The following is a 226,696-nucleotide window of genomic DNA, read 5'->3' on the forward strand; positions in this document are numbered from 1 at the left end:
AGCGTGTCGACTTGACCTCACCCCTCAGGTGCAGCAAGTGCTATGGCGCGACTCGTGATGGGACCCCACCGCCCAGTGCCTATGGAAAAGACGGCTCGCCTGCGGCCTCGCCAAAAGCAAAGGCCGCCCACGTCCCGTTGGACATGGGCGGCCCTTGGTGGTCTGGGTCAGGCGTTGCCGTCGAACAGTGAGGTGACGGAGCCGTCCTCGAACACTTCCTGGATCACGCGCGCCAGTAGCGGTGCGATGGACAGGACGGTCATGTTCGGGAAGCGCTTCTCTGCCGGGATCGGGAGCGTGTCGGTGAACACGACCTCGCGGGCGCCCGAGTCCTGCAGGCGTTGGGTGGCCGGGCCCGAGAGGATGCCGTGCGTGGCTGCGATGACCACGTCCGAGGCGCCCTCGTTGAGGAGTTGCTTCACTGCTCCTGCGATGGTGCCGCCGGTGTCGACCATGTCGTCGATGACGATGCAGAGGCGGCCCTCTACCTTGCCGACCACCCGGTTGGAGACGACCTCGTTCGGGCGGAGGGGGTCTCGGGTCTTGTGGATGAACGCGATCGGCGTGCCGCCGAGGGTGTCCGCCCACTTCTCTGCCAGCTTCGTGCGGCCGGAGTCGGGGGAGACGACGGTGATGTCGTGGCCCGCGTACTTGCCTCGGATGTGGTCTGCCAGCAGTGGCATGGCCCAGAGGTGGTCCACCGGGCCGTCGAAGAAGCCCTGGATCTGGGCTGTGTGCAGGTCGACGGAGACGAGGCGGTCCGCGCCTGCGGTCTTGAAGAGGTCTGCGACCAGGCGGGCCGAGATGGGCTCGCGGCCCCTGTGCTTCTTGTCCTGGCGGCTGTACGGGTAGAACGGCATGATCACGGTGATGCGCTTGGCGCTGGCGCGCTTGAGGGCGTCGACCATGATCAGCTGTTCCATCAGCCACTGGTTGATGGGGGCGGTGTGCGACTGGATCACGAAGGCGTCGCAGCCGCGCACTGACTCCTCGAAGCGGACGAAGATCTCGCCGTTCGCGAAGTCGTAGGCGGACTGCGGGGTCACCGTGACGTTGAGGTGCTTCGAGACCTCTTCCGTCAACTCCGGGTAGGCACGCCCGCCGAAGAGCATCAGGTTCTTCTTCGGTGTGCCGGGCATCTGCGGGTTCACGGTCAGCGACCCTCCTCTGTGTTCTCGTCGGCATTCTGCTTCGCCAGGGCCTCGGCTGCTGCCTGAGCGGCGGCCGTGCCTTCACGACGGCTGAGGACCCAGCCTTCGAGGTTGCGCTGTGGGCCTCCGGACACGGCGAGTGCGCCCGGTGGGACGTCGCGGCGCAGGACGGTGCCCGCGCCGGTGTACGCGCCGTCGCCCACGGTCACCGGTGCTACGAACATGTTGTCCGAGCCGGTGCGGCAGTGGGAACCGACGATCGTGCGGTGCTTGTTCACCCCGTCGTAGTTGACGGTTACCGATGCTGCACCGATGTTGCTGTGATCGCCGATCGTGGCGTCGCCGATGTACGACAGGTGGGGGACCTTCGAGCCCTCGCCGATCGTGGAGTTCTTCGTCTCGACGAAGGTGCCGATCTTGCCCTTCACGCCCAGGGAGGTGCCGGGGCGGAGGTAGGCGAACGGGCCCACGGAGGCGTTGTCGCCGATCACCGAGTCGCTGCCGTGGGTTCGCACGACCGAGGCGCCCTCGCCGACCGTGACGCCCGAGAGCGTGGTGTCGGGGCCGATGGTCGCCCTTGCGCCGATCACGGTGCCCGCGCGGAGCTGCACGTTCGGCTCGATCAGGGTGTCCTGGCCGACCTGGACGCCCGCGTCCACCCACACCGAGGCCGGGTCGACGACGGTGACGCCGCCGCGCATGAGGCCCTCGACGATGCGGCGGTTCATCTCGGTGCCGACCGCGGCGAGCTGCACGCGGTCGTTGATGCCCTCGACCAGCCAGCGGTCGGACGCGATCAGGGCGCCTACGCGCTTGCCGTCGCCGCGGGCGATGCCCAGGACGTCGGTCAGGTAGAGCTCGCCCTGGGCGTTGTCGGTGGACAACCGGGAGAGGCCGTCGCGCAGGACCGCCGCGTCGAACGCGTAGACGCCCGAGTTGATCTCCTGGATCAGCCGCTCGGCGTGGTCGGCGTCCTTCTGCTCCACGATCCGCTGCACGGTGCCGTCGGCGTCGCGGACGATCCGGCCGTACCCGGTGGGGTTGTCCACCACGGCCGTCAGGACGGTCACCGCGTTGCCGGCCGAACGGTGCTCGGCGAGCAGGTCCTGGAACGTCTGTGTGTCGAGCAGCGGCACGTCGCCGTAGCTGACGATCACCGTGCCGGCCAGGTCGTGCGGCAGCTCGGCCAGGCCGCAGGAGACGGCGTGCCCGGTGCCCTTCTGCTCGGCCTGCACCGCGACGGTGACCTTGCGGCCCAGCGTCCCGGCGAGGGTCTCCAGATGCTCGGTGACGGCTTCACGGCCGTGACCGACGACGACGGCCAGGTGGTCGGGGTCTGTGCCGGCCGCCGCGCGCACCGCGTGTTCGACGAGTGAGCGTCCGGCGATCCGGTGCAGCACCTTGGGCGTGGACGACCGCATGCGGGTGCCTTCCCCGGCGGCGAGCACGACCGTGCTGACAGGGCCCTCGAGCATCAATGCTCTCCCTAACAGGCTGGGTGTTTCGAGTCCGCGGACCAGCCTAGGCCTCCGCGGACGGCTCCCCCGCCACGGCCGCGACCTGGCAGCCACCCTGGCGCTTCGCCACGTACATCGCCGAGTCCGCCCTCGACAGGGCCTGGTTGGCGGATTCGCGGGGGCGCAGCGAGATGACGCCGACCGACAGCGTCACGCCCCTGGAGAGGTCGATTGGCAAGCCTGCCACGGCATCCACGGCCCGGCCGAGTGCTGCTTCGGCGGCGTGCAGAGGGGCCCCCGGCAGCAGGACGACGAACTCGTCGCCGCCGTAGCGGGCCACCATGTCGTCACCCCGCAGGGCCTGCCGCAGTGTGCTGGCAATCACCCGAAGAACATCATCACCCTCGGCATGTGAATGCCGGTCGTTGACGCCCTTGAACCCGTCCAGGTCGACCAGCGCGATCGAGAACGGATCGACCTGACCGGCGATGAGCTCGCCGATCTTGTCGTCGAGCGCGCGGCGGTTCGGCAGGCCCGTCAGCGGGTCCTGCAACGCCTGCTGCGCGATCTGGCCGTGCGCGCGCGTCAGCCGTTCGTGCTCACGGCGCGTCTGCAACGTGGCCACGCGGGACTCGCGCATCTGCCACAGCTCCAGCTCCAGGGCCGCGTTGTAGGCCTGCAGCGCCGACGTCGTGTGGGGCCCGCACAGGTGCGCGTACTCGCGTTCCAGCGACAGCACCAGCGACGGTTCGGACGTGTCGTGCTCCATCTGCGTGCGCGTGTCGCCGAGGACCTTGAGCGCGTCGTCCAGCCGGTTCGCCTCGACCAGGCACCGGGCCAGCGCGATCGCGACGATGATCAGCTCCCGCGCGTACATCGACAGGCCGCGCAACGACCAGAGGCGGTCGAGGTGGCTCTCGGCCGGGTTCGTCAGCGCGTGGGCGGCACCGAGGATCGGCACCTGCTCGGCGGCGTCCATGTCGCGCCGGCCGGGGTGCAGCGACTGCCGGAACGGCACCTCGGCGGCCTCGGCGAGCCCGGAGGCGACCTTGAACTGCTCGTGCGCGGCGTCGTGCAGGTTCACCCGTTCGAGGCGCAGGCCCCAGCCGATCCGCAGCCGGGCCCGGTTCACCAGGTGCACGTAGATCTGGTGCGGCTGGCCGCTCTCGCGCAACGCGTTGTTCGCGCCCGCCAGCACGTCGTCCGCCATCTCGTAGACGCCGAGCTGGGTCAGCACCAGCGCGATGTCCTGAAACGTGTTGGCCAGCAGCTGGTCCCAGATGCGCTTGTCGAAGACCGGGTCGACGTCGGGTTCCTCGTCGAGCATCATCGCCAGGGCCGACGCGATCTCGGTCAGCGCCTTGTCCTCGGCGTTGCCCAGCAGGAACCGGCGTCCGCGCAACGCCCGCGCGTCCGCCTCCAGCACGATCAGGCCGTGGCGGCGGCAGTGGGCGAGCATCTCGTCGAGCTGGGGATCGGACATGTCGACGAGGCCCGGCGTGACCAGTCTGACCACGGCCGCGGCTCTGAGCAGCTGCGCGACGATGCGGGGCTCACCACGACCCTGCGCCTCGGCGAGGATGTGGTCGATCTCGGACGCCGCGTCGAGCTGCGCGGCGAGGTGGCTGCTCTGGGCCACGGCGACGAGTTCGCTCGCGCGACCCACCAGCCACGCGTCGGACATCTCGTGATGGCGGTGGCGCACGTTGCCCTGCTCGTCGACCGTTTCCTCGGGCAGCTTCACACCTCCCAAAGAGCGCGACCCTGTGCCCTCAAGGCCCCTGCTCCGCCACCAGGATTCGAACCTGGACCATCTGAACCAAAATCAGAGGTGCTGCCTTTACACCATGGCGGAACGGGCGAGCTCGCGCCCGCCCACGCGCACATGTTGTCACGAGTGGTCCTCTTCTTGTCCAACCACCACTCGCTCGGCTCAGTTCAAGATCACGGCGTGGCGCCGATTGACCTGGTCAGAAAGTCCCCGAGGGCCGTTCGATACGTGTCCGTCGCCACATTCCACCCGGAGGTGTGGTCAGCGCCCGGGATCTCCACGTACTGCAGCGGCCACCCGAGCCCGCTCGCCGCCGTCGCGAGGTCGCGGGAGGACTGGGCGGGCACCGTGCCGTCCGCCGAGCCGTGGATGAGCAGCGTCGGCGGCTTGCGCGCCGGAGGGCTCGCCACGAGGTCGAACCGGTCGAAGTCGATGCCGGTGCGCCACCCGGACACGACCTCGGCCACCGGCGTGAGCCACGTCGGCACGCCCCGGTTCTCGGCCTGCAGGTTCAGCGTCTGCGTCCAGTTCGTGACGGGGGAGTCGAGCACGACGCCGCTGACGGCCGCCGCGAGACCGGACCGGGCGAGCGTCTGGCCGACGATCGCGCCGCCCATCGACCAGCCGTAGAGCACGACCTTCTTCGCGCCCTTGTCCTGCGCGTACCTGATGGCGGCCTCGACGTCGTGCCACTCGGTGTCGCCGAGGTGGTAGAGGCCGTCGGGCGACTTCGGCGCGCCGGCGTCGTTGCGGTAGGTGATCAGCAGGACGGGCAGCCCGGCGCCGTGGAGCTGGGGGACCACGCGCAGCGCCTCCTCGCGCGACGCGCCCCGCCCGTGCACGGTGATGACCCAGGTGTCCGGGTTCGAGCCGGGGACGAACCACGCGGGCATGTCGCCGAGCTCGCCGGGGACCGCGACGTCGCTGAATACCAGCCCGAGCGCCGTCTTCGGGGTGCCCTCGTAGACGTCGGTCTCGATGCGCACCTTCGTGCCCTCGGGCGGTGCGGTGCCTTCGATCAGAGGACGTTCCACGCGCCCGTCCCTGTGCGACGCCACGTCACCGACCTTCGCCGTGCCGCCGGGCCAGACGATGCCGAACGTGCCACGCAGCGTCGTGAGCTTCGATTCGGCGAGCACGACGTTCTTGTCGTCCACGCCGAGCGACGTCTCGGGGTAGCGCCGCGGCACCTCCTCCGGTTCGAGCAGCTCGCCGCTGTAGTACCAGCCGACGCCGCCCAGAGCCGCTGTGACCAGCACGAGCAGGACGAGCAGCGAGGTCACGGTGATCCGGATGATCTTGCGTCTGGCCATGTCCCGATGATGCCGCGCCGAGGTCTCGATTCCGCGCGACACAGCGCGGCGAACCTGAGAAAGGTGGATGAGTTTTCATGCGGGGTACGGCGGGAGCGGGTCATCTCCGACCGCGAGGAAGTGACCTTTGTAGGCTGGTTCGGTGGCCAGGGTCAGGATGACGGGCAAGGAACGGCGGGAACAGCTCCTGGACGTCTCCCGCGCCCTGTTCGCCGAGAGGGGCTTCGACGCGACCTCGGTCGAGGAGATCGCGCACCGCGCCAGCGTGTCGAAACCCGTGGTATACGAGCACTTCGGCGGCAAGGAAGGCATCTACGCCGTCGTCGTGGACCGCGAGATGCAGCGCCTGATGGACCAGATCGTCGGCGCGCTGGACGTCGGTGCGCACCCGCGTGAGCTGCTCGAACAGGCCGCCTGCGCGCTGCTCGACTACATCGAGGGCTCGACGGACGGGTTCCGCGTCCTGGTCCGCGACTCACCCGTCGCGTCGACCTCGGGCACCTTCTCGTCGCTGCTGAACGACATCGCGTCTCAGGTCGAGCACATCCTCGCGCTGCACTTCGCCAAGCAGGGCTACGACCGCAAGCTCGCCCCGCTGTACGCGCAGGCGCTGGTCGGGATGGTCGCGCTGACCGGGCAGTGGTGGCTGGAGGCGCGCAAGCCGAAGAAGGACGAGGTGGCGGCCCACCTCGTGAACCTGGCGTGGAACGGGCTGTCGGCGATGGAGCACAGGCCGAAGCTGCGCAGCCGGTCCTGAGCTGGTTGTCGTAGTGCAACTGCACGGCTGAGCGGCTCGGCGTTAGTGCATCCCGCCGAACCCGTGCACGCTGTGAAACGGACTGAGCACTCCTCAGCGATGACTCACTTGAAGCCCGGTGTCCGAGCCGTGCGTCGAGGGGTCGTACGGCTCGGACGGCTTCACACGGTTCCGGTGAGCTTGAGCAGCTTGTCGTCGGTGCCGTTCGACGTCGTGACGTAGAGGGATCCGTCCGGCGCGGTGCGGGCGGCGCGCAGACGGCCGTACTTGTCGTTCAGCTCCTCGGGAATGCTGACGTTCTGCACCTTGCCCGCCGCGTCCAGCGTGAACAGCATCAGCTTCGAGCCCTTCAGGGCCGTGATCGCGAGCTTGCCGTTCCAGAACGCGGCCTGGCAGATCGCCTCGGTCGGCGAGCCGGACGACCACACCGCGGGCACCGCGTCCGGGAACCGCTGCAGGTCGGTCATCGGCACGCTCTCGTCGTACCCGCCCTTCGTGCCGCCCTCCGACGGGTCCCAGCCGTAGTTGGCGCCCTTGCGGAGCAGGTTGACCTCGTCGTCGACGCTCGGGCCGTGCTCGCTCGAGAAGGCCTGGTCGCTGTCCGGCCGGAACACCACGCCCTGCACGTTGCGGTGGCCGTAGGTGTAGACGCGGCGCTCGTTGGCGTTCGCGGAGGTGATGAACGGGTTGCCGGCCGCGCCCTCGCCGGTCTCGGCGTCGATGCGCAGCACCTTGCCGCCGAGGCTCGTGCGGTCCTGCGGGTTGCGGGCCTGCGCGATGTCACCGGTCGCGACGTACATCGACCCGTCCGGTGCCAGCGTCGGGCGGCAGCCGGAGTGCCGTCCGCTGGAGTTGGACGGCATGCCGGTGAGCAGGTCCTTGGTCTTGGTCGCCTTGGCGCCGTCGAGGCGGAACGTCACCAGCCGCACGTCCCGGACGGTGTTGTAGCAAACGGTGAAGCGCTGGTTGTCGGGGTGGATCACCAGGCCCATGAGGCCGCCCTCGCCGCGCGCCTGCAGGTCGGTCAACTCGACGTCGACGGGCGTGACCTGGCCGTCGCGCACCAGCTTGATCTTGCCGGGCCGTTCGGTGACCAGCATCGCGCCACCGGGCAGGAACCCGATGTCCCAGGCGTGCTGGAGACCGCCCGCGACCTCCTCGACCTTCAGGCCCTGCGGCGCCGGAGCCTTCGACGGCGCGTTGCCGCCCGGTTCCGGAGCCGAACAAGCGGCGACGACCAGCACCAACCCTGCAGCAACGAGTGCGCGCATGTCCCAACTATGCGTTTTGCGCCGTGGAGGTTCCGTAAGGCCGCTCAACGGGCAGCAACGCGCGCGCTCCGTCCAGATCACGCTGCCGCACCTTCTCGTGGACCTCGCGCGCGAGGTCCGTCACGTCGGTGATGCCGACCGTCCACTCGTTGACATACATGTCCACGGCCTCGCGCGTCAGCCCGATCTGGATGGACCTGTGCTCCAGCGCCTCGTGGTGCAGGCCGCGTTCCGGGTCCCACTGAACGCGCACCGACGGCTTGCCCGGGATCTTGCTCGACACGGCGTTGGAGACCGCCCAATCGAACCCCGTGCGGGTGATGCGCACGGCCAGCACGCGCTCCTGGCCTTCCTTCTGGGCGTAGCCGCAGCGGTACATCATCCAGAGGAACGACGGCTTGATCCACGTCATCCGTTCCATCTTGAACGGCGGCACGAACCGTTGGGCGGCCACGGCCGGTTCGGCGATGGCGGGTGAATAAGCCTGGTAAACCACTATGGACTGATCGTCGTAGTCAGCCCTGATCTCTTTCGTCGACACGAGCACAGAGTGACGGACGGAGGCGTGCTCGAGCCACCCGATAAGGGGTCGCGGAACGAGCTATGGTGGGTGGTGAGACCCCTCGTCCCAGGCAGGGGTCTGTCCGGCGTTCTTCCGGCGCCTCCGCACTCGACCGGGGTTTCTCACATGCCGCTGCTCGGCCTGCTCTCCTGCGTCCTGCCCGACAAAGCTCTTCGCACGTTGATCGAGTCCGCCGGTGTTCCCGAGCTGGAGCTCGACGGTCCGCTGGCCGCCCGCCCGCTCGTGGCCGCCGCGCTGTCCACCGCGAAGCCGGTCCTCGCCGTCACCGCCACCGGTCGTGAGGCCGAGGAGCTGACGAACGTCCTCAGAGACCTCATCGGCCAGGACAAGGTCGCGTTCTTCCCCAGCTGGGAGACGCTGCCGCACGAGCGCCTCAGCCCGCGGGCGGACACGGTCGGCGCGCGCCTGCAGGTGCTGCGCCGCCTCAAGCACCCCGAGGGTGACCCGATCCGGGTCCTCGTCACGACGGTCCGCAGCCTCATCCAGCCGATGGCGCCTGGCCTGGGCGACCTGACGCCGGTGCACCTGAAGGTCGGCGAGGAGCAGGACTTCGTCGAGCTCGTCACGCGCCTGGCCGAGAACGCCTACAGCCGCGTCGACATGGTCGAGAAGCGCGGCGAGTACGCGACGCGCGGCGGCATCCTCGACATCTTCCCGCCGACGGCCGAGCACCCGTACCGCGTCGAGTTCTGGGGCGACGAGGTCAGCGAGATCCGGCCGTTCTCGGTGCAGGACCAGCGATCGCTGCCCGAGGAGGTCGTCGAGTTCGTCGCGCCGCCGTGCCGGGAGCTGCTGCTGACCGACGACGTCAAGCAGCGCGCGGCCGAGCTGGCGCTGGAGCACGAGTCCGACGCGCACCTGGCCGAGATGCTGGAGAAGATCTCCGGCGGCATCGCGGTGGAGGGCATGGAGGCGTTGATCCCGGCGCTCTGCCCCGGCGAGCTGCAGCTGCTCACCGACGTCGTCGAACCGGGCACGCACGTCCTGCTCAACGACCCGGAGAAGATCCGGGCGCGCGCGGCCGACCTGGTGCGCACCGGGCAGGAGTTCCTCGAGGCGTCGTGGATGGCGGCGGCCGGCGGGGGCAAGGCGCCGATCGACCTGGGGCGCAGCGCGTACCAGGGCATCGGCGAGGTCGCGGAGGCCGCGAAGGCGAACGGCCGTTCCTGGTGGACGCTCAGCCAGCTCACCACGGACTCGAAGGACGTCGTCCACCTCGACGTCAAGCCCGTCGAGGCCTACCAGGGCGACGTCGAGCGCGCGTTCGCCGACCTGAAGGCGCACACGGCGACGGGTGGCGTGGCCGTGCTGGTCGTGCCCGGCGCCGGCACCGCGCACCGGGCCGAGGAACGGCTCAAGGAAGCCGAGGTCGCTGCCGTCTGCGTCGAATCCCTCGACGAGGCACCGAAAGCCGGCCTGGTCACGGTCGTGCGCGGCGCGCTCGAGGACGGCTTCATGCTGCCGGACCTCGCGCTCGTGGTGCTGACCGAGACCGACCTCACCGGCGGCCGCGGCGGTACGTCCACGAAGGACATGCGCAAGATGCCGTCCAAGCGGCGCAACGCGGTGGATCCGCTGGCGCTCAAGGCCGGCGACTTCGTGGTGCACGAGCAGCACGGCATCGGCAAGTACGTGGAGATGGTCCAGCGCACCGTGGCCGGCGCCACCCGCGAGTACCTGGTCCTGGAGTACGCGTCGTCCAAGCGCGGCCAGCCCGGCGACCGGTTGTTCGTCCCGACCGACCAGCTCGACGAGGTCAGCCGGTACGTCGGCGGCGAGCTGCCCACGCTGAACAAGCTCGGCGGCAGCGACTGGAAGAACACGAAGTCCAAGGCGCGCAAGGCGGTCAAGCAGATCGCGGCCGAGCTCGTGCAGCTCTACGCGGCCCGCCAGAGCGCACCGGGCCACGCGTTCGCGAGCGACACGCCCTGGCAGCGCGAGCTGGAGGACGCGTTCGCGTTCGTCGAGACGCAGGACCAGATGGCCGCGATCGACGAGGTCAAGGCCGACATGGAACGTTCCGTGCCGATGGACCGCGTCATCTGCGGCGACGTCGGCTACGGCAAGACGGAGATCGCGGTCCGCGCGGCGTTCAAGGCGGTGCAGGACGGCAAGCAGGTCGTCGTGCTGGTGCCGACGACGCTGCTCGCCCAGCAGCACCTCAACACGTTCGCCGAGCGCATGCGCCAGTTCCCGGTGAACGTCAGGGGACTGAGCCGCTTCACCGACCCGCAGGAGTCCGCGCAGACCATCGCCGGTCTCGCGGACGGCGAGGTCGACATCGTGATCGGCACGCACCGGCTGCTGCAGAAGAACGTGCGGTACAAGGACCTCGGCCTCGTGATCGTCGACGAGGAGCAGCGCTTCGGTGTGGAGCACAAGGAGCACATCAAGGCGCTCAGGACCCACGTCGACGTGCTGACGATGTCCGCGACGCCGATCCCGCGCACGCTGGAGATGTCGCTCGCCGGCATCCGCGAGATGTCCACGATCCTGACCCCGCCCGAGGAACGGCACCCGATCCTCACCTACGTCGGCGCGTACGACGACAAGCAGGTCGGAGCGGCGATCCGGCGCGAGCTGATGCGCGACGGACAGGTCTTCTACGTGCACAACAGGGTCTCGACCATCGAGAAGGCCGCGAAGCGCATCCGGGAACTGGTGCCGGAAGCCCGCGTCGTGACCGGGCACGGCCAGATGAACGAGGACAAGCTCGAACACCTCATCCAGGGCTTCTGGGAACGCGAGTACGACGTGCTCGTCTGCACCACGATCGTCGAGACGGGCCTCGACATCTCCAACGCCAACACGTTGATCGTCGAGCGGGGAGACCTGCTCGGCCTGGCCCAGCTGCACCAGCTGCGCGGCCGCGTCGGCCGTGGCCGCGAGCGCGGGTACTCGTACTTCCTGTACCCGCCCGAGACGCCGCTGACCGAGCACGCGCACGACCGGCTCGCGACGATCGCGCAGAACACCGAGCTCGGCGCCGGCATGGCCGTCGCGATGAAGGACCTGGAGATCCGCGGCGCCGGCAACATCCTCGGCGCGGAGCAGTCCGGTCACATCGCGGGCGTCGGGTTCGACCTCTACATCCGGCTGGTGGGCGAGGCCGTCGAGGCGTTCCGCCGGCACGCCGGGGCGGAGGGCGAGATCGAGGAGGAGCTCGCCGAGGTCCGCGTCGACCTCCCCGTCGACGCGCACATCCCGCACGAGTACGTGCCGGGTGAGCGGCTGCGGCTGGAGGCGTACCGCAAGATCGCGGCCGCCACCGACGAGGCGTCGCTGATGTCCGTCTGGGACGAGCTCAAGGACCGCTACGGCACCCCGCCGGAGACCGTCGAACGCCTGCTCGGCGTCGCCCGCCTGCGGCACGCCTGCCGCCGCCACGGGGTCACCGAGGTGATCGCGATGGGCCAGAACCTGCGGTTCGCGAAGCTGGAGCTGCTCGACTCGCAGCTGGTCAGGCTGCGCAGGCTGTTCCCGAAGGCCGTCTACAAGCAGACGATGGGCACGGTCACCGTGCCTAGGCCGACGGAGGGAGCGGCGGGCGGCCGGATGGGTGCACCGCAGCTGCGCGACCAGGAGTTGCTGGACTGGTGCGGTGCGTTCCTCGACTCACTCGCGGGGACTCCCGTGACCGGAGTCACCAAGGCGTGAGAGGGTAGATCCTCGTGAGCACTGTTCTGAAGCGTTTCTCGCTGGTCGGTGTGGCTGTGGCGCTGCTGGCCACCGGTTGTGGCACCGGCCCCGCGAAGGCCGGTTCGGCCGCGATCGTCGGTGATCAGGCGATCAACCTGGAGACCGTCCAGGAGCGCACCGTGAAGGTGCTCAAGAAGGAGCCCGCGGCCCAGCAGATGCAGGGCCAGGGCAAGCTCGACCAGGTCTCGCGGCTCGTGCTGGCCGACGAGATCAACCACAAGATCGCCGAGCGGGCCGGTCAGCTCGAGAACATCACGGTCGACGAGACCAAGGTGTACGACGCGATCGCGGAGAAGGGCGGCGCCGAGGCCGCCTCCAAGCAGAGCGAGCAGGACGAGACCACGATCCACCGTCACCAGCGCGACGTGCTGGTGATGGGTGAGCTGGCCCGCCGCAACCTCTCCACGCTCCAGATCGTGATCGACTTCTTCCAGGTCCAGGACCCCAAGGTCGCCAAGGAGAAGGCGGCCGAGGTCGCGGCCGACCCCTCGAAGATGGCGCGGTTCGTGCAGGAGGCCCCGCGCACCACCGGCGGCCAGCAGGCGTCGGCGACGGGCCAGAAGGTCCGCGTCACCGAGAACCCGTCGCTCGTGCACACGATGCTGTGGGGCGTGAAGCCCGGCACCGTCGTCGCCTTCCCGGCCGACGAGCAGCAGTCCAGCTGGATGGTCGCGCTGGTCAAGGAGCGCAACAAGGTCTCGCCCACGCCGGGCGAGGAGGACCTGATCGAGCGCATCGACCCGCAGCTGCTAGCGGCGTTCGGCCTGCGGATCGCGCAGTTCCTGACCGCGGACCAGAAGATCGAGGTCAACCCCCGCTACGGCGTGTGGGACCCGACCAACGCGCAGGTCGTCGGCAGCGCCGGTGAGCGCGCCGGGTACGTCGGTGTGAGCACGACCGAGAACAAGTCTTGATCACGGTCGTCGTCCTCAGCGAGCGGCTCGGAGCCGTGCTGCCCGCTGCCGCCCTGCCCGCGTTGCGCGCCGCCACGGCCGTCTACGCGGGCGAGGGCGTACCGCCGGAGCACTGGTCGGTCCTGGGCGTGGACGGGCCGGCGCCGGCCGACGTGGAGGACGGCGCGGTGGTGATCACGACCTCGGCCGGTGCCTTCCCGGACGCCGAGGTGATCACGACACCGGAACCGCTCGGTGCCGGGCTGCTCGACGCGGCCGCGGTCATGCACCGGCTGCGGTCACCGGGCGGATGTCCGTGGGACGCCGAGCAGACGCACGACTCGTTGCGCCAGTACCTCGTCGAGGAGACCTTCGAACTGCTGGAGGCGATCGAGGACGGCGACCGCACGGCGATGCGCGAGGAGCTCGGCGACGTGCTCCTCCAGGTGCTGTTCCACGCCCGTGTCGCGGCCGAGGACGCCGAAGATCCGTTCGACGTCGACGCCGTGGCGGCCGAACTGGTCGCGAAGCTCGTCGGCCGGCACCCGCATGTCTTCGAGGGCAACGACCCGGCCGTGCACGACGCGACCTCGCAGCAGCACCGCTGGGAGGAGCTCAAGCAGGCCGAGAAGCAGCGCGAGTCCAGTGTGGACGGTGTCGCGCTCGGCCAGCCGGCCGTCGCGCTGGCCGCGAAGCTGGTGCAGCGCACCGCACGCGCGGGCTTCCCGGTCGACCTGCTGCCCGAGGGCGACGACACGGGCACGACGTTGTTCGCCGTGACCGCTTTGTCCAAGCTCGCGGGGGAGGACCCGGAGACGGAGCTCCGCCAGGTCTGCCGCCGGTTCGCCGCGAACGTGCGCGAGGCGGAGGCCAAGGCACGGGCCGAAGGTCTTGAATCTCTTGCGGCGGAGGACTGGCGGCGTTTTTCGCCCTCCTGAAACGGTGGGTGTGAGCTAACGTCGATCTCGTGACTTACCTGCGGTATCCGCATCTTCGCGGTGACTTGGTGACGTTCGTGGCCGAGGACGACGTGTGGCTCGCGCCCGTCGACGGAGGAAGGGCCTGGCGCGCGTCCGCTGATCAGGTACCGGCCCGGACACCCCGTTTTTCGCCTGACGGCACGCATCTCGCGTGGGCCAGCGTGATCGACGGGGCCCCGGAGGTGCGCGTGGCGCCTGTGGACGGTGGCCCCGCACGCCGGCTGACGCACTGGGGCGTGGTCCGGACGGCCGTGTCCGGCTGGACGCCGGACGGGCGAGTGCTGGCGGTGACGCACACCGGTCAGATGTCGCGGCACCGCAAGCAGGCGCATGCCGTTCCGCTGGACGGCGGACCGTCCGAGGTGCTGCCGTACGGATGGGTCAACGACGTCTCGTTCGGCCCGGACGGCCAGGTCGTCACGTCCTCCAGCTACATGCAGGAACCCTCGGCGTGGAAGCGGTACCGCGGTGGCACCGCGGGCAAGCTGTGGGTCGACACCGAGGGCTCCGGTGACTTCACCCGGATCCTGGCCGACCTGAAGTCGACGCTGTCGAACCCGATGTGGGTCGACGGGCGGATCGCGTTCCTGTCCGACCACGAGGGCGTCGGCAGCGTCTACTCGGTGCTGCCGGACGGCACCGACCTGCGCCGCCACTCGCAGGGCGAGTTCTACGCCCGCAACGCCTCCAGCGACGGCTCGCGGGTGATCTTCCACCAGGCCGGCGAACTCTGGCTGCTCGAAGGCCTTTCCGAGCTGCGCAAGCTCGACATCAGGCTCGGCGGCCCGCGCACCGGCCTGCAACCGCGCCACGTCAAGGCTTCCGGCAACATCGAGTCGTTCAGCGTCGACCACACCGGTCGCGCGTCGGCCGTCGAGGTCCGCGGGTCGGTGCACTGGATGACGCACCGCGACGGCCCGGTTCGCGTGCTGGCCGACCGTTCCGACGTGCGCGCACGGCTGCCGAAGGTGCTCGGCGAGACCGGTCACGTGGTGTGGGTGACCGACGTCGAGGGCGAGGAGGCCCTGGAGATCGCGCCCGTCGGCGGTGTCGAGCCGGGCAACACCGCTCGTCGCGTCGCCTCCGGTCAGCTCGGCCGGGTCATGTCCCTGGCCGCCGCGCCGGACGGGTCGCGCGTCGCCGTGGCCACGCACGACGGCCGGTTGCTGTTGGTGGACGTCGCTTCCGGCGAGGTGCGCGAGGTCGTCCGCGGCGCGAACGCCCACATCACGCACCTCGCGTTCTCCCCGGACTCCGCGTGGCTCGCGTGGTCGCACCCCGGCCCGACCCCGTTGCGGCACATCAAGATGGTGAACGCGGCGGATCTGTCCGTTGTGGACGTGACGTCGCTGCGGTTCGCCGACTTCGCGCCGACCTTCACCGAGGACGGCAAGTACCTCGCGTTCCTGTCGATCCGGACGTTCGACCCGGTCTACGACGCGCACGTGTTCGACCTGTCGTTCCCGACCGGCTGCCGCCCGCACCTCGTGCCGCTGGCCGCCACCACGCCGTCGCCGTTCGCACCGATGCGCGGCGGACGCCCGGTCGGCGAGGAGGACAAGGACTCCGAGGACGACGACGAGAAGACCCCGGTGACGAAGGTCGACCTCGACGGCCTCACCGACCGCGTCGTGCCCGTTCCCGTCGCCGCGGCCGACTACGTGTCGTTGAAGGCGGCTCGTGGCGGTCTGCTCTGGCTGCGCCGGCCGTTGCTCGGCGTGCTGGGGGACAACCTGGCGTCGCCAGATGCCCGTCCGCCACGCACGATGCTGGAGCGCTTCGACTTCGCGAAGCTCAAGACCGAGTGCCTCGCGGACAGCGCGGACGCGTTCGCGGTGTCCGGTGACGGCAGGCGGATGCTCGTTGAGGACAGAGGCGACCTGCGGGTCGTGCCGACCGACAGCAAGGCCGACGAGGACTCAGCCGACTACGTGGAGATCGACCTCGCGCGCGTGCGGGTCGTCATCGATCCCGCGCTGGAGTGGGCGCAGATGTACGCCGAGAACGGGCGGCTCATGCGCGACCACTTCTGGCGCACCGACATGGGTGGCGTCGACTGGCAGGGCGAGCTCGACCGCTACCGGCCGCTGGTGGCCGAGGTGGGCAGCCACGACGACCTCGTGGACCTGCTGTGGGAGGTCCAGGGCGAGCTCGGGACCTCGCACGCCTACGTGTGGGGTTCGGCGCCGCACGTGCCCGCTTCCCGTCGTCAGGGGCTGTTGGGCGCTGATCTGGTGCGGACTGGTTCCGACTGGGTCGTCGAGCGGGTGATTCCTGGTGAGACCTCTGATCCGCACGCTCGGTCGCCGTTGTGCGCGCCTGGGGTGGCTGTTCGGGCCGGGGACGTTCTGGTGGCTGTGGACGGGCGCCCGGTTGGGGTTGCTGGGCCTGGGGCGTTGCTGGTCGGGACTGCCGGGAAGCCCGTCGAGTTGACGGTGCGGCCTGGTGGCGGTGGTGAGCTGCGTCGGGTCGTGGTGGTGCCTTTGGCAGATGAGGAGCCTTTGCGGTACCACGACTGGGTTGCCAACCGCCGGGCGTTCACGCATTCGCAGTCCGGTGGGCGGGTCGGGTATCTGCACGTTCCCGACATGATGGGGGCCGGGTGGGCTCAGCTGCACCGGGATCTGCGGCTCGAGTTGACCCGTGAGGCTTTGGTGCTCGACGTTCGAGAGAACGGTGGCGGGCACACCTCGCAGTTGGTGATCGAGAAGCTTGGTCGCAAGGTGATCGGGTGGTCGGTTGCTCGGGGGTACACGGCGTCTGAGTCCTATCCGCAGGATGCGCCTCGGGGGCCTGTTGTCGCGGTGGCTGACGAGTACGCCGGGTCTGATGGTGACATCGTCAACGTGGCCATCAAGGAGCTCGGGATCGGGCCTGTTGTGGGGATGCGGACCTGGGGTGGTGTGATCGGCATCGACATGATGTTCACGTTGGTCGACGGCACGATGGTCACCCAGCCGAGGTACGCGTCGTACTTCAAGGGGCATGGGTGGGGGGTTGAGAACTACGGGGTTGACCCCGACATCGAGGTGGTGATGTCGCCTGCTGATCGGGTTTCTGGGCGGGATCCGCAGTTGGAGCGGGCTGTTTCGCTGGCTTTGGAGACCCTGTCGTCTTCGCCTGCTGCTCACGCTCCGGAGTTGCCGCCGTTGGCTTGAGCACCCCATCGTGTGACTCAAGAACTGTGACGGACTGTTCCATGTGGACGATCAACCAGGTGGAAGGTTGATGGGACAGTTCGTCACCGTTCGGGGGTGTGCTGGAGATGAGTCATCGTGAAGAGCCGCGCAGTGGGCGTGGGTGCTTTGGGGCTGTGGTTGTGGTGCCCTTTTTGGCGCTGGGCGGGATGTTCGCGTTGATCGCGTTGACTGGGGGGCCTTCGGAGGGGTCTTTGGCTGCGCCTCCGCTGTCTCGGCCTTCGGCTTGGTGGACTGAGCCGTTTGAGGCTGGGGTTTCGTTGGCGACTGTTACTGAGACTGTGGTTGTTGAGGGCGCTCGGCGGGAGGTTTTGGCGGCTCGGGTTGCTACGCGGACTCGGGTTGTTGGTGGGGGGACTGTTACCGAGACTGTTCCGGTTTCTGCTGGTAAGCCTGTTGTTACTGGGCGGAACGAGCCTGAGGCCGAGCCTGTCGAAGAAGTGCCGGCTTCGCCGTCTACTTCTTCGGAGGTGCCGGTTGTCACCACCACTGCTCCTGTTGTGTCCAGTGTGGAGCCTGCTCCTCCTGTTGAGACTCCGGTTGAGGTTCCGCCCTCGTCTGCGCCTCGGGCTGAGGAACCGGGTGTGCCGCCGGTTGCCAGTACTCCTGTTGAGCTGCCTTGTGATCGGGGTGAGCCTCCTTTGGGGGAGGGTGAAGACCCTGGGGCTCCGCCCCAGACCCCGCCAATCTGATCCAAAGCCGGGGTCCACGCCGTTCGCGGGTAGATGGCACGCCTGTTGCTTTGGGCGGAGGCGCGTTGCTTTGGTGGTTGCGGTGGTGGGGTGGCTTCGTCACGAGTCGAGCCAAGAGCGGGCCACATGCCTGAAGGGGTGTCAAGCGGACGAAAAGCGTGTCCGCTTGACACCCCTTCAGGCATGCAGCAAGAGCTGTGGCACGACTCGTGACGAAGCCACCCCACCCAGTGTGTTTGGTAAGGACGGCTCGCCTGCGGCATCGCGTGGTCGGCGTTGCGGGCTGCTATTGCTGTGCGCTTGCCCTTGCATAGGCGTCAGCTCCGCTGAACACGTTTTGGCCGTACTCCACGGAGTTGTTGTAGGTGAGTACTGCTGCCCACCAGCCCTGGCCTGTGCCCAGGTCTCTTGCTCCTCCTCCGCAGAGGTAGCGGGCTGCTGTCAGGGCTGCGTCGTCGATGTTCTGCGGGTCTGCTGGTTGGCCGTCGGGCGCTGCTCGTTTTGCCCAGCGGTTCCAGGTGCCTGGGATGAACTGCATCGGGCCCACTGCCCGGTCCCACGTGGTGTCGCCGTCCAGGCGGCCGCCGTCTGTGTCGCGGATGGCTTTGACGCCTGGGCCGCCGTCCAAGGGGATGCCGATGATCGGGCGGGACGGTAGGCCGTTGGTCTGGAGGCGGGCTCCGTTGATGTTGCCGTGGTGGGATTCGATCCTGCCGATGCCTGCCAGGGTGGCCCAGCTGATGCGGCAGGCCGGGGCCTCCTGTTGCATCGTCAGGTCTGCTTGGGCGTAGGCGTGGAGGGCTCGGACCGGGATGTCGGTCTTGCCCGCTACTCGCGTTGCCCATTCGGCCAGTGGGTTGGCTGTTGCCGTGGTGCCCGGGGAGGCGGCGGTGCCTGGGGGTGCTGCGCCCGGCTCCACCTCCTGGATCGGTACCAGGAACGGGGGTGGGCCTGAGGGGGCCGCGTCTCGGCGGTTCAGGGCGCCCAGGGCCCAGGCGCCTGCGGCGACCACGACTATCAGCAGCAGCACCAGGACGATGCGGCCGAAGATGTTGCCGTTGCGGTTGCGGCGGACGGGTTCCTTGACTGCGGGCGGCGGGACCACGGCACCCAGGCTACGTGCTTCACCTGGGTGGTGACGGGGTGAAGCGTGGTGAAACCGGCACTGAGGGCGGATGGGCAATCAGGCGAGACTTACCTTGAATGAGGCCGACCTGATTATAGAGGCGTGGGATGTTGTTCGCCAATGGGCTCGTTGGGCTGCGCTGAGGGCTTGAGTCCGCGCTCGTGGTGAGCATCCTGATCGCATTCCTCGTGAGGACGGGTCGAAGGCGTGCCCTCAAATGGGTTGGGGTCGGTGTTGTGATCGTGGTGGCACTGTCCGTGGTGGCGGAGCCGTGATCACGTTCAGTGCTGCTGGCATGAGCTTTGAGCAGCAGGAAGCCTTTGATGGGATGATGTCGATCATCGCGGTTGCATTCGTCGCGGGAATGATCTTCTGGATGCGGCGGGCGGCCAAGACGATTGCGGCCTAGTTGCGTGTCAAAATGGATGAAGCGCTCAAAGTCGGACCGTTTGCCAATGTTGTCGTGTCTCTTTTGTCTGTTGGCCTGGAAGGGCTCTAGACTGCGGTCTTCTTCTATTCCAGCGAGCGGGCTGCTGGAGGGGGTATGGTCGAGCCGCTTCTTGGTTTTTTGGGCGGAATATTCGTTGCCGTGGTGATCGCCGCGTTGCTCTACCAGGGGCGATCCGGTTCGACCTCGGGAAGATCCAGGCCGGCATCACCACGCCCGCGCAGGACCACATGCACTTCGTCGCGCTCGACGGTGCGGTCGGCGGCAACGTCGAGGCGCCGACCCCGGACACGGCGAGGCGCTCGACCTGGACCCGGCGCGCAGCAACGGTGACATTTGCATCCAGGCCTGCGCGAACGACCCGCAGGTCGCCTCTTCGTGGCGTTCAACAGGGACTCGTGCACGCAGTTGGTGCCGACGCAGCAGGCGTTGTCCACAAAGGACTAGATGATGGAGTGCCTGGAGCACACCGGGTCCGGGCGCTTCGCGGTGCCGCCGGGCGTGCGCGAGGGTGGCTTCTGGGGCGACACCCTGGTCCGGTGATCAGTTCCCCAGGGCCAGCCGGGCTTTGACCTCTCCTAGCGCTTCCTGGTACTCCGGTGACGGGTTCATCGCGACCGCCATCCGGAGCTGGGCGAGCGACTCGGGGAGGCGGCCCTGCCGTTGCAGGGTCTTGCCGAGCGCGAACCGGGCGTAGTGATCGCTCGGGTCGAGGTCGAGCACCTTGCGGAACGCCTCTTCCGCCCTGTTGAGCTGCGCGGACCCGAGGTAGGCCCGGCCGGCCAGCAGTTGCACGGACGGCGCCTCGCCGGCCTCGTCCAGCACCTGCCTCAGTTCGCGCAGCGCGTCGAGCGGCCTGCGCTGCGCCATCAACGCCTCGGCCTTCCGGAACGCCTCGAAGGTGCCGTCCGTCATTCGATCAACGTTACCTACCGCCTGCCGGTTCTTCGACTGCCGTCCGGGCGACAGGACCTGAACGAGTGGCCGGGCCGAGCCGGCACACGCCGAACCCGAGCAGCAGGACCTGTCCCGGTCCAATTCGGACACGGAACACCTGGGCGGCCACGACGGCCGTGAGCACCGGCGTGCACGAGATGACCAACGTCGTGGTCGCCGCCGGCGCACATCCGGACGGACTCCAGGCCTGCCAGGAGCGGTGCCTCAGGTCTCGCGCCACGCCCTGGCCATCCTCTCGACGGCCTCGGTGAGGATCTCCGGCGAGGTCGCGAGGTTCATCCGGACGAAACCGGCACCGCCCGTGCCGAACGGGAGGCCCGAGTTCAGCGCGACCCTGCCGCGCTTGAGGAACGTCCGGGACGGATCGTCACCGAGGCCGAGCCCGCGGCAGTCCAGCCAGGCGAGGTAGGTGCCCTGACCGGGGGAGTAGCGGACGGCGGGCAGGTGCTCGGCGAGCAGGTCGGTGAGCAACGCCCTGTTCTCTTGGAGGCCCTCCAAGAGAGCGTCCAACCAGGTGACGCCGTCGGTGAGCGCCGCCGTGTGGGCAAGGATCCCGACGTGGCTCGGCCCGTGGCTCACCTCCTCCGGCAACCGCGCGAGGTCGCGGGCCGAGCCGGGCCCGGCGATGGCGAGCGCGGCCTTGAGCCCGGCGAGGTTCCACGCCTTCGACGCGGACATCAACGACAGCCCGTCGTCCGCGACGCTCAGGTACGGCACGAAGTCCGCGGTCGTGAGCGGCGCGTGGATCTCGTCCGCCACGACCCGCACCCCGTGCACGCGCGAAAGTCGTGCGACCTCTTCGAGCTCGGCGGCGGTGTGCACCGTCCCGGTCGGGTTCTGCGGGTTGCACAGCAGGTACACCGCACCCCGGCCGGCGCGCACGAACGCGGCCTCCAACGAGCCGAAGTCGATCCTCGCGTCCGCACCCAGCGGAGCCTCGACCGCCTTGCGCCCCAGCGACTCGACGAACTGGAAGAAGGGCGGGTAGACCGGGCTGTTGACGACGACGGGCGCGTCCCGGTGCGAGACCAGCCGGAACATCTCGACCACGCCGAGCATCACGTCCGGCACGATCGACATCCGTTCGACGGCCGGAGTCCAGCCCCACCGCTTCGCCGCGAACGCCGCGAGCGCCTCGGCGTAGGCGGTCCCGCTGGGGTAGCCGGTGTCACCGAGCGCGACGGCGTCGATGATCGCCTGCGCCACGGGTTCGGCGAGCGGGACGTCCATCTCGGCCACCCACACGGGCAGGACGTCCTCGGCGTAGTAGCGCCACTTCATGCTGGTGCGGCGCCTCAGTTGGTCCAGGGCCAGCTGACGTAACGGATTTGCGCTGCTCATGGAGCAAAAGCTAGGGGAACCAACGAGCAAGGTGTTTGCGTTCTTTGCTCATGGACGCCGTTGACCGCAAGATTCTTGCCGAACTGCAGCGCGACGGGCGAATGACCGTCACCGACCTCGCGCACCGCGTGCAGCTGAGCATCTCGCGCTGCCAGCGCCGCCTGCGGGAACTGGAACGCGACGGCGTCATCCACGGCTACCGGGCCGTCGTGGACGCGGCCGCCCTCGGGTTCGGCTTCGAGGCGCTCGTCTTCGCCAAGCTGCGGCTCGACACCATGGCCGACTTCGATCGCGCCCTGGCCGACGTGCCGAACGTGGTGGAGGCGCAACGGTTGTTCGGCAGCCCCGACTACCTGCTGCGGGTGGTCACCGCGGACCTCGCGTCGTACCAGCGGCTGTACGAGGAGACGCTGGCGAAGCTGCCCGGGGTGCGCGGGCTGACGTCGACGATCGTGATGAAGCAGGTGATCGAGCCGCGGCCGTTGCCGACCAGCCCGTGAGACCTACCAGGCCAGCACCTTCCCGTAGGCCTTTCGAACCGTTCGCAGACACCGTTCCGGTGCAGGAAGAGCGCTGGTCTGGTGCCCGAGCTGCGACTGCCAGTTCAGACCGGACGGCAGAGAGGAGAACTCGTACTTCTGCACCGAGGCTCCCGTGGCGTCGCGGACCAGGTCGGCCGCATCCGCTGTGAGCGCACCCAACTCGGCGAGACGTGCCAGGTCGTAGAGGTCGCGGGCGGCGTGCCGGTCTGCCCAGGCGAGAGTCTTCATCGCCGCGAATGCCTGCAGCGTGGGAACTCTGAGCAGGATCTCCGACGTGATGTCGCTGTACCTGGCCTTGATGGAGACGTGCTCACTCGGCCAGCGGGCCCAGTCCTCGTGGTCCAGCAGCTGCACTCGGACGCGGAGATCGTTCGTCGTGACCAGAACGCCTGGCTCGACAGCGGACCTCGCGGCACGCAACGGGGGATCCCACCTGGATCCGGGGAACTCACGGCGCAGGAGCCGGGGAAGCCTCTCGTCGAGCGCGGCCGCGACCGCGGCACGATCCGGTGTCCACAGGTCGATGTCCTCCGACAGGCGCCCGCCCGCAGCCGGGTCCGCCAGGTGTGTCCGCGCCAGCGCTGTGCCGCCGACGAACAGCACCTCTGGTGCGATCTTCGGCAGAACCGCCAGCACGTGGCTGATCAGGTGGTCTCGCCTGACCTGCTCCTCCGCGACGCCGAACTGATCTGCGACCGCGGCCAGTTCCTCGTGGTCAAGCAACCGCCGCCTCCTTCAGCCGCGCCAGCGCTGCCGGCCTGTGCTGATCACGTGCGAGTTCCTCCGCGACGGTCCAGTCGATCCGGCGGGCCAGCGCCCGCAGGACCTCCTCGGCATCGGCTGCCCCGATACCGCCGAGCTTCGGCCGGGCGGCGATGTCGAGCGCCGTCTGTTCCGGCGTGGTCATCCATCCGGCCGTGAGCTCGGTTTCCACCTGCTCCAGGTCGAGGCGCCGCACGTCGCGCTTCACGAAGACCACGTCACCCACCTTGGTGTGCAGGACGGGCCGCTGTTTCGGCACGGCCACGACCGCGGTGCCGATGGCGCGTGGCAGTGCACCGTGACGACGTGCCGCGGTGATGCTCATGAGTGCCACGGCGTCCCGTCCGTAGTCGGCCTGGGCCACGCCGAGCGCCGCCGCCGCGAGATCGGGGCGCCACCTGGGGTCGCCGAGCCGGTCCAGCGGGGCCAGCGCGTAGTAGCCGGTGCTGATGTGGCAGAAGACCGCTTGTTCGAGCAGCCGCTCGAACTCGCTGCGAGGATGGGCGTACACGTCCGCCGCGTCTCGCGGACGCAGCACCTTGTTCGCTCTTCTGGCCAGTGCGGTCGGGATGGTGACGCGGCCATTCATACGACCTCCGTAGGCTCGCAGCCTACTCTCATAATACTCGCTTCGTTCGGGCATGTCGGGAATGCCTGCGGGCGTTGTCCCGTTGCATGAGCCTGCGCTTCTCACTGATGGGTCCGGTACGAGCCTGGCGCGACGACGAGGAGATCGACCTGGGCCCGCGGCAACAGCGGGCGGTGCTGGCGGCGTTGCTGCTGAACAACGGCCTCCGGCTGAGCAACGACCAGCTGATCGGCATGGTCTGGGACGACCCGACGCCGAGCGCGGTCATGGCGTTGCGGACGTACATGTACAAGATCCGCAAGGCGATCCCCGAGCTGGACCTGAAGTCCAAGGACGGCGGTTACACGCTGAGGGCGGAGCTTTTCGACGACTGCCGCGGCGAGCCGTTCGAGGGCCTCAGCAGCACGTACTTCGAGGCCCAGCGGGTCAGGATCGCCAACGAGCGGCTCAAGTGCCGCGAGGCCCTGCTCGAACGCGAGCTGGACGTCCTCGAACTGCAGAAGCACGTCGCCGCCTTCCCCCTCAGGGAACGCTCGCGTGCGCTGCTCATGCAGGCCCTCTACCGCGACGGCAGGCAGGCCGAGGCGTTGGAGCAGTTCCACCAGGTGCGCGCCCTGCTGAACGAGGAGCTCGGCCTCGAACCCGGACCGGACCTGCGCGGGATCCACGCGCAGATCCTCAGGGGAGACCTGAACCTGGCGCGCCGGCCCGAGCAGCTGCCGCCCGGCCTGCCCGACTTCACGGGCCGCGCGGCCGAGGTCGCGCAGGCGTTGCGGGCGCTGCCGCAGACGGTCGGCATCACCGGCATGCACGGCAGCGGCAAGACCGCGCTGGCGATCCACGTCGCGCATCTCGCCAAGCAGGACTACCCCGACGGGCAGATCTTCGTCAGCGGCAAGGACATCGCGAACGAACTGCTGCGCGCGGTCGGCGTCGAGAACCCCAGTGGTGACAAAGCCGCGCTGTGGCGGGAGAAGGCGCGCGGCAAGCGGTTCCTGGTCGTCGTCGACGACGTGCGGGACCCCGCCCGGATCGCGGAGCTGCGCACCCCCGGCTCGGCCCTGGTCCTCACGAGCGTGCGGAGGTGGAACGAGCTGGCCGGGGTGGTCTGGTTGAAGATCGCCGGGCTGACCGAGGCCGAGGCGAACCAGTTGTTCCGCGGGGTGCTCGGCACGGCGAGGGCCGACGCCGAGGCAGCCGTCACCGATGATGTGCTGGCACGCGTCTCGTACCTGCCGAACCCCGTCCGCGTGCTCGGCGGCAAGCTCGCCGCCCGCCCCGACTGGACGGTCGCGATGCTGCTGGCCCAGATGGAACGGGAGACGCGGCTCGGCAGCGCCATCCCGTCCGACTGCCGGGCGGTGCTCGCTCCCCTCATGAAGGCCGAGCAGCAGCTCACCGACCAGGAACGCCACCTGCTGCAGTGCTTCGCGCGCCGCGACGAGGACGTGATCGACGTGTGCGAGGCGGCGGAGATGTCCGGAGGCGATCCCGGGGCTATCGAGTTCCTGCTGGAGGCGCTCGCCGACGTGCACCTGATCGAACCGCTGGTGCTTGGGCGGTACCGGTTGCCGTACTTTGTGCGGATGTACTTCGGGTGGCGCGTACCGGCTCTGACCAGCTGATTCATCCGGAATTTATGGCCTGACGATGTGGCCGGGCCAGGTTCGGAGACATGTCCACCAAGGAATTCGCAGGCAAGAAGGCACTCGTCACCGGCGCCACCTCGGGAATCGGCCGCTCGATCGCGGTCAAGCTCGCCGAGGCCGGCGCCACCGTCTACGTCACCGGCCGCCGCGCCGAGCTCGGCAAGGAGACCGTCGAGCTCATCGAACGGGCCGGCGGCACCGGTCACTTCATCGTCTCGGACATCGGCAGCGTCGACGACGTCCGCAAGCTCGCCGAGGAGGTCGGCGACGTCGACGTGCTCGTCAACAACGCCGGCATCTTCCCGTTCTCGCCGACCCCCGAGCAGTCCCTCGACGTCTACGAGAAGGTGTTCGACGTCAACGTCCGCGGCACCTACTTCCTCACCGCGGCACTCGCCCCGGCGATGGTCGCCAGGGGCAAGGGCTCGATCGTCAACGTCTCGTCGATCGCGGCCGTGGTCGGCACCCCGGTCGGGTCCGTCTACAACGCCTCCAAGGCCGCGATGGACGCGCTGACCCGCTCGTGGGCCGTCGAGTTCGGTGCCGCCGGCGTCCGCGTGAACTCCGTGGCGCCCGGCCCGGTCGCCACCGAGAAGGCCCTGGCGGAGGCCGGTGAGGTGTTCGACGAGATCTCGAAGAACCTCCCGCTGCAGCGCGTCGGCCAGCCGGACGAGATCGCGGAGGCCGTGCTGTTCCTGGCCTCCGAGAAGTCGAGCTTCATCACGGGCTCGGTGATCACGGCCGACGGCGGCTACGTCGCGAGCTGAGCCAGCACGGTGTGCAGGGACGAGGGCGACTCGACGTGCACGTTGTGGCCCGCGCCGGGGAACACGACCGGCTCGGGCACCAGCTCCTTCAGGTGGTCCTGAGGGCTCATCGGGTCGTTCTCCCCCGCCGCCAGCACGACGTGGGCCTGCGAGGCCATGATCAGCCCGGCCATGTCCGGCGCGCCCACGCCGAACGCCTTCATGTCCAGCGAAGGCGTCCACCTACCGTCCACTTCGGACACGCCGTGCTCCAGTCGCACGCCCGCCATCTTCGACGCCCGCTCGACGGCCTCCTCCTCCGTGTCGAAGACCTTCGACGGTTTACCCGCCAGTGCCGCCGCCTTCTCCAGTTCGGCCTCGGTCCACCGCACCTTGATCCCGACGCCGACGCACGTGGTCACCTCGACCCCGAACCACCCGCTCGCGAGCGCCAGCCCCACCACGCCGCCCAGCGAGTGCCCGACGACCGTGACCGGCTCCCGCGGGATCTCACTTGCCACGGTGGCCGCGAAGGCGCCGAACGAGTACCGGTCGAGCGGCGCGCTCCGTCCGTGACCAGGCAGATCGGGCACGAGCCAGCTGCCGGGCCACTGGCCGACGACGTCCTGCCACACCTCGCCGGTAGCGCCCAGCCCGTGCAGCAGCACCAGCAACGGCCCGCTTCCACCACGTTCGACATGAAGCACGTCAGAATCCGTTCTATGCCCAGGACCGATGCCGACCTCATCGTCGACCCGGACACGTATACCTCGGGAGTCCCGCACGACGCACTAACCCGGTTGCGTGAGAAGAACGTGGTGCGCATCGACGACTTCTGGGCGGTCTTCCGCCACGAGGACGTCCGCACGGTGCTCCGCACACCCGCGATCTTCTCCTCGCACCGCGGCGCCACCCAGATCCGCGACCCGCGACCGGACGACCTGGCCTACGTCCAGCGCATGATGCTCAACCAGGACCCGCCCTCGCACACCCGGCTGCGCCGTATGCTGACCAGGGCGTTCACCCCACGAGCCGTGGCACTGCTGGAAGACCGCATCCGCGCGAACGCCCGCGAGATCGTCCGGGAGATGTCCGGCGACTTCGCCCACGACGTCGCCGACCTGCCGTTGCTGACCCTGGCCGACGTCTTCGGCGTCCCGCGCCAGGACCGCGCGCTGCTCTACGACTGGAGCAACCGCGTGATCGGCTTCCAGGACCCCGAGTACGCCCTGTCGTCCAGCTCGACCGAGGGCATGACCGACATGGCACTGGAAGCGTTGGCCCTGCGCCCCGCCGACGGCCGCGACCCGCGCGCCCGCGACGGCATGCCGGATCTCTACGCCTACGCGCACGCGCTGGGCGAACACAAGCGCGCGCACCCGTCCGACGACGTCCTGAGCAACCTCATGCGGGAGGACATCTCGCTGGAGGAGTTCGAGAACCTCTTCTGGCTGTTCTCCGTGGCGGGCAACGAAACCCTGCGCAACGGCATCCCGGGCGGCATGATCGCGCTGCTCTCGCACCCTCGCGAGTACGAACGGCTGCGCGCCGACCGCTCGCTCCTTCCCCTTGCGGTGGAGGAGATGTTGCGCTGGTGGACGCCGGTCATGCACTTCCGCCGCACGTGCGTGGCCGACACTTCGTTGTCGGGGCAGGAGATCAAGGCGGGGGAGAAGGTCGTCGTCTGGTTCTCGTCGGCGAACCGGGACGAGCGCGTGTTCACGTCGCCGGAGCGGTTCGACGTGGGGCGGCGGGAGGCTGATCACCTGAGCTTCGGGCACGGGCCGCACTTCTGCCTGGGGGCGCAGCTGGCGCGGACGCAGATGCGGGCGGTGTTCGAGGCGGTGCTGGATCTGCCCGGCGTGCTGGAGCTGGACGGGGAGGTCAGCCGGTTGCGGTCGAACTTCCAGAACGGGGTGAAGCACCTGCCTGTCAGGCTCGTGCCGTGACCTGGGACTTGCCTGACCACGCGCGGTTGCGCGAACTGCTCGCGATCTTCGGGTTCGACCTCAGCCGTGCCCGACCGGTGGAGGGCGCGTCCGTCGCCTGCGGAGACGCGCTCGAACCGTTGGCCGGAGACTTCGCCGGCGGCCTGTTTTACCTGTGCGGCGACTTGGGCGCGGAACGTCCGGTGCTCTACGCGAGTTCGGAGGGCCAGGCCGGCCTCATCGCGGACGATCCGCGCGAAGCCCTCCAGTTGGTGATCGGACTGCCGCATTGGCACGACTGCCTGACCTTCAACGACTTCGAACGGAAGTCCGCGCCGACCTCTCAGCAGGCGGAAGCGGCCGATCTCCTCGGGCTGAGGATCCCCGCTCAGGAAGTGCTGCTCGAACGCCTGCGCGCGGCCGTCCTCCGCTCCACGCCCGACTACGTCTTCACCGACGAGACGGGCGAGTACGAACCGCTGATCCCACAGCCTGAGCGCGCGCAGTAGGCAGCGCGTGGAGCGTCTGGCACGATTCAGACGACAGGCCCGGGCGCTCCACTGTGATCTGACGGTGTCGAGCCCCAGCCGGTCACCTGGCCCAAGTAGGCTCGTCGCGAGACGAGACGCAGGAGAAACAGGGAGCGCAAGTGGCGGTCATCGAGCAGGTCGGAGCACGCGAGATCCTGGATTCTCGCGGCAACCCCACCGTCGAGGTCGAGGTGGCGCTGGACGACGGCACGCTGGAGCGTGCGGCCGTTCCGTCGGGCGCGTCGACCGGTGAGCACGAGGCGGTGGAGCTGCGGGACGGCGACGCCAAGCGGTACCTGGGCAAGGGCGTCGAGCGTGCGGTCACCGCGGTGCTCGACGAGATCGGGCCCGAGCTGGTCGGCATCGAGGCCGTCGAGCAGCGCATCGTCGACCAGAAGCTCGTCGACCTGGACGGCACGCCGGACAAGGGGCGTCTCGGCGCCAACGCGATCCTCGGCGTGAGCCTCGCGGTCGCGAAGGCGGCGGCGACCTCGAGCGGCCTGGAGCTGTTCCGCTACATCGGCGGACCGAACGCGCACGTGCTGCCGGTGCCGATGCTGAACATCCTCAACGGTGGCTCGCACGCCGACACCGAGGTGGACATCCAGGAGTTCATGATCGCGCCGATCGGCGCGGAGACGTTCCGCGAGGGCCTGCGCTGGGGCACCGAGGTCTACCACGCGCTGAAGTCCGTGCTGAAGAGCAAGGGCCTCGCGACGGGTCTCGGTGACGAGGGTGGTTTCGCGCCGTCCCTCGGCAGCAACCGCGACGCGCTCGACCTCATCCTCGAGGCCATCGAGAAGGCCGGCTACCGGGCGGGCCGCGACATCGCACTCGCGCTCGACGTGGCCGCCACGGAGTTCTTCTCCGACGGCGCCTACACGTTCGAGAAGAACAAGCGCTCCGCCGAGCAGATGATCGGCTACTACACCGAGCTCGTGCGCGACTACCCGATGGTCTCCATCGAGGACCCGCTGTCCGAGGACGACTGGGACGGCTGGGTCCAGATGACCGCCGAGCTGGGCGAGAAGGTCCAGATCGTCGGCGACGACCTGTTCGTCACGAACCCGGAGCGCCTGGAGGAGGGCATCTCCCGCCGCGCCGCCAACGCGCTGCTGGTGAAGGTCAACCAGATCGGCACGCTCTCCGAGACGCTCGACGCGGTCTCGCTGGCCACGTCGTACGGCTACAAGTCCATGATGTCTCACCGGAGTGGCGAGACCGAGGACACGACCATCGCCGACCTCGCCGTCGCGACCGGCGCCGGGCAGATCAAGACCGGTGCCCCGGCCCGCGGTGAGCGCACCGCGAAGTACAACCAGCTCCTGCGCATCGAGGAAAGCCTCGGCGACGCGGCGCGCTACGCGGGCGAGCTCGCGTTCCCGCGCTACACGCCGGAGAACTGAGAGGCTGTAGGACATGGCCGAGCGCGCGCGTCGTCCCCGCCGCCCCCGTGAAGAGCGGGAGGCGCGGCCCGCACGCGCGCGGAAGCCTCCCCGTCCGAAGGCGCCGTCACGGCGCAGCGAGGGCACGGGTGGCGCGTTCGGCATGACCGGTACGCGGCGGGCCGCGATGTTCGCGATGGTGCTGTGCGCACTGGCGTTGAGCATCGCGGTCCCGTTGCGGACCTACCTCTCGCAGCGCGACGAGCTGCGGGACGTGGGCGCCGAGCAGCAGAAGCTGCGCGAGACGGTCGCCGCGCTGGAGAAGCGCAAGTCCGAGCTGCAAGACCCGGCGTACGTCGAGATCGAGGCGCGCAAGCGGCTGCACTGGGTGCGGCCCGGCGAGACGCCCTACATCGTGCAACTGCCGGGTGACGAGAGTCGCAACACGGAAACGGAGAGGCCGTCGGGCAAGCAGGCGGCACAAGGATCTTGGTACGAGGAACTTTGGGAATCGGTGACGCACAAGTAAGTGCTGCTGACCTGGAAACGGTCGCTCAGCAGCTCGGCCGCACGCCGCGCGGGACACGTGCGATCGCCTCGCGCTGCCCCAGCGGGCACCCGAACGTCGTGCAGACGGCGCCGCGGCTGCCCGACGGGACGCCGTTCCCGACGCTGTACTACCTCACCTGCCCGAAGCTGAACTCCCTGGTCAGCACGCTCGAAGGCGGCGGGCTGATGAAGGAGCAGCAGGAGCGCCTGGCCACGGACGCGGACCTCGCGGCCGCCTACCAGCGCGCGCACGAGGCGTACCTCGCCGAGCGCGACGCCATCGAGTCGCTCGGCACCCAGGTCACCGCGGGCGGCATGCCGGTCAGGGTCAAGTGCCTGCACGTGCACGTCGCCCATGCCCTCGCGAAGGGCGCCGGGGTCAATCCCATGGGGGACGAGGCGCTGGCACTCTTGAGCGAGCAGGGGCTGTGGCCGGCCGGTGAGTGCGCCGCGAGTTAACAGTCAACGGAACCGAACACACGCTTCACTCCGTCTTGGGTACACCTAGGCTTCGTAGTGGGGCAGGGTGGAACAGGTCACGACGGGGGCTTTCGCCGTAACTGCAGGACGGCGAGCCGCGATGACGCACGAGAGGTGAGTATTCGTGGCAATGGCCAAACTGCGTGGACAGTCGGCGTTGAGCCCTAGGCAAAAGGGCTTCGCCGTCGCCGCGCTGGCTGCGATGCTCGCCCCCGCGATGATCGTCGGGACCAAGCTCGTCGACTGGGTCAACCTCGCCAAGCACGATGACATCGCTGTCTCGTTAGGTCGCGCCGACGTCTACGGCGCCCTGCACCGCGACCCGTCCGAACTGGGCGCGTCCGGCCGGCTGCCGCTGTCCGAGGAGCTGAGCGCCGCGCTGCTCGCCGACCTCGAGGACGGCGATCTCGACGACGGCGACCTCGACGACGGCCTGCTCGACGACGACACCACCTCCGGCGTCCACGACATCCCGGGCGTGATGGTCGAGGCCTACCTCCGCGCCGAGGACAAGATGGCCGAGCTCGTCCCCGGCTGCAACCTCGACTGGGCGTTGCTCGCGGGCATCGGCAAGGTCGAGTCGAACCACGCCAACAGCGGCCGCGTGAACGCCGCCGGCGACGCCAACCCCAAGATCCTCGGCCCGGTCCTCAACGGCGCCCCCGGCATGGCCGCGATCCGCGACAGCGACGGCGGTCGCCTCGACGGCGACTCGACCTGGGACCGCGCGGTCGGCCCGATGCAGTTCATCCCCACGACGTGGGCGAGCTTCGGCGGCGACCTGAACGACGACGGCATCGTCAACCCGAACAACATCTACGACGCCGCCCTGGGCTCCGGTCGCTACCTGTGCTCCGGCGGCGGCGACATGACCAAGCAGGAAGACCGCGCGAAGGCCGTCTTCCGCTACAACAACTCGCAGGCGTACGTCCAGAAGGTCCTCAAGTGGGCCAAGGACTACAGCGACAACGTCGACACCCTGCCGCTGCTGCCGGACACCGGCAACAACCAGCAGAACCCGGTCCCGGGCAACCCGAACACCGGCACCCCGCCGAACAACGGGAACCCCGGCACCCCGACGACCGACCCGACGACGACCACCACCACGACGACCACCACGACCACGACCCCGAACTGCCCCACCACGACGACGTCGACCACCACCCCCACGTCGACCACGACGCCCGACCCGTGCACGACGACGACCACGACGACGCCGACCACCACGACGACAACCACGACCACCACCACAACGACGACGACTACGACTACGACGACGACGCCCCAGCAGCAGTCGTCGACGAGCAACCCGCAGTCGTCCACGAGCAACGGTGGCAGCAGTGGCAACAGCTCCGTGGCGACGACGTCGCAGAGCTTGCTCACGAGTACGCCCAGCTAGCACGGCGTGTCGGGTTGGAACGATTCCAACCCGCACTTCCTTCAGGGCGATTCGGGTCGAAACGTTGGGGTGAAGGGGAGTTCGTCTCCTAGCTTCGTCTGCATGCCGAAGCGCAACTCGAGCGTGGTGGGCCGGGAGTTCGGAAATGGCGTCCGCGACGCCATCGAGCAGAGCGGCATGACCCAGCGCGGAATCGCCGAACTGCTGGACTGGCAGGAGGCCAAGGTCTCCGACGCGGTCAACGGGAAGGGCGGCGTCAGCGAGCTCGACCTCGTCCGCCTGCTCTCGTACTGCCGCGTCCCCCACCAGGAAGTCGAGCGCATGGTCGCGCTCTACCGCGAGTCACGGGAGAAGGGGTGGCTGCAGTTCATCGACGACGGCAATCCTCGTCCCCTGCAGTCGCTCATCGATCAGGAACGCCTAGCCAGCAAGATCACGACGTGGTCGCCGACGTACGTGTCAGGGCTCTTTCAGATCGCTGCGTACATCCGCGCGCTGCTGGAGAGCTCGGCGGTCATCAAGCCGCCGGCCTTCGACGATCTGATCCGGTTGAAGATCGATCGTCAGGTGATCTTCAACCGCAGCCGGGAGTTCCTCTTCTACATCCACGAAAACGCACTCCGATTGCAGGTCGGCGGCCCGGACGTGATGCAGGCGCAGCTGCTTCACCTCCTGGCGATGATGGTGCGTCCGTACATCACGGTCAGAGTCGTGCCAGCGGCGATTGGCGCTCACGCCGGAGCCTCCGGTCCGTTCATCAAGCTGGAGTACGCCAAGTACGAATCGGCCGTCTGGATCGAAGCCCTGCGGACCGGCTTGTTCCTCGATGACAAGAAGAGCGTGGAGGACTACGACAACGTGCTGAAGTGGCTCGACAAGCATGCGCTGGATCCTGAAGAGTCGAGGAAACTGATCAGCAGCCTTGAAGCTCAAGGAGGCGTTTCACTTGTCGATCTGGCGCAAGAGCAGCTATAGCGCGGACGTGAGTGACTGCGTGGAGGTCGGGCACGGCGTCGGCGTCCGCGACAGCAAGGCCCCCGCCACCCACCTCCCCGTGTCCCGCGAAGCGTGGTCGGCGTTCCTCCACCTCGTGAAGCGTCCGTGAGGTTCTCCGAAGAGTCCGAACGCACCCTGCGGCAGGCAGGCAGGCTGGTACCCCGGCAGGACGGTCGACACCGAGGCTCCTGAAAACGGGAGGCACGCGGCCGTCGTTCTTGGCAGGGTGCGGGTGTGCGTCTCGACTACCCGCTGATCACCGGCCGCCTGCTCCTCCGCCCCTTCGAACCGACCGACCTCGACGACTTCCACGCCTACCGCTCACGCCCGGAGGTCTTCCGCTACCTCTACGACGAACCGGTGAGCCGTGAGGAGTGCGCGGACCTGCTGGCCAAGCTCGTCGCGGACAATGAGCTCACCGGCGAGGGCCAGCGCCTCACGCTGGCGATCCACCTGCCCGAAGCCGGCCGGGTCATCGGCAGTGCCATGCTGAAGTGGCGCAGCGAGTCGAACCGGCAGGGCGAGATCGGGTACAGCCTCGACCCCGAGTTCCAGGGCCGCGGCTACGCGAGCGAGGCCGCGCGCAAGATGCTGGAGCTCGGCTTCGACGGGCTCGGCCTGCACCGGGTCGTCGCCGAGTGCGATCCGCGCAACGAGCCGTCGTGGCGGCTGATGGAACGCCTCGGCATGCGCCGGGAGGCCCACTTCCGCGAGTTGGAGGTCTTCAAGGGCGAGTGGGGCGATCTCTTCGTCTACGCCATGCTTGCCGAGGAGTATCGGGCCACCAGGTAGGAGTGCACATGTCGCGCGTCGCGGCCATCGACTGCGGTACCAACTCGATCCGGCTGCTCATCGCGGACGTGACGAAGCGCGAGGACGGGACCGCGTGGCTGCGCGACGTCCACCGCGAGATGAAGATCGTCCGGCTCGGGCAGGGGGTGGACGCGACCGGGCGGCTGCACCCCGACGCGATCGAACGCACCCGGCAAGCCCTCCTCGACTACGCGCGCACGATGCAGCGCAAGGGTGTCGAAACGGCCCGCATGGTCGCCACGAGTGCCACGCGGGACGCGAGCAACCGCGACGAGTTCTTCGGGATGACCGAGGCGGTCCTCGGCGCGCCCGCGGAGGTGATCACCGGGGACGAGGAGGCGAGGCTGTCCTACCTCGGCGCGGTGGCCGACCTCGACCCGGACGAGGGGCCCTTCCTCGTCACCGATCTGGGTGGTGGCAGCACCGAGTTCGTCCTCGGCACGGGCTCCGAGGTGGAGGCCGCGAGGTCGATGGACATCGGCTGCGTGCGGCTGACGGAGCGGTTCATCGCGTCGGATCCGCCCACGAAGGACGAAATTCAGCAGGCGGAAGCGTTTGCGCGTGCGGCGATCAAAGAGGCTTTCGAAGTCGTCCCGGTGGAGAAGACGAAGACGTGGATCGGGGTCGCCGGCACCGTCACCACATTGTCAGCCCTGGTCCAGGGGCTGGAGGTGTACAACAGCGACGATATTCACCTCAGCCGCATCACACTTGACAATGTTCGAGAAATCACCGACCGTATCCTCTCCATGACGCATGATGAGCGTGCCTCGCTGGGACCCATGCACCCCGGTCGAGTGGACGTGATCTGCGGTGGAGCGGTGGTACTGCGTGCGATTGCCGATGAGCTGGAGAATCGCGCGGGAATTCGCACGCTCGTGTGCAGCGAGCACGACATCCTCGACGGCATCGCGTTTTCGCTGGTCTAGCGCCGAATTAAGGTCGCCTTGAGGTGATCGTGACAATTTTGTGACCGATTTCGATGCGCGTACTACTCGCCGCCCCGGTTAACGTCCTCTCACGTTTTGGGAGGTGGACGAGACCTCCCGGGGAGGCGCGCGCACGCAATATCTGCGGAGCGGCGCCGGGGAAAGGCGGGAGAGACTGATGTCGCGATCACGGGTTGCGTGGGTGGCTTTGCCAGCCGCGCTCGCCATGACGCTCAGCGCATGCGGCGGCGGCGGTGGTAGCAGCAACAACGCTGCCGATGGCAAGGACAACCCGGAAGGCACGGTGTCCATCTACGGCACCGAGCCCAAGAGCACCTTGTTCCCGGCCAACACGACCGAGGCCGGCGGTGGCAAGGTCACCGACTCGCTGTTCTCGCGGCTGGTCGGTTACAAGACCGAAGACGGCGCGCCCTACAACTTGATGGCCGACTCGATCACGACCAGTGACGCGAAGGTCTACACGATCAAGCTCAAGCAGGGCTGGAAGTTCCACGACGGCACCGAGGTCAAGGCGAAGAACTTCGTCGACGCCTGGAACTGGGCCGCGTACGCGCCGAACGCGCAGCAGGCGGCATCGTTCTTCTCCCCGATCGCGGGCTTCGAGGACGTCCACCCGGCCGACGAGAACGCCAAGCCGGCCAAGGACAAGATGTCCGGTCTCGAGCTCGTGGGCGACTACGAGTTCAAGGTCACCCTCAACGGCCCGACCTCGGTCTTCACGACGATGATCGGCTACACGCCGTTCTCGCCGATGGCCGACTCGTTCTTCGCGGACCCGAAGGCCGCCGAGGCCAAGCCGATCGGCAACGGCCCGCTGAAGTTCGTCTCCCGCACGCCGAACGCGCTGATCAAGATGGAGCGCTTCGACGACTACAAGGGCGAGGACAAGGTCCACTTCAAGACCTTGGACTACAAGATCTACTCCTCCCAGGAGACCGCGTACCAGGACCTGGTCGCGGGCAAGCTGGACTTCATGGAGGCCCTGCCCCCGTCGGCCAAGGTCGGCGAGAAGTACAAGGCCGACCTCGGTGACGCGGTCGTGAACGCCAACCTGCTCGGCCAGAGCGCGATCGCGTTCCCGCAGTACATCCCCGAGTTCAAGAACGTGAAGCTGCGCCAGGCCGTCTCGATGGCCATCAACCGCGAGCAGATCACGAAGACCGTTCTCGCCGGCTCGTACGTGCCGTCCACCAGCTTCGTGTCGCCCGGCATCAAGGGCTACCGCGCCGACACCTGTGGTGAGTACTGCAAGTACAACCCGGAGAAGGCCAAGCAGCTGTTCCAGGAGTCGGGCTTCACCGGCAAGAAGCTGACCATCCAGTCCAACCAGGACGGTGGCCGCAAGGAGCCTCTCGAGGCTGCGTGCAACAGCATCAAGCAGGCGCTCGGCGTTGACTGCGAGTTCGTCGGTGCCACCAACTTCGGTGCGTTCCGCCAGATCGTCGACGGCAAGCAGCTGACCGGCATGAGCCGTTCGGACTGGTCGGCCGACTACCCGTCGATCGAGAACTTCCTCAACCCGCTGTACCGCACCGGTGGTTCGTCGAACGACTCGAACTACTCGAACCCCGAGGTCGACGCCCTTCTGAAGAAGGCCGACGAGACGGCGAACGAGGACGAGGCGATCAAGATCTACCAGCAGGCGGAGGACATCATCGCCAAGGAACTGCCCTCCATGCCGACCTGGAACGAGAAGGGCATCGGCGGCCGTTCCAAGAACCTGCTCGCCGCGAAGATGTCGTTCAAGCGTCAGGGCGCTCTGGAGTCGTTCCGCGTCAAGGCCTGATTGCCGAACACCTGAGTTCTGAGCACACCGTCCGGCCCCGCGTCCACGAAGCGTTACGGGCGCGGGGCCGGAGCGGTGTCCAGGACCTTGGGCGCCCCCCACCACGCAAGGAGCCGACCTCATGGGTCGCTATGTGCTGCGCCGTCTGCTGCAGCTGATACCGGTCTTCCTGGGGACCACTTTTCTGATCTACGCCCTCGTCTGGGCCATCCCGCAGGACCCCTTCGCGGGCAAGTGCGGCCAGCGGCCGTGCGATCCGGCCTACATCGCCGAGATGAGCCAGAAGCTCAACCTCAACGACCCGTTGGTCGTCCAGTACTTCAAGTACCTGGGCAACCTGCTCGTCGGTGACTTCGGCACCACCTTCAACGGCGTCTCCGTCGGTGAGCAGATCGCCACCTCGTGGCCGATCACCCTCAAGATGGGCATCATCGCGCTGATCATCGAGGCCGTCATCGGCATCATCGCCGGCGTCCTCACCGGTCTGCGCAAGCAGGGCTTCCTGGACAACCTCGTCCTCGTCTCGACCCTGTTCCTGATCTCGCTCCCGGTCTTCGTCACCGGTTTCGTGCTGCGGCTCTACCTCGGCCCGCAGGGCTTCGACCTGATGGACACCTCGGTCAGCTCCGATCCGACGTTCGGCGAGCTCATCCTGCCCGGCTTCGTGCTCGGCAGTCTCTCGATGGCCTACGTGGCCCGGCTGACCCGGTCGAGCATCGTCGAGAACCGGCGCGCGGACTACGTGCGCACGGCCATCGCGAAGGGCCAGCCGCAGAGCCGCGTCGTCGGCATCCACCTGCTGCGCAACTCCCTGATCCCGGTGATCACGTTCCTCGGGACCGACCTCGGTGCCCTCATGGGCGGCGCGATCGTCACCGAGGGCGTCTTCAACATCAACGGCATCGGCGGTCTGATCTTCCGCGGCATCCAGGAGAAGGAAGGCATCATGGTCACGGGCATCGTGACCCTGCTGGTCCTCGTCTACCTGCTGATGAGCCTGATCGTCGACCTCCTGTACGCCGTTCTCGACCCGAGGATTCGCTATGAGTGACCCAGGATCCGTGTCCGGCGGGGCCGGACTCGAGGCGTCCGCGGCGGCAGGAGTCGACCAGCTCAGCCATGTCGACGACTCGTCGCAGAAGCAGAAGAAGCCGCGCTCGCTCTGGAGCGACGCGTGGGGCGAGCTCCGCAGCAAGCCCACGTTCATCATCTCGCTGGTGATCATCGCGATCATCGTCCTGATGGCGATCTGGCCGACGCTGTTCACGTCGGTCGACCCGCGTGCGGCCGACCTCGACAAGTCGCTGCAGTCGCCTTCGGGTGACGCGTGGTTCGGCTACGACCTGCAGGGCTACGACGTCTACGCCCGTGCGATGCACGGTGCTCGCGCGTCGCTTCTGGTCGGCATCTTCGCGACGCTGCTGACCGTGCTGATCGGGTCGACCGTCGGCATCATCGCGGGCTACGCGAAGACGTGGATCGACAGCCTGCTGTCGCGGTTCAGCGACATCTTCGCCGGCATCCCGTTCGTGCTCGGTGCGATCGTCATCCTGACGACGCTCAACGCGCCCACGGAGAACCCCGGCGTCTTCCGGATCATCACGCAGGTGGTGCTCTCGATCGCCGTGCTGTCGTGGCCGGTGGCCATGCGCATCATGCGTTCGGCGACCCTGGTCGCGAAGCAGCAGGACTACGTCAAGGCCGCGCGTGGCCTCGGTGCGTCCCCGCTGCGGATCGTGTTCCGGCACCTGCTGCCGAACACCGTGGCGCCCGTGCTGGTGTACGCGACGATCGCCCTGGGTGCCTTCATCGGCGCCGAGGCGACGCTGGCGTTCCTCGGCATCGGCCTGCGTCCGCCGGTGGTGTCGTGGGGCGTGATGATCTCGGAGTCGCGCGACTACTTCCAGTCGGCTCCGCACATGCTGCTGTTCCCCGCGGGCTTCGTCACGATCACCGTGCTGGCCTTCGTCATGCTCGGTGACGCCGTGCGCGACGCCCTCGACCCCAAGTCCCGATAGGGGAATCCTGTGACTCAGCCATTGCTGGAGGTCGAGGATCTCCACGTGGAATTCCGCACCCGCGACGGTGTCGCGAAGGTGCTCAACGGCGTCTCGTACCACGTCTCGGCAGGCGAAACCCTTGCCGTGCTGGGCGAATCCGGTTCCGGCAAGTCCGTGACGGCCCAGACGATCATGGGCATCCTGGACACGCCGCCGGGGTTCATCACCAACGGTTCGATCAAGTTCCGCGGTGAGGACCTGCTGACCCAGTCGGCGGAAGAGCGCCGAATGGTTCGTGGCGAGGGCATCGCCATGATCTTCCAGGACGCGCTGTCGGCCCTGAACCCCGTGTTCACCATCGGGTTCCAGATCGAGGAGCAGCTCAAGGTCCGCCGCGGGCTGTCCAAAGCGGACGCTCGCAAGCGGGCGGTCGAGCTCCTCGACCAGGTGAAGATCCCGAACGCCAAGGGACGGGTCAACGACTACCCGCACCAGTTCTCCGGCGGTATGCGGCAGCGCGCGATGATCGCGATGTCGCTGGCGCTCGACCCGGAGCTGCTGATCGCGGACGAGCCCACGACCGCGCTGGACGTCACCGTGCAGGCCCAGATCATGGACCTGCTGGCGGAGATCCAGAAGGAACGCGACATGGGCATGATCCTGATCACCCACGACCTCGGCGTCGTCGCCGACGTCGCGGACCGGATCTCGGTCATGTACGCGGGCCGCATCGTCGAGCACGCCGACGTCTACGAGCTGTTCCGCGCGCCGGGGCACCCGTACACCGAGTCGCTGCTCGAGTCCCTGCCCCGCGTGGACCTGCGCGGCCAGGAGCTCAAGACGATCAAGGGTCTGCCGCCGTCGCTGACCAACATCCCGCCCGGCTGCCCGTTCAACCCGCGCTGCCCGCGCGTGTTCGACCGGTGCGTCACCGAGGTCCCTGCCGTGCACAACCTCGGCATGGGCCGCACCAGCCGGTGCCACATCGCGGAGGAGGTGGTCGCTCGTGGCTGAGCCGATCCTGGAGGTCGAGAACCTCGTCAAGCACTTCCCGGTCCGCGTCGGCGTGCTGTTCAAGCGCACCGTGGGCCACGTCAAGGCCGTCGACGGCGTCTCGTTCTCGCTCAACAAGGGCGAGACCCTCGGCGTCGTGGGCGAGTCCGGCTGTGGCAAGTCCACGCTGGCCCAGGTGCTGATGCGCCTGGAGCCGCCGACGTCCGGCGTCGCGCGCTTCGAGGGGCGCGACATCTTCGGCATGAAGGGCTCGGAGCTGCGCAAGCTGCGCCGGGACATCCAGATCGTGCTGCAGGACCCGTACACGTCGCTGAACCCGCGCATGACGGTCGGCGACATCGTCGGGGAGCCCTTCGAGATCCACACCGAGGTCGCGCCCAAGGGCTCGCGCCGGCAGAAGGTCCAGGAACTGCTGGAGACCGTGGGTCTCAACCCGGAGCACATCAACCGGTACCCGCACCAGTTCTCCGGCGGTCAGCGCCAGCGCATCGGCATCGCCCGCGCGCTGGCGTTGAAGCCCAAGGTGATCGTGTGCGACGAGCCGGTGTCCGCTCTGGACGTGTCGATCCAGGCGCAGGTCATGAACCTGCTGGGCGACCTGCAGAGCGAGATGGGTCTCTCGTACGTCTTCATCGCGCACGACCTGTCGGTGGTCCGCCACCTGTCGGACCGCGTCGCGGTGATGTACCTCGGCAAGATCGTGGAGATCGGCACCGAGGAAGAGATCTACGAGCGCCCGATGCACCCGTACACGCAGGCCCTGCTGTCGGCCGTGCCGGTGCCGGACCCGACCCAGCGCGGCCGGCGCGACGTCATCCGCCTGACGGGTGACGTGCCCTCGCCGATCGACCCGCCGTCGGGCTGCCGGTTCCGCACGCGGTGCTGGAAGGCGCAGGACATCTGCGCGACCGAGGTTCCCGAGCTGGTGTCGCGCAACGGGGGCCACCCCGCGGCGTGCCACTTCGCGGAGGAGCGCGCGGTCGTCTGACCGTTCTACGTGGTTGAGGGGTCGTGCCTGCGGGCGCGGCCCCTCAACTCGTCGAAGGCCCTTGTGGTCGGTGGCCGGCCGACGAACCGCTTGATGGCTCTTGCACATTCGCGCGGGCTGTTCAGGCCGGTGTCGACCTCGAAGTCGTAGAGCCCGTGCTGGTGGACGCTCAGCAGCTGTCTCGCCGCGGCACCCGGCGTCCGGTCACCCCGCGCCCGTTCGCGCCGCTCCAGTTCTTCTGGAGGGCAATGGACGCCCACGAACACGACGTCCAGGCCTTCGAGGACGTCGAGGCAGTCCTGCAGCCGCCACGGCTCGCTCAGCACGTGGTCGACGACGACGTCGTTGCCCGCCTGGGCCATGCCCGCCACCGCGCGGTGGAAGCCCGCCCTGGTGCGCTGCAGGAGTTCTTGCTGCGCGATGGCGTCGAGCTCCAGCGTGCGTTCGACGGCGCGCATGGCACCGAAGGCGTCGACGCTCAGGTGGAAGAACGGGGTGTCCAGCTCCTTCAAGAGCTCCGCGGCGATGCTCGACTTGCCGGAGCTGGACGTCCCGTTCAGGAAGATGATCACGGGCGGGCGAGGTCGGTGAGCGAGACGCCGGGACCGACCTCGCGCGTGCCGGTCTCGACGAACCCGCGCTTGCGGTAGAGCTTCAGCGCGGGCTCGTTCTTCGTGCCCGTGCTGACGACCTGCGGCCCGTCCGGCAGCGCGTCGAGGAGCTTCGTCGCGATGCCCCTCCGGTGAGCGCGCGGGTGCACGACCAGCCGGTGGATGTCCACAGTGGACCCGTCGAGCCGGTACGACACGGCGCCGGTCAGACCTTCCTCGTCGTAGATCCCGAGGAACGTCTCACCGCACGCCCTGAGCTCGTCGAGCGACTCGTGCAACGGCGGTATGCCGTCGAAGCCGATGAGCTCGGCTTCGACGGCATACGCCAGACGTTGCACCGTCCAGAGTTCGCGCAGGACGGCGTCGTCGGACAGGTCGAGGATCACGTGTTGGAGGAGTTCCGCACGAACGCCGCCAGGTCCTCGGACTGCTGGATCCTGCTGGGCTCGTGGACGTACATCATGTGGCCGGCCGGGTAGTAGGCCGACTCGATGTTCGCCGTGAGCTCCTTGGGGATCTGCAGGTGCGCGATGAGGTGTTCGGCCGCGAAGTACGGCGTGGCGCCGTCGAACCAGCCGAACGCGACGTGGACCTTGAGGTGCGGGTTCGCCCGCATCGCCGCCGAGAGCTTGCCCGCCGTCGTGACGTGGCGGCCCTCGAACTCCTTGTACGACCAGTTCTCGATGACCCGCGCGAGAACCTCGTACGGCAGGTCGCTCGAGTAACCGAGCTCGGCGTGCAGGTAGTGGTTGAGCACGGCCGAGTACGGGCCGAGGATCGCGTCGATGGACGGGTCCGCGGAGATGCCCTCGCGGCCGTAGTCCGTGTCCCAGCCGGTGAAGCGGGCGTCGATGCGGCCGACGGTCCTGCGGTCGCGGCGCAGCAGCTCCGTGAAGAACCGGATGTGCTCGATGCGCAGGTCGACCGCGTCCACGTACTCCTCGGACAGGCCGGTGAGCCGCGCGAGCTTCTCGATCGCCGCGGCGCGCTCGACGTCGGTGAGCCGGTTGCCGCGCGCGAGGGCGTAGGGGTAGTCGCGGACCGCGAACTCCTCGGCCTCGGCGAGCACCTCCTTCAGCGGGCGGTCGCCGTGCAGGCCGTGGTAGTTCGCGATGGCCGCGTACGTCGGCAGGAAGAGCGTGTAGGCGAGGTCGTGGCCCTCGTTGAACTCGAGCGTCGCGAAGTCCAGCACCGACGAGATCAGCATGAGCCCGTTGAGGTACATGCCGTACTTCTTCTGCAGGTGCTCGGCGAGACCGGCCGCGCGGAGGGTGCCGTACGACTCGCCGCAGAGGAACTTCGGCGACATCCAGCGGCCGTTGCGCGAGGTCCAGAGCCGGATGATCTCGGCGATGGACTCGATGTCGGGCTGGTAGCCGTGGTAGTTGCCGGGCTTCTCACCCTGCGCGGCCCGGGAGAAGCCGGTCGACACGGGGTCGATGAACACCAGGTCGCTCTCGGCGAGCAGGCTCTCCTCGTTGTCCGCGATCCCGTACGGCGGTGCGGTGAGGTTGCCGACGTCGCCGCTGAGCACCCGGCGCGGCCCGAGGAGCCCCATGTGCAGCCACACGCTCGCGGAACCCGGCCCGCCGTTGAACGCGAACGTCACGGGCCGCTTCAACGGGTCGGCGCCGTCGAGCGTGTAGGTGGTCACGAACACCTCGGCCTTGGGCTTGTGGCCCTCGAACACGCCGTCCTTGAGCACTTCTTCCTTGAGCACGATCCGCCCGGTGGTGGCGGTGTAGTTCAGCTCGCGGCCCTTGACGGTGATGCTGTGCTGGGTGGTGACCAGATCATCAGCGGGAGACTCGGGCTTCTCTTCGGTCTTCTCCTCGGACATGGGAGCAACACTACGGAACTCGACGATCGAATAACGGCCTGCCGAGCGTGCCCGCGCCTCGTCGCGTGGCGCGAGCTGGTGGCGGTGGAGAAGCGCGCGGCGTTCCGGGACCAGGACTACTGGGCCAGACCGGTCCCGGGCTTCGGTCCCATGGACGCCTCGCTGCTCATCGTGGGCCTCGCACCCGCCGCGCACGGCGGCAACCGGACCGGTCGGATGTTCACCGGCGACCCGTCCGGCGACTTCCTGTACCGCGCGTTGTACGAGGTGGGCCTCGCTTCGCAGCCCACGTCGGTGTCCCGTGGCGACGGTCTGGAGCTTTACGGCGTGCGAATGGCCTCGCCCGTGCGGTGTGCGCCGCCCGAGAACAAGCCGACCGCCGAGGAACGGGACCGGTGCTCGCCGTTCCTGCGGGAGGAGATCTCGCTGATGCCTGATTTGCGGTCCGTGGTGGTCTTGGGTGGGTTCGGGTGGAAGGCGTTCCTGCCGCTGGTGGGGGTCGACCGGCCGCCCAAGTTCGGGCACGGGGTGGAGGTGGCGGCTGGTTCGTTGCGGGTGTTCGGGTGCTACCACGTGTCGCCGCACAACACGTACACCGGGAGGCTGACGCAGGAGATGTTGCAGGACGTGCTGAGACGGGCCATGGACGTCGGGACCGCGCAGTCGTTCGACTAGTCAGTTGACCGAAGGATCATCCGAAGTGTGCTGACGCGTGTCAGGCTGCTCGCCATGAGGTGGTGGCGGGCAGGGGTGGCGGTGGCGGCGTTGCTGATCGTTGTCGTCGCGGCCAGCGGTACGTCGCCGGTCACGTTCGTGAACCGCCTCGACGACCGCCCGCCGCCGCAGGACAACGCGCCGCGGGTGGACGTGCCGCTGCCGACCGAGTTGCCGGGTCTGTTCGCCGTGCCGCTCACGGTGTACCTGGTGCTGCTCGCCGGGCTCGTCCTGTTCGGACTGATCGGGATCGTCCTCGCGTTCGAGCTGCCCCGCTGGCGCCGTCGTGGGGTGCGCGGGGTGGAGGTCGAGGACGGCGAGGCAGGAGAGCCGCCGGTCGTGGCGCGGGTCGAGAAGGCGTTGCAGGAGTTCACCGAGCACCCGAACCGGCCGCCGCGCGACGCTGTGATCGCCGCCTGGCTCGCGCTCGAAGCCGCGGAGCCCAGAAAACCCCACCAGACGCCCACCGAGTTCACCGAGAAGCTCGGCGTGGACGCGGTGGTGTTGAAGGACCTCTACCGGCGCGCGCGGTTCGGGCATGAGGACGTGACGGCCTCGCAAGCGCGACGAGCGCAGGAGGAACTGCGCCGCATCGTCCGGGAGCTCGCATGAGAACCGTGCTGGCGCTGGTGGTCGGGGTGGTCATCGGCGTCGTGATCTGGTGGCTCGGGGCCTCGCCCGCGTGGGCCGCGGCGCTGGCCGTGCCGCCCACCGCGTTCGGCGTGCTGGTCACGAGGTTGCCGCGGGCCACGGACATCGTCTGGAGCTCGGCACCGCCGCCGCCAGGGTCGATCAGCAGCGCGCTCGCCGGCACGCTCGCGAGCAGGCTGGACGAGGCGGCGAAGGACCCGCGGCGCTACCGGGAACGGTTCCGCGGCCGGCTCGCACGACTGGGGATCGAGGCGTCCGAGATGCCGGATCCGAAAGAACTCGCGGAAAGGCTCAGGAGGGTCGAGTGACCATCGCACACGAGGCCGAGGCGGTCCTCGACGAGATCGGCAAGGTCGTCGTCGGGCGCACGCGGACGGTCCGGCTCGCGCTCGCGGCCGTGCTGGCGGGCGGGCACGTGCTGCTGGAGGACGTGCCTGGCTTGGGTAAGACGCTGATCGCGCGGTCGCTCGCGCAGGCCCTCAGCCTCGACTTCCGCCGCCTGCAGTGCACACCGGACCTGCTGCCCGCGGACGTCACCGGGTCGTTCCTCTACGACCCCGGCAGCCGCGAGTTCGAGTTCCACCAGGGGCCCGTGTTCACCGGGCTGCTGCTCGCGGACGAGATCAACCGCACGCCGCCGAAGACGCAGTCCGCGTTGCTGGAGGCCATGCAGGAGCGGCAGGTCACGGTCGAGGGGCGCACGTTCCCGCTGCCCAGGCCGTTCCACGTGCTGGCGACCTCGAACCCCGTCGAGTACGAGGGAACCTACCCGCTGCCCGAGGCTCAGCTCGACCGGTTCCTGGTGCGGCTCGACATCGGGTACCCGCCCGCCGAGGAGGAGGTCGAGGTCCTGCGGCGGCGGCTCGCGCGGCAGCGGGAGGACGCCGACGTGGCGCCGGTGCTCGCGGCCGGGCGGCTCGCCGAGCTGCAGGCCGAGCTAGAGAAGTCCACAGTGGACGACGATCTCCTGCGGTACTGCGTCGATCTGGCCGTCGCCACGCGCAACCACCCGTCCGTCGAGGTCGGCGCGTCGCCGCGGGGTGCGCAGGGGCTCGTGCTCGTCGCGCGGGCACTGGCCACTTTGGACGATCGCGCCTACGTGACGCCCGAGGACGTCAAGGAGTGCGCGATCGCCGTGCTGGCGCACCGGCTCGTGATGAAGCCCGAGACGTGGACGTCCGGCGTGAACGACGTACAGGTCGTCACCGAGCTGCTCGGCAAGGTTCCGGGCCCGCCCAGCTCATGAGCAGAGCGGACAAGATCAGGGAGGCCCTCGCCCAGTCGCACGGCGCGCACTGGCACCCGACGGACGCGTACTCGCGCGCCGTCTGGCTGGGCGTCGGGCTCGTCGTCGGCGGGATGTTCCTGCACCAGGTCGAGCTGGTGCTGTTCGGCGTGCCGTTGATCCTGTCCGTGCTGCTCACCGACAAACCCCGTGGCACGCCCACGGTCAGCGTCCGCCCCGTGCCGCGAGGGGCGGGCATGGGCGTCGCGCACACCGTCGCGCGCGTCGACGGCGCGGACGCCGAGATCGCCGTGGTCAAGCTGCCCGGCGGTGCTCGGGTGGTGCCGGCGCACTCGCCGGACCTGCCCGTGGAGATCCGGCGTGACGCCTGGGGACCCGGTGTTGACCTGCGGCTGGACCACCTGTTCGCCGGGCCCGACGGCATGCACGTCTACGGACCGATCGTCGGGGTCGAGCACGTCCGCACGATCCTGCCGCCGGTCGAGCACCACCCGTCCGGACCGCTGCCGCCCCGGCCCGCCGGTCTCGTCGGCATCCACCGCTCGTCGCGCCCCGGCGACTCGACCGAGCTGCGCGACATCAGGGCGTTCCAGCCGGGGGACAGGCTCAGGCGCATCGACTGGCGCGTCACGACCCGCACTGGCACCGTGCACGTCCGCGAACGGCACGCCGAGGCCGACGCGGAGATCGTGCTGGCCCTGGACACGCGCGCCGACGTCGGTGCGGACGTGGCGGACTGGGCCTCACCGCACTACGGCGCCACGACGCGGCCCGGTGGCAGCCTGGACCGCGCGGTGCGGCGGGCGGCGTCGATGGCCGCCGGGTACCTGCGGCAGGGCGACCGGGTGGCGTTGATGGACCTGTCCCGCCCGCAGCTCAACGTCCGTTCCGGCGTCGGGCGGCGGCACCTGCTGCGGATCCGCACGCAGCTCGTCGTGTGCGTGCAGGCCGCCGGGTGGTCGTCGCGGGTGGCGTTGCGCAAGCTGCCGCACGGGAGCGTGGTCGTGCTGCTGTCGCCGTTCCTCGACGACGACGTCGCGGAGCTGGCCGTGCAGACGCGCAAGCACGGGCATGTCGTGCTGGCGATCAACACGCTGCCAACGCCGTTGAAGCCCGACGACGAGACGCCGTGGGGTGAGGTCGCGGCCGAGATGATCGCCGCCGAGCACCGGTTGCGGCTGCGGCGCATGGCCGAGCACGGGGTGGCGGTGACGCGCGAATGCTGATGCGGCTCGCAATCGTGCTCGCGGCGTTGCCCGTGGGGCTGGTCCTGCACCTGGAGTCGTCGTCGATCGTGCCGTTGCTGGTCGTCACGGCGCTCACGGCGCTGACCGTGCTGATGCCGGGAAGCGCGGGTGCGGCGTTGCTGATCGGCTACGCGGCGCTAGCGATGGCTTTCGCCGACGGGCATCCGTTGCGGCTGGGAGTGCTGATCATGATTCCGGCGTTGCACCTCGTGCACGTGACGTCCGCGCTCGCGGCGGTCGTTCCGGTGAAAACGAGAATCGAGCCCGCCGCGCTGAAAGCACCGGCGCGCCGGTTCGCCATTGTCCAAGTGATCACATTCGTCGTGACCGCCTTCGCGGCGTTCGTCCCATCGAGTGCCGGCATCGGGCTCGTGGAGGTGCTTGGACTGGGTGCTCTGACGGTCGTGATCGGGGTCGTCGAGCTGAGGATCTGAATCGAGACTCTCAGGGAGAACACCTCGTGTTCGACTCGATGCGCAGGTCAGCCGGGATCGTGTCGGGCATCACCCGGCGACGCCAGTCACAACGGCCCCTCCGGACGCGCGAAAAAGGGGGTTCTGGTGCGACCATGTGTGTATGGCTGCTGTGAAGTCGCACCCCACTCGGATTGTCATCGTCGGTGGTGGATACGTCGGGATGTACACGGCTCTCGGACTGCAGAAGAAACTGCGTTCCGGTGAGGCGTCCGTGACGGTAATCGACCCGCAGCCGCACATGACCTACCAGCCCTTCCTGCCTGAGGCGGCGGCCGGCTCGATCGAGCCGCGCCACGTCGTCGCTCCTTTGCGCAAGGTGCTCAAGCGCTGCCACGTCGTCACCGGCCGCGTCACGAAGATCGAGCACGCGCGCAAGATCGTGACCGCCGAGCTGTCGGACGGCCACGTCGAGGAGATCGAGTACGACGTGCTCGTCTCCGCGCTGGGTGCGATCTCACGCACGCTCCCGATCCCCGGCCTGGCCGAGGTCGGCATCGGCATGAAGACGATCGGCGAGGCGATCTACGTCCGCAACCACGTGCTGTCGCGCCTGGACCAGGCAGCGAGCACGAACAACGCGGACCTGCGCAAGAAGCTGCTCAGCTTCGTCGTCATCGGTGGTGGCTTCGCGGGCATCGAGACGCTCGCCGAGCTCGAGGACATGACGCGGTATGCGCTCAAGTACTACGAGGGCATCAAGCCCGAGGAGATGAACTGGGTCCTGGTCGAGGCCGCCGGCCGGATCATGCCCGAGGTCTCCGCCAAGCTCGGCGCGTGGACGGTCGAGGCGCTCGAGAAGCGCGGCATGAAGATCTACCTCGACACCCGCGTGAAGTCGCTCGAGGGCGGTCACGTCATCCTCGACGACGGCACCGAGTTCGACTCGGACACGATCATCTGGACCGCCGGCATGAAGGCGAACCCGGTGCTGCGCAACACGGACCTCCCGCTCGACGAGCGCGGCCGCGTCCGGTGCACCGCCGCCATGCAGGTCCAGGGCCTCGAAGGCGTGTGGGCCGCCGGTGACTGCTCCGCGGTGCCGGACCTCTCGCGCACCGAGGAGGACCCGACGGCGACGTGCGTGCCGAACGCGCAGCACGCCATCCGCCAGTCGAAGCTGCTGTCGAAGAACATCGTCGCGCAGATGCGCGGCCAGAAGCCGAAGGACTACTTCCACAAGTACCTCGGCTCGGTCGCGGGCCTCGGCCTCTACAAGGGCGTCGCGGACGTGTTCGGCCTGCGCTTCAAGGGCCTGCCCGCGTGGTTCATGCACCGCAGCTACCACGTGGCGTTCATGCCGACCGTGAACCGCAAGCTGCGCGTGCTGATGGACTGGACGCAGGCGCTGTTCTACGGCCGCGAGATCGTGGCCCTGGGACAGATCAACGACCCGAAGTCGGACTTCGACCGCGCGGTCCAGTCCTGACGCCTGCCCCTGACCTGGCCTCGCCGCTGGGAATGACGCAGGGTTAGCTCGACACTCTCTGTAAGTGACGTGTGCCCCGGACGATCACCTCGTTCGGGGCACTTCGTTGCTCTGAGGGCCGAACTTGAGCGCCCAATCGGAGTAAAGCTCCGGCGGCCGCCTTGACATTGCGTTACGTGTTTCGGAGACTACGGCTGGTGCATCACCTGAATGCGTGATTCGCCGTGTGGGGAGAGAGGTGATCCCGATGTCTCTCGAGGAGCTGGCCGCACAGCTTCGTCGCGGCGAGATCGAGGACCCCGCGTTGGCGCAGTACGCCGCAGAGTACGCGCAGGCGGGGCAAGTTTTCCGCAGCAAGAAGGACGATTGAGCAGGTCGGCTGACGGACGGGTGCCAGGTGCCCCGTCCGAGGCTGCCAGACCACTGCTGCTCCAGGGCCAGGAATACCTCTTCCGTTCCCCGCCCAAGTGCCTCGACTTCCAGGAGCAGGTCCACCGCCTCGGCATGGTCGACGAGGGCGACGGCAACCCGCAGCCCTGCGTGCTCGTGCTGGCCCGCGCCGCCGACATGGAGATGAACGAACTCTCCATCGCCCTGGCGGAACGCGGCATCCGCATGGCCCGCATAGACGCCGACCGCTGCGTGGACCTCCCTCTCTCGGTCTACACCGACCAGCCCCTGATCGAACTGGACCGCTGGCTCCTGCGCCCCCTGCTCGTCTGGCGCCGCCACTTCGAACTCTCCGCGGTCCCGGTAGAACCAGGCACCCTCGCCGGCGCCTACGCCGTCGACCAATGGGCCTCAGTGGCCAACTGGCTGTCCTCCCGAGCCGACTGGGCTCACGTGAACCCGTCCCGCTTCTCAACGCACCTGGACCGTCTCACGCAGCTTTCCGACGCCTCCACCTTCGGCCTGCGCGTCCCCCGCACAGCCGTGACGACCCGCCCGGGCCGCACCCGCCCAGGAGGCGGCGCCTGCATCGTCAAAACAGCAGGCCGCCACCTGCTCGAACCGCGCCCAGGCGTGCAACACGGCCTGTTCCCGCGCCCCCTCGAAACCTCCCGCGCCTCAGACGCCCCAGAACCAGCACCGGTGATCGTCCAGGAGTACGTCCCCTCGGACACGGAACTGCGCGTGTTCGTGGTGGGCGAGCAGTGCATCGCCTACCAGGTCGACAAGCTGGACCCGGCCCAACTCTGGGTGGACCCCGACGCAGTCCGCGTCACACCGACCTCGGTCCCGGCGTCCCTCTCGGACAGGCTCCTGGCCCTGGCCCGCCACTGGCGCGTCCAGGTGGCGGCGTTCGACCTGCTCGTGACCGGCGGTGACCACGTGTTCCTGGAGATCAACGTCAACTGCGACTGGCGCTGGTTCGAACACAGGGCAGACGACACGAGCGTCTCCACGGCCGTGCACGACTGGGTGGCGCTGCGCTTCAAGGAGCTGCTCGGAGCAGGAAGGGCACGCTGATGTTCGGGACCGTTCGACGCTTACCCGGATGCTCGCTCTAGTCCAATTCGCTGGGCCGCTCGGGCGAGAAATGACCATCCGCTCACACAGGCCGACGATCAAGGCCTAGGCTCACCGCGCCCCCGTAGCCCAATCGGTAGAGGCAGGTCCCTTAAAAGGATCACAGTACGGGTTCGAATCCCGTCGGGGGCACCAACTAGATCCGCATAAGGATTCGGTGCCTGATCTGGCGTTTCAGGCTTCACGGTCACCGCTTCGGCGATCCGTTCGGCCGAATCGGCTACCTCCGAAAGGTGCGCGGAGGGGAGCCGGAGAGTAATCAGAAGTTGATCATGGTCATCGTTCAGGCGGACGCCGAGCTGGGTGATCTTGAACAGGCTTCGTAGCAGCAGGTCAGGTGCCTTGCTCAGGTCCGCGACCAGGCGCGGGAGCGCATCGAGCAGCCGGACGTCCTCGCCTGTCGGCCTGATTGGCACTGTTGTACCAATCGATGTGGTGTTCGTCACGAGCGTCTGCTTCTGCTCGTCCAGTTCGTTGTAGGTCTGCCGCAGTCCGCGGCTGAACGCGTCATCGCCGTCCTGGGCTTGGCGGAGGATCGCTGCCTGCCGCCGTTCGATGTCAGCAAGCGCTCGTTCGACCCGCTCCGCTTCAGCACGACGCTGCTCGGTCTCGCGATCGTCGACGGCCGCAAGATCAGCTTCGAGCAGTGCGCGACGCTCGGGACCGAACACGCGGTCCGCGAAGAAGGCCGCAATGCCGTCCATGATCGCGTCCTCGCGGACGTAGACCACCTCGGCATGGTCGGAGTACCTGTCGGGCCGTCCACGGTTGTTACTGCGCGCTGAGCACATGTAGTAGACGCGTCCGTTGCGGAAGTTGCCGTACATCCGCCGGCCGCACGCGTCGAACACCATGCCGCGCAGCAGGTACGTACGTGTGGCGATGGAATGCACACTCGCGTCGTCGTCTCGCGAGCCTTGCCGGGCCTTCCTCATCGCTGTCATCTCATCGAACATCCACTTCGGAATCAGCGGCTCGTGGACCGGCTCGGGCGACCACACCCACAGGACAGGCGAGTTGACCTTCCCGCGCTTGGACCGCGTCGCGCGCCGGTTGAACACCTGGAAACCGGTGTACTTCGGATTCCGCAGGAGGTCGCAAACGCTGGACTTGCTCCAAGCTCCTCTGGCACGCGCCTTGCTGGGCGGTTCAGGCGGCGGGTACTTGGCCAGATCAGCGTTAAGCAGGTCGGCGATCGCGCCATAGCCCAGGCCCTGGTGGTAGCGCCACATCGCGATCTGGGTGACGGTCTCGGCCTTGATGCCATCCGGCTCCAGCCGCGTCTTGGTCCGCCCCTTGGCGGCCTTCGTGGGGTTGGGATGCCGGTAGGTCTTGGCCTTGTAGCCGTACGGCGGCTTACCGATGTTCCAACCTTCGCGGACGTGCGTGCACAACCCGCCCCACGACTGCTCCAGCGTGTTGAGCACCTCGTACTCGGCGACCGACTGGTTGATCCGCCGCTGCAGGATCCGTTGCGCCCGGCTGCCGCTCAGCGTGATCGGCTCGTTGGAGGCGAACAGCGGGACTTCGGCCCGTTCCAACTCCCGTTCGATCGAGAGCCCTTCATACGTGCGCCGAGCCACGCGCGAGACGCTCTCACAAATCACGACATCGAACCGTCGTCCCTTGTGCGCGGACTCGTCGAGCAGGTCAGTGACACCGCCATCACGGGCGATCGGGATGTCGTAGCGCTCGTAGTTCTCGCCACGTCCACGTTGGTCCAGCTCCATGCGGCCAGACTCAACGTCGTAGAAGTGCGCGACGATCACCCACGACTCGGGGATGGACGCCTTGCAGTTTCCGAGCTGTCGGAGCATGGACTGCCGCGGATCCTGCTGGTCGTCGGTGGACGTGCGCCCCAGGAATGCCACGCGAACTTCGTTGCGCAGCAACGCAATCGGCATGCCTAGCGGAGAGACCGCGTAGTCCGACAGACCGGATGGTCCAGACGGCACGGCGTGCGTTCGCGGTTGGCTCATCAGGCAGCCTCCTGATCATCGACCTGTTCGGCGTGCTGGGCGGCAGCCCAGTCGAGGAGGTCTCTGATCACGGCGGCCAGTTCGCCGCGCAGACGATCGCCTTCGGCGCCGCTGACATAACGCACCTGGCCGGAGAAGGCCCAGCTCTTCGTGCGGTTTCCTATCTGATTATAGTGCCACTCAGCATGCCCAGAACCGTTGTCGCACAAGGGTTCTATGTCACTAATGGGTGGTTTCTGAGGCAACGGAAAGACGTTCATTCCCATCGCCTCTCATCTCCCGTGACCTGTCCGGTCATGGTGGTGTCGTTGGGATCCCATGCCGCTTCGCTGTACGGGAGCCCAACAGGGGATACGTGCTGTACGATGCGTGGACCGCGTTGCGGCAGCTCCGCCAGTCGCCGCCGTTCCTGGACCTGGTCTTGAAAGGACCACGCCGCCCAGATCGGCCCAGCAGGTCCATCAGGATGGCAGTGGTCACGAGACGAGGTCGCGATGACGAAGCAGGGTTTCTCGTAGCCGAGCTGCTGTCGCATCGCCGAGCGAAGGTTCCGTTCTCGCAGCGATGAGTGAACCGAGAACAGCAGAACGCCGAACACGTCGGTGCCGAAGCGGCTGTAGTCATCGAGCTTGCGCACAACCTTGGACAGCGGCTCGGTGCCGGTGTCGTGTTCCAGGAAGAACCGCACCCGACGTCCCTGCTCGTCCCAACAGCCGTAAGCATCGGGCCTGAGCTTGATGTCCCCGTGCCAGAAGAACTCGGTGCACGCCTTCTCCGACCACCACTGCGTGAGGGCGGCATCCGGGCGAGTACGGGCGTACGCCGCCAGCCCACAGAAGAAGTCGTTGACGCCGAGCTGATGCGACAGCTTCGGCCACAACCCCAGCCGCTCCAAGCGCTCCGCGTACGCACCGGCAACTGGCGGCTTCTCCGCGCGTTGTGCAGCGATCACCCGCGCACCGCGGTAACCGAGCGCATACCTCGTCTGACTTGTGCCGCCGGCGCTGTACGAGTCGCGGAACGCGAACACCGCGCCCATGTCACGCAGCTGTCGCAGACGATCCTGAGCACGTCGTATCGACGAGAACTCGATCGCCGCGATCTGGTTGGTGGTGAGCACCTTGTGCTCGTGCAGGAGGGCGAGGATCCGTCGATCCCGTTCAACGAGCCGAAACCACAGGGCCGCATCTGGCTCGCCGACTCGGCCGCCGCGCCGTCCACGAATGTGGGGAGTTCCTTTGCTCTCACTCCTCAGTCGGCTTTTGCGCGACTCTTCTCGATACCACTGCTGACGTGCGGTGATGTGACTTTGCGTCTCGGCGGTTGGACCAGCGGATTCAGAACGCCGGACATCCGCCTCCCCATGCGCCGGACCACGCGCTGACCAACCCGCGCTGCTGCCCATAGGCCTCTCCCTTTGGAGCTGCTCAAGCGGTGGTCGCTCAAGCACCCCTGAACTCCGGATTTCGGGGCCTAATAGGACACGCGGTCGTCGATCGTTATGGCTTCGTCACGTCATGCAGGCGGAGAAGCAGCTCCTTGGATTCGGCCTCGTCGAGGCTCTCGGCAGCCAGCGCGCGAACGACAGCTTCGTAACCCGAGACCGCATCTCTCGACTCGGCAAGGAGAGTGGAGTTCTCTGCGCCAACCCAAACCAGCGGTTCGTACTTCGAAAACGTCAGCAGGGTGAACGGCCCGGCCAGCCCTGCGTGCGCACCTCGGGCGACCGGCAGGATCCGGATCTCGACGTTCGGGCGGTTCGCCATGAACATGAGATGCAGTAGTTGCCCGGCCTGCACCTCAGCACCACCGACCTGTAGTTGCAGCGCCAACTCGTGAATGAAGTACGTGCACGTGGTGCCTCGTCGAGGCAGTCGCTGCATCGCAAGGCCCGCCTGAACTCGGTCTTCCAGCTCATCGGCCGGCGACGTGGCCGAGGCGCGCAATGCCTCGCGCATGTTGTCGGCCGTCTGCAGGAACAACGGCACCGCGTGCGTGTGCCAGCAGGTGAGCGTCTCCGCCACCGCCAGGTTCTCAACGACCGTACGAAGCTCGACAGGCGAACACACCCCGTGCTGCTGCCACCAGCCGACAACAGCCGTCTCACTGTGCATGGCCAGAAGATGAGCGCGCTCATCGGCCTTGACCCGGCAGGCACCAAGTAGCGCAGCGATCTCAACGAGGTTGGCGCCACCCTTGCCGTTCACCACGTCCGAGACTTTGGCCTCGTCCCAGTCCATGACCTCAGCGGCCCCTCGTGAGGTCATGCCAGCTCCTGCAATGGCCGCTCGTATGCCAGCGCCCAGCTCACGGCCACGCGCGGTGGAGATCCTCTTCGGCATACCTAGCTCCTCGCGTGATCGGTAACCAGTTGCAAGCGCCGTGCCGGATCTCGGAGCCGCAGCGAGGCCTCGTTCAACCAGAGCAAGGACAGCTCCTCGGTGCGGACGACATCGCGGAGCGCGACAAGGACTCGTTCGTAGGGAGCGCGCTCGACAGCCGACTCAAGCCATGTGTTGCCACCGTGCAGCGTGTGCAGGAGAACGACGTCGTCAAACCGCTTCTCCACGAACCGCATCACGGTGAACGACACGCCCATGCCGAAGTAGGGGCCGACATCCCCGTCCACGATTCGAAGCTCAAAGCCAGGCAGTTCGCCCAGCTCCTCCAGGTGCTCCAGCTGGTCCGCCATCACTCTCGAATCGCCAACGCCGTCGTTGAGCACCTGCTCTGTCACGATCAGTCGAACGTTCAGCCGCCGCAGCTTCGCGGCCTGCTTGGTGCCCATGCTCAAGCGGCTGAGAGCCTCTTGCTGGTTCGCAAGATCGATGTCATTCGCCGCTGCACCAGACTCGACAAGGGCGGCGTGGTAACCACCGGTACGCACAAGCTCAGGCAGCGTTTCCGACGCCACAATCACCAGTTCACTCGCCTCGGCCAAGACGTCCCACGGCGTCCACGTCAGCCGAGCCCAGGCGTCGCCGTTGATCCGATCCCACATCTGGGGATCAACGGCTCGCTGCGCAACCCGCATGCACAGTTCAACCTCGTCATCGGATGTACCGCACGCAGCTCCGACCACGACGACCTCACTAGGAGACATGCGTTGCGCAGCTCGGCAGAGGTGCGACAACTTCGCGGTGGAGAAGCCAACCCGAGCACCCAACTCCAAGAGCGACCAGTCGCGCCTCGTACGCCAGCCCAGCACGGTCCGGCTCAAGGCGCGGACCTCAAGACTTGCTCTCCCGTTGACCAGTTGTAGCGCCATGTCCCATCAGCCTGTTCTTGATCTGTGGGCTTCACGCCCGGTGCCTCTTCGGCCGCCAATGCGTGCGCTCGTGCGTCGTCGCAGTCGCTGCCTGAGCGGCAAGATGAACGTCGAGCAACATCCGGCAAGGCGCCGGCACTCTCCGCCAAGCGGGCCCGCTGCGACACTTCCTGCACCAGCCGTTCTCGTCCGGCTGGTGCTCATCGACGAACACACGCAGCGCGGCTGCTAACCGCGGAACTTCGTGCCGTGCCATGGACAACGCGGACGCACCATCACCGTCAGCAGCGATCCGCGACACAAGATCCAAGTGCTCGACAAGCCGCCGACGCAGCTTGGAAAACAAGACCAGGTTGCCCATGGCAGCGCGCCCTTCGGCTAGCTGGCTCGGAGACGGGAACACCGAGGCTGCTCGGTCGGTTCCGACGTCCTGTCGTTGGCGAAAGCACGCGCAACCGCTTGGCGGAACACAAGAAGCCCTTGCTCCGCAGCATTGGCCTCCCTGCAATCCAAGGCAGAAGTGACCACCACGGCAGCGCGCGAAAGCACTGCGGTCTGCGCCCACGTCAGGTTCACCACGATCGGAACGAAATCCTCAAGACGCGCCATCACCAGAACCCTTCGTCGGACCGACCTGGGGCCGACGGAATCCTTGGGCGTGGCGCGCTACCAGCCGGACACGCCCGTCCGGACCAGCTCCCACAAGGGGCCAAGGATCCCGCCGACAGCGAATACATTAAGGGTCAATTAACCCCTAATGCGATAACCAGAACGTGTGAACCTGCCCTGACCAGCGCGTGACTAGGGTGTTCACGAGTTCCGCAGCGCGAGGAGGCAACCGGGTGCCGAGCGACAAGACGTACAGGAAGTCCAAGCTGGGCCGCCTGCTCGATCAGCTACGCAAGGACGCGGGCAAGGATCTCAACTACCTGGCGAGCGAACTCCGCAAGACCGAGGCGCACCTCTCGAAGTGCCTGAACGGCACGAACCTTCTCGGCTGGGCAGACCTTGGCCTGTATCTCGACCTCGTAGAGGCGGACGAAGACCGCCGACGCAAGGCAACCGAGTACTGGGAGGACGCGAAGCAGGACAGCACGCGCGTCCAACACCCAGCCGCGTACAACCAGGCCGCCCGCTCATATGCCCGCGCCGAGGCCGACGCCTCAAAGCTGAAGCAGGTAGAAGCGGTCTGGATCCCAGGCATGCTGCAGGTCCCGGAGTACACGCTCGCTCTCCGCGAAGCGGCGCACCTGTTCGTCAACCCGAAGGTCCCCGCCAACCGCACCGTCGCCGCCCGGCAAAGCCGCCAGATGCGGCTACATGGCGACGCTCCGCTGCAAGCGCACTTCCTGATCGACATCGCAGCTCTCCGCCGCGCGGTCGGCGGCCCCGCCGCCATGTACGCGCAGCTGCTTCACCTGCAAGCGTCCGCGGCTCTCCTGAACGTGACGATCCAGGTGATCGACGAAGACGCCGGCGCCTACGCCATCGACGGCGTGACCATCCTGAGCTTCGACGACGAGGACTTCCCTGACGTCGTCTACCTGGAGACCAGGGGAGGTGGTCGGTGGGTGGAGAATGACGTTGACGTAGACAAGTTCCGCAAGTCGTTCAACGAGATCGCGGACGAGCTGGCCTTCACGCCCGAAGAGTCGCTCAAGGTCATCCGTGATCAGGCTGAACTCTTCAAGGAGAGACTCCAGCGAGATGACGAACCCTGAGAAGACGTGGCGCAAGTCCAGCTACACCGCACCAGACAACAACTGCGTTGAGCTCGCCGTCGGTGAAGTCGAGACCGCGCTGCGGGACAGCAAGCACACTGACGGTGGTTCATTTGCCGTAAGCGCCGACGCATGGGCCACGTTTCTTGAGCATGCCAAGTCGGGCGGCTTCAGAATCTGAAACAACACCCGAACGAGGCTAGAGCCGTTGATCTTGTCAGCGGGTTGGCCTGTCGAATCCTTCGGCATATGCCGTATGGAGAAATGCTGTCGAGGGCTGATGCTTCAGCTTGAGACTCAAGCTTCCGTGCCAAAGTGTGATCGCATTAAGCAAGCTCAGGCTTGTTCTGGATGTTACTCGCGAGCGGCGTGTTGAATCGGTCTTGCGTGTCACTTGTAGGCGAGATCTGTAGGTGCCGTAGCCGGTTGTCGCGCAAGGCTATCGCTCAACAAGTTCTCGCTGCCACTTGCGGCTCAATCTAGGAACTTGGCTAACGGTACGGCGTAAGCCTGCGACACTCTTGACGAGGAGCCACTGTTGACGGCCAGCCAGCCAGCTGGTAACGCTCACGTGTGCCGTAAGGGCTGGGAGGATCATGTCCGTCGAGGCTGTTGCACTTGGAGCCGGACGATCAGTTGCGAAGCTCGTCTTTGGTCGATGGATGGCTGGTCACGCAGCTAAAACTGCAGCCACGATGGACCTCGTTGATCTGATCAAGACGGGTTTCCCCGACGAGATCAAGCGGCGCAAGGCTGAGCGACAGTTCGAGGCGATTGCCGACTCCGTTACCGAGCGGCTGCTAGCCGTGAGCGGTCAAGAGTTTCGGGGACTAAGCGATGGTGACCGTGAAGCGGTGCTGCATCAGGTAATCTTGACGCTTGATCGAGCTGAGCTAACTGACCGGGCATTGTTCTCCGACGATCTTGATCCCATAAAGCTTGCCAGAAGGCTACGTGTGACCCTGCCGGGAACTCAGGTGGCGACGCAGCTCGGTGAAGCGGCTGCCAGACTATATGACGTCATCCTTGATGAGTGCTGTGACTGCTTAGCGCGCGCTATCATACATCTCCCACAGTTTGAACCGCGGGCAGTTGCTGAAAGTCTAGTGCGACTGTCGCGATTGGCTGAAACCGTGGAGACGATGCTCTCACGGCTGCCGATTCGATCGCTAGTTGCGCCAGAAGGAACGTCGGGAGATGACGAGTTTACTCGACGCTACCTGGAATCTATCAGTGATTCGCTTGATCAGGTTGAGCTCCTCGGAGTTCGATTTGAGCGATTGACGCGGACGCAAACCACTCTAAGTGTCGCATATATTAGCCTTAGTGTTTCGGCGGAATCCCATGGGCGCTCGACTGGAATTGACCCTGCGCGGGGTCTGGATAGAAATTTTGATGAGATTGAAAGCGCCTCTGTCAGGGTGGAACGTGCTCTGGGTGACCACAGGTTAATGCTCGTTCGAGGTGAGGCAGGTGGCGGCAAGAGTACCTTGCTGCGGTGGCTTGCGGTGACTGCTTCGCGTCGCAATTTCGAGGGCGCGTTGTATGACCTAAACGGCTGTGTTCCCCTTATGATTAAGCTTCGTAGTCATGCGGAAGGAGCTCTGCCGCGCCCCGAGGAGTTCCTGGACGACATAGCGGGAAGCTTGACTGGGATTATGCCGCGAGGATGGGTGCATCGCCATCTGCTTTCTGGCCGCGCCATCGTGCTGGTGGACGGTGTAGATGAGGTTATTGCCTCTCAGCGGCAGCTCGTGAGAGTTTGGATAAAAGAAATTATCACGCAGTTTCCCCGTGTTCGTATGGTAGTAACTTCTCGTCCTGCTGCTGCGGCTGCCAATTGGCTCAAAGCGGAAGGCTTTACTTCAGCTTTTCTAGAGCAGCTCGGGATGTCTGATCTTCGTGCTCTGGTGCGGCAATGGCATCTAGCTATACGGGGCTGCGCCGGATTGCCATGTTCGCCCGAAAGACTTCCTGCGTATGAAGCCAAGTTGTTGGCGAGACTGGACTCAGCGCCACATTTGCGAACGCTTGCCGCCACCCCGCTGCTTGCTGCAATGCTATGTGCACTGAACCTCGATCGAGAGTCACTGCCTCGTAACCGAATGAGTCTTTATGGCGCCGCGCTCGAGATGTTGTTGGAAACCAGGGACTCTACCTGTAATGTGCCAAGTGCGCGCCTCGGTTTCCTTGAGTCTGATCAGAAAATTAGAATCCTTCAAGATTTATCTTGGCACTTATCGACAAGTGGTCGTGTGGAGTTGCCGAAGGCGACGGTGGAAAGACTAATCGCTGACCGTCTCACGGTGATGCCTCAAGTTCGCTCCAGTGCGGCGCAAGTTCTTGATCTTTTGGTGCATCGAAGCGGCGTGCTTCGGGAGCCTGTTCCGGGACGGATTGACTTTGTGCACCGTACTATTCAGGAATACCTGAGTGCGAAGCATGCTGCCGATATTGGCGACATGGATCTGCTGATTCGCAATGCGCACCAGTCTCTATGGCGAGAAACTGTGATCATGGCAGCTGGGCACGCCAATGAGCCGCTTCGCAGAGAGTTAGTTGCTGGGATACTTGACCGAGCGAAAGTGGAGCCGCGACTGGCTCGAAGGCTAAAGCTTCTGGCAGTTGCCTGCCTTGAGACGCTTCCCTCTGTGTCTAGTGATGTATCCATAGCGTTGAGTAGCTGTCTAGATGATCTCGTTCCACCTCGAGATTCTAGTGCGGCTCGCTCCCTATCGACTGCGGGCGAGGCTGTTTTGGGACGTCTTCCGCGCAGCCTTAGTGGATTGTCTCGTAGTGCTGCCGAAGCGACCATTCAGGTGGCTTCGTATATAAATGGTGAAGAAGCACTCGATGTGCTCGCTAACTACGCGGCTGAAGCAAAGTATCAGTCGGAAATTTCACGTGCTTGGGAGTACTTTGAACCTGATGTGTACGCCAAACGCGTGCTTGCGGCGATGCCGGAGGGAGGGAGGGTGCATGTTCTACGTTCTCAATCTCGGATCGCGGCTCTTCGGCACGTTCCGCCGCTTGCCGAACTGGAGATACATGCTGACTTACTAAGGGATTTCGACTTTCTCGCAAGACATGCGCAAACATTGCGAGATCTAAGTTTGTATGTTGAAGGGATGGGCGCTGATCTGCACGATCTTCCTGAGATGCCGCAGCTCAGCAGTCTCGCGCTCAGGCTCCGAACACTGACGGACTTAAGCTTTATGGATGGTTTGCCGGATCTACGAATGGTGTGGCTTACTAGTTGTGAGTCGATCGAGAATTATGGATCTCTGAAGAGGTTCGCTAATCTTGAGACCCTAGCCCTCTTCGGTAGTTTGGGCTTGCGTGATTTGGGTCAGCTGCCGACCCTTGCTTCGATAAAGTCGCTATCGCTTGAAGGATCGAAACTTAGTCGCGGCAGCCTGGAGGCGCTCGCCAATCAGGCAAGCAGCGTGACAAACCTTTACCTTGGTTCCTGCGACTGGTTGGACAATCTTGATCCATTGAGTGATCTTAGCTTGCAAGACTTTCGGATATTTGGCTGTTCTGCGGTTGAGGATCTGAGCCCACTGGCGGAACAGCAAGATCTGCGCTTCCTGGAGATTTCCAAGACTGGAGTCTCGGATTTATCGCCCGTGGCAGGGCTCAAGAATTTGAGGATTCTGCGACTTAGGGGATGTGCGCGGGTTGTGGATTTGACTCCTTTAGCTGATCTTCCGAACCTGCGAGAGCTTCTTATTGAGGGAATCGCTGATGATGTAGATTTGAATCCCTTGCGGGAGAATCGAAAAGTCTCTGTTCAAGTTGCGCCTGGTCAGCTCGTGCGGAATTCCCAGGCCTTAGGTGCTCGACTAACTGTGAGTCCTTGGGGTTCGCGGCGATTTAGGTGATTTCGCTCGAAGGCGGATCCAATGTCACAAAGGTCTTGTGCGGGCCCCGACACTTCATTGGGCCCCTCATCTGCGGCGTCGACGGCGATGCGTAATCGGAACAGCGGCGGATATCTGCAGTTCGCGGCAGGTGCGCGTAGGGGAGGGACTAGTGGGTACCGTGTCGGGGGCACCATCAAACACCTCGTACGGACCATTCCTGACCAGGCGAGACCCAACCAGGGGATGATCTTGTAACTCGCGGTGACGCTCGAGCTCCGCGACAGGCGGTGCCGAAGTGGTGCCGGAGTACCAGTGTCGCCGTCTCCTGTGTTGGTGATCACAGCACCGGGTGCACGGCCTGTGCGACTGCGCCTTGGCGGGTAACGCTTGGAGGGGCTCCATGCGATCTTGTGGCCATGCGTGAGCTTCTCCGTGACGTCCTGCTGCTGCAGCCCGCGTGGCACTCCAAGAACACGCCCGAGATGGAGAAGCGCGGCCGGCTGGTTCGGCGCGACGTGACGAACTGGCTGCGGGCGCAGTTGCCCGCCATCGCGCGGGCGGTGCCGGACGAGGTCGACGACTGGGCCGCCGAGGGCAGTGACGGCGCTGGGCTCAAGTCCGAGATCCCTTGGGCTCGTGTGCACTCGGCCAGTCTGTCGCCGTCCGCGACGCTGGGCTGGTACGTCGTCTACCTGTTCGGGGCGCGGGGGGATCGGGTCTACCTGTCGTTGATGCAGGGGGCGACGCTGTGGCGGAACGGGGAGTTCCAGCCACGGCCTCGTCAGGACCTCTGGCAGCGCTCGGGGTGGGCGCGGGCCGCGTTGGCGGCGAGTTTGCTGGTGCGTCCGGATCTGGTCGAGAAGATCGAGCTCGGGGCGCGCAAGTCGAACCTGGGGCGTGCTTACGAGGACGGGAACGTCGTGGCGTTCGAGTACTCGTTGGAGGACTTGCCTTCTGATGACGTGCTCGCCGCCGATCTGGTCTTCCTCTGCACCGTGCTCAGTGAGTTGTACGAGCTCGCGGTAGTCGACCTTCCTCCCGGTGACCCGGCCCCCGAGGTCGTCGACGCGGAGGTCGAGGCCGAGCGCGTGGCGGGCAAGGCTCGCCGGGGGCAGGGGCTTCGGCTCGACGCCGCGGAGCGGATCGCGATCGAACGGCGTGCTGTCGACCTCGCGACCCAGCACCTCGTGGCGCAGGGGTACTCGGTCAAGGACGTCGGTGCCACCAGGTCCTACGACCTCGATGCCCGACGCGGCGAGGAGCACCTGTACGTCGAGGTCAAGGGCACCACGACCAAGTGGACGGACGCGTCCGAGATCATCCTGACGAAGAACGAGGTCGATCTCCACCTGCGCGAGTACCCGCACACCATGCTGGTGGTCGTGAGCCGCATCGTGCTCGACCACTCGGCCACGCCGCCGACGGCCTCGGGTGGCGAGCTGCGGGTCGTTCACCCGTGGCAGATCGCGGTGCCGAACTTGACGCCGATGTCCTACCGGTACGTCGTCGGCGAGTGACGCTAACGTCTGTCCCGTGGTTCTACAGGGGGTCCTGCACCGCGTCTTCGCGTTCCTGGTCATGCCCGTGCTCGGCTACCTGCTGGGCGCGACGATCTTCACCCACTTCTGGGACAAGCCGGACGCCGAGAACGTCGACCGGGCCGACCTCGCCATCACCGCTCTCTCGTGCGAGCAGTACGGGCCGATCACGTTGCGCGGCTTCGGTTTTGTGCACGAGTGTCGGGCCAGGGTGGAGAACAGGAACAGCCGCAGCGCCACAATCGCCACGGTGCGCGGGTTTCTCGAACCGCACCTCATCGGCCAACCTGTGGTGGGGCGCGAGTTCGACCGCGGTGAGCTGACTCCGGAGCGGCCGTACGCGTGGTGGGCTTTTGGGTTGCTCCTGCTGTTCGCGGGCGTCTGGCTCTACGTGTCCATTTGGGTCACCAGGTCGGGCGGGCTGTCACGCCTCCGTCGACAACCAGATCGTGCCCTGTGATCCACCGGGCCAGGTCCGAAGCGAGGAACACGCAGGCGTCCCCGACGTCCTCCGGGGTGCCCAGCCGTCCCAACGGAGCCGCGGCCTGCCACCGCGCCACACCCGAAGGCCACTGCGACTCGATGTCGGGACGAGTGATCAGCCCGGGCGACACCGTGTTCACGCGGATGCCGCGCGGGCCGTACTCCAACGCGGCCGCGCGGGCGTGCATGATCAGGGCGGCCTTCGAAGCGGCGTAGTGCGCGTGGCCGGGGGCGGGGTGGGTGCCCTCGATCGACGCGATGTGCGTGACCGAACCGCCAGCGGGCAGGTACTGCACGGCCGCCTGCGTAACTGCGAACGGGGCGGTGAGGTTGGTGTCCACGACGGACTGCCACTGTTCGACTGTCATGTCCGGCAACGGGTCCACGGGCTGCACGCCGGCGTTGTTCACCACCGCGTCCAACCGGCCGTGGCGGGAGAAGGCCTGACGGACCACGTCCGCGGCCGATGTGCGCAGGTCGCCGTCGGACAGGCCCCGGTGGTGCACGACGGAAGCGCCCGCAAGAGCGAAGCGGTCGGCGATGCCCGCACCGATGCCGCCGGAGGTGCCGGTGACCAGGACGACCTTGCCGTTGAGATCGATCACGAGACGATGCCCTTCACGCGAGTGGTCAGCCAGTCGACGATCTCACCCCGGCCCGCGACGAAGGCGTTCGCGGCCACGGAACGGAACTCGCCGCCTGCCTCGCGCACCAGCACCGCGCCGGCCGCCGTGTCCCAGGGGAACACGCCGATGTTCGCCGCCGCGTCCGCACGGCCGGCTGCCACCCAGGCGAGCGACAGGGCCGTCGAGTAGACGCGGCGGACGTCGGCGACCTCCAGCAACGAACCCAGCAGTTCCATCTCACCGGTGTACGGGCTGCCGGGGAGCGGGATGTCGGTCAGCACCAACGGACGGGGACTCACACCAGGCGCGATGACCAGACCGGTCGACCGAACGCTGAACGGCACACCGACAGCCGCGGTGAACAGCTCGTCGCGGAACGGGTCCAGCACGCAGCCCGCGACCAGCACACCGTCCACGGCGGCGGCGACCGAGATGCACGACAACGGCAGGCCGCGCACGAAGTTCCGGGTGCCGTCGATCGGGTCGACGAACCAGGTGACAGGAGCGGAAGCGCTTCCCAGCTCCTCGCCGACCACGGCCGAGCCGGGAGCACCGGTGACCAGGGCGGACCGCAGGAACGCCTCCACCTCGACATCGGCATTGCTGACCTGGTCGAACGTGCCCTTCGGCGACACGATGACGGGCACGTCGCGCAGCAACGACGCGGCGTCCACACACGACGACACCGCCAACGAGAGGAGATCGCGAGGAGTCACGCGGCCCATTGTGATCGGTCACAAACACGACCGGATGACTCTGGGCAACGTCCTACCCGCACCAGTGACCTGAGCCACCACGATGAGCTGACCTGACAACGACGTTGGAGGATCAGGATGCGAATCGTGGCCGGGTTGGCTGTCGTGGCGATGTTGGTCGCCGGAACAAGCACCGCGCAGGCGGACACGCTCGACTACGTGGCGTTGGGGGACTCGGCGGCGGCCGGGCCGTTGATCCCGAGCCAGGACCCGGCGCTGTGGTGTCTCCGCAGCAGCAACAACAACTACCCGCAGGTCGCCGCGAAGATCCTCAACGCGACGCTCACCGATGTCACCTGCTCCGGGGCGAAGACCGAGGACTTCGCGCAGAGGCAGTTCGGGTTCGTGAAGCCGCAGTACGACGCGTTGAAGCCCGGCACCGACCTGGTGTCGATCACCATCGGCGGCAACGACGTGGGGCTCGTGCAGACCGCGTTGGGCTGCATCAACCTGCTGCCGGAACCGATCGGGCTCTCGTGCAGGGACAGGCTGACGGCCGGTGGGGACCAGGTCGCCGCGGCCATCAGGAGCTGGGCGCCCGAGTTCGGCAGCGCGCTCGACGAGGTCAAGCGGCGGTCAACGCGGGCGAAGATCGTCGTCACGGGCTACGGGACCTACATCCGGCCCGGTGGCTGCTACCCGGTCCAGCCGATCTGGGCGCGCGATGCCGACTACCTGCAGGGTTCGGTGAACCTGCTCAGCGCCACGGCCAAGGCGGAGGCGGAGAAGCGCGGTGCGACCTACGTCGACCTCGCTGCCGTGAGCGTCGGGCACGACACCTGCGCCAGGCCCGCTGACCGCTACCTGGAAGGCCTGGTCCCGACGACGATCGCGGCGCCGCTGCACCCCAACGCCCAGGGCATGAAGGCGTTCGGAACCGCGGTCGCCCGGGCCGTCAGGTGATCGCGTTACTGCTCGCGGCGGGGCTGACGGTCACAGCCCCGCTGCCGGTCACCTACAACGCGCTGCCCGCCGTCGCGATGACCGTCTCGCATCCCGGTGCCGCTCCGCCGGGCGCCAACGAGTGGAGCTGTCGCAGCACCAAGAGGCCGGTCGTGCTGCTGCACGGCACGCACGTGAACATGGCGCTCAATTGGAACGCCTTGTCGCCGTTGCTGAAGAACAACGGCTACTGCGTCTTCGCGTTGAACTACGGCGGTCTGCGGGCCGGCCAGGTCGGTGGCACCGAGCCGATCGAGGACTCGGGTCTGGAACTGGCCGAGTTCGTCGAACGGGTGCGGATGGCGATCGGCGCGGACGAGGTGGACCTGGTCGGTCACTCGCAGGGCGGTCTGCTCGCGCAGTACTACGTGAAGTTCCTCGGCGGCGCGGCGAAGGTGCACGACGTCGTCGGCCTGGCACCGACGAGCCACGGGTCGGACGCGGCCGGCTCCAGCAGGTGGATCTGGTCGCTGCTGCAGGTGTCCCCGGCGCTGCGCGGGCTGGTGGAGGCCGCTGATCCCGCTGTCCTGCAACAACTTCGCGGGTCGCCGTTCATGGACCGGATGAACAGCACCCCGGACGCGGTGCCGGGCGTGCGGTACACGACGATCGCCACCCGCTACGACGGCATCGTCACGCCGTACCGGTCGCAGTTCCTCGACGGAGGGCGCAACGTCGTCGTGCAGGACCTGTGCGCCAACGACTTCGCCGACCACCTCGCGCTGGCGTTCGACCACGTGGCGCTGCGGGAGGTGCTCAACGCGCTCGACCCACCGGCCGCGCGGCCACCGGACTGCTCAACGCCCGTGCTGCCGCTGGTCGGTGGCTGACCTCGCCGCCAGCGCGGCCGTCAGCAGCGTGACGTGCTCGATGCGGGTCGGGTCGAGGCCGGTCAGCTCGGCCACGCGCCGCAGCCGGTAGTCCACGGTGTTCGGGTGCACGTGCAGTTCGGTGGCGGCGGGCCTGCGCGACCCCCGGCGCAGGTAGACCTCGAGCGTCTGCACCAGTTCCTCGGACAGGGGCGCGACGACGGCCGCCAGCGGTTCCAGGGCGGCGCTCGGCCGCGACAGCTGGTACTCCAGCAACATGTCCGTGAGCCGGTACAGGCCAGGACCCGAGCGCACGGCGACGTCGAGCACCTCACGGGCCAGCCTGGCGGCGGCCGCGACCCCGGAGGGAGGGGCCGCGACCGCCGCCACCGTCAACGGCACGCCCGCCGCCCGCGTCACGTCGGCCACCACCTGCTCCAGCCGCGTGTCGTCGCCCGGGACGAGGGCCAGGCCACCCGTGGGCGTGAGCGACGACAGCACAGGCTCACGGCTGTGCCGCTCCAGTTCCGTCCGCAGCCTCCGCAGCTTGCGCCGACCCGCGATCGCGGCGTCCACACCGTCGGTCAGCTCGTCCGGGTGCGGCGGCACGGACACGGCCAGCACGACCACCGGCCCGTCCGCGACGCGCGTGCCGTCGAGCAGCCCGGTCAGCGCCAGGTGCCGCGCCGACCGCTCGTCGTCGACGATCGTCTGCCGCTCGTCGAGGTAACCGGCGCCCACGACCGGCGTCACGGCCTGCAGGTACCGCATCGCCAGCGCGTTGAGCGCCAGCACCTCGCCGACCTCCTCGGGCCTCGCCTCGGGGACCAGCACGTCCCAGACCACCTGGATGCCCACGTGGTACGCCGTCAGCACGACGTCGATGGGCACGCCCTCCTCCGCGCGCCGTGCCGCCGACTCGCGCAGGAACCCCAGCTCTGCCGCGGTCGGGAGCTCACGGCTGCGCAGCACCTCGGCGAACGCCCGCAGCGTCCCCTCGATCACGCGGGCGATGTCGCCGGACAGCTCCTCCGCGGGCAGCTGCTGGTAGGCGGGCACCCGCTCGGTGATCTTCGCGAGCACCAGCCGCACGAAGGACGGCATCTCCGCGGTGATCCGCTCTGCCAGCGGACGCCCACCGATCACGAACGACATCCGCCGATTCTGACCTAAAGCTCGATCACAGTCCCGTCGAGCGGAACCTCCACACCCGCCTCGCGCAGCTTCTCCGACTCCGGTGACGACGGGTCGAGCACCGGGTTGGTGTTGTTGAGGTGCGTGTAGATCCGCCGCACGGACGGGAACCGCCGCAGTTCGGGCAGCGAGGCCGTGATCGGCAGGTGGCCCATGGCGGCCTGCCCGGACGAGCTGCCGGTCGCCGACCCCATCTCCGAGGCCGCGTAGAACGTGCCGTCCAGCACCAGGCAGTCCGCCCCGGCCACCACCTCGTCGAAACCGTCGGGCCAGGACGCCAGGCACGGCGCGTAGACCAGCACACCACCGGTGGCGGGATCGTGGAACCGGTACGCGACCACCCAATCGCCGTCCACAGTGGACGACCGGGCGTACTTCGGGCGCTTGCCGCTGATCGGGATCGCCGAGACCTCCAGGCCGTCCAGGGAGAACGGGCCGTCGACCTGGCGCCACGCCACCGGCGCGTACCCGTCGATCACCGTCCGCAGGTCGAACTGGTCCTTCAACGCGTGCAGGACCGTGCCGGGCGCCCACACCGTCAGGCCCGCGCCGCCCCGCAGGGTCAGCAGCCCCAGCGTGTGGTCGAGTTCGGCGTCCGTGAACAGGGCGCCGCGCAACGGCGTGTCCCGCGCGCCGGGGCCGGGGTTCAGCGACGCACACGAGGCGATCTGCGTCCGGACGTCCGGCGAGGCGTTGACCAGCCACCAATCGGTGCCGTTGCCGCTGATCGCCAGGCAGTCCTGCGACCGCGAGGGCAGTGAGCCGGAACGGGCGCGCACGCACAGCGAGCAGGCGCAGTTCCACTGCGGGAAACCGCCACCCGCCGTCGTGCCGAGCAGAACCGCCTTCACCGCATCTTCCTCATCGCCATCGCGGGCACCTCGGCCGGCGCCATCTCGGTCTCCAGGATCAGGTCCACAGTGGACCGCTCGGGGGACAGGGAGCAGACGGGATCGGTCGCCGCGGCGTCACCCGTCAGCTGGAACGCCTGGCAGCGGCACCCGCCGAAGTCGATCTCCTTGCGCGGGCAGGAGCGGCACGGGTCCCGCATCCACTCGAAGCCGCGGAAGGCGTTGAACGACGGCGAGTGGTGCCAGATGTCGTGCAACGACGAGTCGCGCACGTTCTCGATCTGCAAAGAGCTGATCACCGTGGCGGCGGGGCAGGGGAGCACGTCGCCGTTCGGTGCCACCGTCAGCTGCCGGGCGCCCCACCCGTACATGCAGGGTTTCGGGTGGGCCTCGTGGTAGTCCGCGATGACGTAGACGATCTCCATCCGGCCGCGCAGGCGTTCCTGCGCCGCGGCCACGATCGGGTCGGCGACGGCGAGCTGTTCACGCGTCGGCAGCAGCACCGCGCGGTTGCGCAGCGCCCAGCCGTAGTACTGGGTGTTGGCGAGCTCCAGGCGCTCGGCGCCCATCTGCTCGGCCATCGCGATGATCCCGGCGATGTTGTCGAGGTTCTGCCGGTGCAGCACCGTGTTCACCGTCAGCGGCAGGCCCTCGTCGAGGACGAAAGAAGCGGCCTCCACCTTGCGGTCGAACGCCTTGATGCCCGCAATCCGGTCGTTCCCGGCACGGGTCGCGTCCTGCAATGAGAGCTGCACGTGGTCGACACCGAGGGAAGCCAGCGAATGCAACCGCTCGCGCGAGAGGCCGACTCCCGACGTGACCAGGTTGACGTAGCAGCCCAGGCTGTTCGCGTGCTCCACCAGCGAGGGCAGGTCCGGCCGCAGCAGCGGTTCGCCGCCGGACAGGTGGATCTGCAGGCAGCCCAGCGACCGGGCCTGGTCGAACACGCGCCGCCAGTCCTCGGTCGACAGCTCGGCGTCGCGGCGGACCAGTTCCAGCGGGTTCGAGCAGTAGCCGCACTGCAACGGACACCGGTGCGTCAGCTCGGCCAGCAGGCCGAAGGGCGCCTCAGCCATCGACGTCCACCACCCTTCGTTCGACCATGCGGGCCACCAGCTCGGCCACGTCGGAAGGCTCGACGCCGTCGTAGGAGTCCGCCAGCACCACGGCGATGTCGCCGATCGACCGGACGCCATCGCACAGCGCCACAACGGAAGCGGCGGTCTCGTTCAGCACCAGCACGCCCTCGGGGAACAGCACCACGTGGGCGGAGCGAATCTGGTCGTAGGTGCACTTCACGCCGCGCCGGATCCTCGGCACGGCGTCCAGCGCGACCACGGTCACGGCTTGCCCTTGCCGGAGTAGTAGTCGACGGCGTCCAGCACGGCCCGCAGCACGTCGCACTTGAACGACAGCGCGTCGACAGCGGCCAGTTGCTGTTCGCGGGTCAGGGAGTGCTCGACCACGATGTCCACAGTGGCCCGGCCCTCGCCGACGACCGCCTCGATGCGGTTCGTGAAGTACGCGAAGCCCTCCTCGGCGATCCACGGGTACTGCTCCCGCAACGCCGCCAAACGCTTGCGCATCAACGCACCCGAGAACATCTCGGTGAGCCCGGACGCGATCGCCTCGACCCACGGCTTGGTGCGCGCGAAGTTGACGTAGGCGTCGACGGCGAACCGCGTGCCGGGCAGCACGTGCCGTTCGTCGAGCACCTCTTCCCGCGTCAGTCCCACGGCCTCCGCGAGCCGGATCCAGTTCTCGGCGCCGCCCTCGCCCGGCTGCGTGCCGTCGTGCCAGACGATCCGCTCGCGCCACTGGCGCCGAATTTCCGGAGACGGGCAGTTGGAGAGGATCGCGGCGTCCTTCTGCGCGATGCAACGCTGGTAGTACCAGCGGTTCGCCGCCCACGCCTGCAGCTCGTGCTTGCTCAGCTGTCCGGCGTGCATGCGCAGGTGGAACGGGTGGGTGTCCCAGTACCGGGGCGCGAGGGCGCGGAGCTCGGCGACGAACTCCGCGGGGGCAACGGCAGTCATGGGTGAGAACTCCTCCGGAACGCGCGCGGGGCCGAGGTTCCCGGCAGCCTGCCAGGAACCTCGGCACGGTGCCTGACGTCAGCTGCGAGCCGCGTAGGCGGTGACCTCCATCGGAGTCTCGAAGTCGCGGAAGTCGGGCTTGACCCACTCGCGCCTGACCTCGGGCAGCTTGGTCTCGGTCGTGGTGACGGCAACGTTCATGCGCAACTCCTCGGGTGTCGGGCCTACCTGCCCGAACCGGGCTGGCAAGCGCTTTCCGTGGGGTGCGGCGGCGACCCACACGGTATGTCTTCCGGGCCACCAAGGTCTAGACCGTCCACGAAGTTCCCGAAAGTCATCGGACGGGTGGTGTCCCGTTTCGCTGGTTCGGAACCCGGGAATACCGGGACCTCCGACCACTGTTGCGGGGTACTGCGATCTGTGATTGCGTAGACACTCCCTGCAACTCCGCCGTCGCAGACAACCACGAGCGGACCCGAAGGAGAGCACATGCGTGCTCGTCGTATCGCAGCGGCAGCAGCCTGCACTGCCATGACCGCGTCCCTCTGCGTCGTGCCGGCCTCGGCGCAGGACGACCCCTCCGTCCTGGCCGAACGGACACTCGCCACGAGGCTCGACATCCCGTGGGACATCGAGTTCCTGCCGGACGGCAGCGGCATCTTCACCGAGCGGGACACCAGGAAGATCAAGAAACTCCAGGGCACGACCGTGACCGAACTGGACACGGTGGAACAGGCCCAGACGACCGGTGGTGAGGGCGGACTGCTCGGCCTCGCCGTGTCGAAGAGCTTCGCGACCGACAACTCGGTCTTCATCTACTACTCCACGGCGAACGACAACCGCGTCGCCAAGCTGCAGCTCGGTGGCACGCCACAGCCGATCGTGACCGGCATCCCGAAGAACCGCTACCACAACGGCGGCGGGCTGGAGTGGGGTCCGGACGGCTTCCTGTGGGCGACCACGGGCGACGGCCAGAACACGTCCACCGCGCAGAACTGGAACTCGCTGGGCGGCAAGGTCCTGCGCTTCGACGCCACGGGCAAGCCCGCTGCCGGCAACCCTCGCGCCGGCAGCGTCGTCTACTCGATCGGCCACCGCAACGTCCAGGGCATCACGTGGATCGGCAACACCGCGTACGCCACGGAGTTCGGCAACAGCAGGACCGACGAGGTCAACCGCATCGAGGCCGGCAAGAACTACGGCTGGCCGACGTGTGAGGGCAACTGCAACACCGCGGGCATGACCAACCCGGTCAAGACGTGGTCCACCAGCCAGGCCGGTCCGACCGGCATCGCCTTCTACAAGAACGCCCTGTACGTCGGCGCGGTCACCGGCAAGCGCGTGTGGAAGATCCCGGTGAACGGCACCACGCTCGGCACCCCGCAGGCGGTGTTCACGAGCTACGGCCGCGTGCGCGCGGTGGCCCCGGCGCCGGACGGCACGCTGTGGCTGGGCACGTCCAACCAGGACGCGAACGGCTCACCCGGCGCGAACGACGACCGGATCATCTCCACCGACGGCTAGGAGCTAGTTGCGGGCAGCGGGCATCCGGCGGAGCTGGTCGAGCACCGCCGGATCCTGCAGCTGCATCCACTGGATCACCTCGGTGTAGGTGGCGCACACCGTCTCCGGCTTGTCGCACACGAACTCCATGAACTGCTCCATCGCCGTCGAGAACGCGTTGCCGTTCCACTCGTTGAAGTGGTTGCCGACGACGATCGGCGCGCGGTTGCCGTTCAACGCCGCTTGGTGCACCGACTTGTAGGTGTCGAGCACGATCTGGGAGAAGTCGGCCGCGCGCCAGGGCTCGTCCTTGGCCTGGTTGAGCGAGTACCAGAGGTTGAAGTCCATCATGACGACCTGCTTGCCCAGTCCGGGAACGCGGACCTCGGGCATCGGGAACTCGTAGAGTCCGTTTTGGACGGTCGGCCACTGCACGCCGAGCGCGACCTGGCTGGTGTCGTAGACGAGCCCGTTCGCGGCCATCGCGGGGAAGGCCTGGTCCCACTTGCCTTCCAGGCACGGCGTCCGTCCACCCCGGACGGCGTCGGCGGGCAGGTTCAGCCCGGCGGCGCGGGACCTGTCGACGATCTGCTTGAACTGGGCGAGCTCCGCGTTCCAGGCCGCGGTGTCCCACTTGTCGACCGACGGCTGGGAGCCGTTCGAGCAGAAGTGGCCGTTGTAGTGCGTGCCGATCTCGTGGCCGTCGGCGATCACCTGGTTCAGGTAGGCGATGCGCGACGTGACGTCCTGCCTGGTGCCGCCGAAGTCGATGTCGGACAGGCCGCGCTTGAGGCCCGCCGGGGGCTGGTACTGGCTCTTGTCCGGGTCCGCCAGCATGTAGACACCGGACAGCAGGCCCGTCACGTGCGCGTTCTTGGCCTTCGCGATCGGCAGGACCTTGTCCCAGTGCTGCTTCGACACCGCGCCGTCGAACGAGAAGAGCACGAACTGCGGTGGCTTCTCACCCGGCGCGAGCTTGTGCATCCACGGCTGCTTCGCCACCTGCTCGGGCGTGGGGGCGGGCACCGTCGGCGTCGGTCCGGCGTCCTTGGGAGCGGGCAGTCTCGGTGCCATCGGCAGGGGGCCCGAGTCCGCCTGGGGCGCCGGGTCGTTCTGGGAGCCCAGCGTCATCACCATCGCCAGAACCAGCCCCAGAGCCAGGCCCGTGGTCAACCATCCCCACCGCTTCACACCTTAGGAGACGATTCATCACCTGAACGGGTTGCGTGAGGTGTGCGATTGACTACTGAACGGGTTCGGCGATGACCACTCTGTTCGCTTCGTACCCCTGCTGACCACCGATCCAGGTACCGCCGCAGGTGACCAGCACCAGCCGGTGCGGCCCGCGCGGCCCGAAGAACTCGACGGCGCGCGCCGGGAGCTCCTCCTTGCGGACGGTCTCGATCTGCTTGATGCGGAACTTGAACTCCTTGCCCGCGCTGTCGGCGATGACGACCTCACGGCCGTTCTGCGCCTGCCACAGCTCCGCGAACGGGCCCTTCGCGCCCTTCCAGTCGACGTGCCCGGCGAGCACCGTCGCGCCCTCGGAGGCCGCGAGCTCGGTGCCCCACCACGTCGCCTCGCCGATGCCGTCGGGCACGGGCAGCACGCCGTCCTTGACCTCCTTGCGCACCAACGTCGCCGAACCCCCGGAGGGCAGGCGGACGGAACCCGGACCCGCCTTGGGCGGCGCGGGCTGCTGCTGTTGCTGCGTGGTGGGATCGGCGGGCCTGGCGTTGGCCGTGTTCGCCCCGCCGACCAGCCCGGTGAGGTCGGGACCGCGGCCGGTGCTCAGGCTGTCGGCGACCGGCCCCGGTCCCACCACCGGGATCTCGTCCGCGACCGCGCGGCCGGCGACGACCTCGGTCTCGGACGTGGTGACCAGCACGCTGGCGGCGGCCACACCCGCCACCAGCACGCCGGTCAGGAAAGCCTTGGGACTCACTGCCTGCGCCACACCAGGAAGCCTGCCAGCGCCGCGCCGAGCAGCACCAGGCCACCCGCCGTCAGCATCAGTCCCGGACGGAGCCGCGTGTCGAACGACGCGGTCGCGACCGGCGTCTGACCGTCGGTGCCCGCCGGGATCGTGCTGGGCACGACCGGCTTGTTCGGCTTGTTCACCAGTTCCAGCGCCAGGGTCTGACCCGCCGCGAGCGTGCCGCACGCCGACGGTGGCGCCTTCGGGTCGAAGAACTCCTCGTAACCCTTGGGCGCGGCCACCTCGACGAGGCAGATCTCCTGCGGGGTGCGCAGGTCCGGGATCTCGACCGTGCCGTCGGGACCGGTCTGCAGCACCAGCGGCTTGCCGTCCGTGCCGACCAGGTCGGTGTCGTCCTGCTTCTTCGCGGCCTTCGTCTGGTCCTTGGCCGTGACGCGCAGCGCGACGCCCGCGATGGACTTCTTCGTCTCCGAGTCGATCTTCGTGATCTTCACGGCACCGGGAGCGGTCTTGGCAGTGCCGTTCGCGGCGGCGTTCAGCTTCTTCTCGCCGCCGGTCGTGACCATGCGCTGCATGTTCTCGGTCTGGATCGGGAAGTGCACGACCGGCTTGTCGGCGGGCGAGTCCGCGACGGCCGCGATCGACGGCTTGGGGCCGGTGGCGATGACCTTGACGGCGGCGGGGCTGCCGTCCGCGCCCGTGGTGGCCGTGCCGCTGGTGGCGCCGTCGGCCAGCTTCGCGTCGGTCAGGGTGAAGTTGATCGGGGCGTTCGTGACGCCCTTGTCGTTCGCCTTGACCAGCGACAGCGTCCAGGTGGACTCGGTGTCGATGATCAGCGGTTTCTTCGGCGCGGTCGCGGTGAGCTTCCACGGGCCGCGGTTCGCCTCGGCGTCGGTCTTGAGGCGCGCGACGGCGTCCAGGACGGGCTGCGGCAGGCGCGCGGCGTAGAAGGCCGCGTCGTAGGCGAGGAACTTCGGGTCGGTCGTGTCGAGCCGCACCGCGCCGTCGGGCACCGACGTCCAGCTGTGCAGCAGGTGCGCGAGGGCCGCGGCCTCCTCCGGCGACTTGGTCGTGGAGTAGCGCAGCAGCAGGTAGGAGATGTTCGCCGCGATGTCCGGTGCGAGGTCCTTGCCCGCCTTGGTGCGCAGTGCGTCACCGGGCTGGTAGCCGACGTTGCTGTCCGGCGCGGGCAGTGCGTACTGGACGCACCACACCTGCTTGTCCTGCCAAATGTATGAGCCGTGCCACTCGCTACCGGGTGTGGCGTTGGGCTGGAGCCCTGACGCGTTGTGGCCGATGCCCTTGACGCCGACAGCTGTCGCCGTCGCGGGGACGGTCAGGAGCGCGAGCCCCGAAACCATCGCCACGGCGGCCAGACGTTTCCAGCCCATTTGGATCTTGATCCCCTCTGACCTGCGGATTATCCCGCGTGCGAGCTTGTCGGTCCCCCACACCGGGGACAAGCCGCCACGAGGGGGAAGTGTCCCGCTACTCTGCGTGTGAACGTGATTGGAATGTGACGCGGCTTACTCGGTTCGGGTGGGACACGCCGCGACACGCCGTAGTCGTATAACGCTCTGGAGTTGGCGCAGTATTTGCGCACGTGTGATCGTCGTCGGGGGTAAAGTCGCCTTTACCGATGGGGAACATGGCACCGAGCGTGCTCGTTGAACCCAGTGACGGCGTAAAGCAACGCCACAGGAGGATCAGGTGCGCTCGAGCAGCAACCCGGCCTTCCGCAACCTGCCGACCGGCGGCGGGTACGGAGGCTACGCAGGCTTCGGCCAGCCAGAGCAGCAGGCTGGCTACCAGCAGGCCCCGCCGCCGCTGACCAGCGAGCGGCCGATGACGATCGACGACGTCGTCACCAAGACGGGCATGACGCTCGCCCTGGTGGCCACGACGGCCGTCATCACGTACCTCATGAAGGCGTGGGGTCTGCTGTTCCCCGCGGCGATCATCGGTCTGGTGCTCGCCCTCGTCATCATGTTCAAGAAGATGCCGAGCCCGCCGCTCGTCCTCGCCTACGCCGCCGTTGAGGGTGTCTTCCTCGGCGCGTTCAGCGGGATCATCGGCAACATGGTCGACCGCATGACCGGCAACCCGGGTCAGGGTGTCGTGATGATCGGTCAGGCCATCATCGGCACGCTCGGCGTGTTCTTCGGAATGCTCGTCGTCTACAAGACGGGTGCGATCCGCGTCACGCCGAAGTTCACCAAGTGGATCGTCGGCGCGATCATCGGCGTCGGCATCCTCATGCTCTTCAACCTGGTCATGAGCTTCTTCACCGACGGCGGCCTCGGCCTCCGCAGCGGTGGCCCGCTCGCGATCATCTTCAGCCTCGTCTGCATCGGCCTCGCGGCGTTCAGCTTCCTGATCGACTTCGACGCCGCCGACCAGGCGATCCGCGCCGGCGTGCCGGCCAAGTTCGCGTGGCAGATCGCGTTCGGTCTCACGGTCACCCTGGTGTGGCTGTACACCGAGATCCTGCGCCTGCTGTCGTACTTCAACTCGGACTGACGCAACGGGTGTGCTGGAGGGGCGTTCCGCTGCGGCGGGGCGCCCCTTCGGCGTTCGGGACGACGATCAGGAATTCGACTTCTGGGGGAATTGCGATGGACTCCGCATATCAGCTGATCATGGAACCACCGTCAGTCGACGACTACCTGCGATTGCGCAAGGAATCCGGACTGAGCGAAAGAACTCGCGAAGAAGCCGAGAACGGCATCAAGGGTGCCTGGGCCAGCGCGAGCGTCATTCACGTGGAATCAGGTGAAACCGCCGGCATGGGCCGCGTGCTCGGCGACGGAGGCTGGTACTTCGTCGTCATCGACATGGCGGTACTTCCACACCATCAACGCAAAGGCCTCGGCGACGCGATCATGACCGCGCTGCTGGCGAGGATCTACGAGGCCTCGCCCGGCGCACAGGTCAGTCTGCTCGCCGATCCGCCCGGCCGTCGTCTCTACGCACGGCACGGCTTCGTGGAGAGCGCACCGGGTTCGATCGGGATGTGGCGGCGCTAAGTGTTGTCCCGTTATGGGTGAGTCGATAGCTCCCTTGTTGGAGGCAAGGATGCCGAATGTCATCGGTTCGTTGAGCTCTGACAAGGGAAACAGCTCGTGAGCCTGTCGCATCGAGCACGTGTGGTCGCGCGTTTGGAGGAGTCGCCGCTCACCACGACGATCGCCGACGACGGCTATCCCGGCAGTCCGCGCCCGCGTCGAGCACGTCTTCGCGCGAATGAAGACTTGGAAGATCCTCCGCGACTGCCGACTCAGGAGCGATGGCGTTCACCACGCCATGCTCGGCATCGCTCGGATGCACAACCTCGCCGGATGGACGAGCGGTGCATGACAGCCGACCATGCCTGAAGCGACTCGGAGATCTTTGCGGGACAGCCCTTAGGCGCGCCAGCGCACGTCCGGCAGTTCGGTGCCCACCTTGATCAGGCAGTCCACGCACAACGACCCCGCCTGCGCGCGCGACACCCGTTCGTCGGGCACCGAATGATCGCAGACGGCCTCGTAAAAGCTGCGCGGAGAACCGTTCGCTTGATCGAGCGAGAAAGCATGGCATTGCAGGTCGTATTCGCTTTGCCACCACACATAGGGCATGTCCGACCCCTCCTTACTCGTCGGTAGGGACGGACTTCCCCTCGCCTGATGACGCCAATGCGCGACGTTTCATCTCATCGGCAGAAAGGGGGCAGGCAAGTAGCTCCGTTCGGGTGAAGCGGAGCTACTTGCAAGCGTCAATTTGCAGATCTTGTGCGAAAGATCAGCTCAGCCGCTCGATGACCATCGCCATGCCCTGGCCGCCGCCCACGCACATGGTCTCGAGACCGAACTGCTTGTCGTGGAACTGCAGCGAATTGATCAAGGTCGTGGTGATGCGCGCTCCGGTCATGCCGAACGGGTGGCCGACGGCGATGGCGCCACCGTTCACGTTCAGGCGGTCCAGGTCGATCCCGAGGTCCTGGTAGGACGGGATGACCTGGGCGGCGAACGCCTCGTTGATCTCCACGAGGTCGATGTCGGAGACCGACAGGCCCGCCAGCGCCAGCGCGCGCTTCGAGGCCTCGACCGGGCCGAGGCCCATGATCTCGGGCGACAGGCCCGAGACGCCGGTCGACACGATGCGCGCGAGCGGCGTGATGCCGAGTTCGCGGGCCTTCGTGTCGGACATGACCACCAGGGCCGCGGCGCCGTCGTTCAGGGCGCAGCAGTTGCCTGCGTTGACGCGGCCGTCCGGGCGGAAGACGGGCTTGAGCTGGGAGACGGCCTCGTACGTGACGCCTGCGCGCGGGCCGTCGTCCGCGGAGACCACCGTGCCGTCGGGCAGCGTGACCGGCGTGATCTCGCGGGCCCAGAAGCCGTCGGCGATGGCCTTCTCGGCGAGGTTCTGCGAGCGGACGCCGAACTCGTCCATCTCCTGGCGCGAGATCCCCTTGAGCAGAGCCAGGTTCTCGGCGGTCTGGCCCATCGGGATGTAGACGTCCGGCACGACGTCGATCGAACGCGGGTCGAGCCACTCCGAGGCGCCGGAGGCCGCAACGGACGCGGTGCGCGCCTCGGCCTCGCCGAACAGCGGGTTGTGCGTGTCCGGCCACGAGTCGGAGCTGCCCTTGGCGAACCGCGACACGGTCTCGACGCCGGCGGAGATGAACACGTCGCCCTCGCCCGCCTTGATGGCGTGCAGGGCCATGCGCGTGGTCTGCAGCGAAGAAGCGCAGTAACGCGTCACGGTCGTGCCGGGCAGGTTGTCGTAACCCAGCAGCACGGACACGATGCGCGCCATGTTGAAGCCCTGCTCGCCGCCGGGCAGGCCGCAGCCGAGCATCAGGTCGTCGATCTGCGCGGGGTCGAGCTGCGGCACCTTGTCCAGTGCCGCGCGGATCATCCGCGCCACCAGGTCGTCGGGCCGAACGTCCTTCAGCGAGCCCTTGCCCGCACGGCCGATGGGGGAGCGGGCAGCGGAGACGATCACGGCCTCAGGCATCACGAAACTCCTCGTTGAGAGTCAAGGTTGCCGTCGAGCCTAGTTAACGGGCGCTCACCCCGGCCAGCGCGAGTGACGAGAATTCCGAAACTCAGGCGTGCCGCTTCTGCAGCCACGTCGGCACGCGAGAGGGCCGCACGGCCAGCGCGGCCGCCGACCGCAACGGCAGCACCGGCGCGACCCCGCCCGGCCACAGCCCCGCCACCTGGCACAACGGCGCCAGCAGCACCCCCGCCGCAGCCTCGTAGCCGACGGAACTGGGGTGGAAGCGGTCCGAGCTGAACATGTCCACGTGCCGTGCCATGAACTCCGGCGCCAGCAGGTTCGCCATCGACACCGCGACACCGCCGGCCCGCTTCACCTCGGCGGTCTGCGCCGCCGCGAGCCGCAGGCTGTACCGGTGCCCGACCATCCGCAAGGGCTGCGGGATCGGCCGCACGATCCCGAGGTCGGGGCAGGTCCCGACGACGACACCGCACCCGATCGCGCGAAGTTTCCCGACCTGCTCGCCCAGCAGCCGGGCGGACTCGCGCGGGCCGATCCGCGACGTCACGTCGTTCGCGCCGATGATGATCAACGCGACCTGGGGCGCGTCCCGCACGGCCGCGTCGACCTGAGGCACCAGGTCACGGGTGGTCGAGCCGCTGATGGCGTACGTCGACAGGCGCACCGGCCGGCCCGCCTCCTCTGCCAGCGCCTGGGCCAGCAACACGCCCGGCATCTGCGAGGGATGGGTCACACCGACACCCACCGCCATCGAGTCGCCGAGCACCGCCAGCCGCAGCGGATCGCCACCGTCGTCGAGGTACACGCCGTCCGGCGCCGGCCAGAGGTGTTCGAGCACGCCGATGGCCACCCGAGCACGTCGTCCCTGCTCAGTGAGCAGGCCGACCAGCGCACCCGAGAGTCCGCCGAGCGTCGCGGCGGTCATCGCCACCGCACGAAGCGTCCTGAGCCCGATCATCCGCACCACCCCCTTCCACCCCGCATCGTGCGTTCCGCTGTTCGAATCAACCTCCGCAGTCACTAGAGCTACGCTTCGTCCCGCTATCTCGGAGAGTGGGAGCAGGGAGTAGATACCGGTGGAGTACGTCGAGCACGTCGTCGATCTGGTCGGCAACACGCCGCTGGTCAAGCTCAACTCCCTGACGACGGGGATCAAGGCCACGGTGCTGGCCAAGGTCGAGTACCTGAACCCCGGCGGCAGCGTGAAGGACCGCATCGCGCTCCGGATGGTCGAGGCCGCCGAGAAGTCCGGTGAGCTGCAGCCCGGCGGCACGATCGTCGAGCCGACCTCCGGCAACACCGGCGTCGGGCTCGCGCTCGTCGCCCAGCGCAAGGGCTACAAGTGCGTCTTCGTGTGCCCGGACAAGGTCAGCGAGGACAAGCGCAACGTCCTCAAGGCCTACGGCGCCGAGGTCGTGGTGTGCCCGACCGCCGTCGCGCCCGAGCACCCGGACTCGTACTACAACGTCTCCGACCGGCTCGTCCGCGAGATCCCCGGCGCCTGGAAGCCGAACCAGTACGCGAACCCGGAGAACCCGGCGAGCCACTACCACCAGACCGGCCCCGAGATCTGGCGCCAGACCGAAGGCAAGATCACGCACTTCGTCGCGGGCGTCGGCACCGGCGGCACGATCTCCGGCACCGGCCGGTACCTCAAGGACGTCTCCGACGGCGCCGTGCAGGTCATCGGCGCGGACCCGGAAGGCTCCGTCTACTCCGGCGGCACCGGCCGTCCGTACCTGGTCGAGGGCGTCGGCGAGGACTTCTGGCCCGAGGCGTACGACAAGACCGTCGCCGACCGGATCGTCGAGGTCTCGGACGCCGACTCGTTCGACATCACCCGCCGCCTCGCCCGCGAGGAGGGCCTGCTCGTCGGCGGTTCCTGCGGCATGGCGGCCGCCGCCGCGCTGCGCGTCGCGAAGGACCTGCCCGAGGACGCCGTCGTGGTCGTGATCCTCCCGGACGGCGGCCGCGGCTACCTGTCCAAGGTCTTCAACGACCGCTGGATGGCGTCCTACGGCTTCCTGCCGCCCGACTCGACCGGCGCGACCGTCGGCGACGTGCTGCGCCGCAAGGGCGGGATGCTCCCCGACCTCGTGCACGCCCACCCGAACGAGACCGTGGGTGACGCCGTCGCGATCCTGCGCGAGTTCGGCGTCTCGCAGATGCCCGTCGTCAACGCCGAACCGCCGGTCATGGCGGCCGAGGTCGCCGGCGCCGTCAACGAGCGCGACCTGCTCGACGCGCTGTTCACCGGCAAGGCCCAGCTCTCCGACCGCCTCGACAGGCACATGTCGCCGCCGCTGCCGACCCTCGGCGCCGGTGAGCCGGTCGGCATCGCCATGAACGCCCTCTCGAACGCCGACGCCGCCCTCGTCCTGGAGGACGGCAAGCCTGCGGGCGTCGTAACTCGGCAAGACGTTCTGGGGTTCTTGGCTGGTCGCTGAGCGTAGAAGCGGGTGCGTCCGATAGCGTGACGCCCCAGATCAACACCTGTCTCACTCGTACACGGCCCAGCCAAGGGGGTTGGAAACCGGATGAACGCTCCGCAGCCGCCAGGAAATCCGTTCGGCGGTCAGCCGCAGGAGCCCAACGCGGACGCAACGCAGATCGTCCCGGGAGGTGGCCAGCCGTCCGCGGCGAACCCCAACCCGGACGCGACGCAGGTCGTCTCGCCTGGTCAGGCTCCTGCCGCACCGCAGCAGAACGCGGACGCCACCCAGGTCGTCAGCCCCGGCCAGGTGCCTCCCGCCTCGGGTGGCTTCCCGGCACAGGGCCCCGGCTCCGGCGGGTTCCCCGCCCAGCCGCCGGCCTACGGCGCCCCGCAGCAGCCCTACGGTCAGCCGCAGCAGCAGCAGCAGCAGCCTTACGGTGCTCCGCAGTCGAACCCGTACGGTCAGCCGCAGCAGCAGGCCTACGGTCAGCCGCAGCAGCCCTACGGTGCTCCGCAGTCGAACCCGTACGGCCAGCCCCAGCAGCAGGCCTACGGTCAGCCCGGCGGTTACGGCCAGCCCGGCTACGGCGCGGCCCCCATGCCGCCCACCGGCTACGCCGAGTGGGGTTCGCGCGCGGTGGCCGGCCTGATCGACTACGCCGCTCCCGGTCTCGTCGCGGGCCTGATCATCGGTGTCGTCGGCGGGATCGGCGCGGCCACGGCCGACCCGTCCGACCCGTCGTCCGCGGGCATCCTCGTGCTGGTCGCGTACCTCGTCGGTTACGGCGGTCTGTTCGCCTTCTACATCTGGAACACGGTCCTCAAGGGCGGTTCCACCGGACAGTCGCTCGGCAAGAAGGTCGCGAAGATCAAGGTCATCAAGGAGGACACGCAGCAGCCGCCCGGCGGTGGCGTGGCCTTCCTGCGCCTTCTGCTGAACAACGCGTTCGGTCTGCTCTGCGGCATCGGCTCGCTGATCAACTTCCTCGCGCCGCTGTGGAACAAGCCGAAGAACGAGACGTACTCCGACAAGATCTGCGGCACCGTCGTGATCAACTGGCCGGACACGGCCTCCTACGGCGGTGGCGGCGGCTACGGCCAGCAGCAGCAGGGTTACGGCCAGCCGAACACCGGCGGCTACCCGCAGCAGCAGCCTCCGCAGCAGGGTGGCTACGGCCAGCCTCCGCAGCAGGGCTACGGCGGTCAGCAGCAGGGCTGGTAAAGCCTTCGGCTCAGCCCCCGGTCACCTCGCGGTGGCCGGGGGCTGCGTCATTCGCGGGGTCGTTTCCGGGTGTTCACGACGTGGACTCACGCCGTCGACCGCCAGACGGGTGAGTACCCTTCGGACATGAGCACCCCATACGGCTTCGCCACCAGGGCGATCCACGCCGGTCAGGACCCGGACCCGACCACGGGTGCGGTGAACGTCCCCATCTACGCGACCTCCACGTACGCCCAGGACGGCGTCGGCGGCCTGCGTGAGGGCTTCGAGTACTCCCGCACCGGCAACCCGACCCGCCGTGCACTGGAAACGTGCCTCGCGTCCCTCGAACGCGGCCGTTACGGCCGTGCGTTCTCCTCCGGCATGGGTGCGACCGACGCCGCACTGCGCACGTTCCTCAAGCCCGGCGACCACATCGTCATCCCGAACGACGCCTACGGCGGCACGTTCCGGCTGATCGACAAGGTCTTCTCGCAGTGGGGCGTGACCCACTCGCCGGCCCCCGTCTCGGACGTCGACGCCATCCGCGCGGCCATCCGTCCCGAGACCAAGCTCGTGTGGATCGAGACGCCCACCAACCCGCTGCTGAACATCGGCGACATCGCGGCGATCGCCTCGGTCGCCCACGGCGCCGGCGCTCGCCTGGTGGTGGACAACACCTTCGCCTCGCCCGCCCTGCAGACCCCGCTGGAGCTCGGCGCGGACGTCGTGCTGCACTCGACCACCAAGTACATCGGCGGCCACTCCGACGTCGTCGGCGGCGCGCTGATCACCTCGGACGAGGAACTGGACGCGGCGTTCGCGTTCCTGCAGAACGGCGCCGGCGCGGTCCCCGGGCCGTTCGACGCCTACCTGACCCTGCGCGGCATCAAGACGCTCGAGCTGCGGATGGCCAAGCACTCGGACAACGCCGAGCTGGTCGCCGAGGCCCTGACGCGGCACCCGCGGATCAAGAAGGTCATCTACCCCGGGCTGGAGTCGCACCCCGGACACGCGGTCGCCGCGAAGCAGATGAGCCGGTTCGGCGGGATGGTGTCGTTCATCGTCGACGGTGGCGAGGAGGCGGCTCTGGAGGTTTGTGCCCGGACGAAGCTGTTCCTGCTGGCGGAGTCGCTGGGCGGCGTCGAGTCGCTGATCGAGCACCCCGGCAAGATGACGCACGCGTCCACGTCCGGCTCGTTGCTGGAGGTGCCTGCGGACCTGGTGCGGGTGTCGGTGGGGATCGAGTCCGGGGACGACCTGGTCGCCGACCTGATCGAGGCGCTGGGCTGAGTCCTAGGCATGCGAAAGGCCCCCTCCCGTGCTGGGGAGGGGGCCTTTTACGTTGCTCAAGGCTTCTTCGAGCCGAACCTGTCCACGTTCTCGGCCTCGGCTGTCGGAGCCGCTGGTAGGTCGGCGCCGTTCACGCAACCGCCGACGAACTGGATCGTCTCGCCGGTGCGGACGAAGCGGCCGGCCTCGTCACAGCCCGCGTGCGCCACGGTCAGGAAAGCGGCGCCGGTCAGTGCCGCAGCCGTGGTCACGGCTCCGACCAGCGGAATCACCGCGGCCACGCGTCGCGCGAATGCCATGCCACCTCCACCCGATGTGAGTCCCCCGTAAGGCAGCCTACCGGGGGATCGGCATCAGAGGTTGCCGCGTCGCTCCTGTTCGCGCTCGATCGCCTCGAAAAGTGCCTTGAAGTTGCCCTTGCCGAAGCCCAGGGAGCCGTGGCGCTCGATCAGTTCGTAGAAGACGGTCGGGCGGTCGCCGATCGGCTTCGTGAAGATCTGGAGCAGGTAGCCGTCCTCGTCGCGGTCGACCAGGATGCGGTGTTCCTTGAGGGTCTCGATCGGGACGCGGACCTCACCGATGCGGGCGCGCAGGGCCGGGTCGTCGTAGTACGAGTCCGGGGTCTCGAGGAACTCGACGCCCGCGTCGCGCATGGCCGTGACGGTCTTGATGATGTCGTTGGTCGCCAGGGCGATGTGCTGGACACCCGCGCCCTCGTAGAACTCGAGGTACTCGTCGATCTGCGACTTCTTCTTCGCGATCGCCGGCTCGTTCAGCGGGAACTTGACGCGGTGGTTGCCGTTCGAGACGACCTTGGACATCAGCGCCGAGTAGTCCGTGGCGATGTCGTCGCCGATGAACTCCGCCATGTTCACGAAGCCCATGACGCGGTTGTACCACTCGACCCAGTAGTCCATCTTGCCGAGCTCTACGTTGCCGACGCAGTGGTCGACGGCCTGGAAGAGGCGCTTCGGGGCGCCTTCCGGACGCTTCACCGTCGAGGTGCGCGCGACGTAACCCGGCAGGTAGGGGCCGTCGTACTTGGTGCGGTCGACGAGCGTGTGGCGGGTCTCGCCGTACGTCGCGATCGCGGCGAGGCGCACGGTGCCGTGTTCGTCGGACACGTCGTGCGGCTCTTCGAGGACGGTGGCGCCCTGCTCGCGGGCGTGCTTGATGCACTGGTCGACGTCGCCGACTTCCAGTGCCAGGTCGACGACGCCGTCGCCGTGGCGGCGGTGGTGGTCGAGGAGTTCGGAACCGGGCGTGACGCCGCCGTGGATCACGAAGCGGGCCGAGCCCGACTTCAGCACGAACGACTTGTGGGTGCGCTGGCCGGTCTCGGGGCCCGCGTAGGCCACGAGCTCCATGCCGAACGCCACCTGGTAGAGCCACGCGGTCTGCGTGGCGTTGCCCGCGACGAACACCACGGCGTCCATGGCGCGCACGGGGAAGGGGTCCTTGGTCGCGTCGTAGTCGACCAACCCCACGAGCTGCCGGAGCTGGTCGTAGCTCACGTCGTCAAGCTGCTGAGTCATGTCCATCAGCATGATTCGACCCGACAGGGTGAGCAACAGTCAGCGATTTCTCAGGACAATTTGTATAGTGATCTATGCCTTCGGATCAACAGGGTGAGCACTCTGACCAGCCCGTCGACGAACTGGACGCGAAGCTGCTCCTGCTCTTGACGGACGAGCCCCGTCTGGGCGTTCTCGAATGCTCCCGCCGACTGGGGGTCGCCCGCGGAACCGTGCAGGCCCGACTGGATCGATTGACCGACAGGGGCGTGCTCACCGGGTTCCCGCCGGCGCTCGACCTCGGGGCGATGGGGTACGGGCTGACGGCGTTCGCGACGGTCGAGATCGCGCAGGGGCGGCGGGCCGAGGTGTGTGAAGGGCTGGCCGCGATCAGCGAGGTGTGCGAGGTGCACGCCACGACGGGCCAGGGGGACCTGTTCGTGCGGATGGTCGCGAGGTCCAACGCGGACCTGCAGCGCGTGGTCGACCACATCGTCGACGTGCCTCACGTGCGGCGGTTGTCCACGTCCATCGCGCTGTCGACGCCGGTGCCCCCACGCGTGCGGCCGCTGCTGGAACGCGTGAAAGGCCGGCCACCGAAGTGACCGGCCTCTCGCACGTTTTTGGGGGTGTTGCTACTACGCCTGGTACGGAACAGCGGAGATCAGCGTGACCTTCTGCTGCTTGCCGTTGGGCAGCTCGTACGAGACGGTCTCACCGTCCTTCGCGCCGTTCAGGGCCTTGCCGAGCGGCGACAGCGGAGAGTAGACCTCCATCTCGCCGTGCGCGCCCTCTTCACGGGTCGCGAGCAGGAAGGTCTCCGTCTCGTCGTCCCCGTCGTAGCGGATCGTGAGCACCGTGCCGGGTGCCGCGACGCCCTTGGTGGTGGGAGCCTCGCCGACCTTCGCGGCCTGGAGCAGCTCGTGCAGCTGGCGGATGCGCGCCTCCTGCTTGCCCTGCTCCTCGCGAGCCGCGTGGTAGCCGCCGTTCTCGCGGAGGTCGCCCTCTTCGCGGCGAGCGTTGATCTCGGCAGCCATGACCGGGCGGTACGCGATCAGTTCGTCCAGCTCAGCCTTGAGCCGGTCGTAGGCCTCCTGGGTCAGCCAGGTCACCTGGGTGTCGCTCACGGTCACCAACTCCTCGTCTTGCTCTGGTGCATGCGTGTGCACCAGATAGTTCCCGGGCCTGGGGCTCGGAACGGAAAAACACGGCCCGCGCCGGGGCCGTGCTTGAGCTGCAATAGTAACACGGAGACAACGTTCAGCGACGGCGATTTGTTCCCCATCTCGCCGTTTAAACCGCAGATCACCCGCTTGGCCGCTAGCTCGTGGACAAGTAGGCGGGAACCTGGTAGGAGCACCCGAACACCTCGCCGGTGACCGGCGGTTTCGAAGTGCGGAGAACTGTTGTCTCTACGACGACGTCATTTCCCGGCGGAACCAGAACCTCACGCCGGCCTGCTTCGTCCCCGTCCTTGGACCGGGCCCGAATGATGCAGACGGCAGCACGCTCCGGTTGATCGCGAGAAACCTCGAAACTGACCTTCACCTGGTCGTCGCCGAGGAGGATGAACGCGGTCTGCTTCGCCTCGATCGGCTTTGTGCCGAGATTTCGGTAACCGACGAAGGCGATGACGGCACCTACCGCGACAGCTACAGCGAGTAATGCCCAGCGCGCCCACGTGGCGAGCGGCTTGCGGCCCTGCTTGCTGTAGCGCCCCTCGGGGAGTGCGCGTTGTGCCACTTGTCCGCGCCTCCTCACCCTCTGGGGAACAATGGTGCCCGGCATTCAGTTGATGAGTGTCGCAGGACCGTTCACACAGGAGGACCACGGGGGTCATGGCCGACAAGCTGCGCCTTATGGCAGTGCACGCACATCCCGACGACGAGTCGAGCAAGGGCGCGGCCTCGATGGCTCGCTACATCGCGGAAGGACACGACGTGATGGTCGTGACCTGTACCGACGGTGGTGCGGGCAGCATCCTCAACCCGGCGATGGACAAGCCGGACGTGCTCGAGAACATCATCGAGGTTCGCCGGGAGGAGATGGCCAACGCGGCCAAGATCCTCGGCATCCAGCACCGCTGGCTGGGCTTCAAGGACTCGGGCCTGCCCGAGGGCGACCCGCTGCCGCCGCTGCCCGAGGGATGCTTCGCCCTCGTGCCGCTGGAGGAGTCGGTGCCGTCCCTGGTGGAGGCCATCCGCGACTTCCGCCCGCACGTCGTCGTCACCTACGACGAGAACGGCGGCTACCCGCACCCGGACCACATCCGCACGCACGAGATCTCGATGGCCGCCCTGGACGCCGCCGCGGATCCGTCTTACGAGCCTTCTCTGGGCGAAGCCTGGGAAACGCAGAAGGTCTACTACGGCCACGGCTTCTCGCGCGCCAAGATCCTCGCGTTCCACGAGGCGATGGAAGCCCGCGGCATGGAGTCGCCGTACGCCGAGTGGCTCGCGAACTGGACCACCGACCGCCCGGACGTGATGGACCGCGTCACGACCCAGGTCGAGTGCGCGGACTACTTCGACGTCCGCGACGAGGCGCTGAAGGCCCACGCCACCCAGATCGACCCGACCAGCCGCTGGTTCGGCATCCCGATGGAACTGCAGCGCGAGATCTGGCCGACGGAGGAGTACGAACTCGTCCGCTCGCAGGTGGACTCGACGCTGCCGGAGAACGACCTGTTCGCCGGAGTTAAGGTCTAGGGGTGCTCTCCCCAGACTTCTCCCTCGGCAGCACGGTGGCGCTGGTCGCCGTGCAGCCGTCGAACACGAACGACGGCAACGACAAGGGCGGCCAGGGCGAGGACTTCGGAAAGTCCTCGCCGGTCGGCCTCGTCCTGCTGATCGTGTTCTTCATCGCGGTGTTCTTCCTCGTCAAGTCGATGAACAAGCACATCAAGGGCTTGCCGGCGTCGTTCGACGAGCCGGCCGAGGCTCCTGCGAAGGAAGCCTCGGCTGGGTCTTCTGAGGCTTCGAAGGACGCGTCGAAGAAGGACTGAACGCTCTTCGGCTCGGTCCTGGCCGGTCGGCTGCTGGGCTCGCCCTCATGGTCATGATCGCGAGTTGTCCACAGGTTGCGGCTGGCTGAGCTGCGGAAACGCTTGCGGCCGGTAGCCTGTGGATACGCGGGAACCTGGGACGCGTTTTCTTCGTTCCGCAAGGGGAGGAAGCGCGGGGGCGGGGCTCGGTGAGGCTGACGCTGGTGAATGTCGCTTCGGTGGGCTGGCACAGGGGACGTCATGTCACGTGCCACGCGAGTTGTTGTTGATGGCACGCGTCAGGCATGGGCGCGGGTCGGGCGGAGCATGTCCCGCTTGCCTGACACGCGAGAGTCGCGCGGAGCAAGGGCAACTCGCCGGACCTGCTGGCGCACGAGTCAGGCGGAGCGCGGGTGGCGCATGACGTGCGGGTTGCGCGCGACGTACGGGTTGCGCACGACGTACAGGACGCACGGGTCGCGCATGAGACACACGAGTCACGCGGAGCGAGGGCGACTCCGCCGGACATGCTGGCGCGCATGTCGGACGGAGCACGACCCACTCGCCTCACACGCACGAGTCGCGCGGCGCGAAGGCAACTCATCCGACCTGCTTGACACACGCCGGCCGAGTCGCACATGTCGGGTGCCACCCAAGTCCTCCGACACGTCGAAGAACGCGTCGAAGAAGGACTAGCGCGACCTGAGTTCCACCACGAAGTCGTGGACCTCCTCGAACGCCGGCGGCTCCACCGGCAGGTCGCTCGTCTCCCGCGCCTGCCGCAGCTGCTCGTGCCAGTGCGCGAGGTCCGCCTCCAGCCGTTCGGGCGCGGGCCTGCCCGGCACCCCGGCCAGCGCGCGGTGCTCGCCGAGGATCTTGGCCTCGATGAGTCCTGGCAGGTAGTCGGGGCCGTCGAGCTTCTCCAGCAGTGTCGGCAGGTGCGCGTTCACCTCGCCGGTGCGCAGCAGGTGCACGCCGGTCAGCAGTGCGCGGAACGTGTAGAGCAGTGGCTTGATCTCGGCGGTCTTCTCGAACAGCCGCCACTGCGTGACGGCGAAGCCCCGGTAGTGGTGGCCGTGCCGTGAGGTCAGGCACCCCGCGGCGAGGGCGGCCAGCTTCCGGTGCGCCTCCGTGGTGTGCACGACCAGTGGCGAGAGCAGCTGTTCCAGCACGTAGCCGTTCGGGCGGGTCAGCAGGCGGCAGAACTTCTGCACGTCGTGCGTGACCAGGTCGATCTCGACGCCGTCGCGCACCCACATCCGTTCCTTGGTCTCCGGGCCGTGTCGCAGGCCGAGGATCTCGGCCAGCGGCAGCACGTGCACGCCGCGCAGGTCCACGTCCGAGTCGCGCGACGGGAAGCCGTACAGGTGTGCGCCGGACACGGTCGCGAACAGCAGGTCGTGCGACTGCTCGGCGACGACGGCGCTCAGGTCGGGTACCTCGTAGCTCACAACATCCTCCTGCGCACCGACATCAACCAGTCCTCGACCCGCGCCCGGTCCGGGTCCTCGGGCAGCGGGCCCCGAGCGTTCGCGATCTCGTCGCCCAACCGGTGCGCCCACACCACGGCGTCGTCCCAGGGCATCGAGCCGTCGCGGATCTTCAGCAACGAGCGGTCCGCCGTGATGTCGTAACGGCCCGTGCGCACCAGGTTCAGGCCCACCAGCCGGAGCCGCACGACGTGCATGAGCTGCTTCGGCTTGAGGTTGCGGCCCGCGCGCGACAGCTGCATCTCCGTCGCGCGTGTGAACGCGCGCACGGCGTACTGGGAGAGGAACGCGGGCAGCAGGTCCCGCAGTTCCTCTCCCATCGGCGTGCTGATCTCCACCAGCGGGCTCACCAGCGTCTCGAGCACCGTCGGGTTCGACTTCAGGCCGAGCTTGCAGAAGTGCTCGACCTCCCAGCTGAGCTGCTCCGGATCCGGCCCTTCCACCGAGGTCGGGGGTTTCTCCAGGCGCCAGAACGCCTCCGTGGGCGCGACGAACACCCCGCGTCTGTCCACATCGGACGTAGAACTCGCCAGCCCGTAGGCGTGCGAGCCGATCACGGCTTCGAGGATCACAGTCTCGGGTCCACCGGTTCCGACTCGAGCGCGAGCACGCCGAAGACGCACTCGTGCACCCGCCACAGGGGTTCGCCGCGCACGAGACGTTCCAGGGCCTCGATGCCCAGGGCGTACTCGCGCAGGGCGAGACCGCGCTTGCGTCCCAGCGAACGCTTGCGCAGCCGCGAGAGGTTCTCGGGCGAGGTGTAGTCCGGGCCGTAGATGATCCGCAGGTACTCGCGCCCGCGCACCTTCACGCCCGGCTGGAAGCGCCCGCCGGTGTTCGCCAGCGGCTTCACGACCATGCCCTCGCCGCCGTCCGCGGTCAGTTCCTCCCACCACTTCACGCCGGCGGCGACCTGCGCGGGGTCGTTCACGTCGACCACGAGGTGCCGGGTCTGCTGGAACAGCGGTCCCTCCAGCCGCCCCAACGTCTCCAGGTGCCACAGGTGCGAACGGTCGTGGAACGTCCGCCCCTCGGCCGCGAGCAGCTGGAACGGTGCGATCCGCACGCCCTCCAACCCGTCCACCGGCCAGCAGTACCGCTCGTACGCCGCGCGGTAGGCCTCGGCGTTCGCGGCTCGCTCAGCAGTCCGAGCCAGCAGGTCCCCGACGTCGACGCCGCGCGAGACAGCCGCGGACAAAGCATCCACCGCGACCGGCAGCGCACCACCAGCCGCCGCGCCGACCGCCGCGTACTGCTCGCGGATCAGCCCGGAAGCCTTGGCGTTCCACGGCATCAGCTCGGCGTCGAGGAGCAGCCAGTCCGTGGCGAACTCCTCGAACAGGCCGGCACACGCCGAACGCACGTGACGAAGCAGTTCCTCACCCAACGCACCGTCGAAGAACGCCCGGCCGGTACGCGTGTAGATCGCGCCGCCTTCCTTGCGCACCAGCAGAACCGCGCGGGAGCCCATGTGCTTCTCCTCGCAGATCACCTGCTCGACACGGGCCGACCTGTACTCCGCGAAGGCCTCCTCCGGGTGCTCCAGCACGTCGTCGCGCTGCGAGGTCGCCACCGGGGCCATCGTCGGCGGCAGGTACAGCAGTTCGTGCGGGTCGATCGCGAACCGGCTCATGACCTCCAGCGCCGAAGCGGACTGCTCCGCGCGGATCGTCACGGCACCGATCAGCGACGTGTCGACCCGGCGCGTGCCCGTGACGTCGCTCAACGCCAGCACGTCCGGCGCGCGCTCGACGGCCTTGGGTGGGAACGGTGCGTCGTTCTCGTACCAGGTCTGGTGCGCCTTGACGGCGACGAGCTCCTTCTCCGGGTAGCGCAACGCGGTCAGCTTGCCGCCGAACACCACACCCGTCTCCAGGCACATGGTGTTGTTGATCCACTCGGCCTCGGGCGTCAGGACGTGCCCGTACAGCACCATCGCCGAGCCGCGGTAGTCGTTCGCCCACGGCAGGCGCACCGGCAGTCCGTGCGCGTCGGTCTCGCCGGTCGTGTCGCCGTACAGGGCGAAACTGCGGACCTTCGCGGACGCGCGGCCGTGGTAGCGCTCGGGCAGTCCGGCGTGCGCGACGACGAGGTTCCCGCCGTCCAGCACGTAGTGCGCGACGAGGCTGTCGCAGAACTTCGTCGCGGCGAGGCGAAACTCTTCCGGCTCGTGCGCGAACTGCTCCAGCGACTTCTCCAGCCCGTGCCGGACCGTCACCTTGTGGCCGCGCATGGCCCGCACGAGCTTCTCCTCGTGGTTTCCGCGCACGCTGAAGGCATGGCCGTTCGCGACCATGCCCATCACGAGACGCAGCACGCCGGGAGTGTCCGGCCCGCGGTCGACCAGGTCGCCGACGAACACGGCCTTGCGGTCACCGGGCGGGACGGCGTCGACCGCACGGCCCTCGTCGTCACGCACCAGGACATACCCGAGCTCGGCGAGCAGCTCCTCCAGCTCCGCGCGACAGCCGTGCACGTCACCGAACACGTCGAACGGGCCGGTCTCGTGCCTGAGGTCGTTGAGCAAGCGCTCGTACACGATCGTCGAGTTGTCCACATCGGACTCGGAGCGCAGCACGTGGACGCGCTTGAACCCCTCCTTGCCGAGGAACTTCAACGAGCGTCGCAACGCCGCCCGGTGGCGCTTGACGACGTGCGCGCCGAAGTCGCGGTCGGGGCGCTGCTCGTTGCGCGCGAGGCACACGTCGGTGGGGGTGTCGAGGACGATCGCGACCGGCAGCACGTTCGCCTTGCGTGCCAGAGCGACCAGCTGGGCGCGGTCCTGCGGCTGCACGTTGGTCGCGTCGACCACGGTGACGCGCCCGGCCTCAAGCCTCTTCAAAGCCACGTAGTGCAGCACGTCGAACGCCGCCGCGGACGCCGACTGGTCGTTCTCGTCGTCGGACACGAGCCCGCGGAAGTAGTCGCTCGACAGCACCTGCGTGGGCAGGAAGTGCTTGCGCGCGAACGTCGACTTGCCCGAACCGGAAGCGCCGACCAGCACCACGAGGCACAGGTCAGGGATCTTCAGCTCCATCAGTTCTTCTCTCCCAAGCTGAAAACGGCCATCTGGGTCGGCGCGCCGCGGTCGGCGTCCTCCGGCCCGATCGGCACGTACCGGACCGTGTAACCACGGCGTTCCGCGACGCCGTCCGCCCACGTCTCGAACTCGCCGCGAGTCCATTCGAAACGGTGGTCCGAGTGGCGCATCTGGCCCTCCGGCAACGTTTCGAACAGCGCGTTGTACTCGACGTTCGGCGTGGTGACCAGCACGGTCGCCGGGCGTGCCACGGTGAAGACCGAGTGCTCCAGTGCGGGCAGGCGTGACGGGTCGACGTGCTCGACGACCTCCATCAGCACCGCCGCGTCATAGCCCGCCAGCTCGGGGTCCGCGTACGTCAAAGCCGACTGGCGCAACGTGATCCGCTCGCGCTGGCGCTCGCCCATGCGGTCCAGGTGCAGCTTGCGGGCCGCCTCCTGCAACGCCTTCGCGGACACGTCGACACCGTGGATCTCGGTGAACTCGGGCTCGTTGACGAGCGCGCGCAACAGCGCCCCGCCACCGCAACCGAGGTCGAGCACGCGCTTGGCCCGTGCCTCCTTCAACGCCTTGATCACGGCCTCCTTGCGCTGCACGGCAAGGGAGATCTTCGGCTCTGCCAACGCGTTGTCGAGCTCTTCGGGCTCGACCTCGGCGACCTCCGCGAGGCGTTCCAGGGCGGAGGTGATCAACGGTCGCTTGCGCGCCAGGTACCGGGTGGTGATCAGTTCCTTGTCGGGGTGCTGGGACAGCCAGCCGTCACCGGCCTTGAGCAGCTTGTCGACCTCGTCGGCCGCGACCCAGTAGTGCTTGCCGCCGTCGAGCACGGGCAGCAGCACGTAGAGGTGCTTGAGCGCGTCGCTGAGCTTCACGGTGCTGGTCAGCGTGACGTCACCGAAGCGCGAGTCGCCGTGCTCGGTGATCGTCACCTCCCAGCCGAGGGACGCGAAGAGGCGCTCCGCGAGCCGGTGGGGCAGCGCGGGGACGCGGATGACCAGCGGGATCGGCGTCGCGGCCAGCTCGGGGTAGCTGTCGCTACGGCCGTTCATGGCCGTGCGGAACACGCTGCCGAGCGCGACCGTGAGCAACGACCCGGCCGCGTACGGCCTGTCGTTGACGTATTGGGTGAGCGTGCTGCCGGGACCTCGGACGAGCGCGATGGGGTCGACCTCCAGCAGGAGGGCGACCGTGCATTCCTCGTTCGTCGCCTTCGGGTAGAAGACGTGCGCGATGCCCGAGCTCGTCGTGAAGGACTGAGCCCGGTCGGGATGCTTGTGCAGCAGGTGGCCCAGGTCGGTCGCCGGCTGGTGCGTCGTGGTCATGGTGAGCAACACGAGGTCGAGTCTGATCGAGATTCGGCCTCTGCGCTGCTCATTTAGTGTGGTTCGCATGACTAACCGGCTTGCGGACGCGACCAGCCCTTACCTGCTGCAGCACGCGGACAACCCGGTCGACTGGTGGCCTTGGTCCGCGGAGGCGTTCGAGGAGGCGCGACGGCGCAACGTGCCGGTGCTGTTGTCCGTCGGTTACGCGGCCTGCCACTGGTGCCACGTGATGGCGCACGAGTCGTTTGAAGACGATGAGGTTGCCGCGTTCCTGAACGCTCATTTCGTGTCGGTGAAGGTGGATCGCGAGGAACGTCCGGACGTCGATGCCGTCTACATGGAGGTCACGCAGGCCATGACCGGCCACGGCGGATGGCCGATGACGGTGTTCCTCACGCCGGACGCGCGGCCGTTCCACGCGGGCACCTACTACCCGCCGGCTCCTCGTCCCGGCATGCCGTCGTTCCGGCAGCTCATCGAGGCCGTGTCGGCGACGTGGGCGGCGCAGCCGAACGAGATCCTGGAGTCCGCTTCCGCTGTGGTGGAGGAAATCTCGCGCCAGGCCACGCCGTTGCCGCCGTCCACTGTGGATGCAGACGTGCTGGCGGGCGCGGTGGTGTCGTTGCTCGGCGAGTTCGACCGGCGCAACGGCGGGTTCGATGGCGCGCCCAAGTTCCCGCCGTCGATGGTGCTGGAGTTCCTGGTGCGCCACCACGAACGCACCGGCTCGGTCGAGGCGGTGTCGATGGCGACCGCGACGGCGGACGCGATGGCCGACGGCGGGATGTACGACCAGCTCGGGGGCGGGTTCGCACGGTACAGCGTCGACGCCTCGTGGGTGGTGCCGCACTTCGAGAAGATGTTGTACGACAACGCTTTGCTGCTCCGCTTCTACACGCACCTGGCGCGGCTGACGGGTTCCGCGCGCTATGAACGGGTCGTACGGGACACGGTGTCGTTCCTGCTGCGGGAGCTGCGGACGGCCGAGGGTGGTTTCGCGGCCTCGCTGGACGCGGACACCGAGGGCGTCGAGGGGCTGACGTACGTGTGGTCGTACGACGAGCTCGGTTCGGCGGCCGCTGCCTTCGGGGTGACTCCCGACCCGAACTTCGAGGACGGCAAGTCGACGCTGCGGTTCGTGTCGGAGCCGGGGGAGGAGGTGCGGGCCGCGCTGCTGGCGGAGCGCGCGTCGCGGCCGCAGCCCGGACGTGACGACAAGGTGATCGCCTCCTGGAACGGCATGGTGATCGCGGCACTGGCCGAGGCGGGCGCGTTCTTCGGTGAGCCGTCCTGGATCTCGGCGGCTTCGGACGCGGCGTCGTTGCTGGCCTCGGTGCACCTGGTCGAGGGCAGGCTGCTGCGGACCTCGCGCGACGGCGTGGCCGGGCCGTCGTTCGGCGTGCTGGAGGACTACGGCTGCCTCGCCGACGGCCTGCTGGCGTTGCACCAGGTCACCGGCTCGATCCGGTGGCTGGACCTGGCCTGCGGGCTCCTTGACACCGCTCTCGCGCGGTTCGCCGCGCCGGACTCTCCCGGCGCCTACCACGACACCGCCGACGACGCCGAGGCTCTCGTCCGGCGTCCTGCGGACTCGACCGACAACGCGTCGCCTTCCGGAGCGTCTTCGCTGGCCTCGGCCCTGGTGACGGCCTCCCTGCTGGCGGGCGCCGATCGCTCCTCGCGGTACTTCGAGGCCGCTTCCGCCGCCGTGACCCGGGCCGGCCTGCTGGCCGCGCGGGCTCCCCGGTTCGCGGGTCACTGGCTGACCGTCGCCGAGGCGCTGGTCGCAGGCCCGTTGCAGGTGGCGGTGGTGGGTGCCGACGACTCACGCCGTGCGTCGCTGTGGGCGGCGGCGGTGGCCCGTGTTCCCGGAGGCGGCGTTGTCGTGGCCGGAGAGCCGGGCTCAGCGCCGTTGCTGGAAGACCGCCCGTTGGTCGATGACGGTCCTGCGGCCTACGTGTGCCGTGGGTACGTGTGCGATCGGCCCGTCGTTTCGGTAGAAGCCCTGGTCACTTCGCTGACGGCGAACACTCCCTGACTGATTGCAGGCGTAACGTCGGTTGCAACGTAATCATGTAATCAGGGGTTGGTGGCAATGGGACGTGGATGGCGAGGACGAGGTGGATGGCAGCAGGCCGACCTGCCCTCGGCCGACGACGCGGCGGCGTGGTTCGCGGGCAGGCTCCCGGACGGCTGGTTCACCGGCCCCGCGGAGGTGATCGTCGACCGCGAGGAGATCACGGTCGTCGGCACGCTCACGCCGCTGGAAGGCGAGTTCGACGACGCCTCGCGCGCCGCGGCCGAGTCGGGCCGCATCTCGCGCTGGCGCGAGGAAACGCGCGACGAACGCATCGAGATCGCACGCCAGGCCGAGCACCGCTACGGCCGCAAGGTCGCGTGGGGTGCGTCGCTGGGCAGCACCCGTGAACTCTTCACGCACCTGGCCGTGCCGGTCATGACGCGCCTGCGCCAGCCGGAGCGCCAGGTGCTCGACACGCTGGTCGCCGCCGGCGTGGCCCGCTCACGCGCAGACGCCCTCGCATGGGCCGTGCGCCTCGTGGGCGAACACGCGGACACGTGGCTCGACGAACTGCGCGATGCCATGTCGCGTGTCGACGATCTGCGTTCGCAGGGGCCTGATCTCACCTAGTCTGCTGCGCGTGTATTTGAAGTCGGTCGCAGCAGTGGTTCGGAACGAGCCCATTCGAGAAGTTCGTCGCAGAGGCCCAGGGCCGTTCGTTCGACGCGATGTCGGCGGCGGCCCTGGTGCATTCTCGTCGCCGGACCTTCAGACCGACCTGTGATGACTTCGATGGCCGCCATCACCCGTGTGCTGCCCACCGACGAAGCAGCGTCATGGCTCACGAAGGTCAGCGCGTGAGTTTTTCTTCTAACGCAAGGCAAGTCCTCGACACGTCTCTTCCTCTGGGCCGCCGTATCGGTGCCCTGCGTCGATGCCTGTACCGCTACCGCCGCCCGATCGGTTTCGAGGCGGCCTTCAGCTTTCTGCGGTTCATGGTCGGCGACTTCGTCCGCGATCCGGCCCTGTTGCCCGCGGCTCTGGAGTTGCTGACCGCGAGCCATGCCGCCTGGCAGGCCGACCTCCGCGCCTACGGGGTGGCTCGGCGGCACGCCAAGCGGTTGGGCGATCGCGTGCCTGACCCTTCCGTGCCCAATCCGAACCGACCTGCGCACTGGTACGGCGCACCGCGCGAGGCCGCCCTTCACGCCGTGTGGTTCTGGTACTCGAAGGGCGCCTCTGCTGACGTGGACGTGCACAGCCTTGCCGCGGCACTGGTGGAGCGAGGACGGTTCGCGGCCGGACAACGAGAGGTCTTCGAGCGGGTTCGCGCGGAGCCCGGTGAGTCTCGGGCTGTCGTGCATCAGATGGCGGTCGCTGTGGGCGAGGCCTGATGCCGTTACGGTGCAATGACTTTCGCCGGAGTGTCAGACCCATTCGCTATTGTTGATTTTGGGGGTACCCGGCCCGCGTCGTGTGTGTGGTGAGCGCCCTCGGCGTCGTGCGTTCCTCTGCGGAGGCCGATGACGCACCCGAGTGCGACCGTGGTGACGCCGGCGACGGACACGAGAGAGAGTTCCTGCGCGCCCAGCAGCACGGAGGTTGCCAGGCCGGACACCGGCATCAGGCCGATGAGCACTCCTGCGCGGTCGGAGCCGAGGCGGTTCACGGCGAAGTACCAGAGGCCGAAGGCCAGCGCGGTCACCACCACGGCGAGCAGGGCGAGGGAGAAGCCCTGGCGGGCGTTCGGCATCTGCCAGCCGCCCACGAACGTGCCCAGCACCGCGCCGATCACCGTCGCCAGGATGCATGTCCAGGTGGCCACGCCCAGGACGCCCAGGCGTCGTACGACCCCCACGGCGAACAAGGTGAAGCAGACTTCGCCGGCCATGGTGACCAACGCCAGCACAAGGCCGGGGCCGTGCCACGAGCCGCCGCCGGACAACAGCACGATGCCTGCCGCCACCACTACGGCGCCGACTACGGCCGATGCGGTTCGTTGGCGTGAGAGAAGCGCCAGTGCGATGGGGGCGCCGCCCATCACGGCGGCCACGAAGCCCGGTTCCGCGTACTGCTGGGCGGCGATGAGCACGGCGTTGAAGCCGAGCATGCCGGTGATGACCACGCCCAGCAGCGGTGGGACGTCGCGCCACGACGGCATGGGCAGGCGGCGTGCCACCAGCAGCAGCACGGCCGCGCCGAGGGCGTACCGCATGGCCTGGCCGGTCAGGACCGGGTAGCCCTCGAGCATGCCCGTGATCGGCACCGATGCGCCGACGATCGTTGCCGCTGTCGCTCCTGCGGCCACCCCGAGTTTCATGTCCTAGAGCCTTGCGCTGGACTGGTCCAGGTTTAAGCTCCACTTCAATGTCTACGAACTGGACCACTTTTCGCGAGCTGCTGTTGCCAGGGCACCAGCGGCGTCGTGGGGTGGAGGTCGAGCTGCGGCGGTCGATCCGGGACGGGCGGTTGTTGCCCGGCACGCGGCTGCCATCGAGCCGGGACCTGGCCGCGCAGCTCGGGGTCGCGCGCGGGACGGTGACGTCGGCGTACACGCAGCTCGTCGCGGAGGGGTACCTCACCACGCGGCGCGGATCGGGGACGACGGTCGCGAGCCTCGGGCCCGCCGGCGCGTGCGGCGTGCCGGAGCCGCCGCAGCGGTGGCGGTACAACCTGCGGCCCGGGCTGCCCGCGCTGGGCGCGTTCCCGCGCGCCGAGTGGGTGGCGGCTCACCGGGCGGCGCTCGCCGAGCTGCCCGACGACGACCTCGCCTATCCCGATCCGGCGGGGTTCGTGGGGCTGCGCAAGGAGATCGTCGACTACCTGGCGCGCGTGCGGGCCGTGGTCGCGAAGGACGCGGTGATCACCAACGGTGCCGCGGACGGCTTGCAGCTCACCGCGCGGATCGTGGACGGCAGCATCGCGATCGAGGAACCCAGCCACTTCGGCGGCGAGAACATGTTGCGATCGCACGGGCTGAACACCGTGCCGGTTCCGGTGGACGACAAGGGGATCCGGGTCGATCATCTGTCCAAAACGGACTGCAGAGCGGTGCTGGTCACCGCGGCGCACCAGTTCCCGCTGGGCGTGGTGCTGCACCCCGAACGGCGGCGGGCGCTCGTCGACTGGGCGCGCGAGCGGGACGCGTTGATCATCGAGGACGACTACGACGCCGAGCACCGGTACGACCGGCCGGCGCTGGGTGCGTTGCAGGCGCTCGCGCCCGACCACGTGGTGTACCAGGGCACGACGAGCAAGGTGCTGGCGCCCGCGCTCAGACTCGGCTGGCTCGTGGTGCCGGAACGGCTGCGCGAGGGCATCGTGCGACGCAAGCAGTACAACGACATGGGCACCGGCACGATCCCTCAGGCCGCGCTCGCGCACCTGTTGCGGACGGGTGGCTATGACCGCCACCTGCGCCGTACGCGCGCGCTCTACCGCAAGAGGCGTGACGCGCTGTTGGAGGCCGTTGAGGAGCATCTGCCCGCGTGGCAGCCCATCGGCGTCGCTGCTGGATTGCACGTCGTGTTGCGCATGCCTGACGGGACGGACGACCTCGCGTTGAAGAGCAGGCTTGCGGACCGTGGCGTGCACGTCTGGGCGTTGGCGCAGTACACGCGCACGCCCATGTGGCCCGGTCTGGTGCTCGGCTACGCGTCGCTCACCCCTGACCGCCTGCGGGAAGCGGTCAGGGAGATCGCGGACGCCGCCGTCGCTTAGAGGATGTGCTCGCGGGCGGTGCTCATGATGTGCTCGCGGTCGGTTCCGTCGCCGAGGATGTGCTCGCGGTCGGTTCCTTCGCCGAGGATGTGCTCGCGATCTGTGCCGGCACCGGCGCCGGCGAGGGTCGTCACCGCGACGGCGGCGAACAGCAGAGCGGTGGCGACGATCTTGGATGCGTTCATGGTCGGGTGAACCCCCAGGTAGGACGGTTGGCAGCGGACTCTAGTCCGCGACTCCAGAAATTGTCGGTGCTCGGGTGCACCATTGAACACGTGCTCCTCTCCGAACTGGTCGACACGTCAGCCGCGGTGGCGGCGACCCGGTCGCGCCTGGCCAAGGTCAAGGCGCTGTCCGCGTTGCTGCGCGCGGCGACGGCGGACGTGGTGGTCGCGGTGGTGTCGTTTCTCATCGGCACACCGCGGCAGGGTCGCATCGGCGCGGGCTGGCGCACTGTCGTCGACCTGTCCGTGCCGCCGGCCGCGCAGGCCGGACTGACGATCGCCGAGGTCGACGCCGCGCTCGCCGAGGTGGCCTCGACGTCCGGCAAGGGCTCGGCGCAGCGCCGGGTCGCCCTGCTCACGGCGCTGTTCTCGCGCGCGACCGAGGCCGAGCAGGATTTCTTACGCCGGTTGCTCACCGGCGAGCTCCGCCAGGGCGCGCTGGAGGGCGTCATGCTCGACGCGATCGCCTCCGCGGCGGACGTGCCGGGCGAGACGGTGCGGCGCGCGTTCATGTTGTCCGGCCGGTTACCGGAGACGGCGGTGGCCGCGCTCGACGGCGGCGCACCTTTCCTGGAGGCGTTCCGGCTGGAGGTCGGCCGCCCCCTGCGCCCGATGCTGGCCTCACCGGCGGAGTCGCTCGACGCCGCGCTAAGCGAGCTCGGCAGCTGCGTGGTGGAGCACAAGCTCGACGGCGCGCGCATCCAGGTGCACCGCTCCGGCGACGAGGTCCACATCTACACGCGCACGTTGCGCGAGATCACCAAGACGGTGCCAGAGCTCGTCGAGCTCGTGCGCGGCCTGCCGTGCACGTCGGTGGTGCTCGACGGCGAGACGCTGGCGCTGACCGACGAGGGGAGACCCCGCCCGTTCCAGGAGACGATGAGCAGGTTCGGCGCGCAGGACGAACGTGAGCTGCTGCTGCACCCGTACTTCTTCGACTGCCTGCACCTCGACGGCAAGGACCTGCTCGACGAGCCGTTGCGCGACCGCCTGGCCGCGTTGCGGCAGGTGGCGGGCGAGCACGTCATCCCCGGCGTGCTGGACCCGTCTCCGGAGGAGGCGGCCGCCGTCGTCACGGCGTCGCTGTCCGCGGGCCACGAGGGCGTGATGGTGAAGTCGCTGGCCTCGCCCTACGCGGCGGGCCGTCGCGGCAGCGCCTGGCAGAAGGTGAAGCCGGTGCACACGCTCGACCTGGTCGTGCTCGGTGTCGAGTGGGGCAGCGGTCGCCGCCGCGGCTGGCTGTCGAACCTGCACCTGGGCGCACGCGACCCGGCCGGCGGCCCGCCGGTGATGGTCGGCAAGACCTTCAAGGGCCTCACCGACGAGCTGCTGAAGTGGCAGACGAAGGCCCTGCAGGAGATCGCCGCCGAGCAGAACGACTGGGTGGTCATGGTCCGCCCGGAACTGGTGATCGAGATCGAGCTGGACGGCGTGCAGGTCTCGCCGCGCTACCCCGGTGGTGTCGCGCTGCGGTTCGCCCGCGTCGTGCGGTACCGCCCGGACAAGGACCCGTCGGAAGCGACGACGATCGAGGAGGTGCGGGCACTGCTGCCCACCGCACAACCGAATCCCGAGGCCTGACCGCCGGCAGGTTGGCGGCATGGGAGACCTCGCGGCCATGCCGGTCGTGCTCGGCGCTGGCGCACCCGGCGATGCTGGGCGCGGGGTGGGCATTGGCGACCGGGAGCGCTGGGTCTACTCGCGGTTCGAATTTGGCTGGGGCGGGTGCACCTTCCTCGGCTGCCTCGTCACCGTGCCTGAGCCATGGCCGGGGACACCCGCGACCCCGCCAGGCACGAACGGACCCGAACTGGGCGAGGGTGACCGGCTCCGGACACGAGGTCCTCCAGCGCGCGTGCTTCGGCCACCGGGATCCTCCAGCGCGTGCTCCGGCGCATGCTCCGGCCACGAGGAGTTCCGGCGCGTGCTCAGCGGCGAAAATCGGGTGCGGCCGACCGCGGACCGCCAATAGCGTGCGGCCAGTGACCGACGCTGCCGCGCTGCTCAGCGCATTCGACTCCCAAGCCCGCCCGGCCGAGTGGACGATCCTCGATCCCGGCGCCGAGGTGCACCAGGACGGCCCGGTGTTCCGCGTGCACTGGCCGCGCCGGCGGGGCTTCGTCGGCGGGCCGCCTGACCTGGGCATCTCCGGTGCCGACCTGGACGCCCTCATCGCTCGCCAGCGCGACTTCTTCGCCGCACGCGGACAAAGCGTCGAGTGGAAGACGTGGAGCCACGATACCCCTGCTGACCTGCCCGAACGGCTGGTCGCGGCCGGCTTCGAGTCGGAGGGCCGGGAGACCGTGCTGATCGGCCTGGCCGAGGAGATGACGGCACAGGTGGAGCTGGACGGCGTCGTCGTCCGCGAAGCCACCGACGAGGCCGACGTGCGCCGGCTGGCGGCCACCGCGACCGAGGTGTTCGGCCGCGGGCACGACTGGCTGGTCGCCCGCCTGCTCGAGAAGAAGGACGACCCGAACACCGTCGCGGTGATCGCGGAGGCGGACGGGAAGGTCGTCTCGTCGTCGCGGATCGAGATCGTGGGCGGCACGGAGTTCGCGGGCCTCTGGGGCGGTGGCACGCTCTCCGAGTGGCGCGGCAGGGGCGTCTACCGGGCGCTCGTCGCCTACCGGGCCAGGCTCGCCGTCGAGCGCGGCATCAAGTACCTGCAGGTCGACGCCACCGAGGACAGCAGGCCGATCCTGGAACGGCTCGGGTTCGTGGCCGTCACCACGACCACGGGCTACGCCTGGAACCCGGGGCACATGCCCAAGTGAGACGTCGCGGGTATCGTGGAAGCACGTGCGGTTCATCGAAGGGCATCGACCCTCTTACGACCTGACCTACGACGACGTGTTCCTCGTTCCCGGCCGCAGTGCCGTGGAGTCCCGGTTCGGCGTCGACCTCTCCACTTCGGACGGCACCGGGGCCACGATCCCGATCGTCGTCGCGAACATGACGGCGGTGGCCGGGCGGCGGATGGCGGAGACCATCGCGCGGCGCGGCGGGCTCGTCGTCATCCCGCAGGACGTGCCCACGGAGGCCGTCGCGGAGATCATCGCGTGGGTCAAGGAGCGGCATCCCGTGTGGGACACGCCGTTGACGCTCACCACGGGTGACGCGGTGGCGGACGCGTGGAACCTCCTGCACAAGCGTGCGCACGGGGCCGTTGTCGTCGTGGACGACGGTGGACGGCCGCTCGGTGTCGTCGACGAGGCCGCGCTCACCGGCGTCGACCGGTTCGCGCGGCTCGGTGACGTCATGAACACCGACGTGCTGAAGCTGTCGCTCGACTCGCGGCCCCAGGACGTGTTCGACGAGCTCCACCACAGCGCGCACAAGGTCGCGTTGGGTGTGGACGAGAAACTGCGGCTTCGCGGCGTGCTGACCGAGCTGACGGCGCTGCGGGCCGAGGTCTACGACCCCGCGACGGACGGCGACGGGAAGCTGCGGGTCGCGGCCGCCGTCGGGGTCAACGGGGACGTGCGGGCCAAGGCCGAGGCGCTGGTCAAGGCCGGGGTCGACGTGCTGGTCGTGGACACCGCGCACGGGCACCAGGAGAAGATGATCGCGGCGCTCAGGGCCGTGAAGGAGGCGAACCCCGGCGTGCCGGTGGCGGCGGGCAACGTCGTCACCGCCGAAGGCGTGCGGGACCTGGTTGAGGCCGGTGCGGACATCATCAAGGTCGGCGTCGGGCCCGGCGCGATGTGCACGACCCGAATGATGACCGGCGTGGGGCGGCCCCAGTTCAGCGCCGTCGCCGAGTGCTCGGCCGAGGCGCGCAGGCTCGGCAAGCACGTGTGGGCCGACGGGGGCGTGCGGCACCCGCGCGACGTGGCGCTGGCGCTGGCCGCCGGTGCCAGCAGCGTGATGGTCGGCAGCTGGTTCGCGGGGACGTACGAGTCGCCGGGGGACCTGCAGCGGGACGAACGCGGAAACCTCTACAAGGAATCCTTCGGAATGGCGTCGAAGCGCGCGGTGACGGCGCGGACGCGCGGTGACAACGCGTTCGAGCGGGCCAAGAAGGGGTTGTTCGAGGAAGGCATCTCCACTTCGAAGATGAAGCTCGACCCGGTTCGCCCGAGCGTGGAGGACCTGCTCGATGCGATAACCTCCGGCGTTCGCTCGGCCTGCACGTATGCCGGTGCGAACTCGCTGGAGGAGTTCCACGACAAAGCTGTGCTCGGCATCCAGTCCGCCGCTGGATTCGCGGAAGGAAGGCCGTTGCCAGGGGGATGGTGAAAAGGTGGACGAAGCGGTCTCGGTAAGAGATCTCCGCAAAGTCTATAAAACGGGACAAAAACCCGCGGTGGACGGACTGAGTTTCGACGTCCGCCGCGGGGAGGTCTTCGGACTGCTCGGGCCCAACGGCGCGGGCAAGACGACCACGGTCGGCGTCCTCACCACGCGCGTCCGCCCCACCGCGGGGCAGGCGCTCGTGGAGGGCGTCGACGTGGTGGCCGACTCGAAGCGCGCGCGGCAGCTGCTCGCCGTCGTGCCGCAGCGCAACAACCTCGACCGGTCGCTCAACGCGCGGCAGAACCTGCTGTTCCACGCCGCGTACCACGGCATCGGTCCGAAGGAGCGCCAGCAGCTCGCCGACGACATCATCGAGCGGATGGGCCTCAAGGACCACCAGAACGCGCTCGTCGACACGTTGTCCGGCGGGCAGGCGCAGCGGTTGATGATCGCCCGCGCGCTGATGCACCGGCCGAAGGTGCTGTTCCTCGACGAACCGAGCACCGGGCTCGACCCGCAGGCCAGGCTCTTCGTCCACGAACGCGTCGCCGCACTGCACGCGGACGGCGTCACGGTCGTGCTCACCACGCACGACATGGACGAGGCCACCAAGCTGTGCGACCGCGTCGGCATCGTCGACCACGGCAAGCTGCTCACGCTCGACACCCCGGACGAGCTCACGAAGACCCTGCCCGGCAGCAACACGGTCAGCGTCACGCTCAGCCCGAACGGCCACGACATCGCCAAGGTCATCCAGGTGCTGTCCGAAGTGGACGGAGCGCAGCGCGTCGAGGAGGTCGGCGGCATGTTCCGCGTCTACACCGACGCCGACACCTCGATCACGCTGCCCGCCGTGCTGAACGTCCTGCGGGACCTCGACGTCACGGTCAGCGACGTCGCGATCGGCAAGCCCAGCCTGGAAGACGTCTTCATCCACCTGACCGGCAGGGAGCTCCGGTGAGCCAACTCAGGACGTTCCAGGCCATCCTGTGGCGCGACGTCTTCGTCACGGGCCGCGAGCTGCCGAGCTTCCTCGCGCAGGTCATCATCCAACCGTTCTTCATCCTCTTCATCTTCGCGAAGGTGCTGGGGGACATCGGGTACGTCCAGGGCGACTTCGCGCAGGTGCTGTTACCGGGCATCATCGCGATGAACGGGTTCCTGGGCGCGTTGCAGAACACGACGCTGCCGCTGGTGCTGGACTTCTCGTGGACGCGGGAGATCGAGGACCGGCTGCTCGCACCGATCTCCATCCCGCTCGTCGCCGTCGAGAAGATCGTGTTCGGCGCGATCCGCGGGTTCTTCGCGGCCGTGCTGATGGTGCCGGTCGGGTTCGTGATGCTCGACGTGTCGTGGCAGTGGTCGGGGCTCCCGGGCGCGCTGCTGGTGATCATCCTCGGGTGTCTCGCCGGCGGCAGCGTCGGCCTGGTCATCGGCACGTCCGTGCCCGCGCGCCGGGTCAACGTGATGTTCGCGGTGATCCTCACCCCGATCCTGTTCACGGGTTCCGCCCAGTTCCCGTGGCGGTCGCTCAGCGACGACCTGTTGTGGTTCAAGGTGGTCTGCGCGCTCAACCCGCTGACGTACGTGAGCGAGGGCATGCGCGCCGAGCTCGTGCCGGACGTGCCGCACATCCCGTTGCCGATCGTGCTGCTCGTGCTCGTCGTCGCGATCGCGGGCTTCGGCGGCCTCGGTCTGCGGGGCTTCATGAAACGTGCTCTGGACTAGGCCCGCGCGACGAAAAACGGCCCCGCGCAACGGAAGCGCGGGGCCGTTCTCACGTCACTGCTAGGAGGCGTAGTCCTCCTCCAGCATCTCGGTGACGAGGGCGGCGATCGGCGAACGCTCCGAGCGCGAGAGCGTGACGTGGGCGAAGAGCGGGTGGCCCTTCAGCTTCTCGATCACCGCCGCCACGCCGTCGTGCCGGCCCACCCGCAGGTTGTCGCGCTGCGCCACGTCGTGCGTCAGCACCACCCGCGAGTTGCTGCCCAGACGCGACAGCACGGTCAGCAACACGTTGCGCTCCAACGACTGCGCCTCGTCCACGATCACGAAGGAGTCGTGCAGCGAGCGGCCGCGGATGTGGGTGAGGGGCAGGACCTCGAGCATGCCCCGGTCCATCACCTCTTCCACGACCGCCTGGCTCACCAGCGCGCCGAGGGTGTCGAACACCGCCTGCGCCCACGGCCCCATCTTCTCGTTCTCGCTGCCCGGCAGGTAGCCGAGCTCCTGGCCACCGACCGCGTACAGCGGCCTGAAGACCACGACCTTGCGGTGCTGCCTACGTTCCATCACCGCTTCGAGACCGGCGCACAGCGCCAGTGCCGATTTTCCGGTGCCGGCACGTCCGCCCAGCGAGACGATGCCGACCTCCGAGTCGAGCAGCAGGTCCAGGGCGATCCGCTGTTCGGCGGACCTCCCGTGCAGTCCGAACGCCTCCCGATCTCCGCGCACCAGCCTGATCTGCTTGTCCGCGGTCACCCGGCCCAGAGCGCTCGACGAGCCCGCCAGCAACCGGATTCCGGTGTGGCAGGGCAACTCCGCGAGGTGCTCCAGGTCCTCGTACTGGGTGGGGTCGACGACGTTCTCCTTGAACAGGCTGTCCACCAGGGACTGCGGAACGTCCATGTCGGACATCCCGGTCCAGCCTGAGAGGGTGACGTCGTGTGCCCGGTACTCCTCCGCCGGCAGGCCGACCGATCCGGCCTTGACCCGCAGCGGCATGTCCTTCGTCACCAGGGTGACGTTGCGCCCCTCAGCAGCGAGGTTGAGGGAGCAGGCGAGGATTCGGGCGTCGTTGGAGTCCGTTCGGAAACCTGATGGCAACACCTCCGGGTCGGAGTGGTTGAGCTCGACGTGCAAGGTGCCTCCCAGATCCCCGATGGGGACCGGCGAATCGAGGCGACCATGCCGCAAGCGCAGGTCGTCGAGCAGTCGCAGTGCTTCCCTCGCGAACCAGCCCAGTTCGGGGTGGTGGCGCTTGCCCTCCAGCTCGCTGATCACCACGAGCGGGAGCACGACCTCGTGCTCCGCGAACCGGGTGGCGGCGAGAGGATCGGACAGCAGTACCGACGTGTCCAGCACATATGTCGTGATGGCTGGGGCGGCGGACTTGCGCCGGGAGGAAGAACTGCGCGATGAGCCTGAGGTACGGCTCGCGGGACGTCGTGCGTTCACGGCAACTCCCTCACGAACGCGGCACCCGCGTCCGCTCCTCGCTGGGCCAGGCACCACCCTGATCGATCGTCCCGCCGTCCGCCGGTGTGGCGTCAGGCAGGTCGACCACGAGGGCCGGGTGCCGGCCCCCTCGCGACTTTTTCTGCCACGATCAGAGCCTCCCTGCGCGGTCCGCAGTGGTCGCGTCCCGCCGCTTTCGAAGTTACCCGTGGAAGTGCCCCATCTGCACGAAGCCACACAGGTGAATCCGAATTCGTCATCTTCCCGACAACAACCCGAAACGTGACCGTTCCCGTGTTTCCGCTGGTCACATGCTGTTCTCGTGCGTGTTGCGCGCGAGCCACGACAAGCCGTCCCTGACCTGGGATTCAAGAGCTCTCGGCACGAAGGGCTCGTCGAGAAGTCTCAGATAGCGGGAGTCGAGCGTTTCGCCGGGCGCGCGGACATCGAGCCAGGCCCGCACGAGACGCACCCCTTCGACGTATGTCGTCGTGTACGCGCGCCACAGCGGATCGGCCAGAAAGCGGACCATCTGCCGTGCGCGACGGTCGGGGACTAGCAGCCACCTGCGCAGATGCGCAACCACGTCATCCTGATCCGCACCCCGATCGTGTAGCAGCAGGGCGGCGTCCTGCCGCACCGTGAGCAGGCCCGACGCCGCCGACTCGACCTTTTCGGACAGTTCGCCGTCCATTCGCAACCCCAGGTCCGCGAAGATCCGCTCCGTCCACACGCCCCAGCCGGGCCCGACCGCGGCGTGCAGGCCGAGGTCCGCCATGCCCTCGGCCATCAGGCACTGCGGCGTGTTGATCAGGAAGATCGACTGCTCCGCGTGGCCGCGCTTGGCGACCAGGCCCGACTCCTTGCGGCAGTGTTCGGTGTGGTGGCCCGGGTAGGACTCGTGCGCGACCAGGTGCGGCAGGTTCGACATGCGGTGACCCATGTCGGCGTTGATCGCGACCCGGCTGCGGTAGCCGCCGAGGTAGTAGTTGAAGCCGCTCCACGGTTTGTTCGTGACGACCTGGTACTCCACGATCTCCTGCTCGGGCAGCGCGTACTTATGGCGCACCCGGTCCCTCAAAGCGCTCGACAGGGCCTGCACGGCGCCCTGGAGCCTGCGTGGGGGCACCTGGTCGTCCGTGCGGTGGTCGAGGAGGCGCTCGGCGAGCGATCCGGGCCCCTCGAGCACCGCGTCGAGCCTGCGGTGGGCCTGCGCGTACGCGTCCTCGTCGCCGGGACGGATCCGGACCTGGAAGTACTGCTCGACCTCGTCGACGAACGAGATGCGCTCGCCGTCGAGCTTGCGCGCGGTGCAGTCGAGCGCTCGCAGGTGCGCGTCGAGGAACTGCTTGCGCTGCTCGGTGAGGTCGCTGCCGGGGAGCTCCCGGCGCAGCAGCCGTGCCTGTTCGCCCAGCCCCCTGGGGTGCAGGCGCGGTTCGTTGTCGACGGCGCGGCTCAGCGCCGGGTCGCCGGTGAACGAGTCGACGAACCCCGGCACGAGGCGCCCGAGCCGCAGCCCCAGCACCAGATACCCGCGTACGAGCTCGTCGGCGTCCATGAGTCGGAGAGCTTAGGGCGTCTACCACGGCGCCTTGCTCGCGACCGAATCGAGAATTGACGACCACCTGATCGGGGAATGTTGTTGATCTTGGCGTCACACAATGGTGTCACTCGTGCGGCCGATTGCGATCACTGCCTATAGCGTTTCTGCCCGGAGACCCCACCGCTCCGGAGATCCCCGAAGACTCCGGAAATGACGGGGATGACCCGACATGAAGGAGAATCACATGAAGAAGGCTTGTGCCGTGGTTGCCGCTGCAGCCGCGCTGTCGCTCGCGTTCGCCCCGGCCGCCATGGCCGGCGAGGGCCACGACGGCCACGGCCACGGCCACGGCCACAGTGGTCACCACTGGTCGAACGGCCCGCTGCTGGTCCTCCTGAACGGCAACAACGTCAACGGCACCGTCGGCGCCTGCGGCAACAACGTCGGCGTCCTGGGCGCTGCCGTGCCGATCAACTCCCCGTCGATCACCGGCACCTGCGCTGCCGGCGGCATCATCGACGAGGGCTGATTTCCCTCTTCGTTTCGCGTCTGGGGGCGTCATTCTTGGCGCCCCCAGATCGTTTTACTCGAATTAAACCTTCATGAGGAGAAAATCGTGCTGAAGCAGACTGGCGCAGCCCTCGCTGTGGCTGCCGCTTTCTTCGTCGTTGGTTCGCCGGCGATGGCTGACCCCGGCTACCACTGGAACAACGCCCCGCTGCTGGTCGCCGGCAACTCCAACAACGTGAACGTGACCGCCGGCGTGTGCGGCAACAACGTCGGTGTGCTCGGTGCGGCGGTTCCGGTGAACTCGCCCTCCATCACCGAGACCTGCGCGGCCAGCGGCATCGTGGACGGCGACGACTGGAACTGGGGCTGGGACGACTGATCTCGCCCGCTGATGCTCGAAGGGGCGCCCACCTCGCGGTGAGCGCCCCTTCGGCATGTCAGCTGCCGTAACGGCGGTGGCGCTTGGCGTACTCGCGCATGGCCCGCAGGAAGTCGGTGCGCCGGAAGCCGGGCCAGTAGGCCTCGCAGAACCAGAACTCCGAGTGCGCCGACTGCCAGAGCATGAAGCCGGAGAGCCGCTGCTCACCGGACGTGCGGATGATCAGGTCGGGGTCGGGCTGCCCGGACGTGTAGAGGTGCTCCGCGATGTGGTCGACGTCGAGCACCTCGGCGAGCTCCTCGATGGTGCCGCCGCGCTCGGCGTGCGACTGCAACAGCTTCCGCACCGCGTCCGCGATCTCCTGCCGCCCGCCGTACGCGACGGCGACGTTGACCTGGATGCCCGTGCGGTTCTTGGTGCGCGCGGCGGCGTTCGTGAGGCGCTCGGCGTGCTCCTTGGGCAGCATGTCGATCGCCCCGACGTGCCGGACGCGCCACGGCTTGCCGTCGCCTGCCAGCTCGTCGGTGATGTCCGAGATGATGTCGAGCAACGGCGCCAGCTCGTCGTTGTCGCGGTTGAGGTTGTCGGTGCTCAGCATCCAGAGGGTGACGACCTCGACATCGGCATCGCCGCACCACTCGAGCAGCTCGAGGATCTTGCGCGCACCGGCCCTGTGGCCGTGCGCGACATCGGTGAAGCCGGCTTCTCTGGCCCACCTGCGGTTGCCGTCGAGGACCACGCCCACGTGCTTGGGAGCCTGCGACGTCGTGCTCAGTTCGCGGCGGAGAATCCACTCGTAGAAGTGGATAGCGACGTCTTTCACACGGGTGCGGAGTGCCACGTCCGAACAGCGTACGCCGTGCAACGTTCATCACTGAGCCGCGGTAGGAAACCTACGGTCGCGTAACCTAGGGTCCTGTGACGACTGCGACCAACCCTCCCCAGCCCGGACTGCGGCCGCGCCTGCGTGGATGGCTGCACTTCTGGTCGTTCATAGCCTCGGTGGCGACAGGCGCGACCCTCATCGCCCTCGCGGCGTCCACGGTGTCCGCGCGCGCCGCCCTGGCGACCTCCGTCTACGGCCTGACGGTCCTCGGCCTCTTCGGCGTCTCGGCGCTGTACCACCGCGTGACGTGGAAGTCCGACCGCGTGCGCACGTGGATGAAGCGCATGGACCACTCGATGATCTTCGTGTTCATCGCGGGCACCTACACACCGTTCGCGCTGCTGGCGATGGATCCCGGGACCGGCTCGACCGTCCTCCTGGTCGTGTGGATCGGCGCGCTGCTCGGCGTCACGCTGAAGCTGGCCTGGCCGCACGCGCCGCGGTGGCTCGGGGTGCCGATCTACATCGCCCTCGGGTGGGTGGCGGTGTTCGTGCTGCCCGAGTTGTTGCACCACGCTGGTGTGGCTGCTTTGGTGCTGCTGCTGGTGGGTGGGGCGCTGTACACCGTCGGGGCCGTGTTCTACGCGACCCGGTGGCCCAATCCGTGGCCGCAGGTGTTCGGGTACCACGAGTTCTTCCACGCCGCGACCGTGGTGGCGGCGCTCTGCCACTACATCGCCATCTGGCTCGCGATGTACTCCTGACATGGGTGCGTCCGGCTGGATCCGATACGCGGAGTACGACCCAGACCCGGTCGTCGTGCTGAACGCGCTGCACGAGCGCGAGCTTGCCGGCGGGCAGTACCACTGGGCGGAGCCCGGGGTGCCGCGGCCGACGTCGGTCCACGAGTTGCAGGAGCTCTACGGGGTGCACGAGCGGCTACCGCAGGAGTGCACGCATTCGGTGCTCGACATCTTCGACGTCCACTACGGCGCCGAGGACGTGCCGTGGGCGATGCGTCCGTTGGACGAGGTGACCGTTCTGGAGAAGTTCGGCACTGCCACGCCGACGAGAGAGCAGTTCGACGTGGTCTACGAGACGTACGAACTGTTCTGCGAGCGGGGTAGCGGGCACTTCACCACGCTCTTCATCGATGGCGTGCCGGCCACGACTGTCGTGTGGGGCGTCACGGGCGACTAGGGAGCTGTCCGGCGGACAGCTCCCCGGCCTCGAGCGTCAGCGGCCGCCCCGGGCCATGTGCAGCACGTCGAGTGCCGCGTCCAGCTGCTCCTCGGTGAGCTTGCCCGGCACGTGGCCGCGTTCCAGCACCACCTCGCGGATCGTCTTGCGCTCCTTCAGCGACTGCTTCGCGATCGACGCCGCCTCCTCGTAGCCGATGTAGCGGTTCAGCGGCGTGACGATGGACGGGGACGACTCGGCGTACTCGCTCATCTGCTCGACCTGCGGTTCGGTGCCGGTCAGCACCTTGTCCGCCAGGAGGCGGGCCACGGCGGCGAGCAGGCGGGACGACTCCAGGACGTTGCGGGCGATGACCGGCAGCATCACGTTGAGCTGGAAGTTGCCCTGTGAGCCGGCGAACGCGACGGTGGCGTCGTTGCCGATGACCTGCGCCACGACCATCATCGTGGCTTCCGAGATCACCGGGTTGACCTTGCCCGGCATGATCGAGCTGCCCGGCTGGAGGTCGGGAAGGGCGAGTTCGCCGAGGCCGGTGCGGGGGCCCGAGCCCAGCCAGCGGAGGTCGTTGGCGATCTTGAACAACGCGACCGCGCTCGCCCTGAGCTGGCCCGAGATCTCGACGACGCCGTCCTGGGTGGCCTGGGCCTCGAAGTGGTCGCGCGCCTCGACCAGGGGCAGGTCGGTGGCGGAGGCCAGTTCGGCGGCCACTCGGGCACCGAACTCGGCGGGCGCGTTCAGGCCGGAGCCGACCGCGGTGCCGCCGATCGGCAGTTCCGCGAGGCGCGGGATGGACGCCCGCAGGCGTTCCACCGAGTAGCGCACCTGGGACGCCCAGGCGCCCGTCTCCTGGCCGAGCGTGATCGGGACGGCGTCCATGAGGTGCGTGCGACCGGACTTGACCAGGTCGGACCACTCGGTCGCGCGCTGTTCCAGCACGTCTTGGAGGTGCTCCAAGGAGGGGATCACGTCGGTCACCACGGCCTCGGTGGCGGCCACGCGCAGGGTCGTCGGGAACGTGTCGTTGGACGACTGCGAGGCGTTGACGTGGTCGTTCGGGTGGACGTCGCGGCCCAGGGCCTTCGTCGCGAGGGTGGCGATGACCTCGTTGGCGTTCATGTTCGAGGACGTGCCGGAACCCGTCTGGAAGACGTCGACCGGGAAGTGGGCGTCCCACCGGCCGGCGGCCACCTCGTCGGCCGCGGCGGCGATGGCGCCGGCGATGTCGTCGGGGAGAACGCCCAGTTGGGCGTTGACCCTCGCTGCCGCTGCCTTGAGCAGGCCCAGTGCTCGGATCTGGGCGCGTTCCAGGCCTCGACCGGAAATCGGGAAGTTCTCGACCGCGCGTTGTGTTTGGGCGCGCCACAATGCGTCGACCGGCACGCGGACCTCACCCATCGTGTCGTGCTCGACGCGGTACTCCTGTTCAGACATGCCTTCGAGTCTCTATGGTCGATCACAGCACTGCCACCCACCACTGGCAGAAGGGCACCACTCATGGAGCGTGACGTCGACCTCCTCATCGTGGGAGCTGGTCCCACGGGGTTGTTCGCCGCTTATTACGCAGGCTTCCGGGAAATGAACGTCGCCGTCGTGGACGCCCTGCCAGAACCGGGCGGCCAGGTCACGGCGATGTATCCGGAGAAGATGATTTTCGACGTGGCCGGGTTCCCCGCCGTGCGGGGACGCGACCTCGTCAACGGACTGGTGGAGCAGGCAGCGCAGTTCAAGCCCACCTACCTGCTCGGCCGCCAGGCGCGCACGTGTGAGTCCATTGAGGACGGTCTGCGGGTCGGCCTCGCGGACGGTTCCACGATCAACACCAGGGCCGTGCTGATCACGGCCGGCATGGGCGAGTTCAACCCGCGTCCGCTGCCGGCGGGCGACGGCTGGCTGGGTCGTGGCATGGTCCACTTCGTGCCGGTGCTGGCCGAACACACCGGGCAGCACGTGGTGATCGTGGGCGGTGGCGACTCGGCGTTCGACTGGGCGCTGGCGCTGCACCCGATCGCCGCGAGCGTGAAGATCGTGCACCGCAGGGCCAACTTCCGCGCGCACGCGGCGACCGTGCGCCAGGTGCGGGAGCTCGGTGTCGAGATCATCACCGACGCCGAGGTGCTGGCGCTGCGGGGCACACCACTGTCCGAAGTGGACGTGAAGGTCAAGGGCGGTGACGCACGGACGTTGCCCGCGCAGACCGTCGTGGCCGCTCTCGGGTTCACGGCCGACCTCGGTCCGATCGAGTCGTGGGGACTCGAGCTCGACCACCGCGCGGTGCTCGTCGACAGCACGATGAGGACCAAGCTGGACCGGATCTACGCGGCGGGCGACGTCGCGCAGTACCCCGGCAAGGTCAAGCTGATCGCGACCGGGTTCGGGGAGGCGGCGACCGCGGTCAACAACATCGCGGTGGCGCTCAACCCGTCGGCGCACCTGTTCCCCGGGCACTCGAGCGACGGCAGCTGACGCGGGCGCCGGGGTCCGTTCAGGCCCCCGGCAACGGCGCCGGGTCGTGCTTGGCCAGGTGCTGGAAGATGATCGAGGTGCGGAAGCCGACGATCTCCTTGCGCTGACTCAGCCTGTCGACCAGGAACGCGTGCAGGCGGTCGTTGTCCTGCGCGCTCACGTGGATGACGAAGTCGTCGTTGCCCGCCATCACGAACACCGCCGTCACCTCGGGCAGGCCGTGCGCGAACGCCTTGAAGGCGTCGATGACGGCGCGGCTGAGCGGGCGGACCTGCACCGACACCAACGCCTGCACGCCCCGGTTCAGCGCGGACGGGGTGATGTCGGCGTGGTAGCCGCGGATCACGCCCCGTTCGCGCAGCAGCCGGGTGCGTTCCAGGCACGTCGACGGCGCGACGCCCACCTTGCGAGCGATGTCGCGGTTCGACTGCCGGGCATCACGCTGCAGTTCGCGCACGATCGCCGAATCAAGTTCATCCATCTCGCTCCTCACCCCGTTCTGCCGAACAACATTCGGTGCGACGGCCGCACACCTGTCAACCACCCTAACTTCGTGGTCGAAGCCTGACCGAAGTTCGGGAGGAACGCAGATGTGGGAGCACGAACGACTCGTCGTCCGCACGGGGCGGCGGTCGGGGATGACCACGATGGTCGCCCTGCACTCGACCGGGGCGGGGCCGGCGGTCGGTGGCTGCCGGATGAAGCCGTACGCGCGGATCACCGACGCCGTCACGGACGTGCTGCGCCTGTCCAAGGCCATGACGCTGAAGTGTGCAGCGGCCGGGATTCCGCACGGGGGAGCCAAGAGCGTGATCGTGGCCGACCGCGAGCTCACGCCGGAGCTGAGGCGTGCGGTGCTGCTCGACCACGCCGACCTGATCAACGAGTTCGAGGGCGCCTACCGCGCCGGGCCGGACGTCGGCACGGGACCGGACGACATGCTGGTGCTCAAGGAGATCACGCCGTACGCCTACTGCCTGCCCGAGGAGAACGGCGGCACCGGGTCGTCGAGCGGGCCCACGGCACGGGGTGTGCTGGCGGCGTTGAAGGCGGCCGCGCGCCACACGTTCGGAACGCCGGACCTCACTGGCCGGAAGGTCGTCATCAGCGGCTTCGGGTCGGTGGGGGAGCTGATCGCGAGAGGGCTCGACGGCGCGGACGTCACAGTGTCCGATGTGGACGAGAGCAGGCGGACGGCGGAGTTCGGCTGGGTGCGTCCGGACGAGGCGTACCGGGTCGAGGCGGACGTGCTCGTGCCCGCGGCGGTGGGCGGGGTGCTGAGCCCGGAGACCGTCCGGGGCCTCGCCGTCCGGCTGGTGGTGGGGCCCGCCAACAACCAGCTCACCGACGACGGGGTGGCCGCGTTGCTGGAGGAGCGCGGCATCGTGTGGGTGCCGGACCACGTCGCCAGTGCCGGTGGGGTGATCTACACGCTGGCCCGCGAGGACGACGGGGTGGACCATGAGACCGCGCTGACCAGGGTCGACGGCATCGAGGCGACGGTCGAGCGGTTGTTGAGGGCGCGGCAGCGAGACGTCGGCGGCAAGCCTGCGCCCGTCGCTGACATGGGCATCTAGGAGCACCGGGCCCGCCGCGCGCGTCCCGGTCGTGGGACGCGATGATGGAGCCGGTGGGGTGGCGATCGGCTGAGGAGAGTGGCATGACCCGGTGGAAGCTGGTCGCGGTGCTGGCCGCGGTCACCGCGCTCGGGGGCTGTTCCTCCGGCGGGACCTGGGCCGTGAAGCTCACGCCGACCGGGCTGCCGCAGTTCGTGGACGCCGGGTGCGGCGGGCCGGGCATCACGAACGCGTGGGTGCAGGCGGACGGGAAGGACATCTGGCGGGTCGGGTTCGCGCAGCCGGCCAAGGCCCGCGAGCTCGCCGTCAACCAGAAGCTTGAGGGTGCCGAGAAGGTCGCCTGGCAACAGCCCAAGGGTGATCAGCCGCTCCGGCTGTCCGTGCAGCGGGACGACGGCAGCACGCCCGTCGTGGAGTTCACGCTCGACGGCCTGAAGGACGGCAAGGTCAAGTTCGAGGACGCCTACCTCGGCGCGGACGAGTTCGCGAAGAAGCGCGAACAGTGCTGATGGCCTGACCAGTGCCACCGGTCAGGCCATCACAACCGTGATCTACGGCAGCACCTGCACCTGCTCGCCGACCATCAGGTTGTCGTAGAACACGAGCGACGCATCCATGGACATCCGGATGCACCCGTGCGACTGGACGGCAGTGTCACCCTGGTGGAACGCGATGCCGTCGGCGGTGAAGTACACCGCGTTCGGCATCGGGCCGTTGTAAGGGACGCTCCAGTCGTTCTTCACCTTGCGCAGCACCGAGAACGTGCCCACCGGGGTCTCGTACCCCGGCTTGCCGTGGCTGATGGTCACGGGCCCGTAGCTGGTTTTGCCGTTGAAGACCAGCCACGCCTGGTTCGAGTGCTTCTCCAGGCACGCTCCGTTGTGGACGGTGCATCCCGCCTGAGCCTGTGCGGGAACAGCGAAGCCGAGGATCAGGAGCACCGTCGCGATCAGAACTCGCATCTCTCATCACCCCTCTGTAGTGGAGTTGCCACTGTGGGGTGACTTCAATCATGTTTTTATGGAAGTACCTGGACGCGCTCGCCGGGGAAGAGGTTGTCGAAGAACACCTCGGAGTCGTTCCAGGAGAGCCGGACGCAGCCCGACAGGCGTGTCGAAGTCGGACTTGGACGCACGCTCCGTTGTGGACGGAGCAGCTGGATGCTTGGGCGGGTGCCGCCAAGCCCAGCAGGGACAAGGCCGTGGTTGATGATCATGAGACCACCTGGACGGTGTCGCCGATCGAGAGGTTGTTGAAGTAGTACCGGGCCGACGGCGGGTCGAGGTGGATGCAGCCGTGCGACGGATCGGTCAGCGAGCCCTCGTGGAACGCGATGCCGCTCTCGGTGAAGTACGTCGACCACGGCATCGGGGCGTTGTACGGCCGGCTCCACTCGTCCTTCACCTTGCGCAGCACCGGGAAGTTGCCCAGCGGCGTCTCGAAGCCGCGGCGTCCGTGCGTGATCGGCGTCGGGCCGTAGACGATCTTGTCGCCCCGGACGACCCACGTCTGGTTCGTGGAGAGCTGGATGCACGCGCCGTCGCTGATGGTGCACGGCGTCGGCTTCACGACGGGCGGGGGAGGCGGCGGCGGGGCAGGGGCCTCCGACGACGTCGACGGAGGCGTGGAAGGCGGCGCTTCGGAGGACGGCGCGCCAGGAGAGGGCGCTCCGGAAGAGGGTGCTGAAGACGACGAATGCGGTGGCGCCGCTGGAGTCTCGGCCTGCACGGTCCCCTGCGCGCATCCCGCCACCGACATCAACGCGACCGCTACGAGCAGCATCCTCATCGCGCAACCCCCTGGTTGTTCCATCCCTTGCCGAAGTAGACGACGGGAGGAGTGCGCAGGTTGCAACGGCGAGGGCCCGCCCCCCATAACGAATGGGAGACGGGCCCTCGGAATGCGTTTACCGGGTTACAGACCGCCCACGTTCGAGTTGATCCACGAGCGGTAGTACGAGAGGTCGACGTAGATCGACGGAGCCTGGGCGCAGTTCGCGCCGCCACCGGAGCGGCTGGTCGCGCCGATGAGCTCCCAGCGGCCGCCGACCGACTTCACCTGCGGGCCACCCGAGTCGCCGTAGCAGGCGCCCTTGTTGCCACCGGTGTTGTTGGTGCAGATCTCCGACACGCCGCTGATGCCGGAGCACCGGCTGTCGGAGACGATCGAGGTGTTGAGCTCCTGCAGGGTCACCGGAGCACCGCACGCGCCGCGGACCGGGCAGGTCTGGCCCCAGCCGATGATGCGGGTCGCGGTGCCGACCGCGCCCGACGAGGTCGGGATGCTGATCGGGGCCTGGCTGACCGAGGTGTTGAGCTGCACCACCGCCAGGTCGGCGGACGGGTGGTTGATGATGCGCGACGCACCGGTCGTGGTGCCGCCGCTGGTGCGGTTCGTGGTGCCGATCCGGGTGCGGATCGAGGACGCCGAGGAGCCCTGGACGCAGTGCTTGGCCGTCACGACCCAGTTGGCCTTGACCAGCGAGGCGCCGCAGAAGTGGCTGCCGGAGGTGCTCTGCAGGGACACCATGAACGGGTAGACCTGGGAGGCGTTGGTGCCACCGACGATCATCGGCGAGACCTCGCCGTCAGCGGTGGGAGCCGGAGCCGCGGAGGCCGCGGTGACCGTGGCGAGCAGGGCGCCCGCGGCCACGACGACTGCGGAGAACAACGAACGTGCCCTCATCGTTGAGTTCCTTTCCTGAACCCGGCGCAGGGTTGCCGGGGTCAGGACGGAAACTAAGGACGAAAGTGACCCCGTCACTAGGGTCACTCGGAGGGTGACCCTCCGTTAACGGTTCACAGATTCACACTGGACTACGGCAGCGGCTGCTGCGCGCCCTCGGGCAGGTCGAAGTCGACCGAGGAGTATTCGCGCAGCTTGTGGAGGCTGTGGAAGCCGTCGATCATGCGCACGGTGCCGGACTTGGACCGCATGACGATCGACTGGGTGGTGCAGCCACCCGCCCGGTAGTGCACGCCGCGCAGGAGGTCCCCGTCGGTCACGCCCGTGGCGCAGAAGAAGACGTTGTCGCCCGACACGAGGTCGTTCGTGGTGAGCACGCGGGACAGGTCGTGGCCCGCGCCGATCGCCTTCTCGCGTTCCTCGTCGTCCTTGGGCCACAACCGGCCCTGGATGGCGCCACCGACGCACTTGAGCGCCGCCGCCGCGATGATGCCCTCGGGGGTGCCGCCGATGCCCACGAGCATGTCCACGCCCGACGTGGGGCGTGCCGCCGCGATCGCGCCGGCCACGTCGCCGTCGGAGATGAAGTGGATGCGCGCGCCGGCCTGCCGGACCTCCCGCACGATCTGCTCGTGCCGGGGCCGGTCGAGGATGCACACGTTCACGTCGGACACGTCGCTGTGCTTGGCCTTCGCGACGCGGCGGATGTTCTCCGCGAGCGGCGCGGTGATGTCGATGACGTCGGCCGCCTCCGGGCCCACGGCGAGCTTCTCCATGTAGAACACGGCGGACGGGTCGAACATCGCCCCGCGCTCGGCCACCGCCAGGACGGCCAGCGCGTTCGGCATGCCCTTGGCCATCAGCGTGGTGCCGTCGATCGGGTCGACCGCGACGTCGCAGTCGGGGCCCTCGCCGTTGCCGACTTCCTCACCGTTGAACAGCATGGGCGCCTCGTCCTTCTCGCCCTCGCCGATCACCACGACGCCTCTCATCGAGACGGTGTGGATGAGCTTGCGCATCGCGTCGACGGCCGCGCCGTCACCGCCGTTCTTGTCGCCGCGTCCCACCCACCGGCCGGCGGCCATCGCCGCTGCCTCGGTGACGCGCACGAGCTCCAATGCCAGGTTCCGGTCGGGGGCTTCGCGACGTCGTTCCGCGGGGGTGTTCACCATTGCGCGCCTCCATGCGACTACTCAGCGTGCCGGATTTTGTGATCGGCAGCTGAATCCTTGCACGGGATCACGACTCCGAAACGTCCTCCTCGACGACAGCCAGAGCTGCATCGATTCGCTCGCGCGCACCGGCGAGATGCTGCTCACAAGTCTTGGCGAGCGCCTCACCGCGTTCCCACAACGCCAGGGAGTCCTCCAGCGACAGGCCACCGGCCTCCAGCTTGCGGACCACGTCGACCAGTTCGTCGCGGGCGGCTTCGTAACCGAGTGTTTCCGAACTCACGCGGATTGGCTCCTCAGACGGCTCAGCACGGTCGCGACGGCCAGGTCGTACCCGACCAGCGCCTCCGCGAACTCCTCGCCGTCACCCTCTCGCACCGCCTCGTCGATCAGCGCCTCGGCCTCCGTGACACGCCGGTACTGGACCATGCCGCCAATCGCCGCGCGACCGGAAATCACAGTGGCCTCGCTCAGGTCGTGCAACGTCAGGATCAGCGTGCGGCGGCCCGTGGTGTCGCAGTCGCCCACCATCGCGGTCCAGCAGTCGGCCGCGGCGCGGTTCGCCGCCTCCGCCTTCGTGCGCAGTCCCGAGCCGCAGGAACCGGCCGCCTCCATGGTGAGGGGCAGGAACACGGCATCACGCATCATCGGTACCTCCCCCTTCCGCATTGGTGACAGTGGCCAGCACTGCTCCGTCAACGACGCGTACCCGCAGTTGTGTTCCGCTCGGCGCGTCCGCCACGGTTCGCAACACGCCGTCGGGACCGTCAGGTGTGACGAGTTGCACAACGGCGTATCCGCGGGCCAGCGTGGCGGCTGGTCCGAGGGTCGTCAAGCGGGCTTTGGTCCCCGAGAGGTGGACGTCTTCCCGGTCGAGTCGTTGCGTGACTGCCCTGCGGCCCTGGTCGCGAAACCGCTTCACTTCCTCGGCGCGGCGCTCCAACGGGCCGTACGGGTCCGAAATCACTGGTCGGGAGCGCAGTGCGTCGAGCAGTTCGCGCTCTCGATCTACCCAGCCGTGCAGCGCGCGCCGGCCGCGATCGCGCATCTGGCGAACGCGTTCACTCTCTTCAGCGACATCCGGAACCACCCGTTTGCCAGCGTCGGTCGGCGTCGAACAACGCACGTCAGCGACGTGGTCGAGCAGCGGGGTGTCCGGTTCGTGGCCGATCGCCGACATCACCGGCGTGCGGCACGAGGACACCGCGCGGCAGAGCGCCTCGTCGGAGAACGGCAGCAGGTCCTCCACGCTGCCGCCGCCGCGGGCGATGATGATCACGTCGCACTCGGGGTCGCGTTCCAAAGTGGACAGTGCGGTCATCACCTGGGTGACGGCGGTCGGGCCCTGCACGGCGACGTTGATGACGCGGAAGTGCGCGCCGGGCCAACGGTTTCGCGCGTTGGTGAGCACGTCGCGCTCGGCCGCCGACGCCCGGCCGGTGATGAGACCGATCTTGGCCGGCAGGAACGGCGGCCGGCGCTTGCGGCGCGGGTCGAACAGGCCTTCCGCGTGCAGCAGCTTGCGCAGCCGTTCCATGCGGGCCAGCAGCTCGCCGATGCCGACGGCGCGGATGTCGTCCGCGCGCAGCGACAGCGTGCCCCGGTTCGGGTAGAAGCTGATCTTGCCGTGCGCGATGACCCTGCTGCCCTCGGTCAGCTGCAGCTCGCGGACCATCGAGGCGCTGCAGGTGATCGACATCGACATGTCGACGCTCGGGTCGCGCAACGTCAGGAACGCCGTGGAACTGCGCGCGTTGAGCTGCGTGACCTGCCCCTCGACCCACACGTCGCCGAGCCGGTTGATCCAGTCGAGCAGCTTGCGGGCGACCGTCCGCACCGGCCACGGGCTCTCCGGCGAGGATTTCGCTTCGGTCACTGAGCTTTGACCGTCGCGATCCGGCGGTTGAGCATCCCCACGAACTCAGGACGCGACTCGTGCGCCTTCTCGTAGCGCAGCAGTTCCTCGAGCTGCTCGACGCCGAGGTTGCGCAGCCGTGCCCGCAGCTGCGCGATCGACAGTTCGTCGTAGGACGGCAGGAACTCGGGGACCTCGGCGATCGCCCGCTCCTCCTCTTCCCACGGGTCGTCGGCGGGAGTTTCCTGAGAAGTCGTGACGGGCGTCTCGTCCTCGTCGAAGGTCGCCCACTCCGGCTCCTCCTCGGCGGGACGCAGTCCGGAGAGGACGTCGTCGCCCTTGATGGCGAGTTCGGTCACATGCTGCTGCACGCGCATGGACAACTGCATCGCCTCGCTGACCACCGTCAACGGGAGTCCGGCGAGCTGCTGCGGCAGCTTGCGGGCCTGTTCGAGGGCGGTCACCGCGAGTCCGGCCGCGATGCGGACACCCAATGGCAGTGGCTTCATGCCGCTAAGCCTGCCGCAACCGCGTCTGAAATGCCTAGGAACGGGACTGGGTACCCTGGAGACATGCCCAAGCGAGTCCTGTTGGCGAAGCCGCGTGGTTACTGCGCGGGCGTTGATCGTGCCGTGGAGACGGTCGAGCTCGCCCTCGAGAAGTACGGCGCACCTGTCTACGTGCGCAAGGAGATCGTCCACAACAAGTACGTCGTGGAGACGCTGTCCGACCGCGGTGCCATCTTCGTCAACGAGACGGACGAGGTTCCTGAGGGCGCACTCGTCGTGTTCTCAGCGCACGGCGTGTCACCCGCCGTGCACGCGGAGGCCGAGCAGCGCTCGTTGCGCACCATCGACGCCACGTGTCCTTTGGTGACGAAGGTCCACAAGGAAGCGGTGCGGTTCGCCAAGGAGGACTACGACATCCTCCTGATCGGCCACGAGGGGCACGAGGAGGTCGAGGGCACCGCCGGTGAGGCACCCGACCACGTGCAGCTCGTCGACACCGCCGAGGACGTGGAGAAGGTCGCCGTCCGCGACCCGAACAAGGTCATCTGGTTGTCCCAGACCACGCTCTCGGTCGACGAGACCATGGTGCGCGTCCGTCAGCTCAAGGACCGCTTCCCCGACTTGCAGGACCCGCCGTCCGACGACATCTGCTACGCCACCTCGAACCGCCAGACCGCGGTGAAGACGATGGCGCCGTCGTGCGACCTGGTGCTCGTCGTGGGCTCGAAGAACTCCTCGAACTCGGTCCGGCTGGTCGAGGTCGCGCTGCAGCACGGCGCGAAGGCCTCCTACCTGATCGACTACGCCAAGGAGGTCGACCTGGCGTGGCTCGAGGGCGTCGAGACCGTGGGCGTCACGTCGGGCGCGTCGGTGCCGGACCTGCTGGTGATGGAACTGCTGAAGTTCCTGGAGACGCACGGCTACGGCGAGGTCGAGGAGATCACCACGGCGAACGAGCGCATCACGTTCTCGTTGCCGCGTGAGCTCCGCAAGGACCTCGTTCGCTAACCCAGCGAGGCCAAGGCTTTCTCGACGTCGAGCGGCCACACGAGCAGAGCGTCCGCGGCGGCTGACACCACCGCACGGCCGTCAGGCATCCACGCGATGTGGGTGACGCTCTCCGCGTGGCCGCGCAGCGTTGCCCACGGCTGCAGGGAGTTCACGTCCCAGACGACAGCGGTCTTGTCGTTGCCGCCGCTCGCGAGCCTGGACGAGTCAGGGCTGAACGCGACCCCGCTGATCGTGCCCGTGTGGCCGCGCAGTTCGCCCTTCTTCTTCCACGTCGTGGTGTCCCACAGCAAGATCAGGCCGTCGTCGCCCGCGGTGGCGAGCGTTCGTCCGTCCGGGGACATCGCGAGGGCGCGCACCGGACCGTCGTGCACCGCGCCGAAGTTGAAGTCCCTGCCGGTGTCGAGGTCCCAGACGACCACGAGCCCCCAGTCGGACCCGAGCACGAGTTCGCGGTCGTTCCTGCCGGACGTCGCCGCGGTCGGTGTGCCGCTGGTGCGGGTGTCGACGACCTTCGGGTTGCTCGTCCAGACCGTCGCGGTCCGGCCGCCACCGGCGGAGATCAGCCGGTTGTCGCCGGTGAACACCAGCGCGGCCGGTGGCAGGTCCACGTCCCGGGTGACGTCGAGGTGCCCGTCCGAGGTCCGCCGCACCGCCAAGGGCGCGTCGGGCCCCGCGGTGGCGAGCAGGGAGCGGTCCGGGCTGAAGCGTGCGACGGTGCGGCCGGACGCTCCTGTCTCGACGCGGCCGGCACGGCGCAGGGCGGCGTCGCGGCGTTCGATCACGCCCGCGTCGTCGAACGTGAGGATGCCGCCGTCCGGGTCGACCGCGAGCGCCCGCAACGGGTGCGCGGACGCGACGGGCACGGCGCTGCGGGGCAGCAGCCGCAGGGCCGACCCGTTGGACATCGCGAGCTTTCCGTCCGGGGTGAAGGCCATGTCCGTGATGGTGGTGTTGACGCGGATCGCGGGCAGCGCGGTGCCGTGCACGGCGTCCCACAGCCTGATCTCGTTGTCCTCGCTCCCCGCGCTGGCGAGCACCGTGCGGTCGGTGCTGGCGGCCATGACGGCCCAGCCCCTGCCGGAGGGCAGCGTCCGGACCAGCACGCCGGTCGCCGTGTCCCACATCCTCACCTCGCCCTGGGCGGTGCCCATCGCGAGAAGACCACCCTGCAGGAGCACCACCTGACCGGCGTCCGTGCCGAAGTCGAACCCTCCGGTGCGTTGTCCGGTGGCGAGGCTCCAGAAGAACACCGAGGTCCTGTTCACCGCGGCGACGGTGTCCCCGACCACGTCGAACCGGACCAGGCCGTCGCTGCCGGGCAGTTCGGCCCGCATCGTGCGGGTGGCCACGTCCCAGATCTGGCCGCCGGTCAGAACCGCGCGGCCGTCGTCCACGAACTTCACGCTCGCCCATCCGTCCTCGCGCAGGACGACGGGCTCCGCGGTGGGGGAGGAGTGCAGGGTGACGCGGCCGGACTGGTCGGAGACGACGATGGCGCCGTCCGCCGCGAAGTCCATGTCGAGGATCTGGCGGCCGGGGAGCAGGACACCGGCGGGCGCGAGCGTGGTGCCGTCGAACAGTGCCGCGCCGTCCAGGGTCGGCATCCCGATGATCCCGTTGCCGGTCTTCACGGCCTGGCCGTGGACGGACCGCACGCCGCGCTGACGTTCGGCCGCGACGCTCAGGACCTGGCTGCGCGCCTCGGTGATCGGCGCGGTGCGGTACGCCTCGGCTGCTTTGCGGGCGGCTTCGTCCGGGTTGCTCTGCAGCAGTGCGGCCGAGAGCGCGGCGAGTTGCCGCGACTGCGTGAGGAGGCTCAGGCGCTCGACCTCGCGACGTTGCTGGGTGGCGGTGACGGCGCTGCTGCTCGCCACCAGGACGAGCACGATCAGGACGGCCGCGGCGGCGCGCAGGCGGCGGGTGCGGCGGCGGGCGAGGTTCCTCGACGCGGCCAGGAACGCGTCCTCGGCCGGGGCGAGGACGGCGTCGCTGCGGGCGGCCCACTCGCAGGCCTCCGCGAGCCTGACGGTCTGGTAGAGCGCGCCGGAGTCCCGGTCGAGCTCCTCCCACAGCCGGGCGGCCTCGGTGAGCCTGCGGTGCGTCCTGAGGCCCTCGCGGTCCTCGTCCAGCCAGGCCGTCAGGCGCGGCCAGGCCCGGAACAACGCCTCGTGGGTGACCTCGACGGTGTTCTCGCCGACGGTGACGAGGCGGGCGTTGGCGAGGACGTCCAGCACCTCGTCGCCGATCACCTCACCGCGCGGGACGGGACGTTTCGTGCCGTCCGCGGCGAGCCTGAGCAGCAGCTGCCGGGCCAGTCGCTGCTGGCCCTCGGAGAGCAGCGCGTAGGCGGTCTCCGCGCTCTGGGCCAGCGCGCCGTCGATACCGCCGGCCGCCTCGTAGGCGCCGACGGTGAGGATGTTGCCGCGCTTGCGGTGCCAGGTCTCGACCAGGGCGTGGCTGACCAGCGGGAGAACGCCGCTGCGGCCGTTCGCCTCCGCGATCAGCGTGGTCAGCAGGGCACCCTCGACGGTGCAGCCGACCTTGGCCGCGGGCTGGGTGATCGCCCGGCGCAGCTCGTCCGGGCTCATCGTGCCGATCAGGACCTGGGCGTCGGTGAGCGCCTCGGCCAGGGCGGCGTGCTGCGAGCAGTGCGGGTAGAAGTCGGACCGGACCGCGATGGCCACCTTGGTGCGCGCGCCGAGCAGTTGTGCGAGGAACGCCTCGCGCTGGACCGGGTCGTCGCAGAGGGTGAAGAGCTCCTCGAACTGGTCCACGATCAGCAGGTCGGGGTTCCGCGACAGGGCCTCGGCGACGGACGCGTCCGGGTCGGTGCCGGGGGTGCAGCTGACCGGGTTGCGGAAGTGCTCGGCGAGACCGGCCTTGAGCAGGGAGGACTTGCCTTCGCCGGACGCGCCGAACACGGCGAGGAAGTCGTGCGTTTCGAGGCGGCTCTTCAGCGCGTTGGTGAGCTTTTCGCGGCCGAAGAAACGGTCCGCGTCCTCTCTCGTGAACGCGCTCAGGCCCACGTACGGCGCAGGGCTGACCTTCGACAGCGCCCAGCTCTCGTCGACCTCCTGCCAGCGGCGCGTCCACGCCTGCTCGTCGCCGCCGCACGCCCGGACGTAGGCGAGCGTGACGTCGAGGCCGGGCACCTTGCGGCCCGCGGCGGCGTCGGACAGCGTCGTGACCGAGAAGTGCGCGCGCCTGGACAGCTCCCGATAGGTCGGGGTGCCGGCGTCGGCGCGCAGGCTGCGCAGATCTCTTGCGAACCGCAGCAGCGGGCTGTCGCCCTCGTCGAGTGGACGTTCTCCCCTAGGCATCGAGCTCATGCTGGCAGAGTGCTGCCGCTTTCCCGGGGCGTTGTCCAGACCTCGTTGTTCGCGGTTCGGGGAGTGGGCGCGAACAATCCGTCAGTCGCGGGGGCGGGGCTTGCGCTGGCCTGCGGGGCGTTCGCCGCGGGCGCCGTCCGGGCGTGGACGGCGGGCGGGCGTGCCCTCGGGACGCGGGCGGCGTGCCGGGGTGCCCTCGGGCCGTTCCGCGCGTTCGGGGCGGGGGCGGCGCGGACGCTCGTCCTCCTCGGGCTCCTCGCGGGGCTTGCGGACGGGCTTGGCGCGTTCCTTGATCTCCGCCTTGGCCTCGCGGACCTCGTCCTTGCTCGGCCGGTTCGGGTTCTTCTGCAGGAAGATCCGCAGGATGCCCAGCCCGACGGTGACGGCGGTGGTGATGGCCATGACCGGGAAGCTGTCGATCAGCGGCTTGCCGAGACCCAGCGCCATGGCGGACAGGCCGCCCTTGTTGACACCGCCGGTGAGCAGCACGAGCAACGGCACCGTCGCGGCGAGGACCAGCGGCGGCTGCACCATCGGCCCGAACAGGCTGCGGCGCTGCACCAGCAGGATCGCGGCCAGCGCGCCGGCGAAGAACGCGACGTTGAACGTCCAGCCGACGGTCTTGCTTGAGTTGATGTCGATGAACGCGCCGATGAACGCCGGGACCAGGGCCGCCAGAATGGCCGCCCACCACGGGATTCCCTTGAACTCACCGAACATGGCCCGGTAGTTCCAAGGGATCACGTCGTAGTCTTCGACGTCGTCATCGAAAGCGGCTGAACGCTCGCGCAACGCACTCACGACGCACACGGTAGCCGTTCGGCCAATCGGTGTTCGTCAGTCCGCTGCTTTCTCACTCAGAAGCAACCTGCGGGCACACTGCGTGCGTTTTAGGCGGACTGTTCGTCCGCCCTTCGGACCAGTGGGAGGGGCGTGGGGGTGGCGGAGGCGTCCGTCAGCGGTTCCACGCTCGCCCGGAACCCCTCCAGCGCGTCGAGCTCCCGGCGTCGTGCCGAGAGGAACCGCTGGAGGTGGGTCGTGGAGAGGTTCACGGCCTCGATGGCGGTGTCCGCGGCCCGGTTCGCGCGGCCCGCCTGCAGCCGGACCTGCTCGACGTCGTCGGCCAGCGCTCGTTCCGTGACGGCGAACATCGCGCTCGACGCGATCACGGCGAACCCCGTCGGGCCGCACAGGAAGACGCGGCGGTCGAGCAGCCAGCGCAGCAGTTCGGGATCGGTGTCGAGCGCCGCGACGACCGCGCCGTCGTTGGGGACGAACATGATCGTGCCGTAGATGGCGTCGGCCCAGCGCTGGTAGCCCTTGCCGGCCAGTTCGGCGGCACGGGAGCGGATGTTGCGGACGTGCACCCGCAGCGCGTCCTGGCGTTCCTGCGGGTCGTCGGTCTCGACCGCCTCGGCCCAGGTGGCCATGGACATCTTGGAGTCGACGGGGACCGCGCGGCCGCCGCCGACGTTCAGCACCATGTCGGGCCGCACGGCACCGCCGCCCGCCACGTCCGTCTGGAGCGTGTAGTGGAGGTTTTCCCTCAGGCCGAGTGCGCGCGCCGTCTCGACGAGCACCTGTTCACCCAGTTCGCCACGGCCGCTGACGCTGGAGAACGCGACTTCGTAGCGTTGCAGGGCCTGCTGCTGTGCGTCGTAGCGCGCGCGTTCGGAGCCGATGGCCTGCAGGGCTTCGTCGGTGCGCCGGACGCTGTCCTGGTACAGGCGGTAGACGAACACCAGCGCCCCGGCACAGACGAGGGCCAGGACGAGCGAGGCGGTGATGATCACTGCGGTCACGGCACCGATGATGCTCCCCCAGAGATGTTGAACTCGATCGGGTGACACGCCGGGAACCCTCCCGGAGATTTGTCAGACCTCGTCTCTACGGTTGGGGCCATGCGGATCCTGCACACCTCCGACTGGCACGTGGGGCGCACCTTCCACGGCCGCGACCTGCTCGTGGAGCAGGAGTCGGTGCTGAGCGGCCTCGCTGACCTGGTGTCCTCCGAGAAGGTCGACGTCGTGGTCATCTCGGGAGACCTGTACGACCGCGCGGTCCCGTCCGCCGACGCGGTGGCGTTGTGCGCGCGGGTGCTGATGCGGATTCGCGCTGCCGGGGCGCGGATCGTGATCACGCCGGGCAACCACGACTCGGCGGCGCGGATCGGGGTGTTCGGCGAGTTCGCGGCGGCGGGCGGGCTGTACCTGCGCACGCAGATCTCGTTGCTGGACAAGCCGGTCGAGCTGGAGGACGAGCACGGGCCCGTCGCGGTGTACGGGATCCCGTTCCTGGAACCGGAGCCCGCGCGGCACGTGCTCGGCGTGCCGGAGAAGGGGCACGCGCCCGTTCTCGGCGAGGCGATGCGGCGGATTCGCGCCGACCTGGCATCGCGCGGGGCGCGGTCCGTGGTGCTGGCGCACGCCTTCGTGACGGGCGGGGCGCCGTCGGAGTCCGAGCGCACCATCGCGGTGGGGGGCGTGCAGGACGTGTCGATGCAGGTGTTCGCGGGCGTCGACTACGTGGCCCTCGGCCATCTGCACGGGCCGCAGACGCTGGCGGAGAACCTGCGGTACTCGGGAAGTCCGCTGGCGTACTCCTTCTCCGAGGCGCGGCACCGCAAGTCGGTGTGGCTGGTCGAGCTGGACGAGGGCGGGCTCGTCGGGGTGGAGCGGCGTGATCTGCCGGTGCCGCGGCAGCTCGCCGTCGTTTCGGGCACTCTGTCCGGGGTGCTGGAGGATCCTGCGCACCAGCCGCTGGAAGACCACTTCCTGTCGGTCGTGCTGACGGACCAGGTGCGGCCGATGGACGCGTTGCGGCAGTTGCAGAAGCGGTTCGAGCACGCGGTGCACGTGGAGTGGCGGCCGGAGCAGGGCCCGCAGCACGACATGACCTACGCGGAACGGCTGCGCGGCCGCACCGACGAGGAAGTGGCCTGCTGCTTCGTGTCGGACGCGCGCGGCTCCGAGCCCTCCGAGGCGGAGACGGCGTTGTTGCGCGAGGCGTTCGCGTCGGTGGCGAGGGAGCAGGAGCAATGAGACTGCACCGCCTGGAGCTCACGGCGTTCGGGCCCTACCCGAAGCCCGAGGTCGTCGACTTCGACGAACTGGGGGCGGACGGGCTGTTCCTGCTGCACGGGGACACGGGCGCGGGGAAGACGACGTTGCTCGACGCGGTGGCGTTCGCGTTGTTCGGCCGGGTGCCGGGCGCGCGGGGTGACGTGAAGAAGCTGCGCTGCGAGTACGCCGATCCCGGGGTGCCGACGGAGGTGTCGCTGGAGCTCACGGTGCAGTCGCGGCGGTTCCGGATCGTGCGCTCGCCGGAGTTCGACCGCCCGAAGAAGCGCGGCGGCGGCTTCACCACGCAGCCCGCGAAGTGCTCGCTGACGTGGCTCGAGGGCTGGGACGGCGAGGGCATCACCCGCATCGACGACGTGGCGCGCGCGGTCGAGGACATGCTGGGCATGTCGTACGAGCAGTTCTTCCAGGTCGTGCTGCTGCCGCAGGGCGAGTTCGCGAAGTTCCTGCGGTCGGACACGGCCGAACGCGAGGTGCTGCTGGAGAAGCTCTTCGGCACCGAGCGGTTCCTCGACGTGGAGAAGTGGTTCCGCGACAAGCGGGTCGTGGCCGGTCGCGTGCTGGAGGAGCGCCGTCAGGGCGCCTCCGAACTGGTGCACCGCGTGGCGGAGGCGGCCGGCGAGGAGCCGTCGTTCGAACCGGGCTGGCTCGAGTCCGTGCTGGAGCGGTTGTCGTCCGCCGTGGCCGTCGCCGGGTCGTTGTCGGAGGAGACGGCGGGGGTGGCCGACGGCGCGGACGCGTTGCTGGCGCAGGCCCGCGTGCACGCCGAGCAGATCCGCCGGGTGCGCGAGGCCCGTGAGCTGCTGGCCCGCGTGGAGGCCGCGGACTCCGCGTCGTGGTTCGCCGAACGTGATGCCGCCCGTCGTGCGGTGACGGTCGTGCCGGCGTTCGGTGAGATCGGGAAGCTGCGGCAGTCCTACGAGTTCGCCGTCCGCGACGAGGCCAAGGCGGCGGAGTCGTTGGCGCGCCTGGGACACACCGGTTCGCCGGTGGACGCCGCCGACCCGTCGGAGCGTGCCGGCTCGTCGTTGCGCGAGGCCGCCGAACGTTTCCGCGAGGAGGCGGGCGGCCTGGGCGAGCTGGCCGCCGAGGCCGAGCGCCAGCAGTCCGACGTGCGCCGCCTCTCGGTGCTGAAGAACTCCTCGTACCAGGTGGAACGCCGCCTGCTGGCGTTGAACGCCGAACTGGAGGTGCTCCCGGAACGCCTGGCCCAGTGCCGCCTGCAGCTGGACGCGGCCGCGGAAGCCTCGGCGCGCCTGGAGTCGCTGAAAACCCGCGCCGACGCCGCCCTGGCGCTGCCGGAGGCCGCGGAAGCGTTGGAGCGCACCAAGAAGGCGCTGCACGAGGCCATCGACGTCCACCAGAAGGCGAAGGACGTCCTCCAGCAGGTCCGCCACCAGCGCCTGGAGAACATGGCGATAGAGCTCGCCGCCGCTTTGAAGCGCGGCAAGCCCTGTGCCGTCTGCGGTTCGCCCTCGCACCCCGCGCCCGCCCAGCCGATGCTCGGCGGAGTGGGCGCGACCGACGAGGAGGACGCGGCCGCCGAGGAACAGACGTCCCTGGACCGCCGCAACGAGGCCGAGCGCGCCGCCCACTCCGCCGAGCTGCGCATCCAGGCCTGCTGGGAGGCGCTCGGGTCCGACGAGCCCGCCTTCGCCGTCTCCGAGTACCGCGCGGCACTGGAGCTGGCGCGCACCCGTTCGCAACGGCAGAACGAGTTCGTCGGCCTCGAGGCCAAGACCAGGGACCTGGGCGCGGAGAAGGCCAAGGTGGAGCAGGACCTGGTGGGCCTGCGCACCGAGCACGCGTCGCTGGAGGGTGTGGTCGAGGAGCGCGGCGCCCGGCTGGACAAGGCCCGCGGTGAGCACGACGACGTCCTGACCCGCCGCGACCACCTGCTGAGGCTCGCGAAGGCGTTGGTGGAACTGGCCGATCGCCGTTCCGCCAGGGAGGCGGCGGCAGCGCGCGTGGAGGAACAGCAGGCGCTGGTCGCGGCCCTCGCCACCGAGGCCGGTTTCGCCGACGTCGACTCCGCGCTGGAGGCAGCTCGCCCCGCGATCAAGCTGCAGGCGCTGGACGAGCGGATCGCGGCCTGGGAACGGGCGCGGGCGTCCGCGTCGGCCACGCTGGAGGAGCTGGCCGGGGTCGATCCGGACGATGGCGTGGACCTGGGCGAGGTGACGGCGGCGGCCTCGTCCGCTCGTGCCGCTGCCTCGTCGGCTGCCACCGGGCTGGCCCGCGCCCAGGCGGCGTTCGACCGGGTCGGTCAGCTGGCCGCCCGGCTGCGGGCCGAGTGGAAGTCGCTGGAGCCGCTGGAGGCCACCTACGCCGAGCTGGACGCGCTGACAGACGTGATCAACGGGCGCGGGCAGAACTCGAAGAAGATGACGCTGCGGTCGTACGTGCTGGCGGCCCGGCTGGAGGAGGTCGCGGTCGCCGCCTCCGCCCGGCTGCACCGGATGAGCCAGGGGCGCTACAGCTTCGTGCACTCCGACTCGGCCGGGGCGCGCGGCACCCGTGGCGGGTTGAACCTCGACGTGCTGGACGACTACTCGGGGCGGGCCCGGCCGGCCAAGACGTTGTCCGGCGGCGAGTCGTTCCTCGCCTCGCTGTCGCTCGCCCTCGGGCTGGCCGACGTGGTCGCCAACGAGACCGGCGGGGCGCTGCTGGACACCCTGTTCGTCGACGAGGGGTTCGGGACGCTGGACTCCGACACGCTCGACATCGTCATGAACACGCTGGACGAGCTGCGGGCCGGCGGGCGGGTCGTGGGGCTGGTGTCGCACGTCGAGGAGCTGCGGCAGCGGATCCCGACCCGGCTGCGGGTCCGCAAGGCCCGGACGGGGTCGACGCTGGAGATGTCGCTGGGGTGAGCCGGCTCCGACCTCGGTCCGTGCCGTCCCACGTGGAGGTCACCGCGCGCGACACTGCGGATCACGGGGACGAGCGGCGGCTGCGCTGGCGCATCGCGTTCTGGTCCGCGCCCTCCAGCGAACCGGGAGCACCCGACGTGGTGTCCTCCGAGCCGGCCGTCGAGCCGTGGGCCCAGGCGGAGCACCGGGTCGGATGCCACGTCTGCCGGGACGGCGGCGTCGCGGACCGGCTGGAGATCGAGGGGCGCCTGGCGTCCGGTGAGGCCCCGGCCGCCTGCTCGTGCCCGCGGTGCGGGACCGAACTGGTGACCGGGAACGCGCCGGAGATCACCTTCGACGGTCAGTTCTCATGGGCCAGCAGCCAGCGCTTGACGTCGAGGCCCCAGCGGAAGCCGCCCATGGTGCCGCCGATCCGGATCACCCGGTGGCAGGGCACGAAGAGCGCCGCGGAGTTGCGGGCGCAGGCCGAGGCCGCCGCCCGGATCGCCGACGGGCGGCCGGAGAGTTCGGCGTACTCGGAGTAGGTGACCGGCTCGCCCGCCTTGACGGTGCGCAGGACGTCCCACGCGTGCTGCAGGAACGGGCCCGACTTCTGGCGGACGGGGATCGGGTCGATCGCGGTCAGGTCGCCCTCGTGATAGGCGATGGTCGCCTTGGTGACGTCGCCGAGGTCCGGGCGCGAGACGATCTCGGACGGCATCAGCGAGATGTGGATCTGGGGCGTCAGCAGGGCCAGGTCGGCGGTCCAGCCGCTGGCGAGCACTGCTCCGTCCGGCGCGACGATCGCGGTGAACGGCCCCGCCGGGGTGTCCACGGTGGACGTGTGCGCGACGGTCATGATGTTGCTGCCTTCCTCGTCAGGTGTGCTCCCGCGTAGGAGCGCCACGGCCGCCATTGCGGGCCGTGGGAAGCCAGGTGTCGGGCGGTTTTCGGGAGCACCAGCACGTCCGGTGCGCCCAGCACCCGCATGGCCACCTCGTCGGCCACCGCGGGGCCGGCCAAGGGGGTCAGTTCTTCGGTCAGGTCCTCGATCGAGCGGCCCACGTCCACGACGAGTCTGCCGTTCGCCAGGGCCTCGGTGACGGGGTGGTCCCCCGCGGAGTAGAGGTGGGTCAGGGCGCCGTCCGGGATCTGCAGCGGGACGCCCGCGAACGGGGCCACGAGCCGCAGCAGGGTCTCGGCGCCGTCGACGCTGCCCGCCACGCGGATGCCGGGCACCTCGCGGACCAGCGGGCCGATCAGCGGGTCCGCGCCGAGGAACGAGTCGACCGACGTCGGGTCGGCGTCGAGGTCGAGCAGGCGGCGGACGCGGGCCACGGCCGCGCCCAGGTCCCGCACGTCGGCGAGGCGCAGCGAGCACAGGACGTGGTCGGCCGGGAACGTCAGCCGGACCGTCGCCTCGCCGTGGGGGAGCGACAGCGTGCGGGCGTAGGAGTCGGCGGTGACCTCCTCGACGCCGGGCAGCGCGTGCGCCCGGAAGTGGGTGAGCAGGCCCGTGGCGTCGAACGGCGGGCGGTACGGCAGGCGCAGGACGATGCGGCCCGGAGTGCCCACCGGTGCCTTGCCGCGGCCGCGCATGTCGGACGGCGTCGAGGCGAACACCATGCGGATCGTGTCGTTGAACTGCCGCACCGACGCGAAGCCCGCGGCGAACGCGATGTCGGCGAACGGCAGTTCGGTCGTCTCGATCAGCAGCCGGGCGGCGTGGGCGCGGTGGGCGCGGGCGAGGGCCAGCGGGCCTGCGCCCAGTTCGGCGGTCAGCACGCGGGTGAGGTGGCGTTCCGAGTAGCCGAGCCTGGACGCGAGGCCCGTCACGCCGTCGCGTTCCACGATCCCGTCGCTGATCAGCCGCATCGCCCGGCCGGCCAGGTCCGCGCGGAGGTTCCACTCGGGGGAGCCCGGCACGGCGTCGGGCAGGCACCGGCGGCAGGCGCGGAAACCCGCGGACTGGGCGGCCGCGGCCGTCAGGAAGAACTGGCTGTTGCGACGCTTCGGGGTCACCGCGGGGCACGACGGCCGGCAGTAGATGCCGGTCGTGCGGACCGCGTGGATGAAGCACCCGTCGAAACGGGCGTCACGTGCGGAGCACACCCGGTACGCGTGTTCTTCGTCAATGACCATGTCGTCGATCCTGCCAGCGAGAACGCGCAATGGCTCGCGGGAATCGGACACGACCGTCGCCTGCCGTAGACTCGTCGCTCGTGAGTTTGACCCTCGGTATCGTCGGCCTGCCCAACGTCGGCAAGTCCACCCTGTTCAATGCGCTGACGCGCAACGACGTGCTCGCCGCGAACTACCCGTTCGCGACCATCGAGCCGAACGTGGGCGTCGTGCCGCTGCCGGACGCGCGCCTCACCAAGCTCGCCGAGATATTCGGTTCCGAGCGCGAGGTGCCCGCCGTGGTGTCGTTCGTCGACATCGCCGGCATCGTCAAGGGCGCGTCGGAAGGCGAGGGCCTCGGCAACAAGTTCCTCGCGAACATCCGCGAAGCGAACGCGATCTGCCAGGTCATCCGCGTCTTCGACGACCCGGACGTCGTGCACGTCGACGGCCGCGTCGACCCGTCGAGCGACATCGAGACGATCAACACCGAGCTGATCCTCGCCGACCTGCAGACCCTCGAGAAGGCCATCCCGCGCATCGAGAAGGAGGCGCGGATGCAGAAGGACCGCCGCGCGCCCCTCGAGAACGCCAAGAAGGCCAAGGACATCCTCGACTCGGGCCGGACGCTGTTCTCGGCGCAGTCCGAAGTGGACGGTGAACTGCTCCGCGAGCTCTCGCTGCTCACCACCAAGCCGTTCCTCTACGTCTTCAACGCCGACGAGGGCATCCTCAGCGACGAGGCGCGCGTGAAGGAACTGCGCGAGCTCGTCGCCCCGGCCGACGCCGTGTTCCTCGACGCCAAGGTCGAGTCGGAGCTGATCGAGCTCGAGGAGTCGGAAGCCCTGGAGCTGCTGGAGTCGATCGGTCAGACCGAGCCGGGCCTGCACGCCCTGGCCCGCGCCGGCTTCCACACCCTCGGCCTGCAGACGTACCTCACCGCGGGCCCGAAGGAGTCGCGCGCCTGGACGATCCCGCAGGGCGCCACCGCCCCGCAGGCCGCAGGCGTGATCCACACCGACTTCGAGCGCGGCTTCATCAAGGCCGAGGTCGTGTCGTTCGACGACCTGGTGGCCTCTGGCTCGAAGGCCGACGCGAAGGCGGCGGGCAAGGTCCGCATGGAGGGCAAGGACTACGTGATGGCCGACGGCGACGTGGTGGAGTTCCGCTTCAACGTCTGACGGTGGCGGGCGCCGGGTCGTGTCGATCCCGGCGCCTGGTCGCGTGACGCATCGACGTGATGATTGCGTCATTCCATCTGCGACGAGACACTCGCCTACCAGCGGATGATGACCTACATCCAGGCACTGCACGACTTTCCGGACTTCCGTTACGAGAAGGAACTCCTCACCGCCGGCGTGCTGACACCGGTCGGCCGGACTCGTGCCCGCTTCTGCACCGTCGGGCCTGCTTTTCCGGACGCGGCGCTGGAAACCGCCCGGACTCCGGTGACACTGGTCGATCCGTACGAGCGGTGAGGGCCGCGGGCTTCTGTCGGGCGCACGTCCCAGCCCGCGCACCTAGACTTCCAACGTGTGAGAGTTGAGTACCGGGTACTGGGGCCCCTCGAGGTACTGCTCGACGGTGAGCCGGTGGTCGTCCCCGCGGGACGCGGACGGGTGTTGCTAGCCACGTTGTTGTTGCGCGCCAACCGTTTCACCTCCGTGGACGAGTTGGTCGAACGGGTGTGGGAGGGTGAGCCGCCCGACCTCGACCGGGCGCACAAGACGCTGCAGACGGTGGTGATGAGGCTGCGGCAGGCGCTGGGTGACGCGAACTGCGTGCGGCACGAGCGCGGTGGGTACCTGGCCGAGATCGAGCCCGAGCAGCTCGACCTGTCGCGCTTCCGGGCGCTGGTCGCGCGGCAGGAGTACGGAGCCGCCCTGGCGTTGTGGCGGGGGCCGGTGCTCGGGAACGTCGTGTCGGAGTCGCTGCACCGCGACGAGGTGCCGCCGCTGGTCGAGGAGCAGCTCGCGGCGCTGGAGCAGCGGATCGAGGGTGACCTCACGGCCGGGCGGTCGGTCGATCTGGTGCCCGAGCTGCAGGAGCTCACGCGGCGGCATCCGTTGCGCGACCGGTTCTGGGGTCATCTCATGCTGGCGCTGTACCGGTCCGGCCGGCAGGCCGGGGCGCTGGCGGCGTACCGGCAGGTCAGCGAGATGCTCGCGGACGAGTTGGGGATCGATCCGGCCCCCGCGCTGCGCGAACTGCACGAGCAGATCCTGCGCGGGGAGGTCGCGCCGCCCAAGGAGAAGCTCGTCACGCCGCGGCAGTTGCCGCCGGACCTCGCCACGTTCGCCGGGCGTGAGACCGACGTGGCCCGGCTCGCCGCGAGTGAGGCGCCGGTGCTGGTCATCTCGGGCACCGGCGGGGTGGGCAAGACCGCTCTCGCCGTGCACTGGGCGCACCGGATCGCCGGGCGGTTCGAGGACGGACAGCTTTTCGTGAACCTGCGCGGGCAGGACCAGGCGCGGGCGATGTCGTCGCAGGAAGCCCTCAAGCTCGTCCTCAAGGGACTGCGGGTCGACTCCGTCCCGGTCGGACTGGACGAGCAGGTGGCGCTCTACCGCTCGCTGGTCGCGGACCGGAAGTTGTTGCTGGTGCTCGACAACGCCGCGAACGCGGAGCAGGTGCGGCCGCTGCTGCCCGCGTCCCCCGCGGCGCTGACGATCATCACCAGCCGCGGTGACCTGCGCGGACTGACCCTGAACGACGCGGACCTCGTGCGGCTGCCGACGCTGGGTGACGACGGTGGCCTGCGGCTGCTCGCGCGGGTGCTCGGTGCGGACCGGGTGCGTGCGGAGGCGGACGCCGCGGCCGCGCTGGTGCGGCTGTGCGGCGGGTTGCCGCTCGCGTTGCGCATCGCGGCCGCGGACCTGCGCGCGCAGGACGACATGACGATCGCGAGCAGGGTCACGCGGCTGGAGGCCGACCGGCTCGGAGAACTGGCGGTGGCGGGTGATCCCGCGGCCGCGGTCGGCGTCGTCTTCGACGAGAGCTATGCCGCGCTGCCCGAGGACACGAGGCTGGTGCTGCGGCGGCTCGGGGTGCTGCCCGGTGTGGACTTCACCGCGAACGACGCCGCCGTGATCTCGGGGCTGCCCAACGTCCGCCGCCACCTCAACCAGCTCGTGGCCGTCCATCTCGTGGAGCAGCAGGGCGACCGCTTCGCCCTGCACGACCTGCTTCGCGTGTACGCGCGAGAACGGTGCGCGAAGGAAGAGATCGACGAGGCACTCGAGCGGCTGTACGACTTCTACCGCCGCATGACCGACGACGCTGCCGTGCTGCTCTTCCCGGACCAGCGGCGCTTCCCGCTCTCCATCACCACCACCCAGCTACCCGGCGTCGTGCTGAGGACGACGGAAGAGGCGTTCGCGTGGATGAACGCCGAGTACGAGAACCTGTTCTCGGCAGTCGTGATCGCGGTCGAGCGGGGTGAGCACTGGCCCGCCAACGAGATCGGCGCCGTGCTCAGCTCCTACTGCTACGAGACCCGCGACGACGCGAGCTGGTCGGCGCTGTGCGAGATCAGAGACCGGTCCGCGCGCGAGTCCGGCGAGGACGTGTTGATCGCCCACTCGGACCTCTCCTACGCGATCTACCGCTTCTCCCAGGCCGACCTCGCGCGGGTGAAGGAACTCACGGAGGAGGCGTTCGAGCTGAGTCTGCGCACGGACGACCAGCCCGCCCTGGCGACGGCGCACAAGCTCCTGGGCGCACTGGCTCGCGCGGTGGGGGACACGGAGAAGTTCCTGCGCCACCAGCGACTGGCGTTCGAGATCCACGAACAGCGAGGTGAGTCCGACGGTCAGGCCGTGTCGCTGCTCAACATCGCCGCGGGCCTGTTCGACCTGCCCGATCTTCTCGGCGCGGAGCAGGCGCTGCTCAGGGCGCTGGAACTGGCGGCGAACTCGCCTGCGGTGCTGGGGCACGCCCACGCCTCGCTGAACGGCGTCTACCACCAGCTGGGCAGGATGCCCGAGGTGATCGCGAACCACGACGCGTTCTTGGCGCTGCAGGCGAAGCTCGGAAACCCCCGGCCGATCACGATCGGCACCAGCGCCGTCGTCAACGTGAGGCGGGCGCTCCTGCAGTTCGACGACGCTTTCGACCTCATGATCGACGTGCTGGACGAGGTGCGGAAGAGGTCCAGTTTCGAGGAGGAGTTCGACGCCTGGAACGCGCTGGCCGACCTGTTCGACGACTGCGGCGCGCACGAGGACGCATTGGCCGTGGGGCATGTGCAGCTAAAGATGATGGACGGCGAGAAGCCGGTCAAGATGCAGATGGACGCCCATCTGGCGCTCGTGCAGTCGTACCGCCTGCTCGGCGACCACGAGCGAGCGGCGCACCACCTGGGCGAAACGCGCGCGCTCTACGACAAAGGAAATGCCCTGCTCTCGGGAAGAATTGTCAGGGAACAGGCGTTCCTGCACCTCGCGGCGGGTGAGATGAAGGACGCGCTGCGGTGTGCGGAGGAGGCCGTCGCCACGCACCAGCGCTACCACCAGCGCCATCAAGAGGGGCAGTCGCTCGAAGCACTCGCCGTGATCCGCCGCGCCGCGGGTGACGAGGAAGGTGCGGTGGAGGCGGAAGCCTTGGCCGCCAAGGCTTACCGGGACTGCGGGGTGCCGGAGTGATCGCCGAGTACCGCGTGCTGGGCCCGCTGGAAGTGCTGCTCGACGGCACGCCCGTCGCCGTTCCCGCCGGACGGAGCCGAGTGCTGCTGGCCACGTTGTTGTTGCGCGCCAACGAGTTCGTCCCGGTCGACGAACTGGTCGAACGCGTCTGGGACGGTGAGCCGCCCGCACCGGACCGCGCGCACAAGACTCTGCAGACCGTGGTGATGCGGTTGCGGCAGTCGCTCGGCGCGGCCAACTGCGTCCGCACGTCGTCACGCGGCTACTCGGCCGAGGTCGAACCCGGACAGCTCGACCTCGCCCGGTTCCGCGCGCTCACCGCGCGGGGGGAGCACCGCGCGGCGCTGGAGTTGTGGCGTGGCCCGGTGCTCGGCAACGTGGCGTCGGACTCGCTGCACCACGAGGACGTGCCGTCGCTGCTGGAGGAGCAGATCGTCGCGCTGGAGCGCCGGATCGACGAGGACCTCGACCGCGCCACCGACGTGCTGGTGCCGGAGCTGCGGTCGCTGGTGCGGCGGCACCCGTTGCGCGAGACGTTCTGGGCCCAGCTGGTGCTCGCGCTGCACCGCGCGGGTCAGCAGGCCGAGGCGCTCGCGACCTACCAGGAGGTCCGCGCGCGGCTGGCGGACGAGCTCGGGGTGGATCCCGGCCTGCGGCTGCGCGAGGCGCACGAGCAGGTGCTCAGCGGCGAGGTGCCCGCCCAGGCCGTCGTGCCGCGGCAGCTCCCCGCCGCGCCCGCGTACTTCGTCGGGCGCGAGGACGAGCTCGCCCGGATGACCGAGATGGCCGAGGCACGGCCGGGAGTGCCCGTGCTGATCTCCGCGATCAACGGCATCGGCGGCGTCGGCAAGACGACGCTCGCGCTGCGGTGGGCACACCAGGTCGCCGGTCGCTACCCGGACGGCCAGCTCCACGTCGACCTGCGCGGCTTCGACCCGCGCGCCGAGCCGCTCGACCCGTTCGGTGTGGCCCGCGACTTCCTGGCGGCGCTCGGCGTCGCACCGGCGACGCTGGGCACCCTGACCGACGAAGCGGCGGTAGCCGAGTACAGGTCGACGCTGGCGCGGCGCCGGGTGCTGGTGGTGCTGGACAACGCCAGGAACGCCGAGCAGGTGCGCCCGCTGCTGCCCGGCGGCACCGGCAACCTGGTGCTGGTCACCAGCCGCAACCACCTGAGCGGGCTCGTCGCGCGGGAAGGGGCCCGGCCCGTCGCGCTGGACGTCCTGGCCGAGCGGGCCGCGACCGACCTGCTGGTCGAACGGATCGGCGCGGATCGGGCCGCGGCCGAGCCGGACGCCGTCTCGCGGCTGGTCGAACGGTGTGCGGGCCTGCCACTGGCGTTGGGTGTCGTGGCCGCCCGCGCGGCCTACGGCGACTCGCTCGCGGTGCTCGCGGACGAACTGGAGCGGGAACGGCTCGACGCGCTCGACATCGACGACCCCACCACCGGTGTCCGCTCCGTCTTCTCCTGGTCGCTGCGGTCCATCAGCGAGCCCGCGGCCAGGTTGTTCGTGCTGCTCGGACTGCATCCGGGGCCGGACTTCGCGGTGGAGGCCGCCGCCAGCCTCACCGCGCTGCCGTGGGAAGAGGCACGGCGGGCGCTGCGCGAGCTGGTGGACCGCAGCCTGCTCACCGCGACGGACAACGGACGGTTCTCACTGCACGACCTGTTGCGGGACTACGCCGCCGAACGCGTGGCCGAGCTACCCGAGGAGGAGCGGGGTGCGGCACTGCGCAGGATGCTCGACCACTACCTGCACACCGCGCACGCCTCCTGGCAGCAGCTGCAGTTCAACATCTCCCCGATCGTGACGGAGCCGCCCGCCGCGGGGGTGGTGCTCGAACCGGTCACGGACGCCGACACGGCATGGGCGGTGTTCGGCGCCGAACACCGGGTGATGCTCAACACCGTCGAACGGGCGGGCGGGTTCGAGGCGCACGACTTCATCTGGAAGATGATGTTCGTGATGCACGGCTACCTCTGCCGGGAGGGGTACCTGCATGAGGCTCTGCGCGTGGAAGTCGCCGAGGCGTTCCGCCGCCGCCAGCCCGCGGCGGTGCCCGGCGGCGACGTCGTGGAGCCCTGCGGGAGGCGATCCGGTGCGCGCAGCCGGCCGGCGACGTCCTCGCGGAGGCGCACCTGCGGCGCGGGCTCGCGTTCACCTACGAGAAGCAGGGCCGCTTCGCGGAGGCGCTCGACGTGCTGGCGGACGTTCATCCGCGCATGGAGGGGCATGGCGACAGCTACGAGGTGGGGCGTCACCTCGCCGCGTTCGGCAGAGCCCACCACAACGCGGGTGATGGCGCCCGCGCGCTCGAACTCTGCTCGGGCGCGGCCCGGAAGTTCGGTGAGACCGAGTACAACGGCCAGGAAGAGGCGCCCGCGGGCAACCTCGAGACGCTGGGCGACATCTACCTCGGTCTCGGCCGGCACGACGAGGCCGTCGAGAGCTACGAGCGGGCGCTGGCGGTGTGGCGGGGGATGCGGGACGGGACCAACAGCGCCGACTGCCTCATCATGCTCGGGAAGGCTTTCATCGCGGCAGGGCGTCCCGGCCGCGGCCGGGACGCCCTCGTCGAGGCGCTGGAGCTCATCGACGCCACGCGGGACGCGCACAACTTCGACAGCGCCGACCTGCAGGAGGCACGGGACCTGATTGCATCGGTGAAAAATGTATGAAGCGAGGTTTGTACCGACCGCGGCTGGGTATTTCTGAGTCAGAGTCCCCACCTGGAGGTGTCATGATCGTCCTCGGTCTCATTCTGCTCGTCGTCGGATGGTTGGTCGGTATCAACATCCTGACGACGCTCGGTGTGGTGCTTCTGGTGATCGGCGCGATCCTCGCCGTCCTCGGCGCGGTCGGCAAGCCGATCGGCGGGCGCGCGCACTACTTCTAAACGCGCACCTTGAGCACCGTTCCCTCCCCCTCGGAAACGGTGAAGGGGCCAGCCTCCACATAGGAGGTTGGCCCCTTCTTTCTGTCTTGTAACAGCTTTACACGTTGTTCTTCGTGCGTGCGGCAGCGGCGAACACTCCGAACGCGACCCCCAGCATGGCCAGAGCGGCGACAGCGGCAACTACAAGATCAACAGACATGATCAGAAAAACTCCCTCTTGCGATCTCTCCCGTCCTTATGACGCCGGGGTACCCCGGATCGTTGCCTCGGGTAACGTTTTCGGGGTGAAACTCCGTGCTGTGGAAGCGCGAGTGCTCTCCGTAGCGCCGTGGCTGTTCGGTTTGTCGGTGCTCGGGCACCTGTTCATGGTCGCGTTCCAGACGAAGATGACCATGATCGACCTGCTGGTGTACCGCAACGGGTCGCCGCACCTGTTCTCCGGCGACCTCTACGAGTGGCGGCTCGACCAGTACGCGGACGTGTTCCCGCTGCCGTTCACCTACCCGCCGTTCGCAGCCGCGATCTTCACGCCGATGAGCTGGGTGCCGTGGGAGGCGTCGCGCTGGATCTGGCAGCTGATCTGCCTGGGCTGCCTCTACTTCATCGTGCGCACGAGCCTGAAGCTGCTGAAGCTGCAGGACCCGCGCCGCGCCATGATGTGGACCGCGCTGACGCTGTGGATCGAGCCGGTCCGCACCACGCTCAACTACGGCCAGATCAACCTGGTGCTGGTCGCGATCCTCATCGGCACGCTCGCGAGTGCGCGCAACTGGGTCGGCGGCGCCGGTGTGGGTTTCGCCGCGGGCATCAAGCTCACCCCCGCGATCTCGGGGCTGTACTTCCTGATCCAGCGCCGCTGGATGGCCGCTGTGTGGTCGTTCGTCGCCTTCGCCGCGGTGTACGGCATCGGCTGGGCCATCTCACCGTCGCAGTCGGACAAGTTCTGGTTCCAGCTGCTCGGTGACGCGAGCCGGGTCGGGCCCGTCGGCAGCGCGATCAACCAGTCACTGCGCGGAGCGTTGAGCCGCACGGTCGGTCACGACGTGAAGACCGGGGCGATCTACATCGCCGCCGTGCTCGTCGCCGCCGCGCTGACGTGGTTCGCCGTCAGCAAGACCAAGGACGTGCTGGCGTTGATCGTCAGCGTGCAGATGCTCGGCCTGCTGGTCTCGCCGATCTCGTGGAGCCACCACTGGGTGTGGATGGTGCCCGCCCTCCTGTGGCTGGTCTACGAGGGCGGACACCTGCTGTGCAAGATCACCGCCGGCCTGTGGGTGCTGCTGACCGGCGGCTACCTGATCTCGTTCCTGCTGCTCGCCCAGCCGAACATCTGGGACTTCCCGCGACCGTGGATCTTCGTGCTGCTCGGCTGGGGTTATCCGGCCGCGGGCATGCTCACGCTGGTCGCGATCGGGCTGGCAACCCGGCGTCAGGGGAACGAGCTGCTGTCCGGCGATGAGGAAGCTGCCGACGGCGAACCCAGCCGAGTCGCCGGCTGAGGCGGGCTTCCAGGAGTTGCGGGCCGCGGTCCAGCCGAGCAGTCCGTCGGCGTCCAGAGCGGTCAGCAACGCACACGGCACGGCGTTCGCACCGGCCGGAGTCGCGGTCAGCGTCCCGGTCGAACCAAGGTGAAAATCGATGTGCGCAACCGCATGAGGGTGTTCCCTCTCATCTCCGCGGGCGGCGGCAGCGCACATCTCGACCGAATCAGCTCAGGGCGTCCAGCACTCCGTCGATCTCCTCGGCGAGGGACACGTCGAGGGCGGTGATTCCTCCCTTGGAGTGCGTGCTCAGGCGAAACGTGAGGCTCTTGTACCGGATGTCGACGTCCGGGTGGTGGTTGTCGTTCTCCGCGATCTCCGCGACCCGGTTCACGACCATGATCGCGTGGGAGAAGCTCGGCAGCTCCACGGTCTTCACCAGCGCCGCGTCCTGGGGACACCAGCCGGGGAGTTTGGGGAGCAGGTCGTCCAACTGATCGTCGCTCAACAGCTCGGCCATGTCCTGATCGTCCCACCACGTCACGTAGGCTGCGCGTTTGCCACGGGAGTCCGGTGAAGCGCCGGGCTGAGAGGAGGGCTCGCAAGCCCTCGACCGTCCACCTGATCCGGGTCATACCGGCGTAGGGAGAGATTTGACGTGAGAAGGATTTTCGCTGTTTGCACTGCTCTGGTGCTGGCCGGGTGTTCGGCCGGGACCTCGACCGCGCCGCAGTCGCACGAGGTCACGCTGGTGACCCACGACTCGTTCGCGGTGAAGCCGGAGGTGCTGGAGGAGTTCCAGAAGGCCTCCGGGATCACCGTGAAGCAGCTCGCGAGCGGGGACGCGGGCGAGCTGACGAACAAGCTGGTGCTCACCAAGGCGAACCCGATCGGCGACGTCGCGTTCGGCGTCGACTCGACGTTCGCCTCGCGCGCTCTGTCCGAGGGCGTGTTCGCCGAGTACGCCTCGCCGGAGGCGTCGAAGGGCGCCCAGCGGTACAAGGCCGACGACACGAACCGGCTCCAGGCCGTCGACGTCGGTGACGTGTGCCTGAACATCGACCCGGCCAAGCTCGGCGGCGTCGAGCCGAAGTCGTACGACGACCTGACCGACCCGAGGTTCAAGGACAAGCTGGTCGTCGAGAACCCGGCCACCTCGTCGCCCGGTCTCGCGTTCCTGCTCGGCACGATCGCCAAGTACGGCGAGAACGGCTGGCAGGAGTACTGGACCAAGCTCAAGGTCAACGGCGTCAAGGTCGTGAGCGGCTGGGAAGAGGCCTACAACCAGGAGTTCTCCGCCACCAAGGGCGACCGGCCGATCGTCGTGTCGTACGCGTCGTCGCCGTCGGCCGAGGGCGGCAAGACCAAGGCCGTGCTCGACACCTGCTACCGCCAGGTCGAGTACGCGGGCGTGCTGTCCGGTGCCAAGAACCCGTCGGACGCTCAGAAGGTGCTCGACTTCCTGCTGGGCGAGAAGTTCCAGGCCCAGGTGGCCGAGCAGATGTACGTCTACCCGTCGCGTGAGGGTGTCGCGCTGCCCGAGTCGTGGGCCAAGGACGCCCCGCTGCCGTCCTCGCCGCAGTCGCTGCCCGCGGACAAGGTGAAGGACAACCGCGAAGCGTGGGTCGAGCAGTGGCGCAAGCTCGTGCAGGGCTGAGTTCGCGCACCGGGTGGTCGGCGGCGGCGCTGCTGCCGCTGGCCTTCCTGGGACTGTTCTTCGCGTGGCCCGTGCTGGCGATCGTGTCGCTGGGCCTGCGCGAGGGCGGTGTCCTCTCCGTGCTCTTCGAGGGCGACACCTGGGAGCTCGTCGGGTTCACGCTGGGCCAGGCACTGGCGTCGACGGTCGTGGCGGTCGTCGCCGGGATGCCGCTCGCGTTCGTGCTGGCGCGCTGCCGGATTCGCGGCCTCGGGCTGATCCGGGCCGCCGTGATGGTGCCGTTCGTGCTGCCGACCGTGGTGGTGGGCCTGGCCTTCCGGACGTTCTGGCCCGACGGCGGGGTGCTGCCGATCGTGCTGGCCAACGCGTTCTTCAACGTCGCCGTGGTCGCGCGGACCGTCGGCGGGCTGTGGGCGCACACCGATCGACGTGCCGAGGACGCGGCCCGTGCCCTCGGTGCTTCTCGTCCCCGGGCCTTCGTCTCGGTGGTGCTGCCGGCGCTGGCACCGGCGATCGGGTCGGCCGCGGCGGTCGTGTTCCTGTTCTGCGCCACCAGTTTCGGTGTCGTGCTGGTGCTGGGTGGGTCGCGGTACCGGACGCTGGAGACCGAGATCTACCTGCGCACGGTCGAGCTGTTCGACCTGTCGGGGGCGGCGGCGTTGTCGCTGCTGCAGTTCGTCGCCGTGCTGGCTGTGCTGGTGCTGGGAGCTCTCGCCCGTCGTCGGCGCGAGACCGCGCTGGCGTTGCGGGGCAGGGAAGAGCTGGCGCGACGGCCGTCCGGTGGCGAGTGGTACGTCGTGGCCGCCGCTTTCGCCGTCGTGGTGGCATTGCTGACGCCGGTGGTGGGACTGGTGACCCGCTCACTGTCCACTCGGGACGGCTGGAGCTTCGCCGGGTACGTGGCTCTGAACACCCGTGGTGATCGCGGCACGTTGGCGGTGACCGGGATCGACGCCGCGGTGAACTCGCTGCGGACGGCCTTCGACGCGACGCTGGTGGCGTTGGTGGTCGGGGTGTTCTCGGCCGTGGTGCTGGTCGGGCTGCGGCGGTCCGGCGCACGTTTCGCCGAGGTGCTCGACACCGCGTTGATGCTGCCTTTGGGCGTGTCCGCGGTGACGGTCGGCTTCGGCTACCTGATCACGATGGACGCGCTGCCGGGTGACTTCCGGACCTCGCCGATGCTGGTACCGCTGGCGCAGGCGCTGGTCGTGACGCCGTTGATCGTGCGGATGGTGCTGCCGGTGCTGCGGGCCGTCGACGAACGGCTGCGGCAGGCGGCGGCGACACTGGGCGCCTCGCCCTTGCGGGTCTGGCGAGAGGTGGACCTGCCGCTGGCCGGGCGAACGCTGGCGGCGGCGGCCGGGTTCGGGTACGTGGTGGCGCTGGGGGAGTTCGGGGCGACGAGCTTCCTGGCCCGCCCGGACGCGCCGACGTTGCCGGTGGTGATCGCGCGGCTGATGTCGCGGCCGGGGGAGTTGAACAGCCAGATGGCCTACGCGGCGTGCGCGCTGCTGATGGTCGTGACGGTCGGGTGCGTGCTGCTGATCGAGCGGTTGCGCGTGCCGAGCAGCGGGGAGTTCTGATGGCACTGGAACTGGACTCGATCACCGTCCGGTATGGACAGACGGCCGCGGTGTCGGACGTGTCGCTCTCGGTGGCGGACGGCGAGGTCGTCGCGCTGCTCGGGCCGTCCGGCTGCGGCAAGTCGACGTTGCTGCGCACGGTCGCGGGGCTGGAGAAGCCCGCTTCCGGTGCGGTGCGGTGGGATTGCGCCGACCTGGCCGGCGTCCCGGTGCACCGGCGCGAGTTCGGGCTGGTCTTCCAGGACGGGCAGCTGTTCCCGCACCGGACGGTCGCCGGGAACGTGGCGTTCGGCCTGCGGATGCAGAAGGTCGAGCGCGAGGCACGGGACAAGCGCGTGCTCTCGTTGCTGGAGCTCGTGGGGCTGGAGGGCTACGCCGATCGCCGCGTGACGCAGCTGTCCGGCGGAGAGCAGCAACGGGTGGCGCTGGCGCGGGCGTTGGCCCCCTCACCACGGTTGCTGCTGCTGGACGAACCGCTGTCGGCGCTGGACCGGGCGTTGCGCGAACAGCTCGCGGTCGACCTGGCGCGGTTGCTGCGCGAGGCCGCGACGACGGCTCTCGTCGTGACGCACGACCACGACGAGGCCTTCACGCTGGCCGACCGCGTGGCGATCATGTCGCGCGGCCGGATCGTCCAGGTCGGCCCGCCGGCCGAGGTGTGGTCGTCGCCCGTCGACGTGGAGACAGCGAAGTTCCTGGGCTGCAACAAGTTCGTGCCCGGCTCGTTCGTCGGGCTGGACGTCGAACGGGTGGGGCTGCGGGCTACGGCACTGCGGGTCGACCCCGACGGGTTGATGGAGGGCACGGTGCTGGAACGGGTGCATCGGCGCGACCACGTGCGGCTGCTCGTGGAGATCGGCGGCGAGGAGTACGAGGCCGTGGGACCGATGTCCGAGATCGGGGACCGGGTCCGGCTCGAAATTGACTTGGACGGCGTCGCTCGGATCGGTTAGCTGTGGGTCCTATGGGATCTCTTGGGGGACGCGTCGCGCTGGTCACGGGCGTGAGCAGGCGGCAGGGCATCGGGTACGCGATCGCATCGAGGCTTTCCGGCCTGGGGGCCGATCTGTTCGTGCAGCACCACGTCGCGCATGACGCCGCACAGCCGTGGGGCGCGGACTCCGTTGACGAGGTGCTGGCGGATGTCGGCGCTCTGGGGCTGGGTGTGGATCTGGCACGGCCCGAGGCACCCGACGAGCTGATGGCCGCGGCTGTCGAGGCTTACGGCCGCGTCGACGTGCTGGTGTGCAACCACGCCCGTTCTGGCGGCGACGGGCCGTTGGGCTCGCTGGACGCGGCGATGCTCGACGAGCACTACGCGGTGAACACGCGCTCGTCGATCCTGTTGGCGCAAGCGTTTGCCCGCCAGTGGACCAGGACCGACGGCGGGCGGATCGTCTTCATGACGTCCGGCCAGAACCTCGGCCCGATGCCCGGCGAGATCGCCTACGCGGCCTCGAAGGGCGCGCTGGCGGCGATCATCGCCACGCTCTCGCACGAGCTCGCGGACCGGGGCATCACCGTCAACGCGGTGAACCCCGGCCCCACCGACACGGGGTGGGCGGGACCGGAGCTCAACGAGTTCGTGAACGAGCGGATGCCGTTGAGGCGCTGGGGTCAGCCGGACGACGCCGCCCGGCTGATCTCCTGGCTGTGCACCGACGACGCTGCCTGGATCACCGGACAGGTGCTGAACAGCGAGGGCGGCTTCCGCCGTTAGCTGTCCTTGGTGATCAGGCGCATCGCCGCCAGCCCGGTCCCGATCAGCAGGTAGCACCCGGCCAGCAACGTGCTGTCGCCGATCTGCCCCAACGGGATCGGGTCGCGCATCACGTCGATCAGCCCCGGGAAGCCCGTGGTGATCAGGAACGGGTGCAGCCAGTCCAGTGACGAGAACTGCCCGAGCACCTGGAACACGATGATCGTCGTCATCGTCGCCGCCTGCACCACGAGCGGGTGCTCGGTGGTGGACGAGACGGCGAGGGCGACGGCGCCGATCGCCACCATCTGGAACGTCACCAGCAGGATGAACAACCCGATGCGCAGCAGGCCCTCGGCGAAGGAGAGCGTGGTGCCGGACAGCGTCATCATGCCGTCGGTGCCGAGGAACGCCGTGCCCGCGATGATGCCGACGACGGCCATCAGCGTGACGGCGAACAACGACATCGCGGTGAGGCCGAAGAGCTTCACGAACAGCAGCCGCACACGGGACACCGGTGCGACCAGCAGGCCGCGCAACGTGCCGTGCTGGGCTTCGCCCGCGAGTCCGTCCGCCGCCCAGATCGACGCCACCAGCGGCAGCAACAGGTTGAGCGACAGGAACAACGTGAAGATCGGCACGACCATGCCGTTGCCCTGCAGGATCGCGCCGAGGCCCGGAGGCCCGCCGCCGCCCTCGTCCGATCCGGCGGTCCAGATGCCGAAGCTGATGATGATCGGTACGAGGATCAGGCCGAACAGACCGATGAGGGTCCGCGGCCGGCGCAGCATCCAGCGCACCTCGGAGCCGAACTGACGCGTGATCATCGGCGTCCCCCGTCCAGGGTGTCCACTGCGGACATTCCGCGCTCGGCCTCCTCGGCCTCGGTGAGCCGCGCGAACAGCTCTTCCAGGCCGGTCTTCCAGCGCGTCGCCTCGAAGACGCGGGCGCCGCCCTTGACCAGGGTCTCGATCACCTGCGGTGCGCTCGTCCCCGCGAGCTCGACGCGCAGTCCGTCACTCAACGGCCTGGCCGAGATCTTGGCCTGCCGCAACGCACTCAACGCGCTCTCGACGTCCGGTGTGATCACCTGGAGCGCCGAACCGCCCGCCTGCAGCAGTTCGGTCAGTTCTCCCTGTGCCACCACGGTGCCGCGGTGCAGCACCGCGACGTGCGTGCAGGTCGCCTCGACCTCGCTGAGCAGGTGGCTCGACACCAGCACCGTGCTGCCGGCCTCGTGCAGCTCCGCGATGATCTTGCGGATCTCCCGCGTGCCGGCCGGGTCGAGGCCGTTGGTCGGCTCGTCGAGGACGACGAGCTTGCGCGGCACGAGCAACGCCGCGGCCAGGCCGAGACGTTGCTTCATGCCGAGCGAGTACCCCCGGTACCTGCGGTGGGCCGCCTGGGCGAGCCCGACGCGTTCGATGGCGTCCTCGACCGCCTGCTTGATCTCCTTGCGGGGCAGCAGAGGCTCGAACGCGGCACACCTGACGAGGTTCTCCCGTCCGCTGAGGAACGGGTGGAACCCCGGACCCTCGACCAGCGCGCCCACGTGCGGCAGCGACTGCTCGGCTCCCTCGGGAAGCGGCCTGCCGAGCAGTTCGATCTCCCCCTGCGTGGGGCGGACCAACCCGAGCAGCATCCGGATCGTGGTCGTCTTGCCGGACCCGTTGGGCCCCAGCATGCCGAGCACGGCTCCTTCCGGCAGCTCGAGGTCGACGCGGTCCACGGCGACCGTGCTCCCGTACTCCTTGCGCAGTCCCTTGGTCCGCGCGGCGACAGCGGTCTTCGAAGGCGCTGTCACCGGCGCGCTGGTCGAGGTGGTCACTTCACGTGTCCGATCGTGTCGAACAGGACCTGCTCGGGCACGGCGCCCGCGACGACACGACCGTCGTCGGCGATCAGGATCGTGGCGACCTTCGTGGTGAAGACCTGACCGCTACCCCACGCACCGCTGACCTTCTTGGTGAACTTGTCGACCAGGCCCTGCGCCTCGGCGGGGACCTGGGTCATGGCCTCCGCCGGGATGCGAGCCCCGACGACCGTGTCCCAGCCCGTGCCGAAGAACTGCGGGTCCTTGCCCTGCAACGCCTGCTCCAGGCCGAGTTCCGGCCTGCGGTCACGGCCCTGCTCCGACTCCTTGGCCTCCGGCGTGGTGACCTTGGCCTGCGCCGGCGGCGTGAACTCGAAGAGCTTCGGGTCCTGCGGGCCGACGTTGATCTCGCTGAAGCCGACCGTGCCCGCGGGCTCGGCCGTGCCGTTGGTGAGAACGGCGACGCGCAGCGGCATCTTCAGCTCGGAGTCGACCGCGATCCGCACCTCGCGGATCAGGGTCTTCTCGCTGGCCTTGGGGGTCAGCACGAGCTCGTAGGCGGCACGGTTCGCGACCCGCGCGGTGCCGTCGACGGAGATCTCGCTGAACTCCCTGGTCAGCTCGACGACCTGCTTGGCAGCGGTCGCCGGGTCGACCGACTCGGCCTGGGCCGGCTTCTCGGCCTTCGGCTCGTCCTTGTGCTCGGCCTTGGTGACCTCGTTGTCCTGCGAGTTCCAGGACCACGTGGTCTTGCCGTCGTTGACGATGGTCTGCTCGGACTGGCCGTTCGGCAGGGCGGCGCGGAACTTGCCGTTGCCGTCCGTCCAGATCCGGGCGCTGTGCTTGCCGTCGGCGAGCTGCGGGATCTGCGAGATGGCCGGGAGACCGAGCTTGTTGTCGACCTCCACGGTCCCGCCGAACGCACCCGGCTTGCTCGTCAGCACCTGTTGCACGAGTGACTCCGCGGACACGTCCGGGAGTGATGGCGGCTGGCCCGCACCCGCTGGCATGGCGAGCAGGCTCAGGCCTGCCACACCGGTGATCACGCCGGTCGCCGCAGCGACCAGGGTCACCTTTCGCTTGTTCATCAGTGGTCCCCTCCTCCAAGGGCTTGTGCTCACAGCTTGGTGGTGGGTTGCTGAGATGGTGCTGAGACTACTTCTACCTGCGGTTTCTCGCCTACCGCGAGGTGTTTTCTGAGAGTCGGCTGAGATCTTGCGCGCGGCTGAGAGTTCTGAGCGGCATGCTGTGTCTCGTGAAGCCTCGAGTGCTGGTCGTGGACGACGAAGTCGGCGTGCGCCGGGCCTTGGAGCGCGGCCTGTCCGCTGAGGGCATGGAGGTCGTCACCGCGTCCGACGGGCCCACGGCGCTGCGGGTCGCGTTGACCGGCGCTTTCGACGTGGTGCTGCTCGACATCATGCTGCCCGGGCTGTCGGGCTATCGCGTGCTGCAGCGCATGCGGGCCGACGGGGTGCGCACGCCCGTGCTGATGGTCTCCGCCAAGGACGGTGAGGTCGACCAGGCGGACGGCCTCGACCTCGGCGCCGACGGGTACCTGGTCAAGCCGTTCAGCTTCGTGGTGCTGGTGGCGCAGGTCAGGGCGTTGCTGCGGCGGGGTGGCGGGGCACGCCGCAAGCTGACGCTGGGGAACCTGGTGATCGACCGCGGGCTGCGCGAGGTCAGCTGGGCGGGGCTCGACGTCTCGCTGTCGCCGCGCGAGTACGCGGTTCTCGACGTGCTGGCGTCGCGCGCGGGGTCCGTGGTGACGAAGGACGAGCTGCTGCGGACCGTCTGGGGAGACGAGCAGGCCGCGACCCGCAACGCCGTCGAGGTCTACGTCGGGTACCTGCGGCGCAAGCTGGAGGCCGTGGGTGCCGGTGAGGTCGTGCGGACCATCCGCGGGCACGGGTACATCGCGTCCACCCCGGACCTGGACAGCGCGTTGGGCAACAAGTGAGCCCTGGCTGGTGGTTGCGGCGCTCGCTGCGCTTCCGCATCACCGTCGTGGCCACCGGGGTCGCGTTGCTGTGCCTGCTGGCGTTCACGGGCCTCGCGCCCGCGTTGATCGGGCTGATCCAGATCACGGCGGTGGACCAGGAGCTGGCGAAGTCGGAACCGCGGGTGCTGGACGTGTCCGGGGTGCCGGTGGACGGCAAGCCGCCGCTTCCGTTGACGGACCAGGACATCCGGACGCTGAGGTCCGGTGAGCCCGTGCTGCGGATGGAGGGCGAGTCCGCGCTCCGCTACCGCGGCCAGGTCGTGTTCTCGGGTGACGGGTCGCCTCGCCTGGAGGTGTACGGGAGCACGCTGCTCGGGTACGAGAACGCGAACACGCTGGGCACGCGCTGGCTGGCCGTCGCGGCCGTGCTGGTGGCCGGGCTGGTCGGGATCGCGACGTGGCTCTCGGTGCGGTCGTCGTTGCGGCCGGTCGAGCGGATGCGGGTCGCGGCGGGGGAGCTGCCGCACGGTGAACGGCTGCCGGTGCCACCTTCGCGCGACGAGCTGCAGGCGCTGGCCGAGGCGTTGAACGCGTTGCTGGCCCGGCGCGACGAGGCCTCGGACCGGTTGCGGCGCTTCACCGGGGACGCGGCGCACGAGCTCCGTTCGCCCGTGGCCTCGGTGCGCGCGCAGGCCGAGGTCGCGGTCGCGCACCCGGACCCGGACTTCTCCATCGAGGTGCTGGAGTCGGTGGTCGAGGAGTCGATCCGGCTCAGCGCCCTGGTGGAGTCGTTGCTCATCCTGGCGCGCGCGGACACGGCGGCACCACCGCGCGCCGAGGCCGTGGACCTGGTGCTCGAGGCCGAGGCGGCGATCTCCCGGCTCGACACGGAACTGCTCGTGCGGCTCACCGCGCCGCCGTCGGCCTGCCTGGTGTCGGCGACGCGGTCCGAGGTCGAGCTGGTGCTGGACAACCTCCTGCGCAACGCCGCCCGGTACGCGTACTCGACGATCACGCTGACTTTGGTGCCGGTCGGGCGGGACGTGCGGCTGCTCGTGGACGACGACGGGCACGGGATTCCCCTCGAACACCGGACGAAGGTGTTCGACCGCTTCTACCGGGTGGAGGAGGACCGCGGGCGCCGGTCCGGCGGGTTCGGGCTGGGACTCGCCCTGGTGTCGCACCTCGTGCGGCGGCGGGGTGGTTCGGTGCGTGCCGCGGAGTCACCTGCCGGGGGTGCGCGTTTGGAGATCCGCTGGCCGTCCTGGTAGCAAGCTCTGGTGCCAGAGTTGCGAGCGTCGGCACTGGTCGACGCGCCGGTTGCCGTTGTCGCGGGTGCCCTGTTGGACACGTCGCTGATCACGGGGTTCGGGGTGCGCGTCCCGAGTTCCCTGCTGTGCCTGGGAGATGTGCTCACCGGGCCGTTCGGGGTCCGGTCGACGGTCACCCGCGCCGACTTGTCCGGTGTGTCCGCGGCCGGCGACTTCCTGGAGCTGCACACGGACCTGGTGGTGACCGGGGCCGGGACGATGGTGGTCGACCGCGTCTCGTGGACCTCGGTCCGCGGTGTCGTCGGGCGGTTCGCGGACGTCACGGTCGCGCGCGGGATGGCGTTGCGGGTGCTGGAGAAGCGCTCGGCCCTGCTCGCCGCGCGGTGCGGGGAGCTGCGGGCGGCGCGGGTCGTCGTCGGGGCGGCGATCGTCCGGGATGGACGGTTGCTGGCGCAGCAGCGGTCCTACCCGGAAAGCCATGCGGGACAGTGGGAACTGCCCGGCGGCCGGGTCGAGCCCGGCGAGAAGCCCGCGGACGCGTTGGTGCGCGAGTGCGTCGAGGAGCTGGGGGTCTCCGTCGTCGTCGGCGCGCAGATCGGGCCGGACGTGCCGTTGAAACGCGATCTGGTGCTGCGGATCTTCGCCGCCGAGCTCGCCGACGGTGAACCGGAAGCGTTGGAGCACAACGCTGTCCGGTGGGTCACCGCCGACGAGCTGCCCGGTCTGGACTGGCTGCCCGCCGACCGCGTGCTGGTGCCGGCCCTTCAGGAGCTCCTCAACTGAGCCCGGACAGGCGCAGGGCCGCGTTCAGCCGGTGCTGGGCGCGCTCGCGGGCCCTCTCCGCGCCTGACCGCCGGATCCTGTCGAGCTCCGCCGGGTCGGCGAGGAGCTCCAGCGTGCGGTCCCGCACCGGTCGGAGCTCCTCGATCACCGCTTCGGCCACGACGTTCTTCAGGTCGGAGAACTTGGCCGTGTAGTCCTCGGGCTCCTTGCCGGTGCAGGAGGCGAGGATCTCGGTCAGGTTCGCGATGCCCTCGGTCGACGAGACGGCCCTTCGGACCTTGCGCCGCACCAGGTCCGGCTCGTCGAGCACGAAGACGACCCCCGCTGAGTTCTGCGCCGACTTGTCCATCTTGCGCGCCGGATCCGAGAGGTCCTTGATGCGCGCCCCGACCTTCGGCACCACCGCGGTCGGCACGATGAACGCGTCGCCGTAGGCGTGGTTGAAGCGCCGGGCGAGCGCGCGGGCCAGTTCGACGTGCTGGAGCTGGTCCTCGCCGACCGGCACCTCCGCGGTGCCCTGCAACAGGATGTCCGCCGCCATCAGCACCGGGTAGGTCAGCAGGCTCAGCCGCACCGACTCGCGGCCGAGCGACTTCTCCTTGAACTGGATCATCCGCGCGGCCTCGCCGTAGGTGCAGGTGCACTCCAGGACCCAGTTGAGCGCTCCCAGCTCGCGGATCAGGTCGCTCTGCACGCACACGCTCGCCGGGTCGATGCCGGACGCGATGAGCACCGCGAGCTGCTCCCGCGTCATGGATCGCAGTCTCTGCGGGTTGTGCGACGACGTCATCGCGTGCAGGTCGCTGATGAAGTACACGTCCTCGTCGGTGCCCTCCGCCGCCCACGTGCGCAGCGCGCCGAGGTAGTTGCCCAGGTGGACCTGGCCGGAGGGGGTGATGGCCGAGAGCCGGATCATGGTTCGTCCCTTCGTGGGGACCACCCGTCCGGAACGCATCAAAAAGGCCGCCCGTCCGGGCGGCCCGCGTGTCGCGTCAGTGGTGTCTGCGCGCTGCTACTCCGGCCGCCTGAAAGCGGCCCACCAGAAGGCGTTGAGAGTGCGCACGATCGTCAGTATAGGTCTACCGTCAACGCATGTTCATCGTGCTGCTGAAGTACGCCGCGCCACTGGAACAGATCGACTACGCCCTCCCCGACCACCGCGAGTGGGTCGAGAAGCAGTACGAGCGAGGACTCTTCCTCGCCTCGGGGCGTCAGGTGCCGAGGACGGGCGGCGTGATCATCACGCGCCCCATGCCCCGGGGCAAGCTCGAAGCGCTGCTCGCCACGGACCCGTGGGCCGAGCAGAAACTGGTGAAGTACGAGATCTACGAGTTCGAGGCGACCCGTACGGCACCGGAACTCGTGAAGCTGAACGAGTCGGTGCTCCAGCCCTAGCACCCGCTCGGAGTCCAGCCACTCGATCGCCGCGTGGAGCGCGTCGCCGTCGACGAGCACCTGCGGGGCGATCGGGGCCTTGCCGTACGTCCAGCCGGTCCGGCCGGCCATGAGCGCTGTGCCCGGAGCGAGATCAGCACGGCTTCAACCAACCGACCGGTTGGTTGACGCAATCGCACGATCACGTGACGGATCGCGTTCGTCGACCCCTCAGGTCCACGTGCGGAGGCGTCGGCGGCGTGAGCTTCGGCACGTGATGCGGGCCGGTCGGCTGCACTCTCGATCGAGTGACGCTCGAGAAGCCCTGGCGCCGCGTCGACCTACGACCGAATCCCGGCAGGTCTCAAGCGGCCTTCTTGAGGGCCTTCCTGGCTGCCTTCTCCGCCTTCTTCGCTGCCTTCTTCCTGGCCTTGTCACGCTCCTTGAGCAGGAACGGAACCGGGCAGCGCTTGCACTGGGGCTTCGACCGGCAGCACTTCTTCTTGAGCTTCTTACCCACAGGCTGGACTCCACTCCGACACGTACCGCCAGACTAGGTGAGGCTCACTTCACTGGCACTCCCGTGTGGTAATGGCGACGCAGCCGGTAGTATCGACAACGGCCCTGCGCATCGAAGTGTCCGGCGCGAGCCCCTCCAACGCCTTCGAAGCTCTAGGAGTTCTGCGTGCCCACGGCCACCGCGTCTGCCCTTCAGACGCGAACTGACCTGCGAAATGTCGCGATCGTCGCGCACGTCGACCACGGTAAGACCACCCTGGTCGACGCCATGCTGCGCCAGTCTGGCGCCTTCTCCGCGCGTGCCGAGCTCGTCGACCGGGTCATGGACTCGGGCGAGCTCGAGCGTGAGAAGGGCATCACGATCCTCGCCAAGAACACGGCTGTGCGCAGGCACACGCCGGATGGCGACGTGATCATCAACGTTGTCGACACCCCCGGCCACGCCGACTTCGGTGGCGAGGTCGAGCGTGCGCTGTCCATGGTCGACGGTGTCGTGCTGCTGGTCGACGCCTCTGAGGGCCCGCTGCCCCAGACGCGCTTCGTCCTGCGCAAGACGCTCGCCGCCGGCCTGCCGGTGATCCTGCTGGTCAACAAGGTCGACCGCCCCGACGCCCGGATCTCCGAGGTCGTCGAGGAAGCCCACGACCTGCTGCTCGACCTCGCGACCGAGGTGGGCGCCGACGAGTCCGTGCTGGACCTGCCGGTCGTCTACGCCTCCGCGCGTGCCGGTCGTGCGTCGCTGACCCAGCCCGAGGACGGCGGCCTGCCGGACGAGGAGAACCTGGACACGCTGTTCCAGGTGCTGCTCGACCACATCCCGGCCCCGCACGTCGACGTCGACGGCCCGCTGCAGGCGCTCGTCACGAACCTCGACGCCTCGACCTTCCTCGGTCGTATCGCGCTGTGCCGCATCCACCAGGGCACCATGCGCAAGGGCGAGACCGTGGCGTGGTGCCGCGAGGACGGCGAGCCGATCAAGGTCCGCATCACCGAGCTCCTCATCACCGAGGCGCTGGACCGCGTTCCCGCCGAGTTCGCCCGCGCGGGTGACCTGGTCGCCATCGCCGGCATCGCGGACATCACCATCGGCGACACGCTGGCCGACGCCGAGACCCCCGAGGCGCTGCCCCGGATCACGGTCGACCAGCCGGCCATCTCGATGACCGTCGGTGTGAACACCTCGCCCCTGGCCGGTCGCAACGGTGGCACCAAGCTCACCGCCCGCGTCCTCAAGGCCCGCCTCGACGCCGAGCTCGTCGGCAACGTGTCGGTGAAGGTCCTGCCGACCGAGCGTCCGGACACCTGGGAGGTGCAGGGCCGCGGTGAGCTGGCGCTGGCCATCCTGGTCGAGCAGATGCGCCGCGAGGGCTTCGAGCTGACCGTGGGCAAGCCCCAGGTCGTCACGCACACGGTCGACGGCAAGGTCCACGAGCCGTTCGAGCGCCTGTCCGTCGACTGCCCCGAGGAGCACCTCGGCGCCGTCACGCAGCTGCTGGCGAACCGCAAGGGCCGCATGGAGAACATGTCGGGCCACGGCACCGGCCGCATCAAGCTCGACTACGTGGTCCCGTCGCGAGGCCTCATCGGCTTCCGCACGGAGTTCCTCACCGAGACCCGCGGCACCGGCATCGCGAACGCCGTCTCCGAGGGCTACGCCCCGTGGGCGGGCGAGATCCGCACCCGCCACAACGGCTCCCTGGTCGCCGACCGCACCGGCTCCATCACCGCCTACGCGATGATCCAGCTGGCCGACCGCGGCACGTTCTTCGTGGAGCCGGGCGCCGACGCCTACGAGGGCATGGTCGTGGGCGAGAACCCGCGCGCCGAGGACCTCGACGTCAACATCACCCGCGAGAAGAAGCTCACGAACATGCGCTCCTCCACCGCGGACGTGATGGAGACCCTGGCCCGCCCCCGCAAGCTCTCGCTGGAGGAGGCGCTGGAGTTCTGCGCCTCCGACGAGTGCGTGGAGGTGGCCCCGGAGGTCATCCGCGTCCGCAAGGTCACGCTGGACGCCAACCTGCGAGGCCGCGAGCGCTCGCGCCTGAAGCAGCGCGGCTGACGCTGATCTGAACGCCTGACAGGGGCGGCTGGGCCAACGGCCCGGCCGCCCTTCGTCGTCTCCGGGGGTGGTGGCGTCGCGTCCGTGTGGCGTGGCGCTCGCCGGGAGGCGGGACGGGGCACGGGGCACATTCTGGGGCGCTGGAACGCGTCTGGGGTGGCGTGGAGGCCGGGAACGCGAGGACGGCGGGGGTGGGGCGCGCCACGCCGGACACCGGCCGTGTCGGGCAAGGCCGTGCCGTGAGGCGTGGGTGGGGCGAGTGTGGGCGGGGTGAGCGTGGGCGAGGCGTGCGTGCGGGAGGCGTGCGTGGGCGGGGTGTGCGTGGGCGAGGTAAGCGTGCGGGAGGCGAACGCGGGCGAGGCGTGCGTGCGGGAGGCGAACGCGGGCGAGGTGAGCGTGCGCGAGGTGAACGCGGGCGAGGTGAACGCGGGCGAGGTGAACGCGGGCGAGGTGAACGCGGGCGAGGTGAACGTGCACGAGGCGTGTGCAGACAAGCGTGCGGGGCGGGCGGGGCGGGCGGGGCCGGGTGGGGCAGGCGGAGGCGGAGCGGAGGCGTGCGCACGCTTGCGCAGGCGTCCCCCTTGATTTGGAGTCCCCCGCGACCCAACTTAGCCACGAGGTCTGACAGTCCCGTGCGACCAGGGTGAAGCCGGAGGCCCGTGCGACAAGGGGAAGCCAGAGGCGAGCAACTTCGCCCCTCGACGCAACGGCGAAGCCGAGACGTCCCTCCGAACGCAAAGGGCAACGGCGAAGCCGAGCCACTCTTCCGCCAACGGCAATGGCGAAGCCGAGGCGTGTGAACCTAGGACCACCGGGCAAGCGGTGGTGACGTGCCCAGCTCGGCGATTGGGGCTTGACCTTGAGGAGCTGGATGCGACCGTTGCAGGGATCGGCCGGGCACTTCGAGCCCGGCCTTTTAAGGCCGATATGTGCATCCAGCTAGAGGCTCAAGGTCAAGCCCCAATCGCTATCGTCGCGCAGCGGCGATGACCGGCACCGGCCCGTCTTGACCCGCGCAACCACCCGCACAAGGCGACCACGCGCAAGCAAGGTGACCACCCCGCTGGAACCGGCACACAACCAACGGAACCTGCACAACCCCCAGAAACTCAGCCAACTCCAACGAACCACCCGACCAGGTGAGCCGTACTACCCACCGTGCGAGCAACCCCGCCCCAACCCACCACGTCCACCAAGTGGCGAGGGTGACAAAACCTGGGTTGCCCGAACACCACCACCATCCTTCTGGCAATGTGAGGACCATGAGGCGACTCGGGGGAGTGCTTGCCGCGGCGCTGCTGTGCGGCACAGCGGCGGCGTGCACGAACGCGCCCCCTCCGCCCCTGGTAGCCAAGACCGAGGCGCCCGTCATCACGGCGACCGGGCCCAAGGTGACCGAGATCGTGGTCGGTGTGGACGACGTGGCCGGCGGCTACAACCCGCACGCCCTTGCCGCGCAGAGTCCCATCACGACCGCCCTCAGCTCCCTGCTCCTCCCGAGTCCGTTCAGGCCGGGCAACGACGGTGCGCCGCAGCTCGACCGGAACCTCATGGTCAGTGCGAAGGTCACCAAGGCCGAGCCGTTCACGGTCACCTACACGATTCGCAAGGACGCCAGCTGGTCGGACAGCGCTCCGATCGCCGCCGAGGACTTCTACTACCTGTGGCAGCGTATGCGCGCCGAGCCCGGAGTTGTGGATCCGGCGGGTTACCGGCTCATCAACAACATCAGCGCTCGTGAGGGCGGCAAGACGGTCGAAGTCGCCTTCGGCAAGCCGTTCCCCGGGTGGCGCAGCCTCTTCTCGAACCTGTTGCCCGCGCACCTGCTCAAGGACGCGCCCGGTACGTGGTCGAACGTGCTCGCGACCGGGTTCCCGGCCACCGCGGGTCCGTTCCAGGTGCGCAGTCTCGACGAGCCGCGTGGTGAGGTCGTGCTCGAGCGGAGTGATCGGTACTGGGAGGTGCCGACGACGCTCGACCGGGTCGTCATCCGCAGGGCCACGCACAGCGCGATGGCCGAGTCACTGTCCAAAGGCGACAACCAGGCGGCGTTGCTGCGGGCGGACGCGGCGGACGTGAACCTGCTCGAGGCGATCGACGAGGTCACGACGAAACCCGTGCCGCGCAACGAGGTCGTGCAGGTGGTGCTGCGGCCCGCCAGCGAGCAGCTCGGGGACGTCAGGACTCGCAGGGCGATCATGGCGGCGCTCGACCGCGATGCGCTCATCGCGTCCGGCACGCAGAGCGGGCCCAGTGCCTCGTTCCGGGCCGACTCGTACGTGGTGCCGCCGAGCAGGCCGGGGTACGTCAAGACGATCAACGGGAACACGCTCGACGCGGCGGCGAGCGAGCGGCTGCTCACCGAGGCCGGGTACGCGAAGGCCGGCACCGGGTGGCAGAAGGCGGGCAAGGCGCTCAAGCTCAGGATCGCCGCGCCGGAGAAGGCCGAGCCCTACGTGAGCATCGCGAACCGGATCAGGGCCCAGCTCGCGGAACGCGGGATCGACTCCGAGGTCGTCACGCCCAGCGCCGAGGATCTTTTCAGCAAGCAGCTCACGGAGGCAGGTGTCGACATCGCCGTCGTGCCACGGGTCGACGCGGGGGACACGGCGGCGGCGCTCGCGAGTGAGTACGGGTGCGCCGGTGACGCTCCGGACGGGGCGACGCCCAGCCCGCAGAACATCGCGGGCTTCTGCGACCCGGCGATCCAGGCGGACGTCGACGCCGCGCTCAACGGCAAGGTCCTCGTGTCCGACGTGCTGGCCAGGGTCGAGCCCCTCATCGCCGCCCAGGCCGTCTCGGTGCCGTTGTTCCAGGTGGTCGACCTACTTGGTGTGCTTCCCACGGTTTCAGGTGTCGGCACCGGGGCACCCCTCGCGGGCGTGCTCAGCGGTGCACCCGAATGGCGGCGCCTCGACAAGTAGTCGAGAGGTCGAAATTGCGTTGCGCGCACATTTGGGGCGTTGCTACTTTCGGCCGCCGTCGTTGACAGAATTCCGCGCGCCCGGTCAACGAACGCTTCCGCCCGGTAATCGGGCCATTGCGGCCAGCTACAACCTGTTTCCATTGGGTCACGATCGCCCTCCCAGGTAGTGACCGCCGCCTCAACGGGTTCTTACCGTGCTGCCCACGATGTGCCGGTTCGGGGCGCGTATGGCACATCACGGTTATGGGCGTGCATGCCGACCTGGCCACGGCCGCCCAGTGCTAGGAGGGCACGTGTCGATGAGGAGAACCAAAGCACTTCCGGCGATCGCGCTGGTCGCCAGCGCGTCTCTCGTGCTGGGTGCCTGTGGTGGTGGCGGCGGTGGGAGCAGCGACGCGAACGGTGGCGACTCCACCATCGCGGAGATGGCTGTCGCACGCGGCGAGTCCGCGGACGGCTACACCGCACCGGAAACGAAGCAGAGCGACCAGATCGTGGTGTCGACGGACAAGGCTTTCACGTCGTACAACAACGCGACTGAGGACGCCAACCAGTCCTACAACACGTTCGCGCTGGTTCTCACACAGCCTGGTGCGCACATCCTGAACGGCAACAACAAGTACAGCGTCAACAAGGACGTGATGGAGAGCGTCGAGGTCACCTCGAAGTCTCCGCAGGTCGTGACGTGGAAGCTGAAGAAGGGCGTCACCTGGTCCGACGGCGAGGCCTGGGACTGCGACGACTTCTACATGGCGTGGTTCACCCAGAGCAACACGTCCAAGAAGGCCGACGGCAGCAAGTACTTCAAGCCGGCCGGCTCCACCGGGTACGACCTGATGACCGGTGAGTGCAAGGACGACCAGACGTTCGTCGGCAACTTCGCGGACCCGTACCCGGACTACATCGGTCTGTTCAACAACGACGTCCTCCCCGCGCACATCCTCGAGAAGAACGCGGGCATCGCCGACGTCACCAAGCTGACCAAGGACACCCCCGCCGCCGACCTCCAGAAGGCCGCTGACTTCTGGAACGAGAAGTGGAACGGCTTCACCGCGGCTCTCATGCCGGGTGCGGGCCCCTACGTCCTGACCGGCTTCGAGCCGAACCAGTCGGTGACGCTGGAGCGCAACCCCAAGTGGGCCGGCAAGCCCGGTGGTCCGTCCAAGATCGTCCTGAAGGCGGTCTCGGACCCGGTCGCGCAGGCACAGGCGCTGGAGAACGGCGAGGTCGCCGTCAACTCCATGGCCCAGCCCGACGCGAACGCCGCGACGAAGCTGAAGAGCCTCAGCGCTCAGGGCATCACGTTCGGCGCGGGCCCCGGCCTGTCGTTCGAGCACTTCGACATCCAGATGAAGCACCCGGTGCTGTCCAAGGAAGAAGTCCGCAAGGCGTTCTTCATGTGCGTCAAGCGCCAGGACATCATCGACAAGCTCATCACCGAGGTGCAGTCCGACGCGAAGCCGCTCGGCAGCCTGATCTTCTTCCCGAAGGACGAGGGCTACAAGGACCTCTACGCCGAGAAGGCGAAGGGTGACGCGGCCGCGGCGAAGAAGATCCTGACCGACGCCGGCTGGGCGCAGGGTGCCGACGGCGTGTTCGCGAAGGACGGCGTGCGCGCTTCCTTCCGGATCAGCCACACCGACATCCCGCGGCGCAAGCAGACCGTCGAGCTGGTCCAGGGCCAGTGCAAGGAGGCCGGGATCGAGGTCAAGGACGACACCGACCCGAACTTCCTCGACGAGCGCGTGAGCCAGGGCGACTACGACGTCGCGCTGTTCGCGTGGTCCGGTGGCCCCACCAAGAGCGACAAGAAGTCGATCTACGAAACCGGTGGTGGCCAGAACTGGCAGAACGTGTCCGTCCCGGCTGCGGACGAGGCCTTCAAGTCGGCCGTGTCGCAGACGTCGATCGCGGACTCGCTCAAGTACTTCCAGAAGGCCGACGAGGAGATCTCGAACGCCTACGCGTCCCTCCCGCTGTTCCAGATGCCGAACATGTGGGCCTTCAAGGGGCTCGACCGCGTGTACTTCCAGAGCTACTACGGCGCGCTGTGGAACGCCAACGAGTGGCAGACCAAGTAAATCGTCTTAGCTGAAGTGCGCAACGCCTGACCGGGCGGGGCCGGACCACGAGTCCGGCCCCGCCCGAGCCGGGTTGTCCCTAGGAGCCCGCCCGTGATCCGCTACATCATCCGGCGCCTGCTGATCTCCATACCCATCCTGCTGATCGGCAGCTTCGCCTGTTACGTCCTCGTCGCCACCGCCGGAAACCCCTTGGCGGAGATGCGATTCCGGCCCGGCGTCACCGAAGCGGACCTCAAGGCCGCGGAGGCCGCACTGGGCTTGGACAAGCCCGTGTTCATCCGCTACTGGGACTGGCTCGGCAACTTCCTGTCCGGTGACTGGGGCCAGAGCATCGCCCTCGGTCAGGCCAAGACCGCTGTCTTCCCGGCCGTCACCGACGCGCTGTGGACCACCGGCCGACTCGTCATCGGCGCCGAACTCCTCGCTCTGACACTGGGTGTCTCGGTCGGCGTGCTCGCCGCCGTGCGCCAGTACTCGATCTTCGACTACCTCGCGACCAGCACCGCGTTCCTCATGTTCTCGATGCCGATCTTCTGCGTCGCGGTCATCGTGAAGAACTACGGCATCCAGTTCAACAACGTCCTGGAGTCGATGGGGCTGGACCGCTGGCTCACCACCGCGGGCCCGCGGCCGGGTGGCTTCACCGGCAGCTTCGGCGAAGTGATCTTCAAGTACACCGGCACGTTCCTGCTGCCGACGGTCGCGTTGATGCTGATCAGCTTCGCCGCCTACAGCCGGTTCGAACGCGCCTCCATGCTGGAGATCCTGCACTCGGACTTCGTGCGCACCGCGCGGGCGAAGGGCATCTCGCAGAGCCGCGTGATCTTCCGGCACGCGTTCCGCAACGCGCTCATCCCCGTGTCCACGCTGTTCTCGCTGAACTTCGGTGCCGTGCTGTCCGGCGCGATCATCACCGAGACCGTGTTCGGCTGGGCCGGCATGGGCACGCTGCTGGTCAACTCAGTGAGGCAGTTCGACCCGCCGATGCTGATGGGCTGGCTGGCCGTCACCGCGACCCTGATCGTGCTGTTCAACCTGATCGCCGACGTCGTGTACGGCATCCTCGACCCTAGGATTCGCCTTGGCTAACATCAACATGGCGTCCGAGGGCGGCGTGGTGAACAGCGCTCCCCAGTCCGACTCGCACGAGTTCGACGCCACCAAGACCCGCACGCAGGGCCAGTTGGTCATGCGGCGCTTCCTGCGCCACCGGCTCGCGATGGTGAGCCTCGGCGTCTTCGTCTTCCTCATCCTGTTCGCGTTCATCGGGCCGTTCATCTGGACGTTCGACTACGAGGACGTGAGCAGCAAGTCCTACCAGCCGATGAGCGGCACCCACCCGCTCGGCACCACCCAGGTCGGCAAGGACATGCTCGCGCTTCTCATGCGCGGCACCGGGTACTCGTTGCAGATCGCGTTGATCGTGGCCGCGCTGGCGACCGCGATCGGCGTGACTTTCGGCGCGCTGGCCGGATATCTGCGCGGTTTCGTGGACACGGCGCTGATGCGGCTCGTCGACCTGCTGCTGATCATTCCGCAGATCGCGGTCGCCGCGATCGTCGTCAAGGGGTTCTCCGGCAGCTGGTACGTCGTCGCGCTGGTGCTCGCCGCGTTCGCGTGGATGTCGATCGCCCGCATCACCCGCGGTGAGACGCTCGCCCTCGCGCAGCGCGAGTTCATCGAGGCGGCACGAGCGTGTGGCGCCTCGACACCTCGCATCATCTTCAAGCACCTCGTGCCGAACATGATCGGCAGCATCACGGTCAACGCCACGCTGGCGATCGCCGCCGCGGTGCTGACCGAGGCCGCGTTGTCGTTCCTGGGACTGGGAGTCCAGCCCCCGGACACCTCGCTCGGCGTGATCGTGCTGGAGAACTACGGGCAGTTCATGAACCGGCCGTGGCTGTTCTGGGGTCCGTTCATCGTGCTCGTGTCGCTCTCCCTCGCCGTCAACTTCATCGGTGACGGCCTGCGCGACGCGTTCGACCCGCGGCAGACGAAGGTGCGTGCCTGATGAGTGTTTCCGAACTGTCGGAGGACTTCTTGCCCTCCAACACCACCGCACCGCTGCTGTCGGTCAAGGACCTGAGCGTCACGTTCCCGACCGACGACGGCGACGTCCGCGCCGTGCGCAACGTCTCGTTCGACCTCAACGCCGGCGACGTGCTCGGCATCGTCGGCGAGTCGGGCTCCGGCAAGTCCGTGTCCTCCATGGCGATCATGGGCCTGTTGCCCAAGAACGCGGTCATCGAGGGCTCGATCCGCTATCGCGGTGAGGAGCTGAACGGCCGCAGCTACAAGCAGATGCAGCCGTTCCGCAGCAAGCACATCGCGATGATCTTCCAGGACCCGATGACGTCGCTGAACCCCGTCTACACCGTGGGGTGGCAGCTCGCCGAGACCTACCGCGCGCACCACGACGTCTCCAAGAAGGCGGCGTGGGCCAAGGCGGTCGAGGCTCTGGAACTGGTCGGCATCCCGCAGCCGGACAAGCGCGCGGCCCAGTACCCGCACGAGTTCTCCGGCGGCATGCGGCAGCGCGTGGTCATCGCGATGGCGATCATCAACGACCCCAGCGTGATCATCGCCGACGAGCCGACCACCGCGCTCGACGTGACGGTGCAGGCGCAGATCCTCGACACCATGCTGCGCCTGCAGGCCGAGACCGACGCGGCGATCGTCATGATCACGCACGACCTCGGCGTGGTCGCGGGCATGGTCAACCGCGTGCAGGTGATGTACGGCGGCACCGTGGTCGAGTCCGGCCCGGTCGACGACGTCTTCGAACGGCCGCGGATGCCCTACACGGTCGGACTGCTGGGCTCGGTCCCGAACCCGTCCACCCTGGGCAAGAGGCTCACCCCGATCAAGGGCGCGCCTCCGTCGCTCGTGAACCTGCCGACCGGCTGCTCGTTCTCGCCGCGCTGCCCGCTCGTCGCCGACGTGTGCCACGAGTGGGAACCGCTGCTGGAGGAGGCCGGCGCCGCGAACCACACGACGCGGTGCCACCGCTGGGAGCACCTGGCGACGATCGAGACGCCGCAGCGGCTGTTCCTGCACGACGAGATCGGCACGGTGGAGAACCCGGCCGCGTTCGCCGCGGCCAACCCCGACGAGTCGCTCGAAGTGACCGCCGTGCACGGGTCTCTGCTCACGGATGAGGAGGCGAAGTGACCGCGCCACTGCTGGAGGTCACCGACCTCGTCAAGGAATTCCCCGTGCGGGGCAAGGGAATCATCCCGCGCAACGTCGGCACGGTGCAGGCCGTGTCCGGGGTGTCGTTCACGCTGCACCCCGGCGAGACGCTCGGCCTCGTCGGCGAGTCCGGCTGTGGCAAGTCCACGACCGGACGCGCGATCCTGCAGCTGCACAAGCCGACCTCGGGCTCCGTCAAGTTCGAGGGCCGCGAGCTGACGACCATGAGCAACAAGCAGTTGCGGCCGTTGCGCAAGGACATCCAGATCGTCTTCCAGGACCCGTACGCGTCGTTGAACCCCAAGTGGCAGGTCAACGACATCATCGCGGAACCCCTGGTGATCCACGGTGTCGAAGGTGGCGTGCAGCGGCGGGTGAACGAGCTGATGGAGCTCGTGGGCCTCAACCCCGAGCACCGCGGCCGGTACGCGCACGAGTTCTCCGGCGGTCAGCGGCAGCGCATCGGCATCGCCCGCGCCCTGGCGCTGAACCCGCGGTTCCTGGTGCTGGACGAACCGGTGTCCGCTTTGGACGTCTCGGTGCAGGCCGGTGTCGTGAACCTGTTGGAGGAGCTGCAGGAACGGCTCGGGCTCGCCTACCTGTTCGTCGCGCACGACCTCTCGGTGGTGCGGCACATCTCGGACCGGGTCGCGGTCATGTACCTCGGCAAGATCATCGAGATGGGCGACCGCGAGGCCATCTACGGCAAGCCGATGCACCCGTACACGCAGGCGTTGCTGTCTGCGGTGCCGATGCCGGACCCGAAGGCGGAACGTCAGCGTCAGCGGATCGTGCTGACCGGTGACGTGCCGTCGCCGGTCAACCCGCCGTCGGGGTGCCGCTTCCGCACCCGGTGCTGGAAGGCGCAGGACATCTGCGCGACCGAAGAACCGAAGCTCGAAAGGCGCGGTGGCCCGGAGGGAACGTTGTCCGCCTGCCACTTCGCCGAGGAACGTGCGGTCGTGTAGCAGTACCGCTCTCCGCGTCGGACCGTTAGCAAAGGCCGCCTTTATCAACCGATGAAGGCGGCCTTTACTCTTTTCCAGTGACGCTGACTGCCCCACCACGGTTGCTCTTCGTGCACGCCCACCCGGATGACGAGAGTCTCTGGACCGGCGGCACCATCGCGCGCTACGCCTCCGCGGGCGCGCACGTCACCGTCGTCACCTGCACGCTGGGCGAAGAGGGCGAGATCATCCCGCCCGGGCTGGCGCACCTCGCCGCCGACGCCGCCGACCAGCTGGGTGGATACCGCGTGGGCGAGCTGAGGACAGCCTGCGCCGCACTCGGTGTGACGGACCACAGGTTCCTCGGCGGCATCGGCCGCTGGCGCGACTCCGGCATGGTCGACGTGCCGTCCAACGCGAAGGCGCGCGCGTTCGTCCAGGGAGCACTCGAAGACCAGACCGCCCAGCTGGTCGAGATCCTGCGCGAGGTCAAGCCACAGGTCGTCGTGAGCTACGACGCGTTCGGCGGCTACGGCCACCCGGACCACATCCGCGCGCACGAGATCACGGTCGCCGCGTGCGCCCAGGTCTCCGACGTCGAACGGGTCTTCTACGCCGTGACGTCCCGCGACGCCACGGCCGCCGGTGTGGCCGGGCTGGAGAACGTCCCCGAGGCGTTCCGGCTCCCCGAGGCGGGTGAGCTCCCGGTGACCCCGGATGAAGAGATTACAACGGTTGTCGACGTGTCGGAGCACCTGGCGGCCAAACGGCGCGCGCTGCGGGCACACTCGACGCAGGTCAGTGTGTGGGACGGCGGGTACGCGTTGTCGAACGACATCGCGCAGCCGCTGGTCGGTGCCGAGTACTACGTGCTCGCGAAGGGCTCACCCGAGGGTGCGGCCACAGATCTGTTCGGAGGACTGGGTGGTGACAGGTAGCTGGCGAGTCGTCTTCCTGCTGCTTCTGTGCGTGGAGGCAGCGGTGCTCGCCGTGCTGGAGACGATGTTCCTGCCGCTGCGCTTCGACGGCACGCTGCTGCCGGAGCTGGGCGACTGGCCGTTCCCGATCACGATCGTCGTGGCGGGCGTCACGACGCCGCTGCTGGTGATGTGGGCCGCCGGGCTGTCCCGGCGGGTCCTGACCGCCGCTCTGCCGCTGCTGGTCTGGTTCTTCACGCTGATGGTGTTCGGCTACCTGGAGCCGGGTTCCAACAGCAGCGCGCCCGTCCTGCTGCTGCAGGACTGGCGCGGACTGCTGCTGCTCGCCGCGGGCGCGTTCCCCGGCGCGGTGTCCGTGGGTGCGGTGATGGCGCGCAACGCGGCGAACCGGCCGGGCCTCTACGAGACCGCCGGGATCCAGTAGCGGTAGCGGTGGTGCTCGGAGCACCCGAGCTCCTCGTACAACCTGATCGCCGGCTCGTTGTGCTCGGCCACCTGCAGCGCGCACGTCGTGGCACCCTGTTCCAGGCCCCAGCCCGCCAGCTCGCCCATGAGGCGCCTCGCGAGGCCCTGGCGGCGGTGTGACGGCCGCACGGCGAGCCGGGCGACGTGCAGCACGTCCTCGACCACGGCGCCGCGCACGGCGGCGATCACGGTGCCCTCGACGGTGAGGCTCGCGAAGCAGACGTTGCCGCCGCTGCCGAGCACGTGCCGTTGTGCGGCGGTGACCTCGGATCCGGCCGTCAGTTCCCACCATCCGGGAAGATCACGACTCTCGGCTACGCCCTCCGCGAACTTCTCCAGCGGCCCGGTCATCACCAGTGACTCGGCCCCTCCCGGATGATCCAGATCCACCCGCCAGCCTGCGGCTTCGACCGCGGCCTCGGGCGATGAGCCGTTGACCACATGCGCCGTGGGTTTGATGCCGTGATCGCGCGCGAACGCTTGAACGGCCCTCAACGCCTCTGGGATCGGCACCCCGGGATCACCGCAGGTCAGCGTGCTGTTGGCGCGGCCGGTGAAGCCCTCGGCGGCGCGCATCAACCAGTCTCCTAGCGGAACTTCTGCCAGGGCGGGCCATGCTCGCGCGCAGAGACGTTCCAGGTGATCCACGGTGTGCACACGTCCATCTTGGCTACGTTGGCGAGAGGTTTTCCGAGTAGCCGTGAGGACGTGTCACATCGCACAGCTAAGGCAAGCCTGACCGGGTGATACTCGAACGTGCCGCGTACTCTCCGGCTTGCGCGGTGTGACCAGATGAAGTTGGAGAGCGCAGTGACTTATGTGATCGCCCAGCCGTGCGTGGATCTGCTCGACAAGGCGTGCATCGAAGAGTGCCCTGTCGACTGCATCTACGAAGGCGACCGGATGCTCTACATCCACCCCGACGAGTGTGTGGACTGTGGCGCGTGCGAACCGGTGTGCCCGGTGGAAGCCATCTACTACGAGGACGACGTCCCCGACGAGTGGAAGGACTACACCAAGGCGAACGTCGACTTCTTCAACGAGCTCGGCTCGCCCGGTGGCGCCTCGAAGGTCGGCAAGGTCAGCGCCGACCCGGAGTTCGTGAAGGTCCTCGCGCCGCAGGCCGAAGGGCATTGATCATTCGACACAGGGGCCCGGCGTTGCCGGACTTCCCGTGGGACCAGCTGGCAGACCACGCGGCCCAGGCGCGCAAGCACCCCGGCGGCGTGGTCGACCTGTCCGTCGGCACTCCTGTCGACCCGGTTCCCCCGGTGATCCAGTCCGCGCTGTCGTCGGTCGCCGACGTTCCCGGCTACCCGACCACCCACGGCACTCCTGAGCTGCGCGCGGCCTTCGTCGCCGCGGTGGAGCGCCGGTACGGGATCGCCGGGCTGTCCGCGGACGCGGTGCTGCCCACCATCGGCTCCAAGGAGCTCGTGGCGTGGCTGCCCACCCTGCTCGGCGTCGGGCCGGGCGACGTCGTGGCCGTGCCGGCCGTCGCGTACCCCACCTACGAGGTGGGCGCGCTGATGGCCGGGGCCGAGGTCGTCCGCCTCGCCGACGGGGAAGCACCGCCCGCCGGCACGAAGCTGGTGTGGCTCAACTCGCCGTCGAACCCGACCGGGCGCGTGCTGTCCGCCGGGCAGCTGCGCGACGCCGTCGCCGCCGCCCGTGCCGTCGGCGCGGTCGTGGCGTCCGACGAGTGCTACCTGGCCCTGCCGTGGGACTCCTCGCCGGTGTCGGTGCTGCATCCGTCCGTTGTGGACTCCTTCGACGGCGTGCTCGCGGTGCACTCGCTGTCGAAGTCGTCGTCGCTCGCGGGCTACCGGGCCGGGTTCGTCGCCGGTGACCCGGAGCTGGTCACGGGTCTGCTGGAACTGCGCAAGCACGCCGGCATGATCGTGCCGCGGCCGGTGCAGGAGGCCATGCGCGCCGCCCTGGAGGACGACGCGCACGTGGCCGAGCAGCGGTCGAGGTACCTGGCCCGGCGTGAGGTGCTCAAGCCCGCGCTGGAGGCGGCCGGGTTCACCGTGTCGCACTCCGAGGCGGGGCTGTACCTGTGGTCGTCACGCGATGAGGACGCCTGGGAGACGATCTCCTGGCTGGCCGAGCGCGGCATCCTCGCCGCTCCCGGCACGTTCTACGGCCCGGCGGGGGCGAAGCACGTGCGAATCGCCCTCACGGCGACGGACGAACGCGTCGCGGCAGCCGTGGAGCGGCTCAAGGCTTGAGGGCCGACCACACCCGGCGCGTGAACTGGTTCGGTGGCACGGCATCCGTCGTGAGCCGGACCGACGTGCTGATCTCCTCGCCGCTCAGGCCGAGGCCCAGCACGAGGTGCCAGTGCAGGTCCCAGAGGTCGGCGAACGAGTCCAGTTCCACGTCGGCGTCCGCGCTGACGTGGAGCACGGCCGGTTCCGCGACGCGCACGACGCGTTCGACGGCCCGCACGTCCCGCGTGTTGGTGCGGAAGCTGAACTGCAGGTCGACCGTCGCGAGGTCGAGCCCGTACGTCGCGTACGAGTGGCATCTGTGGTGCGGCAACGACAACGGCTGGTTCGTCTCCAGGTAGAGATCGCCCTCGAACCGCAGCGTCGGCGAGTGCTGGCTCAGCGTCGCGCGGGCGCTGACGAACTCCCAGCCGGGCATGTCGAGCTTGGGCACCAGCAGTTCCAGCACCTCGCCACGGCGCGCTGACCGCGTGCGCTCACCCGAGCGCCACGGGATTTCCCTGCTGTAGGGCTCTTTCTTCGTGACGAACACGTACGGCGCGTTGTCGGTCTGCAGGCTGAGAACGACGACCGTGCGGTTCCTCGCCCAGTCGAACGCGACGGTGGTCAGGCCCGGCGCGACGCCGTCGAAGTGGCTCTCGACCCGCGGCCACCAGCTCGACAGCTCCTCCGCCGGGGCGCCCTTGACGTAACGGCCCTTCTCGTCGACCCCGACGATCCACATGGCCTCGGACCCGCGGGCGGCGTTGCACAGCGCGGCGATCTGGCGCGCGGCCTTGCCGTGGTCGACGGGCCACTGCGTCTTGAACTCCACGAAGGAGTCCTCCGACTGCGCGCCCTGGAGGGCACGCTCGATGGCAGCGCGAGCGTTCAACTCGAGTCGCTGTTTCAGCACGTGCACCTCCTTCCGGTGAGAAGGGCCCAGTCTGCCTTCGCAGACCGGGCCCGGACACCGAGTTCCTGTGTCAGTCGTTCGCGTGCAAGGCCGCGTTCAGTTCGACGCCGGTGCCCTTGCGGGCCAGCACCCGGACGGCGCCGGTCACGGAGTCCCGGATGAACAGCAGGTTCGATTGTCCGCTCAACGACACCGCCTTGACGACCTCGCCGTCCGGAAGCGTGACCTTCGTGCCCGCGGTGACGTAGAGGCCGGCCTCGACCACGCAGTCGTCACCGAGCGAGATGCCCAGACCGGCGTTCGCGCCGAGCAGGCACCGCTCGCCGATGCTGATGACCTGCTTGCCGCCGCCGGACAGGGTGCCCATGATCGACGCGCCGCCGCCGACGTCCGACCCGTCGCCGACCACGACGCCGCCGGAGATGCGGCCCTCGACCATCGAACTGCCGAGCGTGCCGGCGTTGAAGTTCACGAAGCCCTCGTGCATGACCGTGGTGCCGGACGCGAGGTGGGCGCCGAGGCGGACGCGGTCCGCGTCACCGATGCGGACGCCGGACGGGACGACGTAGTCGACCATGCGCGGGAACTTGTCGATGCTGTAGACCGTCACCGGCCCCCGCAGGCGCAGCCGGGTGCGGGTCTGCTCGAAGCCGTCGACCGCGCACGGGCCGTGGTTCGTCCACACGACGTTCGTCAGCAGGCCGAACATGCCGTCGAGGTTCGCGCCGTGCGGCTGGATCAGGCGGTGGCTGAGCAGGTGCAGGCGCAGCCAGATGTCGTAGGTGGTCTCCGGGGCGGCGTCCAGGTCGATGACGACCTTGACGCCGACGACCTCGACGCCGCGTTCCAGGTCCTCGCCGAGCAGTTTCGCGGCGGCCTCACCGAGCGCCTCCGCGATCTCGGCGGACGACACGCGGACGGTGCCCGGCTCGCCCGCCTCACCGAGGGCGGGGGACGGGTACCAGGTGTCGAGGACGGTGCCGTCCGGGGTCACAGTGGCCAAGCCGATGCCGTATGCGGTGCTCACGGGTACCGAGCTTAGTCCGACGGCAGAGCCGTGACCGTGTGGTGGGGACGTGCGGCGGGCAGTGTGATCAGGCCGCGAGGGTCAGTCCGGGACCTCGGCGCTGAAGTACAGCGAGCCCAGGTCGCCGCGGGTGGCGATGAGAGCCTCGTTGCACTTCGACTGGCGCGCGTCGGTGCTCGAGACGTTGTCGACGCGGACCTCGCCGCACTGGTGCGCCTCGAAGTCGCCCACGGCGGTCATCAACCGGGGCAGGACCTCGCTGACGTCCTGCTGGACCTCCTTGCCCCGCAACGATCCGTCGAGCAGCCGGGTCATGGTGCCGACCTCCTCGACCCACGCGGCGCAGTCGGCGGGGGTGAAGCTGTGCTGCGAGCCGCAGGGTGCCGTGAACAACGTCCGGATCTCGCCGCACTGCCGGCCGCAGGCGGCGGGAGCCTCACCGCAGCCGGTGGCCATGAGCAGCAGGAAGATGACCAGGAGTGTGCGCTTGATCACGCAGCGCACGGTATCGGCTGAACGGCCCAGCGCCCAAGCCGCCTGAGTAGGGTGAGCCGGTGTCCGACACCCTTGATCTCCACGCCGACCCGATCGACCTGACGACTTCGCTGGTGGATGTCCGCAGCGTGTCGGGGGAGGAGGCGGAGATCGCGGACCTCGTGGAACGGTCGCTCCAGCTCCACGCCCCCCACCTGGAGATCACCCGATCAGGGAACGCCGTGCTGGCGCGGACGAACCTCGGCAGGGAGCGCCGGGTCGTGCTCGCCGGCCACCTCGACACCGTGCCGATCAACCAGAACTTCCCGAGCCGCCGCGAGGGCGACGTCCTGCACGGCTGCGGCACCGTCGACATGAAGGGCGGCGACGCGGTCATGCTCGCGATCGCGGCACTGAGTGCGGACGCGCGCCACGACCTCACGTTCGTCTTCTACGACTGCGAGGAGATCGAGGCCGAGCGCAACGGGTTGACGCGCATCCAGCGAGAACTGGAGGAGTGGCTGCGCGGTGACCTCGCGATCGTCTGCGAGCCGTCCAACGGCACGGTCGAGGCCGGCTGCCAGGGCACGATGCGCATCGAGATCCGCACGTCGGGCAAGCGCGCGCACACCGCCAGGGCGTGGATGGGCGAGAACGCGATCCACGGCCTGGGCGAGGCGCTGCGCAGGCTGGAGGCGTACGTCCCGCGCCAGCCCGAGATCGACGGCTGCCACTACCACGAGGGCCTGCAGGCCGTGAAGATCAGCGGCGGCGTCGCGGGCAACGTCGTGCCGGACGCGGCCGTGCTGACCGTCAACCACCGGTTCGCGCCGGACCGCACCGTGGAGCAGGCCGAACAGCACCTGCGCGAGGTCTTCGAGGGCTTCGACGTCACCGTCACGGACTTCGCGGCCGGCGCGTTGCCCGGCCTGAACGCTCCGGCCGCTGAAGAGCTGGTGCGGGCCGCCGGCGGCACCCCCGTGGCCAAGCTGGGGTGGACCGACGTGGCGCGGTTCGCTGCTTTGGGGATGCCCGCGGTCAATTTCGGGCCGGGTGATCCGACGCTGGCGCACACCCAGGAGGAGAACGTGCCCGTCCAGCAGATCACCGAGTGTTTCGCCGTGCTTAAGCGATTTCTGTTGAGCTGATCACTAGAATCTCAGTGATGACGGAAGAGAAGAAGAACGGCGCCGTCGACGAGCGCCCCAGTGAGAAGCAGCGCGGCCCCGTCGTGGAGCGGCGTGATCGCAAGGACGACCGCACGACCACCACCGACCAGCGGCTGCTGGACTCCCGCGGCCCCTCCGACTGGGTGCACACCGACCCTTGGCGGGTGCTGCGCATCCAGGCCGAGTTCGTCGAGGGCTTCGGCGCACTGGCCGAGGTACCGGCCGCGGTGACGGTCTTCGGATCGGCGCGCACCGGCCGTGACCACCCGGAATACCAGCTCGGGCGGGATTTGGGCGCGGCGCTGGCCGAGGCCGGGTTCGCGGCGATCACCGGTGGTGGGCCCGGTGCGATGGAGGCGGTCAACCGCGGGTGTTCGGAGGCCGGTGGGTTCTCCATCGGGCTCGGCATCGAGTTGCCGTTCGAGCAGGGGTTGAATCCGTGGGTCGATCTCGGGGTGAACTTCCGCTACTTCTTCGTGCGCAAGACGATGTTCATCAAGTACTCGCAGGCCTTCATCTGTCTGCCGGGTGGGTTCGGGACGCTTGACGAGCTGTTCGAGGCGTTGACGTTGGTGCAGACGAAGAAGGTCACGAAGTTTCCGGTGGTGTTGTTCGGGACCGAGTACTGGCAGGGGCTTTACGACTGGATCCAGAGTTCGGTGCTGGCTGGGGGGAAGGTCGGGGAGAAGGATCTTGCTTTGTTGCATCTGACGGATGACATCGATGATGCGGTTCGGGTGGTCAAGGATGCGCACAAGGCTTGGGCGGACGCGCATTAACTGAGTGCGCGGGTGCTGTTGCGTGCGGGTTGTCGCGTTCCAGCGGGGTTGGTCGCGTCCCTGGGGCACGGTTGCCTTGCGAGGGTGCTCGCGCGGGTCATGACGGATCAAGGGGCCGCGATTGGGGCTTGACCTTGAGCCTCTGGCGGGATGCGTAGACGGCCGGAAAGGCCGGGCTGAGAAGCGCCCGGCCGTGCCCGTGAGGGTGGCATCCCGCCCCCTCAAGGTAAAGCCCCAATCGCCATGTGAGGTGCCTACCGGTACCCATGGATGAGCAGGTTCAGACGGCTCGCTTCGCATCGCCACGCCAGGACTCGTAGATGGACGGCTTGCATCGCTGGCTATCCGGTTGGCACCGCGCGCCGGGCCTCGCCCGAGGTCGGCTTGCGTTGGCGAGTGCGGGTGATTGCGCGCGCCGGGCCTCGTCCGAGGTTGGCTTGCGTTGGCGACTCCGTACCGATTGATCACAAGAAGTGGAAAGCTCAGACCGTGTACATCGCTGTTTACTGCGGAAGCCTCGCCACCGTCCCCCAGAGCTACGTCGACCTCGCCGCCGAGGTGGGGCGCCAGATCGCCGCGCGCGGCTGGCACCTCGTCTGGGGTGGCGGGCAGACGTCGATGATGGGTGCGGTCGCGCGTGAGGCGCGGGCCGGTGGGGCGCACACCTACGGTGTCATCCCGAAGGGGCTCGCCACCAGGGAGATCGCCGACCGCGACTCGACCGAGCTGCACGTCGTCGAGACGATGCGCGAGCGCAAGAAGATGATGGACGACAAGGCGGACGCGTTCCTGACGTTGCCCGGTGGGATCGGTACCGCCGAGGAGTTCTTCGAGGTGTGGACCGCCGGTGTGCTCGGCATGCACGGCAAGCCTGTGGTGTTGCTGGACGTCGACAACCACTACAAGGGGCTTGTCGAGTGGCTGACCGAGTTGCGGGACAAGGGATTTGTCTCGCACGCCGCGTTGAAGTCGCTGATCGTCACGGACGACGTGTCAGTTGCTCTTGACGCTTGCGTCGTCTAGTCCCTTGGCCTGAGCGAGGAGTTGGGTCTCCGGCAGGAGGTCCGGTAGTGGGCGGTACGGCGTCGCCGTCACCTCGAACCGCTTGCCGGACACCACCCTGCCCTGCCAGGAGCCCGCGATCTCGCCGTCGACCAGGATCGCGCCGCGTCGGCCGAGGATGCGGAAGATGTCCTTCTGCGCTGCCTTGTCGGGCAGGAGGAGGTCCCGGTCGCGGGCTTGTAGATACGGGTCGGTCGGGGGGAGCAGGCGGACGGCAGGGGGTTCGGCGTCGGCGATCTCCAGGTCCTCCGGCAGCCAGGCCTTCTGGCCGTCCACGGTCACCTCGGTCAGGCCGTCCTTCGGCCAGCGCTTCTTGACCTCCCGGGTGCTGCTGCCGAAGTAACTGGCCACTTCGGACGGTCCGGCCGGGCCGTGCAGGGTCAGGTAGCGGTGCACCAGTTCGTCGAAGCCCGCTGTCTTGCGCGGGACGCCCGGCCAGCCGTGGATGCGTTCGAACGTCACGGTCTTCTCCTCCGGGATGATCCGGAGGCCCGCCGGCAGTGCGCCGAGGCGGAAGATCGGGTCGCTCACGTGTTCGGTCTCGCAGCCCCGGCACGGTTCGATCGTCTGCTTCGGTGCCAACGGGGTCAGCGCCTTGCTCACCTCGCCCTTGGTCATCGGCTTCGTGACGATGGACCGCATGGCGGTGGCGATGTGGCGCAGCGCGTCCAGCAGATCGTCGACCTTCGGGCGGGCCGCTCGGGCTCGGGCGTCGGCGTCGCTCCACGGCCACAGCGCGCGGGAGAACGCTTTCAGCTCGCCCGCGCGGTGCAGGTGCGGGGCACCGCGTACGGACCAGGTCACGACGAAGTCGTCCACCTTCGGTTCCGCCAGGCGGGCGGCGAGACTCAGCAGGGCCGAGCCGGAGGTGTTGTCCTGGACGCCCAGGGAGAACACCGCCAGCTCGGCCGCGTCGCTGATCCGCCGGTCCAGTTCGTGCTGGTGGATCCGGTGGAGGAGCACCTGCTGCCGGGTGAGGTCCACCCGCACATTCTTACGCCTTCGGAACCGTGAGGCTCGACGGTCCGAAGGTGACGGTTGAGCCGCGAGTCGATTCCGTGAGGTATCGCGGGTCGACCGTGTCGATCACCAGTGCGATCCGGTTGCCCGCGCCGACGTTCCACGCGGTCGGTTCGAGTTCCACGTCGAGCGTCTGCGTGCGGCCCGCGCCGGTCACCTTGACCGGCTTGTGCGTGATCAGCGCGCCCAGGCCGAGCGGGCCGACCTCGTACAGGTACGCGAACAACGTCGTCGTCTCCGCGCTCGGCGTGACCTGCAGCTGGAGCTTCGGCGTGCCGGCCAGCGTCGCGCCGCGCGGGTACTGCGGGCCGCTCCACACGCCCGCGACGTTGCGGTCGACGAACGGCAGGGACACCCCGGTCGGGATGTTCAGGAACCCTTGCAGCGCACCGGAGAGCAGGAGCGTGCCGCTGTCCGCGACCGTGCCCCAGCCCGCGTGGATCTTCCTCGGGTCGAGCCGCACGGTGTCCGCGTTGGCGTCGGGCCACGCGCCGAACGTCCGCCACGCGCCGCCGTTGTTGGGTTTGAGCCGCACCGGCTGCTCGGCGTCGATGCCGTTGGCCGTGCCCTTGACGTAGCGGTCGAACCAGCGGCCGACCGACTCCCAGATCTCGTTGGGCAGCCCCGCCGCGCCGAACAGCTCGGCGGTGGCGTGGTCACCCGGCGAGAGCATGAGCCGCTTCGGGCCCGTGAGCCTGCCGTAGAAGTCCGCGATCTGGCCCGGCGCGAAGATGCCGTCGTTCCAGGCGTTGCCGAGCATGATCGCGGTGCCGTTGGCGTTGATCTGGGCGATCTTGGATGCTGCCGAGCGCTCCGCGGAGATCGGCACGACCTCCCAGAACCTGCCGTCGCGGTAGGCGTCCTCGGCCTCGACGAGGACCGGGCCGGGACGTCCGGTGGCCTTGCCCGCCGCGAGCAGGACCTCGACGGCCTGCTTGTTCACGGTGCTGTTCGGGTAGAGCGAGCGGGCCAGGTCGGTCCACGTGCTCAGCGCCGCCGCGGCCTTGATGCGCCGGTCGCTCGCCGCCGCCAGCAGGGACTGCCCGGCGCCGTAGGAGATCCCGGCCGCGCCGACCTTGGTGCCGTCGGCGTGCGCGTTCGCGATGGCCCAGTCGATGACTTTGCTGACGTCACCGACGGTGTCGGGCCCGGCCACGTCGATCTGGCCGCCCGAGTCCCAGAAGCCGCGGCTCGTGTAGCTGACCACGACGTACCCGGACTCCTTGGCGAGCTTGGCCGCCGCGCCGACGTACTCGATGTTGGGAACCGACCAGCTGGACGGCATGACGAGCAGCGGGAACGGGCCGCCGCCCTGTCCAGTCGGCTCGACGACGAAGGCCTTCAGGACCGTGCCGCCGACACCGGGGATGGACCGGTACGAGATCTGGTGTCCCGGGGCCGCCGTGGCGGCGACCGGAGCACCGAGCAGGGTGGAGAGGAGTACCAGGACTAGAACAAGTGACCGTCGCACTCTGGTCCTCCTTGACCATGACGTAGATCACACAGGGTTGCTACTGGGGAGTAAAGCAGGTTGCTACTCGTGGGTAGCAAGAGGCTGTGAGCCAGGTCACCGTACTGGCAGGTGTCTACGCTGGGTGGCGTGAACCGATTCCGCGTCACTGAGCTGCCGAAAGACCGCGTGCTGGTCGTTGCGCATCTGACCAGCGCGGACGCCCTGGCGCGGGCGATGGAGGCCGGTGCCGACGTCGTCGAGTTCGACGGCGAGCTGGAATTGCCGTCGCTGTCCGAGGCGTTGGAGGTGGTGACGATCCCCGACGGCGACGAGGACTTCACGCTGGCGGCTGCCACAGTCGCTGCGATGTCCGGAGCACGCGCCGTTCGTGCGACTGACGTACGGCAGGCGAGGAAGGTCGTGGAGATGGTGGCGAGCGTGACGGGGACCCGTCCGCCGGCCAGGGCGATGCGGGCGCTCGCCTGATGCTGCCCTCCGTCGAAGCCTGGTTCGCCTCGCACACCTGGCAGCAGCCGTCCTGGACCGTCGAGGAACTGGTCGCGTCGAAGCGCGGCCGGACGGTGTCCGTGGTGCTGCCCGCGTTGAACGAGGAGGAGACCGTCGGGGCCGTGGTCTCCGTGGTCCGGCCGTTGCTCGGCACGCTCGTGGACGAGCTGGTGGTGATGGACTCCGGTTCCACCGACCGCACGGCCGAGGAGGCCGCCGCCGCCGGTGCGCGGGTGGTGCTGCGCGAGGACGTCGTGCCGTGGCTTCCGCCGTTGCCCGGCAAGGGAGAGGTGCTGTGGCGGTCGCTGGCCGCGACCTCCGGGGACCTGATCGTCTTCCTCGACTCCGACCTGGTGGACCCGGAGACCGCGTTCGTCACGGCGTTGCTGGGGCCGTTGCTGCTGGACGGCGGTGTGCACCTGGTGAAGGGGTTCTACCGGCGGCCGTTGCGGCTGGAGAGCTCCGGCGGTGGACGGGTGACCGAACTGGTGGCGCGGCCGTTGCTGAACACGTTGCGGCCCGAGCTTTCCGGTGTGGTGCAGCCACTGGGTGGCGAGTACGCGGCCACTAGGTCCTTTTTGGAGTCAGTGCCCTTCGCGGCCGGGTACGGCGTGGAGATCGGGTTGTTGCTGGACGTGCACCGAATGCACGGGCTTTCCGCGCTGGCACAGGTGAATCTCGGTGTGCGCAAGCACCGGAACCGGTCGTTGCTGCAGCTCGGGGCGATGTCGTCGCAGATCATGGGGACGGCGCTGGCCCGGTGCGGGGTCGCTGCGGAGTCGGGGCCGTTGACGCAGTTCGTGCAGGTCGGCGGCGAGTGGCTACCCGACTCGACCGACGTGCTCGTGGCCGACCGGCCGCCGATGATGCACGTGGTCGAACAGGGCTAGCTGCTCTTCGCGGTGCGTCACGACCAGGGCGGTGCCCTGGCAGTGGTCGAGGACCCTGGCGAGCACGCGGTCGGCCTGCTCCGGGTCCAGGCCTTCGGTGGGTTCGTCCAGGAGCAGGACCTCCGGGTTCGCCAGCACCGACCTGGTGAGGATCAGGCGTTGCCGCTGGCCGCCGGAGATCTCCTCGCCGCGTTCGCCGACGACCTGGTCCCAGTCGAGGTCCAGTTCGGCGATCTCGGCGGCACGGTCGAGTTCTTCTTGTGTGGCATCGGGTTTCGCCAGCAGGACGTTCGTGCGGACCGTGGTGTGGAAGACGTGTGCGTCGGCCAGCGCGCCCTTGCTGGGTTCGAGTTCGCGGGCGAGGGCGTTGAGCAACGTGGTCTTGCCCGCGCCGCTCGGACCGACGATCGCCGTCTTGCCGTTGAGGCTCGGGGCTTGCGGGGTGTGCGCGGGCTCGGGTTCGTCGGTGGGTTCCGGCAGGGGCCTGGTGAGGGCGGCGAGCGGGATGGTGATCTCGAACGTGGCGACGGCGGCCATGATCAGCCAGGCGGGTTCGTGCTGGGCGAGCAGGAGCAGAGCCGTGCCGAACTGGACGGCGATCGCCAGCGGGGTCAGGTCATGCGTGCGTTCGGCGCGGGACAGCTCCCTCGCGGTTCTCGTGGCGGTGCGGAGTTTCTCGTCGAACAGACCGTAGGCGATGAGTTCTTCTTTGCTGTGGACCAGTTCCGTGGTTTGTTCGGTCAGCCTGGCGCGCAACGGGGTGAGGTCGCGCGGGTTGCGGATCGCGAGCCACGGGAGCAGGACGAGGTTGATCAGCAGGCCCGCGACCAGCGGCAGCGAGAAGCCCGATGCCGCTGTGACGACGGCGCCGACCAGGGCCGCGGTGATCCACGGGAGGGTGGCGCGGAGCCGGGTGTCGAGGTGCTGGTCGACGTTCGTGACGATGCGGGTCAGGGCCGTGCCGGACGGGACGTGCCTGCGGTGCACGAGGTCGTCGTAGACCTTGCCGCGCAGTTCGACGGCCTCGCTGAGCACCGCTCTGTGGCTGGTCAGGCGTTCGAGGTAGCGCAGGGCGCCCTTGGCGAGCGCGAGGGTGCGGACCGCGACGATCGCCACGGTCAGCGCCTGCATCGGCGGGTGCTCGGCGGCGCGCATGACCAACCACGTGGCGGTGGCGGTGAGGCCGATGCCGGCCAGTTCGGCGAGGGTGCCGATGAGGATCGCGAGTCTCATACCCGGACCACCCTGTCGACCTCGCCGAGCAGTGCCGGACGGTGCGCCACGATCACGGCCGTGCGTCCTCGGGTGAACTCACGTGTTGCTTCCAGCACAAGGGACTCCGTCTCCGCGTCGAGGTGTGCGGTCGGTTCGTCCAGCAGGAAGAGCCCTGCCTGACGCCGGTCCAGGGCGTTGGCCAGCGCGACCCGCTGCTGCTCGCCGGACGAGAGGTTCGCCGGGACGAGCGTGGGGCGTTGCGCCACCCACGACAGCGCGGCCAGCCATTGCCGCTGGTCGATGTCGTTCAGGTCGACGCCACCGACGGTGATGCGGCCGTGGTCGGGCCGCACAAAACCCAGCAACAGCCCCAGGATCGTGCTCTTGCCCGCGCCGCTCGGACCGATCAGCGCAATCCGGTCACCGGGCTGGATGCGCAGCGAGAAGTCGTTGAGGCTGCGCACGCTCACGCGGTCGAACACGATCTCGGCGTGGGCGAGGTCCGGTGGTGCCTGGCCTGTTGTGTCCTTGTGCGCAGGGACTTTCGCGAGCACCTCACGGCCCTGAGCGCTTGCGTGGTACTGCGCTCCGGCGGCGCGGAGTGGCAGAAAGGCTTCCGGGGCGAGGAAGAGCACGAGAAGTGCGGTGTGCAGCGGCACTCCGCCGTCGAACAGCCTGAGGCCCACCGGCACGGCGACGAGCGCGACCGACATCGTCGCGACCAGCTCCAGCACGAACGCGGACAGGAACGCGATCCGCAGCGCCGACATCGTCTCGGTCCTGTGCCGCGCGGCCAGCTCGCGGACGGTCGCCGACTGCGCCTCGGCCCGTCCGAACGCCCGCAGCGTGCCGATTCCCTTGACCACGTCGAGGAAGTGGCCGCCGAGCGTGGCCAGCGCGTCCCACTGACGGGCCGTGCGTTCACGGGTGTGGGCGCCGACCAGCGCGCCGAAGATCGGGATCAACGGCAGCGTCGCGAGGATCGTCAGGGCCGCGGTGAGGTCGGCGAACGCCAGCCTGATCACCACCGCGAGAGGCACGGCCACGGCGAGGACCTGCTGCGGCAGATACCCGACGACGTACGGCGTCACGTCGTGCACGCCCCGCGTGACCAGCGTGGCGACCTCGCCGGCCTTGGTGCCGGGCTCGCGCAGGAACGCCTCCCGCAGCCGTGTGCGAGTGCGTTCAGCGGCCCGGTGCGCCCACGCGCGGTGCAGCCACCACACCAGCACCCTGGCGCCGATCACCAGGCCCAGCAGGAGGAAACCCGTACCGCCGCTCAGCACCGACGCCAGGAGCTCGGCCTGCGCCAGCACCAGGAACGGGATCGGGATCAGCGCGAGGAGATGGCGACGATCGACCATTGCAGCACCACCACCAGCGGGATGATCGGGATCGCGACCCACGCGAGCAGGCTGAGGGTGTCGGAGTGGGCCATCAGGCCGGTGACGTCGATCGAGCTGAACGCCAGCGGGATCGGCAGCGCGCACAGTGCCGCGGTGACCGGGAACAGTTTCCAGCACCGGTTCTGGAACACCCAGCCGTGCACCGCGAACAGCACCGGCATGACGAACGCGACGGGCCACGGTGCTTCGAGCAGATGCGCCAGGAACAGCCCCCAGCCCACGGACACCATCAACGCGCCCATGAACACCAGCCACCACCAGAGCCGCAGCTGCACGGCCGCCATGAACAGCACCAGCCCGGCCAGGAGCAGCGTGAACGTGCTGTGCGCGCCGGAGAGCAGCTCGCCTTCGAGTCGCGGGAACGCCGCGAACAGCACCCCGATGGCGGCGACCAGCCACACCTCGTTGCCCAGGAAGAACGGGTTCACGAGACGAGACGTCTCGTCTCGCGTGTGGGCATGAGGCAAGGTGAAGGGAATTCTGCGAGACGAGACGTCTCGTCTCGGCAGGGCCAGTAGCAGGCCCGAGCCGTAGTCGAAGCCGGCCAGCGCGAAGTACCCGACGGTGAGAACACCGAGCACGGTCAACCAAAGAGCTTCCATCAGAGCGTCACCACCATCGGCGAAACGGGAGCCGGCGCCACGTCCGGTCCACGACGGACCGCACGTGCGATCAACGCCCAGTCCACACAGGTCAGCACCACGAACAGGAACGTGAACACGACGAGCGACAACAGGATCTGTGAAGCGTCCACATGCGACACCGCGTCCTCGGTCCGCAACAGGCCGTAGATCAGCCACGGCTGACGCCCGATCTCCCGGAACATCCACCCGAAGATCGCGGCGACGAACGGCAGCGGTATGCCGATCACCATGAGGTACAACGGAAAGCGCATCCGGATCACCGCGTCCTTAAAGAGCAACGGCAGCGTGAGCCAGCTGACCGCCGTCAGCACCATGCCGATAATGATCATGAACCCGAGCGGTGCGCCGATCCACTGCGCCGCCTCGCTCTTGCCCGGCTGGTACCGCGCGATCACCGGGAACTGTGCGAACCCGGCGCCGATCAACGCCGGCGTGGCCAGGGCCGTCGTCACCACGCCCATCCGCAGAGACCGGCGGAAGAAGTCGGCCTCGGGTGTCCGCTTGATGAAGTGGTACGCCGAGACGCCGGTCAGGAACACGCCGCCGACCGTGATCGACGCGAAGACCACGTGCGTCAGCGCCGAGGTGAACGTCGGGTTGGTCAGCAACGCGCCGAAGTCGTCCAGTCGCAACACGTTCCCGTCGACCCGGTAGCCGACGGGGTGCTGCAGGAACCCGTTCGCCGCCATGATCCAGAACGCCGACGCGAACGCGGTCAGCGCCGTCAGGTAGAGCAACGCGAGGTGCAGCCAGCGGTTCAGCTTGCCCCAGCCGAAGATCCACAGGCCGAGGAACGTCGACTCCAGGAAGAACGCGATCAGCGTCTCCAGCGCGAGCGGCGCGCCGAACACGTCGCCGGCGTAGGTCGAGAGGCCCGACCAGTTCAGCCCGAACTGGAACTCCATCACGATGCCGGTGACGATTCCCAGCGCGTAGTTGATCACGTAGATCCGGCCCCAGAACCGGGTCATCCGCTCGTGCACGGGCAGTCCGGTGATCGTGAACCTCGTCTGCATGACCACCAGCAGCGTGACCAGGCCCAGCGTGAGCAGCACGAACAGGAAGTGGAACGACGTGGTCGTCGCGAACTGGAGGCGGGCGAGGTCTACTGCGCTCATGGCGCTGAAGGTATGTGTAGCGGACCTACTTATTAAGGCCTGAAAGCGCATCTCAGGGGGATCTCAGGGCAGACCCTGACCGAAGATTTCAGGGGTCACGCCGAGGGCCTGGATCCGTAGACTCGCTACCCATGAAGCCCGACGCGATCCGCGGCCACCTAGACGCGTTGCTGCTGGCGACGCTCGACGGCAGGCAGTTGCACGGCTACGCGATCATCGAGGCGTTGCAGCAGGGCAGCGGGGGTGCGCTGGACCTCCCGACGGGCACGGTCTACCCCGCGTTGAGAAGGCTGGAGCGGGCGGGGCACGTCACCAGCGACTGGAGCACGGTCGGTGGTCGCAAGCGCCGCACCTACAAGCTCACGCAGGCAGGACAGCGGGCGTTGAGCGCGGAACGCAACGCGTGGCGCGAGTTCACGACGGTCATCGACGGGGTGCTGGGAGGTGGTGGCACATGGGCGCAGACGTGATCGAGCGGTACGTGACGGATCTCGGGTCACGGTTGCAGGGCTCGCGCAGGCAGGTCCGCGACCTCCTCACGGAGACCCGCGACAGCCTCACCGACGCCACCGAGGCGCACCTCGACGACGGGCTGACCGAGGCCGAGGCCCAGGAACGCGCGGTCGAGGAGTTCGGGCCGGTGCGCGAGATCGCGCACGAGTACCAGGCCGAACTGGCCGTCGCGTACGGCACGCGCACGCTCGTCTGGCTCGCGATCGTGCTGCCGCTGATGCACATGGCGTGGGAGTACGGCCGGATGCTGCTCATCGGGCCGTGGCAGGACTTCGGCACGATGCCGCCGGCCTGGTACCTGTTCATCGCCCAGGCCAACGACCTGACCAGCGGCATCGCGTCCGGTGTGGCGTTGGTGGCGTTGATCCTGGGCCGGATCCTCGCCCGCAAGTACGACACGAGGCTGCTCGCCAAGGTCGGTGCGGGCGTCGCGGTCGTGGCCGTGGGCACGGTTCTGCTCGGCAACATCTCGATCATCCTGGCGACCGCGCACCTCGACGCGGCCCGGCTGGTGCAGTCGGCGCCGATGCTCGTCGCGACCCTGATCAGCTGGATCGTGATCATTCGGTTCGGTCTGCTCGCTCGCCGCTGCCTGAGCTGTGCCACGATCGTCGCGTGACCAACGCCCTGATCTACCTGATCGTGATGATCGCCGTCGCGGCAGTGGTGTTCCTGCTCGCGGCGTTGGTGTTCGGGCGCGGCGAGGAGCTCGCGCCGCTGCCCCCCGGTGCCTCGCCCACGCGGCTGCCGTCCGACGAGATCACCGCGGCCGACGTCCGCGAGCTGAAGTTCCAGCAGGTCTTCCGCGGCTACAAGATGACCGAGGTCGACTGGGCCTTGCAGCGGCTCGCGACCGAGGTCGAGACGCTGCGGGCGCGCGTCGCCGAACTGGAGCGACTGGAGACCAGTGAACACGGATCTTGAGCTGACCGTCGAGGTCGCTGCACCGCCCGACACGATCTTCCGGGCCATGAGCGACTGGGAGCGCCAGTCGGAATGGATCTTCGGCACCACCGTGAAGGTCGTCGAGGGCGACGGCAAGTCGGTCGGCAGCGAGATCGACGCCGTCACGTTCGGCGTCTCCGACCGGATGCGGATCACGCGCTGGGACCCGCCACACGCCGTCGAGGTGCTCCACCTCGGCAAGGTCGTGAAGGGCACCGGGGTGTTCGCCGTGCGCGGCAGCCGGTTCGTGTGGAGCGAAAGCCTCGACGTGCCGTTCTTCTACCCGGTGGTGAAACCGCTCTTCGTCTTGATGCTGCGCCGCTCGCTGCAACGCTTCGCCCGCTTCGCCGAGGGGTACCGGTGATCGTTCGCTGTCCGTGGGGCGACTCGACGCCGGACTACGCCGACTACCACGACACCGAGTGGGGCGTGGAGCTGCACGGCACGCCCGAGCTCTACGAGCGGATGTCGCTGGAGGCGTTCCAGTCCGGGCTGTCGTGGATCACGATCCTGCGCAAGCGGCCGGCGTTCCGGGCCGCGTTCGGCGACTTCGACCCGAAGCTGGTCGCGGAGTTCGGACCGGCCGACGTGGAACGGCTGATGGCCGACGCGGGCATCGTCCGGAACCGGCTGAAGATCGACGCCGCGATCCACAACGCGCGGCTGATCGTCTCGGAGGACGTCGACCTGGACGCGCTGCTGTGGTCGTTCGCACCGGCTGATCACGTGCGCCCGGCGACGTTCGCGGACGTGCCGGCGATCACCCCCGAGTCCAAGGCGATGGCCAAGGAACTGAAGAAGCGCGGCTTCAAGTTCCTCGGCCCCACCACCTGCTACGCGCTGATGCAGGCGACCGGCATGGTCGACGACCACATCTCGACGTGCTTCCGGGCTACTAGCGCCCGCTGAACTTCGGCGCCCGCTTGTTCACGAACGCGTCCACGGCTTCGCGGTGGTCCTCGGTCGCGCCGCAGTCGGCCTGGGTGCGGCGCTCGGCCTCGAGCGCGTCCTCCAGCGTCCCGTCCGCTGCCGCGGCCAGCGCTTCCTTGATCTTCGCGTAGGCCGTCGTCGGCCCGGCGGCGAGCTTCGCGGCCAGCAGGTGCGCGGTGGCCTGCAGTTCGGCGTCCGGCACGACCTGGTTGACCATGCCCACCCGCAGCGCCTCCTCGGCGCCGACGGGCTGCGCGAGCAGCATCATCTCCATCGCGCGGCCGTGGCCGATCAGCCGCGGCAGCGTGTACGACGCGCCGGAGTCCGCGGTCAGGCCGACGTTCGCGAAGGCCATCAGGAACTTGGCCGACTGGCCCGCGATGCGCAGGTCGGCGGCGTAGGCGAAGGACGCGCCAGCACCCGCCGCGCTGCCGTTGACCGCGGCGATCACCGGCTTCGGCATGCCGATCAGCTCTCGCACGATCGGGTTGTAGTGCTTCTCGACCGTGTGCAGCGGCGCGGGATCACCGGCCTGCAGCAACCCGATGTGCTCCTTGAGGTCCTGGCCCGCGCAGAACGCCCGGCCCGCACCCGTGATCACCACCGCGCGCACCGACTCGTCCGCCGCCGCCTGCTGGAGCGCGGCGAGGAACGCCTCCTTCAGCGTGACGGTGAAGGCGTTGAACGACTCGGGGCGGTTGAACGTGAGCGTGCGCACACCATCGGCGTCTTCGACGAGGAGCTCGGACACTGGACCTCCATCAAGCAGTGGAAACGTTGCGCACCGGCCGCAGGCACTCGTCGACGAAACGACTCGTGCCCGGTGCCAGCCGCAGTGTCTGTTCGTCGAAGAACGACGCTGCCGCGTGCCCCGGCCAGCCCGGTGGCAACAGTTCAGCAGGAAGACCGGGATCGCGGAACAGGAACTTCCGCCACGCGTGCAGCAGCTGCTGTGACGCGGCGAACGCGGCCGCGTCGTCCGTTTCGTCCACAACGGACACCGTCTCGTGCCAGTGCGCGACGAACGCGGCGTAGTCCCGGCCCAGTTCGGCCAGGTCCCACGCCTTCGCCGCGAGCTCGGCGTCCTCACCGTCGTGTGAACCGTGAAAAGTTCGTGCGGCGACTTCCTCGGCGGCGAGCACGTCGGTCAGCTCGGGCGAGGGCCGGGGAGCGATCCACGTCACAGGGCCGAGCGCGCCGTAGCCGAGCAGTTGGAGTTCGGAGGCCAGGTGGTCGCGCGAGTCGCGGCCCGGCATCTCCTCCAGCACCACCACGTGCCAGCGACCGTCCCACGTGGACGGCCCGGTGCGGTAGATGCGGGCAGCGGCCTCGTCGAGCCGCCGTTCCCCGCGCGGTGTCATCGCGTATCCGGGCCCGTCAGGCAGCCGTGACGGCTGCAACCAGCCCTGCCGGACCGTACGGGACACCGCCGTGCGCACGGCCGGCGCGGCGAAACCCAGGGGCTCCAGCAACCGGACGAGCGCGGCGATGGTGGCGGCGCCACCGCGTTCGCGGAGGTGGCCGCCGTAGACGTCGAAGAGCGCGGAACGGGCTCGCACCCTGCCCAGTCTGTCACGCCGCGCCCGGCGCCGTGTCCTGCCCGCCGAAAGTGTTGCGTTGCCGTGAAAACGGGTATTGATCAGGCACAAGTCAAGATCGACAACTGTCACCCGAACTCGCCAAAAGATCGGTTCGGTTTCGCCCCTGAGTCGCGATAGGGGAGAATGGAGCAGATCCGGCCTGGCCGGACGGGGAAGATGTTGACGGAGGGAGCACGCGATGGCGGCCATGAAGCCCCGGACCGGCGACGGTCCCCTCGAGGTCACCAAGGAGGGACGCGGCATCGTGATGCGCGTGCCGCTCGAGGGTGGTGGGCGCCTTGTCGTCGAGATGTCGGCGGACGAGGCCAGCGCCTTGGGCGACGCGCTGAAGGCCGCCGCCGGCTGAGGCACCCGGCGAGGAAGCAGTGTTCGAGCCCCGGTTTCCACAGTGGAGACCGGGGCATCGCTTCGTTCTCGCCCCAGGTGAGCCTCGCGGAGGGCCTGGGTGAGAATGAACGGTCGTCAATGCAATAGGGGAGGTCCAACCGTGGCGTCGACGGTTCCGTCAGTGCCCACCAAGCTCGTGGACGTCGAGGTGGCCACCACCGCGCGCCGTGGCGTTCCGGCGGTCGTGCTCGCGGCCACGGGACCGGCGCTGGGACCGGGCGGCGACGGCATCGACGTCTCCGACCTGACCGGCAAGGCCGGCGAGGCGGTGCGGCACGACGAGACCTGGACGCTCGGTGTCGGCACCGGCACGCCCGCCGACTACCGCACGGCCGGTGCGTCGCTCGTGCGCGCGTTGAGCGGCGACGACGCGCCGAAGACCGCCGACGTCCTGCTGACCCCGGACTTCGACGCCGACAAGGTGCGCGCGTTCGTGCTGGGCGCGGCGCTCGGCGGCTACCGCTTCAAGGTCACCGGCGAGGACGGCCCGAAGCGGGTCGGCTCGTTGCGGCTGATCACCGCTGACGACGGGTTCGAAGAGGTGCTCACGTCGGCCGCGCTCAAGGCCCACGTGCTCGCCACGGCGACGTCGCTGACGCGTGACCTCGCGAACACCCCGTCCAACGTCAAGGACCCGCGCTGGCTCGCGACGACCGCCGCCAGGCTGGCGGACCGGGTCGACGGGCTCTCCGCCACCGTGCGCGACGAGAAGTGGCTGGCACAGCAGGGCTTCGGCGGCGTGCTGGCGGTCGGCGGCGGTTCGGCCCGCCCGCCACGGTTGGTGGAGCTGACCTACGGCACCACAGGCCCGCACCTGGTGTTCGTCGGCAAGGGCATCACGTTCGACACGGGCGGCATCTCGGTGAAGCCCGCCGACGGCATGCACCTCATGCGCACCGATATGGCGGGCGGCGCCGCGGTGATCTCCGCACTGCTGGCCGTGGCTCGCCGGCGGCTGCCGGTCAGGGTCACCGGACTCGTGCCGTGCGCGGAGAACCACGTGAGCGGCTCGGCGTACCGGCCGGGTGACGTCGTGCGCCACTACGGCGGCGCGACCACCGAGGTGCAGAACACCGACGCCGAGGGCCGCATGGTCCTGGCCGACGCGATGGCGTACGCGGTGCAGAACCTGAAGCCCGACCTGGTCGTCGACGTGGCGACGCTGACCGGCGCGATGAAGGTCTCGCTCGGGCTGCGCACGGGCGCGGTGTTCAGCGCGTCCGACGAGATCGCGGCCAACGTCGTCGCCGCCGGTGCGAACGTCGGCGAGCAGTGGTGGCGGATGCCGTTGCTGGAGGAGCACGTCTCCGCCGTCGCCAGCGAGATCGCGGACTACAAGCAGTGCCCTCCCGGCCCCGGCGGCATCACGGCGGCCCTGTTCCTGCAGAAGTTCGCGGGCGACGTGCCGTGGGCGCACCTCGACATCGCGGGCCCGGCGCGGTCGGAGAAGATCTACGACGAGGTCGTCGCGGGTGCGACTGGCTTCGGCGCGCGGACGCTGGTCGAGCTGGCTGAAAAATATTCGCGTTAGAACCTACTTATGGCCATACGAGACGGCGAAGTTCCACGGCATGATGTGAGCTCCTTCACAACGCCGTAGAGGAGTCCACCCGTGTTACTCCGCCTGGCTCTCGCCGTCTCGCTGGTCCTAGCGTCGTTGTCCCCCGCCACGGCCGCGACGCCGTGGTGGGAACCGGTGGCGAGGCCCGCCCCGGACTCGCAGATCAACGTGACCGGAGAGCCGTTCAAGGGCGTCGACGGGCAGGGCAGGGTGCGCGGGTTCGTCGACGCGCACAACCACCTCACGACCAACGAGGGCTTCGGCGGCAAGCTGATCTGCGGCAAGCCGTTCTCGGAGCAGGGCATCGCGGACGCGCTGAAGGACTGCCCCGAACACCACCCGGCGGGCCTCGGCGCGATCTTCGAGGCGATCGTGACGGGCGACCTCGACGGCCACGACCCGGTGGGCTGGCCGACGTTCAAGGACTGGCCGTCCTCCACGACGGTCTCGCACCAGCAGAACTACTACGCCTGGCTGGAACGGGCGTGGCGCGGCGGCCAGCGGGTGCTCGTCCAGGACCTGACGAGCAACGCCACGTTGTGCGTCATCCACCCGTTCAAGGACAAGCCCTGCGACGAGATGCAGTCGGTCCGGTTGCAGGCCCAGCGCACCTACGAGCTGCAGGCGTTCGTCGACAAGCAGTTCGGCGGCGCGGGCAAGGGCTGGTTCCGCATCGTCACGTCCGCCGAGCAGGCGCGGGACGTGATCACGCAGGGCAAGCTCGCCGTGGTGCTCGGCATCGAGACCTCCGAGATCTTCGGCTGCCGTACGTTCCTCGACATCCCGTTGTGCAACAGGGACGCCATCGACCGCGGCCTCGACGAGATGTACGCGCTCGGCGTGCGCAGCGCGTTCCTGTGCCACAAGTTCGACAACGCGCTGTGCGGCGTCCGGTTCGACTCGGGCACGCAGGGCGGCGTGATCAACGCGGGCCAGTTCCTGCGCACCGGCCAGTGGTGGCAGACCGAGGTCTGCAAGGGTCCTCAGCAGGACAACCCGATCGGCACCGTCGGCCCGAACGCGCTGATCCCCGCGGGTGTCATCGCGCCCGCGTACGACCCGGCGAAGCGCTGCAACGTGCGCGGCCTGACGGCGCTCGGCGAGTACGCGGTGCAGGGCATGATGCGCCGGCACATGATGATCGAGATCGACCACATGAGCGTGAAGGCCGCGGGCCGGACGCTGGAGCTGGCCGCTGCCGCGAAGTACCCGGGCATCGTGTCCAGCCACAGCTGGATGGACGCCCAGTGGACCGAGAAGGTCTACCAGCTCGGCGGGTTCATCGCGGGCTACGAGAACGACCCCGGCGGTTACGTCGCGCAGGCCGCCGCCGCGGAACCGTTGCGGCGCAAGTACGACGTGGGCATCGGGTTCGGCTCCGACTACAACGGCGTCGGCTCGCACCCGGCACCGCAGACCGGCGTGACCTACCCGTTCCGCAGCTACCCGGACGGGCCGCTGGTCGACCGGCAGCGCACCGGCGAGCGCGTGTGGGACATCAACGTCGACGGCGGCGCGCACATCGGTCTCCTGCCGGACTGGGTGGAGAAGGTCCGTCAGCTCGGCGGTGACCAGCTCGTCCAGGACATGCTCAGCGGTGCCGAGTCGTACCTTCGGACGTGGAAGGGGACCCAGACCTGGTCGCGGTGACGCCGTGAGTCCTCAGGGCGTGGTCGCGGAACGCGCGGACGGCGGGCGGCAGCGGGTTGTCCCGCAGCCACGTCAGCCCGAAGATCCGGCCGGTCCGCGGCGTCAGTGACAGCTCCCGCAAGCCGGGAGGCGGCGCGAACTCGGCGTGGGTGAGCAGTGCCACGCCGAGCCCGTGCGCGACCAGGCCGCGCACGGTCTCGATCTCCTGGCACTCGAACACGTAGCGCGGGGTGATCCCGGCCGCGGCGCACATGTCGTCGGTGATCTGACGCAGGCCGTAGCCGGGCTCCAGGGTGATCAGGTCCTCGTCGGCCAGGTCCTCGACCCGCACGGCCTTCCTCGACTCCAGCCGGTGGCCCGCCGGCACTACGACGATCAGGGGCTGTTCGAACACGACCACCGACTCGAACTCGGGCCCTTCCGGTGGCGGCGCGACCAGCGCGAGGTCGATCTCACCGCTGACGAGCTTGGCGACCACGGCGTGGCGGGCGTTCTGGACCAGGCCGAACCGCACGTGCGGGTGTTCGGCGCGGTAGCCGCGGACCAGCTCGGGCACGATCGCGCGGCCGAGCATGTGCAGGAAGCCCAGCACGACGCGGCCCTTCTCCGGGTCGAGCTCCTCCTCGACCTCGCGCAGCCCCGGTTCCAGCGCGGCCAGCGACCGGGTCGCGGCCTCGGCCAGCAACCGGCCCGCCCGCGTGAGGCGGACCCGCCTGCCGTTCTTCGCGGTGATCGGCGCGCCGAGCTGCTCGCCGAGCTCGGCGATCCACCGGCTGACCGTGGGCTGGGGGAGTCCGAGGCGTTCTGCGACACGAGTCACGTGCTCGTCGGCGGCAAGCGCTTTCAGCATCGCCAGCTTCGGTGCCAGGTCCGATTCGTCCACGGATCGATTCTGGCGCATTTCCGTATTGGACGTATGGCTTAGCGTCAGATGCGTGACCAGGTTGACCGCGTCCATCGCCGCTTCGGGGTTCGCGTGCTTCGCGCTGCTCTACACCCCGCAGGCGGTCATGCCGCAGATCGCCGCCGCGTACGGGCTGGGGCCCGGCAGCGCGTCGCTCGCGCTGTCCGCCGCCACGTTCGCGCTGGCGGTGGTCGTCGTGCCGATCGCGATGCTGTCCGAACGGGTCGGGCGGCGCCCGGTGATCGTGGTCAGCGTGCTGGTGGCGGCGTTGCTCGGGCTCCTGCTGCCGTTCGCGCCGAACTACGAGGTGTTCCTGGTCCTGCGGGTGCTGCAGGGCGTCGCGGCGGCCGGGGTGCCCGCGGCGTCCATGGCCTACCTCGCGGACGAGTTGGACAAGGGCAAGCTCGGCGCCGCCATGGGCGCGATGATCGCCGGGAACAGCCTCGGTGGCATGTCCGGGCGGCTCGTCACCGGCATGACCTCGGACTGGCTCGGGTGGCGCGGCTCCGTGCTGCTGGCCGGCGTGTTCGGGCTGGTCGCGGCCCTGGTCGTGGTGTTCTTCCTGCCCAGGGCGCAGTCCCGGCCGAAACGAGCGCCCAGCGGCATGAAGGCCGCCCTGCGCGACCCCGTCCTGTTGTCGATGTACGTGGTCGCCGTGCTGCTCGTGGGAACGTTCATCTCGTTCTACAACGTCGCCGGCTTCCAGCTCTCCGGTCCCGCCTGGCTGGAGACGCTGGTGTTCCTCTTCTACGGGTTCGGCAGCACCGCGGCGGCGTTCGCGGGCAGGCTCGCCGACCGGTACGGGCGCGGTCGCGTGCTGCTGCTGTGCATCGGCGTGCTGGCAGTCGGTGCGCTGGCGAGCCTGCTGTGGGTGCCGCTCGGCCTCGCGATCGTCACCGCCGGGTTCTTCGCCTCGCACACCACGGCGAGCGGCTGGGTCGCCGCGCGGGCTCCCGCACACGCCCGCGGCCAGGCCTCCGGGCTCTACCTCGCCGGGTTCTACGTCGGCAGCAGCATCGGCGGGACGTCCGGTGCCACCGCGTACGAGGAGTGGGGCTGGGGCGGGCTCGTCCTGGTGCTCCTGGGGTGGCTGGCCCTGGCCGCGATGCTCGCTCAGAACTCCAGGGCGAGGGTGGCGCGCGAGTCGACGGGGGAGATGCTCGTCCTGCCGAGGCGCGGCAGGTCCAGCACTCCCTCGCCCATGCCGACCGAGACCGACCGGGTGTCCGCCGGCACCTCGACGACGACCGCGAAGGGCAGCGGGCCGCCGTCGTAGCGGGCACCGACCTGCCGGGCGGTCGAGCCGTCCGGCAGCGTCACGGTGATCAGGTCCTTGGTCAGCAGTCCGCCCGCGGTGTCGGGCAGGTCGCCGGTCGCCTCGACCCGCACCTCCAGCAACGCCTTGTCCGTCGCGGAGATCGTGGCCACGTCGTACTGGCTCTCGCCGAGCTTGATCGGCCGCTGCCGGCCGAGCCGCACGCCGGTGATCTTCATGCCGAGCTCGCGGTCGCCGAAGCGGATCTTCTGCGTCTGCTCCTTGAACTGGGCGGGGGTCGCGGCGCGCTGCAGCACGGCCGGCGGGGAGTCGGAGCGCTTGCCGGACGGGATCTCGACGCGCTGGTCCAGCGACTTGGCGCCGAGCGTGCCGAGCGCGAGGTGCTCGGGGCCCTCCTGCGGGTCCGGCACGGTGTAGACGACGAAGACCGAGCCGTTGGCCGGCAGCCGGTCGGCCGGAAGGACCTGGCGCTTGCCGGGCACCTCCAGCGCGAGCTCGGACGGCTGCGGGGCGAACCCCTGCCAGTTGGTGCGGTGGAAACCGCTGTCCGTCTCGTTGAGCTTCTCGACCTTCATGCGGACCACGCGCAGCCGTGAGCCGGTCTCGGCGCGCAGCGTGCCCTCGGAGGTGAACCAGATGTCCGGGTTCGCCCAGCCGGTGACCGTCGTGCCGAGCAGGTCGTCCCGGAGCTTGAACTCGGTGTTGCCGAGGCCCAGGTCGTGGTTCGAGCGCTTGCCGTCGTCGGGCAGCACGGCGAGGAAGTCGCGTCCGGCCGTCATGTCGTGCTGCTTGGACGGGTCGAACTCCTTGCCGTCGGTGCGCACGAGCATCCCGCCCGGCGTGCTGCGGTTGCCCTTCTCCGGCACCTGCGGCGACTGCACCTCGTAACGGACCTCGTCATCCGACTTGGTGACTTCCTTGATCGGCACGGGCACCCAGTCGGTGCCGGCACCGGTGCCGGGGACCTGGACCGGCCCGCACCACAGCCGCTCGTCGACCTCCGACTCGAGGCCTGTCTTCGAGAACCAGCAGCTGACCGCGGCGGCGCCCGCCCGTGCCACGTAGCCGTACTCGAGCGTGTAGGCGAGCTGGGCCTCCGCCTGGGACTGCAGCTCAGAAGCGTCCGCGAGCTTCTTGCCCTCGATCGTCGGCTGCAGTGCCCCCGGCTGGGTGGCGGGGGCTGAGGTCGCACAACCGGTCACCGCGAGGAGGACCGTCAGACCCAGCACCGCACAACGCACAGTCCTCGCGCCCCTAACCAGTTGAAGTCACAACGTCACTACTGGTTAAAGGCGGTGCTCACTCGTCCGGGTTGCCCTGGTCGAGTGTGTCTCAGATCACACTGCGATAGACCTCGACCGTCTGCGCGGCCATCGTCGACCACGAGAAGTCCTGCTCAGCCCGCGTGCGTCCGGCTGCTCCGAAGCGCTGGGCCCGATCGGGGTCTGTGACCAGTTCGTTGATCGATTCGGCGAGCTGGAGTCGATATGTCGACAAGTCATGCTCGTCGTAGTGGACGAGAAGGCCTGTCTCGCCGTGCACGACGACTTCGGGGATGCCGCCGACGTCACTCGCGACGACCGCGGTGCCGCACGCCATCGCCTCCAGGTTCACGATGCCCAGCGGCTCGTAGACCGACGGGCACACGAACACCGTCGCGTGGCTCAGGATCTGCCGGACCTCGGCGGGCTGCAGCATCTTCTGGATCCAGAACACGCCGGGCCGTCTCTCGGACAGTTCGCTGACCGCCTGCCGGATCTCCTCGGCGATCTCCGGCGTGTCCGGTGCCCCGGCGCACAGGACGATCTGCGCTTCCGAGTCGATCTGGTGCGCGGCGGCGACGAGGTGGCTCAAACCCTTCTGGCGGGTGATCCTTCCCACGAAGGCCACGATCGGCTTCGTGGGATCGATCCCACGGGACGTCAGGGCGTCCGTCTCGGTGACGGGCCGGTACGCGTTGCTGTCGATCCCGTTGCGCACGACGTGGACCTTGGAGGGGTCGAGCGCGGGGTAGGCGTCGAGCACGTCGGCCCGCATCCCGTCGCTCACGGCGATGACCGCGTCGGCGTGTTCGTACGCCGTGCGCTCGGCCCACGACGAGATCCGGTACCCGCCGCCGAGCTGCTCGGCCTTCCACGGCCGGCGCGGTTCCAGCGAGTGCGCCGTCACCACGTGGGGGATCCCGTGCAGGAGTTTGCCCAGGTGACCGCCCATGTTGGCGTACCAGGTGTGCGAGTGGACGAGGCTCGCGCCGGACACCGCCGCGGCCATCTCGAGGTCGACCGCGAGGGTCGTGAGGGCCGCGTTCGCCTGCTCCAGGCTGTGCGGCGGGTTGTGAGCCGTCGCGTCGGATCTCGGCGCACCGAAGCAGTGCACGTCGACGTCCACGAGCTCGCGGAGGTGGGGCACGAGGAAACCCACGTGCACACCAGCCCCGCCGTAGACCTCTGGCGGATACTCCCGGGTCAGCAGCGCAACTCGCACGCACCCACCGTAGATCACGGACGTAGGTGTTGGGACGAACCGGTTTGCGTCTGGTTCGAAAACGATCGCACGGATAGGGTCACATGCTGTGAAGGGGCAGCCGCACGTTCTCGGAATTGTGCTTGCCGGTGGTGAAGGCAAGCGCCTGTGGCCACTGACGGCCGACCGCGCGAAACCGGCTGTGCCCTTCGGGGGCAACTACCGGCTGGTCGACTTCGTGCTGTCGAACCTGGTCAACGCGGGGCTCGCGAAGCTCTGCGTGCTGACGCAGTACAAGTCGCACTCTCTGGACCGCCACATCTCGACGACGTGGCGCCTGTCCAATGTGCTCGGTCAGTACGTGACCCCGGTCCCGGCCCAGCAACGCCTGGGCCCGCGCTGGTACACGGGCTCGGCCGACGCGATCTTCCAGTCGTTGAACCTGGTCCACGACGAGAAGCCCGACCACGTGGTCATCTTCGGAGCCGACCACGTGTACCGGATGGACCCGGGCCAGATGATCTCGCAGCACGTCGAGTCCGGGGCGGCCGTGACCGTGGCCGGGATCCGGGTGCCGCGGAACGAGGCGAAGGCGTTCGGGTGCATCGACTCGGATGCCTCCGGGAAGATCACCCGGTTCCTGGAGAAGCCGTCCGAGCCGCCGCACGTGCCTGACGATCCTGATGTGACGTTCGCGTCGATGGGCAACTACGTGTTCACCACTGAGGCGTTGTTGGACGCTTTGCGTGGGGATGCGTTGAATCCCGACTCGGACCATGACATGGGTGGCGACATCATCCCCATGCTGGTGGACCGGGGGAAGGCGCACGTTTACGACTTCCAGGACAACGAGGTTCCTGGGGCTACCGATCGGGATCGTGGGTACTGGCGGGACGTCGGGACGATCGACGCCTACTACGACGCTCACATGGATCTGGTTTCGGTCCATCCGATCTTCAACCTGTACAACCAGTTGTGGCCTATTCGGACTGCTACGCCTCCGTTGCCTCCGGCGAAGTTCATCGCTGGTGGGTCTGCTGAGGACTCGATGGTGGGGCCTGGGTCGATCATCTCCGGGAAGATCCACGGGTCGGTGATCTCGTCTGACGTCACCGTTGAGGTTGGGTCTGTTGTGCAGGGGTCGGTGTTGTTGCCCGGGGTTCGGATTGGCAAGGGTGCTGTGGTTCGGCGGGCTATTTTGGACAAGAACGTTGTTGTGCCTGATGGGGCGTTGATTGGTGTGGATGCTCCTATGGATCGGGAGCGGTACACGGTTTCCGCTTCTGGGGTCACTGTGTTGGGGAAGGGCGTTCGGGCTTACTGATCGCGGCTTTGTCGGGGTGTTGTTGCGGGCGGCGACCTCACCTTGCGTGCTTCCCCTGGGGGCTCTGCCCCCAGACCCCCGGCAATCTGATCAGGGGGCCCGCGCTGCCCGTAGGTAGATGGCACGCCTGTTGCTCAGAGCGGCTGCCGGTTGCTTAGAGGGTGGCATCGGCGGTGGGGTCCCATCACGAGCCGAGCCAAGAGCGGGCCACATGCCTAGAGGGGTGTCAAGCGGACGAAAAGCGTGTCCGCTTGACACCCCTCCAGGCATGCAGCAAGTGCTATGGCGCGACTCGTGATGGGACCCCACCGCCCAGTGCCTATGCGAAAGACGAAGGACCGCTCGCCTTCGGCTTCGCGCTGTCAGGGCCTGCGGGCCGCTACCAGCAGGCCGTCGCCCAGCGGGAGGATCACCGGCACCAAGCGGTCGTCCTCCTTCACCAGGCGGGCGATGTCCCGCATCGCCTGGGTCGAGTCGTCCCGCTTGCTGGGGTCGACCACCGAGCCGTGCCACAGGACGTTGTCGAACGCGATCACTCCGCCTGGGCGCAGCATGCGCACGCCGTGTTCGAGGTATTGCGGGTACTCGGGCTTGTAGGCGTCCACGAAGACGAGGTCGTACGCCGCGTCGGTCAGGCGTGGGAGCACGTCCAGGGCCTTGCCCATGATCAGGCGGGTTCGGGACGGGGAGATGCCTGCTGCGGTGTAGGCCTCGCGGGCTGCTCGTTGGTGTTCCGAGGCCACGTCTATCGAGGTCAGGATGCCTGACTTGGGCATGCCCGCCAGGAGGTAGAGGCCGCTGGTGCCTGCGCCGGTGCCTACTTCCACCACCGCGCGGGCCTGGAGTGCGGTTGCGAGGAACCGCAGGGCGGCGCCTCCGCCCGCGCCGATGGGCACGCAGCCCAGTTCCTGGCCGCGTGCTCTTGCTGCCAGGTGCACGTCGTCCTCGGGGAGGTACTGCTCGACGTACTCCCGCAGGGCCGATTCCGTGGTCACGGGGTAGCAGGTTAGTGCGTCCAGTGCCCAAAACGGGTGAACGTGGCCCGAACCGAAATTCTCAGGGTGCTCTCAGCCCACTCTCACGATCGTTTAAAGCGCGCGGGAGAAGGTACAGAGGCAAGAAGCCAGGCTCTAGTCGGGAACAAGCCGGACCCGTCGTCCGTTGAGCCGCACAAGGGTCGCCGGGCGGCCTACCTGGAGGTGCCGAAACACCTGATGCGCACGCAGTCGAGTTCGCCGGAGGCCGTCGCGCCCATCGAGACGGCCGACTGGACGCCGCCCTCGTGGGACGCGATCGTCCGTGAGCACGCGGACAGGGTCTACCGGCTCGCGTACCGCCTGACCGGTAACCAGCACGATGCCGAGGACCTCACGCAGGAGACGTTCATCCGCGTGTTCCGGTCGTTGGCGTCGTACAAGCCGGGCACCTTCGAGGGGTGGCTGCACCGCATCACCACCAACCTCTTCCTCGACATGGCTCGCCGTCGCAGCCGTGTCCGCATGGAGGCGCTGCCCGAGGACAACGACCGCCTCGAGGGTGACGACCTGTCTCCCGAGGAGATCTACGACGAGAACCACCTGGATCCCGATCTGCAGGCCGCGCTGGACGAGCTCCCGCCGGAGTTCCGTGCCGCGGTCGTGCTCTGTGACGTGGAAGGACTCTCCTACGAGGAGATCGGCGCCACGCTCGGGGTGAAGATGGGTACCGTGAGGAGCAGGATCCATCGGGGCCGCCAGGCTCTGAAGGTCGCGCTCGAACGTCGTCGTCAAGAATCGTTGCTGGAGGACTCTGCATGACCGACCTCCGAGGTTGGGGCCTGCCTGAGCAGCACCTCTTGCCGGATGCCGTGGTCGCGTTCGTGGACGGAGAACTGTCCTCGACCGCCCACGAGCGGGCATCCGCGCACGTTCAGCGCTGTGGCTTCTGCGCGTTCGAGACCTACACGCAGCAGCAGGCGCGCGCGGCCGTGCGCACTGCTTCGGCGCCCACGGCGTCGGCTTCGCTGCTCGACAGGCTCGGCGCGATTCCTCACGAGGTCGAACTGCCCTCCGCTCCGGACGGGCTCGCGATCACCGAGGACGGTCAGTTCGTGGCCGTCCAGCGCACGGACAAGCCCGCGTTCGGCGCGGGGCCCGTGCTGGGTTCCTCGAGACCCCTGGGCAGCAACGGCTGGTTCAGCGGCCGCCGTGCCCGCCAGGGTGCCGGTGTCGTCGTGAGCGGCATGTTGCTGAGCGCGCTCGCGTTCACCACGTCCGACGGCGAGCAGCAGCCCGTGCAGGTTCCGGTGCCGCAGAACGCCGGCGCGGTCTTCGCGACCACCCCCTGACAGCCATTTCACCGTTGTTGAGGCAGGCTGTCGCTCAGCACTCCTAGCGGAAAACTCGGGGAGAGATGAGCCAGCAGTCGCCCAACGGCCAGACGTCCACACCCGTTTCCGGAGTGGACGACGGAGCGCATCGCAGGCTCCGGCCACGGCCCCTGGTGCAGCCGCCGGTCGACCCCGCGTACGCCACCGCCTTCGGCCGCCCCGACGGTGTTCCCGGCGCGTTCGCCTCGCGCGACGTGCCCGTGTCCCAGCTCCAGTCCGCGCCCCCGCCTCCCGAGTCCCTCGTGACGGCGTTCGGCCGCCAGGGCTCGCAGGAGCTGTTGCAGCGGCCTCCGGTGCCCGTGTCGGACCCGGATCCGGACATCGACCCCGTGTTCTGGGGCGACAAGCCCGCCGGCGACCCGTGGCGCGACCCGGCCTCCGGTGCCGTGATCGGCCCGCCCGCCGTCGGTGAGGACGCTCCCCGTGAGCCCGAGGGCAAGCCCGAGCCCGGTCCGCAGCTGAGCGTTCCCGAACTGATCTTCGGCCGTCGCGTGAAGCCGGCGGCCCTCGCGCTGCTGCTCACGGTCGCGCTGGTCCTGGGTGCCGTCGGTGGCCTGGTCGGCTGGCTGATCGGCAGGGCGGGAAACCCGCTGACCGACTCGACCGTCACGCTCGCCGAGGTCGTCGAGGGCAAGGAACGCCCGGCCGGCTCGATCTCGGACATCGCCAAGCGCGTGACGCCCAGCGTCGTGTCCATCGAGTTCAAGGGCGCGAACGTCGCGGGCGTCGGCTCCGGTGTCGTCATCGAGGCCGGCGGTTACATCCTGACCAACGACCACGTCGTCGCCCCGGCCGCGCAGGACTCCTCGGCCAAGCTCAGCGCCGTCTTCACCGACGGCACCCGCGCCGCGGCCCGCGTCGTCGGCCGCGACCCGAAGACCGACCTCGCCGTCATCAAGGTCGAGGTCACGAACCCGACGGTCCTGCAGTTCGGCAACTCCGACGACCTGCAGGTGGGCGACAGCGTGATCGCCATCGGCTCGCCGCTGCAGCTCTCCAACACCGTCACCGAGGGCATCGTCTCCGCGCTGCACCGCCCGGTCACGGCGGCGGGCGAGAACGGCGGCCCCCAGGTCACCTACGACGCGATCCAGACCGACGCCGCCATCAACCCGGGCAACTCGGGCGGCGCGCTGGTCGACTCGCGCGGCGCCCTGATCGGCATCAACTCGTCGATCCGCACCGAGACCGGCGGTTCGGTCGGCCTCGGCTTCGCGATCTCCGGCAACCAGGCCCGCAAGATCAGCCAGGAGCTGATCCGCAGCGGCCAGGTCAAGCACGCGGACATGAACATCAACGTGAAGTCCGTGTCGGCCGAGACCTCCGAAGGCGCCCAGGTGCAGAACGTCCCCGCCGGAGGTGCCGCGGCCGCCGCCGGCATCCAGGAGGGTGACGTCATCACCAGGGTCGGCAACCGCATGGTCCGCAACGCCGCCGAACTGGTCGTTGCGGTCAGGGAGCACGAGATCGGCCAAACGGTGCAGGTGACGCTGGCGCGCCAGGGCCGTGAGCTCAAACTCGACGTGACATTGAAGAGCGACTGAGAAGTAGGCTGAGACCTGTGTTCGACAGCATCGGATGGGTAGAGATCCTCATCATCGTCGTCGCGGGTCTCTTCATCCTGGGGCCCGAACGCCTGCCATCGGCCGCGGCCTGGCTGGGCAAGACGGTGAGGCAGGTCCGCGAGTACGCGACCGGCGCACGCGAACAGCTCAAGCAGGAGATGGGGCCGGAGTTCGAGTCGCTCCGCAAGCCCCTCGAGGACCTGCGGGAACTCCGCAACTTCGACCCCAAGCGCGCGGTGACCAAGCACTTCTTCGACGACCAGGAGCCGACGACCAAGTCGAACGGCTACCCGACCCCGTCGACCCCGCCCGCGGCCGAACAGCGTCCGCTCTCACCGGGCGAGCGTCCGCCGTACGACCCGGACGCGACCTGAACCTCTGACAACAGCCTCTGACAACGCGAACGGGGCCCTTCCGCACTCACCAGGAGTGCGAAAGGGCCCCGCGTGCGTTGTGGGGTCTAGCGACCGGCGGGCGACACGTTCAGCAGACGGCCCGCGAGGCCCCGCGAACGCACGGACAGCTTCGTCGCCACCTCGGTGAGCACCTTCGCGGCGGCCGCGTCCGGCACGGCCTGCACGATCGGCGTGCCCGAGTCGCCGTTCTCCCGCAGGCGCGGGTCCAGCGGCACCTGCCCGAGCAGCGGCACGTCGGACCCGATGGCCTTCGTCAGCGACTCGGCGACGGCCGCGCCGCCACCGGTGCCGAAGATCTCCATGCGCGAGCCGTCGGGCATCTCCAGCCACGACATGTTCTCGATGACGCCCGCCACGCGCTGACGGGTCTGCAGGGCGATCGACCCGGCCCGCTCGGCCACCTCGGCGGCGGCCTGCTGCGGCGTGGTGACGACCAGGATCTCGGCGTTCGGCACGAGTTGCGCGACGGAGATCGCGATGTCGCCGGTGCCGGGCGGCAGGTCGATCAGCAGCACGTCCAGGTCGCCCCAGAACACGTCCGCGAGGAACTGCTGCAACGCGCGGTGCAGCATCGGCCCGCGCCACACGACCGGGGTGTTGCCCGGCGTGAACATGCCGATCGAGATGACCTTCACGCCGTGCGACTGCGGCGGCATGATCATCTTCTCGACCTGGGTGGGTTTGCCGTCGGCGCCGAGCATGCGGGGGATCGAGTGGCCGTAGATGTCCGCGTCGACGATGCCGACGGAGAGCCCGCGGGCCGCCATCGCCACGGCGAGGTTGACGGTGACCGAGGACTTGCCGACGCCGCCCTTGCCGGACGCGACGCAGTACACGCGCGTCAGCGAACCCGGCTGGGCGAACGGGATGACCGGCTCCTCGGTGCCGCCGCGCAGCGTCTTGCGGAGCTCGGTGCGCTGGGCGTCGCTCATGACGTCGAGGTCGACGCGCACGGACGAGACGCCGTCCAGGGCCTGGACGGCCGCGGTGACGTCCTTCGTGATCTTGTCCCGCATCGGGCAGCCCGCGACGGTGAGGAAGATGCCGACCACGACGCCACCGTCCGCGCCGACCTCGACGTCCTTGACCATGCCGATCTCGGTGATCGGGCGGCGGATCTCGGGGTCCTGCACACCGGCGAGCGCCTTGCGGACGTCCTCGGTGGTGGGGAGGGGCTGTGTGGTGGTCACCGATCCATGCTACGTCCGGTTCGTGCCTGTCCTACCGGCCGGTCACTTTCCACGACAGGCCCAGGTCGTAGCCGGGAGGGCGCTGTCCGTAACATCGACGCCCGTGCCGGAATCGGGTAGTTCCCGGTTGCCCACCCGTGTCGAGCTAGGGGTGTGGCGATCGTTCCTCCGCGCGCATGCACGGATCACGAGGGTCCTCGAGGCCGAACTGATTGCTGAGCAGCGCCTATCGCTCGCGGCGTACGACGTGCTGGTTCAACTGGCCGAGGCGCCTTCCATGCGCATGCGCATGACCGAACTGGCCGATGCCGTCCTGCTGTCCCGATCTGGCGTGACCCGCCTCGTGGACCGTTTGGAACGCGCAGGCCTCGTCGGGCGTGAACGCGCCGACGGTGACGGACGCGGCATCGTGGCCGTGCTCACACCGCTGGGTGCCGAACGTCTCCGCAGTGCCTCCACCACCCACCTCGCCGGCGTCGCCGAGCACTTCGGGGAGAGCTTCGGCCCCGGTGAGCTCGAGGCCTTCGGCCGCACGTGCGACCGGCTCGCCGCGGACGACGTGTTCCCGTGATCGCATGATCACGGTGGTGGGACTCGTGCACGTCGAGGCCGGCCGCCTCCTCGTTGTGCGCTCACGCAACAAGAAGGCCTTCTACCTCCCGGGCGGCAAGATCGAGCCCGGCGAATCCCTCGAAGAAGCCGTGCGCCGCGAGGTCCGCGAGGAGCTCGGCGTCGAGATTTCCGGCCCTGAGGAACTGAAGCGCTACATCTCGCTCGCGTACGGCGAGGGTGAGGGCGCGATGGTCGACATGACCTGCTTCACGGCGCAGCTCTTGGGCGAGCCGCGGCCCACGGGCGAGATCGCCGAGTTGACGTATGTGACCCGTGACGAGTACCGCGAGCACGCCGAGACCGCTCCCGCGATCCACGAGGTCCTGGACGACCTGGTCGTGAGCGGCCGCGTCAGACCGTGAGTCGGCGCACCTCCGCCAGCACCTGCTCGTCCACGTCGGCCGCGGTCAGGTCCGCGTGGTACTCCAGAACGTCGTAGGTGTCGTCCAACTCCGCCAGTTTCTCCGCTGCCGGCAGGTCGTGGCTGAACCGCAGATGCACCCAGTGGGCGAACTCCCGCGGTGTCATCGCCCCGGCAAGTGTGCGCTGGGCCATCAGCCGCAGTCCTTCTTGCCTGCCACCGTCGCTGCTGTGCTCGTGGTGGTCGAGCCCGAGCTCCTGCAGCGCGTCCTCCATCAGCGGCGGCACCTCTTCGCACGCGTGTTTCAGCGAGGCTCCGGCCAGCACGCTGACCGCGGGACCGTCGACGCCTGCGACCACCAGCTCGCAGGCCGCGAGGACGATGTCGGCGCTCGTGGCGTCGTTCACGTGCCACAGAGCCACGACGTCGTGGAACTCCTCGACCGTCACGGCCGTACCTTCTTCAGGTTGTTCTGCTCCTTCACCAGCTTCTCCAGCTCACCCCGGATGAAGTCGCGCGTCGCCACCTCACCGAGCGCCAGTCGCACCGCCGCCAGCTCCCGCGCCAGGTATTCGGTGTCCGCCTTGGTCTGGGCCGCCCGCTTGCGGTCCTCCTCCAGCGACACGCGGTCCCGGTCGTCCTGCCGGTTCTGCGCGAGCAGGATCAGCGGCGCGGCGTAGGCGGCCTGCGTCGAGAACGCCAGGTTCAGCAGGATGAACGGGTACGGGTCCCACCGCAGCGACACCGCGACGAGGTTCACCGTGATCCAGGCGACGACGAGCAGCGTCTGCCAGAACAGGAACTTGCCGGTGCCGAGGAACCGCGCGAGCCGTTCGGAGAGCTGGCCGAAGGTGTCGGGGTCGACCGAGAAGCGGAACCCGCGAGGTTCGCGCGGCTGGTCGAGTCTGCGCCGGGGCAGCACTTCAGGCATGGCTCAGTCCCGTCTCGCGCCAGTTGTCCGGCAGCAGGTGGTCCAGCACGTCGTCCACGGTGACGGCGCCGAGCAGGTGCTCGGTCTCGTCGAGCACCGGGGCGCACACCAGGTTGTAGGTGGCGAAGTAGCGCGTCACGTCGCTCAGCGAGGCGTTGGGCGACAGGTACGCCATGTTCGTGTCGAGGACGCCGGCGACCAGGTCGAACGGCGGTTCACGCAGCAGGCGCTGGATGTGCACGCAGCCGAGGTAGCGGCCCGTCGGCGTCGCGGAGGGGGAGCGGCACACGAAGACCATCGACGCCAGCGCGGGTGTCAGGTCGGGATTTCGCACTCGTGCCAACGCTTCCGCGATCGTCGCGTCCGGCGTGAGGATGATCGGCTCCGGCGTCATCAGGCCGCCGGCGGTGTCGAACGAGTACTCCAGCAGGCGCCGGACCGGGGCGGACTCCTCGGGTTCCATCAGTTCCAGCAGCCGGTCCTTGGTGCCCTCGGACAGCTCGCTCAGCAGGTCCGCCGCGTCGTCGGGGTTCATCGCCTCCAGGATGTCCGCGGCGCGTTCCTCGTCCAGGTGCGACAGGACGTCCTTCTGGTCCTCTTCGGACAGTTCCTCGATGACGTCCGCGAGGCGTTCGTCGTCCAGTGCGTCCGCGACCTCGTGGCGGCGCTTGGGCGGCAGCTCGTGCAGCGCGTGCGCCACGTCCGCCGCGCGCATGCCCTCGAACACCGCGACCAGTTGCTGCGCGCCCTGCGGCTGGCCCGCGAGCTCGTTCACGCTCAGGCCGCTGACGTCCTCCCACGGCCACACCTGCACGGGGCCCTTGAGGCTGAATCGGCCGGTGCGCTCCCGGCCCGCGACGCGGACCATGCGCCAGTCGCGGGTGCGGGTCAGCTCCATCGCGGCGTCCACGACCACGGCCGTGCCGCCGTCCTCCAGCTGGATCCTGGCGTCGAGCAGCTCGCCGATCACCGTCACCTCGTTGACGCGCTGGTGGAACGGCCGCAGGTTGACCGACCCGGTCGCGAGCGTCACGGCGTTCGGCTCGACCGAGGTGACCCGCAGCATCGGCACGAAGATCCGCCGGCGCGTCACCATTTCGACGACCATGCCGAGCACGCGCGGCGGTTGCCGGTCGATGCGGAGGCTGATCACGACGTCACGAGCTTTGCCTATGGGTTCGCCATCGGGGCCGAAGACGGGAAGTCCGGCCAGTTGTGCGATGAATACCCGGTTCACAGCCACCACAGCACCAGGCTAGATCAGGCGCGGGCCGCCCACCGCGCGATGTCGGCGCAGATCACCGCTTGGTCCTCCATGTCCTCTTCGAGGCACCAGATCCAGTTGGCGACGGCCCGGTGCAGCGTCCAGTCCCGTGCCTTGCCGGCATCCAGCTCACCCGCGTCGCAGATCGCCAGGAACCTGTCGCTGAGCCCCTTGTCGCCGTCCAGTTCGTCGAACCTGTTCCACAGCAACGGGATCACGCAGTACTCGGGATCGCCGGACAGCGGCTTCGGGTCGATCACCAACCACGGTTCTCGGTCGCCGCGCAGGACGTTCTCGTAGTGCAGGTCCTCGTTGACGAGCGTCGTGCCCATCGGCCTGGTCCCGGCCTCGCGGGCCGCGTCGAGCAGCGTGCGGGGGATCGCCGGGTGGTCTTCGAGCACACCGGAGAACCGGCGGATCTCCTCGGGCGCCTGGATTCCGCGGTGGCGGCGCAGCAGGCCGCCGATCACACCGATCGCGAGGTCCACCGGTTCGTCGTCGAGCGAGTGCTGGTCGAGGCGTTCCAGCAGCAACGCGCCGAGCTCGCCGTCGTGGTCGAGCAGTCGCACGGCACCGTTGCCGTCGTAGAGCCTCAGCGCGAGCGGTTCCTGTTCGGTCTCGGTGTCGACCCAGGTCAGCTTGAGCACGGCCGGGTGCCCGTCGGCCTGGCGCACCGGCAGCACGACCGCGCAGAACCCGTTCATCAGCGCGCCGTCCGGGGTGAGCCGCCAGCGCGCGCACGCCTTGGTGGCGAGCTTCGGCAGCTTCGCGACCCACTCGTCAGCGCCGTCGCCGAGTCCCTCGCCGAAACCCTCGGGCACGGTGATCATGAGGTGAACTCCAGGCGGTACACGGCTTCCCACCGCGGCTTGGTGTTGAGCCGGGCGGTCCTCAGGGCCTGCGCGGTCTCGTCGTCGGGCTCGGTCAGGTGCGCGACGGCCTGCGCGTCGACGAGGTGCGAGTGCGTGCTGGGGGAGCGGACGGTGACGGTGACCTGGGCGCCGTCGCTCAGGGGCACGTCCGGTTCGGTGCCGCCGGAGATGACCCACAGGGAGTCGGCACGCCAGTGGGCGTGCACGAGGCGGGGCTCGTGGCCGGGCGAGGTGATCCAGACGGCCGCGGCCTTGCGCAGCGCCGAGTCGAGGATTCGCGTGATCTCCACCGGTCAAGACTGCCAGTGTTGAATTGCCGCTGCTCCGCAGACGGCGGCGAGTTCGCCGGGAAGTCGGTCGTCCGGCCGAATCGCTCACGGCGGATTGGGCTTCGCCGAATCCGCCGTGAGCGGTTGACCGGACGACCAACGCGAACTCGCGTCTGTGAGACCGGACTCAGCGAATATGCGGCCGGAGTTGATGCGTGCCACTGTGGCGCTCATAGTTACCGGCCGGTACAAGGAGGTACTCCAGTGGTCGACCAGCAGCGTCCCCGTCGCTCGTGTCTGGCGGTCCCCGGCTCGAGCCAGAAGATGATCGACAAGGCGCGCACGCTGCCGGCGGACCAGGTGTTCCTGGACCTGGAGGACGCCTGCGCGCCGCTGGCCAAGCCCGACGCCCGCAAGACCATCGTCGCCTCGCTCAACGAGGGCGGCTGGGGTGACAAGGCCCGCGTCGTGCGCGTCAACGACTGGACGACGGAGTGGACCTACCGCGACGTCACCGAGGTCGTCGAGGGCGCCGGCGCGAACCTCGACTGCATCATGCTGCCGAAGGTCCAGACGCCCGAGCAGGTCGTCGCGCTCGACTTCCTGATCACCCAGATCGAGAAGACGATGGGCTACGAGGTCGGCAAGATCGGCATCGAGGCGCAGATCGAGAACGCCCTGGGCCTGAACAACGTCAACGCGATCGCCACCGCGTCCCCGCGCGTCGAGACGATCATCTTCGGCCCGGCGGACTTCATGGCGTCGATCAACATGAAGTCGCTGGTGGTCGGCGAGCAGCCGCCCGGTTACGACGTCGGCGACGCCTACCACTACATCCTGATGCGGATCCTGATGGCCGCGCGGGCCCACGACAAGCAGGCCATCGACGGCCCCTACCTGCAGATCCGCGACGTCGACGGCTACAAGCGCGTCGCCGGGCGTTCCGCCGCGCTGGGCTTCGACGGCAAGTGGGTGCTGCACCCCGGCCAGATCGACGCGGCCAACGAGGTCTTCAGCCCGAAGCAGGACGACTACGACCACGCCGAGAACATCCTCGACGCGTACGAGTTCTACACGTCCGAGGCGGGCGGCAGGCGCGGCGCGGTGATGCTCGGCGACGAGATGATCGACGAGGCGTCGCGCAAGATGGCGCTGGTGATCTCCGGCAAGGGCCGTGCGGCGGGTATGACTCGCGCGAACGTGTGGACGCCGCCGGAGGACTGATTTCCGTTACGGATTGTGCGCTACTTCACCCCGAATGTCACTGGACGTGTTCGACCGTCACGGGTTGCGTTCGAAACAGGTGAAGTAACGCACAATCCGTCACCGGAGTTTGCGATCAAGCCCCGGGGTGGGGGCATGCTCTGGGCATGTCACGTTCGAGTAACGGAAAGACGAGCAGACGGTTGCGGCTCTTCAAGCGCCGCGAGGACGACCTGCTCGAGCGCAGCTTCCGCAGCTGCCCGGGATGCGATGCCGACGTCCACGTGTTCGCCGACGTCTGCCGCCACTGCGGTGGCGCCCTGGAGATCGCCCTCGCGGGCTGAGGTCAGTAGGTCGAGCCGTTCGCGGCCGCGATGATCGCGATGACGATGAACGCCGCGTACGCCAGCCAGCCGACGATGACCAGATAACCGACGACCAGGCCGGCGACCGCCAGGCCGTGACCGTCCTCCTCGCCCCGCTTGATCTTCCCCATCGCGATGTGGCCGAAGACGACGCCGACGATCGACGTCACGCCGCAGGTGACGAACCCGACGCACGACAGGACGAGCGAGAGGATCGCGCTCGTCTGGGGCTTCGGCGGCGCGTACCCGTAGCCGCCGTACATGGGCTGCTGGCCGTACGGGCCGGGCTGGCCGTAGGGCGGCTGCTGTTGCTGGCCGTACGGATCGCCGGGCTGCTTCGGGTTGTACGGGTCGTACGTCATCGCTGGTCCCCCTAGGAGTGTTGAGCTGAGGGATCTTAAGGTCCCGTGGCGGGGTCCGTCGCGTGCGGGTGCGCGATTCCACGAGTCAGCGGTGCTGTTTCGGTACAGCGGGCGCCCGCGTTGTTGCGGAGAGCACACCCCGGTCGCAAACGGGCGTTAACCGGTCCATACTCGCCGGTAACCAAAGCCTTGGAAGGGAAGTGCGATGGCGCGCCTCGCCCAGACCGCGGGTCTCACGGACATCCAGGAAGAAATCCTCGCGACGGTTCGCACGTTCGTGGACAAGGAGATCATTCCGCACGCCCAGACGCTGGAGCACGGCGACACGTACCCCGCCGACATCGTCGAGGGCATGAAGGAGATGGGCCTCTTCGGTCTGACGATCCCCGAGGAGTACGGCGGCCTGGGCGAGTCCCTGCTGACCTACGCGCTGGTGGTCGAGCAGATCGCGCGCGGCTGGATGAGCGTCTCCGGCGTCATCAACACGCACTTCATCGTGGCGCACATGCTCAAGCAGCACGGGACGCCCGAGCAGAAGCAGAAGTACCTGCCGCGCATGGCCGCGGGCGAGGTGCGCGGGTCGTTCTCCATGTCCGAGCCCGAACTCGGCTCCGACGTGGCCGCGATCCGCACGCGAGCGGTTCGCGGCGATTCCGGGTACGCCATCAGCGGCCAGAAGATGTGGCTGACGAACGGTGGCACGTCGAACCTCACCGCTGTGCTGGTGAAGACCGACGAGGGCGCCGAGAAGCCGCACCAGAACCTCACGACGTTCCTGGTCGAGAAGCCCGAGGGCTACGGCGAGGTCCTGCCGGGCCTCACGATCCCCGGCAAGATCGACAAGATGGGCTACAAGGGCGTCGACACCACCGAGATGGTGTTCGACGGCTTCGAGATCGCCGAGGACCAGATCCTGGGCGGCGTCTCCGGCCAGGGCTTCCGCCACATGATGGACGGCGTCGAGGTGGGCCGCGTCAACGTGGCCGCCCGCGCGTGCGGCATCGCGATCCGCGCCTTCGAGCTCGCGATCGAGTACTCGCAGCAGCGCAGGACGTTCGGCAAGGCCATCGCCGAGCACCAGGCCATCGCGTTCAAGCTCGCCGAGATGGCCACCAAGGTCGAGGCCGCGCACCTGATGATGGTCAACGCGGCGCGGTTGAAGGACTCGGGACAGCGCAACGACGTCGAGGCCGGCATGGCCAAGCTCATCGCCTCCGAGTACTGCGCCGAGGTGACGCAGGAGTCGTTCCGCATCCACGGCGGTTACGGCTACTCCAAGGAATACGAGATCGAGCGCCTGATGCGCGAGGCCCCGTTCCTGCTGATCGGCGAGGGCACGTCCGAGATCCAGAAGACGATCATCAGCCGCGGCCTGCTCCGCGACTACCAGTCACGCGGTTAGGTCCGTCCTCGACGAAGTGGCGGTTCGCCCGTTAGGGGCCAATCTTTCACGGGACTGGCCCCTAACGGTTTGTGCCCGCGAGCCATAAGGTTCGCTCACTTTGAGCACAGATCTGACACTTCCGAGACCTGTGTCGCCGCCACACGTCGTCCGCATGGAGCTGGACACGTTCTCCGGCGTCGACCGCCCCGCGCTGGCCAAGTGGTTCGGCGCCCTGTTCACCGAGCTGCTCGCACCCCTGTGCCCGGCCTCGGTCGAGGAGCTCGTGTCGGTGGCGCGCGACTACCACCCCTCCGACACAACGCCCTGGGGACCGCCGGGGTATGCCCGGCTGCTGCTCTCTTCGGGTGAGTTCACCCTTCCGTCGTGGTCGGCCGCCCTGGACGACCTGCCGTCGTTCCTGCGCGTGCAACTGGTCCAGCTCGACGGCCAGGGCCTGCCGCTGGTCGACCACGGCTGGTCCGCGGAGATCCTGCTGAAGGACGACCCCGAGTTCCCGCACCAGGTCGTGGTCACGGCGTCGCGCTCGCTGTTCGCCGGGTGGATCTCCCATGCGGTGCAACAGGAATGGCTGTCGGCCTTCCGGTCGGGAGCCACGCTCGTGCAGGCCTCGGGCGGCTGGATCACGCTCGACCGCGTCGGCGTGCGGACGACGCATGAGGTCGCCGTCGGCGTGGGCCTCGACGAATCCCTTTTCATGGCAGCGGAAATGGCCCGCGGCCCGCACTGGGCGACGTTGCTCGGCCCGCGTCAGGTGGCCGCTTTGGGTGGCGTGCAAGAGGTCTGCGCTACGGCGCCCTGTTACTCCGTTGAACACCTCGGTGGCGGTCGCATACTTTTGCAGCTCACGGAGCACCTGGACGAGGTGCCGCCGGACGTGGTGCGGAAGCTGGCCGAGTTCCTCGGCCCCGTCCTGCACTGAGAGGGAGCCATGCAGCTCGGAGACCGGTCCAGGCCGCTCGTGGACCCGGTGCGCCGGCTCGCGCTGCCCGCCGAGGCGCAGCGCGGTTACCTGGAGGCCATCGGTACCGCGCCCTCGGCCGACGAGCTCGCGCTCGAGTTCGACGACGTCCGCCCCCACCTGCTGGCCCTCGACGCCGAGGCCGTCGAGCTGGTCGAGCGCATCGACGCCCTGCTCGACGTCATGAGCGGCCCCGGCCCGGTCTGGCACGTCGACGCGCTGGTTTCCGCACCGCAGTGGGCGTCGGTGCGAGCGCTGGCCGCCGAGCTCCTGCGCCTGCTGCCGTTCGACGGTCGCCCGCGCCCGCTCGCGCCGTCCGAACGCGCCCTGCTGGAACGGATCCTCGCGGCGGGCGCTCCTGCCGCACTGCACGCCCAACTCGACCACGTCCGCGTCCTGAAGCCCTGGTACGAGGGCTCGGCCAGCCTCGACCTCAGCACCGGCGGACCCGCCGCCGACATCGCCGACGGCGTCCTGCCGATCGACGCGCCGGTGCGTTCAGGGGCCGGCGAGATCCTGCTGTGGACCACGGACGGGCGGCTGTCCGCGATCGAGTACGCCTGGGTGACCGACGAGCCACCGGCTCGGTTGCCCACGGCGGACCAGGTGACGGCGCGTCCACGTTGATCGGCGGGATGTGGTTTCGTTTGGGACCCTGTGGTCCGTGAGGCCTTCTCCGAGAACCGACGTGCTCTTCGCCGTGGACACCGCCCTGCGCCCCACGGGCTTCGTCCGCCGCGGCCACGTCTGGCTCCAGGAACGCGGTGCCGGCGTCTCCGGCTGGCTCGGGTTCGCCGTCGCGGGCTCGCTCGACCTGACCCCGCTGGTCGGCGTCTGCTTCCGCCAGTACGACCAGGTCTGCGCGGCCCTCGGCGTCGGCATCCCGACCACACCGGTCGTGTCGAAGCCACTCGGCCACCTGATGCCCGAGAAGCCCGTCTGGAAGTGGACCTTCACCCCCGGCGGCGACCACGCGGCCGGTGCCTCCTCCCTGGTGGCCGCGGTCCTGGAGCACGGCAAGCCGTACATCGACAGGTACGCCAAGTGGGACGCGCTGGCACGCGAGCTCGTCGCGAAGCCGGAATCGTTGCTCGACTTCGAACGGGCGCGCAAGCTCGCGATCATCCACGTGCTCGGCGGCAACCCCGGTGCGGCCCGCGAGGCGTTGAAGGAGGAGTGCGAACGGGTCGCGGACAGCACGGACGTCCACGCGCGCTCGCACCGCGCCTTCGTGCACCGGTTCGAAATCGCCTTTCCCGGCTGACGTGTCGCGACGATGATGGCCGGGTGAGCGACGCGATCGAAGCAGCGGACCCGGAGGCCGGCCGCGCATTCGTGTTCGACGAGGGAGCCGAGCGATGACCGGCAGGATCCCGTGGCCTGCCTCCGAGCAGGCCGGCGGTCCGGTCGACGAGGTGCTGTCCGCTGTCCGGCAACGCTTTCCCGACGTCGTGGTGGAGAGGTGGACCGGCAAGTTCCCGGCCGACGACGACAACGTCTGGTTCCTCGACCGGTCCGGTGTCGCCGAGGTCCAGATCGACACCTCGCCGGAGGGAACGCCTCCGTTCGTGATCGAGTCCGACGACGAACCGATGGTGCGAGCAGGCGACGTGCGGAATGCGATCACGGTGGTCCTCCGGCTGCTCGAAGGCTGAAACCGGCAAAACACCCGTGGGTGTATCGGCACGCCGCAACGGGCACTGGCAGGATGGAACGATCAGCGCGTCCGACAGAGGTGGTCCCCGTGACGAGTCCGTTCGCCAACCCGAACCGGCCCGGCGTCCCTCCCCGCCTGCCCACTCCGCCGACGGGGTGGCCGATCGGTTCCTACGCCACGTACGAGGAAGCGCAGCGCGCGGTCGACCACCTCGCCGTCGAGGACTTCACGGTGCAGGACGTCATGATCGTCGGCGTGGACCTGATGCTCGTCGAACGCATCACCGGCAAGCTCACCTGGAGCCGGGTGCTCATGACCGGCGCGGCGAGCGGTGCGTGGTTCGGTCTGTTCGTCGGTCTGCTGCTGACCCTGTTCAGTCCCGAGCCGGGCGTGACCGTCGGGCCGGTGCTGACCGGCCTGATCACCGGTGTGTTCTTCGGCCTGGTGTTCGCGGCGGTCGGGTACGGGTCGGCGCGCGGCAAGCGGGACTTCCAGTCGGCGTCCCAGTTGGTGGCCAACAGGTACGACGTGCTGTGCCACCCGAAGTCGGCCGAGAAGGGCCGTGACCTGCTCGCGAGGCTCGCGATGCGGCCCGTGAACCCGAGTTCTTGAGTCTCCCATAAGGCCATTGGTTCTGAATCGTTGCTTCCCTTGGTTGCGGCTCCTGATCACCCGGCCTAGGTTCATCTGACCGGTCCGCCCGGTGCGGCCGGTGGCACGACGAGGTGCCGGGCGTTGCGGTCTGGCTCCTCCGTGTAGTCGGGAAGGAGGCAGGGCCGATGGGTGCGACGAGGCGCTATCGACTCGCCGCCGGAGTGGGAGCCGCGATGCTCGCGGCAGGAACGCTCACGGCGTGCGGGTCTGGCGACCAAGGCATCACCGTCAACGTCTACAAGTATCCCCAGGAGAACTTCCAGGCCATCGTCGACAGCTGCAACGCGAAGGCCGGCGGGCGATACAACATCGTCTACAACAAGCTGCCGCGGGAGGCGGACGGGCAGCGCGAGCAGATGGTGCGCAGACTCGCGGCCGAGGACGACAGCATGGACGTCCTCGGGCTCGACGTCACGTGGACCGCCGAACTGGCGAAGGCGGGCTGGATCAAGGAGTTCACCGGTTCGGTCAAGTCGCAGGTGGAGTCCGGCACGCTGAAGACGCCGCTCGACACGGCGACCTACGAGGGCAAGCTCTACGGGGCTCCGGACAACACCAACGTCCAGCTCCTGTGGTACCGGTCCGACCTCGTGCCCACGCCGCCGAAGACGTGGGACGAGATGATCTCCATGGCCGAGGCGCTGGTGGCGGAAGGGAAGCCCGGCCAGATCGTCGCGCAGGGAAAGCAGTACGAGGGGCTCGTCGTGCTGTACAACACCCTCGTCAACTCCAACGGCGGCACGATCCTCGACGAGAACGGCACCAAGGCCATCGTCGACGCGAAGGCCGTGGAAGCGTTGGGGGCGTTGAAGAAGCTGGCGACGTCGAAGGCGATCGACCCGTCGTTCTCCAACGCGGCCGAGGACAACGCGCGCCTCGCCATGGAAGGCGGCAGCGCCGCGTTCCAGCTGAACTGGCCGTACGTCTACGCGGCGGCGCAGAAGAAGCCGGACTTCGCGAAGAACTTCAAGTGGGCGCCGTACCCCACCGTGAGCGGTGACGCCGCGAAGGTCACCGTCGGCGGCATCAACTACGCCGTCAGCAACTACACCACGCACGCCGAGGAGTCGTTCGACGCGGTGCTGTGCCTGCGTGGTGCGGAGGCGCAGAAGCTCGCCGCGCTCAAGGACGGTGTGCCGCCGACCATCGAGGCCGTCTACGACGAACCCGAGATGGCCGAGGCGTACCCGATGCGCGACGACATCAAGGAGACGTTGAAGACCGCGAGCGTGCGGCCGCGCACGCCCGCCTACCAGAACGTCTCGACGGTCATCTCCACGATCCTCTCGCCGCCCGCGGACATCGACCCGCAGGCGACCGGGGACAGGCTGCGCAAGGAACTGCAGGACGCTCTCGACTCCAAGGGGGTGTTGCCGTGAGTCACGCGACCGCGGAGGTACAGGACACGGCGGCAAAACCCGTCGCGCCCAAGAAGAAGGTCGCGCTGAGCGAGGGCAAGAGGGCCGAGCGCAGGCTCGGCTGGCTGCTCTGCGCGCCCGCCGCGCTCACCATGGTCGCCGTGACCGGCTGGCCGATCCTCTACTCGCTGCTGCTGTCGATGCAGAGGTTCGACCTGAAGTTCCCGGACCGGACCGAGTGGATCTGGTTCGACAACTACGTCACCGTGCTCAGCAGCCCGTACTGGTGGAACGCGGTGTGGGTGACGGTCGTGCTGACGGTCGTGACCGTCGCGATCGAACTGGTGCTGGGCATGTCGCTCGCGCTGATCATGCACCGGGCGCTGGTCGGCCGGGGCATCGTCCGCACGACGACGCTGATCCCGTACGGCATCGTGACGGTCGTGGCCGCGTTCTCCTGGCGCTTCGCCTGGACGCCCGGCACCGGCTACCTCGCCGAGGCCCTCGGCGGCGATCCCGTGCTGACGGAGAAGGTGCCCGCGCTGATCGTCGTGAGCATCGCGGAGATCTGGAAGACCACGCCGTTCATGGCCCTGCTGCTGATGGCGGGCCTGGCGCTGGTGCCGGACGACCTGCTCAAGGCCGCCGCGATGGACGGCGCGAGCGGGTGGCAGCGGTTCATCAGGATCACCGTGCCGATCATGAAGCCGGCGATCCTGGTGGCACTGCTGTTCCGCACGCTCGACGCGTTCCGCATCTTCGACAACCTCTTCGTGCTCACCGCGGGCTCGCAGGGCACGTCGTCGGTGTCGATGCTGACCTACAACAACCTCATCAAGGGCTTGAACCTCGGTATCGGGTCGACCATGTCGGTCCTGATATTCATCATGGTCGCGATCATCGCGTTCGTGTTCATCAAGCTCTTCGGCACCGCTGCCCCCGGCAGTGACGACGGGGGGAAGCGCTGATGGCTGGTATCGGAGGAGCGGAGACCCCCGCCAAGAAGTGGGGCTGGGGTGTCCTCAACACGGTCGTCGTGATCTACGCGCTGTTGCCGGTGCTGTGGATCGTGTCGTTGTCGTTCAAGTCGTCGAAGACGTTGGCGGACGGCAACTTCATCCCTCGCGAGTGGAGTCTGGAGAACTACCAGAACATCTTCTCGACGTCGGAGTTCACGCGGGCGCTGATCAACTCCATCGGCATCGCGATCATCGCGACCGCGATCGCCGTGGTGTTCGGCACGATGGCCGCCTACGCCATCGCGCGGCTCGACTTCCCCGGCAAGAACCTGCTGGTGGGCGTCTCGCTGCTGATCGCGATGTTCCCGCAGGTCTCGCTGGTGTCCCCGTTGTTCGAGATCGAGCGCTCGCTCGGGCTCTTCGACACGTGGCCCGGCCTGATCCTGCCGTACATCACGTTCGCCCTGCCGCTCGCGATCTACACCCTGTCGGCGTTCTTCCGCGAGATCCCCTGGGAGCTCGAGAAGGCGGCGAAGATGGACGGTGCGACGCCGGGGCAGGCGTTCCGTCGCGTCATCGCGCCGCTGGCCGCGCCGGGTGTGTTCACGACGGCGATCCTGGTGTTCATCTTCTGCTGGAACGACTTCCTGTTCGCGATCTCGCTCACCTCGACCGAGCAGTCGCGGACCGTGCCGGTGGCGCTGTCGTTCTTCACCGGTAGTTCCCAGTTCGAGGACCCGGCCGGGTCGATCGCGGCGGCCGCCGTCGTGATCACGATCCCGATCATCCTCTTCGTGTTGTTCTTCCAGCGCCGGATCGTCGCCGGCCTGACCTCCGGCGCCGTCAAGGGGTGAGTTGACCAATGGCAGAGATCGTTCTGGACCAGGTGACCAAGCGGTACCCGGACGGCGCGTTGGCCGTCCAGGAGGTCAACCTGGAGATCGCGGACGGCGAGTTCATCATCCTCGTCGGGCCGTCCGGCTGCGGGAAGTCCACCACCCTCAACATGATCGCGGGGCTGGAGGACATCACCGACGGCGAGCTGCGCATCGGCGGGCAGCGCGTCAACGAGAAGGCGCCCAAGGACCGTGACATCGCGATGGTGTTCCAGTCCTACGCGCTCTACCCGCACATGACGGTGAAGGAGAACATGGCCTTCCCGCTGAGGCTGGCCAAGGTCGACAACGCGACGGTGGAGAAGAAGGTGAAGGAGGCGGCCGAGATCCTGGACCTCTCGCAACACCTCGACCGCAAACCGTCCAACCTGTCCGGTGGCCAGCGGCAGCGCGTGGCGATGGGCCGCGCGATCGTGCGCAGCCCCAAGGCGTTCCTCATGGACGAACCGCTGTCCAACCTGGACGCGAAGCTGCGCGTGCAGATGCGCACCTCGGTGTCGCGCCTGCAGAAGCAGCTCGGCACGACCACGGTGTACGTGACGCACGACCAGACCGAGGCGATGACCCTCGGCGACCGGGTCGTCGTCATGCGCGGCGGTGTCGTGCAGCAGATCGGCGCGCCGCAGTTCCTCTACGAGCAGCCGGCGAACCTGTTCGTCGCGGGCTTCATCGGCTCCCCGTCGATGAACTTCGTGCCGGCGACGCTCGAGAACGGCGCGCTGCGGTCGGTCATCGGCGACGTGGCGCTGACGGACCGGGTGCGGCAGCTGATCGAGGGCGCCGACGCGCCCCGCGAGGTGATCCTGGGCATCCGCCCGGAGCACTTCGAGGACGCGTCGCTGGTCGAGCCCGCCAAGCTGTCGGCCGGTGGCAAGTTCACCTCGCAGGTGGACGTGCTGGAGTCGATGGGCTCGGACAAGTACGCCTACTTCAACCTCACGGGCGAGCAGGCGGCCTCGGCGGAGCTCCAGGAGCTCGCGGCGGACGCGGGATCGGACGACGTGCCGGGTGACGGCATCTCGCTCGTGACGCGGCTGTCCTCGGCGTCCAGCGCGGTGGAAGGCGCTTCGGCGGACATCTGGTTCGACGCGGACAAGGTGCAGCTGTTCGACCCGTCCAACGGCAGGAACCTGACTTACACGGAACGGTGAATTCTCGTTTCACGAGCCGCCTTCCCCTTGCGGGAAGGCGGCTCTTTCTATGTCACCCGATCGTGTAAGGGCGAAAGCCTCCGGCTCCCCAGGGCCGATCAGTCGAGGTCATCTGCCCTGCCGAACTCCGTTCACCATTGGGCGCTCGGCAGCGACATCTCATCGAAACGTGTCCTGCACATCTTCGGATGGTCCTCACGCTTGTCGAAGGCGGGTACAGGACCACAGGGGGGTTCCGGGGAACCGCCGCCCGAGTGAAAGAGAGCGTGCAATGGGGATCCTGGACGGTAAAGCGGTCGTCATCACGGGAGCCGGCCGAGGACTGGGCGAGGCCTACGCGATGCACGCTGCCCTCGCGGGTGCGTCGGTGGTGGTCAACGACAACGACGGTGACCTGGCAGAACGCGTCGCCGAACACATCCGCGAGTTCGGCGGCCGCGCCGTCGCCTCGAACCACACGGTGGCGGACCCGAGCGAGGCGGCCAAGATCGTCGACCTGTGCGTGGACGAGTTCGGGCGCGTCGACGGCCTCGTGAACAACGCGGGCCTGAACTACGAGACCGTCCCGTGGGAAGACGACCCCGAGACCATCAGGCACGTGGTCGAGGTGAACGTCCTCGGCGTCATCTACGTCGGAATCGCGGCGATGCGCGCCATGCGTGCCACCGGGGGCGGTTCCATCATCAACATTTCCTCCGGCGCCTCATTCGGCCAGCGCAAACTCGCCACCTATTCGGCGACCAAGGGCGCGGTGGCCTCACTGAGCTACTCGTGGGCACTCGACCTGGAGTCCGAAGGCATTCGCGTGAACTCGGTCTGCCCCGTCGCGCACACGCGGATGGTGTGGAAGTCGGAACGCTCCCTGCGCGCCATTCCGGCCGACCGCACGCCGGGCAAGGTGGCGCCGCTGGTGCTGTTCCTGCTCTCGGACCGCGCCGAGGGCATCACCGGGCAGGTCATCCGGTGCAACGGCAGGCAGCTGCACATCGTCGGCCAGCCGTACTTCAAGCAGCCGATCCTGGAGAGCGACAACTGGGACACCGCTTCGGTGGAGCGGGCGTTCACGGGCGTGCTGCAGGCGCACCTCGAACCGTACGGGCTGGAGAAGAGGATGCCTCCCCGGCTCCGTGCGCTGGTGGAGCCCTCGCAGACCGCCTAGCTGGTCGTGGGTGGAAGTGTCGTCGGGATGACTCTCCTGGTGGCGCTTCCACCCGCGGAAGCACGCGGGCCGATGGGAAGTGGTCGTGACCGCTCAGCGCCACGACGGGTACGCGGGCGCGACCTCGGCGTAGCGCTCGCTCCAGCTCGGCAGGGTCTCGTTGCCCAGGAAGGCCTCCGCGCGGTCGAGGAACGCGTGCGTGCCGGGTGCGAAACCCCTGGCGTTGCGTTCGGACAGTCCGGTGTGGGTGAACCGCAGCAGGGTCTCGTCGCCGTCGGCGGTGAGCTCGTAGCGCACGACGCTGTCCTCGACGATCTTCTGGTGCCACTCGTGTTCGAAGACCGCGGTGCCGTTCTCCGGCGGCTGCCACGTGAGGATGCGGCCCGTCACGCGCTTGGCCTCCATCGGCGCGGGCGGGTCCTCCGGCTCGATGACGACCTCTGCGCCTTGCGGGTCGACGGTTCCCTCGCCGAACCACGCCTTGCGCTCGGCGTCGTCGGTGATGGCGGACCACACGCGGTCGATCGGGAACCGGAACCGGCGGTGGAAGGTGAGGACGGCGTGCGGGCCGTCGGTGGTGATGGTGCCGAGGTCGTTCACTGGTTCTCCAGATGCTGTTCGAGTGCTGCCAGGTGATCGCGCCAGAAACGGCGGTACGGGGTGATCCAGTCGTCGATGCGTTGCAGGCCATCGGGTTTGAGTGCGTAGATGCGGCGCTGGCCGTCCGGTCTGACCTCGACCAGTCCGGTCTCCCTGAGGATGCGGAGGTGGCGGGACACGGCCGGCTGGGTCAGGGCGGGCAGGCTGTCCACGAGCTCACCCGCCGTGCGCTCGCGTTCGGCCAGCAGGCTGATCAGGTGCCTGCGGGTGGGTTCGGCCACGGCCTCGAAGACGTCCACGTACAGTTTTATAACTGACTACGTATATAAGCGCAAGCGTATACAGCGTTCTGGTGACGTTTCCGCACGTCACACTGATGGCCGCCGACATTGTCAGACCTGCCTGTCACCATCGGGACATGGCCGAGCGCAAGCCCAGAGTCACCGACTGGCGGCTCGTCGTGCAGTCCCGGTTGGACCGGGTCCGCGCGGATCTCGCCGCGCTCGGGCCGTCCGATCCGGTCGATCCGGAGGGCGACGTGTGGCGTCGCACGGCCGAGGCGCAGGCCGCCGTGGTCGAGGCGATGCTCAGCGATCGCGAGCCGTGGTGGCGCATGGTGCCGTCGTGGTGGTCGGGCTGGTACATCGAACGTGCGTGGCGCGCCCTGCACGAGGCCGAGGTGGCGACGATCTCGGCCGAGCGCGGGTTCCTCGGGCGGTTGCCGGGGCTGCAGGCGCGGGTGGCGCAGTACCTCGACGAGGACGATCCGCGCCGCCGCGCCCTGGAAGCGTTGCGGCCGGGGGAGTTCACGCCCGCGGTCGAGCGCGCGATCGTGGTGGACGCGCTGCGGGCCGCCTACGACAACTCCGACTTCGCGCACGCCGGCTCCCGCGCGCTGCGCAACAAGCTGATCGCCGCGTCCCTCGTGCTGTTCGTCATCAACACGGTCCTCGGCGTCGTCGGCATCGTGAAGCCCGGCATCATCCCGCTGTGCGTCGACCCGAAGGAGAACGCGCTGCCGACGGTCTGCCCCGGCGGCACGGCGAAGGCGTCCGGTGTGGACGTGTGGCTCGTGCAGGTGCTCGGTGCGTTCGGCGCGGTGCTTGCCGCCGTGGTGCTGCTCTTGCGCCGCCGGCCCTCGCTCTCGCCGTACGTGATGATCGGCTACCAGGCGCTGATCAAGATCATGCTCGGTGCGGCACTGGCGGTGGTCGGGATCCTGGCGCTCGGAGCGGGCGTCACCAGCGGGCTGATCGGCATCCCGTCGGCGGCGGCCCTGCTGCTGTGGGCGGTCATCTTCGGGTACGCGCAGCAGATCGGCACCCGGCTGCTCGACAAGTACACCGACGAGGTGCTGGACCAGGCCCGCCCGCTGCCCGACGCGGACGGCCCGCGGGTGGCGCCGCGCTGACCGGTCGTGCGATCCAGTCGCGCGCACCCGGCCCCGGCCGTCGCCCTCAGGCCCGCCCGCGCCCCTGCGACCGCGTCTCCTCCCGCACCGCGTTGATCACCTCGGCGTCCCACCGGTGCGTCCGGATCAGCCGGTACCGCTCCGCCGCCACCCACATGTAGGCCTCGGTCTCGGTCCGGTCGCCGGTCATGTCGGCCTGCCGCAGCATCGCAACGACCGGCTTGTACTCGTCGGCGTACCACCGGCGTGCGACCTCGGCGCGGTCGAGGAACTGGCCCGTGTCCTGCATCAGCCGGAACCCCCACGCCTCGACGTGCTCGCCGAGCTGGGCGTAGTGCCACGGGTCGGACAGGAGCACGGCGGCGCGGGCCTCGCCGCCCAGCGGCACGCGGTCGAGGAACAGGCGGCGGTAGTCCTTCACGATCAGGTCGCCGCGGTAGCGGATGCCGGACGAGTTGAGCCGGGTGATCACCTGCGTCACGTACGCGTCGATCACCTCCAGGCCCAGGGCGTGCGCCACCGAGACGCGGTGGTGGCCGTCGATGATGAAGTGCAGTTCGCCGACCCGGTACACCTCGATCGGCGGCACGCTCTCGCCCCTGCGTGCGGCGAGGGCCAGGCGTTGCCAGCGTTCGCGGACGCGGCCCGAGGTCGGGCGGAAGCGGCGGTCGAAGTCGCGGGTGCGGTCGACGCTGCCGACGATCGAGTCGAGGCGGATCGACTGCAGGCCCAGGCGTTTCTCCGACGCCATGCCCAGGGCCTCCACGACCTCGTGGAACGGCAGCATGATGTTCACGTCGTCGGGCTCCCGGCGCAGCCAGGCCGCGAGGCGTGACATCACCTGGCGCCGGCGGGCGCGCAGGAAGTCGCTCTCGGCGTCGGCCACGGGGAAGCCGGTGTCCCGTCTCATCGCGCCACCTCCAGCACCTTCGAGGGAATCACGTTGATCACCCGCGTCGAGCCCAGTGAACGGTCCGGGCGCGCGTGACCGTGTGGATGAATGTGGCCGTGCAGCATGAACGTGGGCTGCAGCCGTGTGACAAGTCCGTGCAAACAGGAGAAGCCGCGGTGCGGGCCGTCGGGTTCGTCGCCGCAGTCCAACGGCGGTGAGTGGGTCAGCAGCACGTCCACGCCACGTCCGTCCCGCAGCCTGCGCCACCCGGCCAGCCGGGACACCCGGCGGGCGCGGCGGGCCTGCTGCCGTTCCGTCCACTGGTTCGGGCCCTTGTTGTAGCGGATCGAACCACCGAGACCGGCGATCCGCAGCCCGGCGACGTCGACCACGCGTTCGTCCGCGTTCACCGCACCGGTTGGACCTGGCCAGCGCACCGGCACGCCCGCCTTGGTCCACAGGCCGCGCACGTTCGAGTAGCCCGACAGGTCCGCGTCGTGGTTGCCGGGGACGAACACGAGCGGCTTGTCCAGGGCGTTGGCCAGGTGTTCCAGGTAGTCGAACGGCAGGTCGCCCGCCGCGACGATCAGGTCCACGCCGGCGTACTGGTGCACCTGATCGGTCCACAGCTGTTCGACGACCTCGTCCGCGACAGCCAGAATCCGAGCCATCCCTGCACTGTAATGAGGCCTTTCACCACATGACGGGCGACGGCGCTGCCGTTAGCGTGGACGCGTGCTTGCCGAGCTGTTCGCCGCGGCCGCCCACGGCTGCCGCGACCGCAGTCCGCTGACCCAGCGACTCCTCACCGACGCCGCCGAGGACCTGAGACAGGGCGGCGTGACGACCAGGATCATGGCGGGGTCCGAACGCGACCGGGAGGGCTCAGCGCCCGGGTTGCGGTTCGCGGGCGCCGTCCACCGGCTCGTGCTCGAAGGGCGCGCGCCGGGCCTCGCGAAGCACTACCCGTCCGTCGGCGGCCAGCCGAACCTGCCGACGCTCTGGGAGGACGCGCTGCCCGTCCTCGAAGGGCACGCGGACGTGCTGAGGCACCGCGTCCACGCCACCGTCGTGCAGACCAACGAGCCCGGCCGCAGCGCGCCCCTCTACGGCGGCCTGATGGTCGCCGCGCAGGAAGCCGCGAAAGCCGCGCACCGGCACGTGCCGTTCTGCGTGCGGCTGCTGGAGGTCGGCGCGAGCGGCGGGCTCAACCTGCGCCCTCACCACGTCGGCTACCAGCTGGAGGACGCGGTCCTCGGCGACCCGGACAGCCTCCTGGTCCTGGACCCGGAGTGGACCGGCAGGCCGCCCGCCGACCTGGGCCACCGGCTGCGCGTCGTCGGCAGGGCGGGCTGCGACCTCAACCCGGTCGACGTGTCCACAGAGGACGGACGGCTGCACCTGAGCTCGTTCGTCTGGGCGGACCAGCTGGTGAGGTGGAACCGGCTGCGGGACGCGCTCGACCTCGCCGCCACCGACCCCGTGAGGGTCGACCGGGCGGCGGGGCCGGAATGGCTCGCGAGACAGCTCGGCCGCGCCGAACGCGACGTGCTCACCGTCGTGTGGCATTCCGTGGTGTGGCAGTACGTCTCGCCCGCGGACCGGGCGATGGGCAGGGCCGTGCTGGCTGACGCCGCGGCGAAGGCGACGCCCACGACACCGTTGGCGCTGCTGGTCTTCGAGCCGCGCCGCACCGACGACGACTACCGGTTCGAGCTGCTGCTCAAGCTCTGGCCGGCCGGGATCTCGCTGAACCTCGGCCACGGCGCGGGCCACGGCACGCCGTTCACCTGGAACGTCACCCCCTGGGAGTGACGACCGGGTTCACGACGTACCGGCCGTCCTGCACCTCGACGGGCAGCCGGAACTCGGCGCGGGTGCCGTCGTGCGTGTACTCGACGACGACGGCGCCGTCGCGGTAGACGCCGCGATCGACCCGCGCGGTCTGGAACTGGTCCGCGGTCGACTTCGCGACGTCCTCGCCGCCGACCGCCAGCAACGGCTCCAGCTTGTGGAAGTCGTGTGTGCGCAACGCGTTCGTCACCTCGGAGGCGAGCTCGTCCGGTGACTCGGCGCCGGGGGACGGCCAGAGCGCGATGGCCACGAACACCATCGTGAGCCAGCCGACCGGGAACACCAGCAGCCAGAACCTGAGGTTCGTCAGCCGCGCCTTCACGTCAGGGGGTTCCGCTGATGAGCACGAACACGGTGGTGATCCAGCAGAGCAGGAACGCGAGGATCCAGAAGCGGATGTTGGTGAGGATTCTGGTCATGACAAACCTCTTCCACAACGAGCAAAGCGGGCGAAACCGGGACTAGAGCCAGCGATTTCGGCGCAGTATTCGGTAGAGCGTGAGGCAGGCGATCAGGACCAGGCTCATGATCAGCGGGTAGCCGAACTTCCACTTCAGCTCGGGCATGTAGTCGAAGTTCATGCCGTACACACCGACGACCATGGTGGGCACGGAGATGATCGCGACCCACGAGGTGATCTTGCGCATGTCGGTGTTCTGCTGCAGCGTGATCTTCGCGAGCGTCGCGTCGACCAGCGTCGTCAGCAGTTCGTCGAACGCGGTGACGCGCTCGGAGACCTCGGTGAGGTGGTCGTCGACGTCGCGGAAGAACGCGCGCACCTGCTCGGGGATGAGCGGCGTGTAGCCCTCCGCCAAGCGGCGCAACGGGTTCGCGAGCGGCATGACCGCGCGGCGCAGTTCCACGACCTCGCGCTTGAACATGTAGATCTGCTCGGCGCTCACCTCGGTGCGCACCGCGAAGACCCGTTCCTCCATGCGGTCGATGTCCTCCTCGATGTGGTCGGTGACCTCGAGGTAGTTGTCGACCACCTGGTCGGCGATCGCGTGCATCACCGCGGACGGGCCGATCTCCAGGCGCTCCGGGTCCTCCTCCAGCACGTGCCGCAGCTTGGAGAGGCCGGAGTGGTTGCCGTGCCGCACGGTGATGACGAAGTCCTTGCCCAGGAACACCATGATCTCGCCGGACTCGACGATCTCGTTGGCGGTGTCGGGGGATTCGTTCGTCACGTAGCGAACGGTCTTGAAGACCATGAAGAGCGTGTTGTCGTAGCGCTCCAGCTTCGGGCGCTGGTGCGCGTGCACCGCGTCCTCGACCGCGAGCTCGTGCAGGCCGAACGTCTCGGCGATGCCCTCGATCTGCTCGGCGTCCGGCTCGTGCAGGCCGATCCAGACGAAGCCGTCCTTGCGCTTGCGCACCTCTTTGACGGCGTCGGTGTGCGTCCAGCGGCCGGGCAAGCGCTTGCCGTCGACGTACACCGCGCAGTCCACGACGTAGTGCGACAGCGGCACGG

At 68.6% G+C, this 226,696-nt stretch carries 227 protein-coding genes, 2 tRNA genes and 3 pseudogenes (1 of these 232 cut by a window edge); 134 read left to right on the plus strand and 98 right to left on the minus strand.

Annotation, left to right across the window (positions count from 1 at the left end; translation table 11 throughout):
• Window positions 1-167: 167 nt before the first annotated feature.
• From IEY88_RS29190 to IEY88_RS29210, 5 genes are all read right to left on the minus strand, one after another.
• Window positions 168-1,139: a ribose-phosphate diphosphokinase gene (locus tag IEY88_RS29190; protein ID WP_189158309.1), complete on the minus strand. Its 972-nt coding sequence runs from the start codon at window positions 1,137-1,139 to the stop codon at window positions 168-170.
• 14 nt (window positions 1,140-1,153) lie between these two features.
• The gene (gene glmU / locus IEY88_RS29195; protein WP_189158101.1) at window positions 1,154-2,626 is read right to left on the minus strand and encodes a bifunctional UDP-N-acetylglucosamine diphosphorylase/glucosamine-1-phosphate N-acetyltransferase GlmU; all 1,473 of its coding nucleotides are present in this window, start codon (window positions 2,624-2,626) and stop codon (window positions 1,154-1,156) included.
• 46 nt (window positions 2,627-2,672) lie between these two features.
• Window positions 2,673-4,352 carry a GGDEF domain-containing protein gene (locus IEY88_RS29200; protein WP_229693870.1) on the minus strand — a complete coding sequence of 560 codons (1,680 nt, stop codon included), beginning with the start codon at window positions 4,350-4,352 and terminating at the stop codon, window positions 2,673-2,675.
• 40 nt (window positions 4,353-4,392) lie between these two features.
• Window positions 4,393-4,463: transfer RNA gene (locus tag IEY88_RS29205), tRNA-Gln, on the minus strand.
• An 89-nt stretch (window positions 4,464-4,552) separates the two neighbouring features.
• A complete protein-coding gene (locus tag IEY88_RS29210) occupies window positions 4,553-5,692 on the minus strand; it encodes an alpha/beta hydrolase family protein (RefSeq protein WP_189158102.1) in 1,140 nt (379 codons plus the stop codon).
• Window positions 5,693-5,849: 157 nt separating this feature from the next.
• On the opposite strand from IEY88_RS29210, the gene IEY88_RS29215 reads away from it, so the two are divergent.
• Complete coding sequence (locus tag IEY88_RS29215) at window positions 5,850-6,449, plus strand: TetR/AcrR family transcriptional regulator (protein ID WP_189158311.1); 600 nt, start codon at window positions 5,850-5,852, stop codon at window positions 6,447-6,449.
• 161 nt (window positions 6,450-6,610) lie between these two features.
• Here IEY88_RS29215 and IEY88_RS29220 read toward each other — a convergent pair whose 3' ends face one another.
• Together IEY88_RS29220 and IEY88_RS29225 are read right to left on the minus strand one after the other, a co-directional pair.
• Entirely contained in the window at window positions 6,611-7,720 is a 1,110-nt protein-coding gene (locus tag IEY88_RS29220) for a PQQ-dependent sugar dehydrogenase (protein ID WP_189158103.1), read from the minus strand.
• Window positions 7,721-7,727: 7 nt separating this feature from the next.
• Window positions 7,728-8,261, minus strand: a complete 534-nt coding sequence (locus tag IEY88_RS29225; protein WP_229693871.1) for a DUF4291 domain-containing protein — start codon at window positions 8,259-8,261, stop codon at window positions 7,728-7,730.
• 147 nt (window positions 8,262-8,408) lie between these two features.
• On the opposite strand from IEY88_RS29225, the gene mfd reads away from it, so the two are divergent.
• Genes mfd through IEY88_RS29245 form a run of 4 tightly spaced genes read left to right on the plus strand, consistent with a single transcriptional unit; the run spans window position 8,409 to window position 17,033 of the window.
• A complete protein-coding gene (gene mfd / locus IEY88_RS29230; RefSeq protein ID WP_189158105.1) occupies window positions 8,409-11,960 on the plus strand; it encodes a transcription-repair coupling factor in 3,552 nt (1,183 codons plus the stop codon).
• Window positions 11,961-11,974: 14 nt separating this feature from the next.
• Window positions 11,975-12,916, plus strand: coding sequence for a hypothetical protein (locus IEY88_RS29235; RefSeq protein WP_189158106.1), 942 nt, complete (start codon window positions 11,975-11,977; stop codon window positions 12,914-12,916).
• On the plus strand, window positions 12,913-13,833 hold the full coding sequence (locus IEY88_RS29240) for a nucleoside triphosphate pyrophosphohydrolase (RefSeq protein WP_189158107.1): 921 nt from the start codon (window positions 12,913-12,915) through the stop codon (window positions 13,831-13,833). The genes IEY88_RS29235 and IEY88_RS29240 overlap by 4 nt, the downstream gene beginning before the upstream one ends.
• 29 nt (window positions 13,834-13,862) lie before the next feature.
• Entirely contained in the window at window positions 13,863-17,033 is a 3,171-nt protein-coding gene (locus tag IEY88_RS29245; RefSeq protein ID WP_189158108.1) for a S41 family peptidase, read from the plus strand.
• A gap of 1,017 nt (window positions 17,034-18,050) precedes the next feature.
• Here IEY88_RS29245 and IEY88_RS29250 read toward each other — a convergent pair.
• The gene (locus tag IEY88_RS29250) at window positions 18,051-18,869 is read right to left on the minus strand and encodes a lysozyme family protein (RefSeq protein WP_189158109.1); all 819 of its coding nucleotides are present in this window, start codon (window positions 18,867-18,869) and stop codon (window positions 18,051-18,053) included.
• 292 nt (window positions 18,870-19,161) lie between these two features.
• Between IEY88_RS29250 and IEY88_RS44485 the strand changes: the two genes are divergently transcribed.
• Entirely contained in the window at window positions 19,162-19,299 is a 138-nt protein-coding gene (locus IEY88_RS44485; RefSeq protein ID WP_229693872.1) for an FTR1 family protein, read from the plus strand.
• 582 nt (window positions 19,300-19,881) lie between these two features.
• Here IEY88_RS44485 and IEY88_RS29260 read toward each other — a convergent pair.
• Both IEY88_RS29260 and IEY88_RS29265 read right to left on the minus strand, forming a co-directional pair.
• The gene (locus IEY88_RS29260) at window positions 19,882-20,253 is read right to left on the minus strand and encodes a tetratricopeptide repeat protein (protein ID WP_189158110.1); all 372 of its coding nucleotides are present in this window, start codon (window positions 20,251-20,253) and stop codon (window positions 19,882-19,884) included.
• A gap of 246 nt (window positions 20,254-20,499) precedes the next feature.
• Complete coding sequence (locus IEY88_RS29265) at window positions 20,500-21,636, minus strand: MalY/PatB family protein (RefSeq protein WP_189158111.1); 1,137 nt, start codon at window positions 21,634-21,636, stop codon at window positions 20,500-20,502.
• Window positions 21,637-21,686: 50 nt separating this feature from the next.
• Here IEY88_RS29265 and IEY88_RS29270 point away from each other — a divergent pair, with 50 nt between their 5' ends.
• The gene (locus tag IEY88_RS29270; protein ID WP_189158112.1) at window positions 21,687-22,136 is read left to right on the plus strand and encodes an Lrp/AsnC family transcriptional regulator; all 450 of its coding nucleotides are present in this window, start codon (window positions 21,687-21,689) and stop codon (window positions 22,134-22,136) included.
• A gap of 3 nt (window positions 22,137-22,139) precedes the next feature.
• Here IEY88_RS29270 and IEY88_RS29275 read toward each other — a convergent pair whose 3' ends face one another.
• Together IEY88_RS29275 and IEY88_RS29280 are read right to left on the minus strand one after the other, a co-directional pair.
• Entirely contained in the window at window positions 22,140-22,901 is a 762-nt protein-coding gene (locus tag IEY88_RS29275) for a nucleotidyl transferase AbiEii/AbiGii toxin family protein (protein WP_189158113.1), read from the minus strand.
• A complete protein-coding gene (locus IEY88_RS29280; RefSeq protein WP_229693873.1) occupies window positions 22,894-23,529 on the minus strand; it encodes a type IV toxin-antitoxin system AbiEi family antitoxin in 636 nt (211 codons plus the stop codon). Before IEY88_RS29280 ends, IEY88_RS29275 begins: the two co-directional genes overlap by 8 nt.
• A 107-nt stretch (window positions 23,530-23,636) precedes the next feature.
• On the opposite strand from IEY88_RS29280, the gene IEY88_RS29285 reads away from it, so the two are divergent.
• Together IEY88_RS29285 and IEY88_RS29290 are read left to right on the plus strand one after the other, a co-directional pair.
• Window positions 23,637-25,154: a BTAD domain-containing putative transcriptional regulator gene (locus tag IEY88_RS29285; protein ID WP_189158114.1), complete on the plus strand. Its 1,518-nt coding sequence runs from the start codon at window positions 23,637-23,639 to the stop codon at window positions 25,152-25,154.
• 50 nt (window positions 25,155-25,204) lie between these two features.
• Window positions 25,205-25,945 (plus strand): SDR family NAD(P)-dependent oxidoreductase, encoded by a 741-nt coding sequence (locus IEY88_RS29290; RefSeq protein WP_189158115.1) that lies wholly within the window; start codon window positions 25,205-25,207, stop codon window positions 25,943-25,945.
• On the opposite strand, the gene IEY88_RS29295 is transcribed toward IEY88_RS29290, so the two are convergent.
• Window positions 25,930-26,631, minus strand: coding sequence for an alpha/beta fold hydrolase (locus tag IEY88_RS29295; protein ID WP_189158116.1), 702 nt, complete (start codon window positions 26,629-26,631; stop codon window positions 25,930-25,932). The genes IEY88_RS29290 and IEY88_RS29295 overlap by 16 nt on opposite strands.
• Window positions 26,632-26,646: 15 nt before the next feature.
• Here IEY88_RS29295 and IEY88_RS29300 point away from each other — a divergent pair, with 15 nt between their 5' ends.
• The 15 genes from IEY88_RS29300 to IEY88_RS29370 all read left to right on the plus strand — a co-directional run bounded on the left by IEY88_RS29300 (window position 26,647) and on the right by IEY88_RS29370 (window position 40,742).
• The gene (locus tag IEY88_RS29300; protein WP_189158117.1) at window positions 26,647-27,873 is read left to right on the plus strand and encodes a cytochrome P450; all 1,227 of its coding nucleotides are present in this window, start codon (window positions 26,647-26,649) and stop codon (window positions 27,871-27,873) included.
• The gene (locus tag IEY88_RS29305) at window positions 27,870-28,361 is read left to right on the plus strand and encodes a hypothetical protein (protein WP_189158118.1); all 492 of its coding nucleotides are present in this window, start codon (window positions 27,870-27,872) and stop codon (window positions 28,359-28,361) included. The genes IEY88_RS29300 and IEY88_RS29305 overlap by 4 nt, the downstream gene beginning before the upstream one ends.
• 140 nt (window positions 28,362-28,501) lie before the next feature.
• Entirely contained in the window at window positions 28,502-29,788 is a 1,287-nt protein-coding gene (gene eno, locus IEY88_RS29310) for a phosphopyruvate hydratase (protein WP_189158119.1), read from the plus strand.
• A 13-nt stretch (window positions 29,789-29,801) separates the two neighbouring features.
• A complete protein-coding gene (locus IEY88_RS29315) occupies window positions 29,802-30,296 on the plus strand; it encodes an FtsB family cell division protein (RefSeq protein WP_229693874.1) in 495 nt (164 codons plus the stop codon).
• Entirely contained in the window at window positions 30,272-30,775 is a 504-nt protein-coding gene (locus IEY88_RS29320; protein ID WP_229693875.1) for a DUF501 domain-containing protein, read from the plus strand. The genes IEY88_RS29315 and IEY88_RS29320 overlap by 25 nt, the downstream gene beginning before the upstream one ends.
• Before the next feature lie 151 nt (window positions 30,776-30,926).
• Window positions 30,927-32,195, plus strand: coding sequence for a lytic transglycosylase domain-containing protein (locus tag IEY88_RS29325; RefSeq protein WP_373294214.1), 1,269 nt, complete (start codon window positions 30,927-30,929; stop codon window positions 32,193-32,195).
• A 102-nt stretch (window positions 32,196-32,297) separates the two neighbouring features.
• The gene (locus tag IEY88_RS29330; protein WP_189158121.1) at window positions 32,298-33,170 is read left to right on the plus strand and encodes a helix-turn-helix domain-containing protein; all 873 of its coding nucleotides are present in this window, start codon (window positions 32,298-32,300) and stop codon (window positions 33,168-33,170) included.
• A gap of 7 nt (window positions 33,171-33,177) precedes the next feature.
• Window positions 33,178-33,300, plus strand: coding sequence for a DUF397 domain-containing protein (locus tag IEY88_RS29335; protein ID WP_308426020.1), 123 nt, complete (start codon window positions 33,178-33,180; stop codon window positions 33,298-33,300).
• Between the two features lie 125 nt (window positions 33,301-33,425).
• A complete protein-coding gene (locus IEY88_RS29340; protein WP_189158122.1) occupies window positions 33,426-33,983 on the plus strand; it encodes a GNAT family N-acetyltransferase in 558 nt (185 codons plus the stop codon).
• A gap of 8 nt (window positions 33,984-33,991) precedes the next feature.
• Complete coding sequence (locus tag IEY88_RS29345; protein WP_229693876.1) at window positions 33,992-34,933, plus strand: Ppx/GppA phosphatase family protein; 942 nt, start codon at window positions 33,992-33,994, stop codon at window positions 34,931-34,933.
• Window positions 34,934-35,111: 178 nt separating this feature from the next.
• Window positions 35,112-36,740 (plus strand): peptide ABC transporter substrate-binding protein, encoded by a 1,629-nt coding sequence (locus IEY88_RS29350; protein ID WP_189158124.1) that lies wholly within the window; start codon window positions 35,112-35,114, stop codon window positions 36,738-36,740.
• Window positions 36,741-36,861: 121 nt separating this feature from the next.
• Window positions 36,862-37,791, plus strand: a complete 930-nt coding sequence (locus tag IEY88_RS29355) for an ABC transporter permease (protein ID WP_189158125.1) — start codon at window positions 36,862-36,864, stop codon at window positions 37,789-37,791.
• Complete coding sequence (locus tag IEY88_RS29360) at window positions 37,784-38,758, plus strand: ABC transporter permease (RefSeq protein WP_189158126.1); 975 nt, start codon at window positions 37,784-37,786, stop codon at window positions 38,756-38,758. The genes IEY88_RS29355 and IEY88_RS29360 overlap by 8 nt, the downstream gene beginning before the upstream one ends.
• Window positions 38,759-38,767: 9 nt before the next feature.
• Window positions 38,768-39,754: an ABC transporter ATP-binding protein gene (locus tag IEY88_RS29365; RefSeq protein WP_189158127.1), complete on the plus strand. Its 987-nt coding sequence runs from the start codon at window positions 38,768-38,770 to the stop codon at window positions 39,752-39,754.
• A complete protein-coding gene (locus IEY88_RS29370) occupies window positions 39,747-40,742 on the plus strand; it encodes an ABC transporter ATP-binding protein (protein ID WP_189158128.1) in 996 nt (331 codons plus the stop codon). The genes IEY88_RS29365 and IEY88_RS29370 overlap by 8 nt, the downstream gene beginning before the upstream one ends.
• Before the next feature lie 5 nt (window positions 40,743-40,747).
• Here IEY88_RS29370 and IEY88_RS29375 read toward each other — a convergent pair whose 3' ends face one another.
• The 3 genes from IEY88_RS29375 to IEY88_RS29385 are packed head-to-tail and all read right to left on the minus strand — an operon-like array spanning window position 40,748 to window position 43,193.
• A complete protein-coding gene (locus IEY88_RS29375) occupies window positions 40,748-41,314 on the minus strand; it encodes a chloramphenicol phosphotransferase CPT family protein (protein WP_189158129.1) in 567 nt (188 codons plus the stop codon).
• On the minus strand, window positions 41,311-41,739 hold the full coding sequence (locus IEY88_RS29380; protein ID WP_189158130.1) for a GNAT family N-acetyltransferase: 429 nt from the start codon (window positions 41,737-41,739) through the stop codon (window positions 41,311-41,313). The genes IEY88_RS29375 and IEY88_RS29380 overlap by 4 nt, the downstream gene beginning before the upstream one ends.
• Complete coding sequence (locus IEY88_RS29385; RefSeq protein ID WP_189158131.1) at window positions 41,736-43,193, minus strand: S10 family peptidase; 1,458 nt, start codon at window positions 43,191-43,193, stop codon at window positions 41,736-41,738. The genes IEY88_RS29380 and IEY88_RS29385 overlap by 4 nt, the downstream gene beginning before the upstream one ends.
• A 30-nt stretch (window positions 43,194-43,223) precedes the next feature.
• On the opposite strand from IEY88_RS29385, the gene IEY88_RS29390 reads away from it, so the two are divergent.
• The 11 genes from IEY88_RS29390 (at window position 43,224) to IEY88_RS29435 (ending at window position 51,268) form a co-directional block, all read left to right on the plus strand.
• Window positions 43,224-43,868 carry a uracil-DNA glycosylase gene (locus tag IEY88_RS29390; RefSeq protein WP_229693909.1) on the plus strand — a complete coding sequence of 215 codons (645 nt, stop codon included), beginning with the start codon at window positions 43,224-43,226 and terminating at the stop codon, window positions 43,866-43,868.
• A 27-nt stretch (window positions 43,869-43,895) separates the two neighbouring features.
• Complete coding sequence (locus IEY88_RS29395) at window positions 43,896-44,519, plus strand: DUF4129 domain-containing protein (RefSeq protein WP_189158132.1); 624 nt, start codon at window positions 43,896-43,898, stop codon at window positions 44,517-44,519.
• Window positions 44,516-44,866, plus strand: coding sequence for a hypothetical protein (locus IEY88_RS29400; protein ID WP_189158133.1), 351 nt, complete (start codon window positions 44,516-44,518; stop codon window positions 44,864-44,866). Before IEY88_RS29395 ends, IEY88_RS29400 begins: the two co-directional genes overlap by 4 nt.
• Complete coding sequence (locus IEY88_RS29405; protein WP_189158134.1) at window positions 44,863-45,804, plus strand: AAA family ATPase; 942 nt, start codon at window positions 44,863-44,865, stop codon at window positions 45,802-45,804. Before IEY88_RS29400 ends, IEY88_RS29405 begins: the two co-directional genes overlap by 4 nt.
• The gene (locus IEY88_RS29410; protein WP_189158135.1) at window positions 45,801-47,030 is read left to right on the plus strand and encodes a DUF58 domain-containing protein; all 1,230 of its coding nucleotides are present in this window, start codon (window positions 45,801-45,803) and stop codon (window positions 47,028-47,030) included. The genes IEY88_RS29405 and IEY88_RS29410 overlap by 4 nt, the downstream gene beginning before the upstream one ends.
• A complete protein-coding gene (locus IEY88_RS29415) occupies window positions 47,030-47,485 on the plus strand; it encodes a hypothetical protein (protein WP_189158136.1) in 456 nt (151 codons plus the stop codon). Before IEY88_RS29410 ends, IEY88_RS29415 begins: the two co-directional genes overlap by 1 nt.
• A 142-nt stretch (window positions 47,486-47,627) precedes the next feature.
• Window positions 47,628-48,953, plus strand: a complete 1,326-nt coding sequence (locus IEY88_RS29420; RefSeq protein WP_189158137.1) for an NAD(P)/FAD-dependent oxidoreductase — start codon at window positions 47,628-47,630, stop codon at window positions 48,951-48,953.
• Between the two features lie 247 nt (window positions 48,954-49,200).
• Window positions 49,201-49,323 carry a hypothetical protein gene (locus IEY88_RS45160; protein WP_256238980.1) on the plus strand — a complete coding sequence of 41 codons (123 nt, stop codon included), beginning with the start codon at window positions 49,201-49,203 and terminating at the stop codon, window positions 49,321-49,323.
• Window positions 49,320-50,423 (plus strand): ATP-grasp domain-containing protein, encoded by a 1,104-nt coding sequence (locus IEY88_RS29425; protein WP_229693877.1) that lies wholly within the window; start codon window positions 49,320-49,322, stop codon window positions 50,421-50,423. Before IEY88_RS45160 ends, IEY88_RS29425 begins: the two co-directional genes overlap by 4 nt.
• Window positions 50,424-50,541: 118 nt before the next feature.
• Window positions 50,542-50,618, plus strand: a tRNA-Leu gene (locus tag IEY88_RS29430).
• Window positions 50,619-51,007: 389 nt separating this feature from the next.
• Window positions 51,008-51,268, plus strand: coding sequence for a hypothetical protein (locus tag IEY88_RS29435; protein ID WP_189158138.1), 261 nt, complete (start codon window positions 51,008-51,010; stop codon window positions 51,266-51,268).
• A gap of 198 nt (window positions 51,269-51,466) precedes the next feature.
• Here IEY88_RS29435 and IEY88_RS45585 read toward each other — a convergent pair.
• The 5 genes and pseudogenes from IEY88_RS45585 to IEY88_RS29460 all read right to left on the minus strand — a co-directional run.
• A pseudogene (locus IEY88_RS45585) lies at window positions 51,467-52,462 on the minus strand (recombinase family protein); the annotation flags it as partial.
• Window positions 52,462-52,728: a hypothetical protein gene (locus IEY88_RS29445; RefSeq protein ID WP_189158139.1), complete on the minus strand. Its 267-nt coding sequence runs from the start codon at window positions 52,726-52,728 to the stop codon at window positions 52,462-52,464. The gene IEY88_RS29445 and the pseudogene IEY88_RS45585, both read right to left, overlap by 1 nt.
• Window positions 52,719-53,867: a replication-relaxation family protein gene (locus IEY88_RS29450; protein ID WP_189158140.1), complete on the minus strand. Its 1,149-nt coding sequence runs from the start codon at window positions 53,865-53,867 to the stop codon at window positions 52,719-52,721. Before IEY88_RS29450 ends, IEY88_RS29445 begins: the two co-directional genes overlap by 10 nt.
• A gap of 94 nt (window positions 53,868-53,961) precedes the next feature.
• On the minus strand, window positions 53,962-54,702 hold the full coding sequence (locus tag IEY88_RS29455) for a DUF5753 domain-containing protein (RefSeq protein WP_189158141.1): 741 nt from the start codon (window positions 54,700-54,702) through the stop codon (window positions 53,962-53,964).
• A 104-nt stretch (window positions 54,703-54,806) separates the two neighbouring features.
• Window positions 54,807-55,730, minus strand: a complete 924-nt coding sequence (locus IEY88_RS29460) for a Scr1 family TA system antitoxin-like transcriptional regulator (protein WP_189158142.1) — start codon at window positions 55,728-55,730, stop codon at window positions 54,807-54,809.
• Between the two features lie 842 nt (window positions 55,731-56,572).
• Between IEY88_RS29460 and IEY88_RS29465 the strand changes: the two genes are divergently transcribed.
• The 5 genes from IEY88_RS29465 to IEY88_RS29485 all read left to right on the plus strand — a co-directional run bounded on the left by IEY88_RS29465 (window position 56,573) and on the right by IEY88_RS29485 (window position 63,315).
• On the plus strand, window positions 56,573-57,451 hold the full coding sequence (locus IEY88_RS29465; RefSeq protein WP_189158143.1) for a DUF5753 domain-containing protein: 879 nt from the start codon (window positions 56,573-56,575) through the stop codon (window positions 57,449-57,451).
• Window positions 57,438-57,632: a DUF397 domain-containing protein gene (locus tag IEY88_RS29470; protein WP_189158144.1), complete on the plus strand. Its 195-nt coding sequence runs from the start codon at window positions 57,438-57,440 to the stop codon at window positions 57,630-57,632. Before IEY88_RS29465 ends, IEY88_RS29470 begins: the two co-directional genes overlap by 14 nt.
• Window positions 57,633-58,047: 415 nt before the next feature.
• Window positions 58,048-61,335, plus strand: a complete 3,288-nt coding sequence (locus IEY88_RS29475; RefSeq protein ID WP_189158145.1) for an NACHT domain-containing protein — start codon at window positions 58,048-58,050, stop codon at window positions 61,333-61,335.
• A gap of 398 nt (window positions 61,336-61,733) precedes the next feature.
• On the plus strand, window positions 61,734-62,834 hold the full coding sequence (locus IEY88_RS29480) for an MrcB family domain-containing protein (RefSeq protein ID WP_189158146.1): 1,101 nt from the start codon (window positions 61,734-61,736) through the stop codon (window positions 62,832-62,834).
• 16 nt (window positions 62,835-62,850) lie between these two features.
• Complete coding sequence (locus IEY88_RS29485; protein ID WP_189158147.1) at window positions 62,851-63,315, plus strand: DUF6346 domain-containing protein; 465 nt, start codon at window positions 62,851-62,853, stop codon at window positions 63,313-63,315.
• Here the strand turns inward: IEY88_RS29485 and IEY88_RS29490 are convergent.
• Both IEY88_RS29490 and IEY88_RS29495 read right to left on the minus strand, forming a co-directional pair.
• Window positions 63,260-63,943, minus strand: a complete 684-nt coding sequence (locus IEY88_RS29490; RefSeq protein WP_189158148.1) for an SDR family NAD(P)-dependent oxidoreductase — start codon at window positions 63,941-63,943, stop codon at window positions 63,260-63,262. The genes IEY88_RS29485 and IEY88_RS29490 overlap by 56 nt on opposite strands.
• Window positions 63,940-64,680, minus strand: coding sequence for an inositol monophosphatase family protein (locus IEY88_RS29495; RefSeq protein ID WP_229693878.1), 741 nt, complete (start codon window positions 64,678-64,680; stop codon window positions 63,940-63,942). Before IEY88_RS29495 ends, IEY88_RS29490 begins: the two co-directional genes overlap by 4 nt.
• Window positions 64,681-64,797: 117 nt before the next feature.
• Here IEY88_RS29495 and IEY88_RS29500 point away from each other — a divergent pair, with 117 nt between their 5' ends.
• Together IEY88_RS29500 and IEY88_RS29505 are read left to right on the plus strand one after the other, a co-directional pair.
• Window positions 64,798-65,622 (plus strand): SGNH/GDSL hydrolase family protein, encoded by an 825-nt coding sequence (locus IEY88_RS29500; RefSeq protein WP_189158150.1) that lies wholly within the window; start codon window positions 64,798-64,800, stop codon window positions 65,620-65,622.
• The gene (locus IEY88_RS29505; protein ID WP_229693879.1) at window positions 65,619-66,491 is read left to right on the plus strand and encodes an esterase/lipase family protein; all 873 of its coding nucleotides are present in this window, start codon (window positions 65,619-65,621) and stop codon (window positions 66,489-66,491) included. The genes IEY88_RS29500 and IEY88_RS29505 overlap by 4 nt, the downstream gene beginning before the upstream one ends.
• Here IEY88_RS29505 and IEY88_RS29510 read toward each other — a convergent pair.
• The 6 genes from IEY88_RS29510 to pqqA form a co-directional block, all read right to left on the minus strand.
• Window positions 66,459-67,625: a PucR family transcriptional regulator gene (locus IEY88_RS29510; protein ID WP_189158151.1), complete on the minus strand. Its 1,167-nt coding sequence runs from the start codon at window positions 67,623-67,625 to the stop codon at window positions 66,459-66,461. The two genes, IEY88_RS29505 and IEY88_RS29510, sit on opposite strands and share 33 nt — an antisense overlap.
• Before the next feature lie 14 nt (window positions 67,626-67,639).
• Window positions 67,640-68,515, minus strand: a complete 876-nt coding sequence (gene pqqB, locus IEY88_RS29515) for a pyrroloquinoline quinone biosynthesis protein PqqB (protein WP_189158152.1) — start codon at window positions 68,513-68,515, stop codon at window positions 67,640-67,642.
• Window positions 68,512-69,591, minus strand: coding sequence for a pyrroloquinoline quinone biosynthesis protein PqqE (gene pqqE / locus IEY88_RS29520; protein ID WP_189158153.1), 1,080 nt, complete (start codon window positions 69,589-69,591; stop codon window positions 68,512-68,514). The genes pqqB and pqqE overlap by 4 nt, the downstream gene beginning before the upstream one ends.
• On the minus strand, window positions 69,584-69,859 hold the full coding sequence (gene pqqD / locus IEY88_RS29525; protein WP_229693880.1) for a pyrroloquinoline quinone biosynthesis peptide chaperone PqqD: 276 nt from the start codon (window positions 69,857-69,859) through the stop codon (window positions 69,584-69,586). Before pqqD ends, pqqE begins: the two co-directional genes overlap by 8 nt.
• Window positions 69,856-70,551 (minus strand): pyrroloquinoline-quinone synthase PqqC, encoded by a 696-nt coding sequence (gene pqqC / locus IEY88_RS29530; protein WP_189158154.1) that lies wholly within the window; start codon window positions 70,549-70,551, stop codon window positions 69,856-69,858. The genes pqqD and pqqC overlap by 4 nt, the downstream gene beginning before the upstream one ends.
• Window positions 70,552-70,629: 78 nt before the next feature.
• Entirely contained in the window at window positions 70,630-70,752 is a 123-nt protein-coding gene (pqqA, locus tag IEY88_RS29535) for a pyrroloquinoline quinone precursor peptide PqqA (RefSeq protein ID WP_063758378.1), read from the minus strand.
• A gap of 330 nt (window positions 70,753-71,082) precedes the next feature.
• On the opposite strand from pqqA, the gene IEY88_RS29540 reads away from it, so the two are divergent.
• Window positions 71,083-72,075, plus strand: coding sequence for a PQQ-dependent sugar dehydrogenase (locus tag IEY88_RS29540; protein WP_229693881.1), 993 nt, complete (start codon window positions 71,083-71,085; stop codon window positions 72,073-72,075).
• Between the two features lie 3 nt (window positions 72,076-72,078).
• On the opposite strand, the gene IEY88_RS29545 is transcribed toward IEY88_RS29540, so the two are convergent.
• From IEY88_RS29545 to IEY88_RS29555, 3 genes are all read right to left on the minus strand, one after another.
• Window positions 72,079-73,227, minus strand: a complete 1,149-nt coding sequence (locus IEY88_RS29545) for a polysaccharide deacetylase family protein (RefSeq protein WP_229693882.1) — start codon at window positions 73,225-73,227, stop codon at window positions 72,079-72,081.
• A gap of 70 nt (window positions 73,228-73,297) precedes the next feature.
• Window positions 73,298-74,011 (minus strand): class F sortase, encoded by a 714-nt coding sequence (locus IEY88_RS29550; protein ID WP_229693883.1) that lies wholly within the window; start codon window positions 74,009-74,011, stop codon window positions 73,298-73,300.
• The gene (locus IEY88_RS29555) at window positions 73,996-75,384 is read right to left on the minus strand and encodes an MSCRAMM family protein (RefSeq protein WP_189158157.1); all 1,389 of its coding nucleotides are present in this window, start codon (window positions 75,382-75,384) and stop codon (window positions 73,996-73,998) included. Before IEY88_RS29555 ends, IEY88_RS29550 begins: the two co-directional genes overlap by 16 nt.
• Before the next feature lie 319 nt (window positions 75,385-75,703).
• Between IEY88_RS29555 and IEY88_RS29560 the strand changes: the two genes are divergently transcribed.
• The 3 genes and pseudogenes from IEY88_RS29560 to IEY88_RS45590 all read left to right on the plus strand — a co-directional run.
• A complete protein-coding gene (locus IEY88_RS29560; protein WP_189158158.1) occupies window positions 75,704-76,513 on the plus strand; it encodes a Bax inhibitor-1/YccA family protein in 810 nt (269 codons plus the stop codon).
• A gap of 152 nt (window positions 76,514-76,665) precedes the next feature.
• Window positions 76,666-77,019: a GNAT family N-acetyltransferase gene (locus tag IEY88_RS29565; protein WP_229693884.1), complete on the plus strand. Its 354-nt coding sequence runs from the start codon at window positions 76,666-76,668 to the stop codon at window positions 77,017-77,019.
• Window positions 77,020-77,203: 184 nt separating this feature from the next.
• Window positions 77,204-77,350: pseudogene (locus IEY88_RS45590) on the plus strand (transposase); the annotation flags it as partial.
• A gap of 47 nt (window positions 77,351-77,397) precedes the next feature.
• Here IEY88_RS45590 and IEY88_RS29570 read toward each other — a convergent pair.
• The 3 genes from IEY88_RS29570 to IEY88_RS29580 all read right to left on the minus strand — a co-directional run bounded on the left by IEY88_RS29570 (window position 77,398) and on the right by IEY88_RS29580 (window position 79,958).
• Window positions 77,398-77,610 (minus strand): hypothetical protein, encoded by a 213-nt coding sequence (locus IEY88_RS29570; RefSeq protein WP_189158160.1) that lies wholly within the window; start codon window positions 77,608-77,610, stop codon window positions 77,398-77,400.
• Between the two features lie 163 nt (window positions 77,611-77,773).
• Window positions 77,774-78,994 carry an acetyl-CoA C-acetyltransferase gene (locus tag IEY88_RS29575; RefSeq protein WP_189158161.1) on the minus strand — a complete coding sequence of 407 codons (1,221 nt, stop codon included), beginning with the start codon at window positions 78,992-78,994 and terminating at the stop codon, window positions 77,774-77,776.
• 91 nt (window positions 78,995-79,085) lie between these two features.
• The gene (locus IEY88_RS29580; protein WP_189158162.1) at window positions 79,086-79,958 is read right to left on the minus strand and encodes an SGNH/GDSL hydrolase family protein; all 873 of its coding nucleotides are present in this window, start codon (window positions 79,956-79,958) and stop codon (window positions 79,086-79,088) included.
• A gap of 118 nt (window positions 79,959-80,076) precedes the next feature.
• Here IEY88_RS29580 and IEY88_RS29585 point away from each other — a divergent pair, with 118 nt between their 5' ends.
• The 3 genes from IEY88_RS29585 to IEY88_RS29595 all read left to right on the plus strand — a co-directional run bounded on the left by IEY88_RS29585 (window position 80,077) and on the right by IEY88_RS29595 (window position 83,928).
• Window positions 80,077-81,447, plus strand: coding sequence for a cystathionine beta-synthase (locus IEY88_RS29585; RefSeq protein WP_189158163.1), 1,371 nt, complete (start codon window positions 80,077-80,079; stop codon window positions 81,445-81,447).
• Window positions 81,448-81,537: 90 nt separating this feature from the next.
• A complete protein-coding gene (locus IEY88_RS29590) occupies window positions 81,538-82,656 on the plus strand; it encodes an RDD family protein (RefSeq protein ID WP_189158164.1) in 1,119 nt (372 codons plus the stop codon).
• A 126-nt stretch (window positions 82,657-82,782) separates the two neighbouring features.
• Window positions 82,783-83,928 carry a cystathionine gamma-synthase gene (locus IEY88_RS29595; RefSeq protein WP_189158165.1) on the plus strand — a complete coding sequence of 382 codons (1,146 nt, stop codon included), beginning with the start codon at window positions 82,783-82,785 and terminating at the stop codon, window positions 83,926-83,928.
• Between the two features lie 56 nt (window positions 83,929-83,984).
• Here the strand turns inward: IEY88_RS29595 and IEY88_RS29600 are convergent, their stop codons facing one another.
• Together IEY88_RS29600 and hppD are read right to left on the minus strand one after the other, a co-directional pair.
• A complete protein-coding gene (locus IEY88_RS29600) occupies window positions 83,985-84,227 on the minus strand; it encodes a hypothetical protein (protein ID WP_189158166.1) in 243 nt (80 codons plus the stop codon).
• A 54-nt stretch (window positions 84,228-84,281) separates the two neighbouring features.
• Window positions 84,282-85,463: a 4-hydroxyphenylpyruvate dioxygenase gene (gene hppD / locus IEY88_RS29605; protein ID WP_189158167.1), complete on the minus strand. Its 1,182-nt coding sequence runs from the start codon at window positions 85,461-85,463 to the stop codon at window positions 84,282-84,284.
• Between the two features lie 74 nt (window positions 85,464-85,537).
• Between hppD and IEY88_RS29610 the strand changes: the two genes are divergently transcribed.
• Window positions 85,538-86,047: an Lrp/AsnC family transcriptional regulator gene (locus IEY88_RS29610; protein WP_189158168.1), complete on the plus strand. Its 510-nt coding sequence runs from the start codon at window positions 85,538-85,540 to the stop codon at window positions 86,045-86,047.
• Window positions 86,048-86,080: 33 nt separating this feature from the next.
• Here the strand turns inward: IEY88_RS29610 and greA are convergent, their stop codons facing one another.
• Both greA and IEY88_RS29620 read right to left on the minus strand, forming a co-directional pair.
• Entirely contained in the window at window positions 86,081-86,575 is a 495-nt protein-coding gene (gene greA, locus IEY88_RS29615; RefSeq protein WP_045309976.1) for a transcription elongation factor GreA, read from the minus strand.
• Window positions 86,576-86,762: 187 nt separating this feature from the next.
• The gene (locus IEY88_RS29620; RefSeq protein WP_229693885.1) at window positions 86,763-87,185 is read right to left on the minus strand and encodes a DUF4307 domain-containing protein; all 423 of its coding nucleotides are present in this window, start codon (window positions 87,183-87,185) and stop codon (window positions 86,763-86,765) included.
• A 95-nt stretch (window positions 87,186-87,280) separates the two neighbouring features.
• Between IEY88_RS29620 and mca the strand changes: the two genes are divergently transcribed.
• Together mca and IEY88_RS29630 are read left to right on the plus strand one after the other, a co-directional pair.
• Window positions 87,281-88,150: a mycothiol conjugate amidase Mca gene (gene mca / locus IEY88_RS29625; RefSeq protein WP_189158170.1), complete on the plus strand. Its 870-nt coding sequence runs from the start codon at window positions 87,281-87,283 to the stop codon at window positions 88,148-88,150.
• Window positions 88,151-88,152: 2 nt separating this feature from the next.
• Window positions 88,153-88,446 (plus strand): hypothetical protein, encoded by a 294-nt coding sequence (locus IEY88_RS29630; RefSeq protein WP_189158171.1) that lies wholly within the window; start codon window positions 88,153-88,155, stop codon window positions 88,444-88,446.
• Window positions 88,447-89,117: 671 nt separating this feature from the next.
• Here IEY88_RS29630 and IEY88_RS29635 read toward each other — a convergent pair.
• Genes IEY88_RS29635 through IEY88_RS29650 form a run of 4 tightly spaced genes read right to left on the minus strand, consistent with a single transcriptional unit; the run spans window position 89,118 to window position 94,289 of the window.
• Complete coding sequence (locus IEY88_RS29635) at window positions 89,118-89,876, minus strand: nucleotidyltransferase domain-containing protein (protein WP_189158172.1); 759 nt, start codon at window positions 89,874-89,876, stop codon at window positions 89,118-89,120.
• Window positions 89,873-90,487, minus strand: a complete 615-nt coding sequence (locus tag IEY88_RS29640) for a nucleotidyltransferase domain-containing protein (protein ID WP_189158173.1) — start codon at window positions 90,485-90,487, stop codon at window positions 89,873-89,875. The genes IEY88_RS29635 and IEY88_RS29640 overlap by 4 nt, the downstream gene beginning before the upstream one ends.
• Window positions 90,484-92,952 (minus strand): polynucleotide kinase-phosphatase, encoded by a 2,469-nt coding sequence (locus IEY88_RS29645; protein WP_189158174.1) that lies wholly within the window; start codon window positions 92,950-92,952, stop codon window positions 90,484-90,486. Before IEY88_RS29645 ends, IEY88_RS29640 begins: the two co-directional genes overlap by 4 nt.
• On the minus strand, window positions 92,952-94,289 hold the full coding sequence (locus IEY88_RS29650; RefSeq protein WP_189158175.1) for a 3' terminal RNA ribose 2'-O-methyltransferase Hen1: 1,338 nt from the start codon (window positions 94,287-94,289) through the stop codon (window positions 92,952-92,954). The genes IEY88_RS29645 and IEY88_RS29650 overlap by 1 nt, the downstream gene beginning before the upstream one ends.
• A 55-nt stretch (window positions 94,290-94,344) precedes the next feature.
• On the opposite strand from IEY88_RS29650, the gene IEY88_RS29655 reads away from it, so the two are divergent.
• The 3 genes from IEY88_RS29655 (at window position 94,345) to IEY88_RS29665 (ending at window position 97,694) form a co-directional block, all read left to right on the plus strand.
• Window positions 94,345-96,318: a thioredoxin domain-containing protein gene (locus IEY88_RS29655; RefSeq protein ID WP_189158176.1), complete on the plus strand. Its 1,974-nt coding sequence runs from the start codon at window positions 94,345-94,347 to the stop codon at window positions 96,316-96,318.
• 57 nt (window positions 96,319-96,375) lie between these two features.
• Window positions 96,376-96,930, plus strand: a complete 555-nt coding sequence (abmR, locus tag IEY88_RS29660) for an ATP-binding transcription factor AbmR (protein WP_189158177.1) — start codon at window positions 96,376-96,378, stop codon at window positions 96,928-96,930.
• Between the two features lie 206 nt (window positions 96,931-97,136).
• The gene (locus tag IEY88_RS29665; protein ID WP_189158178.1) at window positions 97,137-97,694 is read left to right on the plus strand and encodes a hypothetical protein; all 558 of its coding nucleotides are present in this window, start codon (window positions 97,137-97,139) and stop codon (window positions 97,692-97,694) included.
• 5 nt (window positions 97,695-97,699) lie between these two features.
• Here the strand turns inward: IEY88_RS29665 and IEY88_RS29670 are convergent, their stop codons facing one another.
• Window positions 97,700-98,620, minus strand: a complete 921-nt coding sequence (locus tag IEY88_RS29670; RefSeq protein WP_189158179.1) for a DMT family transporter — start codon at window positions 98,618-98,620, stop codon at window positions 97,700-97,702.
• 47 nt (window positions 98,621-98,667) lie between these two features.
• On the opposite strand from IEY88_RS29670, the gene pdxR reads away from it, so the two are divergent.
• Entirely contained in the window at window positions 98,668-100,020 is a 1,353-nt protein-coding gene (gene pdxR / locus IEY88_RS29675; protein ID WP_189158180.1) for a MocR-like pyridoxine biosynthesis transcription factor PdxR, read from the plus strand.
• On the opposite strand, the gene IEY88_RS29680 is transcribed toward pdxR, so the two are convergent.
• Window positions 100,017-100,205, minus strand: coding sequence for a hypothetical protein (locus IEY88_RS29680; protein WP_189158181.1), 189 nt, complete (start codon window positions 100,203-100,205; stop codon window positions 100,017-100,019). The two genes, pdxR and IEY88_RS29680, sit on opposite strands and share 4 nt — an antisense overlap.
• Before the next feature lie 90 nt (window positions 100,206-100,295).
• Between IEY88_RS29680 and IEY88_RS29685 the strand changes: the two genes are divergently transcribed.
• The 5 genes from IEY88_RS29685 (at window position 100,296) to IEY88_RS29705 (ending at window position 106,211) form a co-directional block, all read left to right on the plus strand.
• On the plus strand, window positions 100,296-101,825 hold the full coding sequence (locus IEY88_RS29685) for an ATP-dependent DNA ligase (RefSeq protein ID WP_189158182.1): 1,530 nt from the start codon (window positions 100,296-100,298) through the stop codon (window positions 101,823-101,825).
• A gap of 401 nt (window positions 101,826-102,226) precedes the next feature.
• Window positions 102,227-103,021 (plus strand): GNAT family N-acetyltransferase, encoded by a 795-nt coding sequence (locus IEY88_RS29690; RefSeq protein ID WP_189158183.1) that lies wholly within the window; start codon window positions 102,227-102,229, stop codon window positions 103,019-103,021.
• 25 nt (window positions 103,022-103,046) lie between these two features.
• A complete protein-coding gene (gene guaB1 / locus IEY88_RS29695) occupies window positions 103,047-104,486 on the plus strand; it encodes a GMP reductase (RefSeq protein ID WP_189158184.1) in 1,440 nt (479 codons plus the stop codon).
• A 4-nt stretch (window positions 104,487-104,490) separates the two neighbouring features.
• The gene (locus IEY88_RS29700) at window positions 104,491-105,444 is read left to right on the plus strand and encodes an ABC transporter ATP-binding protein (protein WP_229693886.1); all 954 of its coding nucleotides are present in this window, start codon (window positions 104,491-104,493) and stop codon (window positions 105,442-105,444) included.
• The gene (locus IEY88_RS29705; protein WP_189158186.1) at window positions 105,441-106,211 is read left to right on the plus strand and encodes an ABC transporter permease; all 771 of its coding nucleotides are present in this window, start codon (window positions 105,441-105,443) and stop codon (window positions 106,209-106,211) included. The genes IEY88_RS29700 and IEY88_RS29705 overlap by 4 nt, the downstream gene beginning before the upstream one ends.
• A gap of 60 nt (window positions 106,212-106,271) precedes the next feature.
• Here IEY88_RS29705 and phoH2 read toward each other — a convergent pair whose 3' ends face one another.
• Both phoH2 and IEY88_RS29715 read right to left on the minus strand, forming a co-directional pair.
• Window positions 106,272-107,579, minus strand: a complete 1,308-nt coding sequence (phoH2, locus tag IEY88_RS29710; protein ID WP_373294215.1) for an RNA 5'-3' helicase PhoH2 — start codon at window positions 107,577-107,579, stop codon at window positions 106,272-106,274.
• 388 nt (window positions 107,580-107,967) lie between these two features.
• Window positions 107,968-109,218, minus strand: a complete 1,251-nt coding sequence (locus IEY88_RS29715) for a DUF885 domain-containing protein (protein ID WP_189158188.1) — start codon at window positions 109,216-109,218, stop codon at window positions 107,968-107,970.
• Between the two features lie 229 nt (window positions 109,219-109,447).
• Here IEY88_RS29715 and IEY88_RS29720 point away from each other — a divergent pair, with 229 nt between their 5' ends.
• Together IEY88_RS29720 and IEY88_RS29725 are read left to right on the plus strand one after the other, a co-directional pair.
• Complete coding sequence (locus IEY88_RS29720) at window positions 109,448-109,732, plus strand: hypothetical protein (RefSeq protein WP_189158189.1); 285 nt, start codon at window positions 109,448-109,450, stop codon at window positions 109,730-109,732.
• 87 nt (window positions 109,733-109,819) lie between these two features.
• Entirely contained in the window at window positions 109,820-110,092 is a 273-nt protein-coding gene (locus tag IEY88_RS29725; protein ID WP_189158190.1) for a hypothetical protein, read from the plus strand.
• A 58-nt stretch (window positions 110,093-110,150) separates the two neighbouring features.
• Here IEY88_RS29725 and IEY88_RS29730 read toward each other — a convergent pair whose 3' ends face one another.
• On the minus strand, window positions 110,151-110,933 hold the full coding sequence (locus tag IEY88_RS29730; RefSeq protein ID WP_189158191.1) for an isoprenyl transferase: 783 nt from the start codon (window positions 110,931-110,933) through the stop codon (window positions 110,151-110,153).
• Window positions 110,934-111,010: 77 nt separating this feature from the next.
• Here IEY88_RS29730 and trhA point away from each other — a divergent pair, with 77 nt between their 5' ends.
• Both trhA and IEY88_RS29740 read left to right on the plus strand, forming a co-directional pair.
• A complete protein-coding gene (gene trhA / locus IEY88_RS29735) occupies window positions 111,011-111,682 on the plus strand; it encodes a PAQR family membrane homeostasis protein TrhA (protein ID WP_189158192.1) in 672 nt (223 codons plus the stop codon).
• 1 nt (window position 111,683) lies between these two features.
• Entirely contained in the window at window positions 111,684-112,118 is a 435-nt protein-coding gene (locus IEY88_RS29740; RefSeq protein WP_189158193.1) for a hypothetical protein, read from the plus strand.
• 36 nt (window positions 112,119-112,154) lie between these two features.
• On the opposite strand, the gene IEY88_RS29745 is transcribed toward IEY88_RS29740, so the two are convergent.
• A complete protein-coding gene (locus IEY88_RS29745; protein WP_189158194.1) occupies window positions 112,155-113,549 on the minus strand; it encodes a class II fumarate hydratase in 1,395 nt (464 codons plus the stop codon).
• Between the two features lie 63 nt (window positions 113,550-113,612).
• On the opposite strand from IEY88_RS29745, the gene IEY88_RS29750 reads away from it, so the two are divergent.
• Window positions 113,613-114,581: an NAD(P)/FAD-dependent oxidoreductase gene (locus tag IEY88_RS29750; RefSeq protein ID WP_189158195.1), complete on the plus strand. Its 969-nt coding sequence runs from the start codon at window positions 113,613-113,615 to the stop codon at window positions 114,579-114,581.
• 19 nt (window positions 114,582-114,600) lie between these two features.
• On the opposite strand, the gene IEY88_RS29755 is transcribed toward IEY88_RS29750, so the two are convergent.
• On the minus strand, window positions 114,601-115,062 hold the full coding sequence (locus tag IEY88_RS29755; RefSeq protein WP_189158196.1) for an Lrp/AsnC family transcriptional regulator: 462 nt from the start codon (window positions 115,060-115,062) through the stop codon (window positions 114,601-114,603).
• A gap of 109 nt (window positions 115,063-115,171) precedes the next feature.
• On the opposite strand from IEY88_RS29755, the gene IEY88_RS29760 reads away from it, so the two are divergent.
• Both IEY88_RS29760 and IEY88_RS29765 read left to right on the plus strand, forming a co-directional pair.
• Window positions 115,172-116,158 (plus strand): Glu/Leu/Phe/Val dehydrogenase dimerization domain-containing protein, encoded by a 987-nt coding sequence (locus tag IEY88_RS29760; RefSeq protein ID WP_189158197.1) that lies wholly within the window; start codon window positions 115,172-115,174, stop codon window positions 116,156-116,158.
• 83 nt (window positions 116,159-116,241) lie between these two features.
• On the plus strand, window positions 116,242-116,667 hold the full coding sequence (locus tag IEY88_RS29765) for a hypothetical protein (RefSeq protein WP_189158198.1): 426 nt from the start codon (window positions 116,242-116,244) through the stop codon (window positions 116,665-116,667).
• Window positions 116,668-116,709: 42 nt separating this feature from the next.
• Here IEY88_RS29765 and IEY88_RS29770 read toward each other — a convergent pair whose 3' ends face one another.
• From IEY88_RS29770 to IEY88_RS29805, 8 genes are all read right to left on the minus strand, one after another.
• Window positions 116,710-117,120, minus strand: coding sequence for a L,D-transpeptidase (locus tag IEY88_RS29770; protein WP_189158199.1), 411 nt, complete (start codon window positions 117,118-117,120; stop codon window positions 116,710-116,712).
• A 250-nt stretch (window positions 117,121-117,370) separates the two neighbouring features.
• Window positions 117,371-117,946: a L,D-transpeptidase gene (locus IEY88_RS44495; protein WP_229693887.1), complete on the minus strand. Its 576-nt coding sequence runs from the start codon at window positions 117,944-117,946 to the stop codon at window positions 117,371-117,373.
• A 126-nt stretch (window positions 117,947-118,072) separates the two neighbouring features.
• Window positions 118,073-118,843 (minus strand): S1 family peptidase, encoded by a 771-nt coding sequence (locus IEY88_RS29780; protein WP_189158200.1) that lies wholly within the window; start codon window positions 118,841-118,843, stop codon window positions 118,073-118,075.
• A 131-nt stretch (window positions 118,844-118,974) separates the two neighbouring features.
• A complete protein-coding gene (glpX, locus tag IEY88_RS29785; protein ID WP_189158201.1) occupies window positions 118,975-120,015 on the minus strand; it encodes a class II fructose-bisphosphatase in 1,041 nt (346 codons plus the stop codon).
• Window positions 120,016-120,082: 67 nt separating this feature from the next.
• Complete coding sequence (locus IEY88_RS29790) at window positions 120,083-120,298, minus strand: exodeoxyribonuclease VII small subunit (protein WP_229693888.1); 216 nt, start codon at window positions 120,296-120,298, stop codon at window positions 120,083-120,085.
• Complete coding sequence (locus IEY88_RS29795; protein WP_229693889.1) at window positions 120,295-120,663, minus strand: sugar ABC transporter substrate-binding protein; 369 nt, start codon at window positions 120,661-120,663, stop codon at window positions 120,295-120,297. Before IEY88_RS29795 ends, IEY88_RS29790 begins: the two co-directional genes overlap by 4 nt.
• Window positions 120,653-121,891: an exodeoxyribonuclease VII large subunit gene (gene xseA / locus IEY88_RS29800; RefSeq protein WP_189158202.1), complete on the minus strand. Its 1,239-nt coding sequence runs from the start codon at window positions 121,889-121,891 to the stop codon at window positions 120,653-120,655. Before xseA ends, IEY88_RS29795 begins: the two co-directional genes overlap by 11 nt.
• Complete coding sequence (locus IEY88_RS29805) at window positions 121,888-122,379, minus strand: lipid droplet-associated protein (RefSeq protein ID WP_189158203.1); 492 nt, start codon at window positions 122,377-122,379, stop codon at window positions 121,888-121,890. The genes xseA and IEY88_RS29805 overlap by 4 nt, the downstream gene beginning before the upstream one ends.
• 63 nt (window positions 122,380-122,442) lie before the next feature.
• Here IEY88_RS29805 and IEY88_RS29810 point away from each other — a divergent pair, with 63 nt between their 5' ends.
• Window positions 122,443-123,387: a 4-hydroxy-3-methylbut-2-enyl diphosphate reductase gene (locus tag IEY88_RS29810; RefSeq protein WP_189158204.1), complete on the plus strand. Its 945-nt coding sequence runs from the start codon at window positions 122,443-122,445 to the stop codon at window positions 123,385-123,387.
• On the opposite strand, the gene IEY88_RS29815 is transcribed toward IEY88_RS29810, so the two are convergent.
• The 3 genes from IEY88_RS29815 to IEY88_RS29825 form a co-directional block, all read right to left on the minus strand.
• Window positions 123,384-126,710, minus strand: coding sequence for a WD40 repeat domain-containing protein (locus tag IEY88_RS29815; RefSeq protein WP_189158205.1), 3,327 nt, complete (start codon window positions 126,708-126,710; stop codon window positions 123,384-123,386). The two genes, IEY88_RS29810 and IEY88_RS29815, sit on opposite strands and share 4 nt — an antisense overlap.
• Window positions 126,711-126,800: 90 nt before the next feature.
• Complete coding sequence (locus IEY88_RS29820) at window positions 126,801-127,520, minus strand: DUF6542 domain-containing protein (RefSeq protein ID WP_229693890.1); 720 nt, start codon at window positions 127,518-127,520, stop codon at window positions 126,801-126,803.
• Between the two features lie 89 nt (window positions 127,521-127,609).
• Window positions 127,610-128,521, minus strand: coding sequence for a DNA recombination protein RmuC (locus tag IEY88_RS29825; protein ID WP_189158207.1), 912 nt, complete (start codon window positions 128,519-128,521; stop codon window positions 127,610-127,612).
• Between the two features lie 99 nt (window positions 128,522-128,620).
• On the opposite strand from IEY88_RS29825, the gene IEY88_RS29830 reads away from it, so the two are divergent.
• Entirely contained in the window at window positions 128,621-129,760 is a 1,140-nt protein-coding gene (locus IEY88_RS29830; protein ID WP_189158208.1) for an exonuclease SbcCD subunit D, read from the plus strand.
• Entirely contained in the window at window positions 129,757-132,672 is a 2,916-nt protein-coding gene (locus IEY88_RS29835) for an AAA family ATPase (RefSeq protein ID WP_189158209.1), read from the plus strand. The genes IEY88_RS29830 and IEY88_RS29835 overlap by 4 nt, the downstream gene beginning before the upstream one ends.
• A 61-nt stretch (window positions 132,673-132,733) precedes the next feature.
• Here IEY88_RS29835 and IEY88_RS29840 read toward each other — a convergent pair whose 3' ends face one another.
• Genes IEY88_RS29840 through IEY88_RS29850 form a run of 3 tightly spaced genes read right to left on the minus strand, consistent with a single transcriptional unit; the run spans window position 132,734 to window position 134,793 of the window.
• A complete protein-coding gene (locus IEY88_RS29840) occupies window positions 132,734-133,003 on the minus strand; it encodes a hypothetical protein (protein ID WP_189158210.1) in 270 nt (89 codons plus the stop codon).
• Between the two features lie 9 nt (window positions 133,004-133,012).
• Window positions 133,013-133,510 (minus strand): methylated-DNA--[protein]-cysteine S-methyltransferase, encoded by a 498-nt coding sequence (locus tag IEY88_RS29845; protein WP_189158211.1) that lies wholly within the window; start codon window positions 133,508-133,510, stop codon window positions 133,013-133,015.
• Window positions 133,507-134,793 carry a bifunctional transcriptional activator/DNA repair enzyme AdaA gene (locus IEY88_RS29850; RefSeq protein ID WP_189158212.1) on the minus strand — a complete coding sequence of 429 codons (1,287 nt, stop codon included), beginning with the start codon at window positions 134,791-134,793 and terminating at the stop codon, window positions 133,507-133,509. The genes IEY88_RS29845 and IEY88_RS29850 overlap by 4 nt, the downstream gene beginning before the upstream one ends.
• An 80-nt stretch (window positions 134,794-134,873) precedes the next feature.
• On the opposite strand from IEY88_RS29850, the gene ychF reads away from it, so the two are divergent.
• The 7 genes and pseudogenes from ychF (at window position 134,874) to IEY88_RS29880 (ending at window position 143,812) form a co-directional block, all read left to right on the plus strand.
• Window positions 134,874-135,953: a redox-regulated ATPase YchF gene (ychF, locus tag IEY88_RS29855; protein WP_189158213.1), complete on the plus strand. Its 1,080-nt coding sequence runs from the start codon at window positions 134,874-134,876 to the stop codon at window positions 135,951-135,953.
• 63 nt (window positions 135,954-136,016) lie between these two features.
• Entirely contained in the window at window positions 136,017-136,250 is a 234-nt protein-coding gene (locus tag IEY88_RS29860; protein WP_189158214.1) for a hypothetical protein, read from the plus strand.
• Window positions 136,251-136,307: 57 nt separating this feature from the next.
• Entirely contained in the window at window positions 136,308-139,415 is a 3,108-nt protein-coding gene (locus tag IEY88_RS29865) for an AfsR/SARP family transcriptional regulator (protein WP_189158215.1), read from the plus strand.
• 80 nt (window positions 139,416-139,495) lie between these two features.
• Window positions 139,496-140,662, plus strand: a pseudogene (locus tag IEY88_RS45595) (AfsR/SARP family transcriptional regulator); the annotation flags it as partial.
• A 977-nt stretch (window positions 140,663-141,639) separates the two neighbouring features.
• Complete coding sequence (locus IEY88_RS45600; RefSeq protein ID WP_373294216.1) at window positions 141,640-142,095, plus strand: tetratricopeptide repeat protein; 456 nt, start codon at window positions 141,640-141,642, stop codon at window positions 142,093-142,095.
• A 62-nt stretch (window positions 142,096-142,157) separates the two neighbouring features.
• Window positions 142,158-142,313, plus strand: a complete 156-nt coding sequence (locus IEY88_RS29875) for a DUF6131 family protein (protein ID WP_189158217.1) — start codon at window positions 142,158-142,160, stop codon at window positions 142,311-142,313.
• A 284-nt stretch (window positions 142,314-142,597) separates the two neighbouring features.
• The gene (locus tag IEY88_RS29880) at window positions 142,598-143,812 is read left to right on the plus strand and encodes a mannosyltransferase (protein WP_189158218.1); all 1,215 of its coding nucleotides are present in this window, start codon (window positions 142,598-142,600) and stop codon (window positions 143,810-143,812) included.
• Between the two features lie 208 nt (window positions 143,813-144,020).
• Here IEY88_RS29880 and IEY88_RS29885 read toward each other — a convergent pair whose 3' ends face one another.
• Window positions 144,021-144,314 (minus strand): 4a-hydroxytetrahydrobiopterin dehydratase, encoded by a 294-nt coding sequence (locus tag IEY88_RS29885; protein ID WP_189158219.1) that lies wholly within the window; start codon window positions 144,312-144,314, stop codon window positions 144,021-144,023.
• Window positions 144,315-144,452: 138 nt separating this feature from the next.
• On the opposite strand from IEY88_RS29885, the gene IEY88_RS29890 reads away from it, so the two are divergent.
• Genes IEY88_RS29890 through IEY88_RS29905 form a run of 4 tightly spaced genes read left to right on the plus strand, consistent with a single transcriptional unit; the run spans window position 144,453 to window position 148,754 of the window.
• Window positions 144,453-145,451, plus strand: a complete 999-nt coding sequence (locus IEY88_RS29890) for a thiamine ABC transporter substrate-binding protein (protein ID WP_189158220.1) — start codon at window positions 144,453-144,455, stop codon at window positions 145,449-145,451.
• Window positions 145,427-147,034: an ABC transporter permease gene (locus IEY88_RS29895; RefSeq protein ID WP_373294217.1), complete on the plus strand. Its 1,608-nt coding sequence runs from the start codon at window positions 145,427-145,429 to the stop codon at window positions 147,032-147,034. Before IEY88_RS29890 ends, IEY88_RS29895 begins: the two co-directional genes overlap by 25 nt.
• On the plus strand, window positions 147,034-147,987 hold the full coding sequence (locus tag IEY88_RS29900) for an ABC transporter ATP-binding protein (RefSeq protein WP_189158221.1): 954 nt from the start codon (window positions 147,034-147,036) through the stop codon (window positions 147,985-147,987). Before IEY88_RS29895 ends, IEY88_RS29900 begins: the two co-directional genes overlap by 1 nt.
• 11 nt (window positions 147,988-147,998) lie before the next feature.
• Entirely contained in the window at window positions 147,999-148,754 is a 756-nt protein-coding gene (locus IEY88_RS29905) for an SDR family oxidoreductase (protein WP_189158222.1), read from the plus strand.
• Here the strand turns inward: IEY88_RS29905 and IEY88_RS29910 are convergent.
• Genes IEY88_RS29910 through IEY88_RS29920 form a run of 3 tightly spaced genes read right to left on the minus strand, consistent with a single transcriptional unit; the run spans window position 148,751 to window position 151,634 of the window.
• Window positions 148,751-149,560 carry an ABC transporter permease gene (locus IEY88_RS29910; RefSeq protein ID WP_189158223.1) on the minus strand — a complete coding sequence of 270 codons (810 nt, stop codon included), beginning with the start codon at window positions 149,558-149,560 and terminating at the stop codon, window positions 148,751-148,753. The genes IEY88_RS29905 and IEY88_RS29910 overlap by 4 nt on opposite strands.
• Complete coding sequence (locus IEY88_RS29915) at window positions 149,557-150,537, minus strand: ABC transporter ATP-binding protein (protein WP_229693891.1); 981 nt, start codon at window positions 150,535-150,537, stop codon at window positions 149,557-149,559. The genes IEY88_RS29910 and IEY88_RS29915 overlap by 4 nt, the downstream gene beginning before the upstream one ends.
• 20 nt (window positions 150,538-150,557) lie before the next feature.
• The gene (locus tag IEY88_RS29920; protein ID WP_189158225.1) at window positions 150,558-151,634 is read right to left on the minus strand and encodes a LolA family protein; all 1,077 of its coding nucleotides are present in this window, start codon (window positions 151,632-151,634) and stop codon (window positions 150,558-150,560) included.
• A 155-nt stretch (window positions 151,635-151,789) separates the two neighbouring features.
• On the opposite strand from IEY88_RS29920, the gene IEY88_RS29925 reads away from it, so the two are divergent.
• From IEY88_RS29925 to IEY88_RS44500, 3 genes are read left to right on the plus strand one after another with little or no spacing between them, the layout of a single operon-like run.
• Window positions 151,790-152,503 (plus strand): response regulator transcription factor, encoded by a 714-nt coding sequence (locus IEY88_RS29925; RefSeq protein WP_189158226.1) that lies wholly within the window; start codon window positions 151,790-151,792, stop codon window positions 152,501-152,503.
• Window positions 152,500-153,756, plus strand: a complete 1,257-nt coding sequence (locus tag IEY88_RS29930; RefSeq protein WP_189158227.1) for a sensor histidine kinase — start codon at window positions 152,500-152,502, stop codon at window positions 153,754-153,756. Before IEY88_RS29925 ends, IEY88_RS29930 begins: the two co-directional genes overlap by 4 nt.
• Before the next feature lie 9 nt (window positions 153,757-153,765).
• Entirely contained in the window at window positions 153,766-154,539 is a 774-nt protein-coding gene (locus IEY88_RS44500) for a (deoxy)nucleoside triphosphate pyrophosphohydrolase (protein WP_229693893.1), read from the plus strand.
• On the opposite strand, the gene trpS is transcribed toward IEY88_RS44500, so the two are convergent.
• On the minus strand, window positions 154,532-155,455 hold the full coding sequence (trpS, locus tag IEY88_RS29940) for a tryptophan--tRNA ligase (protein WP_189158228.1): 924 nt from the start codon (window positions 155,453-155,455) through the stop codon (window positions 154,532-154,534). The two genes, IEY88_RS44500 and trpS, sit on opposite strands and share 8 nt — an antisense overlap.
• A 176-nt stretch (window positions 155,456-155,631) precedes the next feature.
• On the opposite strand from trpS, the gene IEY88_RS29945 reads away from it, so the two are divergent.
• Entirely contained in the window at window positions 155,632-155,934 is a 303-nt protein-coding gene (locus IEY88_RS29945) for a YciI family protein (RefSeq protein WP_189158229.1), read from the plus strand.
• 343 nt (window positions 155,935-156,277) lie between these two features.
• Here IEY88_RS29945 and IEY88_RS29950 read toward each other — a convergent pair whose 3' ends face one another.
• The gene (locus tag IEY88_RS29950) at window positions 156,278-156,433 is read right to left on the minus strand and encodes a hypothetical protein (protein WP_176929698.1); all 156 of its coding nucleotides are present in this window, start codon (window positions 156,431-156,433) and stop codon (window positions 156,278-156,280) included.
• A 165-nt stretch (window positions 156,434-156,598) separates the two neighbouring features.
• Here IEY88_RS29950 and typA point away from each other — a divergent pair, with 165 nt between their 5' ends.
• The 10 genes from typA to IEY88_RS30000 all read left to right on the plus strand — a co-directional run bounded on the left by typA (window position 156,599) and on the right by IEY88_RS30000 (window position 169,008).
• Entirely contained in the window at window positions 156,599-158,494 is a 1,896-nt protein-coding gene (typA, locus tag IEY88_RS29955) for a translational GTPase TypA (RefSeq protein WP_189158230.1), read from the plus strand.
• Window positions 158,495-158,764: 270 nt separating this feature from the next.
• Window positions 158,765-159,079, plus strand: a complete 315-nt coding sequence (locus tag IEY88_RS29960; RefSeq protein WP_189158231.1) for a hypothetical protein — start codon at window positions 158,765-158,767, stop codon at window positions 159,077-159,079.
• 677 nt (window positions 159,080-159,756) lie between these two features.
• On the plus strand, window positions 159,757-161,418 hold the full coding sequence (locus IEY88_RS29965) for an ABC transporter family substrate-binding protein (RefSeq protein WP_189158232.1): 1,662 nt from the start codon (window positions 159,757-159,759) through the stop codon (window positions 161,416-161,418).
• A 301-nt stretch (window positions 161,419-161,719) separates the two neighbouring features.
• A complete protein-coding gene (locus IEY88_RS29970) occupies window positions 161,720-163,501 on the plus strand; it encodes an ABC transporter family substrate-binding protein (RefSeq protein WP_189158233.1) in 1,782 nt (593 codons plus the stop codon).
• A gap of 93 nt (window positions 163,502-163,594) precedes the next feature.
• Window positions 163,595-164,593, plus strand: a complete 999-nt coding sequence (locus IEY88_RS29975) for an ABC transporter permease (RefSeq protein ID WP_189158234.1) — start codon at window positions 163,595-163,597, stop codon at window positions 164,591-164,593.
• 7 nt (window positions 164,594-164,600) lie between these two features.
• Window positions 164,601-165,518: an ABC transporter permease gene (locus IEY88_RS29980; RefSeq protein ID WP_189158326.1), complete on the plus strand. Its 918-nt coding sequence runs from the start codon at window positions 164,601-164,603 to the stop codon at window positions 165,516-165,518.
• Window positions 165,518-166,678, plus strand: coding sequence for an ABC transporter ATP-binding protein (locus IEY88_RS29985; RefSeq protein ID WP_189158235.1), 1,161 nt, complete (start codon window positions 165,518-165,520; stop codon window positions 166,676-166,678). The genes IEY88_RS29980 and IEY88_RS29985 overlap by 1 nt, the downstream gene beginning before the upstream one ends.
• Window positions 166,675-167,667, plus strand: coding sequence for an ABC transporter ATP-binding protein (locus tag IEY88_RS29990; protein WP_189158236.1), 993 nt, complete (start codon window positions 166,675-166,677; stop codon window positions 167,665-167,667). The genes IEY88_RS29985 and IEY88_RS29990 overlap by 4 nt, the downstream gene beginning before the upstream one ends.
• 77 nt (window positions 167,668-167,744) lie before the next feature.
• Window positions 167,745-168,584, plus strand: coding sequence for an N-acetyl-1-D-myo-inositol-2-amino-2-deoxy-alpha-D-glucopyranoside deacetylase (mshB, locus tag IEY88_RS29995; RefSeq protein ID WP_189158237.1), 840 nt, complete (start codon window positions 167,745-167,747; stop codon window positions 168,582-168,584).
• Window positions 168,574-169,008, plus strand: coding sequence for a hypothetical protein (locus IEY88_RS30000; RefSeq protein WP_229693895.1), 435 nt, complete (start codon window positions 168,574-168,576; stop codon window positions 169,006-169,008). The genes mshB and IEY88_RS30000 overlap by 11 nt, the downstream gene beginning before the upstream one ends.
• Here the strand turns inward: IEY88_RS30000 and IEY88_RS30005 are convergent.
• Window positions 168,984-169,706, minus strand: a complete 723-nt coding sequence (locus tag IEY88_RS30005; protein ID WP_229693896.1) for a GNAT family N-acetyltransferase — start codon at window positions 169,704-169,706, stop codon at window positions 168,984-168,986. The two genes, IEY88_RS30000 and IEY88_RS30005, sit on opposite strands and share 25 nt — an antisense overlap.
• Before the next feature lie 153 nt (window positions 169,707-169,859).
• On the opposite strand from IEY88_RS30005, the gene fdxA reads away from it, so the two are divergent.
• Both fdxA and dapC read left to right on the plus strand, forming a co-directional pair.
• On the plus strand, window positions 169,860-170,186 hold the full coding sequence (fdxA, locus tag IEY88_RS30010; RefSeq protein ID WP_030480843.1) for a ferredoxin: 327 nt from the start codon (window positions 169,860-169,862) through the stop codon (window positions 170,184-170,186).
• A gap of 2 nt (window positions 170,187-170,188) precedes the next feature.
• Complete coding sequence (gene dapC / locus IEY88_RS30015) at window positions 170,189-171,280, plus strand: succinyldiaminopimelate transaminase (protein ID WP_229693918.1); 1,092 nt, start codon at window positions 170,189-170,191, stop codon at window positions 171,278-171,280.
• On the opposite strand, the gene IEY88_RS30020 is transcribed toward dapC, so the two are convergent.
• From IEY88_RS30020 to IEY88_RS30030, 3 genes are all read right to left on the minus strand, one after another.
• Entirely contained in the window at window positions 171,270-172,175 is a 906-nt protein-coding gene (locus tag IEY88_RS30020; protein ID WP_189158241.1) for a hypothetical protein, read from the minus strand. The two genes, dapC and IEY88_RS30020, sit on opposite strands and share 11 nt — an antisense overlap.
• A 70-nt stretch (window positions 172,176-172,245) precedes the next feature.
• A complete protein-coding gene (gene dapD, locus IEY88_RS30025) occupies window positions 172,246-173,202 on the minus strand; it encodes a 2,3,4,5-tetrahydropyridine-2,6-dicarboxylate N-succinyltransferase (protein WP_189158242.1) in 957 nt (318 codons plus the stop codon).
• Between the two features lie 81 nt (window positions 173,203-173,283).
• The gene (locus tag IEY88_RS30030; protein WP_189158243.1) at window positions 173,284-173,697 is read right to left on the minus strand and encodes a hypothetical protein; all 414 of its coding nucleotides are present in this window, start codon (window positions 173,695-173,697) and stop codon (window positions 173,284-173,286) included.
• A gap of 59 nt (window positions 173,698-173,756) precedes the next feature.
• Between IEY88_RS30030 and dapE the strand changes: the two genes are divergently transcribed.
• The 3 genes from dapE (at window position 173,757) to IEY88_RS30045 (ending at window position 176,647) form a co-directional block, all read left to right on the plus strand.
• Window positions 173,757-174,824 carry a succinyl-diaminopimelate desuccinylase gene (dapE, locus tag IEY88_RS30035; RefSeq protein ID WP_189158244.1) on the plus strand — a complete coding sequence of 356 codons (1,068 nt, stop codon included), beginning with the start codon at window positions 173,757-173,759 and terminating at the stop codon, window positions 174,822-174,824.
• Between the two features lie 17 nt (window positions 174,825-174,841).
• Entirely contained in the window at window positions 174,842-175,624 is a 783-nt protein-coding gene (locus IEY88_RS30040; RefSeq protein ID WP_189158245.1) for an LOG family protein, read from the plus strand.
• Between the two features lie 489 nt (window positions 175,625-176,113).
• Window positions 176,114-176,647 carry an LOG family protein gene (locus IEY88_RS30045; RefSeq protein ID WP_229693899.1) on the plus strand — a complete coding sequence of 178 codons (534 nt, stop codon included), beginning with the start codon at window positions 176,114-176,116 and terminating at the stop codon, window positions 176,645-176,647.
• Here IEY88_RS30045 and IEY88_RS30050 read toward each other — a convergent pair.
• The gene (locus IEY88_RS30050) at window positions 176,618-177,670 is read right to left on the minus strand and encodes a winged helix DNA-binding domain-containing protein (RefSeq protein WP_189158247.1); all 1,053 of its coding nucleotides are present in this window, start codon (window positions 177,668-177,670) and stop codon (window positions 176,618-176,620) included. The genes IEY88_RS30045 and IEY88_RS30050 overlap by 30 nt on opposite strands.
• 10 nt (window positions 177,671-177,680) lie before the next feature.
• On the minus strand, window positions 177,681-179,177 hold the full coding sequence (locus tag IEY88_RS30055; RefSeq protein WP_189158248.1) for a CocE/NonD family hydrolase: 1,497 nt from the start codon (window positions 179,175-179,177) through the stop codon (window positions 177,681-177,683).
• Between the two features lie 129 nt (window positions 179,178-179,306).
• Here IEY88_RS30055 and IEY88_RS30060 point away from each other — a divergent pair, with 129 nt between their 5' ends.
• Complete coding sequence (locus IEY88_RS30060; protein ID WP_189158249.1) at window positions 179,307-179,645, plus strand: hypothetical protein; 339 nt, start codon at window positions 179,307-179,309, stop codon at window positions 179,643-179,645.
• Window positions 179,645-180,556 (plus strand): glucosyl-3-phosphoglycerate synthase, encoded by a 912-nt coding sequence (locus tag IEY88_RS30065; RefSeq protein ID WP_189158250.1) that lies wholly within the window; start codon window positions 179,645-179,647, stop codon window positions 180,554-180,556. The genes IEY88_RS30060 and IEY88_RS30065 overlap by 1 nt, the downstream gene beginning before the upstream one ends.
• Here the strand turns inward: IEY88_RS30065 and IEY88_RS30070 are convergent.
• Genes IEY88_RS30070 through IEY88_RS30085 form a run of 4 tightly spaced genes read right to left on the minus strand, consistent with a single transcriptional unit; the run spans window position 180,488 to window position 184,939 of the window.
• Window positions 180,488-181,789, minus strand: a complete 1,302-nt coding sequence (locus IEY88_RS30070; protein ID WP_189158251.1) for an amino acid ABC transporter ATP-binding/permease protein — start codon at window positions 181,787-181,789, stop codon at window positions 180,488-180,490. The genes IEY88_RS30065 and IEY88_RS30070 overlap by 69 nt on opposite strands.
• Window positions 181,786-183,135 carry an ABC transporter ATP-binding protein/permease gene (locus IEY88_RS30075; RefSeq protein WP_189158252.1) on the minus strand — a complete coding sequence of 450 codons (1,350 nt, stop codon included), beginning with the start codon at window positions 183,133-183,135 and terminating at the stop codon, window positions 181,786-181,788. Before IEY88_RS30075 ends, IEY88_RS30070 begins: the two co-directional genes overlap by 4 nt.
• Window positions 183,105-183,779: a cytochrome d ubiquinol oxidase subunit II gene (locus IEY88_RS30080; RefSeq protein WP_189158253.1), complete on the minus strand. Its 675-nt coding sequence runs from the start codon at window positions 183,777-183,779 to the stop codon at window positions 183,105-183,107. Before IEY88_RS30080 ends, IEY88_RS30075 begins: the two co-directional genes overlap by 31 nt.
• Window positions 183,779-184,939, minus strand: a complete 1,161-nt coding sequence (locus IEY88_RS30085; protein WP_189158254.1) for a cytochrome ubiquinol oxidase subunit I — start codon at window positions 184,937-184,939, stop codon at window positions 183,779-183,781. Before IEY88_RS30085 ends, IEY88_RS30080 begins: the two co-directional genes overlap by 1 nt.
• Before the next feature lie 131 nt (window positions 184,940-185,070).
• Here IEY88_RS30085 and IEY88_RS30090 point away from each other — a divergent pair, with 131 nt between their 5' ends.
• Genes IEY88_RS30090 through IEY88_RS44510 form a run of 5 tightly spaced genes read left to right on the plus strand, consistent with a single transcriptional unit; the run spans window position 185,071 to window position 187,306 of the window.
• A complete protein-coding gene (locus IEY88_RS30090) occupies window positions 185,071-185,409 on the plus strand; it encodes a PadR family transcriptional regulator (RefSeq protein ID WP_189158255.1) in 339 nt (112 codons plus the stop codon).
• Entirely contained in the window at window positions 185,394-186,071 is a 678-nt protein-coding gene (locus tag IEY88_RS30095) for a permease prefix domain 1-containing protein (protein WP_189158256.1), read from the plus strand. Before IEY88_RS30090 ends, IEY88_RS30095 begins: the two co-directional genes overlap by 16 nt.
• Window positions 186,068-186,376: a DivIVA domain-containing protein gene (locus IEY88_RS30100; RefSeq protein ID WP_189158257.1), complete on the plus strand. Its 309-nt coding sequence runs from the start codon at window positions 186,068-186,070 to the stop codon at window positions 186,374-186,376. Before IEY88_RS30095 ends, IEY88_RS30100 begins: the two co-directional genes overlap by 4 nt.
• Window positions 186,360-186,761 carry an SRPBCC family protein gene (locus IEY88_RS44505; protein ID WP_373294209.1) on the plus strand — a complete coding sequence of 134 codons (402 nt, stop codon included), beginning with the start codon at window positions 186,360-186,362 and terminating at the stop codon, window positions 186,759-186,761. Before IEY88_RS30100 ends, IEY88_RS44505 begins: the two co-directional genes overlap by 17 nt.
• On the plus strand, window positions 186,758-187,306 hold the full coding sequence (locus IEY88_RS44510) for a DNA-3-methyladenine glycosylase I (protein WP_229693900.1): 549 nt from the start codon (window positions 186,758-186,760) through the stop codon (window positions 187,304-187,306). Before IEY88_RS44505 ends, IEY88_RS44510 begins: the two co-directional genes overlap by 4 nt.
• Here IEY88_RS44510 and IEY88_RS30110 read toward each other — a convergent pair.
• Both IEY88_RS30110 and IEY88_RS30115 read right to left on the minus strand, forming a co-directional pair.
• Entirely contained in the window at window positions 187,293-188,078 is a 786-nt protein-coding gene (locus IEY88_RS30110) for an enoyl-CoA hydratase-related protein (RefSeq protein WP_189158259.1), read from the minus strand. The two genes, IEY88_RS44510 and IEY88_RS30110, sit on opposite strands and share 14 nt — an antisense overlap.
• A 10-nt stretch (window positions 188,079-188,088) precedes the next feature.
• Entirely contained in the window at window positions 188,089-188,886 is a 798-nt protein-coding gene (locus IEY88_RS30115; protein ID WP_189158260.1) for a PaaX family transcriptional regulator, read from the minus strand.
• Window positions 188,887-189,106: 220 nt separating this feature from the next.
• Between IEY88_RS30115 and IEY88_RS30120 the strand changes: the two genes are divergently transcribed.
• The 3 genes from IEY88_RS30120 (at window position 189,107) to IEY88_RS30130 (ending at window position 192,526) form a co-directional block, all read left to right on the plus strand.
• Window positions 189,107-189,274, plus strand: coding sequence for a DUF3117 domain-containing protein (locus IEY88_RS30120; protein WP_065914675.1), 168 nt, complete (start codon window positions 189,107-189,109; stop codon window positions 189,272-189,274).
• A 105-nt stretch (window positions 189,275-189,379) separates the two neighbouring features.
• Window positions 189,380-190,846, plus strand: coding sequence for a leucyl aminopeptidase family protein (locus IEY88_RS30125; protein WP_189158261.1), 1,467 nt, complete (start codon window positions 189,380-189,382; stop codon window positions 190,844-190,846).
• An 81-nt stretch (window positions 190,847-190,927) separates the two neighbouring features.
• The gene (locus IEY88_RS30130) at window positions 190,928-192,526 is read left to right on the plus strand and encodes an amidohydrolase family protein (protein ID WP_189158262.1); all 1,599 of its coding nucleotides are present in this window, start codon (window positions 190,928-190,930) and stop codon (window positions 192,524-192,526) included.
• Here the strand turns inward: IEY88_RS30130 and IEY88_RS30135 are convergent.
• Window positions 192,468-193,376 carry a LysR family transcriptional regulator gene (locus IEY88_RS30135; RefSeq protein WP_229693920.1) on the minus strand — a complete coding sequence of 303 codons (909 nt, stop codon included), beginning with the start codon at window positions 193,374-193,376 and terminating at the stop codon, window positions 192,468-192,470. The two genes, IEY88_RS30130 and IEY88_RS30135, sit on opposite strands and share 59 nt — an antisense overlap.
• Before the next feature lie 85 nt (window positions 193,377-193,461).
• On the opposite strand from IEY88_RS30135, the gene IEY88_RS30140 reads away from it, so the two are divergent.
• Entirely contained in the window at window positions 193,462-194,706 is a 1,245-nt protein-coding gene (locus IEY88_RS30140) for an MFS transporter (RefSeq protein ID WP_229693901.1), read from the plus strand.
• 1,332 nt (window positions 194,707-196,038) lie between these two features.
• Here IEY88_RS30140 and glgA read toward each other — a convergent pair.
• The gene (gene glgA / locus IEY88_RS30145; RefSeq protein WP_189158264.1) at window positions 196,039-197,190 is read right to left on the minus strand and encodes a glycogen synthase; all 1,152 of its coding nucleotides are present in this window, start codon (window positions 197,188-197,190) and stop codon (window positions 196,039-196,041) included.
• Window positions 197,191-197,278: 88 nt separating this feature from the next.
• Here glgA and glgC point away from each other — a divergent pair, with 88 nt between their 5' ends.
• On the plus strand, window positions 197,279-198,493 hold the full coding sequence (glgC, locus tag IEY88_RS30150) for a glucose-1-phosphate adenylyltransferase (protein WP_089949641.1): 1,215 nt from the start codon (window positions 197,279-197,281) through the stop codon (window positions 198,491-198,493).
• Window positions 198,494-198,855: 362 nt separating this feature from the next.
• Here glgC and IEY88_RS30155 read toward each other — a convergent pair whose 3' ends face one another.
• Window positions 198,856-199,488 carry an O-methyltransferase gene (locus tag IEY88_RS30155; protein ID WP_189158265.1) on the minus strand — a complete coding sequence of 211 codons (633 nt, stop codon included), beginning with the start codon at window positions 199,486-199,488 and terminating at the stop codon, window positions 198,856-198,858.
• A 219-nt stretch (window positions 199,489-199,707) separates the two neighbouring features.
• Here IEY88_RS30155 and sigE point away from each other — a divergent pair, with 219 nt between their 5' ends.
• From sigE to tatB, 4 genes are all read left to right on the plus strand, one after another.
• Entirely contained in the window at window positions 199,708-200,289 is a 582-nt protein-coding gene (sigE, locus tag IEY88_RS30160; protein WP_082374044.1) for an RNA polymerase sigma factor SigE, read from the plus strand.
• Window positions 200,286-200,819, plus strand: a complete 534-nt coding sequence (locus IEY88_RS30165) for an anti-sigma factor (protein ID WP_229693902.1) — start codon at window positions 200,286-200,288, stop codon at window positions 200,817-200,819. Before sigE ends, IEY88_RS30165 begins: the two co-directional genes overlap by 4 nt.
• A gap of 65 nt (window positions 200,820-200,884) precedes the next feature.
• Window positions 200,885-202,405, plus strand: a complete 1,521-nt coding sequence (locus IEY88_RS30170) for a S1C family serine protease (RefSeq protein ID WP_189158266.1) — start codon at window positions 200,885-200,887, stop codon at window positions 202,403-202,405.
• Window positions 202,406-202,422: 17 nt separating this feature from the next.
• On the plus strand, window positions 202,423-202,800 hold the full coding sequence (gene tatB, locus IEY88_RS30175; protein ID WP_189158267.1) for a Sec-independent protein translocase protein TatB: 378 nt from the start codon (window positions 202,423-202,425) through the stop codon (window positions 202,798-202,800).
• 86 nt (window positions 202,801-202,886) lie between these two features.
• On the opposite strand, the gene IEY88_RS30180 is transcribed toward tatB, so the two are convergent.
• Window positions 202,887-204,032 (minus strand): Mrp/NBP35 family ATP-binding protein, encoded by a 1,146-nt coding sequence (locus IEY88_RS30180; RefSeq protein WP_189158268.1) that lies wholly within the window; start codon window positions 204,030-204,032, stop codon window positions 202,887-202,889.
• A 103-nt stretch (window positions 204,033-204,135) separates the two neighbouring features.
• Here IEY88_RS30180 and IEY88_RS30185 point away from each other — a divergent pair, with 103 nt between their 5' ends.
• Both IEY88_RS30185 and IEY88_RS30190 read left to right on the plus strand, forming a co-directional pair.
• Window positions 204,136-204,603, plus strand: a complete 468-nt coding sequence (locus tag IEY88_RS30185; protein ID WP_189158269.1) for a MarR family winged helix-turn-helix transcriptional regulator — start codon at window positions 204,136-204,138, stop codon at window positions 204,601-204,603.
• A gap of 4 nt (window positions 204,604-204,607) precedes the next feature.
• On the plus strand, window positions 204,608-205,006 hold the full coding sequence (locus IEY88_RS30190) for an NUDIX hydrolase (RefSeq protein ID WP_189158270.1): 399 nt from the start codon (window positions 204,608-204,610) through the stop codon (window positions 205,004-205,006).
• Here IEY88_RS30190 and IEY88_RS30195 read toward each other — a convergent pair.
• Genes IEY88_RS30195 through IEY88_RS30215 form a run of 5 tightly spaced genes read right to left on the minus strand, consistent with a single transcriptional unit; the run spans window position 204,996 to window position 208,362 of the window.
• Window positions 204,996-205,454 carry a hypothetical protein gene (locus IEY88_RS30195; RefSeq protein WP_189158271.1) on the minus strand — a complete coding sequence of 153 codons (459 nt, stop codon included), beginning with the start codon at window positions 205,452-205,454 and terminating at the stop codon, window positions 204,996-204,998. The two genes, IEY88_RS30190 and IEY88_RS30195, sit on opposite strands and share 11 nt — an antisense overlap.
• Window positions 205,451-205,936, minus strand: coding sequence for a DUF1003 domain-containing protein (locus IEY88_RS30200; RefSeq protein ID WP_189158272.1), 486 nt, complete (start codon window positions 205,934-205,936; stop codon window positions 205,451-205,453). Before IEY88_RS30200 ends, IEY88_RS30195 begins: the two co-directional genes overlap by 4 nt.
• The gene (locus IEY88_RS30205) at window positions 205,929-207,182 is read right to left on the minus strand and encodes a magnesium transporter MgtE N-terminal domain-containing protein (RefSeq protein ID WP_189158273.1); all 1,254 of its coding nucleotides are present in this window, start codon (window positions 207,180-207,182) and stop codon (window positions 205,929-205,931) included. The genes IEY88_RS30200 and IEY88_RS30205 overlap by 8 nt, the downstream gene beginning before the upstream one ends.
• 14 nt (window positions 207,183-207,196) lie before the next feature.
• Complete coding sequence (locus IEY88_RS30210; protein ID WP_189158274.1) at window positions 207,197-208,030, minus strand: aminoglycoside phosphotransferase family protein; 834 nt, start codon at window positions 208,028-208,030, stop codon at window positions 207,197-207,199.
• Complete coding sequence (locus IEY88_RS30215; RefSeq protein ID WP_229693905.1) at window positions 208,027-208,362, minus strand: hypothetical protein; 336 nt, start codon at window positions 208,360-208,362, stop codon at window positions 208,027-208,029. The genes IEY88_RS30210 and IEY88_RS30215 overlap by 4 nt, the downstream gene beginning before the upstream one ends.
• A gap of 243 nt (window positions 208,363-208,605) precedes the next feature.
• On the opposite strand from IEY88_RS30215, the gene IEY88_RS30220 reads away from it, so the two are divergent.
• Both IEY88_RS30220 and IEY88_RS30225 read left to right on the plus strand, forming a co-directional pair.
• Window positions 208,606-209,565, plus strand: a complete 960-nt coding sequence (locus IEY88_RS30220; protein ID WP_189158275.1) for an HpcH/HpaI aldolase/citrate lyase family protein — start codon at window positions 208,606-208,608, stop codon at window positions 209,563-209,565.
• Between the two features lie 146 nt (window positions 209,566-209,711).
• A complete protein-coding gene (locus IEY88_RS30225) occupies window positions 209,712-209,888 on the plus strand; it encodes a hypothetical protein (RefSeq protein WP_189158276.1) in 177 nt (58 codons plus the stop codon).
• Between the two features lie 2 nt (window positions 209,889-209,890).
• On the opposite strand, the gene IEY88_RS30230 is transcribed toward IEY88_RS30225, so the two are convergent.
• Window positions 209,891-210,271 carry a DUF4190 domain-containing protein gene (locus IEY88_RS30230; RefSeq protein WP_189158277.1) on the minus strand — a complete coding sequence of 127 codons (381 nt, stop codon included), beginning with the start codon at window positions 210,269-210,271 and terminating at the stop codon, window positions 209,891-209,893.
• A gap of 205 nt (window positions 210,272-210,476) precedes the next feature.
• Here IEY88_RS30230 and IEY88_RS30235 point away from each other — a divergent pair, with 205 nt between their 5' ends.
• The 11 genes from IEY88_RS30235 (at window position 210,477) to IEY88_RS30285 (ending at window position 220,468) form a co-directional block, all read left to right on the plus strand.
• Window positions 210,477-211,673 carry an acyl-CoA dehydrogenase family protein gene (locus tag IEY88_RS30235; RefSeq protein ID WP_189158278.1) on the plus strand — a complete coding sequence of 399 codons (1,197 nt, stop codon included), beginning with the start codon at window positions 210,477-210,479 and terminating at the stop codon, window positions 211,671-211,673.
• A gap of 154 nt (window positions 211,674-211,827) precedes the next feature.
• Window positions 211,828-212,595, plus strand: a complete 768-nt coding sequence (locus IEY88_RS30240; RefSeq protein WP_189158279.1) for a hypothetical protein — start codon at window positions 211,828-211,830, stop codon at window positions 212,593-212,595.
• 9 nt (window positions 212,596-212,604) lie between these two features.
• Window positions 212,605-213,261, plus strand: a complete 657-nt coding sequence (locus IEY88_RS44515; RefSeq protein ID WP_229693907.1) for a hypothetical protein — start codon at window positions 212,605-212,607, stop codon at window positions 213,259-213,261.
• 37 nt (window positions 213,262-213,298) lie between these two features.
• Entirely contained in the window at window positions 213,299-213,898 is a 600-nt protein-coding gene (locus IEY88_RS30250; protein WP_189158280.1) for a hypothetical protein, read from the plus strand.
• A 94-nt stretch (window positions 213,899-213,992) separates the two neighbouring features.
• A complete protein-coding gene (locus IEY88_RS30255; protein WP_189158281.1) occupies window positions 213,993-214,289 on the plus strand; it encodes a hypothetical protein in 297 nt (98 codons plus the stop codon).
• Window positions 214,290-214,342: 53 nt separating this feature from the next.
• Window positions 214,343-214,903, plus strand: a complete 561-nt coding sequence (locus IEY88_RS30260; RefSeq protein WP_189158282.1) for a YflT domain-containing protein — start codon at window positions 214,343-214,345, stop codon at window positions 214,901-214,903.
• A 167-nt stretch (window positions 214,904-215,070) separates the two neighbouring features.
• Entirely contained in the window at window positions 215,071-216,324 is a 1,254-nt protein-coding gene (locus IEY88_RS30265) for an ABC transporter substrate-binding protein (RefSeq protein WP_189158283.1), read from the plus strand.
• The gene (locus IEY88_RS30270) at window positions 216,321-217,271 is read left to right on the plus strand and encodes a carbohydrate ABC transporter permease (protein WP_373294210.1); all 951 of its coding nucleotides are present in this window, start codon (window positions 216,321-216,323) and stop codon (window positions 217,269-217,271) included. Before IEY88_RS30265 ends, IEY88_RS30270 begins: the two co-directional genes overlap by 4 nt.
• Window positions 217,271-218,116 carry a carbohydrate ABC transporter permease gene (locus IEY88_RS30275; RefSeq protein ID WP_189158284.1) on the plus strand — a complete coding sequence of 282 codons (846 nt, stop codon included), beginning with the start codon at window positions 217,271-217,273 and terminating at the stop codon, window positions 218,114-218,116. Before IEY88_RS30270 ends, IEY88_RS30275 begins: the two co-directional genes overlap by 1 nt.
• Before the next feature lie 8 nt (window positions 218,117-218,124).
• Window positions 218,125-219,309, plus strand: a complete 1,185-nt coding sequence (locus IEY88_RS30280; RefSeq protein ID WP_189158285.1) for an ABC transporter ATP-binding protein — start codon at window positions 218,125-218,127, stop codon at window positions 219,307-219,309.
• Window positions 219,310-219,580: 271 nt separating this feature from the next.
• A complete protein-coding gene (locus IEY88_RS30285; protein WP_189158286.1) occupies window positions 219,581-220,468 on the plus strand; it encodes an SDR family NAD(P)-dependent oxidoreductase in 888 nt (295 codons plus the stop codon).
• A 93-nt stretch (window positions 220,469-220,561) separates the two neighbouring features.
• On the opposite strand, the gene IEY88_RS30290 is transcribed toward IEY88_RS30285, so the two are convergent.
• Window positions 220,562-221,068: an SRPBCC domain-containing protein gene (locus IEY88_RS30290; RefSeq protein WP_189158287.1), complete on the minus strand. Its 507-nt coding sequence runs from the start codon at window positions 221,066-221,068 to the stop codon at window positions 220,562-220,564.
• On the minus strand, window positions 221,065-221,367 hold the full coding sequence (locus IEY88_RS30295) for an ArsR/SmtB family transcription factor (protein WP_189158288.1): 303 nt from the start codon (window positions 221,365-221,367) through the stop codon (window positions 221,065-221,067). The genes IEY88_RS30290 and IEY88_RS30295 overlap by 4 nt, the downstream gene beginning before the upstream one ends.
• A gap of 119 nt (window positions 221,368-221,486) precedes the next feature.
• On the opposite strand from IEY88_RS30295, the gene IEY88_RS30300 reads away from it, so the two are divergent.
• The gene (locus IEY88_RS30300; RefSeq protein ID WP_189158289.1) at window positions 221,487-222,479 is read left to right on the plus strand and encodes a hypothetical protein; all 993 of its coding nucleotides are present in this window, start codon (window positions 221,487-221,489) and stop codon (window positions 222,477-222,479) included.
• Window positions 222,480-222,525: 46 nt separating this feature from the next.
• Here the strand turns inward: IEY88_RS30300 and IEY88_RS30305 are convergent, their stop codons facing one another.
• Window positions 222,526-223,389 carry a ParB N-terminal domain-containing protein gene (locus tag IEY88_RS30305; protein WP_189158290.1) on the minus strand — a complete coding sequence of 288 codons (864 nt, stop codon included), beginning with the start codon at window positions 223,387-223,389 and terminating at the stop codon, window positions 222,526-222,528.
• Entirely contained in the window at window positions 223,386-224,042 is a 657-nt protein-coding gene (locus IEY88_RS30310) for a metallophosphoesterase family protein (protein WP_189158291.1), read from the minus strand. The genes IEY88_RS30305 and IEY88_RS30310 overlap by 4 nt, the downstream gene beginning before the upstream one ends.
• A 64-nt stretch (window positions 224,043-224,106) precedes the next feature.
• On the opposite strand from IEY88_RS30310, the gene IEY88_RS30315 reads away from it, so the two are divergent.
• Entirely contained in the window at window positions 224,107-225,186 is a 1,080-nt protein-coding gene (locus tag IEY88_RS30315; protein WP_189158292.1) for a DUF2332 domain-containing protein, read from the plus strand.
• On the opposite strand, the gene IEY88_RS30320 is transcribed toward IEY88_RS30315, so the two are convergent.
• Window positions 225,170-225,547: a hypothetical protein gene (locus IEY88_RS30320; protein ID WP_189158293.1), complete on the minus strand. Its 378-nt coding sequence runs from the start codon at window positions 225,545-225,547 to the stop codon at window positions 225,170-225,172. The genes IEY88_RS30315 and IEY88_RS30320 overlap by 17 nt on opposite strands.
• A 139-nt stretch (window positions 225,548-225,686) precedes the next feature.
• Window positions 225,687-226,696: the 3' portion of a magnesium/cobalt transporter CorA gene (gene corA, locus IEY88_RS30325; protein WP_189158294.1), read on the minus strand. Its footprint extends 64 nt past the window's final position; 1,010 of the gene's 1,074 nt are visible here — the last part of the coding sequence; its start codon lies off the right edge, out of view — the gene reads right to left on this strand; it ends in the stop codon at window positions 225,687-225,689.

Source organism: Lentzea pudingi (genome assembly GCF_014646255.1).
Classification (GTDB): domain Bacteria; phylum Actinomycetota; class Actinomycetes; order Mycobacteriales; family Pseudonocardiaceae; genus Lentzea; species Lentzea pudingi.

Coding starts and splice junctions, on each gene's coding strand:
- IEY88_RS30080 (WP_189158253.1), bottom strand. CDS start 183,779: ATGGAAGCTCTTTGGTTGACCGTGCTCGGTGTTCTCACCGTCGGGTAC.
- sigE (WP_082374044.1), top strand. CDS start 199,708: ATGCGCACGCAGTCGAGTTCGCCGGAGGCCGTCGCGCCCATCGAGACG.
- IEY88_RS29745 (WP_189158194.1), bottom strand. CDS start 113,549: ATGTCTGAACAGGAGTACCGCGTCGAGCACGACACGATGGGTGAGGTC.
- IEY88_RS45160 (WP_256238980.1), top strand. CDS start 49,201: ATGTCTCTCGAGGAGCTGGCCGCACAGCTTCGTCGCGGCGAGATCGAG.
- IEY88_RS30260 (WP_189158282.1), top strand. CDS start 214,343: ATGGAACGATCAGCGCGTCCGACAGAGGTGGTCCCCGTGACGAGTCCG.
- IEY88_RS29265 (WP_189158111.1), bottom strand. CDS start 21,636: ATGAGCAGCGCAAATCCGTTACGTCAGCTGGCCCTGGACCAACTGAGG.
- IEY88_RS29810 (WP_189158204.1), top strand. CDS start 122,443: ATGCCCAAGCGAGTCCTGTTGGCGAAGCCGCGTGGTTACTGCGCGGGC.
- IEY88_RS29290 (WP_189158115.1), top strand. CDS start 25,205: ATGTCCACCAAGGAATTCGCAGGCAAGAAGGCACTCGTCACCGGCGCC.
- IEY88_RS29925 (WP_189158226.1), top strand. CDS start 151,790: ATGCTGTGTCTCGTGAAGCCTCGAGTGCTGGTCGTGGACGACGAAGTC.
- IEY88_RS29795 (WP_229693889.1), bottom strand. CDS start 120,663: ATGATGCGTGATGCCGTGTTCCTGCCCCTCACCATGGAGGCGGCCGGT.
- IEY88_RS29570 (WP_189158160.1), bottom strand. CDS start 77,610: ATGCCCTATGTGTGGTGGCAAAGCGAATACGACCTGCAATGCCATGCT.
- IEY88_RS29400 (WP_189158133.1), top strand. CDS start 44,516: ATGAGAACCGTGCTGGCGCTGGTGGTCGGGGTGGTCATCGGCGTCGTG.
- IEY88_RS30095 (WP_189158256.1), top strand. CDS start 185,394: ATGGGCGCAGACGTGATCGAGCGGTACGTGACGGATCTCGGGTCACGG.
- glmU (WP_189158101.1), bottom strand. CDS start 2,626: ATGCTCGAGGGCCCTGTCAGCACGGTCGTGCTCGCCGCCGGGGAAGGC.
- IEY88_RS29330 (WP_189158121.1), top strand. CDS start 32,298: ATGCCGAAGCGCAACTCGAGCGTGGTGGGCCGGGAGTTCGGAAATGGC.
- IEY88_RS29670 (WP_189158179.1), bottom strand. CDS start 98,620: ATGAAACTCGGGGTGGCCGCAGGAGCGACAGCGGCAACGATCGTCGGC.
- IEY88_RS29765 (WP_189158198.1), top strand. CDS start 116,242: ATGACCCGGTGGAAGCTGGTCGCGGTGCTGGCCGCGGTCACCGCGCTC.
- IEY88_RS29285 (WP_189158114.1), top strand. CDS start 23,637: ATGGGTCCGGTACGAGCCTGGCGCGACGACGAGGAGATCGACCTGGGC.
- IEY88_RS29900 (WP_189158221.1), top strand. CDS start 147,034: ATGGCACTGGAACTGGACTCGATCACCGTCCGGTATGGACAGACGGCC.
- hppD (WP_189158167.1), bottom strand. CDS start 85,463: ATGACTCAGCAGCTTGACGACGTGAGCTACGACCAGCTCCGGCAGCTC.
- IEY88_RS30285 (WP_189158286.1), top strand. CDS start 219,581: ATGGGGATCCTGGACGGTAAAGCGGTCGTCATCACGGGAGCCGGCCGA.
- glpX (WP_189158201.1), bottom strand. CDS start 120,015: ATGGTGAACACCCCCGCGGAACGACGTCGCGAAGCCCCCGACCGGAAC.
- IEY88_RS30135 (WP_229693920.1), bottom strand. CDS start 193,376: ATGCTGAAAGCGCTTGCCGCCGACGAGCACGTGACTCGTGTCGCAGAA.
- IEY88_RS29905 (WP_189158222.1), top strand. CDS start 147,999: ATGGGATCTCTTGGGGGACGCGTCGCGCTGGTCACGGGCGTGAGCAGG.
- pqqA (WP_063758378.1), bottom strand. CDS start 70,752: ATGAACGTTGCCGTCACCACGACCGAGACCAAGCTGCCCGAGGTCAGG.
- IEY88_RS29580 (WP_189158162.1), bottom strand. CDS start 79,958: ATGATCGGGCTCAGGACGCTTCGTGCGGTGGCGATGACCGCCGCGACG.
- IEY88_RS29470 (WP_189158144.1), top strand. CDS start 57,438: ATGACGAACCCTGAGAAGACGTGGCGCAAGTCCAGCTACACCGCACCA.
- IEY88_RS29350 (WP_189158124.1), top strand. CDS start 35,112: ATGTCGCGATCACGGGTTGCGTGGGTGGCTTTGCCAGCCGCGCTCGCC.
- IEY88_RS29300 (WP_189158117.1), top strand. CDS start 26,647: ATGCCCAGGACCGATGCCGACCTCATCGTCGACCCGGACACGTATACC.
- IEY88_RS30235 (WP_189158278.1), top strand. CDS start 210,477: ATGGCGCGCCTCGCCCAGACCGCGGGTCTCACGGACATCCAGGAAGAA.
- IEY88_RS30305 (WP_189158290.1), bottom strand. CDS start 223,389: ATGAGACGGGACACCGGCTTCCCCGTGGCCGACGCCGAGAGCGACTTC.
- IEY88_RS30310 (WP_189158291.1), bottom strand. CDS start 224,042: ATGGCTCGGATTCTGGCTGTCGCGGACGAGGTCGTCGAACAGCTGTGG.
- IEY88_RS30070 (WP_189158251.1), bottom strand. CDS start 181,789: ATGAGACTCGCGATCCTCATCGGCACCCTCGCCGAACTGGCCGGCATC.
- IEY88_RS30170 (WP_189158266.1), top strand. CDS start 200,885: ATGAGCCAGCAGTCGCCCAACGGCCAGACGTCCACACCCGTTTCCGGA.
- IEY88_RS30300 (WP_189158289.1), top strand. CDS start 221,487: ATGGCCGAGCGCAAGCCCAGAGTCACCGACTGGCGGCTCGTCGTGCAG.
- IEY88_RS29760 (WP_189158197.1), top strand. CDS start 115,172: ATGTGGGAGCACGAACGACTCGTCGTCCGCACGGGGCGGCGGTCGGGG.
- IEY88_RS29985 (WP_189158235.1), top strand. CDS start 165,518: ATGAGTGTTTCCGAACTGTCGGAGGACTTCTTGCCCTCCAACACCACC.
- IEY88_RS30090 (WP_189158255.1), top strand. CDS start 185,071: ATGAAGCCCGACGCGATCCGCGGCCACCTAGACGCGTTGCTGCTGGCG.
- IEY88_RS29850 (WP_189158212.1), bottom strand. CDS start 134,793: ATGGTCATTGACGAAGAACACGCGTACCGGGTGTGCTCCGCACGTGAC.
- IEY88_RS29610 (WP_189158168.1), top strand. CDS start 85,538: ATGCCTTCGGATCAACAGGGTGAGCACTCTGACCAGCCCGTCGACGAA.
- IEY88_RS29815 (WP_189158205.1), bottom strand. CDS start 126,710: ATGCCTAGGGGAGAACGTCCACTCGACGAGGGCGACAGCCCGCTGCTG.
- IEY88_RS29655 (WP_189158176.1), top strand. CDS start 94,345: ATGACTAACCGGCTTGCGGACGCGACCAGCCCTTACCTGCTGCAGCAC.
- IEY88_RS30225 (WP_189158276.1), top strand. CDS start 209,712: ATGTCACGTTCGAGTAACGGAAAGACGAGCAGACGGTTGCGGCTCTTC.
- IEY88_RS29445 (WP_189158139.1), bottom strand. CDS start 52,728: ATGGGAATGAACGTCTTTCCGTTGCCTCAGAAACCACCCATTAGTGAC.
- IEY88_RS30085 (WP_189158254.1), bottom strand. CDS start 184,939: ATGAGCGCAGTAGACCTCGCCCGCCTCCAGTTCGCGACGACCACGTCG.
- IEY88_RS29510 (WP_189158151.1), bottom strand. CDS start 67,625: ATGTCGTTCGTGATCGGTGGGCGTCCGCTGGCAGAGCGGATCACCGCG.
- IEY88_RS29830 (WP_189158208.1), top strand. CDS start 128,621: ATGCGGATCCTGCACACCTCCGACTGGCACGTGGGGCGCACCTTCCAC.
- IEY88_RS44515 (WP_229693907.1), top strand. CDS start 212,605: ATGCAGCTCGGAGACCGGTCCAGGCCGCTCGTGGACCCGGTGCGCCGG.
- IEY88_RS30275 (WP_189158284.1), top strand. CDS start 217,271: ATGGCTGGTATCGGAGGAGCGGAGACCCCCGCCAAGAAGTGGGGCTGG.
- IEY88_RS29750 (WP_189158195.1), top strand. CDS start 113,613: ATGGAGCGTGACGTCGACCTCCTCATCGTGGGAGCTGGTCCCACGGGG.
- IEY88_RS30190 (WP_189158270.1), top strand. CDS start 204,608: ATGATCACGGTGGTGGGACTCGTGCACGTCGAGGCCGGCCGCCTCCTC.
- IEY88_RS30165 (WP_229693902.1), top strand. CDS start 200,286: ATGACCGACCTCCGAGGTTGGGGCCTGCCTGAGCAGCACCTCTTGCCG.
- IEY88_RS29315 (WP_229693874.1), top strand. CDS start 29,802: ATGGCCGAGCGCGCGCGTCGTCCCCGCCGCCCCCGTGAAGAGCGGGAG.
- IEY88_RS29325 (WP_373294214.1), top strand. CDS start 30,927: ATGGCCAAACTGCGTGGACAGTCGGCGTTGAGCCCTAGGCAAAAGGGC.
- IEY88_RS30255 (WP_189158281.1), top strand. CDS start 213,993: ATGACCGGCAGGATCCCGTGGCCTGCCTCCGAGCAGGCCGGCGGTCCG.
- IEY88_RS29480 (WP_189158146.1), top strand. CDS start 61,734: ATGCGTGAGCTTCTCCGTGACGTCCTGCTGCTGCAGCCCGCGTGGCAC.
- IEY88_RS30200 (WP_189158272.1), bottom strand. CDS start 205,936: ATGCCTGAAGTGCTGCCCCGGCGCAGACTCGACCAGCCGCGCGAACCT.
- IEY88_RS29555 (WP_189158157.1), bottom strand. CDS start 75,384: ATGGGCTGGAAACGTCTGGCCGCCGTGGCGATGGTTTCGGGGCTCGCG.
- IEY88_RS29980 (WP_189158326.1), top strand. CDS start 164,601: ATGGCGTCCGAGGGCGGCGTGGTGAACAGCGCTCCCCAGTCCGACTCG.
- IEY88_RS29910 (WP_189158223.1), bottom strand. CDS start 149,560: ATGATCACGCGTCAGTTCGGCTCCGAGGTGCGCTGGATGCTGCGCCGG.
- IEY88_RS29455 (WP_189158141.1), bottom strand. CDS start 54,702: ATGGACTGGGACGAGGCCAAAGTCTCGGACGTGGTGAACGGCAAGGGT.
- mca (WP_189158170.1), top strand. CDS start 87,281: ATGGCCGACAAGCTGCGCCTTATGGCAGTGCACGCACATCCCGACGAC.
- IEY88_RS30210 (WP_189158274.1), bottom strand. CDS start 208,030: ATGATCACCGTGCCCGAGGGTTTCGGCGAGGGACTCGGCGACGGCGCT.
- IEY88_RS29575 (WP_189158161.1), bottom strand. CDS start 78,994: ATGCCTGAGGCCGTGATCGTCTCCGCTGCCCGCTCCCCCATCGGCCGT.
- IEY88_RS29595 (WP_189158165.1), top strand. CDS start 82,783: ATGAGCACCCCATACGGCTTCGCCACCAGGGCGATCCACGCCGGTCAG.
- IEY88_RS29450 (WP_189158140.1), bottom strand. CDS start 53,867: ATGGGCAGCAGCGCGGGTTGGTCAGCGCGTGGTCCGGCGCATGGGGAG.
- IEY88_RS29715 (WP_189158188.1), bottom strand. CDS start 109,218: ATGGACGCCGACGAGCTCGTACGCGGGTATCTGGTGCTGGGGCTGCGG.
- IEY88_RS30065 (WP_189158250.1), top strand. CDS start 179,645: ATGCTGCCCTCCGTCGAAGCCTGGTTCGCCTCGCACACCTGGCAGCAG.
- IEY88_RS29875 (WP_189158217.1), top strand. CDS start 142,158: ATGATCGTCCTCGGTCTCATTCTGCTCGTCGTCGGATGGTTGGTCGGT.
- IEY88_RS29885 (WP_189158219.1), bottom strand. CDS start 144,314: ATGGCCGAGCTGTTGAGCGACGATCAGTTGGACGACCTGCTCCCCAAA.
- mfd (WP_189158105.1), top strand. CDS start 8,409: ATGCCGCTGCTCGGCCTGCTCTCCTGCGTCCTGCCCGACAAAGCTCTT.
- IEY88_RS29845 (WP_189158211.1), bottom strand. CDS start 133,510: ATGACCGTCGCGCACACGTCCACCGTGGACACCCCGGCGGGGCCGTTC.
- trpS (WP_189158228.1), bottom strand. CDS start 155,455: ATGATCCGGCTCTCGGCCATCACCCCCTCCGGCCAGGTCCACCTGGGC.
- IEY88_RS30230 (WP_189158277.1), bottom strand. CDS start 210,271: ATGACGTACGACCCGTACAACCCGAAGCAGCCCGGCGATCCGTACGGC.
- IEY88_RS29645 (WP_189158174.1), bottom strand. CDS start 92,952: ATGGAGCTGAAGATCCCTGACCTGTGCCTCGTGGTGCTGGTCGGCGCT.
- IEY88_RS29420 (WP_189158137.1), top strand. CDS start 47,628: ATGGCTGCTGTGAAGTCGCACCCCACTCGGATTGTCATCGTCGGTGGT.
- IEY88_RS29280 (WP_229693873.1), bottom strand. CDS start 23,529: ATGAATGGCCGCGTCACCATCCCGACCGCACTGGCCAGAAGAGCGAAC.
- IEY88_RS29410 (WP_189158135.1), top strand. CDS start 45,801: ATGAGCAGAGCGGACAAGATCAGGGAGGCCCTCGCCCAGTCGCACGGC.
- abmR (WP_189158177.1), top strand. CDS start 96,376: ATGGGACGTGGATGGCGAGGACGAGGTGGATGGCAGCAGGCCGACCTG.
- IEY88_RS29500 (WP_189158150.1), top strand. CDS start 64,798: ATGCGAATCGTGGCCGGGTTGGCTGTCGTGGCGATGTTGGTCGCCGGA.
- IEY88_RS29945 (WP_189158229.1), top strand. CDS start 155,632: ATGTTCATCGTGCTGCTGAAGTACGCCGCGCCACTGGAACAGATCGAC.
- IEY88_RS29360 (WP_189158126.1), top strand. CDS start 37,784: ATGAGTGACCCAGGATCCGTGTCCGGCGGGGCCGGACTCGAGGCGTCC.
- IEY88_RS29460 (WP_189158142.1), bottom strand. CDS start 55,730: ATGGCGCTACAACTGGTCAACGGGAGAGCAAGTCTTGAGGTCCGCGCC.
- pdxR (WP_189158180.1), top strand. CDS start 98,668: ATGTCTACGAACTGGACCACTTTTCGCGAGCTGCTGTTGCCAGGGCAC.
- IEY88_RS29665 (WP_189158178.1), top strand. CDS start 97,137: ATGGCTCACGAAGGTCAGCGCGTGAGTTTTTCTTCTAACGCAAGGCAA.
- IEY88_RS29385 (WP_189158131.1), bottom strand. CDS start 43,193: ATGTCCGAGGAGAAGACCGAAGAGAAGCCCGAGTCTCCCGCTGATGAT.
- IEY88_RS29270 (WP_189158112.1), top strand. CDS start 21,687: ATGGACGCCGTTGACCGCAAGATTCTTGCCGAACTGCAGCGCGACGGG.
- IEY88_RS29355 (WP_189158125.1), top strand. CDS start 36,862: ATGGGTCGCTATGTGCTGCGCCGTCTGCTGCAGCTGATACCGGTCTTC.
- IEY88_RS29920 (WP_189158225.1), bottom strand. CDS start 151,634: ATGAACAAGCGAAAGGTGACCCTGGTCGCTGCGGCGACCGGCGTGATC.
- IEY88_RS29475 (WP_189158145.1), top strand. CDS start 58,048: ATGTCCGTCGAGGCTGTTGCACTTGGAGCCGGACGATCAGTTGCGAAG.
- IEY88_RS29190 (WP_189158309.1), bottom strand. CDS start 1,139: ATGCCCGGCACACCGAAGAAGAACCTGATGCTCTTCGGCGGGCGTGCC.
- IEY88_RS29260 (WP_189158110.1), bottom strand. CDS start 20,253: ATGACGGACGGCACCTTCGAGGCGTTCCGGAAGGCCGAGGCGTTGATG.
- IEY88_RS29415 (WP_189158136.1), top strand. CDS start 47,030: ATGCGGCTCGCAATCGTGCTCGCGGCGTTGCCCGTGGGGCTGGTCCTG.
- IEY88_RS30280 (WP_189158285.1), top strand. CDS start 218,125: ATGGCAGAGATCGTTCTGGACCAGGTGACCAAGCGGTACCCGGACGGC.
- IEY88_RS44495 (WP_229693887.1), bottom strand. CDS start 117,946: ATGAGGATGCTGCTCGTAGCGGTCGCGTTGATGTCGGTGGCGGGATGC.
- IEY88_RS29540 (WP_229693881.1), top strand. CDS start 71,083: ATGACCGCGTCCCTCTGCGTCGTGCCGGCCTCGGCGCAGGACGACCCC.
- IEY88_RS29600 (WP_189158166.1), bottom strand. CDS start 84,227: ATGGCATTCGCGCGACGCGTGGCCGCGGTGATTCCGCTGGTCGGAGCC.
- IEY88_RS29770 (WP_189158199.1), bottom strand. CDS start 117,120: ATGCGAGTTCTGATCGCGACGGTGCTCCTGATCCTCGGCTTCGCTGTT.
- IEY88_RS30120 (WP_065914675.1), top strand. CDS start 189,107: ATGGCGGCCATGAAGCCCCGGACCGGCGACGGTCCCCTCGAGGTCACC.
- IEY88_RS29755 (WP_189158196.1), bottom strand. CDS start 115,062: ATGGATGAACTTGATTCGGCGATCGTGCGCGAACTGCAGCGTGATGCC.
- pqqE (WP_189158153.1), bottom strand. CDS start 69,591: ATGGCTGAGGCGCCCTTCGGCCTGCTGGCCGAGCTGACGCACCGGTGT.
- IEY88_RS29680 (WP_189158181.1), bottom strand. CDS start 100,205: ATGAACGCATCCAAGATCGTCGCCACCGCTCTGCTGTTCGCCGCCGTC.
- IEY88_RS29805 (WP_189158203.1), bottom strand. CDS start 122,379: ATGAAGCCACTGCCATTGGGTGTCCGCATCGCGGCCGGACTCGCGGTG.
- IEY88_RS29965 (WP_189158232.1), top strand. CDS start 159,757: ATGAGGCGACTCGGGGGAGTGCTTGCCGCGGCGCTGCTGTGCGGCACA.
- IEY88_RS29740 (WP_189158193.1), top strand. CDS start 111,684: ATGGGTGCGTCCGGCTGGATCCGATACGCGGAGTACGACCCAGACCCG.
- IEY88_RS29970 (WP_189158233.1), top strand. CDS start 161,720: ATGAGGAGAACCAAAGCACTTCCGGCGATCGCGCTGGTCGCCAGCGCG.
- IEY88_RS45600 (WP_373294216.1), top strand. CDS start 141,640: ATGGAGGGGCATGGCGACAGCTACGAGGTGGGGCGTCACCTCGCCGCG.
- IEY88_RS29720 (WP_189158189.1), top strand. CDS start 109,448: ATGAAGAAGGCTTGTGCCGTGGTTGCCGCTGCAGCCGCGCTGTCGCTC.
- IEY88_RS29215 (WP_189158311.1), top strand. CDS start 5,850: ATGACGGGCAAGGAACGGCGGGAACAGCTCCTGGACGTCTCCCGCGCC.
- IEY88_RS30040 (WP_189158245.1), top strand. CDS start 174,842: ATGACGGAAGAGAAGAAGAACGGCGCCGTCGACGAGCGCCCCAGTGAG.
- IEY88_RS29835 (WP_189158209.1), top strand. CDS start 129,757: ATGAGACTGCACCGCCTGGAGCTCACGGCGTTCGGGCCCTACCCGAAG.
- IEY88_RS29590 (WP_189158164.1), top strand. CDS start 81,538: ATGAACGCTCCGCAGCCGCCAGGAAATCCGTTCGGCGGTCAGCCGCAG.
- IEY88_RS29345 (WP_229693876.1), top strand. CDS start 33,992: ATGTCGCGCGTCGCGGCCATCGACTGCGGTACCAACTCGATCCGGCTG.
- IEY88_RS30075 (WP_189158252.1), bottom strand. CDS start 183,135: ATGGTCGATCGTCGCCATCTCCTCGCGCTGATCCCGATCCCGTTCCTG.
- IEY88_RS30240 (WP_189158279.1), top strand. CDS start 211,828: ATGGAGCTGGACACGTTCTCCGGCGTCGACCGCCCCGCGCTGGCCAAG.
- IEY88_RS29780 (WP_189158200.1), bottom strand. CDS start 118,843: ATGAGGGCACGTTCGTTGTTCTCCGCAGTCGTCGTGGCCGCGGGCGCC.
- IEY88_RS29210 (WP_189158102.1), bottom strand. CDS start 5,692: ATGGCCAGACGCAAGATCATCCGGATCACCGTGACCTCGCTGCTCGTC.
- pqqC (WP_189158154.1), bottom strand. CDS start 70,551: ATGACTGCCGTTGCCCCCGCGGAGTTCGTCGCCGAGCTCCGCGCCCTC.
- IEY88_RS30265 (WP_189158283.1), top strand. CDS start 215,071: ATGGGTGCGACGAGGCGCTATCGACTCGCCGCCGGAGTGGGAGCCGCG.
- IEY88_RS29220 (WP_189158103.1), bottom strand. CDS start 7,720: ATGCGCGCACTCGTTGCTGCAGGGTTGGTGCTGGTCGTCGCCGCTTGT.
- IEY88_RS30125 (WP_189158261.1), top strand. CDS start 189,380: ATGAACGGTCGTCAATGCAATAGGGGAGGTCCAACCGTGGCGTCGACG.